Raw genomic sequence first — 194,881 nt, forward strand, 5'->3', positions numbered from 1 at the left:
CTGTTCGGTATGGGAAGAGGTGGATCCCTCGTGCTATAACCACCTTAATATCTTTTATTTCTTAAACACTCTGGACTATCAATAAAGTCTTTTCAGTAAAACTCCTTTCCTACAAAACTATCATCCCCCTTCCCTTCTGAAAGTCTCGGGCGATTAGTACTACTCGGCTCACACATTACTGCACTTACACCTGTAGCCTATCTACGTCGTAGTCTACAACGACCCTTCAGGGATATCTCATCTTGAGGCTGGCTTCGTACTTAGATGCTTTCAGCACTTATCCAATCCAGACTTAGATACCCGGCAGTGCACCTGGCGGTACAACCGGTAAACCAGTGGTCTGTCCAACACGGTCCTCTCGTACTAGTGTCAGAACCCCTCAAATATCCTGCGCCCACGATAGATAGAGACCGAACTGTCTCACGACGTTCTGAACCCAGCTCGCGTGCCACTTTAATGGGCGAACAGCCCAACCCTTGGGACCTTCTCCAGCCCCAGGATGTGACGAGCCGACATCGAGGTGCCAAACCATTCCGTCGATATGAGCTCTTGGGAATGATCAGCCTGTTATCCCCGGAGTACCTTTTATCCTTTGAGCGATGGCCCTTCCATACGGAACCACCGGATCACTATGCTCTAGTTTCCTACCTGATCGACTTGTCGGTCTCTCAGTCAAGCACCCTTATGCCATTACACTCTACGACCGGTTACCAATCGGTCTGAGGGTACCTTTAGAAGCCTCCGTTACACTTTTGGAGGCGACCACCCCAGTCAAACTACCCACCATACAGTGTCCCCACTCCTGCGGGTTAGAACTCAAACAATAGAAGGGCCGTATTTCAACGNTCGGGAGTATTTAGCCTTACGGGATGGGCCCCGCTGTTTCACACAGGATTTCTCGTGCCCCGCGCTACTCAGGATGCCACTAAGCTTCGTTAACCAGTCGTGTACCGGGCTATCACCGTATATCGCTGTTCTTTCCAAAACATTCCACTTGATTAAGTTCTTGCTATATCGTGGTCCTACAACCCCGCTATTGCCTAAACAATAACGGTTTGGGCTGTTCCGCGTTCGCTCGCCACTACTTGCGGAATCACTTTTGTTTTCTCCTCCTATGGGTACTTAGATGTTTCAGTTCCCCACGTTTGCCTCCCATTAAGGGATGACAGGCCTTCAACCTGCCGGGTTGCCCCATTCGGATATCTTGGGATCAATGGTTATTTGCACCTACCCCAAGCTTTTCGCAGCTTATCACGTCCTTCATCGCCTCCGAGAGCCTAGGCATCCACCGTCTGCCCTTACTTACTTTCTTTCCGGTGACACTTACAAACTATTACTAGCTGTCGTGTCGGGATGATATCTCTGTAAGTTCGCTCTACTTCTTTACTTTATTGATTCTGTCCATCATGTCAAAGATCTTTTCTCATTACTGAGTGTTGTGGAGAATAACGGATTCGAACCGTTGACCCTCTGCGTGCAAGGCAGATGCTCTAGCCAGCTGAGCTAATCCCCCCTCTTGTTTTAGTAGGTAGTAGTTGGTAGTTAGTAGTTGGTAGACTTCTCTACGTTAACTTCCTGACTACTTTGACTGCTTTTACTACTTCTACCAGAGTGTAGTCCCAGGCAGAGTTGAACTGCCGACCTCTACATTATCAGTGTAGCGCTCTAACCAACTGAGCTATAGGACTGTCAACTTTGCCTCGGCCTCCAAGCCTCAGCATCATCTTTCTCTTTTCTTTTTCCGGGTATTTCCGGAAAACAAGATCATATTGTGTTACATCTCAACCGTAGTACAAGGCAATTAATACCTCATAGAAACTCTACTTACGAAACCTGTGCTCCAGAAAGGAGGTGTTCCAGCCGCACCTTCCGGTACGGCTACCTTGTTACGACTTAGCCCCAGTCACCAGTTTTACCCTAGGCCGATCCTCAACGGTTACGGACTTCAGGTACCCCCGGCTNCCTCATTACGAGGTGACAGGCCTTCAACCTGCCGGGTTGCCCCATTCGGATATCTTGGGATCAATGGTTATTTGCACCTTCCCCAAGCTTTTCGCAGCTTATCACGTCCTTCGTCGCCTCCGAGAGCCTAGGCATCCACCGTCTGCCCTTACTTACTTTCTTTCCGGTGGCACTTTCAACTATTACTAGCTGTCGTGTCGGGATGATATCTCTGTAAGTTCGCTCTACTTCTTTACTTTATTGATTCTGTCCATCATGTCAAAGATCTTTTCTCATTACTGAGTGTTGTGGAGAATAACGGATTCGAACCGTTGACCCTCTGCGTGCAAGGCAGATGCTCTAGCCAGCTGAGCTAATCCCCCCTCTTGGTTTGGTAGATAGTAGTTGGTAGTTAGTAGTTAGTAGACTTATCTACTTTAACTTCCTGACTACTTTTACTACTTCTCCCGGAGTGTAGTCCCAGGCAGAGTTGAACTGCCGACCTCTACATTATCAGTGTAGCGCTCTAACCAACTGAGCTATAGGACTGGCTTATCTTTTTCTTCCTGAAACTTTCTTTCCGCGGGGATACCGCGTCGAAGCTTCTGTTTTCTCTACTGGGTTGTCCAGTTTTAAGATCATATATAAATACATTACAACTAAAGCAGCACAAGTAAGGAAGTTAATACCTTCGTTACTATACTCGGTAATTCTGTGCTCCAGAAAGGAGGTGTTCCAGCCGCACCTTCCGGTACGGCTACCTTGTTACGACTTAGCCCCAGTCACCAGTTTTACCCTAGGCCGATCCTTGCGGTTACGGACTTCAGGTACCCCCGGCTCCCATGGCTTGACGGGCGGTGTGTACAAGGCCCGGGAACGTATTCACCGCGCCATGGCTGATGCGCGATTACTAGCGAATCCAGCTTCACGGAGTCGAGTTGCAGACTCCGATCCGAACTGAGACGTGGTTTGGAGATTAGCGCCCTGTCGCCAGGTGGCTGCTCTTTGTCCACGCCATTGTAACACGTGTGTCGCCCCGGATGTAAGGGCCGTGCTGATTTGACGTCATCCCAACCTTCCTCACAGCTTACGCTGGCAGTCTCACTAGAGTCCTCACCTTGATGTGTTAGTAACTAGTGATTAGGGTTGCGCTCGTTATGGCACTTAAGCCGACACCTCACGGCACGAGCTGACGACAACCATGCAGCACCTCGCAAATGGCTATTGCTAGAAAGAATGTTTCCACTCCGGTCCAAATGCGTTCAAACCCGGGTAAGGTTCCTCGCGTATCATCGAATTAAACCACATGTTCCTCCGCTTGTGCGGGCCCCCGTCAATTCCTTTGAGTTTCACCGTTGCCGGCGTACTCCCCAGGTGGATTACTTAACGCTTTCGCTGTAGAGCTTACTGTATATCGCAAACTCCTAGTAATCATCGTTTACTGCGTGGACTACCAGGGTATCTAATCCTGTTTGATACCCACGCTTTCGTGCTTCAGTGTCAGTGATGGTTTAGTATGCTGCCTTCGCAATCGGAGTTCTGCGTGATATCTATGCATTTCACCGCTACACCACGCATTCCGCATACCTCAAACATACTCAAGATAAACAGTTTCAACGGCAATTTTATGGTTGAGCCACAAACTTTCACCGCTGACTTATCTATCCACCTACGCACCCTTTAAACCCAATAAATCCGGATAACGCTCGCATCCTCCGTATTACCGCGGCTGCTGGCACGGAGTTAGCCGATGCTTATTCGTAGGGTACATACAAAACAGGACACGTCCCGCACTTTATTCCCCTATAAAAGAAGTTTACAATCCATAGAACCTTCATCCTTCACGCGACTTGGCTGGTTCAGGCTCTCGCCCATTGACCAATATTCCTCACTGCTGCCTCCCGTAGGAGTTTGGTCCGTGTCTCAGTACCAATGTGGGGGACCTTCCTCTCAGAACCCCTATCCATCGTCGGTTTGGTGGGCCGTTACCCCGCCAACTGCCTAATGGAACGCATGCCTATCTATCAGCGATGAATCTTTAACAAATATTCCCATGCGGGACCCCTGTTTTATGCAGTATTAATCCGACTTTCGCCGGGCTATCCTACTCTGATAGGTAAGTTGCATACGCGTTACTCACCCGTGCGCCGGTCGCCACCAAAGTATTGCTACCTCGTGCTGCCCCTCGACTTGCATGTGTTAAGCCTGTCGCTAGCGTTCATCCTGAGCCAGGATCAAACTCTTCGTTGTTAAATTGTTTTATATCTCTGCCCAGAATCTCGTAATTTATTTCAAGTTTTTGACGGTATTAATCTTTAATACTTGTACTACTTGTTGATAATGTAATGTTTTCAAAGAACTCTTCTTGCTTGCACCCGCTTTTTTAGCGAACGTGGCTATAAAGATATTAACTTTTCCGTTCTTGTTCCAAATATTTATGAAACTTTCTCACAAAAAGTATTGTTAAATATTTGCACCCACATCCTCTCTCGAATGCGGGTGCAAAAGTATTATCATCTATGTTATTTTCCAAATATTTCAGGAACTATTTTGGAATTATTTTTTCAACTATTTGTTTTATAGCTGTAACACAATGGCTTATTATATCTAATATTTTTTTTATTCTCGTAATGTTCATAATTACTTATTTATTATCATACAGCATGCGGACGATCACATTCTACGGTTACTACTTCCGGAACAATCTTTGTAAAATCGGTAGTTGCTTTAGTTTCCCTCAGTTCCTTGCCCGGAGTAAAAATTATTTTAGGCTTTCTCAATAAACTATTGTCAAACGCCTTTTCGTCATCTACTCCATCACTACTAACGGATAAACGAAAGTTTCCAAACTCACCCAACTGCACGATACGTCCTTCCTGAAGTTCCACATCCATTACAAAATTAAGGTTATCCAACACCGCCTTCACATCAGCACTCGACACCGTACTGCGAGCCGCAATCATTTTGCACAAATGCTTTAACCCAGAAGTTCCGTTACTTTTTGCTACTGCATAATACTTTTTCGCTGCATCTTTTTCACCCGGCTTACTTGACCGTTGAACTAATTTAAATCCTTGTGACATAATTATAAAATTTAAAATGTTTATGTGTCCACCATTGAACACGTCACAAAAGTAGAGCAACCCCAAAACAGCGAATTAGGCTACAATATTCATTAAATCAGCTCAGAATCAAAATATTACATTACAAACGCCCGAGAATATACACTTTTCAGACACAATTGACATATCTGTTTTTTATAATAAGTTTATCTTTTAATAGTACAACATAAGGATTTACTGCTTCGCAACATCCTCCACAGGCCCTACGCTAATCCCTTTCTCTTTCCAGATTTGCAATAAATTATCCAGAGAAATCTTGAAACGGTCAAAGTCCTTGTTTTGCGGCAATGTCCATCCGCACTCGGCATAAGCTGCGATTCTCGGAAATACCTGATAGTTCATCTTCTCCGGAGTATTAACCCATTCCGTCCACAATTGACAGCCGCATCCTAAAATCTTGTTATGCAAATTGGCAGGTAAATCATCCGGGATCGGATTAAAACTGTATGCTTTACTCAGAGAAATATTGTCGTAACCGTAATCTAAATAGGTTAACACATTATTCGAGTTGACAATATCGTACCCCTTCTGTGCAGTCTCTTTTATCAAACCGATATCCCCTTTCCAAAACTGGACAATCGTTCCGTCGGCAAGTCGCCTCGTATTGCTGGCATCAGCAACATCTTCATTGTAATCGTGCAGTTTCGAGCCGGTAATGTCGTTCCATCCCATCATTCTTTTTCCTTTACCAACAACATAGTTTGACATATTATTAGTAAACTCCACCTGCAATTCAGCCATCGAATTCAAGCCGTGTGATTTGACATAATTACAAATAGACGGAGATTGTTCCCACATGCTAAAATGAACCTCATCACCTCCGATATGAATAACCGGACCGGGAAAAAGAGCGGCAACTTCCGCAATCACATCATCCAGAAATTGTATAACTTTCGGGTCTGCCACATTATAAATATCCAGTTCCGTACCGAAACTACAAAGCGTTTTAATAGGTTTCCCTATAGAGCCTAGCCATGTATAGGAAGCAATGGCAGCGCTGGCATGTCCCGGCATTTCTATTTCGGGAACAATTGTAATATGCCGTTCTTTTGCATAAGCAATAATTTCCTTTGCTTTTTCCTGTGTATAAAACCCATAATGCGGATTTGTATCAAACTTATTGCTATACCAGCCTCCAATCTCGGTAGAGTCGCGATATGCACCTATTTCTGTCAGTTTCGGATATTTTTTAATTTCGAGCCGCCATCCCTGGTCGTCAGTCAAATGCCATTGGAATACGTTCATCTTTAAACGGGCCATTTCATCCAACAAATGTTTTACTTCTTTCTCTCCTTTAAAATTACGGCCTTCATCCAGCATGAACGAGCGCCAGCCGAAAGCCGGAAAATCGTTTATCACTCCTTTTTGAACGGATAGTTGCCCTTCCCCATCCGGTAAAATCATTTGACGGAGACTTTGAATACCGGAAAAAACGCCATCGGATGAAGCTGCCGATATCTGGATATTCCGGTCGGTTGCCAGCACATAACGTCCGTCTTTATCCCCCAAGGATTCGTCTAATTTCAGTATAATATCCCCGGATTTCTTTGCGCGTTTCAGGTCCACTCGCAATCCGAAGTCTTGTTCCAAATATTGCTTAAGCATGTTTGCTTCCGAACTGAGAGGAGAAGGAAAAGCCACGGAAATACTTTTCTTTAATTTCAAACAACCGTCGGAGTAACTAATCTGTTGTGGTTGCGGAACAATTTGATATTCCTTTACATTAGTGGCATTACCTGTCAAGGCAAACAATCCAACGACCATAAATATTAATAACATCCTGTTTTTCATGTAATTAATTATTTAAATGAGTAATTATTATTTAGGTAACTATAACTTTACTATATCAAAAGGGATCAAATAAAAACACGAGAAATGTTTAATTTTCTCGTGTTTTTTGCATATATATAATACTGATCTTTAAACGAGTAAAGATTAAAGTATTAAAATAATCCGTTTTGTAACATACAAAGTTAATGACTTATACCAGATACGCAAATATTTAAAAGAAAGAGTTTTTATAATAAAGTGATATATAGTTACCACTACAAATTACCTACTTTTACGCCATCAAAAGAGTGGCATATATCCGGAGTTCCGAAAGTCATGGCTTTCGGTAGGGTGATACATGTAAATTCAGTAATCTACCGGCTAATAAAAGATTTTATAGCCGGTCTTTATACAGAATTGAGCTTTTAGTTATCAGGTCTATTCTAAAAAGAAAGGTTACTTCTTCGTTCTGCCTGCGGCTGGACGCCGAAATGGCAATGACGGTATTTCCTACAGTTTGGCTAACGAAGGTGATTACTGGTCTTCTTCTTTAACTGTGGCAGGTCAGTCTCCTCGCCTGGCTTTTACAGATGGAGTCGCCAATATGAATACAACAACCTTTGCGAACGCTCTGTCAGTCCGTTGTGTCCAAGCATTTACAGCCACTCTTTTGATTCTTTATTTTCAAATGCTAATAACCTTTCATCATTACAAATTACCTACTTTTACGCCTTCAAAAGAGTGGCATATATCCGGAGTTCCGAAGGCTAAGGCTTTTGGTAGTGTGATACATGTAAATTCAGTAACCTACCGGCTAATAAAGGAGTTTATGGCCGGTCATCATACAGGGGTGTCAAAATGAAGTTCGAACGCTTTAGCAGGTCATTGCGGGCTTGACCCGCAACCTCATACTAAACTAATTTACAGCAACTAGCATAAGATGGCGGAGCAAGCCCGCCAGGACAAAGACGCTATAAATAGGACTTTTGACACAACCCTACAAAGAAAGGTTACTTTTTCGTTCTGCCTGCGGCTGGCTGCCGTAACCGCACTGACGGTTCATCCGACTATGAGGCAGGAGAGGGCGACTATTGGTCTTCTACGCGAGGGGTAGGTGAATGTCCCCGCCTGGTCTTCAACAGTAGTACTGCTGGTACGAATGCGGCCAACTTAGCCTTTGGCTTCTCAGTCCGTTGTGTCCAAGCATTTACAGCCATTCTTTTGATTATTTATTTTCAAATGCTAATAACCTTTCATCATTACAAATTACCTACTTTTACACCATCAAAAGAGTGGCGTATATCCGGAGTTCCGAAGGCTAAGGCTTTCGGTAGAGTGATAAGTAAATTCAGTAACCTACCGACTAATAAAAGAGTTTATAGCCGGTCATTAAACAGAATTGAGCTTTTAATTATCTGTTCCATTCTATAAAGAAAGGTTACTTCTTCGTTCTGCCTGCGGCTGGATACCGAGAAGGCAGTAATGGTTCATCCTACAATCAGGTTTCCATCAGCTACTATTGGTCCTCTACGTTAGAGGCTGGTAAGTCTCCCCGTCTGAACTTCAACAATAGTAGTGCCAATACGGATGCGGACCGCCTAGCCCACGGCTTCTCAGTCCGTTGTGTCCAAGCATTTACGGCCGCTCTTTTGATTCTTTTTATTCTCAAACGTTAATAACTTTGCTTTATCACGAATTACCTACTTTTACACCATCAAAAGAGTGGCATATATCCAGAGTTCCGAAGGTCAAGGCTTTCGGTAGAGTGATAAGTAAATTCAGTAACCTACCGGCTTATAAAGGAGTTTATGGCCGGTCATTATACAGGGGGTGTCAAGGACTTTTGACACAACTCTACAAAGAAAGGCTACTTCTGCGTTCTGCCTGCGGCTGGCAGCCGTAACAGCAGCAGCGGTTTGTCCAACAATCAAGCTTCCAACGGCTACTATTGGTCTTCCGCGCTGGAGTCGTCGGGTACTTCTCCCCGTCTGAACTTCAACAGTGGTACTCCCAATACGACTGCGAGCAACCTTGCCAACGCTTTGTCAGTCCGTTGTGTCCAAGCATTTACAACCACTCTTTTGATTCTTTATTTTCAAACGTTAATAACTTTACATTATCACAAATTACCTACTTTTACGCCATCAAAAGAGTGGCATATATCCGGAGTTCCGAAGGTCAAGGCTTTCGGTAGGGTGATACATGTAAATTCAGTAACCTATCGGCATTGTAAAAATCGAAGATTAGAGAACAATGTCTGTGTTTATGCCGGTTATCCATTCCCGCTTTTCGGTTTGCCGGCTTTTGCCCTCATTCCGTTATGCTTTTACAGGTTACTTCTTCGTTCTGCCTGCGGCTGGCTACCGAGACAACAGTAATGGTTTATCCAACAACGAGGCTTCCAACGGTCGCTATTGGTCGTCTGTGCTAGAGGCTGGTAAGTCTCCCCGTCTGAACTTCAACAATGGTAGTGCCAATACGGATGCGAACAATCTAGCCTACGGTCTGTCAGTCCGTTGTGTCCAAGCATTTACAGCCACTCTTTTGATTCTTTTTATTCTCAAACGTTAATAACTTTGCTTTATCACTAATTACCTACTTTTACACTATCAAAAGAGTGGCATATATCCGGAGTTCCGAAGGCTAAGGCTTTTGGTAGTGTGATAAGTAAATTCAGTAATCTACCGACTAATAAAAGAGTTTATGGCCGGTCATTATACAGAATAGAACTTTTTGTTATCTGTTCCATTCTATAAAGAAAGATTACTTTTGCGTTCTGCCTGCGGCTGGTCTCCGCGGCAGCAATGACGGTTCATCCAACAACCAGGCTTCCTACGCCGACTATTGGTCGTCTACTCTTACTGAGGCCGGTAAGTCTCCTCGCCTAAGCTTTACCGATAGTAAGGCCAGTATGAATACAGAGGTGCTTTCATTCGGCTTCTCAGTCCGTTGTGTCCAAGCATTTACAGCCGCTCTTTTGATTCTTTTGATTCTTTTGATTCTTTTGATTCTTTTGATTCTCAAACACTAAGAACCTCGTATTATCACAAATTGCCTACTTTTACGCCTTCAAAAGAGTGGCATATATCCGGAGTTCCGAAGGCTAAGGCTTTCGGTAGAGTGATAAATGTAAATTCAGTAATCTACCGGCTTATAAAGGAGTTTATGGCCGGTCATCATACAGGGGGTGTCAAAATGAAGTTCGAACGCTTTAGCGGGTCAAGCCCGCCAAGACACAGACGCTATAAATAGGACTTTTGACACAACCCTACAAAGAAAGGTTACTTATGCGTTCTGCCTGCGGCTGGATACCGAGATAACAACAGTGGTTCGTCCATCGGTCAGGCTTCCGGTGGCAACTATTGGTCTTCAAGGCTAGAGTCAGGTAAATCTCCCCGCTTGGAGTTCAGCAGCAGTAGTGCCTCTATGATTGCGATCAGCCTAGCCTACGCTCTGTCAGTCCGTTGTGTCCAAGCATTTACAGCCGCTCTTTTGATTTTTTATTTTCAAAAGCTAAACACCTTGTCTTATCACTAATTACCTACTTTTACGCCATCAAAAGAGTGGCATATATCTGGAGTTCCGAAGGCTAAGGCTTTCGGTAGTGCGATAAATGTAAATTCAGTAATCTACCGACTAATAAAAGATTTTATAGCCGGTCATTATACAGAATAGAATATTCAGTTATCCGTTCCATTCTATAAAGAAAGATTACTTCTTCGTTCTGCCTGCGGCTGGCTACCGTTCCAACGTTACTGGTTCATCCAGCAACCTGGCTTCCTACGGCAACTATTGGTCGTCTACGTTAGAAGCTGGTAAGTCTCCCCGTCTGTTCTTCACCAGTGGTGAAGCCAATACGAATGCGAACAATCTTGCGAACGGCTTCTCAGTCCGTTGTGTCCAAGCATTTACAACCACTCTTTTGATTCTAATAACCTTTCATCATTACAAATTACCTACTTTTACGCCTTCAAAAGAGTGGCATATATCCGGAGTTCCGAAGGCTAAGGCTTTTGGTAGTGTGATAAGTAAATTCAGTAATCTACCGACTAATAAAAGAGTTTATGGCCGGTCATCATACAAGGAGTGTCAAAATGAAGTTCGAACGCTTTAGTGTGTCATTGCGGGCTTGACCCGCAACCTCATACTAAACTAATTTACAGCAACTAGGATAAGATGGCGGATCAAGCCCGCCAGGACAAAGACGCTATAAATAGGACTTTTGACACCACCCTACAAAGCAAAGGTTACTTCTGCGTTCTGCCTGCGGCTGGATACCGAGATAACAACAGTGGTTCGTCCATCGGTCAGGCTTCCGGCGGCAACTATTGGTCGTCTACGTTAGAGGCTGGTCGGTCTCCCCGCTTGGCCTTCAACAATAACAATGCCGATACGGCTGCGTACAGCCTAGCCTACGCCTTCTCAGTCCGTTGTGTCCAAGCATTTACAGCCGCTCTTTTGATTTTTTATTTTCAAAAGCTAAACACCTTGTCTTATCACAAATTACCTACTTTTACACCATCAAAAGAGTGGCATATATCCGGAGTTCCGAAGGCTAAGGTTTTCGGTAGGGTGATACATGTAAATTCAGTAATCTACCGACTAATAAAGGAGTTTATGGCCGGTCATCATACAGGGAGTGTCAAAATGAAGTTCGAACGCTTTAGCGTGTCATTGCGGGCTTGACCCGCAACCTCATACTAAACTAATTTACAGCAACTAGGATAAGATGGCGGGGCAAGCCCGCCAGGACAAAGACGCTATAAATAGGACTTTTGACACAACCCTACAAAGAAAGGTTACTTCTTCGTTCTGCCTGCGGCTGGATACCGTATCAACAGTAGCGGTTCATCCAGCCATATAGCTCTCGACGGTCTCTATTGGTCCTCCACGTTATTAGAAACCGGAAAAGTTCCCCGTTTGGATTTCTTCGATAGTGGTGCCAATTTGGGAGCGGTCTCTCTGGCAGACGGTAATTCAGTCCGTTGTGTCCAAGCATTTACAGTCACTCTTTTGATTCTTTTTATTCTCAAACACTAATAACCTCGTATTATCATAAATTACCTACTTTTACGCCGTCAAAAGAGTGGCATATATCCGGAGTTCCGAAGGTCAAGGCTTTCGGTAGAGTGATACATGTAAATTCAGTAACCTACCGGCATTGTAAAAATCGAAGATTAGAAAACAATGTCAACGTTTATGCCGGTTATCTATTCCTGCTTTTCGGTTTGCCGGCTTTTGCCTTCATTCCGATCTGCTTTTACAGGTTACTTCTTCGTTCTGCCTGCGGTTGGCTTCCGTCACTACATGACTGGTTCGTCCGTCAGCCTGGCTTCCAACGGCAACTATTGGTCGTCTACGTTAGAGGCAGGTAAGTCTCCCCGTCTGTACTTCAGCAATAGTAGTGCCAATACGAGTGCGGATATCCTTGCGAGCGGCTTCTCAGTCCGTTGTGTCCAAGCATTTACAGTCACTCTTTTGATTTTTTATTTTCAAACACTAATAACCTCGTATTATCATAAATTACCTACTTTTACGCCATCAAAAGAATGGCATATATCCGGAGTGCCGAAGGCTAAGGCTTTCGGTAGGGTGATACATGTAAATTCAGTAACCTACCGGCGTAGTAAAAATCGAAGATTAGAGAACAATATCTGCGTTTATGCCGGTTATCCATTCCCGCTTTTCGGTTTGCCGGCTTTTTCGGCCTTCATGCCGATCTGCTTTTACAGGTTACTTCTTCGTTCTGCCTGCGGCTGGCTACCGTTACTGCATTGACGGTTCATCCAAGAATCAGGCTTCCGAGGGCGACTATTGGTCGTCTACGTTAGAGGCTGGTCGGTCTCCCCGCCTGTACTTCGGCAGTAGTGCCGATACGAATGCAAACAACCTTGCGAACGGCTTCTCAGTCCGTTGTGTCCAAGTATTTACAACCATTCTTAAGGTATAGGCGCAGAAAGTTAAATCTGCGCCTTTTCCACTTTTAATCTTCCCAGATTTCAACTTTACCAAGTAATTGCAGCAATTCATCCGGTGCATGGCGACAAACGCGTAGCTTTTCCGCCAGGGTGCGCAACGTGTTCGGTAGGTCGAACGACAGCAAAAGGCACGAAGCCAGATGGAGATACGAAATCTTGCCATTCTCTGGCTCACAAGCCAGCAAATGAACCATTTTCAAAAAAAGACCGGGATGGACAAGACGGTAACGAAGACCGCCCAACGGAGTGTGCTGAGTAAGGTAAGCGGTATAACCCAGACGGTCGTGTTTAAGGTATTTACACACGAACTTCTTATAACGCAAAGGCAAACGGTCGTAATAACCGAAGGACAGGCGGAACACCAGCAAACGCCAGACGGCGGATTCCGCCAAAGGCAACTTTTCCATTTCAGACTCAAAGAGAGCAACTGTAGGCTTTACTACGCCGAACAACGACTGTAAACGCTTCAATTCTTTTTCCATGTATACGTACGGAGGGGGAATGTGTATCCCTCCGACGCAAAGGGCCGGTGCTTCTGTTTCCGCTATCCTACAGATACGAAAAAGCCGGCTTCCCGCCTCCCTTCCGGGAGAAAGAAAACCGGCAATCGTTCTCGAGAACCTTTTCTAAAAAAATCTCTTTGCCTTTACCTTAACTAGCCTATATTATAATTTTACGTTCAATCTTCACCGTTGGCGTTGATTGCGTTCAACAGATACTTGCCCGGTTTGAACTTTACGCTTACACGTTCACGGATCATGCAGGGTGTACCGGTTTTGGGATTACGACCCAGACGTTCCGACTGCTCCCACGGCAGAAACGTTCCGAAACCTTGAAGGACAATACTGCCTTTCTGCTGCAATTCGGTGGTTACCACCGCCTGAACCGCATTCATGTAACGGATTGCCTCATAATGAGGGATGGACAATCGCTCCGCTATCTGTTTTGTCAACTCTGTCTTGTTCATAATGTATTGCTTTTATTTGTTAGTAATTTTTATTCATTAATATATTTGCATTAATCTGCGTCCGGAAATACAGACCTAAACCACGCCGTACGGCGGTAAGCCTTGTTCAGTTCCGGATATTTAGCCTGTTCCATATAAGTCGTCAAACCGCTATGCTTATACAGCGGCACATTCACAAACGAAGGGGTGGAGACTTTATACAGCACCACTTTGGATAACGCAGACTCTACCTTAGGGTACAAAGCAGGATTCAACTGCTCCATATAATCGCCGAAGTCGAAGAACAGCTTATGGCTGCCACGGTCGAAACTCTGAACCGTGCCGGTTTCCATTGTTTTCGATTCCGTATTCTCAAGGACCGTGCGCGTTACTTCCGCCAGCGCGTCCATGGCCCGTAAATCTATCAGGCTCAGCGTGGCACTCCGGTAAACACCCGGAAGCGTGTTGCAATATTCATAATAACGATGGATAAAACCTTTCAGGTTCACATCGTCTTCAAAAAGGTAATTGATAAGCTCCGGATAAACCGGACTAAAACCGGGACTCAGTATTTCCGTTGAAGAAGCCACCAGATAATCCGCTTTATTACGCAACTCGTAAGCCACCTCCACACCGGACATCAGACAAGCCTCCAGCACAATAAAGTCGAAGACATGATCCGGAATAGAAACGGCAAAGTCCGCCAGCTCCATCTCACGGCCATTATCCTCCATGATAGAACGGGCGGAAACCGAACGGGGTGTTACAAACATCCCCGCCGGCAACCAACCCGTGCCATGGCTGAAAACCAAAAGGCCATAACCGGGGGCAGGATAGAATGACAGAACGTCGTGTATCACTTCCGAGAAAACCTCCGGACCGGCCGAGTTATTCTCCGGATATTCTTTTATCACCTCTATATGAGGGTTGGAAGCATCACCTATAACGCGCATCAAAGAAGGCGTACCCTTCTCTCCGTGGGCATCCTGATATATCAACAGGTTATCACGCCGGTTATGCCAACCCGAGGTTATGCTGTCTATCTTGGTGAACGTTTCGTCGCTCAGGTTATTATCGCCCGCCATGTAAACCAAAACGGTACGTTCCGCCGGGGGAGCTACAATAGAATGCTCCTCCGTACAGGATAATAACAACAAAACAGATAACAACAAACAGAATCCTGTTCCGTTCCGGAAGCTATTATTTCTCATTTTCTTTTTCTATAATTACTTACTCAAAAAAACGCCTGTCATTTATTTCATAAAATCAAAGACAGCCCTGTAAATACTTGGACACAACGAACTGAATAACCGTTCGCAAGGTTGTTCGCATTCGTATTGGCATCGCTACTGTTGAAGTTCAGACGGGGAGACTTACCCGACGACTCCAGCGTTGAAGACCAGTAGTTGCCGTTGGAAGCCTGGTTGTTGGATGAACCGTCACTGTTGTTGCGGTAGCCAGCAGCAGGCAGAACGAATAAGTGACCCGTAAAAGCAGATCGGAATGAAGGCCCCAAAAGCCGGCAAAACCGAAAAGCGGGAATGGATAACCGGCATAAACACAGACTCTACTTTTTTTGTGATTTTTACCATGCCGGTCGGTCACTGAATTTACATCTATCACTCTACCGAAAGCCGTAACCTTCGGAACTCCGGATATAAATAAACTGTCTTTATCTTTGTTCTATTTTAATTTTAAAAGAGTACTTTGTAAATGCTTGGACACAACGAACTGAGAAGCCGTTGGCAAGATTGTTCGCATCCGTATTGGCACTACTACTGTTGAAGTTCAAGCGAGGAGATTTACCTGACTCTAGCGTTGAAGACCAATAGTTGCCGTTGGAAGCCTCGTTGTTGGATGAACCGCTACTGTTGTTACGATAGCCAGCAGCAGGCAGAACGAATAAGTGACCCGTAAAAGCAAATCGGAATGAAGGCCCAAAAAGCCGGCAAGACCGAAAAGCGGGAATGGATAACCGACATAAACACAGAAACGATCCTCTTATCTATGATTTTTACTATGCCGGTCGGTCACTGAATTTACATCTATCACTCTACCGAAAGCCGTAACCTTCGGAACTCCGGATATAAGTAACTCTTTTTATTTTTTATCTTTGTTTTATCTGTTTTCGTCTTTCTAAGTTTTCCCGTTTTTAAAATCGACCGCCTATCGGCGGTGTAGAAAAACCCGGCGCCTGAAGCGCCGGGTTAAAAATAATCAAATCAATCAAATCTTCGAATGCGGTCGGCAATTCGCCTCCCTTTATTCTTGGACACAACGGACTGAGAAGCCGCTCGCAAGGATATCCGCACTCGTATTGGCACTACTATAGCTGAAGTACAGACGGGGAGACTTACCTGCCTCTAACGTAGACGACCAATAGTTGCCGTTGGAAGCCAGGCTGACGGACGAACCAGTCATGTAGTGACGGAAGCCAACCGCAGGCAGAACGAAGTTACCGTTAGAAGGAGACTTCCACATACCATTAGACTGCCTAGGACCTTCTGCCAAAATCTTATTCAACTCTTCCTTAGTAGGTACACGCCAACCTGCCGGACATGGCTGGTTTTCACGTGGCCATTCAGTCATTCCTAATGTCTTATAATCACTGAACCATGTATAATCTGCACTTGACAAACCTTTTATGAATTTATTTTCATAATCTGCACTTCCTATTATTTCCACATAAGTTTTATTTGGATAATCTATAATATCATTTGTTGTTCCATAACTAAACGGTACATCTCTACCCCATTGATACAAATAACCGCAAGTTTCCTTAGCCCATGCAGTAAGAGTACCGCTAGGTATCGTAGTTGCACCGCAGTTTACAGGCGCCCAATACTGGTCTTTATACCATACAGGAACAATACTTGTTCCTTCATAATTCGGGAAATAACGCAATGTTATAGTATCGCAGGCATCGGGTACACTACCGTTCTGAATGATAACAAACGCATCCAGAGGTACTTTAATAGAATCCTGAACAGGAACAGGGATTTCATAAGTACGGGTCACACTGGCCTTTTCTGTAGCATAAGTTACAACAGGAGTTCCTTGTACAATTTCGTTCTTATACTTTTCACCATCCCATTTAATAGAACTACCGGTAGTATTATACTTAAACTTAACGGTGTAAGTACTTGCCTGAGGAGCAGAAGAAGTTAACGTAACTTTTCCATTGCCGACATAAGTACTACCAACAGTAACCACTTTTCCGTTAAGGGTCAAACCTGTAGTTGTACCATCCAGTTTAAGATCTTTCAATGTTGGAACAGGGAAAGAAGGTTCAACTGTAATCGTATCGGAAACAGTCCAGTCGTCTACCTTTATATCCCAAACAATATCGGTAGAGTCTTTAGAAGGATTGATATTTACAACATAACGCGTATTACGTGCCAATGCTATCGGATCACCCGGTGTGCCTACTGCGTCTGCTTTCTTAAATGCAATCAGTTTAGACATCTTGGCGCCACGATAGAAACCGTTTACCTGCAAGGCTGTGGCAGTTGTTCCGTCTGCATTCGTATTTTCGTACGTGTAAAGACTGTCCAATGTCTGGATGGCTCCCACTTCTACTACGTTTGCATGAGCCGGAAACTCTGTGATGGTAGGAACGGCATTGATTTCTTCCGCTGTTTTTGTATCCATAATAAATGAATACTGCTTCGGATTCAACAACTGAGCCGATTCAAGGATAAATCCTTTGCTGGCATCCGTATTATACGCATAATTCTTAACGTCGATACGTGAAACCAAACGTTCCATCTTGATAGTTTCCGCTGCGACACCACCACCTTGGTTCGTCCATGTTACCAGATTATCAATCTTACCGAACATCAACAAAGGAGTGGAAGGGCCGGCTGTCAGCTGTGCACTCATCAATGCAGCAGGCAGTTCATCCCATTCCTTACTACCAACAATACCGGCAATATCCACACCATTTTCCTTATAATTGGCTATAACCAAAACCTTTGGAGTACCCCATCCCAAACTCTTTACCTTGATCTGGCAAGTATACGTGCTGTCGCCTGCACCGGGATCTTGCAAAGTAAGCGGTTCGGTAAACCCGTTCGGAGACAGCAAGTCTTCTTCGCTCAGGTAATAATTATAAGTACCGGCGTCTCCGTCTACCGTTTCCGTTTTTACGATGAAGGCTACACTATTTATTGCCTTCTCTTCCGCAAACGCCACATCATCGGGCGCATTGTCACCCACTGCTCTGGTAGATGCTCCATTATGAGTCATCGCAATTGTCAATGCACCATATCCCTTTTCTACAAAACCGGGATTGGTCTTGATAATCTCTTCGTCGTTACACGAAGACAACCCCACCACTAAAAGGGCTGCTAAAGCTATAAATTTCTTTCTCATTGCTTTATGTGTTTTTATTCGTTATAATTTTTATCTCTTTTCAGGATTAAACACCTGCTTGTGTTATAGTAATTACATTAGAAGAAACTACTGTTCCGTCAGTATTATTAGTCAGTTTGATAATAGCTTTACGTTCTGCTCCTGTAGAATTTGTTTTCGAACCATCACTAGCCATAGCAACTGTCAATTCAGTTGCACTAGTCAATGTAGCAGTTAGCCATGTAACAGTAGCATCGGCTTCGTCTACAACAGAAACCGTCCAATCTGATGTATTATCTATATCACCGTTAATAGTTATTGTTGAAATATCCAAACCTGTACCATCAACTGCAACAGAACCCGTTTCTGTTGCAAAAGACGGTTCCGTCTTTCCGGCAGGCTGAGAAACAGTGATTGTTTTTGCTTCACTTGTTGCTGATTCCGTAACAGTAATAGTTGCTGATATTGCCTTATAAGTCTCGTTAGCAGCATCCGGAGCTACAGTAAAGTCACCATTACCTGTTACAGTTGTATAAGAACCGCCTAATGAAAAACCGGCACCTGTTAAAGCAGCAGTCCAGGTATTTGTCTGATCTCCCAGTGTTACGGCGATTGTTTTTGTATTAGTAGAAGTTTCTGCTGCGGTAAAAGAAAGAGACGATTGATCTACCGAGATAGCCGCAACAGCTGCCGTACCTGCTTTCTGAGTAATCGTAATCGTTTTATAAACTTCTGTCGGTTTCGTTGTATTAGCAATCTTCAAAACTGCTGTACGCGGGCTTGTTGTATTGTTAGCAGCGGCTGAAATACCGATATAACCGTTATTTCCATCTACAAGAGTCTGAGCTTTTGAAATAGTCAACCAATCATTACCACTTTCAACAGAAGCAGTCCATGCAGAAACAGCAACAACTGTTACTTTACGTTCGCCTGCTGATGTTTGTCCGATAACAGCTGCATCAGCAAATCCTGTTGCAGGAATACTATCCATCTTGTAATTATTAGCATTATCCTTGTCAACCAGTGTACCACGTGCAGCCAAACGGATAGAACCGATATTCTGGGCAGCCTGTTTTACTACGATATACTGAACCACTTTATCAGCGCCTTCTACGCCTGCAATAGTAATCTTGATAGAATCCACACGGGCATTATCCGTATTGTTCTTGTCTGCTACAATAGAGAATGTGCCCGAGCCTGTGCCGGTTTTATCGGCATTAGCATCTGAGAAGGCAGGATCTACAGTTCTGGTTAAAACGGCTTCATCCGTCAGCGTGAACCAGTCAGCGCTTTCAGATGCTGTCCATGTAGCTGCTACCGGTACGTCTACATGAATGTTCATAGAATCGGATGACATCTTTTCACCGGAGAAGCTGATTACGTTTCCAGCCAATAAAGAACCGGACAAATCGATATAAGAGGTTGCATTAGGAGCCTGTTTAACAACCAACGGTTGTTTGATGGAAGGACGTTTTACGTTCTGAACGATCACTGTTCCCACGCGGGCTTCTTTACTGCTTGGGTTTGTAGTAAGAGTAACCAGTTTGAATGACTTCATTACCGAATCACCCGGCAGAGCAGAGAATTCGATCCAGTCGCAATCGTCAGACTTGATCAGTTCCCATTCTTCATCGGCTGCTACGTTAATAGTTACAGAGTCGGTAGAAGCTATACCAGTTGTTGCGGCTGGCAAAGAAAGCGTATTGTCCGCAAATTCCTGACCTTCTTTTAATCCGGCAGCATCAACGCTCAGCTTGATAGTTCCGTGAGTAACATCGGTATTAACCGTATCGCCAACCACCCAGTCTTTAACTTCCAATGTAGCGTCAAGCGTACCCGAACCTACATTTAAAATACTCAATAAATAACGGTTGTTTGCTTCAATAGGAATTGTGTTCGGATCACTCTGAACCTTTTTAAACTCTACATTGTAAACCTGAGCTGCTCCGGCCAATGTTTCGCCTACCAGAGATAACTTGATATCTTTAGTTTCTTCGGCTGTTGCAGGATACATATAAAATACGCTCTTGCTTTCACCGTAGTTGCTGTTTTCGTAGGCAGTAAAGTCTATGATAGGAAGACTGGCCACGATAGCCGGTTTATAAGGAGTAGCCTGCGGGAAGATACTGTTGTTTCCCGGTACGTCTTTCAACACGATCTCGCCGATCTTGAAAGATGACTCTTCACACCAGTTCAACACGTCGAAACGTGCCATACGGCGTGTCAGGCGAACTTCCTGGTTTCCACCTAATCCACCTTCGGGTACTGTAACAGTTCCGCTTTCAGGGAAAGAGGCGCTCATAAGCAACGGACATTCGATATGGCCTTTTAATGTATTTGTAGCCTTTGCCAGGAACGCGGTAGTATCCGTTACACCCAGTTCCAGACTATCCAGCGACAGATGTTCGCGGCCGTTGGCTACGAAATAGAACTTTTTCTGTTCGCCCGGATAAACCGAGATGGTTGCCTGGTAAGAGTTTCCTACCGGCAAAAGCGTAAACGAGCTGTTAGCCTCTCCGCTTCTAAAGATTTCTTTCAAAATCACCGGTTTAGGATCTGCAGCCAATGAGTCTTCGCCGAACACATAAATGTCAAGCGTTTTCAATTCATTTTCAGCATCCGTTGCCAATGCTGCGTAAGGCACTACTCCCTGAGCTGTGCCCGGAAAAACAAACGTAATCGTTTTCCCGTCGATGTTGCCTGTACCGCCACCACCGGGGAAAAGAGAATCGTTGTCATCGCTACAAGCCGTCATCATCAGACCGGCCAGAGCCACTAAATAATACTTCTTTTTCATAACTAAATAATTAATTAATAAATTAGTAAATATGGGTTATACCATTTCATTATCTTTTTTCGGAACGCCCTACATGAAGCCGCCGATGTTTCCGCCGTCATTCCAGTCCATCACGATGGCTGATGATACGATTATCCCACCGGAGGGATCAACCTCCACCACCAGGTCAAACTCCTGGCGAAGATTATTATCAAGATCAATCTGCATCGAACGAAAGTATTTCCAAAGGTCAATCTCCTTGATTAGCGGACTGTCGCCGGCGTAAAGGCAGAAGACAGGATGCGTGTCGTTCGTCAGACGGTAGGTTACAAACTCCCCCGAGACACTGCCCGTTATCTCCATCTTCACATCTATCCTGTGGTGCACGAAAGAAGCATCAGCCTTGCCCGGGATATAATAGAAGACGCCCGAACGCGTGACCGTTTCGTCCGTCTCATTGTAATAAGAGTGAGGAGAACCTTTGATCTCCGAACCGGGACGGAACTGATAGGAAGACGGTATATCTTTCAGCGTCATCACAAAGTTCCGGGTATTGGCCGGAGCACGCCCCTTCCACTTTACCATAATATTCAGCTTGCAATGGCTGTGAACCATGTCGATGCGCTGACGGCTCACGCCTTGGCCTTGCACCGAAAACGTGGTATGACCGTAGTACAGCTTTTCGGAGTTCTTATGCCACGAAGCCGTCGATTTAGTTTGGCTGTATGGATTATCGAGATACAGTTTCATTTCATCCAGCGTGGTCTTGCCCACCTCGAAGGGGGTTACGTGGCTTGCCGTGTCCAGGTTCGCCCAGTTCACCAGCGTGTATTTGCCCGGACCTAATGTGAACTCGCCATATAATATCTTATTCCTGTCAACCAGATCATTAACCTGACGGAGGATACCGTTCTCATCGTACACGAACTCACGCATACTGTGGATATAATCAGGCAACACGTTCGCCGTACCGCTACCCGTATACCAATATTCCAAACGTACATTATACGGACACTCACCCAGTTCCCCGTCAAGCGTACACGAAGCGGTTAAGCCCAGTGCAAACAAAGCCGGAAAGATGGCACGCAGATGACACAGACAGGCACGGATTAACGCAGATAGATTTTCTTTAATAAAGAATCCGCGCATATCTGTATTATCTGTGTTATCTGTGTGCCTTAGTTTTAGTGTACTCATAGCTGCACCTCCAATCTTAAAAGGTTCTCACGGGCTTTAGGGGCATCCGATTTCAAGGCCTTGCGGAAGTAATACTCGGCCTCCGCACGGTTGCCTTCGATAAAGCACAATACACCGTAGTTGTTGTATGCACGCGGATCGTCCTTAAAGCGGTCCAGGTATTCGTGGGCTGATTTGGTATCGCCAACCAACAGGACGGCGGCAGCCGCATTCACGTTGGCTGTGATGTCATCCGGATAAAGGTTAGCAGCGATCTCGTAAACCTCCCGGAACTGAACCGTACCCGGGCGGTAGAAATGCGATACGCTCATGATCTCTTCCAAGCTGAGCAACTCAGGATGGGTATAAAGAAGTTGGGAAGCCTCCCGGTCTGTGACGTTCCTCACCTCGTAGGCGACCATCAGTTCGATACGGCGCAGTTTCGGGAAGTAATCCCGCAACAGTTCCTTATAAGGCGCACCGCCGTCCAACTCCATCAGGTAACGCTCCCTACCCTCGAAGATGCCGTAGTTGTCGATGATGAAGTTCACCGATTTCTTATAAGGTAACGAGGACTCGTTTACCAGCTTTCTCAAACCTTCCCAGTCTTCCCCCACCCAAGCAGTGAGCAAGGGGCATTGCTGCAAATCGTAATAGCGGCTGAGATAAGTCTTGAAGCCTTCACTGCGACGTTTAGATAAGGCCTCATTATCATAATAAGCGCCGTCAGGCGAGGAATAACCCGTGATCTGGATATGGCGGAAACGGGCCATATTATCTTTTAGAAGAGGTTGCAAAAGAACGTCCACTTTTGACAGTTCGGCCTTATTGTTCCCAAACGAAGGAACGACTGTGGAGACGCCTTTCGGGTAATCTATATAAGCCGTAGCCGTGGAGGTACGCACCTTGACAGGCTCGTCTTTTGGGACTAAATAATTCACCATATCCGAGAAAGCAGAACTCTCCACCTCGCGGATGACACGCACAGCAGGAACGGTTGCCAAAGCAGGCTGCTGAACACCCGGCTGAGCGCAAGGCGGCGTCAGGTTAATGTCTTTAGTAAGGACATCGTTGGCAAGGAGCAGTTCCGTACAACAATCCTTGCTGACTTGTTTAAGAATAAGGGAGGCATGCTCCATCCAAGAAGCGTAAGGGATGCTGACGCGGTAACGCAGGTTATAACTGCTGCCCCGTCTGACACCTACCCAAACGTGGTAAGGCTCTATTTTCTTCGGGTCGGGATCGACCGTTTCTTCACGTCTGTCGAAGCGGGCGCGCTGGCTACCCGACAAGACGATCGGAGGCAAAACGATACGCTTGCCTTTATAATGCAATTCAGGGACAAGGCTCAACGACTGCTCAGAAGGGATGCGGATACCGTTAGCCATGATCTTCAAATCGATACGCACACTGTCATCCCTTACCTCCATGTTCTGGGGGATTATACGGATACCTATCTCCGAACCTGAAACCGTCTTCTTTGAATCCGCCCGAACCGACGCGCTGCACAAAAGCAACGCAATAAACAGTATTATTGCACGCAGATAACACAGACGGGCGCAGATCAACACAGATAGATTTTCTTTAAAAAAACATCTGCGTAGACCTGTACGATCCATGTCATCTGTGTGCAATAAGACTATATCCATTCCCATATCTTTATTTTTTCTCTTCTCTCTCTTCTCTTTTCCCCGTTTTTCTCTCTTCTCTCCTACCAACTACCAACTACTAACTACCAACTACTTCTTCAATGAATCAAGTAAATAATCGAAATGCCCAGCTTCGTCGGGCCGTAGTAATGGCGTTTATAGCGGCCTATCAGTTCAGCGCATTCGGAACATACATATTTATTGTATTCCAGGTAGGCGTAACCAACCCCTAACGACAACTCCAACCCCCAACGCCTGCCGAGGGCAAAGTGGTAACCGTATGATACCCCGCCGCCATACAGGTGGCCGCGATAGGTGTATTGATCAAGTTCGGGGATAAAAGGTATCTGACCGATATTGTATTTAGACCAAAGGCCGTGGACGCCGAAGAAGTGACCTTCAAAACTCTTGCAAGGCCAGTAACGGAACTCGGGCTGAACCAAAACATGACGCAGGCTCATACCGTCGGGCAAAAATGTCCACGCGTTATAATTGCCGGAAATATCAAGGGAAGTTTTATGACCCAAAGCGATCTCAACGCCTAGATTCGGCGTCGTAGTGGCCCAATAAGCAAGGTTCGTTTTGGTTGCTATGNTGTGATGTCATCCGGATAAAGGTTAGCAGCGATCTCGTAAACCTCCCGGAACTGAACCGTACCCGGGCGGTAGAAATGCGATACGCTCATGATCTCTTCCAAGCTGAGCAACTCAGGATGGGTATAAAGAAGTTGGGAAGCCTCCCGGTCTGTGACGTTCCTCACCTCGTAGGCGACCATCAGTTCGATACGGCGCAGTTTCGGGAAGTAATCCCGCAACAGTTCCTTATAAGGCGCACCGCCGTCCAACTCCATCAGGTAACGCTCCCTACCCTCGAAGATGCCGTAGTTGTCGATGATGAAGTTCACCGATTTCTTATAAGGTAACGAGGACTCGTTTACCAGCTTTCTCAAACCTTCCCAGTCTTCCCCCACCCAAGCAGTGAGCAAGGGGCATTGCTGCAAATCGTAATAGCGGCTGAGATAAGTCTTGAAGCCTTCACTGCGACGTTTAGATAAGGCCTCATTATCATAATAAGCGCCGTCAGGCGAGGAATAACCCGTGATCTGGATATGGCGGAAACGGGCCATATTATCTTTTAGAAGAGGTTGCAAAAGAACGTCCACTTTTGACAGTTCGGCCTTATTGTTCCCAAACGAAGGAACGACTGTGGAGACGCCTTTCGGGTAATCTATATAAGCCGTAGCCGTGGAGGTACGCACCTTGACAGGCTCGTCTTTTGGGACTAAATAATTCACCATATCCGAGAAAGCAGAACTCTCCACCTCGCGGATGACACGCACAGCAGGAACGGTTGCCAAAGCAGGCTGCTGAACACCCGGCTGAGCGCAAGGCGGCGTCAGGTTAATGTCTTTAGTAAGGACATCGTTGGCAAGGAGCAGTTCCGTACAACAATCCTTGCTGACTTGNTAGTAATTACATTAGAAGAAACTACTGTTCCGTCAGTATTATTAGTCAGTTTGATAATAGCTTTACGTTCTGCTCCTGTAGAATTTGTTTTCGAACCATCACTAGCCATAGCAACTGTCAATTCAGTTGCACTAGTCAATGTAGCAGTTAGCCATGTAACAGTAGCATCGGCTTCGTCTACAACAGAAACCGTCCAATCTGATGTATTATCTATATCACCGTTAATAGTTATTGTTGAAATATCCAAACCTGTACCATCAACTGCAACAGAACCCGTTTCTGTTGCAAAAGACGGTTCCGTCTTTCCGGCAGGCTGAGAAACAGTGATTGTTTTTGCTTCACTTGTTGCTGATTCCGTAACAGTAATAGTTGCTGATATTGCCTTATAAGTCTCGTTAGCAGCATCCGGAGCTACAGTAAAGTCACCATTACCTGTTACAGTTGTATAAGAACCGCCTAATGAAAAACCGGCACCTGTTAAAGCAGCAGTCCAGGTATTTGTCTGATCTCCCAGTGTTACGGCGATTGTTTTTGTATTAGTAGAAGTTTCTGCTGCGGTAAAAGAAAGAGACGATTGATCTACCGAGATAGCCGCAACAGCTGCCGTACCTGCTTTCTGAGTAATCGTAATCGTTTTATAAACTTCTGTCGGTTTCGTTGTATTAGCAATCTTCAAAACTGCTGTACGCGGGCTTGTTGTATTGTTAGCAGCGGCTGAAATACCGATATAACCGTTATTTCCATCTACAAGAGTCTGAGCTTTTGAAATAGTCAACCAATCATTACCACTTTCAACAGAAGCAGTCCATGCAGAAACAGCAACAACTGTTACTTTACGTTCGCCTGCTGATGTTTGTCCGATAACAGCTGCATCAGCAAATCCTGTTGCAGGAATACTATCCATCTTGTAATTATTAGCATTATCCTTGTCAACCAGTGTACCACGTGCAGCCAAACGGATAGAACCGATATTCTGGGCAGCCTGTTTTACTACGATATACTGAACCACTTTATCAGCGCCTTCTACGCCTGCAATAGTAATCTTGATAGAATCCACACGGGCATTATCCGTATTGTTCTTGTCTGCTACAATAGAGAATGTGCCCGAGCCTGTGCCGGTTTTATCGGCATTAGCATCTGAGAAGGCAGGATCTACAGTTCTGGTTAAAACGGCTTCATCCGTCAGCGTGAACCAGTCAGCGCTTTCAGATGCTGTCCATGTAGCTGCTACCGGTACGTCTACATGAATGTTCATAGAATCGGATGACATCTTTTCACCGGAGAAGCTGATTACGTTTCCAGCCAATAAAGAACCGGACAAATCGATATAAGAGGTTGCATTAGGAGCCTGTTTAACAACCAACGGTTGTTTGATGGAAGGACGTTTTACGTTCTGAACGATCACTGTTCCCACGCGGGCTTCTTTACTGCTTGGGTTTGTAGTAAGAGTAACCAGTTTGAATGACTTCATTACCGAATCACCCGGCAGAGCAGAGAATTCGATCCAGTCGCAATCGTCAGACTTGATCAGTTCCCATTCTTCATCGGCTGCTACGTTAATAGTTACAGAGTCGGTAGAAGCTATACCAGTTGTTGCGGCTGGCAAAGAAAGCGTATTGTCCGCAAATTCCTGACCTTCTTTTAATCCGGCAGCATCAACGCTCAGCTTGATAGTTCCGTGAGTAACATCGGTATTAACCGTATCGCCAACCACCCAGTCTTTAACTTCCAATGTAGCGTCAAGCGTACCCGAACCTACATTTAAAATACTCAATAAATAACGGTTGTTTGCTTCAATAGGAATTGTGTTCGGATCACTCTGAACCTTTTTAAACTCTACATTGTAAACCTGAGCTGCTCCGGCCAATGTTTCGCCTACCAGAGATAACTTGATATCTTTAGTTTCTTCGGCTGTTGCAGGATACATATAAAATACGCTCTTGCTTTCACCGTAGTTGCTGTTTTCGTAGGCAGTAAAGTCTATGATAGGAAGACTGGCCACGATAGCCGGTTTATAAGGAGTAGCCTGCGGGAAGATACTGTTGTTTCCCGGTACGTCTTTCAACACGATCTCGCCGATCTTGAAAGATGACTCTTCACACCAGTTCAACACGTCGAAACGTGCCATACGGCGTGTCAGGCGAACTTCCTGGTTTCCACCTAATCCACCTTCGGGTACTGTAACAGTTCCGCTTTCAGGGAAAGAGGCGCTCATAAGCAACGGACATTCGATATGGCCTTTTAATGTATTTGTAGCCTTTGCCAGGAACGCGGTAGTATCCGTTACACCCAGTTCCAGACTATCCAGCGACAGATGTTCGCGGCCGTTGGCTACGAAATAGAACTTTTTCTGTTCGCCCGGATAAACCGAGATGGTTGCCTGGTAAGAGTTTCCTACCGGCAAAAGCGTAAACGAGCTGTTAGCCTCTCCGCTTCTAAAGATTTCTTTCAAAATCACCGGTTTAGGATCTGCAGCCAATGAGTCTTCGCCGAACACATAAATGTCAAGCGTTTTCAATTCATTTTCAGCATCCGTTGCCAATGCTGCGTAAGGCACTACTCCCTGAGCTGTGCCCGGAAAAACAAACGTAATCGTTTTCCCGTCGATGTTGCCTGTACCGCCACCACCGGGGAAAAGAGAATCGTTGTCATCGCTACAAGCCGTCATCATCAGACCGGCCAGAGCCACTAAATAATACTTCTTTTTCATAACTAAATAATTAATTAATAAATTAGTAAATATGGGTTATACCATTTCATTATCTTTTTTCGGAACGCCCTACATGAAGCCGCCGATGTTTCCGCCGTCATTCCAGTCCATCACGATGGCTGATGATACGATTATCCCACCGGAGGGATCAACCTCCACCACCAGGTCAAACTCCTGGCGAAGATTATTATCAAGATCAATCTGCATCGAACGAAAGTATTTCCAAAGGTCAATCTCCTTGATTAGCGGACTGTCGCCGGCGTAAAGGCAGAAGACAGGATGCGTGTCGTTCGTCAGACGGTAGGTTACAAACTCCCCCGAGACACTGCCCGTTATCTCCATCTTCACATCTATCCTGTGGTGCACGAAAGAAGCATCAGCCTTGCCCGGGATATAATAGAAGACGCCCGAACGCGTGACCGTTTCGTCCGTCTCATTGTAATAAGAGTGAGGAGAACCTTTGATCTCCGAACCGGGACGGAACTGATAGGAAGACGGTATATCTTTCAGCGTCATCACAAAGTTCCGGGTATTGGCCGGAGCACGCCCCTTCCACTTTACCATAATATTCAGCTTGCAATGGCTGTGAACCATGTCGATGCGCTGACGGCTCACGCCTTGGCCTTGCACCGAAAACGTGGTATGACCGTAGTACAGCTTTTCGGAGTTCTTATGCCACGAAGCCGTCGATTTAGTTTGGCTGTATGGATTATCGAGATACAGTTTCATTTCATCCAGCGTGGTCTTGCCCACCTCGAAGGGGGTTACGTGGCTTGCCGTGTCCAGGTTCGCCCAGTTCACCAGCGTGTATTTGCCCGGACCTAATGTGAACTCGCCATATAATATCTTATTCCTGTCAACCAGATCATTAACCTGACGGAGGATACCGTTCTCATCGTACACGAACTCACGCATACTGTGGATATAATCAGGCAACACGTTCGCCGTACCGCTACCCGTATACCAATATTCCAAACGTACATTATACGGACACTCACCCAGTTCCCCGTCAAGCGTACACGAAGCGGTTAAGCCCAGTGCAAACAAAGCCGGAAAGATGGCACGCAGATGACACAGACAGGCACGGATTAACGCAGATAGATTTTCTTTAATAAAGAATCCGCGCATATCTGTATTATCTGTGTTATCTGTGTGCCTTAGTTTTAGTGTACTCATAGCTGCACCTCCAATCTTAAAAGGTTCTCACGGGCTTTAGGGGCATCCGATTTCAAGGCCTTGCGGAAGTAATACTCGGCCTCCGCACGGTTGCCTTCGATAAAGCACAATACACCGTAGTTGTTGTATGCACGCGGATCGTCCTTAAAGCGGTCCAGGTATTCGTGGGCTGATTTGGTATCGCCAACCAACAGGACGGCGGCAGCCGCATTCACGTTGGCTGTGATGTCATCCGGATAAAGGTTAGCAGCGATCTCGTAAACCTCCCGGAACTGAACCGTACCCGGGCGGTAGAAATGCGATACGCTCATGATCTCTTCCAAGCTGAGCAACTCAGGATGGGTATAAAGAAGTTGGGAAGCCTCCCGGTCTGTGACGTTCCTCACCTCGTAGGCGACCATCAGTTCGATACGGCGCAGTTTCGGGAAGTAATCCCGCAACAGTTCCTTATAAGGCGCACCGCCGTCCAACTCCATCAGGTAACGCTCCCTACCCTCGAAGATGCCGTAGTTGTCGATGATGAAGTTCACCGATTTCTTATAAGGTAACGAGGACTCGTTTACCAGCTTTCTCAAACCTTCCCAGTCTTCCCCCACCCAAGCAGTGAGCAAGGGGCATTGCTGCAAATCGTAATAGCGGCTGAGATAAGTCTTGAAGCCTTCACTGCGACGTTTAGATAAGGCCTCATTATCATAATAAGCGCCGTCAGGCGAGGAATAACCCGTGATCTGGATATGGCGGAAACGGGCCATATTATCTTTTAGAAGAGGTTGCAAAAGAACGTCCACTTTTGACAGTTCGGCCTTATTGTTCCCAAACGAAGGAACGACTGTGGAGACGCCTTTCGGGTAATCTATATAAGCCGTAGCCGTGGAGGTACGCACCTTGACAGGCTCGTCTTTTGGGACTAAATAATTCACCATATCCGAGAAAGCAGAACTCTCCACCTCGCGGATGACACGCACAGCAGGAACGGTTGCCAAAGCAGGCTGCTGAACACCCGGCTGAGCGCAAGGCGGCGTCAGGTTAATGTCTTTAGTAAGGACATCGTTGGCAAGGAGCAGTTCCGTACAACAATCCTTGCTGACTTGTTTAAGAATAAGGGAGGCATGCTCCATCCAAGAAGCGTAAGGGATGCTGACGCGGTAACGCAGGTTATAACTGCTGCCCCGTCTGACACCTACCCAAACGTGGTAAGGCTCTATTTTCTTCGGGTCGGGATCGACCGTTTCTTCACGTCTGTCGAAGCGGGCGCGCTGGCTACCCGACAAGACGATCGGAGGCAAAACGATACGCTTGCCTTTATAATGCAATTCAGGGACAAGGCTCAACGACTGCTCAGAAGGGATGCGGATACCGTTAGCCATGATCTTCAAATCGATACGCACACTGTCATCCCTTACCTCCATGTTCTGGGGGATTATACGGATACCTATCTCCGAACCTGAAACCGTCTTCTTTGAATCCGCCCGAACCGACGCGCTGCACAAAAGCAACGCAATAAACAGTATTATTGCACGCAGATAACACAGACGGGCGCAGATCAACACAGATAGATTTTCTTTAAAAAAACATCTGCGTAGACCTGTACGATCCATGTCATCTGTGTGCAATAAGACTATATCCATTCCCATATCTTTATTTTTTCTCTTCTCTCTCTTCTCTTTTCCCCGTTTTTCTCTCTTCTCTCCTACCAACTACCAACTACTAACTACCAACTACTTCTTCAATGAATCAAGTAAATAATCGAAATGCCCAGCTTCGTCGGGCCGTAGTAATGGCGTTTATAGCGGCCTATCAGTTCAGCGCATTCGGAACATACATATTTATTGTATTCCAGGTAGGCGTAACCAACCCCTAACGACAACTCCAACCCCCAACGCCTGCCGAGGGCAAAGTGGTAACCGTATGATACCCCGCCGCCATACAGGTGGCCGCGATAGGTGTATTGATCAAGTTCGGGGATAAAAGGTATCTGACCGATATTGTATTTAGACCAAAGGCCGTGGACGCCGAAGAAGTGACCTTCAAAACTCTTGCAAGGCCAGTAACGGAACTCGGGCTGAACCAAAACATGACGCAGGCTCATACCGTCGGGCAAAAATGTCCACGCGTTATAATTGCCGGAAATATCAAGGGAAGTTTTATGACCCAAAGCGATCTCAACGCCTAGATTCGGCGTCGTAGTGGCCCAATAAGCAAGGTTCGTTTTGGTTGCTATGTGCTGGCCGTATAAATTGCCGGCAGAAAGCAAACAAATAAGCAATTGTAACAATATTCTAACCATTTTATCTTCTTTTTTCTAAAAGAGCTTTATAAACTCTTTTAATGTCCCTTATTTGTGAAATAAGGGACAAAAGACGTAGAATAATGATTTTCAATGCTATACAAAGCCTTACTGACCAAAATAATAAATTTATACGCCGGTTTTATATTTCTTGATAGAGGTTAAATTACAATACTTGGGAGTAAGTTTTTATGCATAGGAAAATGAGGGCGATATTTGGCTAAAATGTCAGCATCCCTTATCTTTTTTTTACGGTTTACCGCTTTTTATAAATGTTTATTTACATATTTAGGGGCGAATTTGGGCACAAAGATGTAAATGGATGTTAAGGGCAAAAAAGGGGCTGTCCAAACTTTGTCTATAATTGAGCTTTGATGAGGCGTTTTTTCAATTTTTGATTAGATTTAGCCTGAACTATTTATAAAAATAAGCCTTTTTAACTTTTATTTGTCAAAAACCTCACATAAATCCTTTCACATTTATTTTTAATATCTACCTTTGCAGGCGTAACCCCATTGACTTTCGGGTTTTGGGGAAATAAAAGGGTGAAATTTCGTGTTGTTCTGACTTTAAAAATAGGGGATGTCCCTTATTTCACAAATAAGCGTCACCGGGAGCGGCGCACTATGTTATCCAAGCTCCGGATTACCTGCATATTTGCTTTATCCAATACCATCTGGTCCAAACTGCTCAGGTAAAAACGCGTTGTCTTCTCCGACGTATGGCCCAGGGATTCACCGATTATACCTAACGGCGTATGCAAACGCTTCGCCTCCATCGCCCACGCATGACGCGCCACGTAAGAAGTAAGCTTCACCGGTAAGTCCAGTCTATTCCCGATACGGCACAAACGGCGGTTATACGTACGGAGGCTGGATTTGTATTCCGTGTACGAAGGATCAGCCTTTTTAAGGATCGGGAAAAGGTAATCGCCAACGCCCTTGCCGGAATACTTATTCAATAACGCGCTCATCCCCTTGGACAGGCGGATACTGATACGGATATTCGTCTTGCGGCGGTAATAAACCAGGAAACCGTCCACCAGGTTCGCCGTGGTAAGGTAAGCCAGGTCTACAAACGGGATACCGCAAGTCATAAAACTAAAGATAAACAGGTCACGCGCAAACGACAGTTCACCTTCGCCATCCAGGTCGCACAACGCAATCTTTTTCAGTGCATCCACATCTATCGTGGCTTTATCCGTACGCTTCGGACTGAAACGGATATGCGAAAAAGGATTGGAATCCTTCGGGGCGAGGCGGTCGCTTACCGCCGAGTTGTACACCGTACGCAGGCAACTAAGGTACGTGCACTGGGAATTGGGGCTGAGGTTGGCCAGCCTCATCGAACTCTCGAAGTCGCGCATGAAACGCAACGTTACCTCCTTGAACGGAAGGCTGGAAGAATTGATAAAACTCTTCAAACGGTTACGTGTACTACGGTAAATACCCGCCGTACCCGAACGACGGTTCTTTTCCAACATCTTACAACGGGAATCCATGTACGCCAAAAGGTCACGGCCCGAATACTGCTTTTCTGTCTTCATACTTTTCTGTTTTTTTATTCAACATAAGAGTTATTGATAAACAAAAGAAGAGAAGAATTTGTTCCCAAACACGAGAAAACAGAAATCTTTGCATTCCCTTCCTGTCAAGCCGACTCCATTATTTGTAGAAAAGAATGAAACTATGGCAAAAACGATAAACCCCTTTATTGTGACTGGCAAAATCGAACCGGAATACTTCTGTGACCGGATACAGGAATCCGCCCGGCTGGTGAAATCCATCACAAATGGGAACAATATGGTCATTATCTCTCCCCGTCGTATGGGAAAGACGGGGCTTATTCAATTTTGCTACGAGAAACCGGAAATCAAAGAATCCTACTACACCTTTTTTATTGATATTCTCCATACATCGAGTTTGCGGGAGTTCACTTATATACTGGGCCGGGAGATTTATGAAACATTACTGCCCCGCAGCCGGAAGATGACAGACCTTTTCATTCAGACCCTTAAATCCATCAGTGGAAAATTCGGATTCGATCCGATTTCAGGCACACCGACATTTAATATCGAACTGGGTGACATAGACCGTCCGGAATATACGCTGGATGAGATTTTCCGTTATCTGGAAACAGCGGACAGACCTTGTATAGTGGCTATCAACGAATTTCAGCAGGTTGCCAAATATCCCGAAAAAGATATCGAAGCCTTACTGCGTACCCACATTCAGAAAATAAGGAACAGCCATTTCATCTTTGCAGGCAGTGAACGACATATGATGCAAGAAATGTTTCTGTCTGCTGCCCGTCCATTTTATCACAGCGCGGATATATTGGAACTGAATGTGATTGCTCCGGAAATCTATATTCCATTCATTGTAGGGCATTTTGAGAAACAGAATCGACGAATCGACGCGGCAGACGCAGAACGAGTATATATGCTTTTTAAGGGGCACACCTACTATATCCAGAAAACTTTCAACGAAGCTTTCGCCGATACGCCGGAAGGAAAAACGTGTACGCTGGAAACAATACGAACTGCTATCGGCAACATTGTAGCATCGAATGATACGATTTTCCGTGAAATCCTGTCTAACATTCCCGAAAAACAAAAAGAACTGCTTTATGCTATCGCCAAAGACGGAGAGGCTGAGCGTATCACGTCCGTTCAATTTATCAAGCAACATAGCCTGTCTTCGGCAAGTTCGGTTCAATCCGCCGCAAAGAAATTGCTCGAAAAGGACATCATCACTGAGATTAACAAGTTTTTTTCGGTAACGGATAAACTATTCGCAATGTGGATTGCCCAAATGTACGGGAACAAAATTATAATCTAACTCTGGAAAAATCCAATTAACCGAAGAAATTAACGCCAAATTACTGAATTGTGTTTTAATCAAAAACATATCTTTGAGGTAAAATATAGTGTTAAGGTTGTTATTCGCACATAGTATAATATGAATAATAAAATTACGTATAACTTTTGAGTATGAACTATTTTTTTACGTTCTTTGCCGGCAATTTACTCAATTAGGGAAAAGCTCAAGACTATGGGCGTGCCCTTTCTTTAAATATTTTACAATAAAACCAGAATGATCTCTATAGACGGACTAACAGTTGAATTTGGCGGTAGCGCACTTTTTTCGAACATTTCTTTCGTGATAAATGAAAAAGACCGTATTGCCCTGATGGGTAAAAACGGGGCAGGTAAATCGACATTACTAAAGATACTTGCAGGAGTACGCGAACCGACACGTGGAAAGGTTTCCGCCCCTAAAGACACAGTAATAGCTTATCTCCCTCAGCACCTGATGACGGAAGACGGAAGAACCGTATTTGAGGAAACAGCACAGGCTTTTGCCCATCTGCATGAAATGGAAGCGGAAATTGCCGCTATCAATAAAGAACTGGAAACCCGCACGGATTATGATTCGGAAAGTTATTACGAACTGATAGAGCGCGTTTCCACATTAAGTGAAAAGTTTTATTCCATTGAAGAAATAAATTACGATGCCGATATAGAAAAAACACTACTCGGGCTGGGATTCAAACGGGAAGATTTTAACCGGCAAACCAGTGAATTCAGTGGCGGATGGCGGATGCGTATAGAGCTGGCCAAACTCCTGCTGAAAAAGCCGGACGTCCTTTTACTGGATGAGCCGACCAACCACTTGGATATAGAGTCTATCCAATGGCTGGAAGATTTCCTGATAGACAACGGGCAGGCGGTAGTCGTAATCAGCCACGACCGCGCATTTGTAGACCGTATCACGACCCGCACGATAGAGGTGACAATGGGACGTATCTATGACTATAAAGTAAACTACAGCCAATACCTTCAACTGCGCAAAGAACGCCGTGAGCAGCAACAAAAGGCTTTCGACGAGCAACAGAAATTTATTGCCGAAACAAAAGAGTTCATAGAACGTTTTAAAGGGACTTATTCAAAGACCTTGCAAGTACAGAGCCGCGTCAAGATGCTGGAAAAATTGGAAATACTGGAAGTGGACGAAGAAGATACTTCCGCCTTACGCCTGAAATTCCCGCCTTCTCCCCGCTCCGGCTCTTATCCCGTCATTATTGAAGGCGTATCAAAAAGCTACGGGGAACATACCGTATTCCGGAATGCCAACCTGACCATAGAACGCGGAGATAAAATAGCGTTTGTAGGGAAAAACGGCGAGGGAAAATCGACGCTGGTAAAATGTATCATGAAAGAGATTGAACATGAGGGGATGCTGACCATCGGGCACAATGTGATGATTGGCTATTTCGCACAGAACCAGGCTTCTTTATTGGACGAAAACCTGACTGTTTTCCAGACAATTGATGATGTAGCGCAAGGAGATATCCGCAACAAGATAAAAGATTTGCTCGGTGCATTTATGTTCGGCGGGGAGAATTCTGCCAAAAAGGTAAAAGTCCTTTCCGGCGGAGAACGTACGCGACTGGCGATGATTAAGTTGTTGCTGGAGCCTGTGAACCTGCTGATATTGGACGAACCGACCAATCATTTGGATATGAAAACCAAAGATATATTAAAGCAGGCATTACTCGACTTTGACGGAACTCTGATCGTTGTTTCCCACGACCGTGACTTTCTGGACAGCTTGGTTACAAAGGTGTACGAATTCGGAAATCAAAAAGTAACCGAACATCTGGAAGGCATTTACGAATTCATGCAGCGGAAAAAGATGGAAAACCTGAGAGAATTGGAGCGGGGAAATTAAATCCTCACTCCTAAACTTAACATCACATCGTATGTAGAGCTTTCTATATCATCATAATATTTATAATGCGTACGACGGGAAAAATAACGATTGCTCAAAACGATATTCCACCGGTTCTTTATCATATAAAATAATTTAGTGGAAAAGACCGTCAGACGTGCATTGCCCGTATCGCCTTGCACGTTGAGCGTTGTAGGGTCTATTGTATTCCAATCTATATCAGGATCATAGCCTTTCCATGTAAAAATATGATAGTTTTCCAAATCGAGCAAAAGCCCCCAACGCTTATTATAAGCCAATCCGGTATATAATTTCACACTGTATCCGCTACCCAGGTTATAGTCCCGTTCTTCCAATTTCAGATAATCGGAAACGCTGGCGCCAAGCGCAACCCCGGTAGTGTAAAATTCGGCAAACACATCCACTTTGTCGTCGGGTGTAGATTCTTTATAATAAATCAATCCCCCGCCTAAAGCAGCCGCTTCCGATATACGGTACGGGGCAACTTCCCTCGAACTGTTCGTACGCAGTTCCGAATCATAATAATCAAAATGCTGGAATATACCGGCTGTCAAAGCGCGCGGTCCTTTACTCCAGATTCTTTTTCCCCAAAGAGCCCCCACAGCATTAACCTGGCTTACAACAGGCTGGGTGGAAAAAAGGTCTATGCCGAAACGGAACTGAAACCATTCATACGGTGAATAGAATTCGTCGTGAAACGGATTTCCGTAATCCAACCGGAAATCTATATTCAGGCTGGTAGTTCCATGCTTGGAATGCTCCTGTTCCGCCAGAAAACGAGGTCCCATGCTCACAATGAAATTTATCGGAACCTTTGAATAAGTACGCCCTTTTGACGTACTATGCCGCCATGCTTCCCCCGTTATAATACGATTGAGGGCACGCACCGGAGAGAGCACGCCCGCCAGCACTTCACGCCCTACGCGCTCCATACCCGACGAACGATTATCTATAAACAAATCCGATAAACGGAACGTAATTTCCCCCAGTTCCACACCGCCGAAAGTAGTTGCCAGCATATCGTTAATGGAAGGAGGTTCGGCTTCCATAAAAAACTCCCACATCAAGCTGCCCCCGGCTGAAAAGGGTATAGATTGCCAGAAATTCATCCCGTTACTACGGGCCGCATTAAAATACAATGATCCGTGATAAGGATGCGAAAACAAATTGGTGGAAAATTTATCGGTATCCCACACCGGGCCTTTCCTGAAATTACTCTTTATCGTACTTCCGTTAATACGGGCGAAATCTTCATTCAACATATAACGGTCGAAAGCCCATACGGCCATATTCAATCCAAAAACTTCGGCCGCAGCCCTCCACGGATTACGAGGAGTAAACAAGGTTGTATCACTGATATAATTTCGACTGTCCGTCATCGGAAAATGCTGCCCCCATGACCATTGAGCCGATAATAACAGAATCAGCCCGGATATCACTAATATTCTCATCCTTACTCTCTTTTCTTCTCTTCAAAGTATGATTTTAAACACAAACATATATATAATAAACAGCAAAGCATTCGTTTCGTTTAAATTATTGTTAGGTATTCTTAATACAAACCCTCAGATTACAAACAAATCCGTATTTTTGCAGAAAAAACAAAATGATCAACTTTATCACCCTCTGCGACTATACAGGAACATTTGCATTCGCAATAAGTGGTATCCGGTTAGCTTCGGCCAAACAATTTGATTGGTTCGGCGCATACGTCATAGGTGTGGTAACCGCCGTGGGAGGAGGAACATTACGTGATATTCTGTTAAACACGACCCCTTTCTGGATGGAACAGGAGTCTTATCTTATCATATCGGCGCTGGCCCTGTTGTTCGTGATCATTTTCAGGAAATACGTTATCAGTTTAAATAATACATTCTTCATTTTTGATGCCATAGGATTGGGGCTTTTCGGAGTTGTAGGTATAGAAAAAGCATTATCGTTCGGTTTCCCGATGTGGGTAGCCATCGTTATGGGAACAATAACGGGCGCGTTCGGGGGTATGATCCGCGATATACTTATTAATGAAGTTCCTTTGATATTCCGGAAAGATATTTATGCCCTGGCATGCGTATTGGGAGGCGTTGTATATTATGTATGTATGCTACTTTCATTCTCACCTCCTCTCACACAGCTTATAGCGGCAGCCAGCATATTCATCTCCCGTGCGTTAGCAGTAAAGTATCATATAAGTGTACCTGTATTGAAGGGAGAAGAATAGCGGTATTATTTGCTTGTACCCATCCAAGTCCATTTGTGCCAGATATGCTCCAAAGGCCCTTGTTTATGCTTACTTAACCACCATTTACAGAACTGTACCTGCAGCAAGAAAGTAAATATACCAATCAACAGGCTTATTGTATATCCGCAGTAAGGCGCAAGATACAGACCGAATGGGAAATAGATAACAGCTCCTATAATGGACTGGCTGATATAGTTTGTAAGGCTCATTTTACCATAAAAACGCAGATTGCCCAGCATTTTACTGAATGTTCTGTTTTGGTAAAGAATCACGAAGGACGCAACCAGTACCAACGTAAAAGCCAATTTTTGCCACATATCAAATGCTGTTCCTGCCGTCTGTTGTATAATTGTGTCATTTTTCATAACAAGCTCTTTCAGCGTGTATAAAGGTGCAAATACAATTGCCGAAACAATCAATGTTTTTATCCATAAACGCAGGCTATTTTCTGAAGAAACAAACAGTTGCTTTCTACCGATGTAGAAACCAAGCAGGAACAGGCCGGCAGTCTGAAAGAAACGTCCGGCATTAACAGCCCATAGCAAGCTGGCTTTTTGCCCCAATGTGATATTTCCAAAAATGAACTTTCCGAAATTTCCGGCTTTTGTGTATTCTGCCACTTCTGCATACATTTCACCGACTTTCAAGTCGGGCAACTGATGTGCCGGATTTATCAGGTTGGCAATATAGTGATACCATTCCACAGGTTGTAGCAGAAAGACTATAGAGGTTATAAGAATAGCCCTGTCGCTCCAGTTACGGGTAAAAAACAGCACAAGACCGACTACTGCAAACAGCAGCAGCACATCCCCTGCCGGGAAAAAAGCGGCATTCAATGTCGCAAAACCGACCAGCAACACCAAACGCCACAGGAAACGATACCCGAAATCCTTACCTTGTTTTTTCTGATTGTTAGTCTGGATATAGAATGTCAAGCCGAATAGCAGGGCAAAGATTGCATACGCTTTTCCGGCAAAAAGACTGAAAATTACATTAAAAACTCCCTGATCCAAAATGTTCAGCCAGTCCGGTGAGTCTGTCGGATATACCGGAAAGATGAAATGTTCCAGATTATGGACCAAGATAATAGCCATTACAGCAAACCCACGCAAAGCATCCACGACCTCAATGCGAGATTCTTTTTTTAGAAGCTGTTCCATTTTATTTAGGTGATTATATACCTGTTTTCATTCGTTTAATTTGATGTTTCGCATCCCGACCTACCAACCATAAATTCAAGTTCTCCACCGGTATTATCAAGTTTATATTTGAATGCTTTTATCATATTACAAATATGGTCACTTAATAAAATATATACAAATTATTAAGAAATCATTTTGGCGTAAAGTCGTATATAATTACCATAATTACTACCTTTGTGTCCTAATGACAGCGAATATGAATAACGAACAGGGGAAAGCCTCTATTCTACTGATATATACCGGAGGTACTATCGGTATGATGGAGAATTCGGAAACAGGCGTACTGGAATCTTTTAATTTCCAGCATCTCAAAGATAATATGCCGGAGCTTAAAAAACTGGGATATTCAGTTTCTACCATCCAATTCGACCCGCCGATGGACTCGTCGGAAATGGGGCCTGAGTCGTGGATGAAAATTGTAAAAATCATTGCGGAGAACTACCAGCAATATGACGGGTTTGTAGTATTGCACGGAACAGATACAATGTCATTTACAGCCTCTGCTTTAAGCTTCATGCTTGAGAATTTGAGCAAACCGGTTATTCTGACGGGTTCCCAACTGCCAATCGGCATGCTGAGAACGGACGGGAAGGAAAACCTGATTACCGCCATAGAAATAGCGGCCGCCAAAGAGAATGGGATACCTGTCGTTCCGGAAGTCTGTATTTTCTTTGAGAACGATTTGTTACGAGGAAACCGTACCAGCAAAATTAATGCCGATAATTTCAACGCTTTCCGTTCCTATAATTATCCGGCATTGGCGCATGCGGGAATTTACATTAAATATGATGTTTCCCAAATATATCATCCGGTATCACGCAAGCCGTTGAAACCTCATTACTTGTTGGACAGGAATATTGCCATACTGAAACTGTTTCCGGGTATTTCACCGCAGGTAATAGAAAGTATCCTGAATATTCCGGGATTAAAAGGAGTTGTAATGGAAACATTCGGTAGCGGGAACGCTTCTTGCCAGGAATGGTTCCTTCATATGCTGAAAGATGCGGTAGACAGGGGTATCGTTATTGTAAACGTAACCCAATGCAGCGCAGGAAGCGTGGAAATGCACAGGTATGAAACCGGACACAAACTGCTGGAGGCAGGCGTAATAAGCGGCTTCGACAGTACAACGGAAAGTGCCGTAACAAAACTGATGTTCCTTTTCGGACACGGGCTGACACCATCTGAGGTTAAGGATCATATGAACTGTTCACTTATCGGAGAAGTTACTATCCCCGATTCATTCCGTCCCTGAATAAACAGGTACGGAAAACGTTATGTAGAATACAAAAGCAGTGATGCGGAATATAAGATTATGAAACTATCATTTCTAAGTTTAGCAAGCGGAAGCAGCGGTAACTGCTATTATCTGGGTACCTCCGAATTCGGGGTGCTAATTGATGCAGGCATCGGAATACGTACAATAAAGAAAGTGTTGAAAGACCGGGATATCGATTTTTCCAGGATTGTTGCGATCTTAATTACACACGATCATGCAGACCATATCAAAACCGTTGGCTACTTAGGCGAAAAGCTTTGTATACCGGTCTACTCCACCGAAGGAGTACACAAAGGGATAGATAAAAGCAGGTATGTAGAAGAAACATTAATCCGTTCGCGCAAAATTATAGAAAAAGAAGTGCCTTTTATGATACGGGATTTCCGGATTACCGCTTTCGAAGTTCCGCACGACAGTACCGACAGCGTAGGTTACCATATAGAATACGGAGAGCATAAATTTACTTTTGCCACCGATGTAGGGCATATCACTGAGACTGTAAGTAAATATATGTGTAAAGCGACGGAGTTGATTATAGAGGCGAACTATGATGAGGAAATGCTGAGGTTCGGTACTTACCCCGCTTTCTTAAAAGAACGCGTAGCCAGTCCGACAGGTCACCTTAGCAACCGTGAAGCCGCCGAATTTCTTGCAACTCATTACGATCCGAAGCTGAAACACATCTGGCTATGCCACCTCAGCCGTGACAACAACCATCCGGAACTGGCATATAAGACAATAGACATACGTTTGTTTGAGGAAGGAATACGTGTTGGAAAAGACGTTTTACTAACGGCTTTAAAACGCACAACCCCTTCTGAGCTATTCGATTTTGAGTAAATATATATATTCAAAAAAAGCAAAGAAAAGTTTGCGGAGAAAAATTAAAACTCTATCTTTGCACCCGCAATAAAGAGAGAAATGACTTGGTAGCTCAGTTGGTAGAGCAAATGACTCTTAATCATTGGGTCGAGGGTTCGAGCCCCTCCCAGGTCACTTGATAAATAGAATATCCAACAAAAAAAATTCCGACTCGGTAGCTCAGTTGGTAGAGCAAATGACTCTTAATCATTGGGTCGAGGGTTCGAGCCCCTCCCGGGTCACAGATAAGCAACAAGTTAATAAACAGCATTTTACAGTTTAATCTGTGAAGTGCTGTTTTTGTTTTTATCCCATTTCAACGGAAAAAATGCCAAAAACAGCCGAATTTAATGTGTTTATATTATTTGACAATCGGATAAAAATGGTTTTCTTTGTGCACGTTCATGCAAAGTGTGGATATCTATCAGGGTATGAAGACAAAGAATACTAGTAATTGAATAAAGGAAATAATGAAGAAACTCATATTATTATTAACTATACTTCTTGCATTTACAGGATGCAGCAAAGACGATGAAACCTCTAATGTCGATTTAACAGGCAAATACATTTCAGAAGAAGCCGGTATTAAAGAGATCTTCCTTTTATCCTTAGATAAGGATATGACAGGATCATGGGAAAATTATAATTTAGGTAAATTGGAAGATAAAGAATCATTTACATGGAGTGTTTCAAACAAAGAGTTATCTCTTAACTACTTAAATGGAGAAACTGAACAATCGTCCTATAAAATAAATGCAGATGAATTGTTTGTAGGAGATGTTACGTACAGGAAAATACCGGACGGAGAGTTTTCTGATCTGGCAGGACATATATATGCAGCAGCAGACTGGCTACCATCATCACACCAAACAATCTATGTTACTTACTATTTCAAACTAGATGGAACTATTGAAATCGAACATAGATATGAAGGACGTGAAGGTCAATTATATTCTAAAACAAAAGGAAAATATAAAACAGAAGCATCTAAACTCCTTCTAACAATTCAAAGTATTCAGGACTGTGATGATTGTTTTAATAATTTTGATGCAACAATATCCATTGATAAAAAATCCTTCACATATGAAGTATATGATGTTTCAATCGGCAAAAAAAGGATATTAATGTTTTATGCTGTAAAATAGTCAAAACGATGAATCTAACAAAAACGAAATTGTTAAATTCATACCGATTTGAAACTAATTTGAAAATCAAAAAACAATTTGCAGCCACAAAGAATTACAATCACATATCTTCCATTGAAAAAAGCCTGCTCCCTATTTCATATTTAAATAAAACCGTCTTCCTCAACACTTTTACTTTAATCGAAATTACAGTACATTAAAAAGCAGAAAACCTTAATCGCATACACCTATTATCATCAATCCCTTAACTGTTTATAAACAACCATCTATTCATTTCCATTGTTATGAATATCTAATGACACCCGAATAATAGTATAAACGCTAAAACAAAATGTACATGAGACGTTTTTTTACTTTTCTTTTTGCCGTATCGTCGGTAATATCGATAAATGCAACTCCTGTTGATTTAAAACAGGCGGAAAATGTGGCTCTCAGTTTTATGAACAGTAATTTTCCACAAACCAGAGCCAAACAAATAGAATTAGTTCCGGTATGGTCTGATGTCACGATGACAAAATCGACCGCAGAAACAAAAGCCAGTTTTTACGTATTCAACTTAACCGATAAAAAAGGCTTTATAGCTATCGCCGGAGACGATAACGTATATCCTATCCTTGGATACAGTATGCAATACCCCTTTAAGGCAGACTCCATGCCTCCAAATCTGAAAGCCTGGTTCGAAGGTTACAGGCAACAAATTTCATGGGTAAGGAAGAATACATCCTCCGTCTCTAAAAAAGTGAAAGAAGCCTGGAGCAATCTCCGTAACGCCAGTTACCAATTAAAAGCAGACGGTGTACAACTTACAACCGTATTATGGGATCAGATGGCACCATACAATAATTTATGCCCCAGTGTAAACGGAGAAAAAACACCTACCGGATGTGTTGCGACGTCGACTGCCATTGCCATGCAATATCATAAATGGCCGGATGTAGGACAAGACAGCCATACTTACACCTCTACAACATACGGTTTCACTCTGTCTGCAACATTTGATACTCCTTACGCATGGGATAATATGCCTGCTACTTATACGGCAGGAGAATACACAAGCGAACAAGCACAAAACGTAGCAACATTAATGTATGATTGCGGCGTCTTTTCAAATATGGATTACGCTCCGGATAACAGCGGCGCTCTTACTTTAACGGCAGCACAGGGGCTAGTGAACTATATGAAATATGATAAATCACTTCAGGTATTACAACGGAATGGGTATCAGGATACGGAATGGGAAAATATCATTAAAAACGAGCTAAATAATAACCGTCCCGTTGTTTACGCCGGGCAGAATGACAAACAGGAGGGGCATCAATTTATTCTGGATGGTTACAATGAGAGCAACTACTTCCATGTGAACTGGGGTTGGAGCGGACTTGCCAATGGTTTTTATCTGCTATCCGTACTGGAACCGGAAGTTCAAGGAACAGGAGGCAATAGCGGCGGAGGCTTCTCCGTCAACCAAAGCGCTATGATAAGCTTAAAAAAAGCAGAAGCCAACTCCTCTTATCAGGATGTACTTTATTTATTTGCCGGAGAAAGCGACGGTGAAATATTCAACGGACTATCGACTACCACATCTCCTATTATTTCAAACACCGAGTTTATGGTAAAGGCCGGATTCATAGGTAATTTCAGCATACGGGATTTCACAGGGACTATCGCTTTGGCTTTAGTTGACCAAAGCGGAAATACCAAACAATTCATTTCTCCGCAAGAAACCCTGACCGCTTTGGAAATTGACAATGGAACTGCCGGAGAATTCCCATGTATAATAACGACTAATATCGCTTCCACAGACCGTATCCGGCTAATGTACAAAAGCAGTGATTCCGATAATTGGAAATGGGTTCGCAAAAGCGGAAACACGACCGACGAAATAGTAATAAGTAATCCGACATCTACAGATAAGATTGAAAACGACCTGAATATATCCATCGCATCAGACGGCGAAGGAAATATAGCCGTCAACTCACCGTCGGTAATCCATGAAGTAACGTTGTACGATACAAACGGACGTATGCTAAACAAACAGGAAGGAATAAACAGCCGGACTGTTTCACTTTCTTATACCCAATATCCGCAGGATATTTACATTCTCCATATCTTTACGGCAGACGGCAGAATCAGTCATAAAATTGTAAAGAACTAAATTGTAGATTAAACAACATATTAAAGATGAAAAATAAAACCTATTTAAAACGCGTAGCAGCCATTCATGATTTATCCGGCTTCGGCAAATGTTCCCTAACGGTTGCACTCCCTATAATATCGGCCGCTGGTATTGAAGTAAGCGCACTTCCGACAGCCGTTTTATCCACTCATACAGGAGGCATTGACGGTTATACTTACCGTGATCTCACAGAAGATATGCGTCCTATTACAAAACACTGGAAGTCTTTGGATATCCAGTTTGATGCCATATATAGCGGTTTCCTGGGCTCCTTTGAACAGTTGGATATTGTAAAAGAATTTTTCCATCAGTTTAGAACAGACAAGAATCTGATTCTTGTTGATCCAGTAATGGCCGATAACGGAGAATTATATAAAATATTCACTCTCGATTTTGCAAAGGGTATGAGATCTTTATGCGAAAAAGCAGACATTATCGTCCCCAATCTGACAGAAGCCGCATTGCTTCTGGATGAACCATATCAACCTGGTCCCTATACGCAAGCCTATATAGAAAACACATTGAAAAAGTTGAGTAAACTCGGACCGAAGAAGATTGTATTAACCGGTGTATATTTCAAAGAAGACGAATTGGGCGCCGCCACTTACGAAACAGCCTCTAACACCACCGGCTATTTCTTTGTAAAAAGAATACCCGGTTATTATCACGGGACAGGTGACGTTTTTGCCAGCGCATTGTTATCGGCCCTGCTTAACAACTTCAATCTGGTAGAATCGACAGCTATAGCCGTACGTTTTACAGCCAACAGTATATTAAGGACATACAAAGCGCAAACAGATTACCGGTTTGGGGTAGATTTTGAACAATGCATACCGGATTTTCTGAAAGAACTAAAACTTGTATAAGTCAATTTCGATTTTATTTTCCATCTTTGCAAAATACAAGACAGATCATTATGAGTAAATTAAAAATTGCAATTTCCGGGATAGGCGCCGTAGGAGGCTACTATGGTGCTATGATGATTTTACGCTATAAAGAAAAACAAATAGCTGATTTCTATTTCATCTCCAGAGGAGACAACCTGCGCGCTATTCAAGAACGTGGCTTACAAGCAAGAACCGGTATACGTACAATTACAGCTATTCCAACTCTCGCAACCGATAATCCGGCTGAAATAGGCCCGGTGGACTATGTGTTTTGCTGTACGAAAAGTTATAATTTAAAGGAAAACATTTTACAATTAAAACCATTACTGGGCCCGGAAACCGTTATTATTCCATTACAAAACGGCATTAATATCACCGAACAAATACAAGAATTGCTGCCCGGCCAGCCTGTCTGGAAGGGGTGTACTTATATTGGTTCCCGGCTAATAAGACCCGGATATGTAGAAAAATTCAGCGGAAAGGAAAGGTTATTCTTCGGTTCGGAAAACGGAGATGAAGAAAAGCAAAAAACGTTACTTACCCTATTGACAAACGCGCACATCAAAGCCTATAATCCCAAGGATATGAATACTCGTATCTGGAAAAAATTCATGATGATATCGCCTGCCGCAACCATCACTTCTTTTTTCAACCAGAACATCGGTCAGGTTATAGATCAACATTATGACATGTTTGTTACACTTAGCAGTGAGCTAAAAAATGTCGCAGAAGCCAAAGGGATACAATTTCCCGGCAATATTGTGTACAAATCCATTGAAGCACAAAAAATGATGCCTGCCAACGCAACGACATCCATGCATTCCGATTTTCTTTTGGGCAAGCCTACCGAGTTGGAAACTTTGACCGGTTATGTTGTCCGTACAGCCGAAGAGCTGGGAATAGAAGTGCCGACTTATAAGTTCATGTATAAAGGGCTAGCTGAAATCCCTTATCCCCGTTCATAAACGGATAAAAAAACAGAAGCCCCCGTTACATAATCGAATCGATTCACGTAACGGGGGCTTCTGTTTTCTTTTCTATTTTTATTCAAACATTTTATCTATACCACCTATGTCTGCAGGAGCATTCCTTGTATCTCGGGAAGACTGGTTCTCACATGGATTAGAGAACTGTTCCGGTACTTCAAACGCATCTTCCTCCGAATATCCTAACGTTTTATCGGCATAAACTTTCTGCATATACAAACCATAGATAGGTAACGCCATACTTGCTCCCTGTCCTTCTGCCAAACGGTCGAAATGGATAGAACGATCTTCTCCTCCAACCCAGCATCCAGACACCAAACTAGGCGTAAATCCGATAAACCAGCCATCCGAATTATTTTGTGTCGTACCTGTTTTTCCTCCCATAGGAGCTTTGATTCCATAACGGAAACGGACACGTCCACCAGTACCTCCGTCTATTACACTTCGTAGCATATACAGCATCTTATAAGAAGCATCTTCGGTAAGCACTTCATTCATCTGAGGAGCAAAATTCGCAATCGTATTACCATAAGGATCTTCAATACGAGTTACATACAGCGGCTCCACACGAATACCTTTATTAGCAAAAGTAGTATAAGCACTTACCATTTCGCCAACCGATACATCCGGTGTTCCAAGACATACGGAAATTACCGGATCAATATAATTCTTCAAACCGAACGAATGCAACAAACGGACGAACGTATAAGGAGATAACTGGCTCATAAGATAGGCTGTAACCCAGTTATCAGAATTCTGCAACCCCCACTGGATAGTAACCATTTCCCCTATCCTCTTGGCACTGGCATTACGGGGAATCCACAAGCGCCCGTTTTCATCCATCAACTGCTGCTGCACATGCAACATTTCATCACACGGACTGAATCCTTCTATCATAGCCAAAGAATACAAGAATGGTTTGATGGTTGAACCTACCTGGCGACGTCCGCCATTTACCATATCATATTGGAAATCATTATAATCAATACCACCTACATACGCTTTGACTTGTCCGGTACGCGGATCCATCGACATAAACGCGGAACGAAGAAAACTCTTATGATAACGGATAGAGTCCCAAGGAGACATGATTGTATCAATAGGTCCGTCCCAACTAAACACGCGCATTTCGACCGGCTTTTTAAATTCTTTACGCATATCGGCCTCATTCATGCCGCTACTTTTCATAGCTCGATAACGGTCTGTCTGATGCATTGCCCGAATCAACATCGTATCCACCTGTCCGACAGAAACATCACGAGAGAACGGCGCATAGCTCCTACCCTTCTTTTCCTTGAAAAATGAAGGCTGCAAATCATTTCCTATATGTTGACGGACAGCTTCTTCGGCATATTGTTGCATACGTGAATCAATGGTAGTATATATCTTTAAACCATCCGTATAAATATTATAGTTTTCACCGTCCGCCTTCTTATTCTTATTACACCAGCCATACAACGGATTAGTTACCCACGATAAAGAATCTTCGGCAAATTTCTGCGATTGCCATGAGGCATAATTGCTACGTTCCGGTTTCTTTGCAGTTAATGTTAAGCGGAGATATTCACGGAAATAAGGAGCTAAACCATCCTTATGATCCATACGGGTAAAATGAACCGTAAGAGGTGTCTGTTTTAAAGAGTCGCATTCCGCTTGTGTCAGAAAGCCGGCCTTTACCATTTGTTCGAGAACAGTATTACGGCGTCCGCGTGTACGTTCATTATGTCGTACAGGATTAAAATAAGAAGGATTTTTACACATTCCTATCAATGTAGCCGCTTCTTCGGTTTTCAATGATTTTGGTGTCTTTCCGAAATAAACACGTGCAGCCGATTGAATACCGACAGCGTTATACAGAAAGTCGAACTTATTCAAATACATATTGATAATTTCTTCTTTCGTATAATTTCGCTCCAACTGGACGGCGATAACCCACTCTATCGGTTTCTGAAACAAACGTTCCATTATATTATCGGCACTTGGAGAGAATAATTGCTTAGCAAGCTGCTGCGTAATCGTGCTGCCTCCACCACCACTTTTTTGCATCAACAAACCACGCTTGACAATCGCACGAAACAAGCCTTGCGCATCAATGCCGCTATGTTCGGTAAAACGAATATCTTCGGTAGCAATTAACGCTTTCACCAAATCAGGAGAAAGGTCCTTATAATTTACGTAAATACGATTGTCTTTGCTATGGGCATAGCTACCTAAAGTTTTTCCGTCGGAAGAGATAATTTGTGAAGCGTATTTATCAATCGGATTTTCCAATTGTTCAACAGGAGGCATATAACCTATAGAACCATCAGCTATCAACTTAAATATCAAAGCAACAGCACCCAATGCCACTACATATATAACCCAAAAAGAAATGATAACGCCTTTTGTTATTCTTGAAGCCATAATTTTAATTGTTGACAGTTGACAGTTCGTTGCCTTCACTTGCCGACTGCCAACTATTATGAAATGCAAAGGTAATAAAAAACAATTACATAAGCATGATTACCCCAAGACTGATAAGACCAATAAAAATCCAAAGTATTACGCCTTGTATCATCGGACGGACTCCCACATTTTTAATCACTCTACGTGAAAGTCCCGTACCAATTAAAAATAAAGTAACCGTTAATCCTTTTTTAGCCAACCAAACCAAAGAGCCGCTTACCATTTCAGGAATAGACAGATATGTATTTGCTATCATCGCCAAGATGAAGAAAAAGATAAACCAGGGAATGCTGATTTTTGCCCCTTTTTGTTTAAAAAGAAACATAGTAACTATCGTTACCGGAATAATCCATAAAGCACGGGTAAGCTTTACCATAGTAGCAATCTCCAACGCCTTTTCACCATAAGCAGCACCGGCTCCAACTACCGAACTCGTATCATGTATAGCAATAGCAGCCCACATACCAAACTGTTCCTGCGTCATTCCCAAAAGATGTCCGATAGGCGGAAATATAAACAACGCAACAGCATTCAGGATAAAGATAGTTCCAAGAGCCATAGACATCTCATTATCGTCTGCTTTCACCACAGGAGCTACCGCCGCGATAGCACTGCCACCGCATATAGCCGTTCCGGCAGAAATAAGATAAGCTGTTTTTCTATCCATCATCAAACGCTTCCCCAGATACATGCCTAAAAGTAAAACAGCGGCAACAGAGATGACTGTAAAAACCATTCCTTCTTTACCGGTTTGCAAAGACTCATGCAGATTCATTCCGAAGCCTAATCCCACCACAGAAAATTGAAGCAAATATTTAGAAGTTTTTTTAGCAAATAGAGGAAAGGGGTGTCCTGCTGTCATTGCAAATGCAAGACCTAGAAACAGAGCTACAGCAGGTGATATAAACGGCATTAAACAGAGGATAAACAAAAGGATAAATAAGGGTTTATTATATTTACCAAGAAATTGTTCGATTACATTCATTCTTCTATACGTTATTCATTCATAATTTATTCGGGTGCAAAAGTACAATGATTACATACACAAAACCAATCATTATATAGAATAGACAATAACCTGAAGTTATAAATTAGCGATAGTTACTGGCATAACGTATAAAACTCTCTTCAATCCCTCCATTTTGTCCCTGCGGTTCAACAAATAAAAACATACGTTCCGCCCTAAAACCATCCACTTCTATAACTTTTAAAGTACCAGACATCAACTCTCTGGTAACTGCCCGGACAGATAGAATGCCTAAAGCGTCCGAATTTTCAAGAAATAGCTTAATACTTTCCGTACTTCCCAATTGCATTAACACATGAAGCTGCGATAATTTGATCTGATGAGCAGCCAACGCCGTTGCTAAAACATCCAAAGTACCTGAACCGTTTTCGCGTAATACGAGAGGCAAAGTACAAAGCTGGCTCAAAGTCAACTCATCAAAACGGGCAAATTGACTTCCCGTATGTGTTACTACGACTAATTCGTCTCTCATAAAAGGGCTATAATGCAATGTGTTCTGGCGTGTACTTCCTTCTACTAATCCCAATGTTATTTTTCCATCTCTAAGTGCTTGTTCTATATCATGGCTATTGCCATTCAAAAGAGAGACTCGTATATCCGGGAACTTTTTTATAAAAGAAGAAAGAATAGGAGGCAAAACATATTGGGCAATTGTAGTACTCGCCCCAAGGCGTAGTTCTCCTGAAAAATTATTCGTAAGCAAATTCATCTCAAAATCAAGCTGCCGGTATGCCGACAAGAGAACATTTGTATGAGAAAGCAGCAATTCTCCAGCCCTGGTCAGTTTAACCCGTCCGCCAACCCGTTCGAACAAAGGTGTTTTATACTGTATCTCCAATTCATGAATATGCTTGCTTATAGCAGGTTGGCTAATAAACAATTCACGCGAGGCTTTAGTAAAACTCAAATTACACGCAACACTATGAAACACTCTAAGGCGGAAATCCATTGTTTTTACGTTTTAAATATACTTATTTATCACAAAGATACGCGTTTAATCGGTAATATTACATAGAAAGTGGAGCCTTTCCCCAATTGGGACTCCACCTGAATCTGTCCACCCATTTTTTCAATTAAGCCTCGACAGATAGCTAATCCCAAACCTACACCTTTCGTCCAATTGCTCAACTGTACAAAACGGCTAAAAATATGTTCCAACTGGTCGGCAGGAATACCTTCACCTGTATCTTGAACAAAGAAACGCACCTGTGTATCAGTCAGTGTATATCCAAAACGGATAAACCCTTCATCCGTATGCTTTAAAGCGTTATTCAATAAATTCGTCAGAATCTGAGTCAAACGATTACGATCCGTATCCAGCACCAATGCCGGACATTCTGCCAATTCCAAACGGATTGTATCGGGGGTTCTTAATAAAATAATATTATAAATTTCCTTCATTAAAGCTGGTATATCCTGTGGGGCATAAAATAAGGACATCGAGTTCGACTCTATTTTTGAAATATCCAAAACATCTGCTATCAAGCGTTGTAACAATTCGTTATTATTTTGTATAATTTCAGCCAGTTGTTGACGCGTATCTTTATTCTCTTCATCTACCAGCACTTGAGAAAAACCAACTATAGCATTTAATGGCGTACGAATTTCGTGATTCATATTAGCGAGAAAAGCAGACTTTAACTGATCCGCTTCTTCCGCTTTCTCTTTCGCTTTTTTCAGTTGTAATCCATAACGATGACGGGAATAGGCAACCCAACCCAGCGTACAGCAAACCAAAATAAGCAAAATCATACCACCTCCCATCTGAAGTAACCGCGTGTGTGCATGGGAGGCCTGCAATTCCATTTTCTTATTATTCAGCTCCAGTTTATCCAGATCATGCTGATTCCTCAACTGGGCTAGTTCATCATAATATTTTTTCTGCGTAATTGAATCTTTCAAATCTATATATACACGATAACAATCGGAAGCTTCCGCCATATGATGAGTATTATAACATAATTCAGCTTTTTGGAGTAAAAGAGACATATAGCTTTCAATCCGTTTTGTTTTTTTAAAATAATCGAATAGCCCATTCACATGATATGATGCATTATCATAATCATTCACCATCCGATAATATAAAAACCAGACTTGGTGCATAGTCATTACTTCTTGGGACATATTATGTTTTTTCATTAAAGAGTCCGCAATTTTTGTATTTTCATAAGCTGCCTTCTGGTCAAGAACCCCCATTGAATAAAGGGCATAAGAACGATGATATAAATAATCTATATAATATAAAGGGGTTTCTTCATCCAGCATTTGAATATCTTTTGCCTTGCATTCATTAATATAACCATTCAATTTCTCCAAATATAAGAAACGAGTGTTCATACCCGTATTACTATTTAATATCTGACGAATTATATTAATACGTTTAATAATGGGAATATTACGCGTTTCCATACTATGAAGAACTTCCTCATATAAACGAAGTCCTTCTTCATACAATCCAGTTTTGAAATAATAATCGGCCAAAGCCTGATTAGCCATATCCTCACCATCTCTATACTTAACTTCCTGGGCCAATCTTCTGAGTTCATTAACTTCGGGAATAATTTCATCCCGATTACCTCTGACAGATAAAGCATAAATATACCATGCTTTCATTCGAAAAAATTCTTCATACGTTCCATTTTTCAGCATAATAGGTTCTGCTTTCCGAATATAATAACGCATGCTATCCAAATCTCGGGAATAATAATATTTAGTGATCTGAAAATATGCTTTTGCCTGAAAAACTTCATTCTTTTGTCTTTCCGCTTCGTTTAGAAATATATTAAAAAGAGGGATATTATCACTTTTTTTGGAAACATTGTTTTTTACAATACTATCCAGATAGATTAATTTAGTACTGTCTGTTTTTTCCGCAAGAACAGTATATAAGCTATCTATATTGATGCTCATTGATTTTATAGAGGCAACTATTAAAAAAGAAAATACACAAAAAAATAACCGTGTGTTTTTCATTCCATAGTAAATATTTTTTCATTTTGTTATAAGTATGGGCAAGATAGCTATAAAATTCAAGAAGCCATATAAATCATAACAAATTTTTAATTATTTAAGCTTCACAGGATCGTTTTTCTCCAAATTTATAATATAAAATAACAGTTTCGGCATGATTCCGCATCAACAAAACACGAACTATAGTAAAAACATCCAAGTATTTACAAATCATCCCTTTATTCTTCAAATGGTATAAAATATTTATATCTTTGTACAGGAATAAGAAAAATAGTCATGACAAAGAGCAAAAAAAAAATAATTACAGGCTGTTTAATAGCATTTTTTACCTTTTTTTTCATCTTACCATCCATTGGGTTCAGTATACTTCAATGGGGTATTCTTCCTCCCGAAAAATTAACACCTCTTGTTATTGAAAAAACAAATGAATTTCTGGATGCTCATCTGGAATGCGAAAAGATTGAATTGACTTATTTTGAAACTTATCCTCATCTAGGTATACGCCTTACGAACGGGAAACTAATATCTCATTCGGCAGAAGATTCTACAATGCACGAGGAAAGTCTTTCTATTCCATCAGATTCTTTGCTGAGTTTCCACAAAGCAATTATTTCGCTACGTCCTACAGATTTTTTATTTAGCGGAAAAATAACAATAGGAGAAGTAATCATTGAAGACCCTCGTTTTTATGGTTATGTAAATAAAGAAGGAAAGGCGAACTGGGATATTTACCATAGCGAAAATGACAGTACTGTTTCTGATGATGAACAAAAACAAAAATCGTTGCCTCCCATTGACCTGCAAAAAGTAAGAATATCCAACGGACATTTTACTTATGACGATCAACAACAGAATACGTATGCCGAGATAAAAGGCTTCTTCTTCAATTTGAACGGCTCGTTAACCCAGGATGAAAACATATTGGATTTGCAAGCAGGAATCAGTTCTATTCTATTCCATAGTCCGGCTTATACATTGGCGAACAATTTATCGCTAAAGTTAAAAAGTCAGCTGCAATTAAACAACCACTACAACACCATTACGCTACACGAAGCTGAGCTTCTAATTAATTCTTTACCTTTTACCGCCGATGGTAGCATTACGACAATACTTGAAACCCAACGAATGCGAATTGACATGAAAATGGGATTGAAGGTTGCAGATATGAATGATTTACTTAGTTTCATTCCGAATGCCTATTTTCAAAACCGGGATAAAACACATGCAAAAGGAAATATAATATTAGACGGGAATATATATGGTGAACTGGGTGACAGTATTGTTCCATCCATTAACCTCTGCTGCCAAATTAAAAATGGTTCATATCATATTTCCGGCATTAAGCAAGGCATAGATACTTTACAAATGGATTTAGACCTTCACCTGAACGGCCTGCATCCCGATTCATCATTTATATCTCTTGAAGAATTAAAGATTAAAGGGTTAAACACGTCTTTATCCATGAAAGGAAAGGTTACAAATGTATTCCAAAACCCGGATATCAATACAGAAATAAACGGACAGGTAGATTTTACACGGATGGCAAAGGATTTTCTGAATCCTGATACATTATTGTTGCAAGGAATGCTGAATGCCAATCTCCGGACAGCATTTACCATAGACGACCTAATAAATGGCAGATATGATAAAGTACAGGCTTCCGGGAAATTGGATATAAATCAATTTAAAGCTTTCAGCCAACCGTTTGGCATAGACGCATACGTTACAGGAACACATTTTTTTATAGGTTCCACGCATAAAGAAAGCATTTATCTAAACAAAAAAGGATTGCTGAATGCAACTCTCTCTATCGATACGATGAATATAAAATATAAAGATGAAATAAATACAAATATCTACCTTCTGGAAATGCAAGCCAACACAACTCCGGTTATTGATACTTCAGCAGTAATCCCTCTGACTGCCAGTGTCAAATTTGAACATTTAAACAGTCGCTTGCCGGATTCCATATGGATTGCTGCCGGACATACCGTATTGCAAGGTGGAATGAAAGCATCCGCCACTAACAAACGGATACCTACAGCCGGTGCAACAATCAGTGTCGATACATTAAAATATTTTATTGCTCCTATACGTACAGGCATGACGTTGGCGGGAAGTCAATTCAACATCACCGCATTGCCATATCGTGAAGCCAGGCAGCAAAAAAGGCAACAAACAAATACGCCCCAACGAACAACACGTACGCGTATAAGAACATCTCAGACAACAAAAAAAGATTCTTTAGATCAGACCACCAGTATACTACGTAAATGGGAAGCACGTGGAAATGTCCGTTTCAACCAAATGCAGGCATTCAGCCGCCTTTTCCCTATTCCAATACGAATGGAACAAACGAATGTAAAGTTTAACACCAATACGATTACTCTTACCGACGCCCGTTTACGTATAGGTAAAAGTGACCTGACATTAAATGGTGAAATCAATCATATCAGACAGGCTCTACTTCGTGGAGGAAAATTAAAAGGCAACTTTGCCCTGACATCCAATTATATTGACTGTAACCAAATAATGAAAGCGATGAACAAGGGCATGCAATATTCAGAGCAACATGCTATTTCTGCCGATCTGGATATGTTAAACAACGAAAATATCACCAATCTGGAAACACACAACTTGTCTGTAACAGACACAGCGGCAGTTGATACAACCGACCAGCTTTTCGTGCTTCCGGCAAATCTGGACATGACACTCCACACGGATGCCAAACGTATAGACTTCAAAGATTTATCTTTGGAAAATGTACAAGGTGAAGTTATTCTTCGTAACCAAAGCGCCAACCTGAGTAACTTAAATATGCATTCAAACATGGGTGACGGAAACCTGACTATGGTTTATACCGCTAAAAATAAACGCGGAGCAACAGCTGGTTTTGACTTAGACATGGAGCATATTTTAGTGGAGAAACTGATAAGCTTGTTTCCTTCTATGGATACATTAGTACCCATGCTTCGTTCTTTCGAAGGCGTTGTTGACTGCCAGATTACAGCAACCTGCCAGATGGATTCAACGATGTCTATCATCCTCCCGTCTTTAAACTCAGCCTGCTTCCTGCATGGAAAAAACATGGTATTGCTAGACGGTGAAACTTTTACTGAGATATCTAAAACTCTTATGTTCAAAAACAAAAAACGTAATATGATAGATAGTATTTCTGTGGATTTGGCCATTAGAGACAATAAAATAGAGGTTTTTCCCTTCCTTGTTGAAATGGATCGCTACAAGGTAGCTGTAGGAGGAACACACAATCTTGATATGACATTCGATTACCATATTTCCGTATTAAAATCTCCCGTACCATTCAAATTAGGTATAGATATTCGAGGAAATATGGATGACTTCAAGTTCAAAATTGTAAAATGCCGTTACAAAGATTTTCTAAAACCTGCCAAACAAGCAGAATTGGATAGTACACGCACCAATATACGGTACAATATACGTGAAGCGATACGAAAACAAATAAAAGAGGCTGCACCGGAATTAGCGGGCAGCCTTGCAGCCAATACGTATACTCATGCGGAAACAGAAAATGAGCAAACCGAATGACCGGAAGATTACTTTATTTCTCTTCCGGCATACATTTGTTCATAATATTTCATATAATCGCCACCGGTTATATCCTCTACCCATTTTTGATTTTCCAAATACCAACGAATGGTCTTTTCAATTCCAACTTCAAAACAAGTTTCAGGAATCCAACCAAGTTCTTTGGTTATTTTTGTCGGGTCGATGGCATAGCGTTGGTCGTGTCCCAAACGATCCTTGACAAAAGTTATCAAATCATCATTAATCCATTCGATAGATATTTGCCCATCCGGGCCTATGTCTTTCTTTTTCAATACCTGACGATATTCCGGATGTTCTGTCATCAATTGGCGGATAGTCCGGATAGTAAGTTTCACGATCTCTATATTTTGTTTTTCGTTATGTCCTCCTACGTTATAGACTTCTCCCACTCTTCCATTGTGGATAACAGCGTCAATAGCCTTACAATGATCTTCCACATATAACCAATCGCGTACATTCGTACCATCACCATAAACAGGAAGTTTTTTCCCCTCTAAGATATTTTTAATAATAAGAGGTATCAGTTTTTCCGGAAAATGATATGGTCCATAATTATTAGAACAGCGAGTTATACTCACCGGCATTTTATAGGTTTCAAAATAAGCTTTTACAAACAGATCGGCACTGGTTTTTGATGCACTGTACGGACTACGAGGGTCTAACGGAGTTGTTTCATGGAAAAATCCCTCAGCACCTAAACTGCCATATACTTCATCTGTTGATACCTGATGGAAACGCACATTGCTTTTCCAGGTAGGATAACCGGATTCATCTTTCCCCGTCACCCACGCTTTACGGGCCGCATCCAACAGATTTTGTGTCCCCAAAATATTTGTAACAAGAAATAATTGAGGATTTTCAATACTACGATCCACATGACTTTCGGCCGCGAAATTAACAACGTAATTAAATTGATATTTAGCAAACAATTCATCAGCCAAAGTTCTATCGCAAATATCTCCCTTCACAAATATGCAACGTTCGTTATCTATATCATTGGCTATTGTGCCTAAATTACCGGCATAAGTAAGTAAATCTAAAACAACCAGTTTTATATCCTGATGCTTTGAAAGCATATATTTAATAAAATTAGCTCCAATAAAACCGGCAGCACCGGTAACCAGGTAAGTCTTCATATTTATATTTTTTTGAATGTAAAATTAAGTTCGGCTTCATTCAGACAAGGTGCATTTTTATCTTTTTCTGAAAGGTTAATCAACGACAAATCTTTTATTCCCCAATCCACATGAATAGCAGGATCGTCAAAGCGAATGCCCCTTTCATGTGATGGCGTATAAGGATTATCAACTTTATATGTAAAAACAGCTTCTTCGCTCAGAACGTGGAATCCATGTGCAAATCCTTGCGGAATAAATAATTGCCGTTTATTTTCGCCGGATAATTCTACAGCAATATACTTCCCGAAAGTAGGAGAACCGGCACGTACATCAACAGCCACATCCAATACCCGACCTTTTATTACACGTACTAATTTGGATTGGGAATAAGGCGCTAGCTGATAATGTAATCCTCTCAAAACACCTTTCGTTGAACATGATTCATTATCCTGCACAAAATCAAATTTTCCTATACATGCTTCAAATTCATTCTGCTTAAAGGCCTCCATAAAATATCCCCTTGCATCACTAAATACTTTCGGTTCAATAATCCAAACGCCGGGAATATCTGTCTCCGTATATGTCATATTTTCTATTTTATCTTATCAGACAACAAAGTAACTGTATTTTTCCTATTTCTACAATATTCCGTTTAAAAGATTACACTTATCCGGATGAATCCGTTATAAATTATGTACAAGGACAATCTGGAAGAGGATTTTAGCAAGCAATAAAAGAATAAAAGATTTGGATATTCCAAATATATTCTATTTCTTTGCACTCGCAAAATAAGCTGGTTGTTTTGCTATAACGGTTCCTTGGATGAGTGGCTTAGTCAGTGGTCTGCAAAACCATGTACGGCGGTTCGAATCCGCCAGGAACCTCTAAAAAGCAATCATCTACTTGTATAAAAACATTTTGGTTCCTTGGATGAGTGGCTTAGTCAGCGGTCTGCAAAACCGTGTACGGCGGTTCGAATCCGCCAGGAACCTCCAAAAAGAAACCTCTTCGCATCATATCTATGCAAAGAGGTTTCTTTTTTATATTTGTTTTCTCTTTATATATTAAATACTCTAGAACGTCAGGTGCATGCTAAATCGAACACCTCGTGTTTGAATTCCCGGATGGTCTTTATAGTTCAAACGCCAAACATAATCCAAACGCAAGAATTTAAAGATGTTTTCAACTCCCACTCCTACTTCCATATAAGGAGTACTGCTCATAGCATATGAACCGGCAGGAAATAAATATAACCCTTCTCCTCCTCCATTAGCCGGATTATTTTTTTCTGAAAGATGACCATATAAACCACGGAAAGAGAAAACTTCTCTCCATTTCAATTTCTTCACTAAAGGTAAACGATTCAACAAAGCTCCATTCATAAAATAAGTCACATCCCATGAAGCATATTCATCATTCAGAAACTCCATCGCGTTCATACAAGTATATGACTCCGGTTGCACAGTATAAGAAAGGTTTGCATTCGGAATAATCAGTAACGGATATGGCACTTTATCCCAAACCTTACCTGCCTTACCAATAATATCTACATATCCAAAAGCAGAGAACCAAAAACGTTTCTGAATACCCACATCTGTACGATTATATGTATAAGATGAACCTAAAACACCTTTAAGAGCCGTTACATGGCTTACAGTAAAGACAGGAGCATCCAATGTTATTGGATAACGATAATTTCGGGTCTGATAAAATTTCTCATTCGGAGCATATCTGAATTTAAACTCCATCTCTGTCATAGAGTAAGACTTTACAGGTGTTATCTGATTATCCGGGCCGATACGGTCGAAAGCAGAATATTCGGTTGCATATTCTTTTTTATTTCTGAATACGGCACCATAAGCCAAGCCATTATAATGTTCACTATAATAAGTAAGTTCCGCATTACGCAAATAAGTGGCACGCGTATCCCGTTGGCGTTTCCATGCTAAAAAGATATTATCCTGATTAGTATACATATATTGCTGCCCCAACTGATTGATATCATATTTATACTCGGCACGGATAGAATGCACCGGAAATTCTTTACGATATTCTTTCTTTTCATTGAAAGAATATTCTACAATAGCATCATACTTAACCTTTTCATCTTTAGTTCCGTACGCAACATATCCATCAAGGAACAGGTTCTTACTAAATGCCGTAGTAGTAGTTCCTCCCACACGAAAGCGAGCCCCCTCGATAGCATTACCGCTAATTGCCGTATTCATTGGGCCGAACTCGAATTTACTTTTCATCGGATCCTTGTTCGTTGCTATATATCCCGAAACCAATATGGAAACGACCTTTTCCGTAATATAAAAGATTGGAACAGAACGTAGCTTTGCCATTAAAGCTTCAACCGTATGTTGCTTTCGTTTGCCGGCTTCTTCCGGCCTGTTGATTTCCCAGAAATCTTCCGGCCTGCGAAACGCCTCCTTATCCGTTATAACAGGCGCACTTTCTTGGAATATAGAAGCATCCTCCGGTGGAGAAAAAGCCTGATTACTATAAATATTAAGCCTACGGGCATACATACCTTTCGACTTTTGCGATAATTTAAAATCTACATTTATATCATCCTTCGTAATGATACGAGTTCCGTCTTCGGCCCTATCAAAAGTTTGTTCAATAGTCATTCCTCCCACGAAGTTAAGGTTGATTTTCTTAGGGACATTCAGCTTCACACGCTGAACAAAATAAGTTGAATCAAGCGTAATATAAAGGTGTCCTGTAAAACCAAACGTTTCCGAATTAAATGGAACAAAACCGAGATCCACGCATTTTTGATTATTAATTTCCAAAGTATCCAATAAATAGTACTTATAGAAATTCGGCCCCATAGTTGATAAAGGACTTACAAAACGATTCAGGAATAATGGAATATCATTCTGAAAGATATTCACTTCACGAAATACCTCATCCAAAAACTGCTGAATACCATCTCTTGAAAATATTTCATCTATACCGGCGGATTTCGCACCCTTTACTAATCTTTTCTCCGACTTCGGATTTTTACGAAAGTAAACGGAAGAAACCTTTTCTCTTTCAGATACCGGTAATACTGTTGTTCCTATTTCCAAAGTATCAACAAAATCAACCAAGAAGTCAAATTTGCCCACTTTTCCATCCGGTTTCTTCGGCTTCGGTTGAAAGTCATTCATAGCGAAGACCATCTTTTCATACTGGTCATAACGAAAATAATCGTGATTACGAGGATCATTGCTCTCTCTTCTTTCTATGGCATTCTTTACAAATGCGACAGCCGGATTGTCTTTCTTTTTATACTTGTCTTTACCTCCCTTTACTACTACTTCCGAAAGAGTAATAGAAGAAGGTGCCAATTCTATTTTTAAATTATTAGTTCTCCCCGGAGTAATTCGAATCTCTTTCTCTGCATAACCTAAGTATGAGAACTGTAATATACGAACTTTTGAAGAAGTAGATATAGAAAACTGACCGTCCAGGTCCGTAGTAGAACCAATAGTCGTTCCTTTCAACAATACAGAAACATACGGCAAAGCCTCACCCGTAATAGAGTCATTAACAACCCCTTTTATTATAGTATTTTGCCCATTCGCCACCCAGACGATAAGCATAAAGAAAATACAGCAAATATATTTTGTCCCCATTACATCATTACAACCTTTTCCCCATTAAAAAACTTCGCAAAGGTATAATTTCTGTTGGAATAGCAATGTTCCAAATAGCAATGATTCTATTCCATTTAGCTACAAATATTTTGTAAAATCCTATGAGCGGCTCACTTGCAAACCTTTAGTGGACAAATTCATCTCTACAAAACGGGCATTCTGATTCTGGGAAAATGTCGCTAATACTTTACGAATCTGTAATGCAGCTTCAGGGTCTTTCGCTACCATATATAAATAGCCACCTCCACCTGCGCCAGGCAATTTATAACCTAAGGTATAGTCTTTTATCTGATTTATAATCTGCTCCACAGCTAAAGGATTCGTACCCGAATCCAATGCTTTATTTTGCACCCAAGTTTTACCAACCAGATTTCCATACGTTTTAAAATCTCCACGTTGGATTGCTTCATACATATCCAAAGCATGTTCTTTCATTTCGGAAAGCAAAGTTAGATGTACACTACTATTCAAGAACATACCTCTTACAATCTCCGCTAATATATCTTTTGCCGTACGCGTGATACCTGTATAATACAAAAGATGACAAGCCTGAAACTCCGGTTCCGTAAATAAATAATCGGGCAACCATCGTACTTTAGGAGATTGGATGAAACCTTCTCCTGTCTGCAATAATTTCAATCCGTGAAGAATACCTCCGTATTGGTCTTGCCATCCTCCTCCGGTAGTCAATAATTGCTCCAAGATAAGCGTACGGTTTCCTATTTCACTTTTATCCCAAGCCAAGCCACAAAAATCGGAGATTGCCCCTAACACCGTAGCAGCTAAAATAGAACTGGTTCCTAACCCGGAACCGGCAGGAATAGCCGCCAGTAAAGTAACTTCCAATCCACAACCAAAACTTTTCAACTGCTCTTCCAAAGAAGAATATCTCTCAGCCGCAAACTCCGGAATAAATCCGGCTAAAGCCAAAGCCGCTTTCGGTATAGAGAATGGAGAACCCACTTTATTATAATTCTTCAACTCATCCCAGGAAGTAATGCACTCCATTGCCCCCAGGTCTATTGAACGTAAGATTATATTATATGCTTTAGAAGGCTTCACATAGACTTGTAAAGGCGGTTGCCCATTTAGTTCTATAGCCACATTCACCACATTTCCTCCGGAATACATACAATATGGAGGCGTATCGGTCCAACCTCCGGCCAAATCAATGCGAACAGGACTTCGTCCCCAAACAATCTGATCTCGATAGACGTTTAAGCAAGGCGTTTGTTTATTGTCTGCAATTGACCCTATTAAACCGTCGCGCAAAAGAGAGAAAGCCTTTTGCTGTTCATCTGAATAATTTTTACCGGAAAGCTGTAATATACGGGCACGGAACATGTGGTCATGTATCTGCTTCATCAATGAAACGTTTTCCGATAAAGGTTCTGGTAAAGCAATATTATTTTTCACGAACTCTTCCGCCGCATCAGCTAAATCCAATTGATAAAAAACACTTTTCTCATGATTAGCAGCAAGCATTGACCAATCTTTTTTCCGGAAAGCCTCACGTTGGAAAATTAAACGAGGCAAATTTGCTTTATCGGACAATTCATTTGCAGACATCTTTTGGGCAGACTCCCATATATTCCTGCCTTTTTCCAAATCCGGTTCCGAAATCATCCAGCGTAGAACGATGCCTAAATCGTCAACAGATTTACAAACCGGAAAAATAAGAGCATTCTGAATATCTTCGCATTCCGGCAATCGCACATTTCTTTCCGATGCCCATTCAGAAACAGGATGTCCCATAAATAAGGTTGATATATCCGCCGGATTTCCTTTAAAAGCATCATTAAAACCATAAGGACGAGCTACGTAATCTGTTTCATTTACAGGAACAACATCCACACAAACACCTTCCAGCAAACGCAACTTCCAGTTATTTACAGGAACACCTGTGATAATATGTTTATTATTTAATATCCAATACGGACCAACATAACTATTCTCTACCCATAATTCGGAATTGTTTACTGTCAGTTTCTGATGTATCTCGGCATTCTGCACAAACATTGCAGGATGAGGTTTTATCTTCCGTTGCATAATAGCACGCTGGTCTATCACAAGATTCTGTATGGCTAAAGTAGATGAAATCAACTCTCTACTAGTTCCATAATGGTAAAACTCACCTCCCGGCAAAGGCAAAATAGCAACGGTTAGCTTATTTAACTCCGGATCCGGAATCTTTGGGTTTGCTCCCAAAGCTAAACCGAACTCAGAATATAAATCATAGAATTTCAAAGTTTTACCATCCGATTTATAGGAACGTTTCATTAGCAATTCTACGGCACGATCACTTAACAGCCAAATACCAATATCCATTAAGAACAGATGAGAACCCGCCAGTTGTCCCAATTCCTCTAAAGAAGGTTTCTGCAACATAAAATCCAACTTGCCGGAAGATTTGCGACTGGAAACAAAAACGCCATGATTAACAGCCAATCCAGGCTCTACCCACATGCCATAACAAACAACATCCACATCGGGAATATCTTGTAACGGCTCTCTGTTCCGAATATATACATCGCCGCTGGCAATCAACGTATGTAATGTATCCGGCGCCTTTTGCATGATTTTTTCATACAAAGGCAATTGCAATGACAGCAAATTCTGAGACAGTTTTTGCCCTCTCGCCCAACGAAAAACAGGTATCGGCGTTAACACCTTTCCGGAAGGAGCATATCCCGGCAAACGACGGCTTTGTCCGCCGGCATGCAGCAATATTCTTTTTTCCATAGATAACCAATCGACTATAGATGAATCTCCCGCTTCTCTTTCACGACAAGACTCTAACAGCCAGGTTGTTCCTCCACCCGATCCCAACCGTGCGCCTTTCGGATCAGAAGTACAAAACCATTCTCTCGAATCTACATTTTCTATCTTATGAAAACAATCCACCAAATTTGGCGGTAAAGACAACAACTTCTTCATGATGTTTTTTAACTAAACCTGTTTCAATATATTGAATTAAACAGTTTCTATATTTATGCTTGTAAAAGTACAAGAAATCCATGATATAAAAAACCTCCGGCATTTAAGCAACAATCCATTAAACACAATATTCGTTCATTATCCGCCTTTTTACCCCGTTTATTTTATTTAATTTTTTCATCTTGCCATTCCATTGATTTAAATTTGTAATTTTAGTCATGAAAAATATCTATTTAGACTACAATAAAAAAGTTTGTTTTTGCTAATCATATAGCCATTTCCAAACATAAAACGTATCTTGTTTCATATTAATTTAATAGTAGTAATATGGTATATGGTTATGTAAGAGTCAGTACCGACAAACAAAACACTGACAATCAAAGGTTTGAAATTGAAAAATTCGTCAAAGCCAGAAACATGCGTGTTGATAGCTGGGTAGATGAAACAATCAGCGGAACAAAAGGGATATCCGAACGGCAATTGGGTAAGCTATTAAAGCAAGTCCGCAAAGGCGATATTTTAATTACAACAGAACTTTCACGTCTCGGACGTAATTTAATGCAAGTAATGAGTTTTCTGCATCAATGTATGGAAAGAGACATCATTGTCTTTACAGTAAAAGAAGGTTATGAACTTGGGAACAACATTAATAGCAAAATTTTGGCATTCGCTTTTAGCCTAAGCGCTGAAATTGAACGCAACCTTATTTCGCAGAGAACAAAAGAAGCTCTGGCACGGAAGAAAAACCTAGGTGAAAAACTAGGTAGACCAAAAGGTTTCTCTTTGGAACAATGTAAATTATCAGGAAAAGAAGAAGTCATACGAAAACTTCTTCAAGAAAAAAGAACAAAGCAATATATCAGTCAAAAATTAGGGGTGAACAGACAAACGTTGCGTAATTTCATGAAGAACCATCTAGGTATGTAAATATCATAGACCTTTTAACAAACAGACGAACATTTAACCTATGTTAAAGAACGCAAGTTCTCACATATTTTTCTGCATTTATTGACTATTCATGATTAACTTGCAGAACTATATAGAGAAAATATGTTTGAAATATCTAAAATTATGCTTTCTTTCCAATCTACTGAAAACGAATAAGAGAAGAAAAATTCATACATATTTTATTTTATATACTTTAGTTTAATCTCTTAATATAATTCTAAATGGAAAAAACACTAGTAATTTTAAAACCGTGTACCATTCAGCGAAGCCTGATAGGTGAAATTGTTTCTCGTTTTGAGAAAAAAGGACTCCGTTTAGCCGGTATGAAAATGATTTGGCTGAGCGATGAAATATTAAGTGAACATTATGCTCATTTGAAAGAAAAACCATTCTTTCAAAGAATTAAGGATGCCATGAGCGTATGTCCTGTAATTGTATGTTGTTGGGAAGGAGTGGATGCCATAAATGTTGTACGTACACTAACTGGTGCTACAAATGGAAGGAATGCCGCTCCGGGAACAATCAGAGGAGACTATAGTATGAGTGTACAAGAAAATATTGTACATGCATCCGACTCTCCGGAAACAGCTGCGATAGAAATAAAAAGATTCTTTTCGGATACAGAAATATATGATTATAAATTAAACAATCTATCAAGTCTGTATGCCAATGACGAATTTTAAACATAAAAATAGCCGGAATTGAAAGAGAAGTTTCTTTACAATTCCGGCTATCATATTTATAACCCTACATCCTATCCTCACGAACCGGATGAAATTACTAATCTAAAAATCTAATACCATGAAAAACACACTATATTCTGATAACAATAGCTTCTTTAAAAAAGTTTCAGTCATAAGAGTTTTTTCTGTTTCATCCCGATGAAACTTTTGTTTCTTCCTGATGAAACTATATTTTCATCGAGATGGAATAAAAAGAAACTTTATTGTATTTCTCCCCAATTGAATCTATATTTGTACCCTTATTATCTAAAAAAGTACAGATAAAATTAAAACGTAATAAATATGCACAATTGGTTTGAATGCAAAGTGTCTTTCGAAAAGATACTTGAAAATGGAATGCAGAAAAAGGTTACTGAACCTTACTTGGTAGACGCTTTGTCTTTCACAGAAGCAGAAGCTCGTATTATTGAAGAAATCCGCCCATTCATTTCCGGCGAATTTACCGTAACAGATATCAAACGTGCACGCCTGTCCGAGTTATTCTTTAATGAAAACGGAGATCGTTTCTACAAAATAAAAGTATATTTTATCACATTAGACGAAAAAAGCGGAGCTGAAAAGAAAACAGCGGCTCAAATGTTGGCGCAAGCAAGCAATCTAAAAGAAGCTATCGCCGTATTGGAAGACGGGATGAAAGGTACTTTGGCCGATTATACGATTGCATCAGTAACAGAAACTCAATTGATAGACGTATTCCCATTTGATGCAAATAATGTTCCATCCGAACCTAAAACTGGAGAAGAATTAATTGCCGAACAGAAAAAAGCAGCAGAAGAAAAACAACAAGTATGAGTATCACCCAGAATTTAGTACAACTAAAAGCTTCACTACCTGAAAATGTGAAGCTTGTGGCTGTGTCAAAGTTTCATCCGGTAGAAGCATTGAAAGAAGCTTACAATGCAGGACAACGCGTGTTTGGCGAAAGCAGGGCACAGGAACTGACCGCCAAACAGAAAGTACTGCCGGGTGATATAGAATGGCATTTTATCGGACCGTTACAGAGCAATAAAGTAAAAGATATTGCTCCGTTTATTTATATGATTCACAGTGTTGACTCTTTAAAATTACTCGAAGAGATAAATAAACAGGCTGCCAAACACAAGCGGATTATCCGTGTATTATTAGAAATACATGTGGCCGAAGAAGACACAAAGCATGGTTTTACTCCTGACGAATGCAAAGAGTTGCTTAACAGCAAAGCTCCTTTTAATATGGAAAATATTTGTATTTGCGGAATAATGGGAATGGCAACTAACACGGACGATGCAGAACAGGTCCGAAAAGAGTTTCATATGCTGCACAATTTGTTCAGCGAAATTAAAGAAACATATTTTAAAGACAATCGAGACTTCGCTGAATTGTCTATGGGAATGAGCCACGATTATCCGATAGCCATCGAAGAAAACAGTACCATTATCCGGGTAGGGACAAGTATTTTCGGAGAACGGGAGTATTAGGCTTTTAACCATTTTAAATAAGGTAGATAGAAGCCTGTTAAAATAATTATCTATATTTGTGAAGTTGAACGTAATTAAATCAAATATGATTGACATAAAAACTCAATATGCAGGTCTTACTCTTCGTAACCCTCTTATTGTTGGTAGTTCAGGGTTAACCAAGAAAGCGGAACGCAATAAAGAATTTGAAAAAGCAGGAGCCGGTGCAATTGTATTAAAATCTCTTTTTGAAGAACAGATTGAGATGCAAAGCGACTTATTAATGAATGACTCGGATTATCCGGAAGCTGCTGATTATATTCGAGGTTATGTTAAAGCTAACCAAGTAAATGACTACATCGAGCTTATAAAAAAGACAAAAGAACTTTGTACAATTCCTATCATAGCAAGCATTAACTGTTATAAAGTTGATGCGTGGATTGATTTTGCCCGTCAAATAGAATTGGCAGGAGCTGATGCTCTGGAATTAAACGTTTTCTTTCTGGAAACTGAAATCGGACAAGATTGCAACGACATGCGGGATTTATACGTAAACATTATCCGTAAAGTAAAAGAAACCGTTTCGATTCCCATTATAATGAAAATCGGCAAAAATTTCAGCAATATTCCGGATATTGTAAACACGCTAAAGGTAAACGGAGCCGATGCCGTTGTCCTTTTCAACCGTTTCTATCAGCCTGATATAGATATTAATAGTATGCAACTTGTATCCGGTAATGTGTTTAGCAGTCATTCCGACCTGAGTGATACTATCCGCTGGACAGCAATCATATCCGGTAAAATTCCGGGAATCAGCATCGCTTCTTCAACCGGAGTACATGATTGGGAAGATGTTATTAAGTGCTTATTGGCAGGGGCTTCCGCTGTACAAATGTGCAGCGCGGTTTATACGCATGGGGCTGAGATTATATCGCAGGTTCTCACTTGTGTAGAAGAATGGATGCATCAAGCGCATTATCAATCTCTATCTCAGTTTTGTGGTAAGCTGAACTATGCTAATATTCCTAATCCTGCTATGTACGAACGCTCGCAGTTTATGAAATACTTCTCTAACAGAGACTAAGAAAATATACTGTAACACATATTGCCCGGAAAGCTGTTCTCATATCACTTTCCCGGGCATTTTTTTATACGTCTAAATATTTTCCACTAAACATTATTATTATTGGAAATTATTTATATATTTGCATCATCAACTAATAGATAGCAACATGGAAGAAATTTGTGCCATAAAGGATATATACAAAACGTTATATACATTTGAAAAAACATTTGCCGAAAACAATGATATAACCATTAATGAAGCAATGCTGCTTTGCTGCCTGAAAGATGGAGAATCCAAATCAGCAGGAACAATCAGTGAATACATCGGACTATCCAATTCCAGAGTATCTAAAGTAATTACTTCCGTAGAAAACAAAGGTTATATCCGCAGAAACATTAACAAAAATGATAAAAGGCAAATGTTTTTCTCTCTTACTCTTAAAGGGAAAGAAAAAATACAGCTAATGACAAATAAGGAACTCCATTTTGATATACTTTTCAAACAATTGCAAAGTTGTATACAAAAAGGATAAAACCTTTTTTACCCAAATATTGTCTACTAGCAAATATGTATAATACAAATAAAAAACAGAATATTATGAAGTACTTGATTATTGGAGGTGTAGCCGGAGGAGCTACCGTTGCAGCCCGTTTACGTAGACTGGACGAAAAAGCTGAAATTATTTTATTTGAACGCGGAAAGTATGTTTCGTATGCCAACTGTGGTTTACCCTACTACATCGGCGACACAATCAATAACCGAAACAAACTCTTTGTACAAACCGCAAAAGGTTTTACCGACCGCTTTCGTATTGACATTCGTACAGAGCAGGAAGTTATTGCTATTAACCCGGAAAAGAAGCAGGTTGAAATCAAAAAACTATCTACCGGAGAGAATTATGTAGAAACATACGACAAACTAGTACTTTCCCCCGGAGCTGAACCCTTGCGTCCCGGCATTGAAGGTATCCAAAGTAAAAAAATATTTACTCTGCGTAATGTTCCTGACACTGATACAATAAAGAATTATATAAATACTGAAAAACCAAAACAGGCGGTTGTCGTTGGAGGAGGCTTTATTGGTTTGGAAATGGCCGAAAATCTACAGGAACTAGGGATACAGGTTTCTGTTGTTGAAATGGCAAACCAGGTCATGGCCCCATTAGATTACTCTATGGCTGCTATCGTACATCAACATTTGGCAGACAAACAAATAAATCTGTTATTGGAAGACGGCGTTGAGCGTTTTGAAGATGTCGAAAGCAAAGTAATCGTACATCTGAAAAGCGGCAAACAGATAACAGCCGATTTAGTATTACTAAGTATAGGCGTCAGACCGGAAACAAAGTTGGCAAAAGAAGCGGGATTATCTTTGGGAAAACTGGGAGGAATCACTGTAAACGAATATATGCAAACCTCAAATCCGAACATCTATGCACTAGGAGACGCGGTGGAAATAAAGCATTTGGTTACAAATAAGCCAGCTTTAATACCTTTGGCCGGACCGGCAAACAAGCAAGGTCGTATTGTTGCCGATAATATTGTATCCGGTAATAAGGAAACTTACCCGGGAACAATGGGAAATTCCATTGCTAAGATATTCGACCTGACGGTGGCAACAGCCGGAGCTAATGCAAAACTACTGAAACGGGAAGGAATTCCATACTATTCTTCATATACACATTCAGCATCCCATGCAGGTTATTATCCGGGAGCTGTTCCTCTTTCCATCAAAATATTATTCTCTCCGGGTAATGGCCAATTGCTAGGCGCTCAGGTAGTTGGTTTTGGAGGCGTTGATAAACGTATCGAAATGTTGGCACAAGTAATTCAGCACAAAGGAACCGTTTACGACTTAATTTCTATTGAACATGCCTATGCTCCTCCCTACTCTGCTGCCAAAGATCCGGTTAATATGGCAGGTTATGTCGCCGAGAATATATTGGCAGGGAAAGTAAAAATTGCACATTGGCGAGACATTGCCAATATCGATAAAGAAACCTTATTAATAGATGTGCGTACGCGTGACGAATACAATCTTGGTTCTTTACCCGGAGCAATTAATATTCCGGTAGATGAACTCCGCGAGCATTTGCCGGAATCACCCAAAGATAAACCTATAATAGTAAGCTGTGCGGTTGGTCTGCGTGGTTATCTGGCTTATCGTATATTAATACAAAATGGATATACTAATGTTCGCAACCTATCGGGAGGTTATAAAACCTGGTATGCTGCAACAGCTAAGCATACAGCAAAGAATCACCATCTATCAGCCCAACCAACGAATGATGATGGCGTAGAAAAGGCTTCCGGCAAACTGATCGAGATTGACGCCTGTGGACTCCAGTGTCCCGGCCCTATCCTCCAACTCAAAAAGCATTACAGTGATTTAAAAGTTGACGAACGTTTACGAATCACAGCCACCGATCAAGGTTTCGCAAGGGACGTTTCTTCCTGGTGCAATATGACCGGAGCACATTTGGTTAGTGTGGAAAATAAAGCAGGCATCATTCATGCTACGATTGAAAAAGGAGAGCCTCAAAGTTCCTGTAAGATGATTAGTAGTGGAGATAATAAAACGCTGATTGTTTTTAGTGACGACCTAGACAAGGCTCTTGCTTCCTTCGTTATTGCCAATGGAGCAGCTTCCACAGGAAAGAAAGTAACGATGTTCTTTACTTTCTGGGGATTAAATGTCATCAAAAAGCGTCAGAAACCTTCTGTCTCCAAAGATATATTTGGCAAAATGTTTGGTTGGATGATGCCTTCACATAGTGGAAAACTGAAACTATCCAAGATGAATATGGTAGGAGCCGGCAGTTGGATGATGCGTCTCATCATGAGGCGCAAACATATAGACAGTTTGGAAAATCTCATTGCCCAGGCTATAGAAAACGGCGTAGAAATGATTGCCTGTACCATGAGCATGGATGTTATGGGAGTAAAACAAGAAGAACTGCTGGATAATGTAACATTAGGAGGCGTTGCCTCTTACCTGGAACGTGCCGAAGATGCGAATGTAAATTTGTTTATATAACCCATGTTGATAGATAGTTATCTTTAGGAGATGTGTCAACAAAAGAGCTGACTTTCGAACATCAAAGTCCCGTCTTAACATTTCAAAAGTCAGCTCTTTTAGAATGTTAAGACGGGACTTTAATGTTCGAAAGATATATCCTTTAGAAAGGTAAAAAGAATGATTTATCTATAAAATGGTTCAACCCTTCAGGTTTAACAATAAGTTGTTGATTACAATAAGAATAGCAGCTGAATAGTTTTATTCCAAACCTGTCATGCCCTGAATAGTTTGTTTCTTAACTATTCAGGGCATATTTTATTTATAATCAAATGATTAATATCGTTCTGAAAGGTTGTACAGTTTTTAGTTGGAAAGTAAAACGAGGATGTATCATTTTGAGATGACCCCCATTCAGCCCCAAAACAAAAGGGCGAGTTGCCCCGCCCTAAATGTTTTCACAACGGAATAATCCTTATTGTGATTTGCTTCAAATTATCTTTATATTAGCAAAGATATACATTTTTCTATAAAAACAAGAATATGTTTACAAATATTTCTTATTTTTGAAAAAACACAAATTTAATACGCATGAAAAAGATATTAGGCCTGGATTTAGGTACAAATAGTATTGGATGGGCAATGGTAGAAGAAGACTTCGACAGTAAACAAGGAAAAATTTGGGGTATGGGGAGTCGGATTATACCTATGAGCCAAGATATTTTAGGAAAATTCGATGCCGGAAATTCCATTTCTCAAACAGCAGAACGTACCGGCTACAGAGGACATCGAAGATTGTATGAACGTTGTAACCTAAGACGAGAACGTCTCCATAGAGTTCTTAATATTTTAGGATTTTTACCTGAACATTATGCCAAAGACATTGACTTCGTTAATAATCTCGGTAAATTCATACCTGAAACCAAAACCAAACTACCTTGGGTTAAAGATGAAGAAGGAAGATTTAAATTCCTTTTCCAAACATCCTTCAATGAAATGCTTAATGACTTCAAAGCAAACGGACAAGAAATAAAGATCCCTTATGATTGGACAATCTACTATCTCCGTAAAAAAGCTTTAACTCATAAAATTTTAAAAGAAGAACTTGCATGGATTATTCTAAATTTCAATACGAAACGAGGTTATTACCAGCTGCGTGGAGAAGAGGAAGAAGAAATGACTAACAAATCTGTGGAATTTCATTCTTTAAAAATCACTGATGTTGTTGCAGATGAAAAACCGAATAGCAAAGGCGAAACTTGGTATTCACTATATTTAGAAAACGGTTGGATTTATCGCCGTTCAAGCAAAAATCCTTTATATGATTGGAAAGATAAAGTGCGAGATTTTATTGTTACGACCGATTTAAATGATGACGGTACGATAAAAACCGATAAAGACGGCAATGAAAAGCGCTCATTTAGAGCACCCAATGAAAATGATTGGACATTGCTCAAAAAGAAAACCGAAGCAGATATTGAGCATTCACACAAAACAGTCGGAACATTCATTTACGAAACTCTTTTACAAAATCCAACACAAAAAATTCGTGGTAAATTAGTACGTACTATCGAACGTACGTTTTACAAAGAGGAGCTTCTAGCTATTCTAAAAAAACAAATTGAATTACAGCCAGAACTATTTACAGAAGAAAAATATTGCGATTGTGTGAGAGAATTATATTGCAATAATACTGAACAGCAGTCCTTTTTAAGCAATCAGGATTTCGTACATCTATTTGTGAATGACATCATATTCTATCAACGTCCACTACGAAGTCAAAAGTCGTCAATAGGAAATTGCTCATTGGAATTTAGAATACATAAAGACAAAAATAACAATACTATTAAGGAATATTTAAAAGGCATTCCCAAATCAAATCCTTATTATCAAGAATTTCGATTATGGCAATGGTTGTATAATCTGAAAATTTATAATAAAGATAACGAAACAGAGGTTACAACAATGTTTATAACCAACATCGAAGATTTGGAAAATTTATTTGACTTCTTGAATAATCGTAAAGACATTGAACAAAATATACTTATTAAATATTTATTGAAACAAAAAGATATAAAGGGGAAAAACGAAACAGATAAATACCGTTGGAACTATGTAGAAGACAAGAAATATCCGTGCAACGAAACCCATACCATGTTATCAACACGTTTAGCAAAAGTAGAAAATGTGCCTGATAATTTTTTGGAAATAATTGACACGAAAGAATTTATTGACAGAAAAACAGAAGAACACGGAATCGCAAATTTAGGAACTCGTGAATATCAACTTTGGCATATAATCTATTCTGTCACTGATAAGAAAGAATATGAACAAGCTTTGAGAAACTTTGCGATAAAGTACAATCTAGAAACTGAATCCTTCGTGGAAAGTTTTAAAAAGTTTCCACCATTCAAAAGTGAATACGGTTCATACTCAGAGAAAGCAATCAAAAAGCTATTGCCATTGATGCGGATTGGAAAATACTGGAAATATGCAGCCATAGATGAAAAGACAAAGATTCGGATTTCCAAAATCATAACAGGTGAATATGATGAGAAAATAAAAGAGAGAGTCCGTGAAAAGACAATAAACTTAACAGAAGAGCAGCATTTTCAAGGCTTACAACTTTGGCTAGCTCAGTACATTGTTTATGACAGACATTCTGAAGCGGAAATTGCAGGAAAATGGAAAAACGTTACCGATTTGGAAGAATACCTGAATGAATTTAAGCAACATTCATTACGTAATCCAATTGTAGAACAGGTCATTAGTGAGACATTGCGAGTGGTACGTGATATATGGAAACAGTATGGACACAGTCGCGAAAATTTCTTTGACGAAATTCATATTGAACTTGGACGTGAAATAAAAAACACATCCGAAGAGCGTAAGAAAATGGCTAGTACGGTGATAGAAAACGAAAACACCAATCTCCGTATTAAGGCATTACTCGCGGAATTACAAAATGACAGCAATGTTGAGAATGTTCGCCCATATTCACCAATACAACAGGAAATTTTAAAAATTTACGAAGAATATGCCATTTCAAATATTGCAGACAGTGATAACGATAAAGATTTTATTTTAAAAATCAGTAAAACCGCACAACCGTCTTGTGCTGATTTACAGCGTTATAAATTATGGCTCGAACAGCGTTATCGTTCGCCTTACACAGGACAAATAATTCCGCTTGGAAAACTATTTACTTCTGCCTACGAGATTGAACATATAATTCCACAAAGTCGTTATTTTGATAACAGTTTGAGTAATAAAGTGATTTGCGAGGCTGTTGTTAATAAAAAGAAAGACAGGGAACTTGGCTTAGAATTTATAAAAAACCACCACGGAGAAATTATAGAAACAGGGCTTGGACAATCTGTGAAAATATTAGAAGAGACTGAATATATAGAATTCGTAAACCGGCATTATTCTAAAAACCGTCCCAAAAAGACAAAACTACTATTGGAAGAAATCCCAGATAAAATGATTGAACGGCAAATGAATGATACCCGTTATATCAGTAAGTTTATTTCATCTCTTCTATCCAACATCGTTCGTACAGACAGCAATGATGACGGCATTAATTCTAAAAATGTACTACCTGTAAATGGGAAAATAACAACAATCTTAAAGCAGGATTGGGGATTGAACGATATTTGGAACGATTTAATTTTACCACGTTTCGAGAGGATGAATCAACTGACCGAAACAAATAAATTTACCGCTTGGAATGAGCAACACCAAAAATTTCTGCCAACCGTACCATTGGAGTTATCAAAAGGATTTCAAAAGAAACGTATTGACCATCGCCATCACGCAATGGATGCCTTAGTGATTGCCTGTGTCACACGGGATCACATTAATTTGCTGAATAATCAGTCGGCAAAATCAGAAAAATCGCGTTACGACTTGCAACACAAATTACGTTACACAGAAAAATGGATTGACAAGGATGGCAAAGAAAGATACAAATTCTCAGAATTCAAAAAGCCCTGGAATAGTTTCACTGTTGAGGCCAAAAATGAATTGTCTAAAATCATTATTAGTTTCAAACAGAACTTAAGGATAATCAATAAAGCCACAAACAAATACTGTAAATACAAAGACGGAAAAAAAATAACAGTCAAACAAGAAGGTTTAAATTGGGCTATCCGTAAACCGTTACACAAAGAAACGGTTTATGCACAAGTTTCTTTACGGAAAACCAAAACTGTACGATTTAGTGAAGCAATGAAGAATTGGAAAAGTATTGTAGATAAAAAATTAAAAAAGGAAATAGAACGTATAATCAGTTTATATGGAGATAATTATAACACTGACACAATTAATAAATACTTCAAAGATAGAAAATATAAGTTTCAAGATGTTGATGTTTCAAAAGTTGATGTTTATTATTTCAACAATGGTTATTCCGCTGCAAGGGAGTCACTCAACACTTCTTTCAATGAAAACAAAATCAAGGATTCAGTCACAGATACAGCTATACACAGAATTTTACTCAATTATTTATCTACAAAAGAAAATAATCCTGATTTAGCCTTTTCGCCTGAAGGAATTGAAGAAATGAATAAGAATATTCAACAATTCAATAATGGCAAATTTCACCAACCTATTCTAAAAGTGCGAGTTTATGAGACTATTGGCAAGAAATTTGCAGTTGGCAAAAAAGGTAATAAGAAAGATAAATATGTTGAAGCAGCCCAAGGGACAAATTTGTTTTTTGCAATTTATACAGACGAAAGCGGCAATCGTTCATATGAAACTGTGCCATTGAATATTGTTATAGAACGGATGAAACAAGGTTTAAATGCAGTCTCTGAAATAAATGAGAGAGGATATAAATTGTTATTCCATCTATCCCCCAATGACTTGGTATATGTACCAACAGAAAGGGAAATTAAAAGAGGTATTAATTTAAATGATATAGATATAAAGCCTGAAAGAATTTATAAGATGGTTTCTTCAACAGGGAATCAATGCATGTTCGTTCGACAAGATATATCTACTCCAATCGTTAATAAAATAGAATTTTCGCCATTAAACAAAATGGAGCGTGCTATCACTGGTGAAATGATAAAAGATGTATGCATAAAACTAATGGTAGATAGATTAGGAAATATTAAAGCAATAAAAAGCTTATGATAAAAAGCACATTATATTTCGGCAATCCGGCATATCTATCATTGAAAAATAATCAATTGATAATCAAACTTCCAGAAGTGGAGAAAAATGATACTTTACCGGATAGTTTCAAGAGAGACACAGTCAGAAGTAAGTCTATAGAAGATATAGGAGTTGTTGTTTTAGATAACAAGCAGGTCACAATAACTTCCGGAGTATTAGAGGCTCTTCTTGAAAACAACTGTGCAGTTATTACATGCGACTGTAAAAACATGCCGGTTGGACTTATGCTGCCGTTATGTGGAAATACGACCCAAAATGAACGTTTTCGGGATCAACTGGATGCATCTTTACCATTGAAAAAACAACTTTGGCAACAAACTATTAAGATGAAGATTGAGAATCAAGCAACAGTCTTATCTAAAAGTCGAAATTGTGAAATAAAAAATATGCGTGTATGGGCTAATGATGTCCGAAGTGGCGACCCGGATAATTTGGAAGCGCGTGCGGCAGCCTATTACTGGAAAAATCTATTCCCTGAAATTGAAGGTTTCACCAGAGATAGAGAAGGCCTTCCACCTAATAATTTATTAAATTATGGATATGCCATTTTGCGTGCAGTGGTTGCCAGGGGATTAGTTACAAGTGGCTTACTTCCTACGTTAGGGATTCATCATCATAATCGCTATAATGCCTATTGCCTGGCAGATGACATAATGGAACCTTATCGCCCGTATGTTGATGAATTAATAATCAACATTATAAACAGTGAAAGTGACATTACAAATCTATCAAAAGAGATAAAGGCTAAACTATTAACAATTCCAATTTTAGAGGTTTCTGTTAATGGAAAGCGCAGTCCTCTCATGGTTGCTGTAGGTCAGACAACAGCTTCATTATATAAATGTTTTAGTGGAGAACTTCGCCACATAGCATATCCGGAAATGTAAAATGAATAGATTTAGTGAATATCGTATTATGTGGGTTCTTGTATTTTTTGATCTTCCAACAGACACAAAGAAAGAAAAGAAAGCTCATGCTGACTTTCGAAAGAATTTGCAGAAGGATGGTTTTACTATGTTTCAATTTTCTATTTATATACGCCATTGCGCAAGTGCAGAAAATGCAGATGTACACATAAAAAGAGTAAAATCCTTTCTTCCGCCCAATGGTCAAGTCGGTATTCTATGCATAACAGATAAACAATTTGGCAATATTGAACTTTTCTTTGGCAAAAAAGAGCAACCAATTAATACTCCCGGCCAACAATTAGAGCTTTTCTAAAGTAATAAATCTTGCTTGCAAGCAGGATTTATTACTGAATTACGACCATTTTTTTATTTTCTAATTACACGTATTAAATACTGTATTACAATCAATTGCACACAACCAGTTGTATTCAGTATGTCAAAGATAATAGTTTGAAAGCAAATCACAACCATACAGAGGAAAGTATAATTATAATCCAGTTGTATTCAGTATGTCAAAGATAATAGTTTGAAAGCAAATCACAACCGTAGCAAACACATCAACAGGGGATAATTGTTGTATTCAGTATGTCAAAGATAATAGTTTGAAAGCAAATCACAACCGTAGCAAACACATCAACAGGGGATAATTGTTGTATTCAGTATGTCAAAGATAATAGTTTGAAAGCAAATCACAACACAAAGCCATAGGAATGAATCAAAAACGTGTTGTATTCAGTATGTCAAAGATAATAGTTTGAAAGCAAATCACAACGCCAGAGAAACGCCATACACTATCAATAAGTTGTATTCAGTATGTCAAAGATAATAGTTTGAAAGCAAATCACAACCCGTTGTAGGTATCAATATAGCAACGCCAGTTGTATTCAGTATGTCAAAGATAATAGTTTGAAAGCAAATCACAACGTATCGACACAAGCTTTACATCAGGCGGAGTTGTATTCAGTATGTCAAAGATAATAGTTTGAAAGCAAATCACAACATAAAATAGCAACGAATTTTTTCTTCATCATTCTATTCATCTACGATTGTTTATATTATTTTTCGAATAAGTTTAAAGTATCTCCCAATTTCGTCCATAGCCCAATAATAATGGCTCCTAACAAATAGACTCATTCTCCCTGCAATAGGTTCTTTAATCCAGGTAGCAGGGCACAGATCTTCTGCATTTATTCCTGAGAGAGGCGTAAACCAGGGAGTAGGATAAATAACCTTTTTCTCCCGATCCGGATTAAGCCAGGCTCCCCACCAGCCAAAAGAAGAATTGCTGATTATATTGTGTTTGCAAAAAGATTGAAGGTATAAATCAATAACCGGAGATTCTGCATCTGAAAAAAAGAAATTAGTGCCTCTAAAATGTTTCCTGCACCAATCCATGTCATCGCTCATCACAAGAAAAACTGTATCCGGTGGAAAATTTGACATAGCTTTCTTATAATAACTCATTTGACAAATCGGATAAACATGCTGGCATTTGAAATAATCTCCACGACGAACCTGTATGGATACCGGATTCCTGGCAAGCACATGCCCATATTTATTATGAAGATAAGCAGCCATTTCGGTATCTATACTGAATAATCCCCTGACCAATTCTTCATCAAAATATTTTTCCGACTGAAAATACCCCTTTAATAAAAGATCCTTTTCTTCAGGCAAAGGCTGGTAAGAGAAATCAGGAACCTGATAGATCTTTTGATTTTTCGGATATTCATCCGAAAAATCAATATTACGTAATATTGATTGCCGGAAAGGTTCTACATACTCTGACATCTCAATCACATACTCTGGTATGTAAATAGAAGAACAAGTCAACGCTTTAAACGGAACATTCATCCGCTTCGCCAAAGAGGCGCCCGCTGCGATTTCAAAAAGACAGTTTCCCAGCCTTCCATCTAAATAAGTATAGATCATAATAATAATTAAAACAGTTATCCTTAATAGTTTACAGTGTTATAAAAGCCGACAGTAGAATGCCGTTTTGTTTTTCTGTTATTTCCATGAAACATTTTCACGAAGTATTTTTGCCGGATTTCCTCCGACCATGCACCGGGGTGGAAAACTTTTCGTTACTACCGAACCGGCAGCAATAACGCATCCTTCTCCGATAGTTATACCTTTTAATATGGTGACTCCCAATCCAATCCAGACATGATCTTCGATAATAATAGGAGCTGTCCCTTTCATTTCATCCATACTAAATCCATCAGAAATAAACAAACGCCAATTATATTTTTCTTTTTACTTAATCATATCAAAACCTGTATAAGGAATCAATGCTTTCGGTATACGGATGCCTTCCGGCGTCTGATTGTTTTCCAACAAAGCGGCAACGATACGTGGTAAGGCCAGCGCACTACCATTTAATGTATGACAAAGCTGCGTCTTTTTATTTTCATCGCGATAACGGCATTTCAGACGATTAGCCTGATAACTTTCAAAGTTGGATACGGAACTTACCTCCAGCCAACGCTTCTGAGCCTCTGAATAAACTTCAAAGTCAAAACATAATGCAGACGTAAAACTCATATCGCCACCACAAAGACGGAGAATACGGTACGGTAGCTCCAATTTCTGTACTAAACTTTCCACGTGTGCTAGCATTTCGTTCAATGACTCATAAGAATGTTCCGGTTTGTCGATACGCACAATTTCAACTTTAGAAAATTCATGCAAACGATTCAAGCCACGCACATCTTTACCATAAGAACCTGCTTCACGGCGGAAACATTGCGTATATGCGCAATTCTTGACAGGAAGAGAATTTTCATCCAAAATCACATCACGATAAATGTTTGTAACCGGAACTTCTGCGGTAGGAATCAGATATAAATCGTCTATCTCACAATGATACATCTGTCCTTCCTTATCAGGCAACTGTCCTGTTCCATAGCCGGAAGCAGCGTTTACAACCGTAGGAGGCATAATTTCCATATAACCGGCATTCCGTGCTTCATCCAGAAAGAAGTTAATCAAAGCCCGTTGCAATCTTGCTCCCTGTCCTTTATAAACAGGAAAACCCGCACCCGTGATCTTAACACCTAAGTCAAAGTCTATCAAATCATATTTCTTTGCCAGTTCCCAGTGTGGAAGAGCATCTTTAGGTAGTTCTGTTTCCATACCGCCCATCCTCTCAACCACATTATCCTCAGCACCAAATCCTTCGGGCACACTTTCATGAGGAATATTGGGTATTGTATAAAGTAAGTTCTGCAAGTCTTCTGCAGCCTGATCCATTTCAGACTGTAAAGTCTTATTGCCTTCTTTAATTTCGGCAACGCGGCCTTTAGCAACTTCCGCCTCTTCTTTCTTTCCCTCTTTCATCAAAAAGCCGATAGACTTCGAAATCGAGTTAACTTCTGCCAGATTTTTATCTAATTGATTTTGTGTACTACGTCTTTTATCATTTAATTCAAGCACCTTCGCAATTGTTTCTTTTGCATCTTTAAAGTGCTTTTTTTCCAACCCACGAATCACGCGGTCTGTCTCTTCTGTAATTAACTTGAGCGTCAACATACTTTTATAGATGTTTATATATTCATTTTGAAGTGCAAAGGTAAAAAATTATAATGGAGAATGAATAAGGATACAGGAAGATTTAATATTTCCATTTATTTTACACGACCGCCTATTAACCATGTGCGTAAATAGTATGGCTCGCTAAGGCTGCTTACCATCACTCCACGGGATGTACTGGTATGAATGAATCTTCCATTTTTAAGATAAATGCCAACATGATTAGGCACATTCTTTTTACCTTTCCCTCCGGTACGGAAGAAAACCAAATCTCCTTCACGCAAATTAGCACGGCTTACTTTACGACAATTATACTTCAACATATCGGCCGACGAGCGGGAAAGTTGCTTTCCATATACTTCCCTGAATATAATGGCAACGAAACCAGAGCAATCCACTCCCCTCTTAGTTCCTCCTCCCATCTTATGAGGAACGCCCAACCATTTAGCGCCTTCATTATATAAATAGATATTGTCTTCCGGTGTAATCCGGACGCCATACAAGCGGGAAAGTTCTTTAGGGCCTTTAAAGTCGGAAGGCAAAACAACTTTCTTCTTACTTCCGCAAGAAGGCAACAATAGTAATAGAAAGAATATATAAAGAAACTGCCGTTTATCCACTGTACTATCTTTTCCACAAAGATACTATTTTATCCTTTTCCCCCAGTACAATAAAATAAAAAGAGGACATCCTTACGGGACATCCTCTTTCACTATTCTTTTTCAGTAAGAAACCTTACGCTTCTGCTACCGGTTTGATAGAAACAAATGATCTATCTTCTTTACTTCTACGGAAAGTAACAACACCGTCTATCAAAGCATACAGTGTATGATCTTTACCAATACCAACGTTTTCACCCGGATGATGAACTGTACCTCTCTGGCGAACAATAATGTTACCAGCTTTTGCTACTTCACCACCAAAAAGTTTAACACCTAATCTTTTACTTTGTGATTCACGGCCGTTCTTAGAACTACCCACACCTTTTTTATGTGCCATTTCTTTTTTTCTCCTTTACAACGTTAAGCAACAATTTCTTTTACACTCACTTCAGTGAACTGTTGACGGTGACCGTTCAATTTACGATAACCTTTTCTTCTCTTCTTGTGAAAGATCAACACTTTATCACCTTTTACCAGCGGAGACAGTACTTCACATACTACCTTTGCGCCTTCTACTGTAGGAACACCTACTTTAACTTCGCCATTGTTGTCTACCAACAATACTTTGTCAAACTCAACAACAGCACCGCTTTCTGCGTTTTGAATGTGGTGAACGAATAATTTCTTTCCTTGTTCAGCCTTAAACTGTTGTCCGTTAATTTCTACGATTACGTACATCTGTCTTTTTTATTTAACAGGTTAGGTCCCGGGGGTGGGCGCTGTCTCCAACTCCTCTTGTTTACCCTCTGCGGAAATTCAGTGTGCAAAATTACAGTTTCCTTATTTATTTTGCAAATCTTTCAGGAATATTTTTCAGGAAAGATCATTTACTCTGTTTTGTTTCATGCTGGCGGAACGAATGTTTCATGCTGGTGGAACAAGTGTTTCATCCCGATGGAACAAATGTTTCATGCCGGTGAAACTAATTGGAACATTTGAACGGAGAAGGAGAAATACAAATACAGTATAAACAATATAGCCTACCATGGCATACAGTTTGGCTAAGAAGCATTATCTGTAAATATTTTTTAACACGCATCAAACCCTTAGGTAACCAACCAATTAGAGACAAATATCACCAGGCATTCGTAAAAGCGCTTGCATTCTAAAAAATAATATCTACTTTTGCGCCCGGGTAAGTCCTACACGGCATGCTCCCTCGGAATCCCCCAGGGCTTGACCGCAGCAAGGGTACTTGGTTGTAGCGGCGCGATGTAGTAAGCTTACCCACTTGCCTCTTTAGCTCAGTTGGCCAGAGCACGTGATTTGTAATCTCGGGGTCGTTGGTTCGAATCCGACAAGAGGCTCAGATAAAAGTAATAAAAAGGAAGTTCCCATAACGGACTTCCTTTTTGGCTTTTTATATATATTCTTCTTGCAAATTCTTATAATAACACTATCTTTGTAATAAGAATTAAAACAAGCCAAATCATGGGAGAAGACAAGAATATGTTGCTAAAAGGCGCAATGACTTACGGTCTTACAATGGGCATATACTGGGTAATAAAGTACATCTTCTTTATTTTCAGCATTAATATACCTGTACTGAACTATGTATATTTGTTATTGACCTTTGCCGTCCCTTTCATTGCCTACTATCTCACTAAAAAATACAGGGAAGAAATCGGAGGTCAGATAAGTTTCTTCCATGCGTGGAGATTTGGAACCATGATGTATTTTTTTGCCGCCCTTATCGTATCCCTGGAACATTTCATATTCTACCAATTTATTGCACCGCCCAATTTCCTGCCGGATGTAATAAACCAAACATTGAATACGTTAAAGGATACGAATATAGATACAGAAATCATCGAATCGGTCGGTAACATGAATTTCACGCCGATACATATGGCTATTCAGGGTATTTTCAACAATATATTTTATGGTATTATTCTGTCAATACCGGTAGCTGCTATTTTGTGTAAGAATAATGCTTCGGGCACTATCATACAAAAGAGCGAGAATGAATAAACAATAACAAATTAAATGGACATATCAGTAGTTATTCCGTTGTATAACGAAGCTGAGTCTCTGCCAGAGCTATTTGACTGGATAGAGCGAGTTATGAAAGAGCATAATTTCAGTTACGAAATCATATTTATAAATGACGGAAGCACAGACAATTCTTGGGAAGTAATAGAGGAACTACAGAAAAAGAACCCGGCCGTAAGAGGCGTTAAATTCCGTCGCAATTATGGGAAATCTCCCGGATTAAATTGCGGCTTCCAAAGAGCGAAAGGCGATGTTGTCATTACTATGGACGCCGATTTGCAAGACAGTCCGGATGAAATACCTGAATTATATCGAATGATTACCGAAGACGGTTATGATATGGTTTCCGGGTGGAAAAAGAAACGTTACGATCCTCTGTCTAAAACAATTCCGACAAAACTGTTTAATGCCACTGCCCGTAAATTCTCCGGTATACACAACCTCCACGATTTCAATTGCGGGTTGAAAGCTTACAAGAATGTCGTAGTAAAAAATATAGAGGTGTATAATGACATGCACCGCTGGATTCCTTATCTGGCAAAAATTGCCGGTTTCAATAAGATCGGGGAAAAGGTAGTACATCATCAAGCCCGTAAATACGGAACTACCAAATTCGGGTGGAACCGCTTTGTGAATGGCTATCTGGATTTAATCACATTATGGTTTACCTCCAAGTTCGGAAAGAAACCTATGCACTTTTTCGGATTATGGGGAAGTGTAATGTTTTTTATAGGTTTTATTGCATTGGTATTCGTATTGAGTATGAAACTTATATCTATTTTGGAAGGAGATTTAAAGCCGCTTGTAACTAACTCTCCTTATTTCTATGTATCTCTCACCGCCATGATCGTAGGTACTCAAATGTTCCTGGCCGGATTTATCGGTGAGTTAATTTCAAGAAATTCTTCAAGCAGAAACAATTATAAGATAGAATCGGAAATATGAACCTGTTGGAAGAAATCATCAAACCGGAAAGATTCTAGCAAATGACATTCATTGAAATCCTATTGTTAGCTATCGGCTTATCTATGGATAGCCTGGCAGTATCTGTTACCGGAGGGGCAATTATAAAAAACTGCACTACCGGTAATATAATGAAGATAGCTACTGTAATGGGAATTTTTCAGGCTGGCTTTACCATTATCGGTTATCTCGCAGGTATGGGATTTCAGAAATACATCTGCGCTTTCGATCATTGGATCGCATTCGTTCTTTTGCTTTATCTGGGAGGAAAGATGATTTACGAAAGTACAAAAGACGAATCGGAAGAATGTAAATTCAATCCTCTTTGTAATAAAACGCTGTGCGGATTAGCCATTGCAACAAGCATAGATGCTTTAGCAATCGGTATTTCTTTGGCATTACTAAATGCACCTCTATTTTTACTGGCAGCTACCATTGGACTAGTAACAATTATTCTATCAGCTTTAGGTGTCTATTTCGGCAGTCGATTCGGACGTAAAATAGATTTGAAACTTGATCTTATCGGAGGCCTTATATTAATAGGGATAGGAACAAAGATTTTAATAGAACATTTATTTTTTAGCTAAAACCTGTAAACCGGCAACTTCGTGAAAAGAGATGAATATGAATATTTTTTTTATCTTTGTGACAATAAATATTCGTAAAATGTACAAGAAGACAAACATACTTGCAATCCTGTTGATTGTAGTGTTCACTGCCTGCACAGATAAAACTCAATACTACGAAGAAAGCGGCTCTGTTTTTCATACGCTCTATCACATAAAATATCAAGCGGAGAATCCTTTGACAGAGAAAATAGATAACGCACTTCAGAACTTTAATCTTTCATTAAACCCATTCAATCCCAACTCTGTAATTTCCAGAGTAAACAAAAATGAACCTATAAAAGTTGATAAATGGTTTGCCGAAGTCTTTAATAAAGCACAAGAAATCTCAAAAAAAACAGATGGAGTTTTTGATATAACCTGTGCACCATTGGTAAACCTCTGGGGATTCGGTTTCTCTAAAATGGATAGCGTTACGCCACATATGATTGATAGCATCAAACAATTTGTAGGCTACCGGAAAGTACACATTAAAGACGACATCGTTATAAAAGATGATCCCAGAATATTATTAAACTGCTCAGCCATAGCCAAAGGATATGCATGTGATGTTATAGCCAGTTTGCTGGAACAAAATGGGGTAACAAATTATATGATAGAAATAGGAGGCGAAGTAATAATGAGCGGGGTTAATAAGAATGGCGGATGTTGGCGCATCGGCATTAACAAGCCGGAAGATGATTCTGAAGTTTCCTCAAACACAATAAAAGAAGTAGTGCAACTTTGTAAAAAAGGAGGCATTGCAACCTCTGGCGATTACCGTAACTTCTATGTAAAGGACGGTAAAAAATATGCCCATACTATTGATACCCGAAGTGGATACCCTGCCGAACAAAATATATTAAGCGCCACAATTGTAGCCAATGATTGTATGACGGCAGATGCTTATGCGACGGCATTCATGGCCATGGGATTAGAAAAAGTACATAAAATAGTAGAATCATTACCGGAAATTGAATACTTTATCATCTATACCGATGACAATGGGGAAGAACAAGTTGAATATTCCAAAGGGATGATTCAATATCTCCCTAACAGACAGACATTAGCCATTTTAGAAAATCCGTAAATTCAAATGCAGAAGTATTTTGAACAAGTAGAGTGTATTGATATAAACGCCGGCAAAACATTTTTAAAGAAGAGACTTCCTAACAATCTATTGTTATTTGTATTTTCAGGAAATCTCATAATAAACTGCAACTATAAATCTGACTTGGAAATCAATGAAGGGTATTTTGTATTACTGCCTGCCGATACATTCTTTATAGCGACTACAGTAACAACTTCACATATTGTAATTATTCATGCAGGTACATTATCTGAAATGATAATAGAAGATCCGGAATGGAATCCTGATAATCCACAGATACTTCCTATTCTTCCAGCCTTAGCAAAGACATTAAAACAAATAGAATATTTAAAGAAGATTTACAAGACCCGGCTAAATTAAAACTTCATCAATTCCCGATATAAACGTTGAACAGGCAATCCCATCACATTGTAAAAAGAGCCATTAATAGCTTCTACGCCAACATGCCCAATCCATTCCTGTATACCATAAGCTCCGGCTTTATCAAACGGCTGGTAAGTATCTACATAAAAATCAATCTCCTCTTTTGTCAATTCCGCAAAGCAAACAGCGGAAGAAACCACAAACGACACCGATTTCTGTTTTGTAGTGAGGCAAACTCCAGTCATAACTTCATGCACATGATTGGATAATGTCATAAGCATATCTATAGCTTCTTCACGGTTGGCAGGTTTGCCCATTATCTTATTATATGTCCAGACAATAGTATCGGCCGTTATCAGTAACTCATCGTCCGCCAAATTTTCATAATAAGCTTTGGCTTTCTTCTCTGCTATATAGGCCGGGATTTCCTCTCCCTGCAATGAAGCAGGATACGATTCATCAATATCAGGAATGACACGAACATCGAAATCAACTCCCAATCCGGCCAACAACTCTCTTCTTCTCGGAGAATTAGAAGCCAGTATTATTTTATATTTATTCAAATTATCCAACATATGCTTCTTCTCTTAATTTCACCAGCCAAAAGCCTCCTCACTCATCCAATGGCCTTGAGCTTTAAGAGTCTGTTCTATTATATCACGAGCCACACCACATCCTCCATTCTTTAAAGAGATATATTTGGCTATACTTTTTATCTCAGGAGCAGCATCAGCCGGTGCTACCGGCAAGCCAACCTGTTGCATAACTTCAAAGTCCGGAATATCATCTCCGGCATACATAACCTCATCCGAAGATAAACCCGTCTTTTCCATAAAGTCTCTAAAATCATTTATCTTTATAGCACTACGCATATATATATATGTAATACCTAACCTTGAAAAACGAATCTCTACCGCTTCTGTATAACCTCCTGTTATAATAGCCACCTGATAGCCCTTTTTCACAGCAAGTTGTAAAGCATAGCCATCCTTTATATTAACCGTACGCATCGGATCTCCATTTGGATGTAACGGTATAACATCGCAAGAAAGAACACCATCTACATCAAATACAAAAGCTTTAATCTTTTTAAGATCATAATTGATACTACTCATTCCCCACCTCCTTATATATACTCCGGCTAATCAATTGATAGATAGCTTTCATTTCCGGATCATCCAACATCGCCAGCTGTTTATTAATAACATTTTCATCGTAACGGATTGCAGGACCGGTTTGAGCCATTGCAGGAGACATCGAATGTATCTTAGCCGCAGTTTCATCTATTAACGGCAGCAAAACATCCGTTGGTATCTTCTGTTCTGCCAGTATTTTACCCGCCAATGTATAAATATGGTTGGTAAAGTTACACGCAAACACAGCCGCAAGATGCAAGTATTTTCTTTTCTCAGAAGATAAGAACTGAACATTATCAGATAACAGACTTGCTATTTTAAACAAAATCTCTTTGTTTTCTAAAGAGTTCGTTTCCAGAAAAAAAGGAACAACAGAAAAATTCACCTCACGTTCTTTACTAAAAGTCTGCAAAGGATATAGCACACCATAATTATTTGTATATCCTTCAAAGACCTTCATTGGCATACTCCCCGCAGTGTGTATCCATAAACCATTATTCGGCTTCACTCCGGAAATGACTTCCTGTAAAACCTTATCTTTTAATGAAAACACATATAAATCGGCCTCCGCAGTAATATTCTCCAGTTCCGTTGTCCATGATGAATGCAATTTATCGGCCAAAGATTTAGCATGTCCAGATGTATGACTATAAACTTGTTCTATTGTCATACCAACCCGTTGCATATCCAAAGACAATCGAGTCGCTAAATTTCCGGCACCGATAAATACGACTCTCATTTCTGATTATTTTCCTTTTCTTCAGGCACTTTATATGTACCCAAATGTATTTTCTCCCATTGTAAATGAGATTCATCAAAAGGCTTACGGACCTGATCCTTATAGCCTATACCGATAATAGACAATACTTCCAGTTGATAAGGTATATTCAACACATTACGGACATATTGACTGGAATCCATCTCATCTTCCGTCTGACGATTACGAATCTGGCACCAGCAACTGCCCAATCCTAAATCCTCAGCCTGCAATTGCATATAAATAGAAGCAATCGAGGCATCTTCTATCCAAACCTCGCTCTCCATCACATTAGCCAACACCACAATAGCCAATGCGCAACCTTCCAGGAATGAAGATCCGTTAGCTTTGCAGCGTGCAAGGGTTTTCAGCATTTCTTTGTCTTCTACAACGACAAATTGCCAGGGATTGCTTCGCTTGGAAGCCGGCGCCATTAAAGCAGCCTTTAAAATAAGCTCAACCTGTTCCGGAGAAAGCAACTGATCTGTAAACTTTCTCGTACTTCTTCTATTTGCGATAAGAGTTGCAAAGCTTTCCATTTTTATCTTTCTTTGTACCGACTTTTATGTCATTTTGTGCAAATATAAATATAATTTTTTGCACGTTTATATACGCATCCTTCTTTTTTCACGTTAGTAAATCTATAAAATGTAGATTATGAAGATTCGTGCAATAGCTGCACTGCTATTTATATTAATAACATCAAGTGCTTTCGGACAAGGCCGTATCAAAATAACCGGATATGTTCGTGACGCAGACGGGAATCCGTTAGAATTAGTCAATATTCGGGTCAAAGGGACTCTTAACGGGGCCATGACAAACGAAAAGGGATATTATTCCGTGTCTGTTGCGCCCGGCGATTCCATTGCCCTTATTTATTCATGTTTGGGATACAATAAAGCTGAACGAATTATCCCGCAAGCTTCTACAGACATGAGATTAAATGTTCAAATGAACTATACATCTCTGGAACTGGGGGAAGTTGCGGTAACAGCCATCCGTAAACAAACGACAACAATGGAGTCTATGAATGCCGATAAAATCAAACTGCTACCGGACCCGGCCGGAGGAAGCATAGAAAGTCTGGTTGTCACATTTGCCGGAGTTTCTTCCAACAACGAATTAAGTTCCCAATATTCTGTTCGCGGAGGAAGTTATGACGAAAACATTGTATATGTAAATGGCATTGAAGTTTTCCGTCCGTTATTAATCCGCTCCGGGCAGCAGGAAGGACTTAGCTTTATTAATCCGGACTTAACGGAATCTGTAAATTTTGCGGCCGGAGGTTTTGATGCCCGCTACGGAGACAAAATGAGTTCTGTACTGGATATTACGTACAAAAAGCCCAAAACATTTGAGGGTTCGGCCTCTGCCAGTTTATTAGGCGCAAACGCCTATGTAGGAAGCTCCACCGGAAAATTCACTCAAGTTACCGGAATACGCTACAAGACAGGACGAACATTACTTAAAACAATGGATACTGACGCCGAATACGATCCTAATTTTGTAGATATACAGACCTATATGACCTACAATTTTGCTCCTAAATGGGAAATAAACTTCTTAGGTAATATGTCTGTCAACAATTATAAGTTCATACCTCATAACCGCGAAACATCTTTCGGGACTTTAGCAAACCCTAAAAACTTCACTGTTTATTTCAACGGACAGGAGAAAGACAAGTTTCAAACATTATTCGGGGCATTAACTTTAAAACACAATCCAAGCGAAAATACGGAATTGGGTCTTCAAGCCTCCGCATTCAACAGTAAAGAAGAAGAAAGTTACGATATTTCCGGCGAATACTGGCTAAGTGAAGATGGCGCTGAAAATCCAGACGATAACATAAGCTCCGCCATGTCTGTTGGGCGTTATCACGAGCATGCCAGAAACCGTCTCCGTTCTAACATTATGAATGTAGGTCATTATGGCGTAACCCGTATAAAAAACAACACGTTAAGATGGGGAACAACCGTACAATTTGAAAAAATCAATGACCGGATCAGTGAATGGGAAAAACGAGATTCTTCCGGTTACTCCCTACCTCAAACCGGCACATCAGTCAACCTGATAGACAACCTGTTTTCCGACCAAGAGATAGAAAGCACCCGTCTATCCGCTTATCTTCAAGACGCGTTCAAATTCCGGACCAAGCAAGGACTATTCACACTTGTTGGAGGAGTTCGGGGTAGTTATTGGACGTATAATAAAGAGTTTATTTTCAGTCCACGTGTCTCTATTGGTTTCATTCCTAACTTCGACCAAAATCTGACGCTTCGTTTGGCTTCGGGTCTTTACTACCAGTCACCATTCTATAAAGAATTACGGCAAACCGTAAAAGATGAGAACGGAAACAATATCACTGTACTAAACAATAAATTAAAATCACAGCGCTCCATCCACTTTATTTTAGGAGGAGATTATACTTTCCGTGCGGTAGACAGAAATTTCAAGCTCACAACCGAGCTCTATTACAAGAAACTAGATAATTTAAATCCATATACTATAGACAATGTTAAAATCCGGTATTATGGAGAAAACTGCGCTACAGGTTACGCCATGGGACTAGATGTAAAGTTTTTCGGGGAGTTTGTTCCCGGAACTGATTCATGGATTAGTTTTTCCCTTATGAAAGCAGAACAAACTATCCGGGAAACAACAAAAGCGCCTATGCCAAACAGTCAGGGATACAACGTATCGTTGTTCTTTCAAGACTATTTTCCGGGATATAAGAGAGTAAAATTAAACTTAAAAGGAGTTCTTTCCGGAGGCTTGCCTGTCACTGCTCCACGGAAAGGTTATGAAAGCGGTTATCATCGTACCCCCGCTTACAAACGTGTTGATTTAGGCCTTTCATATCAACTGGCAGGAGGAACGGATGCTATTATGGACAGAGGTTTTTTCCGCCATCTGAAAAATATTTGGTTGGGAGTAGATGTTTTCAATATTTTCGACATAAAGAACGTTAACTCCTACTATTGGATAACAGATGTCTATAGTTATCAATATGCCGTACCCAATTACCTGACAGGAAGACAATTGAACGTACGCTTAATTGTAGATTTTTAAGTCGGATTTATCCACCTCATAATATTGATAACATTTTTCAAAATCATCGGGATCATTTTTAGAAATCATCCCGATGATTTTAGAAAAAAATCCCGATCTATCCCGTACCACATTCCCAATATCAATCCGGCACAAAAAAGTCTACCTTTAAACATATTTAAAGGCTAGATAAAAATAAAGAATTATTTCTTCATTCATAAAAAGAATGTACCTTTGCAGACATAAAATAGAAATAATTACTAAATCTTTAATTTATTATTCACATGGAACTTACACATATTGAACATTTGGGTATTGCAGTTAAGAGTATCGAGGCATGCTTACCTTATTATGAACAGGTACTAGGCTTAAAATGCTATAACATCGAAGAAGTTGCCGATCAAAAAGTAAAAACTGCATTCTTCAAAGTAGGCCAAACTAAAATCGAACTACTAGAACCGACTAGTGAAGATAGCACAATCGCTAAATTCATCGAAAAGAAAGGTGAAGGTATTCATCATATCGCATTTGCCGTTCCCGATGTACAGGCTGCATTAAACGAAGCTAAAGAAAAAGGTGTCAGATTGATTGACGAAGCTCCTCGCGGTGGTGCTGAAGGCCTAAATATTGCATTCCTTCATCCAAAATCAACCTGCAGCGTACTAACTGAACTTTGTATGCCGGGAAACAAATAATACCATTGACAGTTGAGAGCTAACAGATATAAACTGAAAGAGTTATCAACTGCCATTTTCAACTAAAATAGTTCATTTCTAACAACAAATCAAAATACAATGAGTAACCAGCTTGAAAAAGTAAAAGAGCTTATTGCCCTTCGCGAGACAGCTCGTCTGGGTGGTGGAGAAAAAAGAATTGAATCACAGCACAAAAAAGGTAAGTACACAGCTCGTGAACGTATCGCCATGTTGCTTGATGAAGGTAGTTTTGAAGAATTCGACATGTTTGTACAACATCGTTGTACAAACTTCGGCATTGAAAAAACCAAATATCTGGGCGATGGTATCGTAACAGGTTATGGTACAATCGACGGACGTCTGGTATATATTTATGCACAAGACTTTACTGTTTTTGGAGGAGCATTGTCCGAATCTTTGGCAATGAAGATCTGCAAAGTAATGGATCAAGCCATGAAGATGGGAGCACCGGTTATCGGTTTGAATGACTCAGGTGGCGCACGTATTCAAGAAGGAGTAAATGCTTTAGCCGGCTATGCAGAGATATTCCAGCGTAATATCCTCGCATCAGGCGTTGTTCCTCAGATTTCCGGTATTTTCGGTCCTTGTGCAGGTGGTGCCGTATACTCTCCTGCTCTGACAGACTTTAACATCATGACTCGCGGAACAAGCTATATGTTCCTTACAGGTCCTAAAGTTGTAAAAACAGTAACCGGTGAAGATGTAACGCAAGAACAATTGGGTGGCGCAAGTGTACACACAACAAAATCAGGCGTAGCTCACTTCGCTGTAGACACAGAAGAAGAAGGTTTGCAACTAATCCGTAAACTGATTAGTTTCCTTCCTCAAAACAATTTAGAAGAAACTCCATTAATTGAATGTAAAGATCCGATCGATCGTTTGGATGATAACCTGAACGACATTATTCCAGATAATCCTAATCAGGCTTATGATATGTATGAAGTAATCGGTACAATCATTGATAATGGAGAATTTTTGGAAGTACATGCAGACTATGCCAAGAACATCATTGTAGGTTTCGCACGTTTCAATGGCCAGACTGTTGGTATCGTTGCTAATCAGCCAAAAGTAATGGCAGGTTGCCTGGACAGTAACGCTTCCCGCAAAGCCGGCCGTTTTGTTCGCTTCTGTGACGCGTTCAACATTCCTTTAGTAACGTTGGTAGACGTTCCGGGATTCTTACCAGGCACAGGCCAGGAATACAATGGCGTAATCCTGCATGGTGCAAAATTACTTTATGCATATGGAGAAGCAACAGTGCCAAAAGTTACGGTTACATTGCGTAAATCATACGGTGGTGCTTATTGTGTGATGAGTTCTAAACACTTGCGTGGTGATATGAACTATGCTTGGCCGACAGCTGAAATAGCCGTTATGGGCCCAAGCGGTGCAGTAGAAGTTATCTTTGCAAAAGAAGTAGCTGCGGCAGAAGATCCGAAAGCTTGCGCTGCTGAAAAAGAAGCAGAATACAAGAAAGCTTTTGCGAATCCTTATAATGCTGCTCAATACGGTTATATCGACGACGTTATCGAACCGCGTAATACCCGTTTCCGTATTATCCGTGCTTTGCAGCAGCTGCAGACTAAGAAATTAAGCAATCCTGCTAAGAAACATGACAATCTGCCTCTATAATTCTTAAAACAGGAAATGAATATGATCAATAAGAAAATAGGGGTACTGCTACTGTTCGCTTTGCTGGTTTCATTCGGAGCAAAAGCGCAACGTGCAACCTCCATGAGAATAAATGAAGTACTGGTCATCAACGAGGATAACTACGTTGATGATTACGGCAAACGTCATGCTTGGATTGAATTATTCAACTCTTCTGCAGGAACGGTTAACATTCAGGGATGTTTTTTGACTAACGACAAAAATAATCCAAAGAAATATCCGATTCCAAAGGGTGACGTACTGACACTCATCCCTCCACACCAGCATACTTTATTCTGGGCGGACGGAGAACCTAATCGTGGCACATTCCATGTTAATTTCACTCTTGATCCGTCAACAGAAAATTACATTGCACTATATGATGCCGATGGTAAAACACTAATTGACGAAGTAGTTATTCCGGCTCTACAAAAAGCGGATGTCAGTTATGGTAGAACAATAGACGGACACGGTGAATGGGCAACCCTTCAAAAAGTAACTCCCAGCACTAACAACGTAACACTGGACTCAAATGAGAAAATCGACAATTTTAAGGCAAATGACTCCTTAGGTATCGGTATGACTTTGACAGCTATGGCTGTTGTGTTCACCGGATTATTCCTGTTGTTCATTATCTTTAAACAAATCGGAAAGTTCTCTATCGCCGCCAGCAAACGTAATGCGCAGAAAGCTTCAGGCTCTACTTCTGCTGTTGCAGCGAATATTGGCCAGGAATCAGGAGAAATATTCGCAGCTATCGGAGCCGCTCTATATGAAATGAGCGACGATAACCACGATATAGAACATACAGTTCTTACGATCCGCAAGGTTCAAAGAGCTTATTCTCCGTGGAGCTCTAAGATTTACGGTCTGCGTGAAGTACCCAAAAAGTAATTATCTCTAAAAACAAACAAGAATGAAAAGTTTTAAATATACTATTAACGGTAACGTATATAAAGTACATATCAACTCCGTAGTAGACGATATTGCCGAAGTGGAAGTAAACGGTACTCCCTATCAGGTAAAAATGGAAAAACCGGCAAAAAAACAAATGGTCACTTTAAAACGTCCGGCTCAAGCGCCAACGACAGCAAGTGGCGAACCTGTAGTTTCCCGCCCGGCAGCTTCTACCACCAAAGGCGCGGTTAAGTCTCCGCTACCTGGTGTAATCTTGCAGGTCAACTGTAAAGTAGGTGATGCTGTTAAGAGAGGTCAGAATTTACTTATCCTCGAAGCGATGAAGATGGAAAACAATATTAACGCTGACCGCGACGGTAAGATCATTGAAATAAAAGTAAACAAAGGGGATTCCGTACTGGAAGGTGCTGACCTCGTCGTAATAGGATAATAGTATGTTAGGATCAATATTATTACAGGCAGCAGGTGTAGCTCATGAAAGTTTTCTCCAGTTCCTTGGAAAAAACCTAGAGTTATTCCTTACTTACACAGGAGTTTACAACGCTACACCAGGTCATCTTGTGATGATCCTTGTAGGTTTGGCGTTTATTTTCCTGGCTATTAGATATGAATTTGAGCCTATGCTTCTTATCCCTATCGGATTTGGTATACTGATCGGTAACATTCCTTTCAAAGATGCCGGATTGCAGATAGGTATTTACGAACAAGGTTCTGTACTTAATATCCTCTATCAGGGTGTAACTTCCGGATGGTATCCGCCGTTAATATTCCTCGGTATCGGGGCCATGACCGACTTCTCCGCTTTGATTTCCAATCCAAAGCTGATGTTGATTGGCGCCGCTGCTCAATTTGGTATCTTCGGAGCTTACATTATTGCTCTTCAGATGGGATTTGAGCCTAACCAGGCTGGTGCTATCGGTATCATCGGTGGTGCAGATGGTCCTACGGCCATCTTCCTTTCATCCAAACTAGCTCCAAACCTGATGGGTGCTATTGCGGTATCTGCATATTCATATATGGCATTGGTACCTATTATCCAGCCCCCATTCATGCGTTTACTGACAACTCAAAAAGAACGTCTGATCCGTATGAAACCGCCAAGAGCCGTTTCTTCTACAGAAAAGATTGTTTTCCCGATCGTAGGTTTGTTGCTGACTTGCTTCCTGGTTCCTTCCGGCCTGCCTTTGTTAGGTATGCTGTTCTTCGGAAACCTGTTGAAAGAAAGTGGTGTGACACGCCGTTTGGCTGAAACAGCCCGCGGTCCGCTGATCGATACGATCACAATCCTGTTAGGTGTAACAGTTGGAGCTTCTACTCAGGCAACTCAATTCCTGACATGGAATTCTATCAAGATATTCGGTTTGGGTGCTTTGTCGTTTGTGATTGCAACTTGTGCAGGTATCCTGTTTGTTAAGTTCTTCAATCTGTTCTTAAAAGAAGGCAACAAGATCAATCCGCTTATCGGTAACTCCGGCGTATCTGCCGTACCGGATTCAGCTCGTATCTCTCAGAACGTTGGTTTGGAATACGATCCTACCAACTATCTGTTAATGCACGCTATGGGCCCGAATGTAGCTGGTGTAATCGGTTCAGCCGTAGCAGCAGGTATTTTATTAGGATTCTTAGGATAATTAACCTATACATATAAAAAGCCTCCGCATCATCTGTTGCGGAGGCTTTTTTATATAATTACATTTCATTTAATCCATCTGATCAATTGTAATCGGATTTATAACCGGTTCGGTATCTTCTTCCAAAGTAGTCCCTAAGAATAACCAAACCATCAAAAGAACAATAGCAATTACCACTCCAAAGATCAACAGCATGTTTGCATTTTTTCGTCTCATGTTATTTCATATTGATTTATGAATACAAACAAGAAAATTGACCATTTAGTTTTAATAAGTTATTAAACGTTACTTCCCAATACTTTATTCTTCGCTATTGTTGCCTGAAATTCTTTAAGATAGAATGGTTCGAAATACGCTACATCTTCAAATGCCCCTGCAATAAATGCTCGTTCAGAAAGGGGAATCATATTAACCGCCAACGGGTAAATATTATCCATAAATAGTGCATTAGGAGAAGTAATAATCGATTTACATTTTTCTGCGCCATTACCAAAGAAACAAACTTTATCTTTTTCTAAATAGGACATATAAGTATCAGCATTAACTATATCTGCAGAGATTCCACGAATAACTTCTAAACCTGAATTATAAATAGCAGCATAAACTTCCATCCGTCGAGCATCCAACATGGCACAATACAAACGATCATTCGCCTCCTTCTGCAGTTTTAGTGCAGCTATTGTCAGAATATCAAGCGTATGGATACTTATCAATGGAATATCATAACCAAAACAAAGTCCTTTAGCAACCGATACACCTATACGTAATCCCGTATATGACCCCGGACCACTACTTACCGCAACAGCACTCAGTTTTACACCTTTCTTTTTCGCCACAGCGATTGCTTCCTCCACATACACTCCCAACAAAACGGCATGAGACGGACCTTCATAAGAAGTTTTTTCAAAAAGTACTTGCCCATCCATTGATAAAGCAACGGAACATACGGAAGTAGATGTTTCTATATTTAATATGCAAGACATAACAGTTGACAATTAACAGTATTATATTAGCGAGACAAATGTACAAATTACTCCGCGATAAGAACTTTAATAAAATAACTTTTTCTAGCTCAAAACTAATAATTGTCAATCATCTGCCATCAACTGTCAACTGAAACAGCTATCTTTGCACAAACTTTTGAGAAAAATGATACAATCAATGACTGGATTCGGCAAGGTTACAGCCGAACTCCCTTCTAAAAAAGTAACCGTTGAAATAAAGGCTCTTAATAGTAAACAATTGGATTTGTCTACCCGTATTCCATCCATTTACAAAGAAAACGAAATGGAAATACGTAGCTTATTATTACAAACTCTGGAACGCGGCAAGGTTGAATTCAACATATTTATAGAATATATAGGTAAAGATACTCCTACTCAAATCAATTTGGTTGCTGTAGAGAATTACTACAATCAAATTAAAGAAATTGCCAACAAACTGAATATACCTGTTCCATCCGACTGGTTTCAAACCTTATTACGCATGCCGGATACTATAAAATCGGAAACGGTTGAACCGGACGAGACAGAATGGGAAACAGTTCTAAAAGCCATTAATGATGCAATCAAACAGTTATGCGATTTCCGTATACAGGAAGGAGCTATGTTGCAAAAATTATTCGAACAGAAAATCAGTAATATCGCACATTTGCTTTCAGACGTAGAAGTATACGAAAAAGAGCGTGTAGAAAAAATCAAGACACGCATCATGGACAACCTTGAAAAAGTAGCGAATCAGGATTACGACAAGAATCGTTTCGAACAAGAAATGATCTATTATATTGAAAAACTGGATATAAACGAAGAAAAGAACCGCTTGGATAATCACCTGAAATATTTCTTAAGCACAATGGAATCCGGACACGGACAGGGAAAGAAATTAGGATTCATCGCCCAGGAAATGGGACGAGAAATTAACACGTTAGGTTCTAAAAGCAACCATGCAGAAATGCAGAAAATCGTTGTTCAGATGAAAGACGAACTCGAACAGATCAAGGAACAAGTATTAAACGTATTATAAAAGAGTTTTGATATGGCTGGTAAACTTATCATATTTTCCGCCCCTTCGGGCTCAGGTAAATCAACCATCATCAATTACCTGTTAAAACAAGATTTACATTTGCACTTTTCCATCTCTGCCACCAGTCGTGCGCCGCGTGGAACAGAAAAAAACGGTGTAGAATATTATTTCCTTTCTCCCGACGAATTCCGTACCCGTATCGCTGCGAATGAATTTCTTGAATATGAGGAAGTTTATACCGACAAATACTACGGAACGCTGAAAAGTGAAGTTGAACGAATTCTAAATGAGGGCAATAATGTAATATTCGATGTTGATGTGGTAGGCGGTTGCAATATTAAAAAGTTTTATGGCGACCGTGCACTTTCCGTTTTCATCCAGCCTCCCAGCATTACCCATCTGCGTGAACGTCTTGAGAAACGAGGCACAGATGCTCCTGATGTGATCGATAGTCGTATTGCAAAAGCAGAATATGAACTGAGTTTTGCTAATAAGTTTGACGTTATCATAGTGAACGATAATTTAGAAAAAGCACAACAAGAAGCACTAAAAACAATCAAGGAATTTCTAAATATACCATGAATAATAGAAAACTGTCCGTCAAATGGCTGTACACTTTTATTGCTATAGCTATTATTGCTCTGGGTACCGGCATTGCCAGCCTCTATTATAAAGAATATCTGATTGCCGGATGTATGGGATTGGTGTTTATAGCACAAGTCATAAACATTATAAAGTGGAAAAAGTAACTGCTAATAACTCTGTCAACAGATTGAAAACCGGTATTTATTCAGGCTCTTTCAACCCGGTTCACATCGGTCATTTGGCCCTTGCCAACTGGTTGTGTGAATATACAGAACTGGATGAGTTATGGTTTCTGATCACTCCCCACAATCCGCAAAAAGACAAGGAAGACCTGATGAATGATCAGCTCCGCTATAAACTGGTAAAGAAATCTATTGCCGGCTATCCCAAATTCCAAGCCAGCGACTTCGAATTCTCACTTCCTCAGCCAACCTATACGATCAACACGCTTCGTGCGTTGGAGAAAGCTTATCCCGACCGGAAATTCTATTTTATCATGGGGGCAGACAATTGGAACAATATCAGTAAATGGAAAGATTATCTGCTAATACTGGAACAATATCCTATATTCATTTATCCTCGTATCGGATTTGATATACATATTCCCGATTGTTATCCCAATATCCACGCGGTAGATGCTCCTATTTTGGAAATATCATCTACTTTCATCCGGGAATCTTATCAGCAGGGAAAAGATGTTCGCTTCTTTTTACCGGAGAATATACGTCATTATTTCAAACTACCCGATATAAATATAAAATAAGTTCCTCTCGAAAGGAATTTGAATTTCTCTCGAAAGAAAATTTATTTCCTTCCGAATGGGATATGAAAAGGAGCAACAACACCAGCGGTTTTTAGGAAAAGTTTTGTACTTTTGCGCTGTATTATACAAAATAATAGCGTAATGAATCTATTAGAACTGAGTGAACAGGAAATATTTAGACGTAACAGCATGGAGCAGTTACGCCAGATGGGAATAGAACCTTATCCCGCTGCAGAGTATGTAACAAACGCTTTCTCAAAAGAAATAAAAGATTCTTTCAAAGATGACGCAGAACCTCGCTCTGTAAGCATTGCCGGTCGTATTATGAGCCGCCGTATCATGGGAAAGGCATCTTTTATGGAGCTACAGGATTCAGAAGGCAGAATACAAGTATATATTTCCCGTGATGATATTTGTCCGGGTGAAGATAAAGAACTATACAATACCGTATTTAAAAAATTATTGGACATCGGTGATTTTGTCGGAATCAAAGGTTTTGTATTCCGTACACAGATGGGTGAAATTTCTGTTCATGCACAGGAACTGACAGTGTTATCCAAATCACTCAAACCGCTGCCGATCGTTAAGTACAAAGACGGCGTAGCTTACGACGGATTCAATGATGCAGAAATGCGTTACCGCCAGCGTTATGTTGACCTGGTAGTAAACGATGGCGTAAAAGATATTTTCTTGAAACGCGCAGCAGTCATCAAAACCATGCGCGCCGCATTGGACGAAGCCGGATATACGGAAGTAGAAACTCCTATTTTGCAATCTATACCCGGAGGAGCAAGTGCGCGTCCATTCATCACACATCATAACTCTCTGGATATCGGCCTCTATCTGCGTATTGCAACTGAGCTTTATTTGAAAAGATTGATCGTTGGAGGATTTGAAGGAGTTTACGAAATTGGTAAGAACTTCCGTAATGAAGGTATGGACCGGACACACAATCCGGAATTTACTTGTATGGAGCTTTATGTCCAATATAAGGATTATAACTGGATGATGAGCTTCACCGAACAATTGTTGGAACGAATCTGCATTGCTGTTAACGGTACAAGTGAAAGCACAGTGGACGGTAAAACCATCAGCTTTAAAGCCCCATACCGCCGCTTGCCAATACTGGATGCCATCAAAGAAAAAACCGGTTATGACCTGAACGGTAAAAGCGAAGAAGAAATCCGCTCAATCTGCAAGGAATTAAAACTGGAAATAGACGATACGATGGGCAAAGGTAAATTGATCGATGAAATATTCGGTGAATTTTGTGAAGGCACATTCATCCAGCCGACCTTTATCATAGACTATCCTGTTGAAATGAGTCCGCTTACCAAGATACACCGAAGCAAACCGGGACTGACCGAACGATTCGAGTTAATGGTAAACGGCAAAGAATTGGCCAACGCTTATAGCGAGCTAAATGATCCGATTGATCAGGAAGAACGTTTCAAAGAACAGTTGCGTTTGAGCGAAAAAGGAGATGATGAAGCAATGTTCATTGATCAGGATTTCTTACGTGCCCTGCAATTCGGTATGCCGCCTACATCCGGCATAGGAATCGGCATTGACCGTTTAGTGATGCTGATGACAGGTCAGACCACCATTCAGGAAGTACTGCTTTTCCCGCAGATGCGTCCGGAAAAAACAGTAAAGAAAGATACTGCCGACAAATATGCAGCATTAGGGATTGACGAAGCTTGGGTTCCTGCATTACAAAAAGCAGGTTATGTAACAATAGATACTTTGAAAGAAGTAAATCCGAATAAGCTAAGACAAGAACTCTGTGAAATGAATAAAAAATATAAACTGGAATTGCAGAATCCGTCGGCGGAACAGGTAGAAGCATGGATCTCCAATGCAGCCAAATAAAAGTGGTACTATGAAATTGCCCGGAAAAATTGCAATAATGGGAGGTGGTAGCTGGGCTACCGCCTTAGCCAAAATTGTACTTTCTACACAAGACAGTATTAATTGGTATATGCGCAGGCCGGACCAGATAGAAGAGTTCATGGAACTTGGGCATAATCCGAGCTATCTTACCGCTATAAAGTTTGATATTGAAAAAATTAAATTTTATACAGATATAAATGAAGTTATCGAAGAATCAGACACACTGATATTCGCTACGCCGTCTCCCTTCCTGAAGCAACACTTAATGAAAGTCACCACTTCAATGGCTGATAAATTCATTATTTCCGCGATTAAAGGCATTGTACCTGATGAAAACATGCTGGTCGCCGATTATTTCGCAGAATACTATAATGTTCCTATCGAGAATATTGCGGTTATTGGCGGTCCGTGTCATGCTGAAGAAATAGCTCTCGAAAGATTATCATACATTACGCTTGCCTGTCCAAACATCGAATACGCCCAGGCTTTTGCTTCTGTATTTAAGAATCAATATCTGAGCAACTCATGTTGCAAAGATGTCACAGGAATTGAATATGCTTCCGTTTTAAAGAATGTATATGCTATTGTTGCCGGTATTTGTCACGGAATGAAATACGGAGATAATTTCCTTGCCGTATTCATTTGCAATGCCATTGAAGAAATGCGTAATTTTCTCAATGCAGTGCATGGCTTGGAGCGCGATATTACCGATTCCGTTTACCTCGGAGATTTATTAGTTACCGCTTACTCCCGTTTCAGCCGAAACAGGACATTTGGTACAATGATAGGAAAAGGCTATTCCGTAAAAATAGCCCAATTGGAAATGGAAATGATTGCAGAAGGTTACTATGGGACCAAGTGTATCCACGAAATCAATGAGAAATACAAGGTAAATATGCCTATTCTGGACGCCTTATATGATATTCTATACGAACGAAAATCACCGACAACCATTATCAGGCAATTAACCGAAACATTCAAATAATATAAATATAAAGGTAGGTGTAAACCTGCCTTTTAATACCGATATAGATTATGAAGAACATCAGTCTAAACATTGACAAAGCACTGGGCTTTATTACTAAAGAACAAGTATACGCTCAAGCTGCAAAGGCAAACGAATGCAATACCACTTTACAAAATGGCAATGGAGCCGGCAACGACTTTTTAGGGTGGCTGCATCTCCCCTCTTCTATTACAGATGCTGAGTTAACAGACATCGAAAATACGGCAAACGTACTTCGTTCCAAATGTGAAGTTGTTGTAGCCATTGGTATCGGTGGTAGTTATCTGGGTACAAAAGCAGTTGTAGAAGCACTGAACAACAGCTTCGACTGGTTACATTCAGACCGAAAAAATCCGGTTCTGGTTTACGCCGGCCACAATATTGGAGAAGACTATTTATATGAGCTTTGTGAAATATTAAAAGGGAAACAATTCGGTCTTATCAACATCTCCAAATCAGGAACAACAACCGAACCTGCTTTAGCATTCCGCATGTTGAAAAAACAACTGGAAGATGCTGTTGGTAAAGAAGAGGCCAAACATCGTATCGTAGCAATTACCGATGCTAAAAAAGGAGCTTTACGGACACTTGCCGATCAGGAAGGTTACAAAACATTTATAATTCCGGACAATGTAGGAGGCCGTTTCTCTGTACTTACTCCGGTAGGTTTGCTGCCTATCGCTGTGGCTGGCATCAGTATCCGCGACCTGGTTGCAGGAGCCGTTTCAATGGAAAAGGCAACTGATGTAAAAGTTCCTTTTGCCGAAAATCTGGCAGAAATTTACGCTGCAACACGTAACGAATTATATAAGAGCGGTAAGAAGATTGAAATTTTAGCAAACTTCCACCCGAAACTTCATTACATTGCTGAATGGTGGAAACAATTATACGGCGAAAGTGAAGGTAAAGATGGCAAGGGTATATTCCCGGCTTCCGTAGACTTGACTACAGACTTGCACTCTATGGGACAATGGATACAAGATGGCGAACGTATCATCTTTGAAACGGTTATTTCCGTTGAAGAACCAAGTCATAAAGTGGTTGTTCCTACCGACGAAGCCAATCTGGACGGTTTGAACTTCCTTGCAGGAAAACGAGTTGACGAAGTGAATAAGATGGCAGAACTGGGAACTCAGCTAGCTCACGTAGACGGTGGCGTTCCCAACATAAAGATTACAATGCCGGAAGTAAATCCTTATTATATCGGACAGTTGTTTTACTTCTTCGAAAGAGCGTGTGGTATCAGTGGTTATATGCTGGATGTTAATCCGTTTAACCAACCGGGAGTTGAAGCATACAAGAAAAATATGTTTGCTTTGTTGAATAAACCGGGATACGAAAAGGAAAGCGAAGCCATTAAAGCAAAACTTTAAGAACTCAGTTCAAATAGTTACAACTATAAAATAAGAAAAGGAGTAAATTTATCGTTTACTCCTTTTCTTATTTAGACAATGAAGTTATCAGCCTTATATCACATCCTATATCGTAATCCTGCCATTGCTACTCCCATATGGCCAATACCAACTTCTACAAAACCGGCAAACTGACGCCCAAGTTCTATACCTATCGGCGAAACTTGATACATAAAGAATGGTGTTACTTTTGTCTTTTCTTCTGTCTGATGTTCCGTTTCATTAAAGAAAGAGGCTTTGGATGTGGCAATCGTTACTCCTAAATTCACTCTCGAGTATAACGTTATAAAATCGTAGTTATACCAATTGTATTTAAATGACGGTGCAATAGTATGAAAAGAATTGTTGAAATCTCCCACAGGCAGTAAATTATTCAATATACGTTTATCACTATTATTATATGAATAAACAAGCCCTATACCCCAATTCTCATCCGGAAAAAACAGATAACTAATATTAAATGAACCAAACTTCCCTTTATCATCATAGAAGTCAACCGAACCTTCTACAGGATTAAAATGATTCTCATAGTAATCCAACATATCAAACACTGGAAAACCACCATAACTAAACGAAACCTCATGCTGCAAATCCGTCCAATCTTCTGCCTGTACTTCATAAATGGCAAAAGAGAACAATATAGCTAAAAACAATACTATTTTTTTCATACCTTTTATTTTTAGAGGTTAAACTGTTATTTGTCAATCCACACCCTTCGGATTATATCTATCAAAGGTAAGAGTTTCTACATAATTGCCAACAGTTATTAAATAATATTTCTGTACCAAAACGCTCTAAATGTTGTACTTTTGTAATCACTTTAAGGTAATATTCAAAATGATTCAAGAAGCTATTACGCGTTACTTAAGAAAAAACAAGCAAGTAACCCTCTCTCCTAAGGCTGTTCTTTTTGACATGGACGGTGTATTATACGATTCCATGCGTTTCCATGCAAGAGCTTGGAAAGAAGTTGCCGATAAACATCACTTACAATCCGTTCTTCAGGACTTCTATCTGTTTGAAGGACGTACCGGTGAAAGTACAATCAACGAATTGTACCAACGAACTTTCCATCGTGATGCCACTCCTGAGGAAAAACAAAACATCTATAAAGAGAAGTCCACTCTGTTCAGCCAATACAATGATGGAGAACCCATGTCTGGCGCTATCGACGTGTTAAAACAGGCCAAAGCCTCCGGATTACAAACTTTAGTTGTTACCGGCTCAGGACAACACAGCCTGATCAATAAACTGGAGCATACATATCCCGGATATTTCACGCGGGAAAAGATGATCACTGCTTTCGATGTAAAGTATGGCAAACCTCATCCCGAACCTTACCTAATGGGACTACAAAAAGCCGGTGTGAAAGTCAATGAAGCTTTTGTTATTGAGAATGCTCCCATGGGAATACAGGCAGGCGTTGCAGCAGGAATCTTTACAATAGCAGTAAACACCGGACCACTTAACAACCAGGTATTACTAGATGCCGGCGCCAACTTGCTCTATCCGAGTATGACAGCCTTGGCAGAAGATTGGAAAAATATAATGGAAGCGATAAATATTTCACTATCTTTGAAGTAGATAAATGAACTTAATTACATAAGACCATGAATAGATTATCAATTCTTGCAACAGGCCTCATTTTATTTTTGACCACATCATGCAACCGATCAGACAGCGGGATGTTATTTGACGGAAAAGACAGTAGCAAATGGAATACCTCCGAAGGAGTTTCCATAAAAGACAATTCTCTCACATTCACCGGACAAGGAGCAAAAGCCATTCTAAAAGATGGTAAGTACAAAGACTTTGAGCTGACGATGGAAGTAAAAACCAGTCCGGGAGCAAAAGGCGACGTCTGGTTTCATACCGACAATGCGCTCGACAAAGGATACTGTATCGCAATCAATAACGACCGGAATGATCCTGTCTGGTGGAAAATGACCGGCAGCCTCGAATCTGTGCGTAATTTAACTAAAAGTTTCGTAAAAGAAAACGAATGGTTCAAAATGCGAATCGCAGTAGAAGGTAAAGCTATTACGGTAGACATCAACGGAGAACCGGTAGTTGAATATATAGAACCCACAGCCCCCTATCGTATCGCTCCAAACACAAAAGCTTTGTTATCGGAAGGAACATTTGCCATTGTCAATAATTCAGGAAAAGAGATACAATGCCGTAACATCACTGTCAACGTGCTTGATACCAAAACACTGGATACAACAACCCAGCAGGTAAATGCAGTAGACGAGCAAAAAGATGAAATCATCCGACTACATCAGGAAGATTTTCCAGTATTGGATTATCACGTTCACCTCAAAGGTGGCCTAACCAAAGAAGGAGCAGCACGTCAATCACGCCATGTAGGCATCAACTATGCCATCGCACCTAACTGTGGTATTGGCTTCCCTATCACAAATGACGATGAGATAATGGCCTATCTGGACAGCATGCGCACACAGCCTTTCATACTTGCCATGCAAGCGGAAGGACGCGAATGGGTGACAACTTTCTCCCCCGAAAAACGTAGTGAATTTGATTACGTATTTACCGATGCTTTGACCTTTACCGACGACGAGGGACATCGTACCCGTCTTTGGATACCGGAAGAGACGTGGATCGGGAAAGATCAACAGAAATATATGGATATGATAGTTGACCGTATCTGCATGGTATTAAAAGAACCGATGGACATCTATGTCAATCCATGCTTCCTGCCTGCTCCAATGGATCAGAAATATGATGAGTTCTGGACAGAAGCCCGTATGAACAAATTTATCACAGCGTTGAAAGAGAGTGGAAAAGCATTAGAGATCAATGCCCGTTACGAAATTCCCAACAAAGCAATCATCCAGAAAGCGAAAGCAGCCGGTATCAAATTCACATTTGGTACAAACAATGTCGTTCCGGAAGTAAGCCTATTGGAATATTGTATCCGGATGAAGAAAGAATGCGGGATCACGGCAAACGACATGTATAAGCCTAAGATCAAAATCTGATTATTACTATTGGTCACTTTTGGCTTGATCCAGAAGTGACCTCCGAAGTATTTGAAACCGGTAAATAACGCAAGCCAAAACAAAATAGACGCCTGCCTGTATCCACAAAATATGGTATTCGTGAGCTACCTCGTTTAAAGTTGCACCGCAAGTATTGATACGGATGAATCCTTGTATTCCAGGAGTAGAGGGGAAAAAGTACCCTACTGCTTTCCAAAACGGCGGTATAGCCTCCTTAGGCCAGGAGACGCCCGAAATAAACAAGAGAATAACCGAGGTAAAGACAAATACCATCATCGGAGATTCTCTCGATGTCATAAAACCAGACAATGTCATAGAAAAGAAAATACAGGCAAACAGATACGGTAACAAAAACAGCAGGATGGTCCATCCTTCACCGACCTGCGGCAAACCAAACAATTTAGGAACCACAAGCAGCACCCAAATACAGACCACAACATAGAGCAATATATAGGTAAGCGATTTACCCAATACAATACGCAACGTTCCATTAAAATGACGACAAACAGGTACCAAGCTATGAAAACGGTTCTTTTCACGAGCTGTCCCCCCCAGCATACCAATACCCAATATCAAAGTTTGTTGAATAACCAGTATCAGAATAGCAGGTACCAAAAAACTGGCAAAGCCATTTTGTGTATTATACAAGGCCACGGATTCATACGGTATGGGATTCACCGTAATCTCTTGCATCTTTTCAGTAGAAACAGGATTGTTATGAGCCCTCAGTTCCGCACCTAATTCCAGCGAAACCTCCGTTGCAGCCAATAAAAAAGCTTTATAGAAAAGCAGACTGCTCATATCACAATATAGCACAACTTCTGTCTGATTACCTTTATGTATTTCCTTACTAAAATCGGAAGGGAAATAAAGAATTCCGTATGCTTCTTTTTCATCAAGCATCTTTTCTGCAGCTTTCATATCGGAACAGACTTTCACCACCTGAACATCGGATGTAGCATTAACACGGCGTACAAACTCGCGGCTCAGATAAGAATCAGATTGATCAACCACAACCATCTTCGCCTCATGCACGACCTCATTGTTATAAATAAATGAATATAATAACGGATAAATAAAAGGCACAAGAAAGAAAAAAATCATCACACCGGAATCCTTGAATACATTCTTCAACTCATCCTTCCAGACATAAAACATATCCAGAATACCTTCCTTGATAATATATCGCAAACGATGCTCCTTTTTCATCACCTTTTTCTTTTAAGGAATATATTTAAAATATAATAGAGCGTTTTTCAAGTTCTTCCCAATAAGGAAAGGAAGAATAAGAAAACCTGCCAACCAAAAATACTGGTCAATAGTATAATACAAAGCACGGCCATTTAAGGCCTGGTCTACATATATAAGAAAATAATGACGCAAGGGAAACAGATTGCTCAAAGCCTGTAATGTCGGGTCCATTCCCAACACAGGAAAAGAAAAACCTACAATAGAAAAAGCGATCATGCCGAATAAACTGGCAAAACTCAGTCCCAAACGTAGCGTAGGCAGTATACCTATCATAAACACACCCATCGCCTGGGATGCCAGGACCAAAAGAAAAACGGCCACAAGCATCGGCATCCAACCACAATGCAAAGGAAAAGCATTGAAACCATATAAAGCGGCTATACAAAGAAATGCAACCATCGTAAAAATAAGTGTATGAGGTAATAATTTACCTAATAGGCTTATTGTTAATGAGCCGTTTCCCATCTCCAACCAGTTACGTGAAGTAGCATGCTTTATTTCCATTCCAATACTGAACACTGTTACGAGAAATATCATTAGTTGCAACACACCCGGCAGCAATGTATTATTCAAGTAAACAGAATAATTGAGCCATGGATTTCCTATAGGATGAGTATCTATTACGATAGGTTGCAGTTGCCCCATAATCTGTGCGTCGGTATATCCTTTAGCTTGTCCGGTCTGCAAACCAACAGATGCACCTGCCAATACAGACATCGTTTTCATATCCCTAAACAACAATGAGGCGGCAATCAGGTAAGTACCATTGGTATAAAACGATAATGTAGGTTGTTTACCTGTAGTAGCCTTTACCGAGAAATTTTCGGGAATGTAAAAAATACCATAAACACGTCCTTTTTGCATCTCCTGACGAGCCTCAGAAAACGATTGAGTCCGCACAATCACTTTTGTTTGCTCGAAAGCATCCAACTGGCGAATCAGATTACGTGATGTCGCCGAGCCATCCATATCCACTACAGCAACAGGCATATCTGTAGGCAGCCCGTCTTTCATCAAAGATAAAAAGAAGATAATACAAAGCACAGGTGCCACCAGCATGCAAAAGATGTAAATAGGCCTTTCTACCAGACGGTGTATCTCCCGCCGAGCGATATTACAGATACTATGTAAACTTTGTTGTAATGTCATAAACTGTTACTTTGCTTTACGCTTCAGAATAACAGACATACCTGGACGAAGATCGGCCACTGCCTGTGCAGGACGAGCCCGCACTTCAAAGGTTTTAAAATCATACTGTCCGTTAGTTTTCGTAGCCTTCCATGCCGCATACGAACCCATATCCTTCATGTAATAGACTTTTAGAGTAACCAGTTGATTATCAAAAGCCGGAATAAATGCTTCCAATTCGGAACCTATTTTAATATCTTTCAGCAGATCCTCACGAATACTGAAAGTTACCCACATATCATTCAGGTCTGTAATATTCATAATAGGAGCTCCTGTTCCAACTAACTCGCCAACTTCAGGAAAACGTTCAGAAACTTCACCGTCTATCGGAGAAATCAGTGCAGATTCATTCAGATAAGATTCCACCTCTGCTACGGCTCCGCCAGCCTGTTGCACCAAAGCAGCAGCAGCAGCTTTATCTTCTCTGCGAGCCCCTTCTTTAGCCATTTCATATTGGGAACGAGCCGCTTTTTCAGTAGCAATCATAGCGTTATAATTAGCTTCCACTTCATCACGTTTCTGAGCAGACATAACCCCTTTCTCATACAGGTTCTGAATACGATCATATGACTTTTTGGCAATATCCAAACCCGCCTTAGCCTTCTGCCACATTTCATAAGCACCGGTTATCTCCTGGCTACGTGCTCCATGCTGGGCTTTTGCACTCTGGGCTTCGGCAGCCAGGCGCACAGCTTCTGCCTGTTGCAACTTAGCTTCGACCTCAGGAGTATGGAGGAAAACAAGCGTATCTCCGGCTTTAACCCGATCTCCTTCACCAAAACGGTAAGCATCAATACGTCCGGGCACTTTACCGGAAATACGAACCTGCGTAGCTTCCGCCTGTCCCATTATAATATCATCCGGAGGAGTAAGCAGGAAGAACCCGGCCAATGCTACTAATCCTACCACCACCAGCATTGTAATAAATGCCAGCATCATGTTACTGATCGAAAACTTCTTATTCTCGTTCATCGTCTATATCGTTTTATTTGTTATTACTTGATTGATCGGCAGAAAGTTTTCCCAATGCTTTATTGAGATAAACTTGTGTCAACTTAACTTCGATTTGTGCATCTATCAACTGAGAACGGGCAGATACCCAAGCTGTTTGCGCTTCCATCAAATTAAGTGCAGGGATAACTCCTTCTTCAAATCCATAGTTGGCATGACGGAGATTCTCTTCCGCCTTTTCCATATTACGCGAAGTAGCAATGAGTTTTTTACCGGCCTCATTTACCTTATAAACGGACTGATTAACCTGCAACTCCACCTTTTCACGTGCATCTTCCAATTCCAATGACTTTATGTGAGTTTCTGCACGGGCAGAATTACGTTTATAAGTTCCTTCCCACCATCCGGTAAGTGGAACTTTTACCATTACCCCAACATTAAACATACCAGAGAACTCATTCTTAAAACCATTGTGTAAATTAGGATTGGTGACAAAATAATTAGCAGAAAGTGCCACGTTTGGTAACATTTCAGATAATACAATACGTTCTTTCTTTTGATAAATCTTCCTGGCCAAATCTAATCCTTTCAATTCATTACGGTTCAAGAAAGCTTCATTCACATCAGCCGTTACATCCGGCACTGTGACAGGAAAGTCTTCAATTTTTTCATCCGCCAGATTCATAGGATTTTCCAATGGCAAACCGCATATCTGAGCAAGCAACATGCGAGAAAGAGCCAATCCGTTTTCCACTTTTGTTTGTGCCATTTCCGCCTCGTTCAACTTTACTTTTACAGAAAGACCGTCGGCTTCAGTTGCTATACCTTCAGCTATCATAGCAGTTACATCACTATCCATCTTACGAAGCAATTGCACATAAGCATCCGCCAGTTTTTTCTTATTTACCAAAGAAATAACCTGCCAGTAAGTCTCATCTGTCTTATAAATAATATCTTGCAGTTGGAGGTCATTCATAGAGAGAGCCAGTTCTTTGGCATATTGGGTAATCTGATTATACGAGATAATCTTCCCCCCCATAAAAACAGGTTGCACCAAAGAAACACTTCCCACCCATACATTTTGAATGTCGAGATGCTGAAGGTTATCCACACTTCCTACTACTTTATCCACAATAGGCAATTGGGCAAGTTCTCCTAATGACGAACCTAAAGCAGAGCGCAGAGATCCCATATCCAACAAATTCAAGTCTTTTTGGTTCCACATATAAGCTCCCATAGCAGAAAGTTGCGGAAAATATTTTGTAAAAGCAGCTTTCTGTTCATTATCAGCCATCTTCATCTTCTCGCCTGAAATACGCAATTCTTTATTATTCTGAATAGCCAGGTTACGGCATTCTTCCAACGTCAGTATACGTTGTGAATTTACATGGCCTGCCATTAGCAGCAATGCCAATAAAACAATGATTCGTTTCATTTTCTCTCCGTTTTCATTCGTATATACCCCTTGAAGGCAAATGTATGAATATCCGGCACAAAAATATAGGTTTGAATTAAATATAATGTTGAACTAATTCAATTAAAGATACGTTTTTTCAATTTACAGTACCACGAATTACTAACGCCCATATATTGTGCAATATATTTATCAGGCACACGCTTTATAAGCCAAGCATAATGATTGTAAAGATATTTAAGGAATTCCTCAGCCGTACACGATTGCCTCACGGCAAACAAAGAATACAGCTTAGAAATAATAGTAAGCATTACATTCTGATAATATGAAGCAAACAGAGGGTAACGTAGGGAAAGCTCTTCGATATGTGCCCTCGAAAAGCAAAGAAGTTCTCCATCTTCCACCGCCTTTATCTCAAAGTCGGATGGAGCCTTCGTAAAATAACCGATAGCCGAAAGGAAAGGGTACTGACTCTCTGATGCAAAACCGGTAACAGTCTCGTTACCTTTCTCACTTATATATAAATTAATGAATAGTCCTTTGTTAATAAAATAGGCATCTTGACATAATTCCCCGGAACGAAGAAGATAGTCACCTTTCTTCACAGTAATTACCTTCGCATGGCTTTCCAACTCTCCCACAAAAGCACTATCCCTGGCAAGAGCTTCGGGGATATCAACAAGGAGTCTCGCAAAAGGGGTGTCGGTTTCCATGAGATTAATCGTTCAGTTCAAATGTTTTACGTCCGATTAAATTTCCGTCAGTAAAAATATCCGCGCGATAAGTTCCCGGAGACAAAAATTCTTCAATATCCCAATACATAGTAACCGCGACTTCTTCTCCCTCATATTCGATTAGCTTTTTCATAGAATAATTGATTTCTTTATCTTCAAAGGTGAAGAGGTTAGCACGGCTCTTTACCAAAATATCATCATCCGGTTTCATAATACGAACATAAATCATCTTTTCTCCTACCGGAGCAGTAATATTTTTCGCAATCTTAAAATTGACAACAAATTGTTGCATTTTCTTAATGCGTTTTGCCAATTTACCACGTGAATTTACAGGAGTCACACTAATATCAGTAGCATCCAAACGGCTTGCCAAAGTAACACGTTCAGTCAATTTTTCTTTTTCTTTCTTCAAATTAGCAGCGGTAGTAGTAGCCTGTTGATATTTTCTTACAACCTGCTTATTTTCCTCCTTCAATTGTGTATTTTCTTTATTCAGGGAGTCAATCTGCACAACATAATTACGCATAATCTTACGCAATGTTGCCAATTCTTTCTTTAAACGTGATATTTCCTTAGCATTAGTAGCCTTTACAGTACGTAGTTCTTCCAACAAACGTTGTACTTTAGCTTGTTCTGTAGACAACAAAGCAACCAATGAATCATTATTAACACTGAATTTATAACCTTCATAGGCCATAGAGAGTTCATTATATTCATCTTCAAGAGATTCTTTCTCAAGATCAAATGTCTCTACTAAGCCCACCATTTGCTGCTTCTGATGATATATATAGTATCCAGAGCCTGCAATAATGAGTACTAACACAATGACTGCTACAATAAGTAACGAAAGTTTATTTATCTCTTTTGTTTCTTTTTTTTCTGTATCCATACACACTTGTCTAAATGAACGTGCAAATTTAGCACTTAATAAGATGCATATAAATGAGGAGCGCTTGTTTTATACATTTTTAATGATCTATTTACACTCTATTATTATTTGTATGAATATCTAATTGAAATATTCTGTAGTAAAACGGAATCGCAACTTCATTTTTATCCTAAAAGTTTCATCGGGATGAAACTTTTGTTCCTTCGAGGTGAAACTTTTGTTTCATCGGGATGGAACAAAATTGTTTTTTAGAGTAAAAGACACATTCATCTATTCCAAATCAAAGATTTTATGTATGTTTGTAACTATAACGTTTTATACAAAAAAACAAAGAAATGAATTATTACGAACTAAGCTTTACATATACTTCGCAGGTAGAAACATCAATTATAAATGATGTATTGGCTGCTGAATTGGGAGAAATAGGTTTTGAAAGTTTTGTGGAAAGTAAAAACGGGCTACTTGGTTATATTCCCGATACATTATATAATATAAATGATTTAGCAGATAAACTTAGTAATTTCCCGTTGGACAATGTCACAATTCGCTACACTGAAAAGTTAGTAAAAAGCAAGAATTGGAATGAAGAATGGGAAAAGAACTATTTCAATCCTATTCGTATAGGGAATGAATGTATTATAAGGGCGTCCTTTCATAAGTCTGAGCCGGGCTATACATATAATATTATAATAGATCCCAAAATGGCATTCGGTACCGGCAACCATGAAACAACTTACCTGATGATAAGTGAAATGCTCAAACTGGATTTGAAAGATAAGGAACTGCTCGATATGGGATGCGGAACGGCCGTGCTGGCAATTCTGGCACAGAAGAGAGGTGCTAAACGTATAGTAGGGATAGACATTGATGAATGGGCTTACAACAACGCCCTTGAAAATATCCGATTAAATAATGCGGACGATATACAAATAGCGCTCGGAGGTGCCGAACAGATCCCTTTATATGGTATGTTTGATATCATTTTCGCCAATATAAACCGTAATATTTTACTTAATGATATAAAGCATTATACGCAATGCATGAAATCAGGAAGCTATCTGTACATGAGCGGATTTTATAAGGAAGACATTCCAATCATAGAAACCGAATGTAAGAAGAACAAACTCACTTTCCTTTCATATACAGAGAAAAACAATTGGGTAGCTGTAAAGGTCAAAAAGTAGAAACATTATTTAACAAGAAAAGTTAACACGCAAATAAACATAAATTCAAACAAAAGCGTTATCTTAGTAGAAACTTTAAAAAGAAAGAGTTATGAAAAACGTAGATTCTAAATTATTGCTAGGCCTCGTAGTAGGCGCTGCAGTAGGTGCTGCTGTTGGTTATCTGGCAGCTTCAGATAAGAGAGAACAACTATTGGAAGATTTAAAAGAAGTTGCAGGTAAAGTAAAAGAAGGTTTTAACACAGCTCTTGCCAAAGCAAAAGAAAGTGGATGTGATGCTTTAAAAGCTGTAAAAGAAAAGACAGCCGAAAGCGCTGAATAATAATTATTATGGAGAAAGACTCAGAAAAAATCTTCAATAAGCTGAAAGATGATATTTCAGCCTATGTGGAGTTAAAACTTGAGCTCCTGAAATTAAGCACATATGAAAGAACAGGAAAAGTAATTGCTGTCCTTTCATATGGCTTGGTATTGTTGTTTCTCGCCTTTTTTGCCATTTTATTTATTTTCCTTGCATTGGGATTTTTTCTGGGCGATTTATTCGGATCATCAGGTCTAGGCTTTGCAGGGGTAGCTATTTTATACCTGCTAATGATTGGCGTTATTATGATGAATAAAAACAGAATAAGTGATTTAGTTCTGAACGAAGTAATTGCAGCAATGACGTCGAATGACAATAAAAATAATGACACAGACAATGAAGAAGATACAGACGCCACTGGAGAAACTGATTTCTGATAAAGAACGCATTCAAAAACAATGCAGAATACAGGAACAAAAGCTGAATGGCGATTTTTCTTATATTCAAGAGAATGCCGGCAGTTTATTGCTTTCCGGTATTTCTTATTTATTATTTCCGGGAAGCAAATCGACAACAAAATCAAACACAACAACAAATACAAACACAGAAGTAGCCAGGCAAACAGGGCTATCTCTAGGACTTTCAGATTACTTATCCATAGGAAAAAACATGTTACCTCTTCTTTGGGATATAGCTCAACCTTTTATTATGACCTGGGGAATAAAAAAGGCAAAAAATATAATCTCAAATATCTTTACGAAGAAAAAGAAATAAGTCCAACAATTAATTTATGTTAGAAAGCATGTTTTTTCTAACATTTATAAGGCTCAATACAAAAAACATAGTTAAATTTGCAATCGTTAAAGACAACGACAAGATGAAACACATTATTACTCTGGCGATAAGTATTATTTTCATGTTTATAACATTGGTTTCTTGTGCAACACCTTGTGGATGTTAAACTGAATTAGAACAAATAGTATTTTTAATAAACCCATAAAAGTTTTATTACAATGATTAAAGTAGGTATTAACGGTTTCGGCCGTATCGGACGTATGGTGTTCCGTGCTGCAGTGAAGAACTTCGGCAAAGACATTCAAATTGTAGGTATCAATGACTTGTTGGATGCTGAGTATTTGGCATACATGCTGAAATATGATTCAGTACACGGTCGTTTCGACGGTGAAGTTGCAGTAGAAGGCAATAATTTGGTAGTAAACGGTAACAAAATCCGTCTGACTGCAGAAATGGATCCTGCTAACTTGAAATGGAATGAAGTTGGTGCTGAAGTTGTAGTTGAATCTACTGGTTTCTTCTTGACAGACGAAACAGCTCGCAAACATATCCAAGCTGGTGCAAAAAAAGTAATCATGTCTGCTCCTTCTAAAGACGCTACTCCTATGTTCGTTTATGGTGTTAACCACAAATCTTACGCAGGTCAAGACATTATCTCTAATGCTTCTTGTACTACTAACTGTTTAGCTCCTATCGCTAAAGTATTGAACGACAAGTTCGGTATCGTTAAAGGTTTGATGACTACAGTTCACGCTGCTACAGCTACTCAGAAGACTGTTGACGGTCCTTCTAAGAAAGACTGGAGAGGTGGCCGTGGTATCCTTGAAAATATCATCCCTTCTTCTACTGGTGCTGCTAAGGCTGTAGGTAAAGTATTACCTGTATTGAACGGTAAATTGACTGGTATGGCATTCCGCGTTCCGACTTCTGACGTTTCTGTTGTTGACTTGACAGTTGTTTTGGAAAAGAACGCTACAATGGAAGACATCTGCAAAGCTATGAAAGAAGCTTCTCAGGGTGAATTGAAAGGTGTACTGGGCTATACTGAAGATGCAGTTGTTTCAACTGACTTCCGTGGATGTTCAAACACTTCTATCTTCGATGCTAAGGCTGGTATCTCTTTGGATGCTAACTTTGCGAAGATCGTTTCTTGGTATGACAACGAATGGGGTTATTCAAACAAAGTTTGTGAAATGGCTCGCGTTATCGCTGCTAAGTAATTTATTACAATATAATAAGAAAGCCGCCCTTGAATAAGGGCGGCTTTTTTTGTATACAAATTCTTCGTACTTTTGTATATATGAATAATTATGAACTTATCACCATACTAGGGCCGACAGCCTCTGGCAAGACTGCTTTCGCCGCCGCATTAGCCTCACAACTGGATACGGAAATAATCAGTGCAGACTCCAGGCAAGTATATCGCTCTATGGATATTGGTACAGGCAAAGACCTCGCCGACTATATTGTAGACGGTAAAACCATCCCCTGTCATCTTATAGATATATGCGATCCGGGATATAAATATAATGTATTCGAATACCAGCACGATTTCTACCAAGCTTACCAAAGCCTAAAAGAAAAAGGAAAACTTCCTATATTATGTGGAGGGACAGGTATGTACATCGAAGCAGTATTAAAAGGTTATAAATTATTAGATGTTCCTCAGAATCCGAAATTAAGAGAATCCCTAAAAGATAAATCATTACAAGAACTGGAACAAATACTTGCCTCCTACAAAATATTACACAACAAAACAGATGTAGATACAGCACAACGGGCAATACGAGCTATAGAAATAGAGGAATATTATAAAAACGAAGCTCCCGATGCGAATGAATATGATCCTATCAAAAGCCTGATTATAGGAATAGACATAGACAGGGAACTCCGTCGTAATAAAATATCAAAACGGCTACGGGTACGATTGGACGAAGGTATGGTAGACGAAGTCCGCAACATCATTTCATCCGGCGTGAAACCTCAAGACCTTATCTATTATGGGCTGGAATATAAATTCCTTACATTATATATTATAGGGGAATTATCTTACGAGGATATGATCTCACAATTAGAAATAGCTATCCATCAATTTGCAAAACGGCAAATGACCTGGTTCAGAGGTATGGAACGGCGGGGATGCACAATCCATTGGATCGACTCGACGCTTCCCACCAAAGAGAAAATAGAGATTACAAAAAAATTACTTCAAAACACTTAATAATATGATAACAATAGAAGAAATAAATAAAAGCGAAAATTTTTTCCTGATGGCCGGTCCTTGTGTAATCGAGGGGGAAGACATGGCTTTACGCATAGCCGAAAAAATAGTCGGTATAACAGAGAAACTCAATATTCCATACATATTCAAAGGTTCTTATCGCAAGGCTAATCGCTCCCGTTTGGATTCATTTACAGGTATTGGAGATGAAAAAGCACTGAAGATATTACGAAAAGTAAATGAAACATTTAATATTCCTACTGTAACAGACATTCACGAAACACATGAAGCAGCAATGGCTGCAGAATATGTTGATGTTTTACAGATACCGGCATTTTTATGCCGGCAAACCGATTTATTAATAGCTGCAGCTAAAACAGAAAAAATCGTCAATATCAAAAAAGGCCAATTCCTATCTCCCGATGCCATGCAATTTGCAGCACAAAAAGTGGTTGATGCGGGAAACAAAAATGTAATGCTTACCGAACGTGGTACAACATTTGGTTATACAGACCTGGTAGTTGATTATCGAGGTATTCCACAAATGCAGAAATTCGGGTTTCCTGTAATTATGGACGTTACTCATTCTTTACAGCAACCCAATCAAACCTCCGGTGTGACAGGTGGTTTGCCTGCTCTCATTGAAACAATAGCAAAAGCGGCCATTGCTGTCGGTGCAGACGGGTTATTTATCGAAACTCATCCAGAACCGGGAAAAGCAAAATCGGACGGAGCAAATATGTTGCAGCTAGATTTATTAGAAGGATTACTTATAAAACTGACTCGTATTCGCGAAGCAATAAAATAATATAAAGTATAGAAGATGAAAAAAATAGCATTAACACTTAGTTTTATTCTATTCGTATTTGTAGCAAATGCTCAATCACCCGTCTCATTCCAGGCAAAAGCTGGCGTTGGAGTTTCAAGTTTATGGGGGAAAAACGCAGATAGCAACGCAAAATTTGCATATAAGCTTGGAGTTAGTATGGAATATACATTTAACAACACATGGGCTTTACAAACAGCATTGAACTTTGCGTCTAAAGGTGGCGAGGATAAAGAAGACCAGATCGGAACGGTAACAATGAATGAGCTTTACCTTGAACTACCTATTTTAGCAGCTGCCCGTTTTAATATTGGAACAAACACTAAATTAATAATTAATGCAGGTCCATATATAGCATGCGGAGTAGGTGGAAAAACGAAACTTGATCTAATTGAAAAAAACATTCCAACTTCCACCGGATACATAACGATAGGTGGTAAATTTGATGTAGATACTTTTGGTAAAATCAGTGACGGAAATTTAGGTTGCAACCGTTTTGATGCAGGTGCTTGTCTGGGAATAGGAATTGAATATCAAAAATTTGTCTTTGCTTTAGACAATCAACTCGGACTGGTCAACATAGGTGGTGATTTGGGAGACATAGCAAAATATTTAGGAGATGAAAGTTTCTCCCCGAAAAACATATCATCTGTTCTGACTATAGGATACAAATTCTAAAAACAAATGACAGCCGATAGATACATAAACATATATAACTATCGGCTGTCATTTGCTAATTGTTTTATCCCATTTTGCTGATTTTTTTCAACTTGTCTTCATCAATAAGTTTTATTTTTCTACCGTCCAGAGCTATAATACGTTCCGAGACAAAAGTCGATAAAGTGCGGATTGCATTAGAAGTTGTCATATTAGACAGATTTGCTAAATCTTCACGGGCAAGATATATACTCAATGTCGCACCATCTTCTTCCAAGCCATAACTATCTTTCAGGAATAACAAAGATTCTGCTAAACGACCACGAATATGTTTCTGAGTCAGGTTAACTGTACGTTCGTCTGCTACACCCAAATCTATAGAAAGTTGACGAATAAAAAACATTGCCAAGTTAGGATTACTCATCAAAAGATCAGTGACTACCGCCATAGGAATCAGGCAAACCGTAGATGCTTCAAAAGCGGAAGCATTTGTCAAGTAATTTTCCTGAGCAAAATTCGCACGGTAACCAAAATACTGAACAGGCTTAATCATACGAATGATCTGGCTTCGACCTCCAACACCTTCTTTAAAAATTTTCACTTTGCCTTTCAGTAAGCACATCATGTCCCTAGGTTCGTCTCCTTCACAATAAATTAATTCATTTCGTTTAAAGTATTGAATAGACGAATTATTACGAAGAATTTCCCGCTCTTTATCGGTCAAAACCCTCCATACTTCTGATAAACTAGCCGATATATCGACCTCTTCTTTTTGCTGCTTAACCACGACTGCTATATAACATACTTATGAAGCACAAATATACTGATTTTCTTTTGAATCAATAAAACATTTTGTATGATTAATTACATGCAATTGTAACATTTCATGTTCTTTCACCTATAATTTGAAATTTATTCATTACGTTTGTATAGAAAGATAGAGATTCGTTGAGAAGAATAGTTACAATACTCGCCCTGATTTTAATAACTGTAAGTGTAATTGCAAACTCAAAAAACACTTATAGTAACAAGACATTGCTTTCTCATAACCTTCCGGCTAAAAATGTAGAAGCAGACTCTATTATGAGAATCGTAATTAGCAGTGCTGCCGGCTACGAAGACGCAGTTTCTAAATATGATGCCGAAATTTATATTAAAGGACATACGGAAATACTCAAACATAATTTTTTAATTCGTTTTGCCAATCATCTGTTTCCTGTAGACCGTAAAAACAAAGATATAGTTTTCGAGATGGTTAGTCAGTCTAAGTTTAACGCCCCCAATACATACCTGCATAATTTTAAAGCAGTAAACGGAAACAGCATTCCCAACAGCAGCAAACAACAGGAGGTTTTAAATTATCTGAACCTCAATGTCTATTCTCCCACAGCCTATAATGAAGGCATATTAATGCCTGTCGCAAGCAATGCTTTCAGCTTGTACAATTTCACATTGGAAGGCATACAGGATACAGCCGGACTAAAAATATATAAAATCCGTTTTATGCCGAAGATATGGAGTCAGAAGCTGGTTTGTGGAGATTTATATATCATAGACAAAAGCTGGATAATAGACAAAATAGATATGAATGGCCGGCTGTCTTTTGCTGAATTCAATTTAGTAATGACATTCAGCCGAGACTTCCGCCGGTTTATTCTTCCGGAAAAGGCTGATTTATTTTTAAGGTATCATGTATTGGGTAACGCAATCGTCAGCACCTACCATTCCACGTTTAAATACAACGAAGTCGAATGGGTTGAGGAAGATAATGAAAAAGGGAAAGGAAAATCACTGGACCTAACCAGCTATTATCGTTTATCATCGGACACGGTTCCAATAATACAGGATTCGGCATATTGGAATAAAATACGGGATATTCCCTTAACTGCAGAAGAACAAAAAATATTATATACACCACTTGAGACAAGCGAAGGCAAAACGGATACAACAAACATGACAAAATACATAGAGTTAACGGAACAGTTAACAAACACGGTAAACCTGGATTACCGTACCACCCGTATAAAGTATTCCGGCTTATTAAATCCTTTTCAATTGGGATATTCCGCCAGGAACGGGATATCCTACAAACAGAAGCTTCGCCTTAGTAAGACATTTAAAGACGACCGGCAATTGCGTTTCCGGCCGGAAATAGGTTTTGTATCCAAACGGAAAGAAATATTTTTTAAAGTTGCAGGAGACTGGGAATATAAACCTGAAAAGATGGGAGTACTCAGTCTTACTATCGCAAATGGTAACCAGGGATATTCTTCCGAGATTACCCAGAAGATCAATAAAGAATTAAAAGATTCCATTTTCGACTTTGACGATCTGAATCTCAAATACTTCAAACATTATTACGTTGATTTACGTAATAGCTTCGAGTTGTTCAACGGATTCCAGTTAATGACCGGTATTTCCTACCACCGCCGTATCCCTGTTAAAAGCAAAACGAACATAGAAGCAGGAGATGATGTAAACGAACTGCTTAGTGAGAACTTTCATGATTTCCTTACAAGTGTCGGTTTCACATATACACCACGACAATATTACAGAATGGACGGACACCGTAAAGAATATGTTCGTTCTTATTACCCGACCATATCTCTTGAAATAGCGCAAGCGATTCCGAATGTCGGGAAAAGTACCGGTAATTATGGACGTGTTGAAGCCGATATACACCAGAGTATATCGTTAGGCTTACTCCGCAAGCTCAATTATCACATAAGCGGAGGGTTTTACACAAGAGCTAAAAGTACTTATTTCGCGGATTTTGAATATTTCACAAGACACAATTTTCCGGATTCGTGGAATGATAAGATCGGAGGAGTATTTAATCTGTTAAAAAGCGAATGGTATAATGCTTCCGACAAATACGTTCAAGCCCATTTCATGTATCAAAGTCCGTTTATACTATTCCAGCTACTCGAAAATAAGGAAGCCTCCAAACATATCTTTTCCGAACGGTTCTATCTCAGCCAGCTATGGACTCCTATATTACCAAGTTACACGGAAGTAGGGTATGGGCTGGGTAACAATATTTTTAACATCGGGATCTTTTTAGGATTCGACAGATGGGAATATCAAAGTGTCGGCTTTAAATTTGCCTTTGAGTTATTTCAATGATGATCCGATAAACGAAGAACCATTATCCCGATATTCCCTTTTATCCGCTTAGTATAAGACTCCAAGGATTCTTCACTAACTATTACCTTTTTAGCTGTAGAAGAAGCATGGATAAAAGTCAGTTTACTCCCCACACGGCAAGCAATTCCTACATGAGAAATGTCCAATCCTTTAATATTGGTCACAAAACAAATTATATCCCCATTTTTAATTCCATCGACACAAACACCGATTTTATCCTCAGGCAAATAATAATAAGAACGTTTATTAATTTCTTTTTCCTTTTCAGCGATGATAGCGATACGTTCCGGAGAATCCTTCAATTGAGGATAGCTTCCGGGATGGGTTGACATAAAAGAGAGATTTATATCCAATGGCTCCCCTCCTATTTCCTTTGTAACATCTTTTATCCAGCCGGCCTGTTGATTCTCATAAATCCAATCCGTTGTATAATGAAGACGATCCGTATAATCTTCTATTTTCCCGTTTCTGTAACGGGCAGAACGTAAATAATAACAATATTCGGCGAACGTCGGTGATTCCGATTGCAAAGTACGTACGAATGCAGAAGTACTTTCCACCAATGTCATGCAATCCAATCCTCTAAAATTGACGACAAGAGCTTCAGGTATCTGTTCTAACGTTGCGGCAACATATGGAACACCTAAAAAGGAACGGGCTGTTTCTACCATCAAATCCCCTACAGGTAAAGACTTCTTTGGAATCATCCTTTCCAAGCAACGTTCAAAAATAGCCTTGTCTTCATTTGTACAGTAAATTGTATCTTTAGCAGAAACAGCAAAAACCTTTCCTACTAAAGAGACAGACAATAAAATAACCAGGCAATAATATCTAAACGTCATACGCATCTCATTTTGTCGCTAATAAATCCTGTAACTTAACCAATTCATCCCGGAACTGAGCCGCCTCAATAAAGTCCAGTTTCTTTGCAGCTTCCGTCATTTGCTTCTTTGTCCGTTCAATAGCCTTTTCCAACTGTTGACGATTCATATACTGAACAATCGGATCTGCAACCAAAGTCGATTCCGGTTCCACATAAGCATAAGGCTCTACTGCAGCCGGCTGCTTTTCGGCTACCAACGAAACACTATTTCTGATAACCTGTCTGGGAGTAATACCATGTTTCTCATTATATGCTAATTGCTTCTCACGACGGCGATTCGTTTCATCCATCGTCAACCGCATGCTGTCCGTTATTCTGTCCGCATAAAAAATCACTTTGCCATTCACATTACGGGCAGCACGTCCGGCCGTCTGTGTCAATGAACGATGAGAGCGTAAGAAACCTTCCTTATCAGCATCCAGGATAGCAACCAGCGAAACCTCCGGTAAATCCAATCCTTCACGCAATAAATTTACGCCAATCAACACATCAAACAAACCTTTACGAAGATCATCCATAATTTGAATACGTTCCAACGTATCTACATCACTATGAATATAATTACAACGTACACCCATGCGGGTCATATAGGTAGTCAGCTCCTCCGCCATACGTTTAGTAAGAGTTGTTACCAATACGCGTTCATCTTTTGCCGCGCGTTGTTCTATTTCTTCCATCAGATCATCTATCTGATTTAAGGTAGGACGTACCTCTATCACCGGGTCAAGCAAACCTGTCGGACGAATCACCTGATCAACAACAATTCCTTCGCTTTTCTCCAATTCATAATCGGCAGGCGTTGCACTCACGTAAATAGCCAATGGAGTAAGAGACTCAAATTCTTCAAATTTAAGCGGACGGTTATCTATGGCCGCCGGTAACCTAAAACCATATTCCACCAGATTCTTCTTCCGGGCATAATCGCCTCCATACATAGCACGTATCTGAGGTATAGTAACATGGCTTTCATCAATAACCAGCATAAAATCCTGAGGAAAATAATCCAACAAGCAAAACGGACGTTCGCCCTGAGCACGCCCGTCAAAATAACGAGAATAGTTTTCTATACCCGCGCAATGTCCTAATTCCCGTATCATTTCAAGATCAAACGTTACACGTTCATACAAACGTTTAGCTTCAAAAGGTTTGCCAATCTCTTTCAAGAAATTCACCTGCGTTCCCAAGTCCACATCTATCTGACCGATTGCCGCATTAATACGATCTTGTGTCGTAACAAATAAATTCGTCGGATAAATATTCAGTTCATCCTGTTCGTCTATTTCCTTCCCCGTTTGCGGATCAAATGAAGACATACGGTCTATCTCATCATCCCAAAACTCAATACGGTAAGCAACTCCGTCAAAAGTCTCGATAGCCGGAAAGATATCCACCGTATCGCCGTTTACCCGAAAGCAGCCACTATTAAAATCCAGCTTATTGTTTACATATAAAGCATCTACAAAACGCCTTAACAACACATCCCTGTCAATCTTCATACCCCGTTCCAGATGTGTTACTTTTTCCGCAAAGGCACGCGGATCGGCCATGCCATACAGGCAGGAAACCGAAGATACAACAATCACATCCTTCCTTCCGGACAAAAGAGAAGCGGTAGTACGTAAACGCAATTTATCAATCTCTTCATTGATTGCCAGATCTTTCTCAATATATGTATCTGTAGACGGGATATATGCTTCCGGCTGGTAATAATCATAATAAGACACAAAGTATTCTACCGCATTATTCGGGAAGAAAGCCTTAAACTCACTGTAAAGCTGAGCAGCCAACGTCTTATTATGGCTTAATATCAAGGTTGGTTTCTGTACCTCCTTAATCACATTGGCAATTGTAAACGTCTTACCTGAACCGGTTACTCCCAATAACGTTTGAAAAGGGACACCACTTTTGATACCTTCGGTAAGCGCGGCAATAGCCTCCGGTTGATCTCCGGTAGGACTAAAAGGCGACGATAATTCAAAATTCATTCTTTTGATTCCTTCTCTTTAGGCATAATCAACCAAAGTATAATGTAAGCTATAACTCCGGAAAAAACAGTAAATATACTTAGCACCACATAACCTACGCGAACCAAAGTAGGATCCCATCCAAAATAGTCAGCAATGCCACCACATACACCGGCGATCATTTTATCATTTGAACGAACAAGTCTTTTCTTTTCTTCTTCCATTATATATTCAGGTTTTATATTCCGTCAAGAAACATGCCGGAACAGATGTTCAGAACAAAAATAGTCAGAAAAAACAGATTACATCATATATTGAACCAATAATTTAATTTTATCATAAAGGTATTTGTAGACGGAAGTCCGAACATTCTGTCCAGATTAGAAGCCCAGCCTTTGATCTGCCGGTCGTTCCTGCCAGACATTTGATGTTCCCAAACAAAATAGAGAGTCGATCCCGGCAGATATTCCCATCGTGCCACCAGGTTGGAACGAAATTCATTAAAGCTAAAGTTTGGATTCTGGAATTCATATTCTTCCTTATTATACTTAAAAGAATAACGGTTATCCGCCAAGCTAAGAGTTGACGCAGGAATCGAATAAAAACGATTATCATATGAACCGGACTTTGTATCGGCCGCCAACTTGAAATCACTGAATTTAGCAGTAGAAGTAAACGGAGATCCATAGAATTGAATGGAAATATCAGGAGTTACGTTCACTTGCAGTTTCATTGTCAAACCATATGTCTTCTGGTCCATATGTCCAACCAGATAACGAGGAGAAGACGACTGCAGCGTATTTATATACTGCATATTATCCGTATTCCAGGTATAATTCAGCTCGCCGGATAAATAAACATGATTTCCCAAACGGAAAGAAAGGCTCGGCATCATCGTATTGAAACGGTTATATCCGTCCAGATTATGATTTCCCTCATACTTAAACATAAACATTACGCGTTTAGCTTTATCCGTATTAACTCTTAAAGATGTCAGAAAATACGGATCATAACGTACGTCCGGACCACCACGAAGTAAACGGCTATCCAAGTTATTCCAGCCAAACGTCTCCTTCAAATCCAACTCGTAACGTTTCATCGTCATACTCTGCCAACGCAAAGCCACAGCGTTATTAATGGCATCACCTCCATAGTTCCAGCGGTTCGTCTGTGTCAGAGTAAAAGCATTGTAACGAAAGTTTTTCCATATATCCGTCTGACGGAAAGCAATCTCCGATTCATTCATCAGATAATCGGTTTCCTTCATATACCCCATATCGTTCAGATCGAATCCGGGAGAAGACCAACCGAAGGTTTCAGAGAAAGCCCATTTCGCATTCCCTTTCCTTCCGGCTTTTATATATCCGCCTGTACCATTCAGAGACGTTTTATTCGGATCAACGCCCAAATAGTCTGCGGAAGATTTACGTTGATAATAATGTACGGCATTTTGCTGCAAAACAGTTATCGCCTCTTTTGTTCCGTTCAGGGAACTCATCATCCCCTTTACATCTATATAATACAAACGGTTATTAAAATATTGAGTAAAATCCACGCCTGCCGTAAAAGCATTTCGTACCAGAAAGTTTTCCAGATAAGGTTCGTTCAAATCACGGTTTACCGATGTGATCATTCCCCCCAACAAGGTATTCCCTTTCCAGTTCTTTTGTACGCGGGCTACCGTATAATTCGTCAGCGGTTCTACAATTTCTTTGCTTTCCGTCCCATTCCGGCTCACTTTAACAGATGAACGGGCAGTAACACTCTGTACCACGCCAATAGTAACCCCGCTCCGATTAGTTCCGGTTAATTTTAAAGCACCGATAATAGGAACATTATCTTTCGTTCCGGAAAAGCTATTTATGTTATCTATATTTTGCGGAGAATAAGAAGGGGCCGCACCGATACGACGTGTATAAAACATCATATCACTTCCGTTGGCAAAATCAAGAATATGTTTTCCTTCAAGGAAAAAAGGACGCTTTTCATCATAAAAGGTCTCATAGGCAGTCAGATTCATCACGGAAGGGTCCAGTTCCACCTGCCCGAAATCCGGATTAATAGTAAGGTCCAAAGTAAAATCAGATAAAGCGAACTTAGCATCCAAGCCAATATTTCCTCCCCAGCTGTGTCCCTTCTGATAAGGACTGCCCGGTATTTGCGGAGATTTACGGTATTTGCCCATCATATAAGGAAGGAATTCTATGCCGCGAGGCTTGGGCAAATCCGTCATACCGTGCATTTCCCCAAAAGAAAACACATGTCCGTTATTCTTCAACGGGATCATACTCCAGTTCTGTACTTCATTATTACGACGGATTATACGACGCACGTGCAATCCCCAGACACCATCGTCCGATTTCTGGTTATAGCGAAGCTGGCTAAAAGGGATACGTAACTCAGCCGTCCAGACAGAGTCTTTCGGATTGGCATACGTACGTCCTTCCCAAACGGCGTTCCAGCTAAGATTAACATTTAGCTTATCAGTAACTACCAAATCGGTTTTATTTCCTCCCAGATTAATATTGAATTCAGAAGCAGCCCTGTAATCATGGTAAGTGTCGAAAGCGACACTAATCAAATCTCCCTGGCTGTTATCATCCCGATTACCGATAAAACGGTTCATCTTTTCCGGAACAGCGTCATTACACATTACGCCTACATAAATATATTTATCATCATAAAATAGCTTTACCCGTGTAAGAGATGGAGATATAGCACGCTCATAAGGTATAATCTGTACAAAACGATCGGACCATTCTCCCTGTTTCATCCAAAAATCCTCATCAAGCCGTCCGTCCATGACAGGTTTACTGCCGGAAACTTTCATTATATTATAAACCCGTTTGTAGGCTTTGTCAAAAGGGACAATAGAATCTTGTTGCGCAAAACAAAATGAAGTAGTCAATAGAGTGATAAATAAATAAAGGTATTTCATGGTATGTTTATATTCCAATAGTATATTGCTTCAAAGGTACGGAATATATATGAAATACGCTACACTTATTACAAAGTAATGAATATCACTTAAATACAAAGACCTTGAGAGTGAAGCCATATTAGCGTCCCCCAAAGGTCTTTGCGGTACGGGAATGAGTAGATATCAATATTTTTATTCGGAAAATTTATTATTACCGCCTAAGACCTGTTCTAAAGCCCGGCGTGCAAAATAGATACGGTTCTTAACAGTTCCTACCGGAATATTCAACTGTTCGGCAATTTCTTCATATTTATAACCGCTGATAAACAAACTGAAAGGAATCTTTAATTCACTGCTGATACTTCGAAGCGCTTTAGAAACATCCTGCATAGAATAGCTTACTGCCGAAGAACTGAATACCGAATCGGAAGAAATATCTAAATCAATCCATTTTTGTTCTTGCTGATCGGCATATTTACTTATAATCTGTTGATAATCACTTATAAAAATATTACGCATTGCAACAATAATGCGACCATTTACAGCGTTTTCGTTATTCTCCATATTTTTTAGGTATTTAAAATGTAGCTCTACGTTCCAAACAACAAAAGACACTTTAAAAAAGTTTGAAGAAATTTCCTTTTTAACTCACAAACGACTCTACTTTCCTCCTGTCTGTTTCTACCGTTTCAAACTCGGAAGTAACCGCACTACTTCCCATTGGAACATTTTCATTACGATATTCCATCTTACTGTAAACAACGCTGCGGGCAGAAGTGTGAAACTCTTTCGCCCCGGTCTCCCGTTCTATCCGCGCAATATTATTCTCCCGCACACCGCAACCCGGCATAATAATAATACGGTCGCCGGCCCGCTTCACCAGCTCGGCAATCAAAGGAATACCTTTTACGGCATCCGGCTGTTGGCCGGAAGTAAGAATGCGGTCGCAACCCAACTCTATCAATTGTTCCAAAGCGGCAAAAGGATCACGACAAACATCAAAAGCACGATGACAAGTTACCGAAAGCGGCTTGGCTGCGTCTATTAACTTCCGCATTAAAGGGATATCAATATCGCCCTCTTTCGTCAAGCAGCCAAACACAACGCCATGCACTTGTAACTGTTTACATATCTCTATATCGGCCAACATGGATTGAACTTCGGCCGGAGTATATAGAAAATCACCACCACGAGGGCGGATAATCACATTTATATCTATTGTAGAAGTAATCTCCCGGGCTGTTTTTATTTCACCATAGCTCGGTGTGGTTCCACCTTCGGGGATACCCGCACACAACTCAACACGTTTAGCGCCACCCGCCTCAGCTTCTACACAACTCTGAGCAGAGTTAGCACATATTTCAATGATACGTTTCATAGTGTTCTGTTTATTTTTTAGTTTTCTGTTTTACAAAGATAACTATTTTATACCATTTGAATAGTGAATGAAACAAAACCCACGCTCTTTTTATCTTCAAACTCCGCACAATTTAACAACGAGTGCAGCTTATTTTATTCTTTTGACCTAGGTCGAAATTAATTTTGAGCCAGGGCAAAATTGATTTTGAGCCAGGTCGTAATTGATTTTGACCAGGCTCAAAAGAATAAAATGTCCGCATCTTGTTACTAATATGTCGGAAGGATAAAACTAATATATGGTATGGATTCCGATAATTTACAGGCATGATATAAATCAAAACACTATATTTGCAGCGTTAACATAGAAACACTGATATGCGCGGCAATGAGAAATTAAAAGGACATTTATTGATATTAGCGGCAAATGTATTATTCGCAATCAATATGCCCATATCCAAATTCCTGTTGCCTTCCCATCTGGAACCGGAAGCGCTCACCGTAATGCGTATGGCTTTTGCCTGTGTCATGTTCTGGATATGTTCCTTATTTGTTCCGGCCGAAAAAGTTCCGCTAAAGGATATGGGAACTCTTTTTATCTGTGCCCTATGCGGAGTAGGGTTTAATCAAGGATTATTCATCTGGGGATTGAATATAACATCGCCGGTAGACGCTTCCATTATAGCGACAGCTGTGCCTATATTCGTTATGATCCTGGCTGCATTCATACTGAAAGAACCTATTACAAGAATGAAAGCATTCGGCGTTTTATTAGGAATCATCGGAGCCGTATCTCTTATACTTCAATCGGCAAACAGCGCCAATCAGACAAGCAGCCTGGCCGGTAATTTACTGATTACCTTTAGCGGATTCATATATTCGGTGTATCTGGTACTGTCCAAACCGTTAACGATGAAATATTCGGCAATAACAATGATGAAGTGGATGTTTTTGTTTTCCACCTTAAGCGTATTGCCATTTACCTTCGGGCATATCGCAAGTTCACCCGCATTCCACCGTACCGTATTGGATTATCAGGAACTGGGAGCTATTTTCTTCGTGTTATTCGGAGCTACTTTTGTACCCTACTTATTGATACCTATGTCTTTAAAACGCATTCGCCCCACAACGGTAAGTATGTACAATTATGTCCAGCCTATTATAGCTTCATTTATCACGGTTTTGATAGGACAAGATACTTTCAGTATAACCAAACTACTCTCCGCCCTCTTTGTTTTTGTTGGTGTTTACCTTGTAACGCAAAGCAAAAGCCGGGAAGATATGGAAAAGGAAAAAGCGGCTAAAACAACTAAAAAGTAAGAAGACATTGCCTTTTTCTCACTTTTTAGTCACTTATTCAGATAAAATTGCTTGCATTTGAAAAATAATGCGTAATATTGCCCCATAATATAAAAAGAACACGATAAATCAATGAGTGCAGAATTTGCATACTATACATGGGCATTGATGACCCCTTGGGGGGTTAGAATCTATTCACTTCGTTCCAGATGAGAGTTGACGACGGACAATTGATTGTTTACCATGCCGTCCGGATCATACGTCAACCATCACATCACATTTTTCCTTTATCAAATAAATTTCTCAGTAATAACCATAGTTAGTCGTTTGCAACCGGCAGCTCTACTTATGTGGAAATTGCCAACTGTCAACTATCAACTATTAACTATAGTAAGATGAAAGTATTAAAATTCGGCGGAACATCCGTAGGTTCCGTAGATAGTATTTTAAATGTAAAGAAAATTGTTGAGGCTATAGACGAGCCGGTAATCGTAGTCGTATCCGCATTAGGCGGCATCACCGACAAATTGCTGAGTACGTCAGCTCTGGCAGCTAAAGGGGATGTTGCTTACGAACGCGAATTGTCTGAAATCATAGCCCGGCATTTAGACGTTGTAGAAGGTGTTATTGCAGACCCGGCATTACGTAATGAAGTGCAAAAGAAGGTAATGACTTTACTGGACGAGCTGGCTAATATCTATAAAGGCGTATACCTTATCAAAGATCTGTCTGCAAAAACCTGCGATACCATAGTAAGCTATGGCGAACGTTTGTCTTCCCAGATTGTAGCGAACGTCATTAACGACACCCAATTATTCGATTCTAGAAAATTCATTAAAACCGTTAAGCAATTCAACAAACATATTGTAGACTTTGAATTGACTAACCAATTAATAAAAGAAACATTCAACCCACTGCCGAAAGTATCTTTAGTACCCGGTTTCATATCTACCAGCAAAGAAGGTGAAGTAACCAATCTGGGACGCGGAGGATCGGATTATACCGCCTCCATACTTGCGACAGCCCTGGATGCGAACGTACTGGAAATCTGGACGGATGTAGATGGCTTCATGACGGCAGATCCACGCATAATAGGATCGGCCTATGTCATCGACCGGTTAAGTTTTACCGAAGCAATGGAATTATGTAACTTCGGGGCAAAAGTTATTTATCCGCCTACGATTTATCCGGTTTATCATAAGAACATTCCTATACGTATCCTGAATACATTCAACCCTACTGCTCCGGGAACTTATATCTCCAAAGAGAAAGTAAAGGATAGCAGCAAGGCCATCATTAAAGGTATATCTTCCATCAACGACACTTGCCTGATTACCGTACAAGGTTTGGGCATGGTAGGCGTTATAGGGGTAAACTACCGTATATTCAAGACGTTGGCAAAGAACGGCATCAGCGTGTTTATGGTATCGCAGGCAAGTTCTGAAAACAATACCACCTTTGCCGTACGAAACGCAGACGCAGACCTGGCTGTAAAAGTACTGGACGAGGAGTTTGCCTTGGAACGCGCGCAGGGAGATATGAGCGACACGGTAGCCGAAAAAGACCTGGCTACTGTAGCTATCGTTGGAGAAAACATGAAACGTACTCCGGGTATTGCCGGAAAGCTGTTCGGTACTTTAGGACGTGCGGGTATCAGTGTTATAGCTTGCGCACAGGGAGCTTCGGAAACGAACATATCCTTTGTCATCAAGTTGAAATATCTGCGTAAGGCTTTGAACTCCATTCACGATTCTTTTTTCCTGTCCGAATACAAGGTACTGAACCTTTTTATAGCAGGAGTAGGTACAGTAGGCGGTAACCTGCTGGAACAGATTCGTATCCAGCAACCGAAATTAATGGAACAAAACGGATTGAAATTAAATGTCGTAGCGATATCAAACTCCAGGCATGCGCTTTTCTGCCGTGAAGGATTGAATCTTGAGAACTGCATAGAAGAGCTGAAAGAGAAGGGCGAGCCAAGCGATCCGGAACATCTTCGGGACGAAATATTGAAGATGAATATCTTTAATTCCGTATTTGTAGACTGTACTGCCAGCCCTAAGATTGCCGCTTTATATGAGACATTGCTAAACAACAACATATCTGTTGTAGCGGCCAACAAGGAAGCCGCGTCTTCTTCATTCGACAATTATAACACGCTGAAAGAAACGGCTCGTCACAGAGGTGTCAAGTTTCTCTTTGAAACAAACGTCGGAGCGGGTTTGCCTATCATCAATACAATGAATGACTTGATAAACAGCGGAGACCATATTCTAAAGCTCGAAGCGGTTTTATCCGGCACATTAAATTATATCTTCAATACCATAAGCGCCGACATTCCTTTCAGCCGGGCAATCCGGATGGCAAAAGAAGCCGGTTACGCAGAACCTGATCCGCGTATTGACTTGAGCGGTAAAGACGTAATACGCAAACTGGTTATCTTAGCCCGCGAAGCCGGATACAAGGTAGAGCAATCGGATGTGAAGCGTCTTTTATTCATCCCCGAAAAGTACTTTAACGGTTCTTTAGATGATTTCTGGGAAAATATAAACGAAGTAGATGCCGGATTTGAAGCCAAACGTCAGCAATTGGAATCTGAGGATAAACGAATCCGTTTCGTTGCCAAAATGGAGCAGGGTGCTTGCGAAGTGGGACTGAAAGAAGTAGATGCGCACCACCCGTTCTACGAACTGGAAGGAAGCAATAACATAATCATGATCTCAACCGAAAGATATCATGAATACCCAATGATCATTAAAGGATATGGAGCGGGAGCGGATGTAACGGCAGCCGGAGTTTTTGCAGACATTATCTCCATAGCGAACATACGATAATAAAGAATTAAAAGAATGAAACATATTATCATCCTTGGAGATGGAATGGCAGATGAGCCTATCGAAGCATTGGGAGGTAAAACTCCGATGCAATACGCCCATACTCCTTATATGGATAAACTGGCGGAACTGGGAGTTACCGGGCGCTTGAAAACCGTAGCAGACGGTTTTCATCCGGGCAGCGAGGTTGCAAATATGGCCGTATTGGGATACGACTTGCCTAAAGTATATGAAGGTCGCGGCGTATTGGAAGCCGCCAGTATCGGCGTAACTCTTCAACCCGGAGAAATGGCGATGAGATGCAACCTTATCTGTATTGAAGGTGAGATACTGAAAAATCACTCATCCGGACATATCTCCACGGAAGAGGCGGACGAACTGATAAAGTACCTCAATGAGAAACTGGGGTCTGATCGCGTTAAATTCCATACAGGTGTTTCTTACCGTCACCTGCTGGTTATTAAGGGAGGCGATAAAAGGTTGGACTGTACGCCTCCTCATGATGTACCGCTACATCCTTTCAGACCTTTGTTAGTAAAGCCGGAAGTTCCGGAAGCCGAAGAAACGGCTGCACTGTTAAACGATCTCATTTTGAAATCTCAAGAGATATTGATGGAGCATCCGGTAAACAAAAAACGTATTGCCGAAGGGAAAGATCCGGCAAACAGTATCTGGCCCTGGTCGCCGGGATATCGTCCGGCCATGCAGACCATGAAAGAAATGTACGGCTTCAATCAAGGTGCTGTTATCTCCGCTGTAGACTTAATCAGAGGTATCGGCGTATATGCAGGATTGGAAGTCATCCATGTAGAAGGCGCTACCGGTTTATATGATACAAACTACGAAGGCAAGGCACAAGCGGCGCTCGACGCTTTAAAAACGAAAGATTTCGTCTACCTTCATATTGAAGCCAGTGACGAGGCCGGGCATGAAGGAGACGTTCAACTGAAAGTAAAAACAATAGAAAACCTGGATAACCGTGCCGTACGTATTATTTATGAGGAGCTGCAAAAGTGGAACGAGCCTGTAGGCATTGCCATATTACCGGATCATCCTACCCCTTGCGCTATCCGTACGCATACAAACAGTCCGGTTCCTTTCGTTATATATAAGCCCGGACAAACACCGGACAGTGTAACCCGGTTTGATGAATTTTCCGTTATGAACGGGAAATATGGCGTTCTGGAAAAAGACGAATTCATAAAAGAATTTCTAAAAGATTAAATTATTATGAAATATTACAGCACAAACAAACAAGCCCCTCTCGCAACGCTTGAGGATGCCGTTGTAAAAGGCTTAGCCGGCGACAAGGGCTTGTATATGCCCGAATCTATCCCTTCGCTTAGTGAAGGAACGATCAACGATATGAAAAACAGATCCTTCCATGAGATCGCATGTACCGTTGCACAAGCATTCTTCGGGGATGATATTGAACCGGAAACTTTACATGAAATCGTAAAAGACACTTTATCATTTGACACTCCGGTTGTTGAAGTAGATGACAATATTTACAGCCTCGAATTATTCCATGGTCCTACACTGGCATTCAAAGATGTAGGCGCCCGATTCATGGCCCGTTTGTTGGGTTACTTTATTAAGAAGGAAGGGCTGAAACAGGTTAATGTTCTGGTTGCCACTTCGGGAGATACGGGAAGCGCCGTTGCGAACGGATTTCTGGGTGTGCCGGGAATACATGTATATGTACTTTATCCCAAGGGAAAAGTCAGTCCTATCCAGGAATGTCAGTTCACTACATTAGGGCAGAATATTACTGCGCTCGAGATAGACGGAAACTTTGATGATTGCCAGGCGTTGGTTAAATCCGCTTTCATGAATACGGAGCTAAACAATCACATGAAGCTGACATCAGCCAATTCTATCAATGTAGCCCGTTTCCTTCCACAGTCATTCTATTATTTCAATGCCTACGCACAATTAGACAGAATGGGCAAAGCCGGTGAACTGGTAGTAAGCGTTCCGAGCGGTAATTTCGGGAACATTACAGCCGGACTATTCGCTCATCGAATGGGACTTCCTGTCAAACGATTCATTGCGGCCAACAACCGCAACGATGTTTTCCTTGATTATCTGGAAACCGGCAAATATACGCCACGTCCATCTATAGCCACCATTGCAAACGCGATGGATGTAGGTGATCCAAGTAACTTCGCTCGTATTCAGGATATGTTTGGTATTTATGGCGATCCGCATAAAGCGATTTGTGAACTTATCTCCGGATACCGTTTTACAGATGAAGAGATTGCTTTTACAATCAAACGTGTTTACAATGAATGCGGATACCTGCTAGACCCTCACGGCGCATGTGGTTACCAGGCATTAATACAGAACACTCTGGATAAAGAGGAAACCGGGTTATTCCTTGAAACGGCTCATCCTGCCAAATTCAAAGGGACAGTAGATAAAATTCTGGATACGGACATTGAAATTCCTGCCAAGCTAAAAGCTTTTATGCAAGGTAAAAAGCAAAGCGTAGAGTTAAGCAAAGACTTTGCCGACTTTAAGGCTTACTTGCTGGCACAATAACAGATTGCGGGGTAAGCCCGCAAGGACAGGAAGAGACAGGCAAAAAACAGTAGTAACGAATGGATGAATCGCAATAAATCTATTATATTTGTTTCGTTTTTAAATCAATTCAGACCATGAAAAAGACTATTTTTACAATTGCCTGCTCTTTGGCATGTATATGCGGCATGCACGGACAACCGAAAGGATTCTTTAATAATCCCGTAATCGGCGGAGACGTTGCAGATCCGTCTATTATACGAATAGGAGAAACGTATTATGCCACCGGAACTTCTTCCGAATGGGCACCTTTTTATCCTGTATTTACTTCTACTGACCTGGTAAACTGGAAACAGACAGGGCATATCTTCAACAAACAACCCGAATGGACTTTATCCTCTTTCTGGGCTCCGGAATTGTTCTATCACAACAATAAGGTATATGCCTATTACACGGCACGCAACCTGAACGGTATTTCATACATCGGAGTAGCTACATCAGACAATCCTACTGAAGAATTTACGGATCATGGCGTATTGGTAGAATTTGGGAAAGAAGCCATTGACGCTTTCGTCTTTTATGACAACGGAGAATTATACATCTCATGGAAAGCATACGGATTGGACAATCGTCCCATTGAACTGCTTTGCAGTAAACTCTCTGCCGATGGCCTGCATCTGGAAGGTGAGATTTTCACCCTGCTGCGAGATGATGAACGTATCGGTATGGAAGGGCAATGTCATTTCAAGAAAGGAGATTACTACTATATCGTCTACTCCACCAATAGCTGTTGCGGTCCGCAAAGTGACTACCAAGTAGCTGTAGCCCGTGCCAAATCATTAAAAGGGCCATACGAAAAGTATGAAGGCAATCCGACCCTTCACGGAGGAGGCGATATACAATCGTGTGGACATGGAACTATGACAACGACACCCGACGGACGTATGTTTTATCTCTGTCATGCTTACCTGACTGACGGTAATTTCTATGCCGGACGCCAGCCTGTTTTACAAGAAATGATCATAGGTGATGATGATTGGGTACATTTTAAAACCGGTGAAACAGCACAAATACAGCAGCCTGTGCCTTTCGCCGGAACTGAACAAAAACAGGCAGCTATATTCAAGGATACTTTCAAAGATAAGAAACTCAAGGCGGAATGGTCGTGGAACTATCCGTATGCAAATGTCTGTACAAAGACCGGCAACGGTAAACTAACGCTGAGCGGCCTCATGAAAGAAAACAACAAAAACGGCTCTGCTCTCTGCCTTCGTTCCATAAAGAAAGATTACGAATTTGAGACGCAAATTATCAACCATAACAACAGTCTGAAAGGTCTTACCCTTTATGGAGACGACAAAACGCTTGTGGCTTTCGGCTGCAAAGACGATAAACTATTAATCAAAGAAATAATAGACGGGAAGGAAAACATCGTTGGTGAAATATCAATTCCGGTTTCATCACCTTATCTGAAAATAGAAGTAAACGAGGGAACTCAATGTTCTTTCCTTTGGAGTAAAGACGGCAAGAAATGGAATTTAGTTGACGGCATCACTCCTAAACGGGATTATAGTAAACAGGTACGTTGGGACAGAGTAGCACGGCCCGGATTGATTCATTGCGGAGTTCAGGAACAACCTGCCGAATTCAGTTATTTCAGCTATTATTGATAAAACGGGGCACAGGGATTTCTCCTGTTGCCCCTCCCAATTAGAATCCCGGCATTTCAGTCTACCGTCCACGCTTTCATCTCGTACATATCCTTATATTCCTCCCACTCCGTATCTACTTCCGTATAAATAGAGATCGGCAACAATTCAAATGAGGCCAGAGCTTCATTCAAGCGTTCGCCAAAGACACGTACTGTACGTGTATAGAAGACCCATACTTTTTCACCACCACCGGTATAAATACCGGTCATGATAGAAAGTTTGTCTTTCTCCATCGCTTTCTGCAAAACAGCCTGCATCGCTTCCATCCTTCCGGCTGTTTCTTCCGAAGGCATGCCCAAGCGGTCAGGTTCATACTTCCAGGTAATTTCAGCCCGTTCCTTGAATTTGCCGGATTGAATAAACTCGGTAAGTTCATCACGTCCATTGACAGTTACCATTTGTCCCGATTCATTTTCCGACAGAGCGGTAAACCACTGATTGCTTAGTCTCATATTTTTTATTTTTTAGAATGCTAAATATACACTCATCTATTTATAGTTTAAATCATTTCACTCTCTTTCTTTCTCTTTTTCCACAACTGATAGCTATTAAACAAATTTTGCCATACGACGTACGATCCCGGGCCAACCGAAGAAAGCGGATCGAGGTAGGTATAAGCCATCCAAATAGCGAGAACCGTATTTTTCTGTCCCAGAGCCTGGCCGGCACTGATACGGTCTTTATAAATCGTTCCGACTTTTTTACCCAGAAAGAATTGCACGGCGCAGGCGACGAATCCACCCAGGGCGATCATCACTTCCACAAATACCGGCGCATCACTATTGACAAGCGACTTCGTGGTCTGTGCCATCACGATTGCCAAGGCTACGCCCCAGAGATAAAAGGCCAGATCGTGGAAACCGATCAAGATATGGAGAAGTTTCGGAAAAACGTAGCGAAGCAATAAAGCCAGAAAAAAAGGGCAAAGCAACAACGGAAAGACTTTGCTCAAAATAGTCAGGAAGGCCGTAAAGAAAGTCACACTCGTATGAGGCTCAACTAAGGGGAACAACAATGGGACGGCCACAGCTGCCAGTATATTAGACAACAAAGTATAGGTCGTTAAACTGGATGTGCTCCCTCCTAATTTCCCGGTAATCACGGCTGCCGCTGTCGCTGTAGGACAGATCAGGCAAACCATCGCCCCTTCAAAAACTTCTTTATAGGCACCTCCCATCCGGATGAAGATTAATAGAGCGGCTAAGGCCGTTGCGGAAACCGCCTGAAATAACAGCAACCACCCATGCCAGGGAGAAGGCAATAATTCACGCGGGGTAATTTTACAAAAAGTAAGCAATAATTGCGCAAAGATAAGGAAAGGGGTAAGATACGCAATTAAGGTGTTCATAAACGGTTTTGTCGGCTCCAGGAATGAGAAGTTGGCAAACATAAAATAACCGCATATACCGGCCAACATGGCAACAGGCAATGTCCAGTTCTTCAGAAAATTCAACATATTACCTATCCTTTTTTATTCGGGTGCAAAGTAACAGTATATAAAGGAGAGAGACAAATATTTAAAGACAATAAAAATGGGTTTTAACTACTTGTTTCCTTGTAGCTAAAACCCATTATTGCCATGTATTTATATTCACTTCTGTGAATAAAATAATCTTAACGCAACGGGATATATTGTACAAAAGCCTCCATTGCTTCGTAAGAAGCTAAACCAAGCTGATGATACAGCTCGGCAGTTGAACGGTTACGATCTTCTGCACGCTGCCAGAACAGACGTTCGTCGTCACCAAGGAACGGAGCACTTTCCGCCTGAGACTGGTGTTTCAGAATCGCATTTCTCTTATGGCGCAATTCTTCCGGTGAAATAGGAACTGCCATTTCCACATGATCCATTTCCCATTCAGCCCAAGCTCCACGATACATCCATACGCGACAGTTCTTCATCCATTCTTCATCCTTCACTTCATCAATAGCAGCCAAAACGGCATCCAAACAAACTTTATGAGTTCCATGAGGATCAGCCAAATCACCGGCTACGAACATTTGATCCGGTTTCACTTCGAGTAACAAGTTCTTTACAATATCCTTATCGGCATCACTCAAATCATTTTTCTTAACCATACCTGTTTCATAGAATGGTAAGTCGAGGAAGTGAACATGATCATCCTTGACACCGGAATAACGGCAACCATGACGGGCTTCTTCACGACGGATCGTACCTTTCATAAATAAAACATCCTTACGTTCCGGTTCGCCATTCTCAACCTTTTCAAAACGAAGGTAGTTAATGATTTCTTCCGCTTTTTTCTTTACGGAATGATCTCCTGCCGCATACTTGTCACAGACATCACGCAGATATTCACAATAACGGATTACTTCTTCATCACCCACAGCGATATTACCGGAAGTCTGATAGGCGACATGTACATCATGATGCTGATCGCACAACCGGCGCAAAGTTCCACCCATAGAAATTACATCATCGTCCGGATGTGGACTAAACACAATTACTTTCTTTGGATATGGAGTAGCCCGTTCCGGACGATTTGAATCGTCGGCATTTGGCTTTCCACCCGGCCATCCTGTAATAGTATGCTGGATGTCATTAAAGATTTTAATATTTACATTATAAGCGGAACCATATAGAGCCAACAATTCTCCCAACCCATGTTCGCTATAATCTTTATTCGTCAATTTCAGAATAGGTTTTCCCGTCAACTGGCATAACCAAACGATAGCACGACGAATCAATTTGTTATCCCATTCACAATTGGAAACCAACCACGGATGGCAGATTCTCGTTAAACTATAAGCAGCGGAAAGATCTACCACCACTTTTGCATTAGGATGGTTTTGCAGGAAAGAAGATGGAACAGCATCACTAACCTGACCTTCAACGGTCTTAGCTATAATATCCGCTTTATCTTCACCCCAAGCCATGAGGATTGCATTTTTCGCTCTCATCATAGTGGAAATACCCATCGTTATCACACCGGCAGGCACATTCTCTACAGAAGGAAAAGTGCGGGCTGCTTCTTTACGTGCCGCACCTTCCAATACAACCAGACGAGTACGTGAATTGATAGTTGAACCGGCAGCATTAAACATGATATTGCTGGCGCGTCCCAAGCCTAACAGGATATAATCCAATCCACCCAAACTCTGTATCTTCTCTTCGTATTCGCGACAGAATTTCAGAATATCATCTTTCGGCAGACTTCCGTCAGGAGCATAAATATTAGCCGGAGCAATATCCACATGATCAAACAACGCTTCTCTTAAATGAGTCACGTTTCCGGTAGATGCGGAATTCAACGGATAAAATTCATATTCTACAAAAACGATTACATTACGGAAACTCAAATTCTCTTCCTTATGCATACGGATTAATTCTTTATACACACTTTGCGGGGAACGTCCACCGGGAAGAGCGATAACAAACGACTCGCCTATTTCTTGTTTCTTACGGATTTGATTTGCTATTTCATTTGCGATAGACAACGCTCCTTCATCAGCCGACTCGTATATATTAGTCGGTATCTTTTCCATGCGAGTTAACACAGAATTCTCAAAATCATTTTCCGGACGATAATACTTTTGCGGTATACGCGTCAGGGTAATCTTTGAACTTAGGTTTGTTTTCATACCTGATCTTTATTTTAATTCATATTTTTAACTTGAGTTACAAATATAACAATTTGCCACCAATATCCCTTTATATTGATAAAACAAATTTATGACGTAAAAGATTTGATTTATCAGGATTAAAGCATAAAAAAGGCTACCCCGAACAAAGGATAGCCTTCCTGTTTATTTTGAATATAACATTATGTCAATGTATTTGTATCCGGAACTAATTTTCCCATTGACCAAACGGCACGGACATTATAATCTCTGTCAAGAATGACAATATCTGCATCCTTATCACGCTGCAAAGTTCCCTTCCGGTTATCAACTCCCATCAAGCGTGCCGGTGTTTCAGAAGCCATACGCACAGCATCCGCCAACGGAATATCCGCTTTCTTCACCATTGTACGGACTAATTTATCCATTGTCGCAATACTTCCGGCCAATGACGAATGATCTACTAATTTACATACGCCATCTTCTATAATGATACGTGAACCGATAGCCGGTTCTCCACCGTCTGCCGCGTAGGAAAGAGCATCGGTTACCAGAGACATACGTTCCACCCCTTTCAGTTTATACACCAAACGGAGAATTGTGGATGGCAAGTGTTTACCGTCAGCAATTACCTCAACCGTCATATCATCCATAAGGAAAACACTTTCCACCGTTCCTTCATATTTATATTCACGACGTTTGTGGAAACCAGGCATTGCGTTATAGAATTGGGCTGCATGTGTAAAGCCGGCCTTATAAGCATTCTTTATATCTTCAAACTCGGCCTCCGTATGTGTAATCGCCGCCAAAAGCCCTTTAGAGGTGATATACTGCGCAAACTCATGAGCACCTTCCAGCTCGGGACTAATATCCCAACGTCTGATGCAGTTCGTACTTTCCAGCAAAGCCATATATTCGTCTTTATCCAGTTCTTTTATCGTATCCGAATATAAAAGACCTGCCATTTTCGGATTTAAATACGGGCCTTCTATATGGAGTCCCATAACCGGACTATCTTTCTCCGCCATCAAACCTTCACAAACCGATACAGCCTTGTAAATATCAGGTATGGTAGACGACGAAAGTGTAGGAAATATTGATGTAGCTCCATATTTCATATGAGCCGCGACAGCTCCCCGAAAAGCGTCTTCCGTACAATCCCGGAAATCATAATCTCCGCCCCCATGTATATTCATCGCAACAAAGCCCGGAACAATATACATGCCTTTGGCATCAACCACAGTCGCACCTGTCAAAGCAAGATCATTATTTGTGACCTCCAATATCTTTCCGTCTTTAACTAAAACAGAACCATTCTTCAACCAACCTTGTGGCGTAAGGATATGACCATTTATAATCTGAGTCAGCATAATTCCAATCCTCCTTATTTTCAGAATAATTTATTGGTGCCTTCCACCAACTTACCCATTGCCCAAACGGCTCTTACATTTAAATCGTCATCCAGCACCATCAGGTCAGCATCTTTACCACGCTGTAATGTACCCTTTCGGTCGTCCACACCCATGATACGGGCAGGAGTTTCCGAAACCATACGAACCGCATCTTCCAAAGGAATTTCCGCCTTTTGCACCATTGTACGGATCAAACGGTCCATCGTCGCAATACTTCCGGCAAGGGCGGAACGGTCTGCCAGCTTACAAACGCCATCCTCAATAATAACACGCGGATCGAAAGCCGTGTTACTGTCACTGGCCGCACAAGCCAAAGCATCTGTAATCAAACATGTTTTTTCCACTCCTTTTATCTTATATACCAAACGAAGAATCGTTGGTGGCACATGAATGCCATCGGCAACTACCTCTACCGTCATGTCATCAATCAGGTAAATACTTTCAACAGTTCCTTCATATTTATATTCCCTGCGTTTATGAAAACCGGGCATTGCATTATAAAAATGGGTAGCATGTGTATATCCGGCTTCGTAAGCCGTACGGATATCATCGTATTCGGCTTGTGTATGACCAACAGAAACCAATATGCCCTTTGATGAGACGTATTTTCCAAACTGCATGGCACCAGGTAACTCGGGAGCGGCATCCCAGCGTTTGATGCAATTTGTTTCTTCCAAAAGAGGAATATATTCTTCCGGGTCCGGATTCTTAATATTTTCAGGTAATTGTCCTCCGGCCATCTTCATATTAAAATAATGTCCTTCCAGATGAAGTCCCAAAACAGGACTGTCTTTCTCGGCCATCAACTTTTCTGTGGTAGCCGCAGCTGCACAGATCATCGGAATTGTTGAAGACGATAATGTCGGGAAAATACTGGTAGTTCCATGTTGCATATGGGCGGCAACAGCCGTACGAAACGCCTCTTCCGAACCTTCCATAAAATCTCGTCCGCCACCACCATGAACATGAATTTCTATACCACCCGGAACAATATACATGCCCTTAGCATCAATCAGCGTAGCACCGATTACTGCAAGATCGCAGTTTGTTACTTCCAGGATTTTGTTGTCTCTTATCAGAACAGAGCCGTCTTTCAACCAGCCCTGAGGGGTAAGGATTTTTCCGTTTATAATTTGAGTTAACATCTTGTAAGAATTAGGCTTTTTGTGTGTTATGTTTCATCACACAAAGCTAAGGACTTTTTACAAAACAAAGTTATTCGTTTTAAATTATTTTCAAATATAAATGCAAATATTACGTTCACGCATTTTCCGTTGTTAATCTGTCCTTTTCAATGGTTAGCTCAGTCCATTTATCCATCGTTTCGGAAAGCTCATTTTTCAGATTCGAATAGTCCGTATACAAAGAGGCATCCGATGCTCCTTCCGGAGTTGCCAACTTGGTTTCTATAACAGCTATGGAGTCTTCCAGTTCCGTTATACGGTTTTCGGCATCGGCAATTGCCTTTTCCAGTTTTTTAATTAACCGGCTCTGCTCCTTACGGGCTTCGTATGAGAGCTTATTTTGTGTAGGTTGCACTTCCTGAACATCCGAAGTCACAGAGACTTGCGCCGTACGCTCCAATTCACGCAAGCTATCCATTTTCTTATGTTCAAGAAAGTCGTAAATACCACCAAGATGTTCTACCACTTTTTGATTTCCGAATTCATATACTTTCGTAACCAGACCATCCAAAAATTCTCGGTCGTGGGACACAACGATCACAGTTCCGTCAAATTCCTTCAAGGCTTCTTTAAGCACATCTTTAGAACGCATATCCAAATGATTCGTCGGCTCATCCAGAATCAACAAATTGACAGGCTCCAACAACAAGCGAATCATTGCCAAACGCGTTTTTTCGCCTCCGGACAAAACTTTCACCTTTTTATCCGAAGCTTCACCTCCAAACATGAAAGCTCCTAATATATCACGAATTTTCAAACGGATATCACCTTGAGCAACATAATCTATCGTTTCAAAAACAGTAAAATTCTCATTCAACAGTTGTGCCTGGTTTTGGGCAAAGTAACCAATCTTTACATTATGCCCTAATTGAAGTTTGCCTTCATAATCTGTTTCTCCCATAATACATTTTACGAGAGTAGATTTACCTTCTCCGTTTTTTCCTACGAAAGCGACCTTATCACCGCGGTTAATAGTAAATGTCACATGCTGAAAGATCAAATGATCTCCATAGCGTTTAGCCACATCCTCTATAATAACCGGATATGATCCGGAACGGGGAGCCGGCGGAAATTTCAAACTCAGCATAGCAGTATCCGTTTCATCCACTTCTATACGTTCAATCTTTTCCAACTGTTTGATGCGGGACTGTACTTGTACGGATTTCGTTGCTTTATAACGGAAACGCTCAATAAAAGCTTCCGTGTCCGCCAGTTTTTTCTGTTGGTTTTCAAAGGCACGGAGTTGTTGCTCACGACGTTCTTTGCGAAGCTCCACATATTCGGAATACTTCACTTTATAGTCATATATTTTACCCAGTTCTATTTCTATTGTCCGCGAAGTCGTATTATCAATAAAAGCACGGTCATGTGAAACCAATATAACGGCATTGGCACGGGTAGCTATAAAATTTTCAAGCCATTGGATAGACTCTATATCTAAATGATTCGTCGGCTCATCAAGCAATAATATATCAGGACGGCGTAACAACAGTTTAGCCAATTCGATACGCATACGCCATCCGCCGCTAAATTCGGACGTAGGACGGTCAAAGTCATTATACGAAAATCCCAAACCAACTAAAGTACGTTCCAATTCCACATGATAGTTGTTTCCTCCTATCAACTGAAAATGTTCGGAGAGATGCGTAACACGGTCTATTAACTTTTGATACGCCTCCGACTCATAGTCTGTACGTTCACTTAATGCCATATTCAAACGTTCAATCTCCTGCTCCATTTCATGGATATGCTCAAAGGCACGTTCAGCCTCCTCACGAACGGTTCTTGAATCTGCCAATTTCATTTGCTGCGGCAAATAGCCTATCGTTACATCTTTAGGAATGCTAACTGTTCCCGATGTAGGAGATTGCATGCCCGCAAATATCTTTAACATTGTAGACTTTCCCGCACCATTTTTACCTACTAATGCAATACGATCTTTCTTATTTACAACAAATGACAGATCATCAAACAGTGTAAATCCACCAAACTCAACCGTTAAACCTTCAACTGAAATCATATCTTTATATTTTCCGGCAACAAAGATACGACAACAGTGTACATTTCCCCGCATTCGGAAGAAAAAAGAAATCCTTTCGAAAGAAATAAAAATTTCTTCCGGATGAAACAAAAAGACATCCCGATGGTTTTATAAAATCATCGGGATAATTTCACAAAAACATCCTGATCTTAATAAATTGACATTTCATATAAAAAATAAAATATGTATCTTCGCAATCAATTAACAGCTAATAACTTTAAAAACGCATGAAAAAAAGAAGTGTAACATTACTATTGGCTACAACACTTGCCAGTAGTGTATTATTTTCATCTTGTATTGGTTCGTTTGGTTTAACCAACAAGTTGTTGTCATGGAACAGAAACATTGATAGCAAATTTGTTAACGAACTGGTATTTATCGCTTTCTGGATTGTTCCTGTATATGAAATCTCTGCATTGGCAGATGTATTGGTAATCAATTCTATCGAGTTTTGGAGTGGAAGCAACCCAGTTGCCGACGTTGGTTCTGTAAAGACTATTGATGGCAAAGACGGTGTTTATACCGTAGAAACCAAAACAGACGGGTATCATATCCAAAAAGAAGGCGATGAAAAAGCGGTCGATCTCGTATTCGATGAATCGGACAAGAGTTGGAGCATTGAAGCGAATGGAGAAACAACTAAGTTGTTAAAGTTCGAAAATGACGACGAAGTTGTTATGTACTTGCCAGACGGTAAAGAAATGAATGTAGAATTAAATCAGGCTGGCGTACTTGCTTTCCAACAAGTTGCTAATAACTATTCTTATTACGCAGCAAGATAATATTCAAACAAAAGGCTGTCTTGTAAAAATAGTTTACAAGACAGCCTTTCTTTTTTGCTAATAAGAGCAAATACAATAGGAAATATCGGTTATCTATTTTATCACTTCCTCTAATTTCCGGTGAAGCTCCTCACCTGTAATATTCTTGGCAATGATCACCCCGTTCGGATCAAGCAATACATTAGCCGGAATGCCGCGAATTCCATAAAGAGCAGGAATTTCCGAATCCCAATATTTTAAGTCGGAAAGATGTGTCCAGGTTAGCTTATCATCACTAATTGCCTTCATCCATTTATTCTTGTCTTTGTCCAACGATATACCGATAATCGTGAAGCCTTTATCTTTATAATTTTGAAATGCCTTCACTACATTCGGATTTTCACGACGACAAGGAGGACACCAAGATGCCCAGAAATCCAACAATACATATTTACCTCTGAAATCAGATAAAGAAACCATTACTCCGGCTGTATCCGGCAAAGAAAACTCAGGTGCGACCTGACCAATCTGTACATGTTCCAACTGCTTAATGATTCCATCCAGATCCTTAACATAAGGGCAATTTGCCAATGAAGGAGAAAGTTTGGCTCGTGTTTCTCTCAAACCATCCAACGGTAACTGATATGTAAAATAACGATACAGGTAAAAAGCAGCAACCGGAGAACTCGGATATCTGGAAACAAGGCTATCAATATTATATCCTTCCTCAAAAACTTTCTCGGCATTTTCCCAGAAAAGGGTGTTGATCGGAGAATCCTCTATTGTAAGAGTTTTTCCATCGGCATCCAACTTAACATTCATCGTTACGTTTTCCAAGAAAAAAGACTGGGGATATCCCATTTGGTCGGTAGCCAAGCCATATAACAACGGTTGATCCACTTCGCCTTTAAAAGTAAACTTTCCATCTTTTACCTCTGCCGTATCGACATCAAAAAACATTTTGTTGCGGAAAGATTTCAGGTAGATCTCGCCATCGGACATACCTTCCACTTCACCATTAATCACATAGCCTTTCGAGGCTTCTTGGCAGCCAACCATTAACAGGCTTGCCAAGACAATCATTATTAATTGCTTCATACACAAATCTATTTATTATTTATAATCAGGATGATGATAACGTCCTTTGTTCAGTGTTACTTTGCCATACTCTATAGCTCGCACGGGACAACGGTGGATACAAGCCAAACATTGGATACAAACATATTCCCATACAGGTTTTTCTCCCTTTTCCACAGATATTGCATCATGCGGACACATCTTTTCACATTGGCCGCAAGAAATACAGGCGTCCGTTGCATAAAAATCATTACGGCGCATAAACTTGAAGAAAAGACGATTGAGAACCCGAGTCTTCAAGAATGCAGCCCATCCCCGATGATATAGCGAAGCCTTTCTATTACCGTTTATATCATCTACAATGGCAGAAATCCGTTTAGGTGCATTCTCCAATTTCCGTTGTTGCACTTCTTCCGAATCCACATCAAAGCCAGGTAACAGAATGTAATTATTAGGCATTTGAACAGAATAGGCTTTCGTTAAAGAAAGTCCTCTTATATTCAAATATTTACGCAACACTTTATCAGCCAATCCACAATCGTCGCCACACGTGCAAACAGCGTAAATAGGATTGCCATCGTAATTGTCCAGAGTCAAAAAATGAATGAACCAATGAACCGACACAGGAAGTCCCCACGCATGTATGGGAAAAACCAGAAACACTTTTTCTCCTTTCTCCAAAGAGTATTGATGGTTCATAGAACCTTTATCCCATTCTTCTTTCATTGAAATCAATGCTCCTCCGAATATATCTCTTAATGCTTTAGCGACCCAAAGCGAGTTTCCCGTTCCTGTGAAATAAAATATCATACTTGATGTTTACTTTTTCCAATGCAAAAATAATTATTATTCAATCACATACATCATTTCTGTAAAAACAAAAAATAAAAAAGAGTGTTTCTTTAAGGAAACACTCTTTTTCATTCTACAACTCAACATCCCATATTCCGGCACTTCTTTCCAATTCCACATAAGCGGCACTATAATTAAAAAGCGTCTCTATATACTGGGCCTGTACATCATCATAAGTACGCTGGGCATCCAATACTTCCAACAAAGAAACCTCTCCTCTATTATAGCTATAAATTTTACCATCTATCACTTCACGGGCCTGTCGAAGCAATCCGTTCTCATACTGTTTGACCTGATCGGCAAAAGATTGGTAATTACGATATGCCTGTACCACTTCCGTCTGTACTTGAAGCAACGCCTGTTGATATTGCAACTCAGCCTGTTGTTCGCGGAAACGGGCAGCATGCACACTTCCTTTATTAAAATTTGAGAACTTTAATGGAACTGCTATACCTGCCGTCACTCCCGTAAACGGAGGCGCAGGAGCTTCCTCATTCCGAACCCTGTTATTACGGCTTACCGCAATAGACAAATCCACATCCGTATTCCGTTCACGACGGGCAACCCTCAATTCTCGTGAAGCTACTTCCTTATTTTTCAAAGCAGCCACCAAATCCGTACGATTCTCACTTGCTGTTGAAATAAGATCATCCAAAACAAATGTACGTAAATCCGTATGCAAAGCGGCTTTTGGCTGATACAATGTATCATGGCTCAAAGTACCCATCAGCAGATTCAGATTCGAAAAAGAATTATGCAACTCTGCACCGGCTTGCACCAGTTCATTATGCAAAATACCCGCCTCTACACGACTTTGCATAGCGTCTATCTCACGAATCTGACCTAAACTAAAACGGATACTATCGCTCTCCGCCAGCTTTCGGATATTATCATACGCATTCTGTTTCACGTTATACAGTTCATTTTGTTTAAGAGCTCCCATATAAGAGATAGTAGCATCCGCCTGCAAATTACGGAAATAATCGGCAAGCAAAGCCTTTGACAATTCGCTTTCACTACGCGCAAGGGCAATACCGGCCCCTCGTTTACCGAATGAAAAAGTTTTACTAAGCTCCACTTCTACGCTTTGTCCCATCTGCAACGTATGGTCTTCATTATTGGAATATGAGACAGAAAGGTTTGGGTCGTTAAAGACCTTTGCAGCAACGATCCCGGCCTCAGATACGTTTACATTCAGTTTCTCGGCAGCATATTCCAGATTTCCGGCCGTTACCTTTTCCATATATTGGCGATAGTTAACCGGAACTAACGTCTGTGCCTGCACTGACATGAAGCAGCACAATACACTTAATACCATATAATATTTCATATTATTCATCCTTCAATTTACAATCTTCCTGTATGACATCTTTTTGGGAATAATGTTTCTCTATCATATAGTAAAGAGATGGCAATACGTAAAGAGTTATAACCGTAGCAAACATTAACCCATATACAATAACCGTAGCCAACGGACGCTGTACATCCGAACCAATTCCCGTACTAAGTGAAGCCGGCAGCAATCCTAATACAGCAACCGTAGCCGTCATTAATATAGGACGAAAACGGTGTTTCGTTCCCGTTATTACAGCATCTTTCAATTCCCGCCCTCGACTACGCAAGTTATTAATATGTGAAATCATAATCACTCCATTCTGGATAGCCACACCGATAAGGGCAATAAAACCGACAGCAGAAGAGACATTCAAGGTCATTCCCCGCACATTCAGGGCCAACATACCTCCAAACAATGCTAACGGGACTACGCTCATCATCAGAGCTGCCTGACGGAACTTTCCACAAGCGGCAAAGAGTAAAAGCAGCATAATTCCCAATGCCAACGGTACGACCGCCGCCAAACGGGAATAAGCCCGATGTTGGTTCTCAAACTGACCGGCCCACTTTAAATGAACTTCGTCATGGTTATATTTTATTTGTTTATCAATGGCATCATTCGCTTTATTCAGGAAAGCCGTCAAATCCACTCCCCGCAAATTAACACGAACGGTTAAATGCCTTTTATTCATTTCACGGGTAATGGTACTGGCGCCGGTAGTCATCTTGATTTCAGCCACCTGAGACAAGGGTATTTTAGTTCCGCTATCCGTAGTGAGCAATAAATTACCGATGCGCTCAGGGGAGTTACGGCTGGCATCATCAAAACGACAAATAACATCATAACTTTTACTTCCTATAAATATCTGGGAAATAGAAGCGCCGCCGATAGCCAATTCTATCAGGTCAGCGACATCCGATACGTTCAAGCCATACTGGGCTATACGGGCACGATCGGCAATAATCTGTAACTGCGGAAGAGGCGGTTCCTGATCAACGGCCACATCGGCAGCTCCGGGAATGGCTTTCAATACATTAGCCACCTTATCTGCAATATGGCGCGTTTCCGTAACATCATCGCCGTATATTTTCAATGCCAAATCACTATGAGCACCGGCAATCTGGTCCATAACCATGTCAATAATGGGCTGAGAGAAACCAACAGAATAGCCGGGCATGGTAGAAAGCTTCTGTGCCATTTCTTCTATCAGATCAGCTTTCGATTTCCCGAATTTCCAGGTGTTATATGGTTTCAATCCTACTCCGCATTCAATATGGGAAAGAGAAAATGCCTCAGCTCCTTCATCATCACGCCCAACCTGAGTCATGACATAAGAAACTTCATCAAACTGCTTTATCGCATTCCGAAGCTCCGCACCCATTTCCTTCGATTTCTCAATAGAAATACCCGGAGGCAATTGTACCTGTATCCAGATCGCTCCCTCATCCAACGGAGGAAGAAAATCTTTTCCCACCGTATAGCTTAATACACCTGCCGCCACAAGTATGACGATCAACGGAGCTATCACTTTTTTCGGTTTTTCCATTAACCGCACCGTTTGGTTATGATAACCTGCGGATAGTTTCTCCAACCAACGGTTATGATATATTTTACGCGGCTTCCGATAGGCATAAAACGCCAGTCCCGGTATCAGGAACAAGGCGACGCTTAAAGCACCCAGCAAAGCATATCCCACCGTATATGCCATCGGGGTAAACAATTTCCGTTCGATATGTTCAAAAGCGAACAAGGGAACATAAGCCGTAATAATAATTAATGTAGAGAAGAAAATAGGACGTGCCACTTCCGTTGTACGACGCAAGATAGATTCTTCGGTAAGTATTTCGTCCGGATGACGCTCACGCTTCTTCAATATCGTTTCCATCATCACAATAGCCCCATCTACCAATATACCAAAGTCTATTGCTCCTAACGAAAGCAGATTGGCGGGAATATCAGTGATCTGCATCAGTATAAAAGCAATCAATAACGAAAGCGGGATGGTAAGCGACACCAGCAAAGCCCCGCGCCAGCTACCCAAAAAGAGAATAAGCACAAGAACCACCAATACCATTCCTTCAAACAAAGTATGTGATACCGTGTGCAAAGTAGTATTAACCAAGTCCGTACGATCCATGAACACATGTATATGAGTTCCTTCCGGAAGAACTTCGTCATTCAACTCGTTTACAGCCGCATGCACACCATCCAGCACTTGAGAAGGGTTTTCGCCGCGAAGCATCTGAACCACACCTTCCACACCATCGGAGTAGTCGCGTTTATTATCCGTAAAACCATAGACACCTTTACGTTCCAGATTACCATATTTCAGTTTACCTATATCATTCAAATAGACAGGAACTCCATTCACTGTTTTGATCACGATACGTCCCAGGTCTTCCAAATCTTTCACCAATCCAATACCCCGGATTACGTAACTCAGATCACCATGGCTCAACATACTACCACCGGCATTCACATTGTTTTTCTCGATCTTCTCAGTAATATCAGCCAGTGTAATGTTATATTCTTCCATTTTATTTGGATTCACCTCTATCTGGTATTGTGTAGTGATACCGCCGAAATTACTCACATCAGCTACACCCGTTACCTGCTTCAAACGAGGAATAATAACCCATTTATGAATGTCCGTCAATTCACGTAAATCCAAGCGGTCACTTTCCACCACATATCGAAAGATTTCCCCTGTCGGAGAAGTCAATGGGTTCAAACCGGGTACAGCATTATACGGTAACTCTACATCTACCAGACGTTCTTGCACACGTTGACGTGCCCAATAATCATCTATACCGTCGTCAAACACCAACACAACAGTAGATAATCCGAACGTATTCTTACTGCGCATTACATTCAACCCGGGCAGGCCATTCATCGCCCTCTCTATAGGAATACTTATCTGTTGCTCTATCTCTTCCGCTGCCAAGCCGGGAACTTGCGTCACCACCTGTACTGTAGTATCGGCAATGTCTGGATAGGCATCAATAGCCAGTTGCGTCCACGAATAATACCCCACAATGGCCAGAAATAAGAATAACACGAACATCAGTCCTCGCCGATGTATCGCTGTATAAATTATCTTTTTCATAGCTATTAACGCGCGTCAAGTAAATAAAAAGCACCGGTAGAAATCACCTCGTCTCCTGGATTCAAACCGGAAAGAATGACTGTTTTATTATCTTCCGTAGGACCGGACACCACTGTCTGCTTACGATAATTATTATTTCCCAACGACACCAATACATAGGTCTGGTTTTCTTCTTGAAGGATAGCAGAAGTAGGGATACGGATCACTTCAGCTTCTTTATCGCTCAGTTTTACCGTACCATACATCGCAGGCTTTATCAGACGGGCAGAGTTATCACATTCTATCAACACTTCTACCGAACGGGTTTCTTCATCAAGCATCTCGCTGATGTGATAAATCGTTCCGGAGAAAGGCTTATCCGGCATCGCTACCAGACGGATTTCCACATCATCCAAAGCCAATATCATTCCCAAATCCTTTTCTTTCACATGGGCAACGACCCAGACCTTATCCAGATTGGCAATAACAGCAATCGGATCAGAATCCTCCTTGAGATATTGCCCTAATACAATCCGGTCTGTCACGACTTCACCGGCTATGGGGGAACGAACCACTAACGGTTGTCCAAGTACCAGTTCATCCGGATTTATCTGGAAGACTTTAAGGGCAGCCAAAGCATTCTCGTAGTCTTTCTTTTTCAGTTCATAATTTACCTCTGCTTCCTCCAATTCCTTTTGGACTCCCACTTTGTTTTGTATCAGGTCTTGTTCACGGCGAAGACTTTTCAGAGCCAGTTCCATTTCTTGTTTAGCCTGATAATATCCTTTGCCTGTTTCATAAAATGAAGGAGAACTAATTTCGAATATAGGACTGCCCGGTATTACTTTCTGTCCCAGGCGAACAAACGATTTGGTAATACGCCCCGCAAAAGGCGACGCGATCTCCGCATAATTAGAAGGAATGGCTTTTACCACTCCGGATGTAGTAAACTCCATACGATAAGGAGTAAGTTTCACAACTTCGGTTTGTATTTTGGACAATACGGGAGATTTTTCACCGATATGGACAGTATCCCCTTTTAATGTTACGGCATAAGCCTCTTCTTCACCATCTTTATGAGTATGGCAAGAACACAAAACTATTGCAGGAAGCAACAGTAGTAATAGATGTTTCATATTTAATCGCTGTAATTATGTATAAAATAGAATAAGATTATTACTGATACATAATTACATACGGGGGATCACGTAAATTGCAGAGACGGACAGACCTTACGAACGTCCTATTCCTGTAAGGTTGAATAAATACGGACAAAAGAACCCATGCCATTACTCCCAGAAATGAGTAGTGCATCAGTTCAATATACATTTCGGTTAACTCTTCAATCGTATTGAATGCGGCCGTACTATGATTGTGATGAGGCAAGCCGTCAGCACCCGGCAAATAAGGGTGAGAGTGTGTAATGGTATAAGTAGGGAAATAATGTGTATGGGTAAAGGCCGTTCCACCCACGTAGTAACCCATAAAGAGTACCACTAAAACGAATCTTAGCCACTTTAAATTACACAATGTTTTCATCCATCATCTTCTTACGACACAAAGGTATATAAAAGATAATCAACTTCATCGTTTTGCTCAATGAATCGAAAAGGATAAAGCATTATTATTTGGCATAACGCGATTTTATCCCTTTATTTGTATTCATTAAATAATACTTATATGAAAAAAGATATACTCATATTCGCGGCTATAGCCTGCATGTCATTTCCTCTTGTCCATGCACAGGATTCAGCCATAAAGAAAATCATTGAGACCGGGCAGAACGACAACCGGGTTATGCACCATCTTGACGTTTTAACCAATCGTTTTGGCGGACGCCCTATCGGTTCAGACGCTTACGAAAACGCGGCCGAATGGATGGTGCGCGAATTTAAGAGCTGGGGATTGGATGTTGAATTGCAGGAAGCCGGAACTTTACCTGTCGGTTTCAATCGCGGTCCCTGGTTCGGACGGTTACTTGGCGATAATGCCATGAGCCTGCATTTTGTTACCCCTTCATACACTTCGGGCACAAAAGGTTTGCAGCGTGGCCATGTATTACTTGAACCTCATACCCAAAACGAATTCAATCGTATGAAAGGCCGTCTGAAAGGTGCTTGGGTACTTATATCCGGCACAAATGAAGGCTGGCCTATAGATCGCTCCGCTTTTGCCGATTCCGTTCGTCAGGGAATAAAAGAGAAAAACGAAGAAATAGCCAAGAAAAATAAAGAACTGATGGAAGAAAACTGGACCAAAGGAACAAAACACGAAATGTTGCCTTACGAAGAATTTCCAGGTCTGTTTTACAAAGAGATGTGTGAAGCCGGAGCACTCGGCTTTATCCAGTCCGCGCCAGTTCCTTTACGCGCATTATACGACCGGAAGATGTTACAAGACCCGGAAACGACATTCGACAACCTGCCGGAAGTGCCCGACATCAAACTCGACGAGCATCAATACGCCACAATTAAACAGATGGTTAAAGAACGTCGCGAGTTCTTGTTGGAGTTCGACATACGCAACCATTTCAAACTTGGCCCTATTAAATATTATAATGTAGTAGCTTCGATAAAAGGCAGTAAGTATCCGGACGAATATGTTATTGTAAGCGGTCATTTGGATTCGTACGACGTAGCCACCGGAGGTATTGATTGCGGAACAGGAATCGGACCAATGATGGAAACGGCCCGTATGATAGCCCAATCAGGAGCAAAGCCGAAACGCACAATCCTCTTTATTGGTTTTGCCGGAGAAGAATTCGGGATATTGGGCGCACAAGCGTGGACAAAAAGCAACGCATCCAAACTGCCTAAGATTTCCAACATGTTCAATCGTGACGGAGGACCGGAACCTCCTGTTGGCATATCTGTTCCACAAGCAATGTACGACGACTTTGTAAAAATATGCGAACCTGTCCGGACGATACGTGCCGACTATCCGTTTGAAGTAAAAGTCCGCGAGCCCCGTAAACGTCCCATCCATACAGGCGGAACGGATGCCTCCGCGTTTGCCATCAAAGGAGTGCCCACGTTGGGATTCACTACAGAAGACATTAAAGGCTATAATTTCAGCTATGGAGAAATATGGCATACCGAACGTGATCTTTACACGAAAAATATTCCCGAATACCAAGAACACACTGCCACAGTTACAGCTATCGTTACTCTTGGAGTAGCCAATCTGGACAAACTGTTACCCAGAGATGGATTATATTTAGAGGAAAGCAATAATTAAAGATCATCAAAAGAAGAGGGACGGAAATAAAAAAGAGAGTATCTTCATCAGATACTCTCTTTTGCTTTGCGGGTGAAAGATGGGGTTCGAACCCACGACCCTTGGAACCACAATCCAATGCTCTAACCAACTGAGCTACATTCACCATGTATATCTTATCGAATGATAATTTCTTTAAGACGGTGCAAAGATAGATATTCTTTTTTATTTCGCAAGTGTTTTTATTCAAAAATCACGCTAAAATATCATTTATAGATAGCCTTTTTTCCGGCAAGCAGTGTGTTACGCATCAACGAAATAATAGTCATCGGCCCTACTCCGCCCGGTACTGGAGTGATATAAGAGCACTTAGGCGCCACTTCGTCAAACTTAACATCACCGGTCAGTTTGAATCCGCTTTTGGTAACGCTACTTGGCATACGGGTAGTTCCGACATCTACGATAACCGCGCCTTGCTTCACCATATCGCCTTTCAGGAATTCCGGAACACCTAACGCAACAATGATAATATCGGCTTCAAGACACATTTGTTTCAGGTTTTTAGAACGGCTATGGCATACGGTAACCGTGCAATCTCCCGGATAAGCTTTCTGCATCATCAAGTTCGCCATCGGTTTACCTACAATATTGCTACGTCCTAACACCACACAGTGCTTGCCTTGCGTTTCTATATTATAACGCTTCAACAATTCAAGAATTCCGGCCGGAGTTGCGGAAACAAAACAGGGAAGTCCTATAGACATACGCCCTACATTGATAGGATGGAAACCATCCACATCTTTCCGGTAATCAATTGCCTCAATAATTTTCTGCTCCGAAATATGTTTTGGCAACGGAAGCTGGACGATAAATCCATCTACGTCGGGATCATTGTTCAGTTCGTCTACTTTGCGCAATAATTCGTCTTCTGTCACATCGTCTTCATAACGGATCAGTGTAGATTTAAAACCTATTTCCCCACAAGTCTTCACCTTGCTGGCTACATAAGTTTCACTACCTCCGTCGTGACCTACAAGAATTGCAGCCAGATGAGGTATTTTACCACCGGCAGCCTTGATCTGTGCTACCTCTTCGGCCATTTCCTTCTTCATCTGAGCAGAAACGGCTTTACCATCGAGTAACTGATAATGATTTTCTTCCATAATAAATATTATTGCCTTCTGTTATTTATCGCTTGAATGAAGGAAGCTTTTTTGCCCCCGGTTTAGCTGCGGTAAGCATCTTCATCATTTTACGAGTTTCGTCAAACTGTTTAAGCAATTTGTTTACTTCCTGGATACTGGTGCCGCTACCCTTAGCAATACGCTGACGGCGTGAACCATTCAGCACAGCCGGATTAGTACGTTCGGTAGGAGTCATTGAATAGATAATAGCTTCAATACTTTTGAAAGCATTATCATCTATATCTACATTCTTTAAAGCCTTGCCCACACCCGGAATCATGGATGCCAGTTCTTTCAGGTTACCCATTTTCTTTATCTGCTGTATCTGGGAAATGAAGTCGTTGAAGTCGAACTGGTTCTTTGCAATCTTCTTCTGCAAACGCTTGGCTTCTTCTTCATCATACTGTTCCTGCGCACGTTCAACCAACGAAACGATGTCACCCATACCCAGTATACGGTCTGCCATACGTTCGGGGTGGAATACGTCCAGCGCGTCCATCTTTTCGCCCGTACCTACAAACTTGATAGGTTTGTCTACTACGGTACGGATAGAAAGAGCGGCACCACCACGAGTATCACCGTCCAGCTTAGTAAGAACAACTCCGTCGAAATCCAGACGGTCGTTAAATTCCTTAGCGGTATTAACGGCGTCCTGACCGGTCATAGAATCTACCACAAACAAGGTCTCATCCGGTTGGATAGCACTCTTGATAGCAGCAATTTCTTTCATCATCTGTTCATCTATAGCCAAACGGCCGGCAGTATCGACAATCACCAGATCATTGCCTTTTTCTTTCGCTTCTTTAATAGCGTTCAGAGCAATCTCCACCGGATTTTTACTTTCCAGTTCCGCATATACAGGAACACCGATTTGCTCACCCAACACCTTTAACTGCTCGATAGCAGCAGGACGGTATACGTCGCAAGCAACCAATAACGGAGATTTGCTTTTCTTGGTTTTCAACATATTGGCCAGCTTGCCGGTAAAAGTAGTCTTACCAGAACCTTGCAGACCGGACATCAGGATAACAGCCGGATTTCCTTTCAAATTCAGTTCCGTAGCCGTACCTCCCATCAAGGTCGCCAATTCATCGTGTACGATCTTAACCATCAACTGGCTAGGTTTTACAGAAGTAAGCACGTTCTGTCCCAATGCCTTTGTCTTCACCGTATCGGTAAAGCTCTTTGCCACTTTATAGTTCACGTCGGCATCCAGCAATGCTTTACGCACATCTTTCAGCGTTTCCGCCACATTGATCTCGGTGATTTTACCCTCACCTTTCAACAGTTTAAACGATCTGTCTAACCTTTCGCTTAAATTTTCAAACATAATTCAATATGTATATTTTATTATTTTCTACCAATAGGCGGCAAAGATACAAAAAAATCCCTTATCTCTGATTTACTTTTCCAGCACTTTCAGCTTCTCTTTCAAAGAATCTTTTCCACAACCTTTCCATATATCTATACTATTTACTTCCGGCTTTATCAATTCCACAAGCTGGAACTTCCATTATCACAACAGTAAGCAACAGAGCAAGCAAAGCATCCTCTTTACTTATCGGAGATTTGTTTCATTTTGTTTCATGCCGGTGAAACTTTTGTTCCATGCTGGTGAAACTTTTGTTTCATGCCGGTGGAACAAAAACATAGAAACGACCTTAAATTTATTATTACTTGAATGTCAATTTTAGTTCCCAAACGCAAATCTCTTGGAATAACGGAACCAGGCCGCCAGCAAGAGACCTCTTAGTAATAAATAAGTGAGGAATGCCAACCAAAGTGCATGATTCCCCAGATTTGTTTCAAGCATATAATAGATACCGAAAAAGCTGGCCATAGCCATAAACATAGAATAAAGCATCGGACGCGTAACGGTTGCTCCTATAAATATCCCATCCCAAAGAAAAGCGGAAAAGCCTGCCAACGGTATGGCTAATACCCAATAGAAGTATGTATTTGCCTCTATTATCACGTCACGGTTATTTGTCAAAAGGGAAAGGAATCCTTCTCCTCCTATTCCATATAATAAGGTAAATGACAAAGCCAATCCTGTTCCCCAATAAAACAGCAAACGGACGGCACGGCGGAACAGCACTTCGTTTCGCGCTCCGATATAACGTCCGGACAACGCTTCCCCCGCATATGCGAAACCGTCCATGATATATGAAAAGAGAGTAAACAACTGCATCAGTAATGTATTGACAGCCAACACAACATCGCCATGCTTTGCTCCGGTAGACGTAAAAAAGGCAGTTACGGCAATCAGACAAAGCGTTCTGAAAAAGATATCTCCGTTTACAGAAAAGAAGCGACGCATAGCCGGATATTGCAAGCTTTGCTTAAAATGAAGCTTGACCGTTAGTTTTTTATAATAACGCAACCATAAAAAGACAGCCAACAAAAGGCCTCCATACTGGGCAAGCAATGTGCCCAAAGCTACGCCTTCCACTTTCATGTGGCATACAAACACGAAAAAAAGACTGAAACAAATATTCAATACGTTCTGCACGATAGCTATAACCATAGGAAAACGGGAGTTCTGCATTCCGATAAACCACCCGACAAAGCCGTATAATCCTAATACGGCAGGCGCTCCCCAGATGCAAATCCGAAAGTAAATAGTGGCCAGGCGTTGCACTTCCGTACTCGTGTCTAATAAATGAAAAGCAATGCGTTCAATCGGATATTGAAGGATAAATAATAGCGCGGCAACGGAAAATCCGACACTAACAGCACGTACCAAAACGTTGACGGCTTCCTCCATATCTCTCTTTCCATAGGCTTGGGAAGTCATTCCGCTAGTTCCCATGCGGAGAAAGCCAAAACTCCAATAGATGATATTGAACAACAATCCTCCTACGGCAATAGCCCCGATATAAGCCGCCGAACCTAAATGACCAACTATAGTTACGTCTATCAGTCCCAGCAAAGGAACGGTTATATTGGATATAATGGAAGGTATAGCCAGTTGCAGTATCTTTTTGTTCATAGAAGCCCATCGTTTTGAGACAACAAACATAGTAAAATAATAGAATATTTACGAACACACCTTTCTTGCTTCCCGAAATATTACTACCTTTGCCCCACTTCAATTAAACACAGACATTGCATGCACGAGAAAATTATTATTCTTGATTTCGGCTCGCAAACAACTCAGTTGATTGGCCGTAGAGTCAGAGAGTTGAATATGTATTGCGAGATTGTTCCTTACAACAAGTTTCCGCATAACGCAACCGATGTGAAGGGTGTGATCCTTTCCGGCAGTCCGTATTCCGTTTATGATGCCAGCGCTTTTAAAGCGGACTTAAGCGAAATACGAGAAAAATATCCTGTATTGGGTATCTGTTATGGAGCGCAATTCCTTGCTTACACATCAGGAGGCAACGTAGAACCGGCCAACTCGCGCGAGTACGGACGTGCCAATCTGTCCTATATCAACAGCGAAGATCCATTGCTGAAAGGTATCGATACGGGTTCGCAGATATGGATGTCTCATGGTGATACAATTACGGTTTTACCGGAAAACTTCAAAATTATTGCCAGTACAGACGATGTTAAAGCCGCTGCTTATCATGTGGAAGGTGAGCCTACCTGGGGCGTACAATTCCATCCGGAAGTATTCCATACAACAGATGGTACAAAGCTGCTGGACAATTTCTTAAATATCTGCGGATGTGCCAAAGACTGGACTCCTGCTTCGTTCATAGAATCTACTGTTGCCGAACTTAAAGAGCAGTTGGGTGACGATAAAGTAATTCTGGCTCTATCCGGCGGTGTAGATTCATCCGTAACGGCTGTTTTGCTTAACAAAGCCATCGGAAAGAATCTGACTTGTATCTTCGTTGACCACGGTTTGCTACGTAAGAACGAATTTGAAAACGTATTGAAAGATTATGAACATTTAGGATTGAATGTTATCGGTGTTAATGCAAAAGACCGCTTCTACAAAGAACTGGCAGGTGTAAGCGAACCGGAACAGAAGCGCAAAATCATAGGAAAAGGGTTTATTGATGTATTCGACGAAGAAGCCCGCAAACTGAAAGACATTAAATGGCTGGGACAAGGTACGATCTATCCGGATGTTATCGAATCTCTATCTATTACCGGAACGGTTATCAAAAGTCACCACAATGTAGGCGGACTGCCTAAGCAGATGAACCTGAAACTGGTAGAACCGCTTCGTCTTCTTTTCAAAGATGAAGTCCGTCGCGTAGGTATGGAATTAGGGATGCAGCCGCATTTGATTAAACGCCATCCGTTCCCGGGTCCGGGTCTTGGTATCCGTATTCTGGGCGACATCACTCCTGAGAAAGTTCGTATCCTTCAGGATGCCGACGATATTTATATGACTTTGATGCGTGAATGGGGCTTATACGATAAGATATGGCAAGCCGGAGCAATCTTGCTTCCTATTCGTTCGGTAGGCGTCATGGGTGACGAACGTACATACGAGAATACTGTTGCCCTGCGTGCTGTAACTTCTACGGACGCAATGACTGCGGATTGGGCGCAATTGCCTTACGAATTTCTTGCTAAAGTTTCCAACGAAATCATTAACAAGGTGAAAGGTGTAAACCGCGTAGTGTATGACATCAGCTCCAAACCTCCTGCAACTATCGAGTGGGAATAATCAAATTATTAGAAATAGGAAAGGGCGTCGTAAAGTTATTTTACGACGCCCTTTATGTATTTTACATTTTATAAGTTCCGAATGAATTACTGATTCAGTATGTGAATCGTATGGCAAGCGATTAAAGCTGCTGTTTCCGTGCGTAAACGGCTTTCGCCTAACGAGATCGGTTCAAATCCGTTTTGCAAGGCAAGCTTTATTTCCTCCGGGCTGAAATCACCTTCAGGACCTATCAGAATAAGGGCATTTTCTCCCGGACGATAAGTCGCTTTTAGCAGAGGTTTTTCTCCTTCTTCGCAATGAGCTATGAATTTCCGTCCATCGAAAGAAGAAGTGACAAACTTTTTGAAATCTGTCATCCCTGTCAATTGTGGCAATGTTGCTTTCTGAGATTGCTTCATGGCACTTATCAGAATCTTCTCCAAACGTGCCGGCTTGATTTCTTTCCGTTCGGAAAAGCGGCAATTCAGACAAGTAATTCCATTAATCCCAACCTCCGTAGCTTTCTCTGCAAACCATTCCATCCTGTCCATATTCTTCGTCGGCGCAACAGCTATATGGATATTAAAGTTCCATAAAGCTGGTTGTTGCCAGCTTTCCAGAATATTCACTTCACAATGCTTGGGATGCGCACGGCTAATTGCTGCTTTATAAAAACTACCGGCTCCGTCTGTCAACAGGATTTCATCGCCTTCCGACAAACGAAGTACACGGATACAATGCCCTGCCTCCTCTTCGGGAAGTTCATTGTTCACCGCAATATCAGGAGTATAAAATATCTGCATAATCTTATCCCAGTATCATACCTATAATTGTAGCGGAAAGGACAGACACTAACGCTCCTCCAATCATGGCCGGAACACCAATGCGGGAAATCAGTCCGCGTTTCTCCGGAGCAAGCACCCCCAATCCACCCAACAAAATACCAATAGATGAAATATTAGCAAAACCACAAAGTATATAAGTAGACATCAATATCGATTTTTGATACATAAATAAACCGGCATCCTTCCATTGTTGCAATTGGAAATAAGCAACAAATTCATTCAATATCGTTTTCTGTCCCAATAGAGAACCAACAAGCATTATGTCTTGACTGGGCACACCTATCAGCCACATAAAAGGAGAAGCAATTACTCCTAAAATAAACTGGAACGTCAAACCCTGGGCTTTTCCATCCGTGATCTTTACAATCCAGTCGTTCAAGCCTGTATAACGTCCGATAAGACCTTCTGTTATATAGTTTGCCAACGCAACCAAAGAGATAAAGACTAATAGCATAGCTGCAATATTAGTCATTAGCTTTACTCCGGTTAGCGTCCCCGATGAAATAGCATCCAATATATTTGACTTACGGCCTTCCTTCTCTAAACCTATAGCATGATCAGAAGCCGGTTCAGTTTGCGGACAGAGCATTTTTGCCAACACAATAGAACCGGGAACGGCCATCACAGAAGCAGAAAGTAAATGTTTTGCAAACAATACCTTGGAAGCAGGATCTGTTCCTCCTAACATCCCGATATAAGTTCCCATCACAGAGCCGGCAATTGTTCCCATCCCGGATACCATTACTAAAAATATTTCAGAGCGGTTCATTGTCGGTAAATAATTCTTAATCAATACCGGCGATTCGGTCATTCCCATAAATATATTGCCGGAAGCAACCAATCCTTCTGAACCGGAAATATTCATACATTTCCTCAATATCCACGAGAAAGCGCCGACTATTCGTTGAATAATCCCCCAATGATAGAACATAGAAACCAATGCGGAAAAGAAAATCACAATAGGCAGTGAATGAAGCAAGAAGCTAAAACCTGCACTTTTAGAAGCATACGGGCCTAATAGAAAAGATAATCCCGCATCTGTAAAATCCATCAGTTTAACAAAGACCCTGCCCAAACCTTCAAGAAGTCCACCAATAAAAGGAATGTACAATACTGCCAACGCAAATACAATTTGCATGAACAGTCCGCCTCCTACTAATTTCCAATCGATTTTTTTCCGGTCGTAACTTAAGCCATAAGCAATGGCTAATATCGCAATAATACCCAAGATTCCTCTTAATAGAGAAATCAATCCAAATCCTCCTTGTTGTTCAATCATTTAGTTTTGTCCTCCTCTTCCCGGCGACGTAATTCGTCTTTATACATTTTGGCATATTCGTAGTTCTCATCAGCAATCGCTTCTTCCAGACGCTCGCTTATTTCTTCTTTATCCAAAAGCGAAAGCCATCTTTTTAACTCGGCTTCATCATGAATATCTTCAGGCTCCATATCCAGTAAATCATCGTCGAAATATTTATCATCCTTTACATCTATAATAGGAGCTTCCTCTAAGACAATTCCACTTTCACGAACAATATCTTCTGTTGTATATATATCACATTTTACACGAAGAGCGATAGCAATGGCATCGGATGTACGTGAATCCAAGCGAACCTGCCTTGTGCCATCGTCAAACAGGAGTTCGGAGAAAAAGACCCCATCTTCAAACTTATAGATAAAGACCTCAAGCAAACGTACGCCAAAGGCTTGAAAAAATGTAGAAAACAAATCATGGGTTAAAGGACGGGGAGGCATTATATGCTCTAAAGCAATAGCAATAGATTGAGCCTCTGATGTTCCGACAATGATAGGAATACGGCGTGGTCCGTCTTCTTCTGCCAAAATGAGCGCGTAAGCTCCAGATTGCACTTGACTGTTCGTTAATCCCTGAACCCGTAATTTTATTCTTGTATCCACAACCTGATATGTTTAATAATCTTATACAAAGGCAAAAGTAATATTATTTTATAATTTATTGCTTACTTCCTGAAAAGAAAAGCAGCAAAAACAAGCGGTGTAAGTCTCATTAATAACAACAATACATAAAAAACGGATGCATTAAGATATATGAATAATGTATATAAAAAAGAAAAGGTTGTCATCCCGACAACCAATCTTCATTGCTAACCTTAAATCTAATACCATGAAAAACACTGTGCAAAAATACGCTTTTTATGCTATACAGCATAACCGCAAAGCATATTTCACACTTATTTTAGCAATATTTTCATGTTTTCAGATATTATTTAAAGGTTGTTAATATTATAATATCTATTTAGAATATTCTTCCGCTTTCGCCTTCATCCGTTCAACACGCTTTTGTGTGTCAGGATGACTAGAAAACATCTGACGGTATTTAGAGGATTTTGGTTGGCCATCACTTAAATCCATTAGCTTCTTTAGCGCATCATGCATACTATAAGGGTCTTGACCATTATCAACACTGAATTTGAAACCATAATCGTCTGCTTCACTTTCTTGTTTTTGAGAATACTGAGCGTTTGCTAAAGCTTCTGCCAGATCACCAAGTTGAGAATCTGTTAATTTAGCAACCGTACCGCTAACCGAACCCACTGCATTTTTAGCAGCCGATGTCATATAAGCACTTTTCATTGCATCTTTTGAGTCTGTATGCACCACATGACCTATTTCATGACCAATAACAGCCAGTACTTCATTATCGTCCATTACTTTCATCAAACCGCCACAGACGCGTACGCTCCCGTCGCCACAAGCAAAAGCATTAACATCGATAACATTATACACTTTAAAATTCAAATCAAGGCCATCTATCTTTTTTAAGTTCGCAGTAATCCGCTCTAAACGCTGTCCCATTTCCGTATCCAGGCCTGCCACTTCATTATGTGTATCCATCCATTGGATATACTCTTTTGCCATAGCAGCAACATCCGCATCCGACAAAGTTGCAGCATTTGCAACGTCAGACGCTGCATTCACTAACTTCTTTGTGTTAATAGACTTTCCTCCAATCTTAAATTGGGCAGAAGCTGTCACACTAACTCCTGCAAGAAAAACCAATGATAAAAAAATCGTTCTCATAATTTATCGAGTTTGTTGTAATAAATAATCTTCAAATTGACGGAATGTCGCATCTTTTAAAAGTACATTTTTATTTTTATCCAAGAGATATAGCGTTGGTATAGCTTTTAAATCATACACTTCATCATTCTTCAACCCAACGGTTTCATCATACGAGTTTATCCAACCGGAAGGCATACTGGAAATATGTGCAGTCCAAGCCTCCAAATCTTCATCCGGATAAACAGCCAGCACTTTTATCTTTTTATTCTTCTCCCATTCTTTTAAAACACCAGAAGCCGCCAGTTGCTCTGTTACTTCTTTACAAGCATGGCAATCCGGATTATAAAAGTATAATAACATATAATCGGATTTCACATCATATAAAGTACCTTTCTTTCCGTTGGCTAACGTAAAGGTAAAATTGGTAGCCGGCTCTCCTACTCTATTTTTCATGGCTAATTCCAACTGATGGGACGGACGAATTTTATTTACTTCATCTATCATTGAACAATTAATGACAGATTGCAAAACGGGAATATATAATTCTTCATTCCGCATGGGAGAATTCGGATCATACAAGTATTTCTCGTATAAATCTGCAAAATAGACAAACATCGTACTATCCGCTTCGGCTTTACTCATCATACCTTTAATCGCAGAATCAGCAGTTTCAGAAGAAACATATTTCAGGACATCAATAAAATCGGAAAAGGCTTGCTCCGTTATTTCCGGTAAATGGATAAAAGCAGTATCCTTAAAATTAAATTTATCCCAATAATGAATGACTAAATAATTGGCACGTTGCCCTTCATCTGTAATCATAGCAGGGACGGAAACCATCTCAAAAGCAGGCGTTACTGCTTGCTCTTTATTGGGCTTTACACGCTGTTGTCCGTTACACGCATTAAATATCAACAACAATGAGAAAACACATAGAATTTTCATAATCATGTATTTATGTTTTTCGGTGCAAATATAAGGGTTTTCTTTCGTAACCCTCTCTTGCCGAACCGGAAATAATCGCTACATTTGTCTTCGTTAATTCACCAAAAAGAATGATTGACCAACCAACCATAGACAGGATACTGGATGTTGCTAATATAGTAGACGTTGTTTCTGAATTTGTAACACTTCGCAAACGAGGTGTAAACTATGTTGGTTTATGCCCGTTTCATTCCGATAAATCACCTTCTTTTTACGTATCGCCTTCCAAAAACATTTGTAAATGTTTTGCCTGTGGTGAAGGAGGAACAGCTGTTCACTTTATAATGAAGCATGAACAACTAAGCTATTTTGATGCTCTACGGTTTCTCGCAAAAAAATACAATATAGAGATTCAAGACCGGGAATTGACGGATAAAGAGAAACAAGTGCGTAGCGACCGCGAAAGTATGTTCATTGTCAACAGTTGGGCACAAAAATACTTCACCAGCCTGCTTTATGAACACGTAGAGGGAAAAACAGTCGGCCTTCGCTATTTTGCCGAACGAGGTTTCAGAGAAGATATTATCCGAAAGTTCCAGTTAGGATACAGCCTTGATGAAAGAGACGCATTGTATAAAGCCGCTATTAAAAACGGTTATAAAAAAGAATATCTTGAAAAAAACGGATTGATTATTCTTTACGACAATGGAGGAGCACATGACCGTTTTCGAGGTCGTGTCATATTTCCTGTCCATAGCCTCAGCGGTAAGGTGGTTGCCTTTGGTGGCCGTGTTCTTAAAAAGGACGATAAGACAGCTAAATATGTAAACTCTCCAGAAAGTGAAATTTATCATAAAAGTAATGAGCTTTATGGAATTTATTTTGCTAAGCAAGCTATTGTAAAACAAGATAAATGTTTTTTAGTAGAAGGTTATACTGACGTCATTTCCATGCATCAGGCTGGTGTAGAAAACGTTGTTGCGTCATCAGGAACAGCCCTTACACAAGGGCAGATTCGTTTGATTCACCGGTTTACCAGTAACATTACAGTTTTATATGATGGTGATGCGGCCGGTATTAAAGCCGCTTTACGTGGAATTGACCTGTTATTGGAAGACGGAATGAATATAAAAGTCGTTCTCCTTCCCGACGGAGAAGATCCCGATTCGTTTGCCCGTAAACATAACGCAAGTCAGTTTGCCGAATTTATAAAACAGAATGAAACTGATTTTATTCGCTTCAAGACCAAATTATTATTGGATGATGCGGGCACAGACCCGATAAAGCGTTCCTCATTGATTTCTGATATTATTAAAACTGTTGCTATCATTCCAGACAATATTGCCCGCTCCGTATATATACGCGAATGCAGTGCCATGATGGAAATAGATGAGCGAGTACTGTTAAATGAAATAAATAAGATACGGCTAAAAAAAGAAGAAAACCGGGCGAAGCCTTCACTGAAACCATCAAGCTTTTCGAACAAAGTAGCCGAGCCGTCTTCCGATTATCCGACCAATCCGGAATATCAGGATTACCAACTTTATCAGGAAACTGCAGAAACAGCTCTTCCGGAGAATATTCCGCCTCCTCCGGAAGAAGACTATCCGGCAGAAGATAATGGAGCAACGCATGTGCCCCCTATGGAGTTGCCACCACAAAGAACTACTTCAAAACGTTCGCCTTACGAACCTTATGAATTAGCTCTATTACGTTATGTCGTACGTTATGGTGAGTACGAATTATTTAATTATAAAGATGAAGCTACGGGAGAATCGGTTATTTTCCATGTGGCAGATTACATCCGCTTTGATTTAAAACGTGACGATTTATCATTTTGCACTCCTTTATTCAAGACTATATTAGATGAAGCGGCTGATCGCTGCCAAGAAAAAAATTTTGTAGCAAGCCGATACTTTTTGTCACATCCGGATCCGAATATCAGTAGACTTGCAGCCAATCTGATTAGTGATAAATACCAACTGAGCAAATACCATACAAAGTACAGGGAACTGGAAAGCGAGTCGGATAAGCTTGACCAATTTGTATTGCGGGATTTATTCGCAATGAAAGATGCTTACGTTTTACATCAAATAAAGGAAATACAAATTAAAATAAAGGAGGCACAAACAAATGGGGATATGGAACAAGCTGTTGAGTTGATAAAACAACTTACCCGCTTGAATGAAATTAAAAACGTGCTCAGCAAAGAACTGGGAGAACGTATCGTATTAAAAATGTAAACACAAACACAGCCTATGAACTTCTTAGAAACAGAAGATGTAGTAAAACAATATTCTAACCATCTCGCTTTAAACAAAGTGAGCATACAGGTTCCCGAAGGAAAAATATTCGGTTTGCTAGGTCCAAATGGCGCAGGAAAAACTACTCTAATCCGTATTATAAACCGTATTACAGCACCAGATAGTGGCAGAGTGATGTTCAATGGACGAGAATCACGTCCGGAAGATATTTATCAGATTGGTTATTTACCCGAAGAACGCGGTTTATACAAAAAGATGAAAGTTGGCGAACAAGCTATTTATCTTGCCCAACTTAAAGGCCTCTCCTATTTAGAAGCCAGGAAACGCTTAACCCATTGGTTTGAAAAGTTTGACATCATGCCTTGGTGGAACAAGAAATTGGAAGAACTTTCTAAAGGTATGCAACAGAAAATACAGTTCATTACAACCATAATACACGAGCCGAAACTACTTATTTTCGATGAACCATTTAGTGGTTTTGACCCGGTGAATGCAGAACGGTTAAAGCAAGAGATATTGGAATTGAAAGCTGCAGGGCATACAATCATTTTCTCTACCCACAATATGGCTTCCGTAGAAGAGATTTGTGACAATATTGCATTGATTAATCGTTCGCAAGTTGTTTTATCAGGTAATGTCCGCGACATAAGAAATCAATTCAAAAGTAACACATACATTTTAAAGGTACATTCGGACGAAATTAAATTCCTTTCGAATGAAATGGAAATTCCTTCCGAATGGAACACTTTTTCCTTCCGGATACAAAAGACGGAAGATGGCATTTCAGAACTTTATATTCATAAGGAAAAAGAAATAAGTAATTCCGAACTATTAGTGTCACTAGCCAGCAAAATCAACATCCTTTCATTTACTGAAAAAATACCGTCTATGAATGATATATTTATCAATACCGTATCCGGTTCTAATACAACAAAAGCATGAATAAAATAGGACTTATCGTAAAACGTGAATATCTTCGCAGGGTAAGTAAGAAGTCGTTTATTCTTATTACATTTCTTGCTCCTCTCTTATTTGCAGCCTTAGTATTTGTACCTCTTTGGTTGTCCGGTATCAAAGGAGACGAAGTAAAAAAAGTTGCAATTATTGATACGACAGGTAAATATGCACCGTTATTCAAAAACACAGATGAATATATTTTCATTAATTCAAACGGGAATCTGGAACAATACCGTACAGCAAAAGACAAAGAAGTATTTGCTTTCTTAAATATAACCGGAGATTTATTGGAAAATCCGAATGCTGCAACACTATACTCCGAGAAGCAAATACCTATCGGTTTAAAGAAGGAAATAGACAATGTTTTATCTAAATATTTAAAGGATGAAAAACTATCCTCTTTCAATATTCCCAACTTAAATAAAATCATAGAAGAAAGTAAAATAAACTTTGACATCAAAACCATAAAATGGGATGCCGAAGGGAATGAAAAAAGCACTTCTGCAGAAGTAGCCTCCATTTTGGGAATGATGCTTACTTTCATTATATACATGTTTATCATGATGTATGGAGCTATGGTTATGCAAGGAGTAATGGAAGAAAAAACAAACCGTATCATAGAAGTTATAATTTCATCGGTTAAGCCATTCGATTTAATGATGGGTAAAATTATCGGGATAGGTTTTGTTGGCCTTACTCAAGTATTCTTATGGGGAATCCTCACAACAGTTCTTGTATCGGGAACTCTATTTTTCATGGGAGGAAGCACTACTCCGGAAGATTTAATGAATACCCAAATGGCTGCTCAAAATTTAGGTAATATTTCAATGACGGCTCAAGCACCGGAAATGAATACAAAAGTGCTGGAAATCATTAATTCCATCAATTTCACACAAATAGGTATTTGCTTTATTCTTTATTTCATCGGAGGATATACTTTATATGCTGCCCTTTTTGCTGCAATAGGCAGTGCCCTTGAGCAGCAAGAAGATACGCAACAGTTTATGATGCCAATTTTAGTATTGATGATATTTAGTTTATACGCAGGTATTTACAGCATGAATAATCCAGATGGTCCATTAGCCGTTTGGTGCTCATTTATACCTTTTACGTCTCCTATTGTGATGATGGTACGCCTACCATATGATATTCCAATATGGGAAATACTGATATCCGTAAGTTTATTATTTGCAACAGCTCTGTTAATTGTGTGGGGATCGGCTAAAATATATAGGGTAGGAATCCTTATGTACGGTAAAAAGCCAAGCATAAAAGAAATGCTCAAATGGATAAAGTATAAATAAAACAAAGTCCGTTATTCTTCTCAGAATTAACGGACTTTTAAACTTGTTGTTCAACCAGGATTCGAACCTGGACTAACAGGACCAGAATCTGTTGTGCTACCATTACACCATTGAACAATTATGTTCTTTCTGTCGAAGATGAGTGATATTGCTTTATATTGTTGTTCAACCAGGACTCGAACCTGGACTAACAGGACCAGAATCTGTTGTGCTGCCATTACACCATTGAACAATAAAGTCTAAATCATCAACTTCCCCGATAGCGAGCGCAAAGGTATACAGTTTTTCAAAAACTACAAATATTCCATTGAAAAAAAAACGGTGAATAAACATTTTCTTTTATTCATTGTTTTCATTTTAGAGTGATTTACACATATATTTATATGAAGAAAAGGTGTTCAAAATAAATTTAAGAAGTATATTTGCGTTCCAGAATATTACTCAATAAAAAATAGATGAATCAAACAAAAGAATTAGTAAAAACGATTGTTGAAGGCCTTCAGGAGAAAAAAGGCAAAAATATTGTAACCGTGGATTTAACACAACTATCCGGAGCCGTATGCGAATATATGGTTATTTGCGAAGGAAACACCCCAACTCAAGTGTCGGCACTATCAGATTCCGTTTGGGAATTTGCACGTAAAGAAGCAGGAGAAAAACCGCTATCTATAGATGGAGGCCAAAATGCACAGTGGATTGGCATGGATTATGGCACGGTTCTTGTACATATATTTTTACCGGAACAACGGGAATTTTATAATCTGGAAAACCTTTGGGCTGACTCCAAGGTAATACAGATCCCGAACCTTGATTAAAAGCCGGTCTAATTATTCAGATTATCTCTTATGGAAAATAAAAAAGACATGTTTAATAAATCCCCGAAAAACGGTAAGCCTAAGATGTTCCGGTTCAATTTATATTGGATGTACGGACTTATCTTTATGATGCTTATAGCTCTATACATGACAAATGATTCTTCGGGGTCAAAAGAATTAGGCTGGACAGAATTTCAAAAGCTGGCCAAAGATAATGTATTTGATAAAATGGTAGTTTACAACAAGAAGAATTTGCTGGAAGCTACCGTCAAAAGCGGCAAAACGGATCTTGTTTTTAAAGGAGACAACAGCCGTTTAGGAGCCTCTCCGAAAGTTTATGTAAAAATACCTTCGGCTGACAAATTCTCTGATTTTTATGATAACGCAGTAACAAATAACCATATTGACACACAAGTCAGCTATGAAGAAGGCGATGATACACTATGGAATTTCCTGGTGTCTTTCGGTCCTATAATCCTGTTAATCGTAGTATGGATATTTTTGATGAAACGTATGTCCGGTGGCGCTGGAGGAAGTCCGGGTGGAGTATTTAGCGTAGGAAAAGCGAAGGCACAACTTTTTGATAAAGAAAACCAAAAGAAAGTAACATTTAAAGATGTTGCCGGTTTATCCGAAGCAAAACAAGAAGTGGAAGAAATAGTGTCATTCTTAAAGAATCCGGATAAATACACCGAACTTGGAGGTAAAATACCTAAAGGAGCTTTGCTGGTAGGCCCTCCGGGAACAGGTAAAACTTTACTTGCTAAAGCTGTGGCAGGAGAAGCAGATGTCCCATTCTTTTCACTTTCAGGTTCCGATTTCGTAGAAATGTTCGTAGGAGTAGGAGCTTCCCGAGTGCGTGATTTATTCCGTCAGGCAAAAGAAAAAGCACCTTGTATTGTATTCATTGATGAAATAGATGCAGTTGGCCGTGCCAGAGGAAAGAATGTCAATATGAATAGTAATGACGAACGGGAGAACACCCTAAACCAATTACTTACAGAAATGGATGGTTTTGGTTCCAATAGCGGTGTCATCATTTTGGCTGCTACCAACCGAGCTGACATTCTGGATAAGGCATTACTTCGTGCAGGACGTTTCGACAGACAAATTCACGTTGAATTACCCGATCTGAACGAAAGAAAAGAAATTTTCGGCGTACACCTTCGTCCTATTAAAATAGATGAGAGTGTAGATACTGAATTTTTAGCCCGTCAAACTCCGGGATTTTCAGGAGCTGATATAGCAAATGTCTGTAACGAAGCTGCTTTAATCGCAGCCCGTAACGGTAAAAAGTTCGTTCAAAAAGAAGATTTCATGAATGCAGTAGACCGCATTGTTGGAGGTTTGGAAAAACGAACAAAAATAACAACATCTGATGAACGCAATTGCATTGCAAACCATGAAGCAGGACATGCTACATTAAGTTGGTTGCTTGAGCATGCCAATCCTTTGGTAAAAGTAACTATTGTACCTCGAGGAAAAGCACTGGGTGCTGCATGGTATCTTCCGGAAGAACGGCAGATCACAACTCGTGAACAATTACTTGACGAAATGTGTGCGACCTTGGGCGGACGTGCAGCCGAAGAATTATTCTTAGGAAAAGTATCTACCGGTGCTTCTAACGACCTTGAACGCGTGACAAAACAAGCCTATGCAATGGTTGTTTACTTTGGCATGAGTGACAAATTACCGAACCTAAATTATTATGACTCTAGCGGACAAGACTGGGGTTTCACTAAACCATATAGCGAAGAAACAGCTCGTCTAATAGATTCGGAAGTTCAAAGAATCATCAATGAACAATATGAACGGGCCAAAGATATATTATCCAAACATGCAGAAGGGCACAATGCTTTAGCAAAAGTATTATTGGAACGCGAAGTTATCTATTCGGAAGATGTTGAACATATCTTTGGTAAGAGGGCATGGGTTTCACGTTCGGAAGAAATTCTCGAGTTACAAAATAAGGCAAATAGCAATAAACCTGTTGAGCCTGTAACAGAAGAAAACAAAGATGAAAAAGAAGAAGGTGACAAAAATGTCGTACTACAAAATGACACTAAGGCAGAACAGGCAAATTGACCACTCTTTTTAAAGACCTGATTAAATCTGTATATATTTTGGCACGGATAACAGAGTGAATATCTGTAATCCGTGCTTTATTCATAATTTATTACTTATATTTGCAGGCATAAAACACATTTGGAAACGAACAAAACATTACAGTCTTGAATAATTTGATAAAACGTGCGTTAACCGGTATAATCTTCGTTGCAATCTTGTTGGGAGCGTTATGTTTCCATCCTATTTTGTATTTACTTGTTTTTAGTTTAATCACAGCGCTTTCTTTATGGGAGTTTTATGGACTAATAAAGTATTATGAGAATGCAAATATCCAGAGAATGATAAGTTGTATTGGTGGAGCTTACCTGTTCATTGCAACATTTGCTTATGCAAACGGCCTTACAGACGGAAAGATATTTCTGCCTTATATCCTATTCATGATGTATACATTTATTGCTGAATTGTACAATAATGTTTCCAACCCTATAAATAACTGGTCATTCACTTTACTGGCACAAGTCTACTGTGCCGGCTCTTTTTCTTTATTAAATTTTATTACTTCTACGCCAAACACACCCGGCGAAGTGGTCTTTAATCCGATTTACACAATAGCTTTATTTGTATTTATCTGGCTAAATGATACCGGAGCCTATTTAGTTGGTTCCCGGATCGGAAAAAGAAGATTATTTGAACGAATCTCTCCCAAGAAATCATGGGAAGGCTTTTTCGGAGGCTTAATTGTCGTATTGGCTGCATCACAAGCGTTTGCCTGGTATGCTCCGGAAATTAGTTGGTATAACTGGCTTGGATTATCTTTCTCTATTGTCTTATTCGGAACATGGGGAGACTTAACGGAATCCTTACTTAAACGCACACTAGGAGTAAAAGATTCAGGCAATCTATTGCCTGGACATGGTGGCATGCTTGATCGCTTCGACAGTGTCATGATGGCAATACCGGCAACCTATATTTACATCGAACTTTTTATTCGAAATTAAATGTTAGTACTACCATTCGGGAAGTTGCTTTAGAAAGAGCATCTGTATATTTTATCAAATCTCTATCGTTTAAACTTGCACGATCTTTTTCCAGCAAATCAAGCAACCCGAAACAGAATTTAAGTTCGGGGCATAATTTAAAGAACGGTAAATAAATATCACATCCAATACCAAACTCTAAACCAAAGTCTGTTCCTTTCAATAATATTGGATTATCTTTTTTTCGTCCAAGATCAAATGAGCCATAAATACCGCCAATCAAATAAGGACGATAATTATTAAGACGCAAAGCCGTATATTTTATATCCAAAGGAAAAGATAAATAAGTAGAACGAGTGTTTGTTGTGAATTCTTCTCCCGTTGACTGTTCGCGGAATATAAACTTCTTATCTCCAAAATGAATTGTAGGAGTCAATCGTAAATTAAAATAAGGATTCAGATACAGATCACCTATAACTCCAACACTAAAGCCCGGAGAATACGAAGGAATTTCAGCAAACCAGGTTTCACCATTTGTTGTAACACCGGAATTAGTCAACAACAAATCTTGTGCATGCAAACCAACATGGAATCCTAGATGAAACCATTTTAGATCTGCATACGGCTGATTCTTTACCTTCTCTTTCTGCGCCATAGCTCCAGTAGCTATCACGCACAATGTACATAAAACAAATAACAGTCGCTTCAACTCTCAATCAATTTTGAATAATAAACGGAAAACGTACGAAGATATTGCAAAAAAGCAGATATTTGATAAAATAAAGCTGAAGAAGTTTTTTAAATACAAAGAAAGCTCTATTTTTGCATCCACTAATAGTTATCAATTTAAACGTTTAATAAAATGGCTTACGTAATTAGCGACGATTGTATTGCCTGCGGTACTTGTATTGACGAATGTCCGGTAGGAGCAATTTCAGAAGGTGATAAATATCATATCGATCCTGAAATGTGCACAGAGTGTGGAACTTGCGCAGATGTTTGTCCCACAGAAGCTATCCATCCGGCATAATAAAAACCGTGGTAAAAGTAGGCAAGCCTGTTCAATGCAGGCTCCTATAAATGTAATGGGCTATTTTCTTAAATTAAGAAAAGTAGCCCATTATCATTTATCTTCCTATTCAAAACTCAATATCGAGTTTAATATCATCTGAAGTACTCTCTGTTTCTCCTTCATCAGATTGAATCTCCGAGATTCCTCCTTCGTTACGCTCTTTAATGTAACGGATAACATCATTCATACCGTCCATGAATTTTTCAAAATCTTCCTTATATAAGAAAATCTTATGCTTCTCAAAAGACACTTGCGTTCCATCTTTAGGTTGCACCTTTTTACTTTCCGTAATGGCCAAAAACAAATCATCTTTCAAGTTCTTCTTCACGTCCAGGTAATAAATACGTTTTCCTGCCTTGATGGCTTTAGAATACAGAATTTCCTTATCGCCACCTTCAACATGTGCTTTTCTTATAGAATCTTCCATGACAGCTAACATTTATTATAATACACCCACCCATTTTATCATAACTAGCCTCAAATATGTGCATTTTTTTTTAAATAGCAACTATTTTAACGTATCAAAATACACCTCTAATCTCCATTACTTACAAAATATCATCTAACACATGTAAAATTAAGCAAACTAGCTCTCTATTATAAAAAGATTAACTACCTTTGCAACCTAAATTTATAACAAGTAGCTCCTTCAAACGATGATCAACAGAATTTTAATCCGCATTAAAGTCTTACAGATAGTTTATTCATACTATCAAAATGGAAATGGCGACCTCAAAGTAGCGGAAAACGAATTGCTTTTCAGCCTTCAGAAGTCTTATGACTTATATCACTATTTTCTCCTCCTTATCATTGAAATAACAAACTTACAAAAACGTCTGCTGGATATTCGCAAGAATAAATATATGCCTACGGAAGCAGAGCTAAATCCTAATACACGTTTAATTGATAACAGGTTTGCAGCACAAGTAGAGCAAAACGAATTTTTACAAAAACATGTAGCAGAACAAGGTATCTCATGGAGTAACGATGAGGATTTTATTAAATCTGTACTTGATCTGATTCTTAACTCAGATTTATATGCTGAATATCTAGACAACAAAGAGGATTCTTACGAAATTGATAAAGAATTCTGGCGTATGGTATTTAAAAAAATTATTTGTAACAATACCACTATAGAAGATTATCTGGAAGACAAAAGCATTTACTGGAATGATGATGTCGAGATTATAGAAACGTTCATATTAAAGACAATTAAGAAATTTGACGAAGAGGCAGGAAGTAAGCAACCTCTTTTACCTATGTTCAAAGATATGGAAGATAAGAACTTTGCCATTCAATTATTCAGACAGTCTATTCTGAAAGGTAAAGAATTCAGAGAACGTATCAATAAACACATGAAGAACTGGGAAACAGAACGTATCGCCAATATGGACCTCATTATTATGCAAGTAGCATTAGCTGAAATCATGTCATTCCCAACAATCCCAACCAGTGTGACGTTAAATGAATATATTGATGCTGCTAAATATTACAGCACACCTAAAAGCGGAACTTTTATTAACGGCATACTGGATTCCATTGTGAACGAGTTAAAAAAAGAAAAGTTATTGCTCAAAGATTAATTATTATACTTACATTTGCAAATATCGCTATTGATATTAACTTGTAAATTGATTGATATTGTATGAGCTTACTTAGTATTTTACTCCAAGCTGCCGGAGGCCAGTCTCAATGGTCTGGTATTTTAATGATGGTAGTAGTTGTGGCTATCTTCTATTTCTTTATGATTCGTCCGCAGCAAAAGAAACAAAAAGAAATCCAAAAAGCGCGTGAAGCCTTAAAGACCGGAGATAAGATTATTACCGCTGGAGGTATTTACGGAAAAATTAAAGAGATTGGCGATACATATATGCTAATTGAAGTTGCCGATGGAGTACGCATACGCGTTGATAAAACGTCTGTATTTGCTTCGGCTGAAGATGCACAACAAAAATAATAAATAAACATGTTACGGCTTGAAAGCATAAAACAACCATTCAAGTCTGCCCTGCAAAAGATTAAAGTTTTTTCTCGTTGTCAACGATGGAAAGAGACTTTAATCTTTTGTGCATTTATACTCTTGGCTTTAGGCTTCTGGCTTCTACAAAGTCTCCAACAAGAATACGAAATTGAAATAAATATCCCAGTCAGATATAAAAATGTCCCGCCGGATATTGCATTTACAGATTCTATACCAAACAACATCACAGCACACGTAAAAGACAAAGGCAGTGTTCTTCTAAATTATTCCTTTGGCAGGCGCTTTGCTCCTATCGAAACAGATTTAAAAGACATTAAAAGCAAAAACGGGACAATTAATATCAATAAAAGAAGTATAGAAAGTGACATTCTAAAACAACTCATATCAACCACAACCCTGACAGGTTTTGAGCCTCAACAGGTAGAACTCCAATATGGGGAGAAAATGCATAAACAAATCCCTGTGAAATTCAATGGAGATATACAGATAGCAAGTGGATTCCAACAATCCGGCGATATTACTATTGATCCTTCTACCATTACCGTATATGCCAGTAAAGTATTACTCGATTCATTATCAAACGTTCAAACAGTTTACACCGAAATAAAAAAAGGGAACAAAACGATAACAAGAACGATTCCGTTACAACGGATACAAGGCATCAATTATAAACCGGAAGCCGTAACCGTAACCATTCCTATTGAAGAATACACAGAGAAAACATTGGAAATTCCTATTATCTGTACAAACCTTCCTACCCATTACACGTTACGGATGTTTCCTGCTATGGCAAAAGTAACGTGTAGAATTCCTCTATCCCGATTCAAAGAATTATCGGCAGATCAGTTTACCATTCATATTTCTTTTTCCGATCTTGAACAAAATGTGTCAGGCAGTCTGCCAATCCAGCTAACATCTAAGCCGGACTGGGTTCGCAACATCACCTTATTACCAGACAAAATAGAGTTCATTTTAGAGCAAAACAAACATGATTAAACTAGGTATAACCGGAGGAATAGGAAGCGGCAAATCTGTGGTAGCCCAACTTTTGCAATTATCTAAAATACCTGTATATATTGCAGACGAAGAAAGTAAAATACTCACCAACACCTCGCCCATCATACGAAAGCAACTGATAAGTTTATTCGGAAAAGATATTTATACGGAAGACGGACTAAATAAAAAACGTCTGGCTTCATATATATTCAATAATCCCGAATACTTAAAACAGGTAAACGCCATCATTCATCCGGAAGTAAATTATCATTTTCAAGAATGGGCAACAAAACAACAATCAGAAATCTGTGCAATCGAATCGGCTATTCTATTTGAATCCGGCTTTAATCAATATGTAGATTACAGTCTCATGGTATATGCACCAATAGAAGTGCGCGTTATGAGAGTTCTTGCTCGCGATAAAGCATCACGGGAGGAAATTATACAACGTATTTCCAATCAAATGCCGGACGAACAGAAAAAAGAACTTTCAGATTACGTCATATACAATGACGATATCCATGCTTTACTTCCACAAATTCAAGACCTTCTATCTGATTTATCTTCCAGATAAGCCTGAAACCGGCAATACAAAACCGTTGGTTAATACATTTTTCCTTTAAATTATACTGCTATTATCGGTTAGTTATACTACATTTGCAGCTTTAAAGTTTAACACTATTAGAAAAATAAAGAATATTATGTTGAAGACTATTCTGTCTATTTCAGGAAAGCCAGGTTTATTTAAACTGGTATCTCATGGAAAAAATATGCTGATTGTTGAGTCATTAACAGACAAGAAAAGAATACCTGCTTATGCCAAAGACAAAGTAATTTCTCTTGGAGACATCGCCATCTATACAGACGAAGCAGAAGTACCTTTACATGAAGTACTCACAAGCGTGAAAAATAAAGAAAACGGAGAAAAGGTAACAGTCCCTTCCGACACAAAAGAGCTGCGTACTTATTTTGCAGAAGTTTTACCAAACTTTGATCGCGAGAGAGTGTATCCCAGCGATATCAAGAAGTTACTGAGCTGGTATAATATTCTCATAGGCGCAGGCATCACGGATTTTACTCCGGAAGAAGAACCTGCTGAAACAGATACAAAAGCAGAAGCTGCTGAAGAAAAAGCAGAATAATATAATTCAATTATATAAAAAAGCCGGTGCAATTGATTTTGTACCGGCTTTTTTACGTATTTCCTTTTATCAGAACAAAGGATTACGGACCTTTTCTCTTAGCAAGGCTAAATCCACTACTTGTTGAATATCCTCCACATAATGGAATGTAAGTCCTTTCAAGTATTCCGATTTTATTTCTTCTATATCTTTCCGGTTCTCTTTACAAAGAATCAACTCTTTAATACCTGCGCGCTTTGCCGCCAGAATCTTTTCCTTGATTCCACCTACAGGAAGTACTTTTCCACGTAACGTAATCTCACCCGTCATAGCCAAATTACTCTTTACCTTTCGTTGAGTAAAGGCCGAAACCAGAGAAGTAACCATCGTAATACCTGCACTTGGACCATCTTTAGGTATTGCCCCTTCGGGTACATGGATATGCACATTCCAGTTTTCAAACATATCTTCATTGATATTGAACAAAGAAGCATGCGCATGAATATATTCAAGAGCCAACATGGCAGATTCTTTCATTACGTCACCCAAGTTACCGGTTAACGTAAGCTTGGCACCTTTACCTTTGCTTAAACTGGATTCCACAAAAAGGATCTCTCCGCCAACCGCTGTCCAGGCAAGGCCTGTAACCACTCCGGCATACTCATTTCCCTGATATTTATCACGTGTATATTCTACCGCACCTAAATACTCATGCAAATCTTCCGGCTTGATAACAGACGGAATTGCTTCATCCGAAGCAATCTTACGCGCCAGTTTACGCATGACCTTGGCAATCTTCTTATCCAGTTCACGTACACCGCTTTCCCGCGTGTATGATTCGATAATAGCTTGCAACGCCTTCTTCTGGAACTTCACCTTTCCTTTATCTATACCATGTATACTCAACTGTTTCGGCACAAGATGCTTTGTTGCTATTTCCACTTTCTCTTCCATGATGTATCCACTTACTTCTATAAGTTCCATACGATCCAATAATGGTTGAGAGATTGTGTTCAAATTATTGGCAGTAGCAATAAACATCACTTTACTCAAATCATAATCGATATCCAGATAATTATCATGGAAAGTATTATTCTGTTCCGGATCAAGCACTTCCAGCAAAGCCGAAGCAGGATCGCCCTTAAAGTCATTTGTAACTTTATCTATTTCATCTAAAATAAATACAGGATTGGAAGTTCCCGCTTTTTGCAAATTCTGGATAATCCGTCCGCACATTGCTCCTATATATGTACGCCTGTGCCCTCGTATTTCCGCTTCATCATGCAAACCACCCAAAGAGATTCGTACATATTTACGGTTTAAAGCCTCCGCAACAGAACGTCCCAATGATGTTTTACCCACACCCGGAGGGCCATATAAACAGATAATAGGCGACTTCATATCCCCTTTCAGTTTCAAGACTGCCAAATGCTCAATGATACGTTCTTTCACCTTCTCCAACCCATAATGGTCTCTATCCAATACCTTCTGAGCATGAGCCAGATTGAAATTATCCTTGCTGCATTCATTCCAAGGCAGATTGACAATGGTCTGTACATATTGCGTTTGAATAGAAAAATCGGGAGACTGCGGATGCAAACGTTCCAGTTTACGAATTTCTTTCTCGAATATTTCAGCAACAGAAGCCGGCCACTTCTTCTTGGCTGCTTTCTCCCGGAGCTCTTTTATCTCCAGTTCATTGATATTTCCACCCAACTCTTCCTGGATAGTTTTTATCTGTTGTTGAAGGAAGTATTCTTTCTGCTGCTGATTAATATCCTCATGTGTTTTCATTTGGATGGAAGCTTTCAACTCCACCAACTGATATTCGCGATTCAATATAAAAAGCAGACGATATGCCCTGTCCTTTAAATCACTAATCAACAAAAGCTGTTGTTTCTCGGCGGCGCCACTAGGAATATTGCTACAAGAGAAGTTTATCAGGTACAGAATATTCTTATTGTTCTTGATTGAAAAGATGAGATCACGAGGCGGATCGGCAACAGCGCCCAGCATCTTCACAGTCAAATCCTTTATCGTAGAAATAAGTGCTTCAAATTCACGGTCTGTTTTGTCCGGCATCGTATCTTCCAATATCGTAATCTTACCGGTAAGGTACGGTTCCGATTCTGAAATCTCATTCAGCTCAAAACGTTTCTTTCCTTGTAATATAACAGTAGTAGTTCCATCCGGCATTTCCAGTACGCGAACAACATCCGCAATAACTCCCGTTTCATACAAGTCATCAAATCCGGGCTCTTCTGTAGCCATATCTTTCTGGCAAACAACCCCTATCAGACTTTTCTTATGGACGGCTTCTTTGATTAAGCGCATAGATTTAGGGCGTCCTACAACTACAGGCAAAGCCACTCCGGGAAACAACACCATATTACGAAGCGGAAGAATAGGCAAAACATCTCCCACCTTCTCCATCCCTTCCGTAAAGTCTTCGTCCACATCACAATCCGTAAGAATTGGCATCACTATACCAATATTATCATCGATATCATCAAACGATTCTGTCCCTAATACTCTCTTTCTTTCTTTCATATATACTTTAATCATTGTATGCGTTAATACAATAAACGTGCCAAAGTTACGGCTTTTAGTTCAAATCTGACTACTTTTGTACCATCATTATATAGTAGTTGTATGGCAAATCCTTACTTTAAATTCAAAAAATTCACAATATGGCACGATAAATGCGCCATGAAGGTAGGAACAGACGGAGTGCTGCTTGGAGCTTGGGCCAACGTAGACGGCTGTGTTAACATGCTGGACGTAGGAACAGGTACCGGGCTTATAGCTTTGATGTTAGCACAAAGATGCCAGGCCAACATTGATGCAATCGACATAGATATGGACGCATGCTTTCAGGCGAAAGAGAACATTGAATCCTCTCCTTTTGCCTTACAAATTGATATACACCATATATCTTTCCTGGAATATGTAACAAGAACAAATAAAAAGTACGATTTGATTGTGTCTAATCCGCCTTATTTTACCGATTCATTGAAATGTCCCGACAAAAAACGAACTGTTGCCCGCCATACAGACAGCCTTGTCCTTTCGGATCTGATTAATGGTTGTTGCAAGCTATTATCTTCCGGTGGACGAATTGCCTTAATAGTACCCTTTGACAAAAAAGAAGAATTAACCGATATAGCCAATAGCTGTCAGTTATACGCAATCCGTACAACCCATGTTATTCCTGTCCCCGAAGCCGCTCCCAAACGTTTATTAGTTGAATACACCAATGTACCAACACCCACCTGCCAGGAAAACGCGTTGGTAATTGAAGAAGCCCGTCATCAATACACGCCGGAATTTAAGGTATTAACCAAAGATTATTACCTGAAATAAGCAATGAGTGAGCCATGTTTTACATTGGCTTTACATTATCTGTAATAGCTGTTTCTTTAAGATACACATTTTCTCTCCTTGCATCATCGGTAAGCACAACAGATATTTCCGTTCCATCTCTATCAGAAAATGGGTTTTATTACAACTCATTCCCGTAATGTCTTCGTACCTGCGGATTATACCGTCAACACAAAACGTTGTCTCATCACAAGAAAATTCCAGTTCGGGGAATTGTGAACAAAAGTAGGCAGAATAGAAAGCAAACATATTCTGAGCCTGTTTGATATTACAGATATCCATACGCCAGTATTTTTTATCAGGTTACATCTGAGACTTTATAGGCGCGGAAGTATATGGCATTATTCAGAAAAATAGTCCGTTCATAAAAGAAGGGGCGGCAGGCTGAACTCTGTTAAGTGGAGGTTCGACTAAGACCCAACGATGACCAAAGTCAGCCCGCACACCCCTCTTTATCTATATACCAAACGTATCCATACTTTACAGCATAGATAACATGTATAGACAACAAAGGGTTGCGGGGCTTTCTTTGTGCACTCATCATTGAAAATTTAGTCGATTTCCACTTAATTGCACAAATATTTCACGCAACGAAAGCCTTATTCAAGAGCTTTTCTCAGTCAGCAAAGATAAACATTAATAATATGTAAAACCATAAAACTCCACAAAATCCATAAGAGTAGTTTATTCAAAATAAGTATTACCTTATTACCGGTGGCGGTTTTATTTTGTTCCATCGGCATGGAACAGTTGTTTCATCAGCTTGAAACGTTTGTTCCATCAGCATGAAACTTTTGTTCCACCGGGATGAAACAAAATGGAACTTATATGTTCACGTTTTTAGTTGACTGTATTTTGTCTTATTAATAAAAAAGGTTGACTTGGTTTAAACTTAAGTAATAATAAAGGTTGACCTCTTTCTTATTTAAAAATAAAAGGAAGTCTTTTATCAAAAAAACGCGTTACCTGTTCAAAGAAATAATGCACTTCTTTAGTAAACGACACTACATCAGGAGTAAGAACCTTGAGCGCTTTCGGCTCTACAGTTATATCAATACGACTGTCGGCCATGACAGGTTCGCCATCCAGATGCATTACACCGGGATTCTGGCGGATGATTGTAACCTGTTGTGCTTTCCTTGTCTTAATTTTACTGTTACGGTCTATCTGTTTTGTAAATAACTGAATGGCAAGTGGAGCTATATCCAGTGGGGTAAAAGGTGATAATATCGTAACGTCCATCTGCCCGTCTTGTATATTGGCATGAGGAGCTATAAAAGCATTATTGCCATATTGGGAAGCATTTGCACAGGCAACAAGAAATGCTTTTTCCTTTATCGTCTGGTTATCAACCAAAAGCTCATACGGTTCCGGTTTATAACTCAAGTATTCTTCAATCGTATTCTTTATATAAGTAAGAGAGCCGCGGCGTTTCTCATTCGCAAATTTTTGGCTTACGGCAGCATCAAAGCCAACACCGCAAGTACAAAAGAAAACACGCCCGTTAGCTTTGCAACAATCTATCGTAGTAATATGCCCTTTGCTAATCAGGTCTATCGCACGGCGTACATCCATAGGAATATGTAACTCGCGAGCCAGACCGTTACCTGAGCCTTTCGGGATAATGCCCAATACAGCATCCGAATGTATCATAGCACGGGCTATCTCATTCACAGTTCCGTCTCCCCCTACAGCTATTATATAATGCACGCCATTTTCTATCGCCTGTTTGGTCAGCTCACTGGCATGTCCTGCATACTCTGTGAAAGAGATAGTTAACAAACAATGATAACGAAGGCACATTTCCTCTATCATTTTCGGAATTTTACGCTTCGAACCTACTCCCGATATAGGATTGATTATGGCATGTACCTTTATTTCTTGTCTGTCCATATTAAGTTCTGCATTGAATTTGAGAGGACAAAAATAATGCTTTTGTAAAACTTTTAAAGCATTTGAGCAACTATAAGTTATTTTTTTACTACTTTTGCCGCTGGATTTGCCCAAAATAACTATTTATGGATAGTTAGGCAAACCTGAATTCTTTTGGATAAACAAATAGCGAGAAATCATTCTCTTTAATAATAATATGAAACTTTTACAAGAGAAATTAGCAAAGTACGATGCTCCTCAACGGGCTATAGCAGCAGGAATATATCCTTATTTCAGAATGATAGAAAGCGATCAGGACACTGAAGTTATAATCAGTGGAAAAAAGGTTCTGATGTTCGGCTCAAACGCGTACTTAGGATTGACCAACCATCCTAAAGTAAAAGAGGCAGCTATTGAAGCCATAAAGAAATATGGCACAGGTTGTGCCGGTTCACGGTTCTTGAATGGTACGTTGGATTTACATATCCAGTTAGAGAAAAGATTAGCAGAATTTGTTGGTAAAGAAGATGCCATCGTATATTCTACAGGTTTTCAAGTTAACTTAGGAGTAGTATCCTGCCTTACCGGCCGTGAAGACTACATTCTTTGGGATGAGTTAGACCATGCTTCAATTATTGAAGGCCATCGTCTCTCATTTTCCACCAAACTGAAATACAAACATAACGACATGGACTCTCTGGAGAAACAACTCCAGAAGTGCGAGCCTGATAAAGTGAAGCTAATCGTAACCGACGGTGTATTCAGTATGGAAGGAGATGTAGCCAAGCTTCCCGAGATAGTTGCATTGGCAAAGAAATATAATGCCAGCGTAATGGTTGACGAAGCACATGGTATTGGTGTATTCGGAAATCACGGACGTGGCACTTGCGACCATTTCGGAGTAACAAATGATGTAGACCTGATTATGGGTACATTTAGCAAATCGTTTGCTTCTATCGGAGGATTCATTGCTTCAGACGAACCGGTCATAAACTACCTTCGCCATCATTCTCGTTCTTATATATTCAGTGCAAGTAATACGCCTTCCGCAACAGCTGCCGCCAATGCAGCATTGGATATTATGTTATCCGAACCGGAACGTATCCAGCACTTATGGGATTTGACCAACTACGCATTAGACGGTTTCCGTAATATGGGCTGCGAAATAGGACATACATCAACTCCTATCATCCCCTTGTTTATCCGTGATAATGACCTGACATTCCTTATCGTAAAAGAATTGTTTGAAGCAGGCATTTTTGTTAATCCTGTAGTTGCTCCGGCTGTAGCTTCGGAAGATACGTTAATCCGTTTCTCATTAATGGCTACCCATACAAAAGAACAGTTGGATTATGCTTTGGAAGCAATTCATAAAGTATTCAAGAGCCATGGTTTGGTAGACTAATCCCTATCAACATAAGATAAATATAAAAAGCCCGGTAGTGAACGTTTACTGCCGGGCTTTTTGTTTATTTTCATCCACTCTTGCGGAAGTGTTAGAATAAATAATTATTTTTGCATAATTGTACATTGCATAAACACACATATATACAACCTAGTAAAATGGATTTTAAACTAAATACAGGAAGTTGCTGCATGGGAAGAAAAGGATGCAGCAAAGTACAAAATACAAAACTTAATACATACGACTGGCTTTGCGATGTGCCGGATGCCGAAAACGCAACCGACTTCGTTGAAGTACAATTCAAGAATACACGTAAAGGCTATTATTTGAACAACACCAAGATTCCTCTTGAAAAAGGAGACATGGTAGCCGTTGAAGCAAGTCCCGGACATGACATAGGAACAGTTACTCTTACCGGTAAATTGGTTCTCTTGCAAATGAAAAAGAACAATGTACGTACCGGGGATGGTTCTGAACCCAAGAAAATCTATCGCAAAGCAAAACCTACCGATATTGAGAAGTACGAAGAAGCAAAAGGCAAAGAACATGCTACAATGATCCGCTCCCGACAAATTGCCGCCGATTTAGGCTTAAATATGAAAATTGGTGATGTTGAATATCAGGGAGACGGCAACAAAGCAATCTTTTACTACATTGCGGATGAGCGTGTAGACTTTCGTCAGCTTATTAAAGTATTGGCAGAGGCTTTCCGGGTTCGTATCGAGATGAAACAAATAGGCGCCCGTCAAGAAGCAGGACGTATTGGCGGTATTGGACCTTGCGGACGAGAACTTTGCTGTTCCAGTTGGATGACAAGCTTTGTTTCCGTAGCAACAGGAGCTGCCCGCTATCAGGATATTTCCATGAATCCTCAAAAACTGGCAGGTCAATGCGCCAAGCTAAAATGTTGCATTAACTACGAAGTAGATACTTACGTAGAAGCACAGAAGCGTTTGCCTTCCCGTGAGATTTCATTGGAAACAAAAGACAATACTTATTATCACTTCAAAACCGATATTTTCAAACGTGAAATTACTTATTCTACAGACAAGGCTTTTGCAGCAAACCTGATAACTATATCAGCCAACCGCGCTTTTGATGTTATCAACATGAATAAGAAAGGCATGAAGCCGATTTCACTGGAAGCAGATACAAAACCGCAACCTCCTAAAAAAGATTCTCAAGATATCTTAGGTCAAGACAGTGTAACGCGTTTTGATTCTGTTAAGAAGAAGAAAAAGAAGCGTAATAATGGCGGCGGGGAAACGAACAGTACAAATAATGAAACTGAAAACAATACGAGTGCTGCTCCCGTAAATAATGAAAACGGTAATAATAGAAATAACAACCGGAACAATAACAACAATAACCGGAATAATAACCGTCCGAAGCAGAGGCCGAAAGGAAATAATAACAATGAGAAATCTGTAAATAATGACAAATCTCAGCAACCAGCCAGACCGGGGAATAAACCGGAAAACAAGCTTGAAGCTTAGGAGTATCATAACAGCTTTTATCAGCCTCTTATTCTTTTCCTGCGAAAATCAAGCTTTGTACGATCAATACCAGGCAATAGATAACACAACGTGGGAAAAGGATAAGGAGTATTATTTCACTTTCCTGGTTACGGATATATCCGTTCCATATAACCTGACACTGGAAGTACGGAATAACAACTTATATCCTTATCAAAATCTATGGTTGTTCTGCAAAGAAGAACTACCTATAGGTCCGCTAAAGAGAGATACGATAGAGTGTATGCTGGCTAATGAATATGGAAAATGGCATGGACACGGTATTTCTCTATTCCAATCCAGTTTTCCTATCCGGACAAATTACGTATTTCCTTATGAAGGACAATATACTTTCAGCTTCCGGCAAGGTATGAGAAATGATAAACTTTCCGGCATTCAAGAAATTGGTTTCAGAGTAGAAAAAGCCCAATAACGCTTTCGTTATTACCGGTCATTTCTTGAAGCGTCCAAACGAAGAAAAATAAACAACAGGATAGTAAATCCCCACAATGAAGAGCCTCCATAACTAAAGAAAGGCAAAGGAATACCAATCACCGGAGTAAGTCCGGTAACCATCCCTACGTTAATGGCCAAATGAAAAAAGAAGATAGAGGCAACACTATACCCGTAAACCCGCCTGAAAGTGTTTCCCTGTCTTTCGGCCAGCATAATAAGACGAATTATAAATATACCGAATAAAATCAATACGGCTGTAGCTCCTACAAACCCCTGTTCTTCCCCTACTGTACAGAAGATAAAGTCGGTATCCTGCTCCGGCACGTATTTTAGCTTTGTTTGCGTACCGTTCAGGAAGCCTTTCCCTGTAAGGCCGCCCGAGCCAATCGCAATCTTGGACTGATTAACGTTATAACCTGCCCCACTCGGATCATCTTCAAGTCCTAAAGAGACTTTAATACGTATCTGCTGATGAGGTTCAAGCACATTATTGAAAACATAATCCACCGAAAACAAAAAGGCTAACGAGGCCAAAGCGAAAAAGCCGATAAGGATATAATGCCAAACCCAATTCCTCGCGGATAAGTATATCAGATACAGAACGGAAAGTAATACTAAGCCTTCTGCTATCAAAGCAAAGTCTACCGGAATAAATAAAGAAGTAATATAACCTGCCACATACGCTGTTGCTATACCAATCAACATAATAAACGCAGCCTTATTATCTTTTCGTTCCAGATAGACCAACACCATTGTTATAGCTAATATTATATTCGAGACGATAAATTCTCCCATCGACGTAATGCCGACAATAACTTCCGAATATTTCATCTCCGTAACAAAAAAGACAACCGCGCAAACTCCGGCCAACAAAATATATCCCGACATACCTTCCCTGTATAACATCAGAAAGAAAGCCAGATAAACTAATGCCGAGCCTGTCTCCTTCTGCAAAAGGATACATACCATAGGCAAAAATATCAGCACTAAAACAATCAGAAAGTTCTTCGGGACTGTCAATTTAAAGCCATAGATATTCATTAATTTAGCAACAGCCAATGCCGTAGCGAACTTAGCAAATTCCGCAGGTTGTAAACGAATAGGCCCTAATACGAGCCAGGAATGCGAACCTTTAATATTCGGAGCTAAGAATATAGTAGCAATCAACAAAAGGATAACGACAGCATAAATTAGATAGGCAAACACATCAAAGAAGTCACTCTCTAACATCAAAATGACAAAGATGATTCCAACAGACAACCCCATCCACATCAACTGAGAACCCGGACGGCCTGCGATATCAAATAGCCCTACATTATCAAATTCATAGCTGGCACCACAGATGCTAAACCAACCGGCTACCACCATCAACACATAAAGTATGACAGTAAACCAATCTATGGATTTCCATATTTCTGTTCTTCTATAACTCACGATTAGGTAATGATAAAATGTTCGGCGACACTACGGCATTTGCCATTGTTTCCTCTAATAACTTATCCGATTCCGGTATCTCTCCCAATAAATATTTCTCCATCATCAATTTGCCGATCGGAACTCCATAGGTAGCACCAAAGCCTCCATTTTCGACATACACACATACAGCAACTTTCGGATCGTGATACGGAGCAAACCCGATAAAAGCAGAATGGTCTTTACCATGAGGATTTTCGGCTGTACCTGTCTTACCACAGACTTCGATACCCGGAATAGCAGCACGCCTGCAAGTTCCTCCTAAAACTGCATTACGCATACCTTCCGCCACTATCTCATAATATTTCTTATCTACTGTCGTATAGCGTTTATCTGTATAAATCGAATCCAAAGGTGTATCCTGTATTTCTTTCACAACATGAGGCGCAACAAAATAGCCTCTATTGGCAATAGTAGCTGCCAGATTACATATCTGCAACGGGGTAGCCAATATCTCCCCCTGTCCGATAGCAATAGATATTATGGTACTGGAATTCCAACGTCCGGAGTAATACTTATCATAATATTTACTATTAGGAATAAATCCTCGCTTCTCTCCCGGCAAATCAACATCCAATTTATAACCATACCCCATTGATACCAGATAGTTTTTCCAGATTTCATACCCTTCCTGAACAGAAGCATAACGCTTACGACTATCAATCATATCATGCAATCCCCAACAAAAAAAGGAATTACATGAAGTTGCCAAAGCATATACAACATTTAGTGGAGAAGCATGTCCGTGGCAAGCAGGCTTACCTCCTCTAAAGGTATATCCGTGGGCACACGTATATTGAGTTTCTGTTGTAATCACTCCTTCCTGCAGGAATGTAAGTGCCTGAGTAGGTTTAAATGTAGATCCGGGAGGATATGTACCCATAATAGCCCTGTTCAACAACGGTTTGTCTTGATTTTTCTCCAACAGTTTATGATTCTTACCTCTCTGACGGCCAGACAACATTCCAGGATCATATGAAGGGGAAGAAACCATGCACAATATCTCACCCGTTGAAGGTTCTATCATTACAATACTGCCTCTTTTATTTTGCATTAGCCTTTCTCCCAACTCTTGCAGTTCCATGTCAATCGAAAGAGTCAGATTCTTTCCGGATACAGGTGCGACATCAAATTTCCCTTCCTCGTAACGGCCTTTTATACGTCCGTGAGCATCCCGAAGTAATATTTCCACCCCTTTTACACCACGTAATACCTTCTCATAGGATTGTTCAATACCACTACGCCCCGAGTTATCCCCCTGTACATAATAATTATCATTCTCAATATCTTTTCGATTTACTTCCCCGATAGTACCCAACACATGTGCGGCATACGGGTATTCATATTCCCGGATTGTTCTATTCTGAATATAAAAGCCCGGAAACTTATATAACTTCTCTTGCAACACGCCACATTCACGTGAGGATACCTGATTCATAAACACCTGAGGTACATATGACGAATAACCCGGATTCAAACGACGATTCTTAACGTCTGCCATACGTTTTATGAACATATCTTTGGTTATTCCCAATATATTACAGAAATCCAATGTATCAAAAGGCTGGACTTCACGCATGATGAACATCACATCATAAGCCGGTTGATTATAAACCAGTAATTTACCATTCCGGTCATACATAATGCCTCTGGATGGATATATTGTTTTTTTCAGGAACGCATTACTGTCTGCCCATGCTTTATAATCATTATCTACTACCTGTAAATAGAATAAACGAACAATAAAGATGAGTACCAGTAAAACAACAGCACTACTTATTATATAGCGCCGGTTTGTGTACATTGCATTATTCTCCACTTTTTTGGGACTCTACATTAAATGCTTCTACCGTGCAAATCAGTAACGTTGTCATCAATACACTCGCACATACGCGGAGGGCAAGAAACAACGGATCGAAAAGGGTAAGAGATTCTATCAGGAACAGTGTCACATGTTGTATAATCACAAATGAAAGCACATACCGGAAGAATCCCCCGTAGCCAAATGTTTTATAGGAAGGGTAAATTCCTTCAGGAAGGTCTTTACCCATAAAGAACCGTATCAAAGGCCTACGAGAGAAACCAGCCAACGTACAAGCGGCGGCATGCATTCCGGGAGTATTGGAAAACATATCAATCACAAGCCCTATCAGAAAAGAAAAGAATACGACTTGGGTCTGAGACGTTCCTACCGGAAGCTTAATGATAAAATAGAGATATAGAAACGGAGTTGCGATACGCAAAAAGTGAATATTGTTCAGTAAAATCACCTGAATCAATACAAACACCACAAAATACAGCAGACCCCGTAATAAATTATTAATCATTTCTCTTAGCCTCTCGTTCTACATCCAATTGTTCCGCCTGACGGTAATTCTTTATAATACGGACATCATTCAATGTCCTGAAGTTAGTAGCCAGCTTCACCTCCAATGAATAGAAATTATCATCATGTTGTTTCCTAAAATCAGAAACGACCCCTACTATTATACCGGCAGGGAACACAGCCGAATAGCCACTTGTTACAATCGTATCGCCTTTATCAAAAACCACATGTCGAGGCAGCTCATCCAAATTGGCATACTGGGCATTACGTCCATTCCAGCTTAACGAACCGAAATAACTGCTTCCCAACACCTTGCAGCTTAACCTGAACTTCGGATTCAATAAAGGTATCACCACTGCAAAATGGTCTGATACAGTAGAAACAATGCCTACTACTCCACGCTCGGAAACGACTCCCATATCAGGAGCTACACCATCCTTACGCCCTTTGTTGACGGTAATATAGTTGGATAAGTGCGATACACTATTGTTTACAACTTCCGCCATCACAAAGCTATAAGGGAACTGCTCTGTAGAATCCGGAGCAAAACCGGCAAACGTAACAGTGTCTGCCGTCATCATATCCAAGCGATCTCTCAGTTCCAACAATTCGAGCTCCAACTGCCCATTACGTTCCAACAACTCCTTATTGATTTCACGAAGATTCAAATAAGAAGTTACATAACCGGATGTAGAGGCAATATGTCCTGTTATTACATTTGCCGAACTAAGTATGATATTCCGCTGATACGCATTGTTACGGTAAACAAGTGCCAGCGAAACTACTTCCAGCAATATGAACAGAAACCAATGCCTTTTCCGAATCAGGAACTCCAGCAGTTTTTTCATCTCTACTAATGTGACAATTCTACAATAAAGCAATATGCCAATTAATCAATACCCAGCATGACAATCCCAATGATCGACACACAGACATATTGATTAACCGGCATACGATATAAACTACCTTATAAGGAAATTAAACTTATCTA

At 40.5% G+C, this 194,881-nt stretch carries 159 protein-coding genes, 12 tRNA genes, 1 rRNA gene and 1 other annotated feature; of the genes, 82 read left to right on the top strand and 90 right to left on the bottom strand.

Annotation, left to right across the window (positions count from 1 at the left end; genetic code table 11):
- Positions 1-134 precede the first annotated feature (134 nt).
- Positions 135-1,312, bottom strand: a sequence feature (23S ribosomal RNA rRNA prediction is too short).
- 127 nt (positions 1,313-1,439) lie between these two features.
- The 7 genes from C1721_RS00020 to C1721_RS00050 all read right to left on the bottom strand — a co-directional run bounded on the left by C1721_RS00020 (position 1,440) and on the right by C1721_RS00050 (position 6,854).
- A tRNA-Ala gene (locus tag C1721_RS00020) sits at positions 1,440-1,513 on the bottom strand.
- Positions 1,514-1,614: 101 nt separating this feature from the next.
- Positions 1,615-1,688 (bottom strand) — tRNA-Ile (locus C1721_RS00025).
- Between the two features lie 562 nt (positions 1,689-2,250).
- Positions 2,251-2,324, bottom strand: a tRNA-Ala gene (locus C1721_RS00030).
- A gap of 92 nt (positions 2,325-2,416) precedes the next feature.
- A tRNA-Ile gene (locus C1721_RS00035) sits at positions 2,417-2,490 on the bottom strand.
- A gap of 174 nt (positions 2,491-2,664) precedes the next feature.
- Positions 2,665-4,191: ribosomal RNA gene (locus C1721_RS00040) — 16S ribosomal RNA — on the bottom strand.
- A 404-nt stretch (positions 4,192-4,595) separates the two neighbouring features.
- A complete protein-coding gene (locus C1721_RS00045; protein ID WP_102406000.1) occupies positions 4,596-5,024 on the bottom strand; it encodes an HU family DNA-binding protein in 429 nt (142 codons plus the stop codon).
- A gap of 213 nt (positions 5,025-5,237) precedes the next feature.
- The gene (locus tag C1721_RS00050; protein ID WP_102406002.1) at positions 5,238-6,854 is read right to left on the bottom strand and encodes a beta-N-acetylhexosaminidase; all 1,617 of its coding nucleotides are present in this window, start codon (positions 6,852-6,854) and stop codon (positions 5,238-5,240) included.
- Positions 6,855-7,350: 496 nt separating this feature from the next.
- Between C1721_RS00050 and C1721_RS00055 the strand changes: the two genes are divergently transcribed.
- Complete coding sequence (locus tag C1721_RS00055) at positions 7,351-7,695, top strand: hypothetical protein (RefSeq protein WP_159063518.1); 345 nt, start codon at positions 7,351-7,353, stop codon at positions 7,693-7,695.
- Positions 7,696-8,778: 1,083 nt separating this feature from the next.
- Here C1721_RS00055 and C1721_RS16390 read toward each other — a convergent pair.
- Entirely contained in the window at positions 8,779-8,910 is a 132-nt protein-coding gene (locus C1721_RS16390; RefSeq protein WP_262497544.1) for a hypothetical protein, read from the bottom strand.
- A gap of 176 nt (positions 8,911-9,086) precedes the next feature.
- Here C1721_RS16390 and C1721_RS00060 point away from each other — a divergent pair, with 176 nt between their 5' ends.
- From C1721_RS00060 to C1721_RS00070, 3 genes are all read left to right on the top strand, one after another.
- The gene (locus C1721_RS00060; protein ID WP_102406006.1) at positions 9,087-9,404 is read left to right on the top strand and encodes a fibrobacter succinogenes major paralogous domain-containing protein; all 318 of its coding nucleotides are present in this window, start codon (positions 9,087-9,089) and stop codon (positions 9,402-9,404) included.
- A 1,605-nt stretch (positions 9,405-11,009) separates the two neighbouring features.
- Positions 11,010-11,519 (top strand): fibrobacter succinogenes major paralogous domain-containing protein, encoded by a 510-nt coding sequence (locus tag C1721_RS00065; RefSeq protein WP_102406008.1) that lies wholly within the window; start codon positions 11,010-11,012, stop codon positions 11,517-11,519.
- A 501-nt stretch (positions 11,520-12,020) separates the two neighbouring features.
- The gene (locus tag C1721_RS00070; protein WP_102406010.1) at positions 12,021-12,611 is read left to right on the top strand and encodes a fibrobacter succinogenes major paralogous domain-containing protein; all 591 of its coding nucleotides are present in this window, start codon (positions 12,021-12,023) and stop codon (positions 12,609-12,611) included.
- A 205-nt stretch (positions 12,612-12,816) separates the two neighbouring features.
- Here the strand turns inward: C1721_RS00070 and C1721_RS00075 are convergent, their stop codons facing one another.
- From C1721_RS00075 to C1721_RS00145, 14 genes are all read right to left on the bottom strand, one after another.
- Positions 12,817-13,293, bottom strand: a complete 477-nt coding sequence (locus C1721_RS00075; RefSeq protein ID WP_102406012.1) for a hypothetical protein — start codon at positions 13,291-13,293, stop codon at positions 12,817-12,819.
- 197 nt (positions 13,294-13,490) lie between these two features.
- Positions 13,491-13,778 (bottom strand): HU family DNA-binding protein, encoded by a 288-nt coding sequence (locus tag C1721_RS00080; protein WP_102406014.1) that lies wholly within the window; start codon positions 13,776-13,778, stop codon positions 13,491-13,493.
- A gap of 50 nt (positions 13,779-13,828) precedes the next feature.
- Positions 13,829-14,968, bottom strand: coding sequence for a clostripain-related cysteine peptidase (locus C1721_RS00085; protein ID WP_102406016.1), 1,140 nt, complete (start codon positions 14,966-14,968; stop codon positions 13,829-13,831).
- Between the two features lie 47 nt (positions 14,969-15,015).
- Positions 15,016-15,273, bottom strand: a complete 258-nt coding sequence (locus C1721_RS00090; protein WP_159063519.1) for a fibrobacter succinogenes major paralogous domain-containing protein — start codon at positions 15,271-15,273, stop codon at positions 15,016-15,018.
- A 746-nt stretch (positions 15,274-16,019) separates the two neighbouring features.
- On the bottom strand, positions 16,020-18,131 hold the full coding sequence (locus tag C1721_RS00095; RefSeq protein ID WP_102406021.1) for a fibrobacter succinogenes major paralogous domain-containing protein: 2,112 nt from the start codon (positions 18,129-18,131) through the stop codon (positions 16,020-16,022).
- A 46-nt stretch (positions 18,132-18,177) separates the two neighbouring features.
- Positions 18,178-20,907, bottom strand: a complete 2,730-nt coding sequence (locus C1721_RS00100) for a BACON domain-containing protein (protein ID WP_102406023.1) — start codon at positions 20,905-20,907, stop codon at positions 18,178-18,180.
- A 69-nt stretch (positions 20,908-20,976) separates the two neighbouring features.
- Positions 20,977-22,083: a FimB/Mfa2 family fimbrial subunit gene (locus C1721_RS00105; protein WP_102406025.1), complete on the bottom strand. Its 1,107-nt coding sequence runs from the start codon at positions 22,081-22,083 to the stop codon at positions 20,977-20,979.
- Entirely contained in the window at positions 22,080-23,711 is a 1,632-nt protein-coding gene (locus C1721_RS00110) for a DUF3868 domain-containing protein (protein ID WP_159063520.1), read from the bottom strand. Before C1721_RS00110 ends, C1721_RS00105 begins: the two co-directional genes overlap by 4 nt.
- A 98-nt stretch (positions 23,712-23,809) precedes the next feature.
- Positions 23,810-24,304 carry a DUF3575 domain-containing protein gene (locus C1721_RS00115; RefSeq protein ID WP_102406029.1) on the bottom strand — a complete coding sequence of 165 codons (495 nt, stop codon included), beginning with the start codon at positions 24,302-24,304 and terminating at the stop codon, positions 23,810-23,812.
- Between the two features lie 802 nt (positions 24,305-25,106).
- Entirely contained in the window at positions 25,107-27,887 is a 2,781-nt protein-coding gene (locus C1721_RS00125) for a BACON domain-containing protein (protein WP_102406034.1), read from the bottom strand.
- Between the two features lie 69 nt (positions 27,888-27,956).
- Positions 27,957-29,063, bottom strand: coding sequence for a FimB/Mfa2 family fimbrial subunit (locus C1721_RS00130; RefSeq protein ID WP_102406025.1), 1,107 nt, complete (start codon positions 29,061-29,063; stop codon positions 27,957-27,959).
- Positions 29,060-30,691 carry a DUF3868 domain-containing protein gene (locus tag C1721_RS00135; protein ID WP_159063520.1) on the bottom strand — a complete coding sequence of 544 codons (1,632 nt, stop codon included), beginning with the start codon at positions 30,689-30,691 and terminating at the stop codon, positions 29,060-29,062. Before C1721_RS00135 ends, C1721_RS00130 begins: the two co-directional genes overlap by 4 nt.
- 98 nt (positions 30,692-30,789) lie before the next feature.
- Entirely contained in the window at positions 30,790-31,350 is a 561-nt protein-coding gene (locus tag C1721_RS00140) for a DUF3575 domain-containing protein (protein WP_102405998.1), read from the bottom strand.
- A gap of 607 nt (positions 31,351-31,957) precedes the next feature.
- Positions 31,958-32,896 carry a tyrosine-type recombinase/integrase gene (locus tag C1721_RS00145; RefSeq protein WP_102406036.1) on the bottom strand — a complete coding sequence of 313 codons (939 nt, stop codon included), beginning with the start codon at positions 32,894-32,896 and terminating at the stop codon, positions 31,958-31,960.
- Positions 32,897-33,038: 142 nt separating this feature from the next.
- Between C1721_RS00145 and C1721_RS00150 the strand changes: the two genes are divergently transcribed.
- Together C1721_RS00150 and C1721_RS00155 are read left to right on the top strand one after the other, a co-directional pair.
- Positions 33,039-34,190 carry an AAA family ATPase gene (locus C1721_RS00150; protein WP_102409163.1) on the top strand — a complete coding sequence of 384 codons (1,152 nt, stop codon included), beginning with the start codon at positions 33,039-33,041 and terminating at the stop codon, positions 34,188-34,190.
- 255 nt (positions 34,191-34,445) lie between these two features.
- Positions 34,446-36,083, top strand: a complete 1,638-nt coding sequence (locus tag C1721_RS00155) for an ABC-F family ATP-binding cassette domain-containing protein (RefSeq protein ID WP_102406039.1) — start codon at positions 34,446-34,448, stop codon at positions 36,081-36,083.
- On the opposite strand, the gene C1721_RS00160 is transcribed toward C1721_RS00155, so the two are convergent.
- Positions 36,080-37,555: a DUF3943 domain-containing protein gene (locus tag C1721_RS00160; protein ID WP_102406041.1), complete on the bottom strand. Its 1,476-nt coding sequence runs from the start codon at positions 37,553-37,555 to the stop codon at positions 36,080-36,082. The genes C1721_RS00155 and C1721_RS00160 overlap by 4 nt on opposite strands.
- Before the next feature lie 155 nt (positions 37,556-37,710).
- Here C1721_RS00160 and C1721_RS00165 point away from each other — a divergent pair, with 155 nt between their 5' ends.
- Entirely contained in the window at positions 37,711-38,322 is a 612-nt protein-coding gene (locus C1721_RS00165) for a trimeric intracellular cation channel family protein (protein ID WP_102406043.1), read from the top strand.
- Between the two features lie 5 nt (positions 38,323-38,327).
- On the opposite strand, the gene C1721_RS00170 is transcribed toward C1721_RS00165, so the two are convergent.
- Complete coding sequence (locus tag C1721_RS00170; RefSeq protein WP_102406046.1) at positions 38,328-39,503, bottom strand: DUF418 domain-containing protein; 1,176 nt, start codon at positions 39,501-39,503, stop codon at positions 38,328-38,330.
- Positions 39,504-39,729: 226 nt separating this feature from the next.
- Here C1721_RS00170 and C1721_RS00175 point away from each other — a divergent pair, with 226 nt between their 5' ends.
- The 8 genes from C1721_RS00175 (at position 39,730) to C1721_RS00210 (ending at position 46,858) form a co-directional block, all read left to right on the top strand.
- Positions 39,730-40,800, top strand: coding sequence for an asparaginase (locus tag C1721_RS00175; RefSeq protein ID WP_102406048.1), 1,071 nt, complete (start codon positions 39,730-39,732; stop codon positions 40,798-40,800).
- A 60-nt stretch (positions 40,801-40,860) separates the two neighbouring features.
- Positions 40,861-41,664, top strand: a complete 804-nt coding sequence (locus tag C1721_RS00180) for an MBL fold metallo-hydrolase (protein ID WP_102406050.1) — start codon at positions 40,861-40,863, stop codon at positions 41,662-41,664.
- 83 nt (positions 41,665-41,747) lie between these two features.
- Positions 41,748-41,820 (top strand) — tRNA-Lys (locus tag C1721_RS00185).
- Between the two features lie 34 nt (positions 41,821-41,854).
- Positions 41,855-41,927: transfer RNA gene (locus C1721_RS00190), tRNA-Lys, on the top strand.
- Between the two features lie 228 nt (positions 41,928-42,155).
- Positions 42,156-42,830 carry a hypothetical protein gene (locus C1721_RS00195; protein ID WP_102406053.1) on the top strand — a complete coding sequence of 225 codons (675 nt, stop codon included), beginning with the start codon at positions 42,156-42,158 and terminating at the stop codon, positions 42,828-42,830.
- Between the two features lie 337 nt (positions 42,831-43,167).
- Positions 43,168-44,985 carry a thiol protease/hemagglutinin PrtT gene (locus C1721_RS00200; protein WP_102406055.1) on the top strand — a complete coding sequence of 606 codons (1,818 nt, stop codon included), beginning with the start codon at positions 43,168-43,170 and terminating at the stop codon, positions 44,983-44,985.
- Positions 44,986-45,011: 26 nt separating this feature from the next.
- Positions 45,012-45,872 (top strand): pyridoxamine kinase, encoded by an 861-nt coding sequence (locus C1721_RS00205; protein WP_102406057.1) that lies wholly within the window; start codon positions 45,012-45,014, stop codon positions 45,870-45,872.
- A gap of 50 nt (positions 45,873-45,922) precedes the next feature.
- A complete protein-coding gene (locus C1721_RS00210) occupies positions 45,923-46,858 on the top strand; it encodes a ketopantoate reductase family protein (protein WP_102406059.1) in 936 nt (311 codons plus the stop codon).
- Positions 46,859-46,936: 78 nt separating this feature from the next.
- On the opposite strand, the gene C1721_RS00215 is transcribed toward C1721_RS00210, so the two are convergent.
- The 4 genes from C1721_RS00215 to C1721_RS16140 form a co-directional block, all read right to left on the bottom strand.
- Positions 46,937-49,282 carry a transglycosylase domain-containing protein gene (locus C1721_RS00215; protein WP_102409164.1) on the bottom strand — a complete coding sequence of 782 codons (2,346 nt, stop codon included), beginning with the start codon at positions 49,280-49,282 and terminating at the stop codon, positions 46,937-46,939.
- 85 nt (positions 49,283-49,367) lie between these two features.
- Positions 49,368-50,237 (bottom strand): YeiH family protein, encoded by an 870-nt coding sequence (locus C1721_RS00220; RefSeq protein WP_420872725.1) that lies wholly within the window; start codon positions 50,235-50,237, stop codon positions 49,368-49,370.
- A 178-nt stretch (positions 50,238-50,415) separates the two neighbouring features.
- Positions 50,416-51,300 carry a LysR family transcriptional regulator gene (locus C1721_RS00225; protein WP_102406063.1) on the bottom strand — a complete coding sequence of 295 codons (885 nt, stop codon included), beginning with the start codon at positions 51,298-51,300 and terminating at the stop codon, positions 50,416-50,418.
- A 29-nt stretch (positions 51,301-51,329) separates the two neighbouring features.
- Complete coding sequence (locus tag C1721_RS16140; protein WP_199830386.1) at positions 51,330-53,261, bottom strand: sensor histidine kinase; 1,932 nt, start codon at positions 53,259-53,261, stop codon at positions 51,330-51,332.
- A gap of 336 nt (positions 53,262-53,597) precedes the next feature.
- Here C1721_RS16140 and C1721_RS00235 point away from each other — a divergent pair, with 336 nt between their 5' ends.
- Positions 53,598-56,888, top strand: coding sequence for an AsmA family protein (locus tag C1721_RS00235; protein ID WP_102406065.1), 3,291 nt, complete (start codon positions 53,598-53,600; stop codon positions 56,886-56,888).
- Between the two features lie 8 nt (positions 56,889-56,896).
- Here the strand turns inward: C1721_RS00235 and rfbB are convergent, their stop codons facing one another.
- Both rfbB and rfbC read right to left on the bottom strand, forming a co-directional pair.
- Entirely contained in the window at positions 56,897-58,045 is a 1,149-nt protein-coding gene (gene rfbB / locus C1721_RS00240) for a dTDP-glucose 4,6-dehydratase (RefSeq protein WP_102406067.1), read from the bottom strand.
- Positions 58,046-58,047: 2 nt separating this feature from the next.
- On the bottom strand, positions 58,048-58,614 hold the full coding sequence (gene rfbC / locus C1721_RS00245) for a dTDP-4-dehydrorhamnose 3,5-epimerase (RefSeq protein ID WP_102406069.1): 567 nt from the start codon (positions 58,612-58,614) through the stop codon (positions 58,048-58,050).
- Positions 58,615-58,839: 225 nt separating this feature from the next.
- Here rfbC and C1721_RS00250 point away from each other — a divergent pair.
- Positions 58,840-58,911: transfer RNA gene (locus C1721_RS00250), tRNA-Cys, on the top strand.
- Positions 58,912-58,947: 36 nt separating this feature from the next.
- Positions 58,948-59,022: transfer RNA gene (locus C1721_RS00255), tRNA-Cys, on the top strand.
- A 78-nt stretch (positions 59,023-59,100) separates the two neighbouring features.
- On the opposite strand, the gene C1721_RS00260 is transcribed toward C1721_RS00255, so the two are convergent.
- A complete protein-coding gene (locus C1721_RS00260) occupies positions 59,101-61,656 on the bottom strand; it encodes a DUF5686 and carboxypeptidase-like regulatory domain-containing protein (protein WP_102406071.1) in 2,556 nt (851 codons plus the stop codon).
- Positions 61,657-61,776: 120 nt separating this feature from the next.
- Positions 61,777-64,614, bottom strand: a complete 2,838-nt coding sequence (locus C1721_RS00265) for a bifunctional fucokinase/fucose-1-phosphate guanylyltransferase (protein WP_102406073.1) — start codon at positions 64,612-64,614, stop codon at positions 61,777-61,779.
- 327 nt (positions 64,615-64,941) lie between these two features.
- On the opposite strand from C1721_RS00265, the gene C1721_RS00270 reads away from it, so the two are divergent.
- The 10 genes from C1721_RS00270 (at position 64,942) to cas2 (ending at position 78,227) form a co-directional block, all read left to right on the top strand.
- Positions 64,942-65,541 carry a master DNA invertase Mpi family serine-type recombinase gene (locus tag C1721_RS00270; protein WP_102406075.1) on the top strand — a complete coding sequence of 200 codons (600 nt, stop codon included), beginning with the start codon at positions 64,942-64,944 and terminating at the stop codon, positions 65,539-65,541.
- 242 nt (positions 65,542-65,783) lie between these two features.
- Positions 65,784-66,245, top strand: coding sequence for a nucleoside-diphosphate kinase (gene ndk, locus C1721_RS00275; RefSeq protein WP_102406077.1), 462 nt, complete (start codon positions 65,784-65,786; stop codon positions 66,243-66,245).
- 342 nt (positions 66,246-66,587) lie between these two features.
- The gene (locus C1721_RS00280) at positions 66,588-67,097 is read left to right on the top strand and encodes a DUF4494 domain-containing protein (RefSeq protein ID WP_102406079.1); all 510 of its coding nucleotides are present in this window, start codon (positions 66,588-66,590) and stop codon (positions 67,095-67,097) included.
- Complete coding sequence (locus C1721_RS00285) at positions 67,094-67,762, top strand: YggS family pyridoxal phosphate-dependent enzyme (protein WP_102406081.1); 669 nt, start codon at positions 67,094-67,096, stop codon at positions 67,760-67,762. The genes C1721_RS00280 and C1721_RS00285 overlap by 4 nt, the downstream gene beginning before the upstream one ends.
- Before the next feature lie 85 nt (positions 67,763-67,847).
- Positions 67,848-68,825 (top strand): dihydroorotate dehydrogenase-like protein, encoded by a 978-nt coding sequence (locus C1721_RS00290; protein WP_102406083.1) that lies wholly within the window; start codon positions 67,848-67,850, stop codon positions 68,823-68,825.
- A gap of 148 nt (positions 68,826-68,973) precedes the next feature.
- Positions 68,974-69,339 (top strand): MarR family transcriptional regulator, encoded by a 366-nt coding sequence (locus tag C1721_RS00295; protein ID WP_102406085.1) that lies wholly within the window; start codon positions 68,974-68,976, stop codon positions 69,337-69,339.
- A 65-nt stretch (positions 69,340-69,404) separates the two neighbouring features.
- On the top strand, positions 69,405-71,843 hold the full coding sequence (locus C1721_RS00300; protein ID WP_102409166.1) for a CoA-disulfide reductase: 2,439 nt from the start codon (positions 69,405-69,407) through the stop codon (positions 71,841-71,843).
- A 570-nt stretch (positions 71,844-72,413) separates the two neighbouring features.
- Positions 72,414-76,964, top strand: a complete 4,551-nt coding sequence (gene cas9 / locus C1721_RS00305) for a type II CRISPR RNA-guided endonuclease Cas9 (RefSeq protein ID WP_102406087.1) — start codon at positions 72,414-72,416, stop codon at positions 76,962-76,964.
- Positions 76,961-77,893, top strand: a complete 933-nt coding sequence (gene cas1 / locus C1721_RS00310; RefSeq protein WP_102406089.1) for a type II CRISPR-associated endonuclease Cas1 — start codon at positions 76,961-76,963, stop codon at positions 77,891-77,893. The genes cas9 and cas1 overlap by 4 nt, the downstream gene beginning before the upstream one ends.
- A gap of 1 nt (position 77,894) precedes the next feature.
- Positions 77,895-78,227: a CRISPR-associated endonuclease Cas2 gene (gene cas2, locus C1721_RS00315; RefSeq protein ID WP_102406091.1), complete on the top strand. Its 333-nt coding sequence runs from the start codon at positions 77,895-77,897 to the stop codon at positions 78,225-78,227.
- A gap of 737 nt (positions 78,228-78,964) precedes the next feature.
- On the opposite strand, the gene C1721_RS00320 is transcribed toward cas2, so the two are convergent.
- From C1721_RS00320 to rplU, 6 genes are all read right to left on the bottom strand, one after another.
- Positions 78,965-79,846, bottom strand: a complete 882-nt coding sequence (locus C1721_RS00320) for an alpha-1,2-fucosyltransferase (RefSeq protein ID WP_102406093.1) — start codon at positions 79,844-79,846, stop codon at positions 78,965-78,967.
- Between the two features lie 78 nt (positions 79,847-79,924).
- Positions 79,925-80,152: an acyltransferase gene (locus tag C1721_RS00325; protein WP_234347220.1), complete on the bottom strand. Its 228-nt coding sequence runs from the start codon at positions 80,150-80,152 to the stop codon at positions 79,925-79,927.
- A 21-nt stretch (positions 80,153-80,173) separates the two neighbouring features.
- The gene (gene serS, locus C1721_RS00330) at positions 80,174-81,448 is read right to left on the bottom strand and encodes a serine--tRNA ligase (protein WP_102406097.1); all 1,275 of its coding nucleotides are present in this window, start codon (positions 81,446-81,448) and stop codon (positions 80,174-80,176) included.
- Between the two features lie 95 nt (positions 81,449-81,543).
- Positions 81,544-82,068: a C40 family peptidase gene (locus C1721_RS00335; protein WP_102406099.1), complete on the bottom strand. Its 525-nt coding sequence runs from the start codon at positions 82,066-82,068 to the stop codon at positions 81,544-81,546.
- 115 nt (positions 82,069-82,183) lie between these two features.
- Positions 82,184-82,447 carry a 50S ribosomal protein L27 gene (gene rpmA / locus C1721_RS00340; protein ID WP_102406101.1) on the bottom strand — a complete coding sequence of 88 codons (264 nt, stop codon included), beginning with the start codon at positions 82,445-82,447 and terminating at the stop codon, positions 82,184-82,186.
- A gap of 23 nt (positions 82,448-82,470) precedes the next feature.
- Positions 82,471-82,788 carry a 50S ribosomal protein L21 gene (gene rplU / locus C1721_RS00345; RefSeq protein WP_102406103.1) on the bottom strand — a complete coding sequence of 106 codons (318 nt, stop codon included), beginning with the start codon at positions 82,786-82,788 and terminating at the stop codon, positions 82,471-82,473.
- 555 nt (positions 82,789-83,343) lie between these two features.
- On the opposite strand from rplU, the gene C1721_RS00355 reads away from it, so the two are divergent.
- The 6 genes from C1721_RS00355 (at position 83,344) to C1721_RS00380 (ending at position 87,141) form a co-directional block, all read left to right on the top strand.
- Positions 83,344-83,417, top strand: a tRNA-Thr gene (locus C1721_RS00355).
- A gap of 124 nt (positions 83,418-83,541) precedes the next feature.
- Positions 83,542-84,081, top strand: coding sequence for a DUF4199 domain-containing protein (locus C1721_RS00360; RefSeq protein ID WP_102406105.1), 540 nt, complete (start codon positions 83,542-83,544; stop codon positions 84,079-84,081).
- Positions 84,082-84,096: 15 nt separating this feature from the next.
- Positions 84,097-85,047, top strand: coding sequence for a glycosyltransferase family 2 protein (locus tag C1721_RS00365; protein ID WP_102406107.1), 951 nt, complete (start codon positions 84,097-84,099; stop codon positions 85,045-85,047).
- A 41-nt stretch (positions 85,048-85,088) separates the two neighbouring features.
- Positions 85,089-85,652 (top strand): manganese efflux pump MntP, encoded by a 564-nt coding sequence (locus C1721_RS00370; protein WP_102406109.1) that lies wholly within the window; start codon positions 85,089-85,091, stop codon positions 85,650-85,652.
- Between the two features lie 79 nt (positions 85,653-85,731).
- A complete protein-coding gene (locus C1721_RS00375) occupies positions 85,732-86,760 on the top strand; it encodes an FAD:protein FMN transferase (protein ID WP_102406111.1) in 1,029 nt (342 codons plus the stop codon).
- 6 nt (positions 86,761-86,766) lie between these two features.
- Positions 86,767-87,141 (top strand): hypothetical protein, encoded by a 375-nt coding sequence (locus C1721_RS00380; protein ID WP_102406113.1) that lies wholly within the window; start codon positions 86,767-86,769, stop codon positions 87,139-87,141.
- Here the strand turns inward: C1721_RS00380 and C1721_RS00385 are convergent.
- Genes C1721_RS00385 through C1721_RS00400 form a run of 4 tightly spaced genes read right to left on the bottom strand, consistent with a single transcriptional unit; the run spans position 87,138 to position 89,576 of the window.
- Positions 87,138-87,719: a Maf-like protein gene (locus tag C1721_RS00385; protein ID WP_102406115.1), complete on the bottom strand. Its 582-nt coding sequence runs from the start codon at positions 87,717-87,719 to the stop codon at positions 87,138-87,140. The genes C1721_RS00380 and C1721_RS00385 overlap by 4 nt on opposite strands.
- 18 nt (positions 87,720-87,737) lie before the next feature.
- The gene (locus tag C1721_RS00390) at positions 87,738-88,259 is read right to left on the bottom strand and encodes a KdsC family phosphatase (protein ID WP_102406118.1); all 522 of its coding nucleotides are present in this window, start codon (positions 88,257-88,259) and stop codon (positions 87,738-87,740) included.
- Positions 88,252-89,019 (bottom strand): Rossmann-like and DUF2520 domain-containing protein, encoded by a 768-nt coding sequence (locus C1721_RS00395; RefSeq protein ID WP_102406120.1) that lies wholly within the window; start codon positions 89,017-89,019, stop codon positions 88,252-88,254. The genes C1721_RS00390 and C1721_RS00395 overlap by 8 nt, the downstream gene beginning before the upstream one ends.
- Positions 89,016-89,576, bottom strand: coding sequence for a nitroreductase family protein (locus tag C1721_RS00400; protein WP_102406122.1), 561 nt, complete (start codon positions 89,574-89,576; stop codon positions 89,016-89,018). Before C1721_RS00400 ends, C1721_RS00395 begins: the two co-directional genes overlap by 4 nt.
- Positions 89,577-89,694: 118 nt before the next feature.
- On the opposite strand from C1721_RS00400, the gene C1721_RS00405 reads away from it, so the two are divergent.
- From C1721_RS00405 to C1721_RS00430, 6 genes are all read left to right on the top strand, one after another.
- On the top strand, positions 89,695-92,106 hold the full coding sequence (locus tag C1721_RS00405) for a TonB-dependent receptor (RefSeq protein ID WP_102406123.1): 2,412 nt from the start codon (positions 89,695-89,697) through the stop codon (positions 92,104-92,106).
- Positions 92,107-92,369: 263 nt separating this feature from the next.
- Positions 92,370-92,780, top strand: a complete 411-nt coding sequence (gene mce, locus C1721_RS00410) for a methylmalonyl-CoA epimerase (RefSeq protein ID WP_102406124.1) — start codon at positions 92,370-92,372, stop codon at positions 92,778-92,780.
- Positions 92,781-92,879: 99 nt separating this feature from the next.
- Complete coding sequence (locus tag C1721_RS00415; RefSeq protein WP_102406125.1) at positions 92,880-94,433, top strand: acyl-CoA carboxylase subunit beta; 1,554 nt, start codon at positions 92,880-92,882, stop codon at positions 94,431-94,433.
- Positions 94,434-94,454: 21 nt separating this feature from the next.
- The gene (locus C1721_RS00420) at positions 94,455-95,345 is read left to right on the top strand and encodes an OadG family transporter subunit (protein WP_102409167.1); all 891 of its coding nucleotides are present in this window, start codon (positions 94,455-94,457) and stop codon (positions 95,343-95,345) included.
- Positions 95,346-95,367: 22 nt separating this feature from the next.
- Positions 95,368-95,799: an acetyl-CoA carboxylase biotin carboxyl carrier protein gene (locus C1721_RS00425; RefSeq protein ID WP_102406126.1), complete on the top strand. Its 432-nt coding sequence runs from the start codon at positions 95,368-95,370 to the stop codon at positions 95,797-95,799.
- Between the two features lie 4 nt (positions 95,800-95,803).
- Positions 95,804-97,000 carry a sodium ion-translocating decarboxylase subunit beta gene (locus C1721_RS00430; protein WP_102406127.1) on the top strand — a complete coding sequence of 399 codons (1,197 nt, stop codon included), beginning with the start codon at positions 95,804-95,806 and terminating at the stop codon, positions 96,998-97,000.
- A gap of 69 nt (positions 97,001-97,069) precedes the next feature.
- Here C1721_RS00430 and C1721_RS16145 read toward each other — a convergent pair whose 3' ends face one another.
- Both C1721_RS16145 and tsaB read right to left on the bottom strand, forming a co-directional pair.
- A complete protein-coding gene (locus C1721_RS16145) occupies positions 97,070-97,216 on the bottom strand; it encodes a hypothetical protein (RefSeq protein ID WP_199830387.1) in 147 nt (48 codons plus the stop codon).
- A 62-nt stretch (positions 97,217-97,278) separates the two neighbouring features.
- Complete coding sequence (gene tsaB, locus C1721_RS00435; protein WP_102406129.1) at positions 97,279-97,983, bottom strand: tRNA (adenosine(37)-N6)-threonylcarbamoyltransferase complex dimerization subunit type 1 TsaB; 705 nt, start codon at positions 97,981-97,983, stop codon at positions 97,279-97,281.
- A gap of 166 nt (positions 97,984-98,149) precedes the next feature.
- Here tsaB and C1721_RS00440 point away from each other — a divergent pair, with 166 nt between their 5' ends.
- From C1721_RS00440 to C1721_RS00465, 7 genes are all read left to right on the top strand, one after another.
- On the top strand, positions 98,150-99,022 hold the full coding sequence (locus C1721_RS00440; protein ID WP_102406131.1) for a YicC/YloC family endoribonuclease: 873 nt from the start codon (positions 98,150-98,152) through the stop codon (positions 99,020-99,022).
- A gap of 12 nt (positions 99,023-99,034) precedes the next feature.
- The gene (gmk, locus tag C1721_RS00445; protein WP_102406133.1) at positions 99,035-99,604 is read left to right on the top strand and encodes a guanylate kinase; all 570 of its coding nucleotides are present in this window, start codon (positions 99,035-99,037) and stop codon (positions 99,602-99,604) included.
- Complete coding sequence (locus C1721_RS16150) at positions 99,601-99,771, top strand: hypothetical protein (protein ID WP_199830388.1); 171 nt, start codon at positions 99,601-99,603, stop codon at positions 99,769-99,771. The genes gmk and C1721_RS16150 overlap by 4 nt, the downstream gene beginning before the upstream one ends.
- Positions 99,759-100,370, top strand: a complete 612-nt coding sequence (nadD, locus tag C1721_RS00450; RefSeq protein WP_234347223.1) for a nicotinate (nicotinamide) nucleotide adenylyltransferase — start codon at positions 99,759-99,761, stop codon at positions 100,368-100,370. Before C1721_RS16150 ends, nadD begins: the two co-directional genes overlap by 13 nt.
- Positions 100,371-100,511: 141 nt before the next feature.
- Positions 100,512-102,242, top strand: coding sequence for a lysine--tRNA ligase (gene lysS / locus C1721_RS00455; RefSeq protein WP_102406137.1), 1,731 nt, complete (start codon positions 100,512-100,514; stop codon positions 102,240-102,242).
- A 10-nt stretch (positions 102,243-102,252) separates the two neighbouring features.
- Complete coding sequence (locus C1721_RS00460; protein WP_102409168.1) at positions 102,253-103,248, top strand: NAD(P)H-dependent glycerol-3-phosphate dehydrogenase; 996 nt, start codon at positions 102,253-102,255, stop codon at positions 103,246-103,248.
- 50 nt (positions 103,249-103,298) lie between these two features.
- Entirely contained in the window at positions 103,299-104,642 is a 1,344-nt protein-coding gene (locus tag C1721_RS00465) for a glucose-6-phosphate isomerase (protein ID WP_102406139.1), read from the top strand.
- Between the two features lie 98 nt (positions 104,643-104,740).
- Here the strand turns inward: C1721_RS00465 and C1721_RS00470 are convergent, their stop codons facing one another.
- Positions 104,741-105,349, bottom strand: coding sequence for a hypothetical protein (locus C1721_RS00470; RefSeq protein ID WP_102406141.1), 609 nt, complete (start codon positions 105,347-105,349; stop codon positions 104,741-104,743).
- A gap of 169 nt (positions 105,350-105,518) precedes the next feature.
- Between C1721_RS00470 and C1721_RS00475 the strand changes: the two genes are divergently transcribed.
- Both C1721_RS00475 and C1721_RS00480 read left to right on the top strand, forming a co-directional pair.
- A complete protein-coding gene (locus C1721_RS00475) occupies positions 105,519-106,265 on the top strand; it encodes an inorganic diphosphatase (RefSeq protein ID WP_102406143.1) in 747 nt (248 codons plus the stop codon).
- Between the two features lie 26 nt (positions 106,266-106,291).
- The gene (locus tag C1721_RS00480) at positions 106,292-107,683 is read left to right on the top strand and encodes a DUF1080 domain-containing protein (protein ID WP_102406145.1); all 1,392 of its coding nucleotides are present in this window, start codon (positions 106,292-106,294) and stop codon (positions 107,681-107,683) included.
- A 6-nt stretch (positions 107,684-107,689) separates the two neighbouring features.
- Here the strand turns inward: C1721_RS00480 and C1721_RS00485 are convergent, their stop codons facing one another.
- From C1721_RS00485 to C1721_RS00510, 6 genes are all read right to left on the bottom strand, one after another.
- Entirely contained in the window at positions 107,690-108,913 is a 1,224-nt protein-coding gene (locus C1721_RS00485; protein WP_102406147.1) for an ABC transporter permease, read from the bottom strand.
- A gap of 12 nt (positions 108,914-108,925) precedes the next feature.
- Positions 108,926-110,104 (bottom strand): ABC transporter permease, encoded by a 1,179-nt coding sequence (locus tag C1721_RS00490; protein ID WP_102406149.1) that lies wholly within the window; start codon positions 110,102-110,104, stop codon positions 108,926-108,928.
- Between the two features lie 6 nt (positions 110,105-110,110).
- Entirely contained in the window at positions 110,111-111,115 is a 1,005-nt protein-coding gene (locus C1721_RS00495; RefSeq protein ID WP_102406151.1) for an HlyD family secretion protein, read from the bottom strand.
- Positions 111,116-111,128: 13 nt separating this feature from the next.
- On the bottom strand, positions 111,129-112,529 hold the full coding sequence (locus C1721_RS00500) for a TolC family protein (protein WP_102406153.1): 1,401 nt from the start codon (positions 112,527-112,529) through the stop codon (positions 111,129-111,131).
- 98 nt (positions 112,530-112,627) lie between these two features.
- A complete protein-coding gene (locus C1721_RS00505; protein ID WP_102406155.1) occupies positions 112,628-113,221 on the bottom strand; it encodes a Crp/Fnr family transcriptional regulator in 594 nt (197 codons plus the stop codon).
- Between the two features lie 4 nt (positions 113,222-113,225).
- Positions 113,226-114,131, bottom strand: a complete 906-nt coding sequence (locus tag C1721_RS00510) for a hypothetical protein (RefSeq protein WP_102406157.1) — start codon at positions 114,129-114,131, stop codon at positions 113,226-113,228.
- Positions 114,132-114,466: 335 nt separating this feature from the next.
- On the opposite strand from C1721_RS00510, the gene prmA reads away from it, so the two are divergent.
- The 8 genes from prmA (at position 114,467) to C1721_RS00550 (ending at position 120,136) form a co-directional block, all read left to right on the top strand.
- A complete protein-coding gene (prmA, locus tag C1721_RS00515; RefSeq protein WP_102406159.1) occupies positions 114,467-115,315 on the top strand; it encodes a 50S ribosomal protein L11 methyltransferase in 849 nt (282 codons plus the stop codon).
- A gap of 91 nt (positions 115,316-115,406) precedes the next feature.
- Entirely contained in the window at positions 115,407-115,637 is a 231-nt protein-coding gene (locus C1721_RS00520; protein WP_102406161.1) for a YtxH domain-containing protein, read from the top strand.
- A gap of 8 nt (positions 115,638-115,645) precedes the next feature.
- Positions 115,646-116,053, top strand: coding sequence for a phage holin family protein (locus tag C1721_RS00525; protein ID WP_102406163.1), 408 nt, complete (start codon positions 115,646-115,648; stop codon positions 116,051-116,053).
- Positions 116,013-116,390, top strand: a complete 378-nt coding sequence (locus C1721_RS00530) for a hypothetical protein (RefSeq protein WP_102409169.1) — start codon at positions 116,013-116,015, stop codon at positions 116,388-116,390. Before C1721_RS00525 ends, C1721_RS00530 begins: the two co-directional genes overlap by 41 nt.
- A 239-nt stretch (positions 116,391-116,629) precedes the next feature.
- A complete protein-coding gene (gap, locus tag C1721_RS00535) occupies positions 116,630-117,631 on the top strand; it encodes a type I glyceraldehyde-3-phosphate dehydrogenase (RefSeq protein ID WP_102406166.1) in 1,002 nt (333 codons plus the stop codon).
- 80 nt (positions 117,632-117,711) lie between these two features.
- Complete coding sequence (miaA, locus tag C1721_RS00540) at positions 117,712-118,632, top strand: tRNA (adenosine(37)-N6)-dimethylallyltransferase MiaA (RefSeq protein WP_102406168.1); 921 nt, start codon at positions 117,712-117,714, stop codon at positions 118,630-118,632.
- Positions 118,633-118,636: 4 nt separating this feature from the next.
- Positions 118,637-119,440 (top strand): 3-deoxy-8-phosphooctulonate synthase, encoded by an 804-nt coding sequence (gene kdsA / locus C1721_RS00545; RefSeq protein ID WP_102406170.1) that lies wholly within the window; start codon positions 118,637-118,639, stop codon positions 119,438-119,440.
- 15 nt (positions 119,441-119,455) lie between these two features.
- The gene (locus tag C1721_RS00550) at positions 119,456-120,136 is read left to right on the top strand and encodes a porin family protein (protein WP_102406172.1); all 681 of its coding nucleotides are present in this window, start codon (positions 119,456-119,458) and stop codon (positions 120,134-120,136) included.
- A gap of 64 nt (positions 120,137-120,200) precedes the next feature.
- Here C1721_RS00550 and C1721_RS00555 read toward each other — a convergent pair whose 3' ends face one another.
- The gene (locus tag C1721_RS00555; RefSeq protein ID WP_416277236.1) at positions 120,201-120,839 is read right to left on the bottom strand and encodes a Crp/Fnr family transcriptional regulator; all 639 of its coding nucleotides are present in this window, start codon (positions 120,837-120,839) and stop codon (positions 120,201-120,203) included.
- A 251-nt stretch (positions 120,840-121,090) separates the two neighbouring features.
- Here C1721_RS00555 and C1721_RS00560 point away from each other — a divergent pair, with 251 nt between their 5' ends.
- Positions 121,091-123,241, top strand: a complete 2,151-nt coding sequence (locus tag C1721_RS00560) for a DUF5686 family protein (protein WP_420872726.1) — start codon at positions 121,091-121,093, stop codon at positions 123,239-123,241.
- Here the strand turns inward: C1721_RS00560 and C1721_RS00565 are convergent.
- The 6 genes from C1721_RS00565 to C1721_RS00590 form a co-directional block, all read right to left on the bottom strand.
- On the bottom strand, positions 123,235-124,104 hold the full coding sequence (locus C1721_RS00565; protein ID WP_102409170.1) for an N-acetylmuramoyl-L-alanine amidase-like domain-containing protein: 870 nt from the start codon (positions 124,102-124,104) through the stop codon (positions 123,235-123,237). The two genes, C1721_RS00560 and C1721_RS00565, sit on opposite strands and share 7 nt — an antisense overlap.
- 7 nt (positions 124,105-124,111) lie before the next feature.
- The gene (gene uvrB / locus C1721_RS00570) at positions 124,112-126,130 is read right to left on the bottom strand and encodes an excinuclease ABC subunit UvrB (RefSeq protein WP_102406178.1); all 2,019 of its coding nucleotides are present in this window, start codon (positions 126,128-126,130) and stop codon (positions 124,112-124,114) included.
- Positions 126,127-126,333 carry a PspC domain-containing protein gene (locus tag C1721_RS00575; RefSeq protein WP_102406180.1) on the bottom strand — a complete coding sequence of 69 codons (207 nt, stop codon included), beginning with the start codon at positions 126,331-126,333 and terminating at the stop codon, positions 126,127-126,129. The genes uvrB and C1721_RS00575 overlap by 4 nt, the downstream gene beginning before the upstream one ends.
- Before the next feature lie 83 nt (positions 126,334-126,416).
- The gene (locus C1721_RS00580; RefSeq protein ID WP_102406182.1) at positions 126,417-129,047 is read right to left on the bottom strand and encodes a DUF5916 domain-containing protein; all 2,631 of its coding nucleotides are present in this window, start codon (positions 129,045-129,047) and stop codon (positions 126,417-126,419) included.
- A gap of 174 nt (positions 129,048-129,221) precedes the next feature.
- Positions 129,222-129,593, bottom strand: a complete 372-nt coding sequence (locus tag C1721_RS00585) for an RNA polymerase sigma factor (protein ID WP_102406184.1) — start codon at positions 129,591-129,593, stop codon at positions 129,222-129,224.
- Between the two features lie 79 nt (positions 129,594-129,672).
- Entirely contained in the window at positions 129,673-130,407 is a 735-nt protein-coding gene (locus tag C1721_RS00590) for a copper homeostasis protein CutC (protein ID WP_102406186.1), read from the bottom strand.
- Between the two features lie 356 nt (positions 130,408-130,763).
- Here C1721_RS00590 and C1721_RS00595 point away from each other — a divergent pair, with 356 nt between their 5' ends.
- The 5 genes from C1721_RS00595 to C1721_RS00615 all read left to right on the top strand — a co-directional run bounded on the left by C1721_RS00595 (position 130,764) and on the right by C1721_RS00615 (position 138,711).
- Entirely contained in the window at positions 130,764-131,705 is a 942-nt protein-coding gene (locus tag C1721_RS00595) for a DMT family transporter (RefSeq protein ID WP_102406188.1), read from the top strand.
- A 374-nt stretch (positions 131,706-132,079) separates the two neighbouring features.
- Complete coding sequence (thrA, locus tag C1721_RS00600) at positions 132,080-134,518, top strand: bifunctional aspartate kinase/homoserine dehydrogenase I (RefSeq protein ID WP_102406190.1); 2,439 nt, start codon at positions 132,080-132,082, stop codon at positions 134,516-134,518.
- A 15-nt stretch (positions 134,519-134,533) separates the two neighbouring features.
- Entirely contained in the window at positions 134,534-135,742 is a 1,209-nt protein-coding gene (locus C1721_RS00605; protein WP_102406192.1) for a cofactor-independent phosphoglycerate mutase, read from the top strand.
- A gap of 6 nt (positions 135,743-135,748) precedes the next feature.
- The gene (gene thrC, locus C1721_RS00610) at positions 135,749-137,062 is read left to right on the top strand and encodes a threonine synthase (RefSeq protein WP_102406194.1); all 1,314 of its coding nucleotides are present in this window, start codon (positions 135,749-135,751) and stop codon (positions 137,060-137,062) included.
- A 116-nt stretch (positions 137,063-137,178) separates the two neighbouring features.
- Positions 137,179-138,711 carry a family 43 glycosylhydrolase gene (locus tag C1721_RS00615; RefSeq protein WP_102406196.1) on the top strand — a complete coding sequence of 511 codons (1,533 nt, stop codon included), beginning with the start codon at positions 137,179-137,181 and terminating at the stop codon, positions 138,709-138,711.
- 56 nt (positions 138,712-138,767) lie between these two features.
- Here C1721_RS00615 and C1721_RS00620 read toward each other — a convergent pair whose 3' ends face one another.
- The 6 genes from C1721_RS00620 to C1721_RS00645 form a co-directional block, all read right to left on the bottom strand.
- The gene (locus C1721_RS00620) at positions 138,768-139,205 is read right to left on the bottom strand and encodes a DUF695 domain-containing protein (RefSeq protein WP_102406198.1); all 438 of its coding nucleotides are present in this window, start codon (positions 139,203-139,205) and stop codon (positions 138,768-138,770) included.
- A 47-nt stretch (positions 139,206-139,252) separates the two neighbouring features.
- Complete coding sequence (locus C1721_RS00625; protein ID WP_102406200.1) at positions 139,253-140,209, bottom strand: transporter; 957 nt, start codon at positions 140,207-140,209, stop codon at positions 139,253-139,255.
- A 158-nt stretch (positions 140,210-140,367) separates the two neighbouring features.
- Complete coding sequence (locus C1721_RS00630; protein WP_102406202.1) at positions 140,368-142,356, bottom strand: glucosamine-6-phosphate deaminase; 1,989 nt, start codon at positions 142,354-142,356, stop codon at positions 140,368-140,370.
- A gap of 182 nt (positions 142,357-142,538) precedes the next feature.
- A complete protein-coding gene (gene nagA, locus C1721_RS00635) occupies positions 142,539-143,705 on the bottom strand; it encodes an N-acetylglucosamine-6-phosphate deacetylase (RefSeq protein ID WP_102406204.1) in 1,167 nt (388 codons plus the stop codon).
- 20 nt (positions 143,706-143,725) lie between these two features.
- Positions 143,726-144,892 carry an N-acetylglucosamine-6-phosphate deacetylase gene (nagA, locus tag C1721_RS00640; protein ID WP_102406206.1) on the bottom strand — a complete coding sequence of 389 codons (1,167 nt, stop codon included), beginning with the start codon at positions 144,890-144,892 and terminating at the stop codon, positions 143,726-143,728.
- A gap of 115 nt (positions 144,893-145,007) precedes the next feature.
- Positions 145,008-146,951 carry an ABC-F family ATP-binding cassette domain-containing protein gene (locus C1721_RS00645; protein ID WP_102406208.1) on the bottom strand — a complete coding sequence of 648 codons (1,944 nt, stop codon included), beginning with the start codon at positions 146,949-146,951 and terminating at the stop codon, positions 145,008-145,010.
- 248 nt (positions 146,952-147,199) lie between these two features.
- Between C1721_RS00645 and C1721_RS00650 the strand changes: the two genes are divergently transcribed.
- Complete coding sequence (locus C1721_RS00650; protein ID WP_102406210.1) at positions 147,200-147,754, top strand: DUF3332 domain-containing protein; 555 nt, start codon at positions 147,200-147,202, stop codon at positions 147,752-147,754.
- 93 nt (positions 147,755-147,847) lie between these two features.
- Here the strand turns inward: C1721_RS00650 and C1721_RS00655 are convergent, their stop codons facing one another.
- The 6 genes from C1721_RS00655 to C1721_RS00680 all read right to left on the bottom strand — a co-directional run bounded on the left by C1721_RS00655 (position 147,848) and on the right by C1721_RS00680 (position 155,622).
- A complete protein-coding gene (locus C1721_RS00655) occupies positions 147,848-148,831 on the bottom strand; it encodes a TlpA disulfide reductase family protein (RefSeq protein ID WP_102406212.1) in 984 nt (327 codons plus the stop codon).
- Between the two features lie 15 nt (positions 148,832-148,846).
- The gene (locus tag C1721_RS00660; RefSeq protein WP_102406214.1) at positions 148,847-149,620 is read right to left on the bottom strand and encodes an EFR1 family ferrodoxin; all 774 of its coding nucleotides are present in this window, start codon (positions 149,618-149,620) and stop codon (positions 148,847-148,849) included.
- A 115-nt stretch (positions 149,621-149,735) separates the two neighbouring features.
- On the bottom strand, positions 149,736-150,992 hold the full coding sequence (locus C1721_RS00665; RefSeq protein WP_102409171.1) for a TolC family protein: 1,257 nt from the start codon (positions 150,990-150,992) through the stop codon (positions 149,736-149,738).
- Between the two features lies 1 nt (position 150,993).
- Positions 150,994-154,104 carry an efflux RND transporter permease subunit gene (locus C1721_RS00670; protein ID WP_102406216.1) on the bottom strand — a complete coding sequence of 1,037 codons (3,111 nt, stop codon included), beginning with the start codon at positions 154,102-154,104 and terminating at the stop codon, positions 150,994-150,996.
- Positions 154,105-154,109: 5 nt separating this feature from the next.
- The gene (locus tag C1721_RS00675; RefSeq protein WP_102406218.1) at positions 154,110-155,219 is read right to left on the bottom strand and encodes an efflux RND transporter periplasmic adaptor subunit; all 1,110 of its coding nucleotides are present in this window, start codon (positions 155,217-155,219) and stop codon (positions 154,110-154,112) included.
- Between the two features lie 40 nt (positions 155,220-155,259).
- Positions 155,260-155,622 (bottom strand): hypothetical protein, encoded by a 363-nt coding sequence (locus C1721_RS00680; RefSeq protein ID WP_102406220.1) that lies wholly within the window; start codon positions 155,620-155,622, stop codon positions 155,260-155,262.
- Between the two features lie 141 nt (positions 155,623-155,763).
- On the opposite strand from C1721_RS00680, the gene C1721_RS00685 reads away from it, so the two are divergent.
- Entirely contained in the window at positions 155,764-157,320 is a 1,557-nt protein-coding gene (locus tag C1721_RS00685; protein WP_102406222.1) for a M28 family metallopeptidase, read from the top strand.
- Positions 157,321-157,390: 70 nt separating this feature from the next.
- Here C1721_RS00685 and C1721_RS00690 read toward each other — a convergent pair.
- The 4 genes from C1721_RS00690 to C1721_RS00705 form a co-directional block, all read right to left on the bottom strand.
- Positions 157,391-157,466, bottom strand: a tRNA-His gene (locus C1721_RS00690).
- Between the two features lie 99 nt (positions 157,467-157,565).
- Complete coding sequence (folD, locus tag C1721_RS00695; protein WP_102406224.1) at positions 157,566-158,462, bottom strand: bifunctional methylenetetrahydrofolate dehydrogenase/methenyltetrahydrofolate cyclohydrolase FolD; 897 nt, start codon at positions 158,460-158,462, stop codon at positions 157,566-157,568.
- A gap of 25 nt (positions 158,463-158,487) precedes the next feature.
- Entirely contained in the window at positions 158,488-159,813 is a 1,326-nt protein-coding gene (gene ffh / locus C1721_RS00700) for a signal recognition particle protein (protein ID WP_102406227.1), read from the bottom strand.
- A 360-nt stretch (positions 159,814-160,173) separates the two neighbouring features.
- Entirely contained in the window at positions 160,174-161,475 is a 1,302-nt protein-coding gene (locus C1721_RS00705) for an MATE family efflux transporter (RefSeq protein ID WP_102406229.1), read from the bottom strand.
- Positions 161,476-161,595: 120 nt separating this feature from the next.
- Here C1721_RS00705 and guaA point away from each other — a divergent pair, with 120 nt between their 5' ends.
- A complete protein-coding gene (guaA, locus tag C1721_RS00710) occupies positions 161,596-163,116 on the top strand; it encodes a glutamine-hydrolyzing GMP synthase (protein WP_102406231.1) in 1,521 nt (506 codons plus the stop codon).
- An 86-nt stretch (positions 163,117-163,202) separates the two neighbouring features.
- On the opposite strand, the gene C1721_RS00715 is transcribed toward guaA, so the two are convergent.
- The 5 genes from C1721_RS00715 to C1721_RS00735 form a co-directional block, all read right to left on the bottom strand.
- A complete protein-coding gene (locus C1721_RS00715) occupies positions 163,203-163,901 on the bottom strand; it encodes a 16S rRNA (uracil(1498)-N(3))-methyltransferase (RefSeq protein ID WP_102406233.1) in 699 nt (232 codons plus the stop codon).
- A gap of 4 nt (positions 163,902-163,905) precedes the next feature.
- Entirely contained in the window at positions 163,906-165,222 is a 1,317-nt protein-coding gene (locus C1721_RS00720) for a NupC/NupG family nucleoside CNT transporter (RefSeq protein WP_102406235.1), read from the bottom strand.
- A complete protein-coding gene (locus C1721_RS00725) occupies positions 165,219-165,860 on the bottom strand; it encodes a bifunctional nuclease family protein (protein WP_102406237.1) in 642 nt (213 codons plus the stop codon). Before C1721_RS00725 ends, C1721_RS00720 begins: the two co-directional genes overlap by 4 nt.
- 354 nt (positions 165,861-166,214) lie before the next feature.
- On the bottom strand, positions 166,215-167,003 hold the full coding sequence (locus C1721_RS00730) for a M48 family metallopeptidase (RefSeq protein WP_102406239.1): 789 nt from the start codon (positions 167,001-167,003) through the stop codon (positions 166,215-166,217).
- Between the two features lie 3 nt (positions 167,004-167,006).
- Positions 167,007-167,936, bottom strand: coding sequence for a DUF5106 domain-containing protein (locus C1721_RS00735; RefSeq protein WP_102406241.1), 930 nt, complete (start codon positions 167,934-167,936; stop codon positions 167,007-167,009).
- 104 nt (positions 167,937-168,040) lie between these two features.
- Between C1721_RS00735 and dnaG the strand changes: the two genes are divergently transcribed.
- From dnaG to C1721_RS00750, 3 genes are read left to right on the top strand one after another with little or no spacing between them, the layout of a single operon-like run.
- A complete protein-coding gene (dnaG, locus tag C1721_RS00740) occupies positions 168,041-170,152 on the top strand; it encodes a DNA primase (protein WP_102406243.1) in 2,112 nt (703 codons plus the stop codon).
- A 15-nt stretch (positions 170,153-170,167) separates the two neighbouring features.
- Positions 170,168-171,115: an ABC transporter ATP-binding protein gene (locus tag C1721_RS00745; RefSeq protein WP_102406245.1), complete on the top strand. Its 948-nt coding sequence runs from the start codon at positions 170,168-170,170 to the stop codon at positions 171,113-171,115.
- A complete protein-coding gene (locus C1721_RS00750; protein WP_102406247.1) occupies positions 171,112-172,434 on the top strand; it encodes an ABC transporter permease in 1,323 nt (440 codons plus the stop codon). Before C1721_RS00745 ends, C1721_RS00750 begins: the two co-directional genes overlap by 4 nt.
- A 46-nt stretch (positions 172,435-172,480) precedes the next feature.
- Here the strand turns inward: C1721_RS00750 and C1721_RS00755 are convergent.
- Both C1721_RS00755 and C1721_RS00760 read right to left on the bottom strand, forming a co-directional pair.
- A tRNA-Gln gene (locus C1721_RS00755) sits at positions 172,481-172,551 on the bottom strand.
- Positions 172,552-172,595: 44 nt separating this feature from the next.
- A tRNA-Gln gene (locus C1721_RS00760) sits at positions 172,596-172,666 on the bottom strand.
- 223 nt (positions 172,667-172,889) lie between these two features.
- Between C1721_RS00760 and rsfS the strand changes: the two genes are divergently transcribed.
- The 3 genes from rsfS to C1721_RS00775 all read left to right on the top strand — a co-directional run bounded on the left by rsfS (position 172,890) and on the right by C1721_RS00775 (position 176,314).
- The gene (gene rsfS, locus C1721_RS00765; RefSeq protein ID WP_102406249.1) at positions 172,890-173,249 is read left to right on the top strand and encodes a ribosome silencing factor; all 360 of its coding nucleotides are present in this window, start codon (positions 172,890-172,892) and stop codon (positions 173,247-173,249) included.
- Between the two features lie 30 nt (positions 173,250-173,279).
- Positions 173,280-175,334, top strand: coding sequence for an ATP-dependent zinc metalloprotease FtsH (gene ftsH / locus C1721_RS00770; protein ID WP_102406251.1), 2,055 nt, complete (start codon positions 173,280-173,282; stop codon positions 175,332-175,334).
- Between the two features lie 146 nt (positions 175,335-175,480).
- On the top strand, positions 175,481-176,314 hold the full coding sequence (locus tag C1721_RS00775; RefSeq protein WP_102406253.1) for a phosphatidate cytidylyltransferase: 834 nt from the start codon (positions 175,481-175,483) through the stop codon (positions 176,312-176,314).
- Here C1721_RS00775 and porT read toward each other — a convergent pair.
- Complete coding sequence (gene porT, locus C1721_RS00780) at positions 176,301-177,002, bottom strand: type IX secretion/gliding motility protein PorT/SprT (RefSeq protein WP_102406255.1); 702 nt, start codon at positions 177,000-177,002, stop codon at positions 176,301-176,303. The genes C1721_RS00775 and porT overlap by 14 nt on opposite strands.
- Before the next feature lie 153 nt (positions 177,003-177,155).
- Here porT and C1721_RS00785 point away from each other — a divergent pair, with 153 nt between their 5' ends.
- Positions 177,156-177,323: a DUF362 domain-containing protein gene (locus C1721_RS00785; RefSeq protein ID WP_102406257.1), complete on the top strand. Its 168-nt coding sequence runs from the start codon at positions 177,156-177,158 to the stop codon at positions 177,321-177,323.
- Positions 177,324-177,432: 109 nt separating this feature from the next.
- Here C1721_RS00785 and C1721_RS00790 read toward each other — a convergent pair whose 3' ends face one another.
- Positions 177,433-177,792 (bottom strand): DUF3276 family protein, encoded by a 360-nt coding sequence (locus C1721_RS00790; protein WP_102406259.1) that lies wholly within the window; start codon positions 177,790-177,792, stop codon positions 177,433-177,435.
- 229 nt (positions 177,793-178,021) lie between these two features.
- Between C1721_RS00790 and nusB the strand changes: the two genes are divergently transcribed.
- From nusB to C1721_RS00815, 5 genes are all read left to right on the top strand, one after another.
- Positions 178,022-178,948 (top strand): transcription antitermination factor NusB, encoded by a 927-nt coding sequence (gene nusB / locus C1721_RS00795; RefSeq protein WP_102406261.1) that lies wholly within the window; start codon positions 178,022-178,024, stop codon positions 178,946-178,948.
- A gap of 62 nt (positions 178,949-179,010) precedes the next feature.
- A complete protein-coding gene (gene yajC / locus C1721_RS00800) occupies positions 179,011-179,322 on the top strand; it encodes a preprotein translocase subunit YajC (RefSeq protein ID WP_102406263.1) in 312 nt (103 codons plus the stop codon).
- 9 nt (positions 179,323-179,331) lie between these two features.
- A complete protein-coding gene (locus C1721_RS00805; RefSeq protein ID WP_102406265.1) occupies positions 179,332-180,342 on the top strand; it encodes a CdaR family protein in 1,011 nt (336 codons plus the stop codon).
- Complete coding sequence (gene coaE / locus C1721_RS00810) at positions 180,335-180,916, top strand: dephospho-CoA kinase (protein ID WP_102406267.1); 582 nt, start codon at positions 180,335-180,337, stop codon at positions 180,914-180,916. Before C1721_RS00805 ends, coaE begins: the two co-directional genes overlap by 8 nt.
- Positions 180,917-181,043: 127 nt before the next feature.
- Positions 181,044-181,484 carry a DUF5606 family protein gene (locus C1721_RS00815; RefSeq protein ID WP_102406269.1) on the top strand — a complete coding sequence of 147 codons (441 nt, stop codon included), beginning with the start codon at positions 181,044-181,046 and terminating at the stop codon, positions 181,482-181,484.
- A 69-nt stretch (positions 181,485-181,553) separates the two neighbouring features.
- On the opposite strand, the gene lon is transcribed toward C1721_RS00815, so the two are convergent.
- Positions 181,554-184,028, bottom strand: a complete 2,475-nt coding sequence (gene lon, locus C1721_RS00820) for an endopeptidase La (protein WP_234347224.1) — start codon at positions 184,026-184,028, stop codon at positions 181,554-181,556.
- An 87-nt stretch (positions 184,029-184,115) separates the two neighbouring features.
- On the opposite strand from lon, the gene C1721_RS00825 reads away from it, so the two are divergent.
- A complete protein-coding gene (locus C1721_RS00825; protein WP_102406271.1) occupies positions 184,116-184,826 on the top strand; it encodes a tRNA1(Val) (adenine(37)-N6)-methyltransferase in 711 nt (236 codons plus the stop codon).
- 30 nt (positions 184,827-184,856) lie between these two features.
- On the opposite strand, the gene C1721_RS00830 is transcribed toward C1721_RS00825, so the two are convergent.
- Together C1721_RS00830 and C1721_RS00835 are read right to left on the bottom strand one after the other, a co-directional pair.
- Positions 184,857-185,126: a hypothetical protein gene (locus C1721_RS00830; protein ID WP_102406273.1), complete on the bottom strand. Its 270-nt coding sequence runs from the start codon at positions 185,124-185,126 to the stop codon at positions 184,857-184,859.
- A gap of 639 nt (positions 185,127-185,765) precedes the next feature.
- Positions 185,766-186,737, bottom strand: coding sequence for a diacylglycerol/lipid kinase family protein (locus tag C1721_RS00835; protein ID WP_102406275.1), 972 nt, complete (start codon positions 186,735-186,737; stop codon positions 185,766-185,768).
- Between the two features lie 196 nt (positions 186,738-186,933).
- Between C1721_RS00835 and spt the strand changes: the two genes are divergently transcribed.
- From spt to gldH, 3 genes are all read left to right on the top strand, one after another.
- Positions 186,934-188,121 carry a serine palmitoyltransferase gene (gene spt, locus C1721_RS00840; protein WP_102406277.1) on the top strand — a complete coding sequence of 396 codons (1,188 nt, stop codon included), beginning with the start codon at positions 186,934-186,936 and terminating at the stop codon, positions 188,119-188,121.
- Between the two features lie 158 nt (positions 188,122-188,279).
- The gene (locus C1721_RS00845; RefSeq protein ID WP_102406279.1) at positions 188,280-189,617 is read left to right on the top strand and encodes a PSP1 domain-containing protein; all 1,338 of its coding nucleotides are present in this window, start codon (positions 188,280-188,282) and stop codon (positions 189,615-189,617) included.
- Complete coding sequence (gene gldH, locus C1721_RS00850; RefSeq protein ID WP_234347233.1) at positions 189,607-190,068, top strand: gliding motility lipoprotein GldH; 462 nt, start codon at positions 189,607-189,609, stop codon at positions 190,066-190,068. The genes C1721_RS00845 and gldH overlap by 11 nt, the downstream gene beginning before the upstream one ends.
- Positions 190,069-190,079: 11 nt before the next feature.
- Here the strand turns inward: gldH and rodA are convergent, their stop codons facing one another.
- Genes rodA through mreC form a run of 4 tightly spaced genes read right to left on the bottom strand, consistent with a single transcriptional unit; the run spans position 190,080 to position 194,738 of the window.
- Positions 190,080-191,525 carry a rod shape-determining protein RodA gene (gene rodA, locus C1721_RS00855; RefSeq protein WP_102406283.1) on the bottom strand — a complete coding sequence of 482 codons (1,446 nt, stop codon included), beginning with the start codon at positions 191,523-191,525 and terminating at the stop codon, positions 190,080-190,082.
- Positions 191,515-193,383 (bottom strand): penicillin-binding protein 2, encoded by a 1,869-nt coding sequence (gene mrdA, locus C1721_RS00860; protein WP_102406285.1) that lies wholly within the window; start codon positions 193,381-193,383, stop codon positions 191,515-191,517. Before mrdA ends, rodA begins: the two co-directional genes overlap by 11 nt.
- Complete coding sequence (gene mreD / locus C1721_RS00865; RefSeq protein WP_102406287.1) at positions 193,373-193,891, bottom strand: rod shape-determining protein MreD; 519 nt, start codon at positions 193,889-193,891, stop codon at positions 193,373-193,375. The genes mrdA and mreD overlap by 11 nt, the downstream gene beginning before the upstream one ends.
- The gene (gene mreC / locus C1721_RS00870; RefSeq protein WP_102406289.1) at positions 193,884-194,738 is read right to left on the bottom strand and encodes a rod shape-determining protein MreC; all 855 of its coding nucleotides are present in this window, start codon (positions 194,736-194,738) and stop codon (positions 193,884-193,886) included. The genes mreD and mreC overlap by 8 nt, the downstream gene beginning before the upstream one ends.
- Positions 194,739-194,881 lie beyond the last annotated feature (143 nt).

It is taken from the genome of Parabacteroides bouchesdurhonensis (genome assembly GCF_900186615.1).
Lineage (GTDB): Bacteria > Bacteroidota > Bacteroidia > Bacteroidales > Tannerellaceae > Parabacteroides > Parabacteroides bouchesdurhonensis.

What these genes read in the sequence shown, in the direction of transcription:
- C1721_RS00045 (WP_102406000.1), bottom strand. Translation starts at nt 5,024, where the DNA reads ATGTCACAAGGATTTAAATTAGTTCAACGGTCAAGTAAGCCGGGTGAA.
- C1721_RS00050 (WP_102406002.1), bottom strand. Translation starts at nt 6,854, where the DNA reads ATGAAAAACAGGATGTTATTAATATTTATGGTCGTTGGATTGTTTGCC.
- C1721_RS00060 (WP_102406006.1), top strand. Translation starts at nt 9,087, where the DNA reads ATGTCTGTGTTTATGCCGGTTATCCATTCCCGCTTTTCGGTTTGCCGG.
- C1721_RS00065 (WP_102406008.1), top strand. Translation starts at nt 11,010, where the DNA reads ATGGCGGATCAAGCCCGCCAGGACAAAGACGCTATAAATAGGACTTTT.
- C1721_RS00070 (WP_102406010.1), top strand. Translation starts at nt 12,021, where the DNA reads ATGTCAACGTTTATGCCGGTTATCTATTCCTGCTTTTCGGTTTGCCGG.
- C1721_RS00075 (WP_102406012.1), bottom strand. Translation starts at nt 13,293, where the DNA reads ATGGAAAAAGAATTGAAGCGTTTACAGTCGTTGTTCGGCGTAGTAAAG.
- C1721_RS00080 (WP_102406014.1), bottom strand. Translation starts at nt 13,778, where the DNA reads ATGAACAAGACAGAGTTGACAAAACAGATAGCGGAGCGATTGTCCATC.
- C1721_RS00085 (WP_102406016.1), bottom strand. Translation starts at nt 14,968, where the DNA reads ATGAGAAATAATAGCTTCCGGAACGGAACAGGATTCTGTTTGTTGTTA.
- C1721_RS00095 (WP_102406021.1), bottom strand. Translation starts at nt 18,131, where the DNA reads ATGAGAAAGAAATTTATAGCTTTAGCAGCCCTTTTAGTGGTGGGGTTG.
- C1721_RS00100 (WP_102406023.1), bottom strand. Translation starts at nt 20,907, where the DNA reads ATGAAAAAGAAGTATTATTTAGTGGCTCTGGCCGGTCTGATGATGACG.
- C1721_RS00105 (WP_102406025.1), bottom strand. Translation starts at nt 22,083, where the DNA reads ATGAGTACACTAAAACTAAGGCACACAGATAACACAGATAATACAGAT.
- C1721_RS00110 (WP_159063520.1), bottom strand. Translation starts at nt 23,711, where the DNA reads ATGGATATAGTCTTATTGCACACAGATGACATGGATCGTACAGGTCTA.
- C1721_RS00130 (WP_102406025.1), bottom strand. Translation starts at nt 29,063, where the DNA reads ATGAGTACACTAAAACTAAGGCACACAGATAACACAGATAATACAGAT.
- C1721_RS00135 (WP_159063520.1), bottom strand. Translation starts at nt 30,691, where the DNA reads ATGGATATAGTCTTATTGCACACAGATGACATGGATCGTACAGGTCTA.
- C1721_RS00140 (WP_102405998.1), bottom strand. Translation starts at nt 31,350, where the DNA reads ATGGTTAGAATATTGTTACAATTGCTTATTTGTTTGCTTTCTGCCGGC.
- C1721_RS00145 (WP_102406036.1), bottom strand. Translation starts at nt 32,896, where the DNA reads ATGAAGACAGAAAAGCAGTATTCGGGCCGTGACCTTTTGGCGTACATG.
- C1721_RS00150 (WP_102409163.1), top strand. Translation starts at nt 33,039, where the DNA reads ATGGCAAAAACGATAAACCCCTTTATTGTGACTGGCAAAATCGAACCG.
- C1721_RS00155 (WP_102406039.1), top strand. Translation starts at nt 34,446, where the DNA reads ATGATCTCTATAGACGGACTAACAGTTGAATTTGGCGGTAGCGCACTT.
- C1721_RS00160 (WP_102406041.1), bottom strand. Translation starts at nt 37,555, where the DNA reads ATGAGAATATTAGTGATATCCGGGCTGATTCTGTTATTATCGGCTCAA.
- C1721_RS00165 (WP_102406043.1), top strand. Translation starts at nt 37,711, where the DNA reads ATGATCAACTTTATCACCCTCTGCGACTATACAGGAACATTTGCATTC.
- C1721_RS00170 (WP_102406046.1), bottom strand. Translation starts at nt 39,503, where the DNA reads ATGGAACAGCTTCTAAAAAAAGAATCTCGCATTGAGGTCGTGGATGCT.
- C1721_RS00175 (WP_102406048.1), top strand. Translation starts at nt 39,730, where the DNA reads ATGACAGCGAATATGAATAACGAACAGGGGAAAGCCTCTATTCTACTG.
- C1721_RS00180 (WP_102406050.1), top strand. Translation starts at nt 40,861, where the DNA reads ATGAAACTATCATTTCTAAGTTTAGCAAGCGGAAGCAGCGGTAACTGC.
- C1721_RS00195 (WP_102406053.1), top strand. Translation starts at nt 42,156, where the DNA reads ATGAAGAAACTCATATTATTATTAACTATACTTCTTGCATTTACAGGA.
- C1721_RS00200 (WP_102406055.1), top strand. Translation starts at nt 43,168, where the DNA reads ATGAGACGTTTTTTTACTTTTCTTTTTGCCGTATCGTCGGTAATATCG.
- C1721_RS00205 (WP_102406057.1), top strand. Translation starts at nt 45,012, where the DNA reads ATGAAAAATAAAACCTATTTAAAACGCGTAGCAGCCATTCATGATTTA.
- C1721_RS00210 (WP_102406059.1), top strand. Translation starts at nt 45,923, where the DNA reads ATGAGTAAATTAAAAATTGCAATTTCCGGGATAGGCGCCGTAGGAGGC.
- C1721_RS00215 (WP_102409164.1), bottom strand. Translation starts at nt 49,282, where the DNA reads ATGGCTTCAAGAATAACAAAAGGCGTTATCATTTCTTTTTGGGTTATA.
- C1721_RS00220 (WP_420872725.1), bottom strand. Translation starts at nt 50,237, where the DNA reads ATGCCGTTTATATCACCTGCTGTAGCTCTGTTTCTAGGTCTTGCATTT.
- C1721_RS00225 (WP_102406063.1), bottom strand. Translation starts at nt 51,300, where the DNA reads ATGGATTTCCGCCTTAGAGTGTTTCATAGTGTTGCGTGTAATTTGAGT.
- C1721_RS16140 (WP_199830386.1), bottom strand. Translation starts at nt 53,261, where the DNA reads ATGAGCATCAATATAGATAGCTTATATACTGTTCTTGCGGAAAAAACA.
- C1721_RS00235 (WP_102406065.1), top strand. Translation starts at nt 53,598, where the DNA reads ATGACAAAGAGCAAAAAAAAAATAATTACAGGCTGTTTAATAGCATTT.
- rfbB (WP_102406067.1), bottom strand. Translation starts at nt 58,045, where the DNA reads ATGAAGACTTACCTGGTTACCGGTGCTGCCGGTTTTATTGGAGCTAAT.
- rfbC (WP_102406069.1), bottom strand. Translation starts at nt 58,614, where the DNA reads ATGACATATACGGAGACAGATATTCCCGGCGTTTGGATTATTGAACCG.
- C1721_RS00260 (WP_102406071.1), bottom strand. Translation starts at nt 61,656, where the DNA reads ATGGGGACAAAATATATTTGCTGTATTTTCTTTATGCTTATCGTCTGG.
- C1721_RS00265 (WP_102406073.1), bottom strand. Translation starts at nt 64,614, where the DNA reads ATGAAGAAGTTGTTGTCTTTACCGCCAAATTTGGTGGATTGTTTTCAT.
- C1721_RS00270 (WP_102406075.1), top strand. Translation starts at nt 64,942, where the DNA reads ATGGTATATGGTTATGTAAGAGTCAGTACCGACAAACAAAACACTGAC.
- ndk (WP_102406077.1), top strand. Translation starts at nt 65,784, where the DNA reads ATGGAAAAAACACTAGTAATTTTAAAACCGTGTACCATTCAGCGAAGC.
- C1721_RS00280 (WP_102406079.1), top strand. Translation starts at nt 66,588, where the DNA reads ATGCACAATTGGTTTGAATGCAAAGTGTCTTTCGAAAAGATACTTGAA.
- C1721_RS00285 (WP_102406081.1), top strand. Translation starts at nt 67,094, where the DNA reads ATGAGTATCACCCAGAATTTAGTACAACTAAAAGCTTCACTACCTGAA.
- C1721_RS00290 (WP_102406083.1), top strand. Translation starts at nt 67,848, where the DNA reads ATGATTGACATAAAAACTCAATATGCAGGTCTTACTCTTCGTAACCCT.
- C1721_RS00295 (WP_102406085.1), top strand. Translation starts at nt 68,974, where the DNA reads ATGGAAGAAATTTGTGCCATAAAGGATATATACAAAACGTTATATACA.
- C1721_RS00300 (WP_102409166.1), top strand. Translation starts at nt 69,405, where the DNA reads ATGAAGTACTTGATTATTGGAGGTGTAGCCGGAGGAGCTACCGTTGCA.
- cas9 (WP_102406087.1), top strand. Translation starts at nt 72,414, where the DNA reads ATGAAAAAGATATTAGGCCTGGATTTAGGTACAAATAGTATTGGATGG.
- cas1 (WP_102406089.1), top strand. Translation starts at nt 76,961, where the DNA reads ATGATAAAAAGCACATTATATTTCGGCAATCCGGCATATCTATCATTG.
- cas2 (WP_102406091.1), top strand. Translation starts at nt 77,895, where the DNA reads ATGAATAGATTTAGTGAATATCGTATTATGTGGGTTCTTGTATTTTTT.
- C1721_RS00320 (WP_102406093.1), bottom strand. Translation starts at nt 79,846, where the DNA reads ATGATCTATACTTATTTAGATGGAAGGCTGGGAAACTGTCTTTTTGAA.
- serS (WP_102406097.1), bottom strand. Translation starts at nt 81,448, where the DNA reads ATGTTGACGCTCAAGTTAATTACAGAAGAGACAGACCGCGTGATTCGT.
- rpmA (WP_102406101.1), bottom strand. Translation starts at nt 82,447, where the DNA reads ATGGCACATAAAAAAGGTGTGGGTAGTTCTAAGAACGGCCGTGAATCA.
- rplU (WP_102406103.1), bottom strand. Translation starts at nt 82,788, where the DNA reads ATGTACGTAATCGTAGAAATTAACGGACAACAGTTTAAGGCTGAACAA.
- C1721_RS00360 (WP_102406105.1), top strand. Translation starts at nt 83,542, where the DNA reads ATGGGAGAAGACAAGAATATGTTGCTAAAAGGCGCAATGACTTACGGT.
- C1721_RS00365 (WP_102406107.1), top strand. Translation starts at nt 84,097, where the DNA reads ATGGACATATCAGTAGTTATTCCGTTGTATAACGAAGCTGAGTCTCTG.
- C1721_RS00370 (WP_102406109.1), top strand. Translation starts at nt 85,089, where the DNA reads ATGACATTCATTGAAATCCTATTGTTAGCTATCGGCTTATCTATGGAT.
- C1721_RS00375 (WP_102406111.1), top strand. Translation starts at nt 85,732, where the DNA reads ATGTACAAGAAGACAAACATACTTGCAATCCTGTTGATTGTAGTGTTC.
- C1721_RS00380 (WP_102406113.1), top strand. Translation starts at nt 86,767, where the DNA reads ATGCAGAAGTATTTTGAACAAGTAGAGTGTATTGATATAAACGCCGGC.
- C1721_RS00385 (WP_102406115.1), bottom strand. Translation starts at nt 87,719, where the DNA reads ATGTTGGATAATTTGAATAAATATAAAATAATACTGGCTTCTAATTCT.
- C1721_RS00390 (WP_102406118.1), bottom strand. Translation starts at nt 88,259, where the DNA reads ATGAGTAGTATCAATTATGATCTTAAAAAGATTAAAGCTTTTGTATTT.
- C1721_RS00395 (WP_102406120.1), bottom strand. Translation starts at nt 89,019, where the DNA reads ATGAGAGTCGTATTTATCGGTGCCGGAAATTTAGCGACTCGATTGTCT.
- C1721_RS00400 (WP_102406122.1), bottom strand. Translation starts at nt 89,576, where the DNA reads ATGGAAAGCTTTGCAACTCTTATCGCAAATAGAAGAAGTACGAGAAAG.
- C1721_RS00405 (WP_102406123.1), top strand. Translation starts at nt 89,695, where the DNA reads ATGAAGATTCGTGCAATAGCTGCACTGCTATTTATATTAATAACATCA.
- mce (WP_102406124.1), top strand. Translation starts at nt 92,370, where the DNA reads ATGGAACTTACACATATTGAACATTTGGGTATTGCAGTTAAGAGTATC.
- C1721_RS00415 (WP_102406125.1), top strand. Translation starts at nt 92,880, where the DNA reads ATGAGTAACCAGCTTGAAAAAGTAAAAGAGCTTATTGCCCTTCGCGAG.
- C1721_RS00420 (WP_102409167.1), top strand. Translation starts at nt 94,455, where the DNA reads ATGATCAATAAGAAAATAGGGGTACTGCTACTGTTCGCTTTGCTGGTT.
- C1721_RS00425 (WP_102406126.1), top strand. Translation starts at nt 95,368, where the DNA reads ATGAAAAGTTTTAAATATACTATTAACGGTAACGTATATAAAGTACAT.
- C1721_RS00430 (WP_102406127.1), top strand. Translation starts at nt 95,804, where the DNA reads ATGTTAGGATCAATATTATTACAGGCAGCAGGTGTAGCTCATGAAAGT.
- C1721_RS16145 (WP_199830387.1), bottom strand. Translation starts at nt 97,216, where the DNA reads ATGAGACGAAAAAATGCAAACATGCTGTTGATCTTTGGAGTGGTAATT.
- tsaB (WP_102406129.1), bottom strand. Translation starts at nt 97,983, where the DNA reads ATGTCTTGCATATTAAATATAGAAACATCTACTTCCGTATGTTCCGTT.
- C1721_RS00440 (WP_102406131.1), top strand. Translation starts at nt 98,150, where the DNA reads ATGATACAATCAATGACTGGATTCGGCAAGGTTACAGCCGAACTCCCT.
- gmk (WP_102406133.1), top strand. Translation starts at nt 99,035, where the DNA reads ATGGCTGGTAAACTTATCATATTTTCCGCCCCTTCGGGCTCAGGTAAA.
- C1721_RS16150 (WP_199830388.1), top strand. Translation starts at nt 99,601, where the DNA reads ATGAATAATAGAAAACTGTCCGTCAAATGGCTGTACACTTTTATTGCT.
- lysS (WP_102406137.1), top strand. Translation starts at nt 100,512, where the DNA reads ATGAATCTATTAGAACTGAGTGAACAGGAAATATTTAGACGTAACAGC.
- C1721_RS00460 (WP_102409168.1), top strand. Translation starts at nt 102,253, where the DNA reads ATGAAATTGCCCGGAAAAATTGCAATAATGGGAGGTGGTAGCTGGGCT.
- C1721_RS00465 (WP_102406139.1), top strand. Translation starts at nt 103,299, where the DNA reads ATGAAGAACATCAGTCTAAACATTGACAAAGCACTGGGCTTTATTACT.
- C1721_RS00470 (WP_102406141.1), bottom strand. Translation starts at nt 105,349, where the DNA reads ATGAAAAAAATAGTATTGTTTTTAGCTATATTGTTCTCTTTTGCCATT.
- C1721_RS00475 (WP_102406143.1), top strand. Translation starts at nt 105,519, where the DNA reads ATGATTCAAGAAGCTATTACGCGTTACTTAAGAAAAAACAAGCAAGTA.
- C1721_RS00480 (WP_102406145.1), top strand. Translation starts at nt 106,292, where the DNA reads ATGAATAGATTATCAATTCTTGCAACAGGCCTCATTTTATTTTTGACC.
- C1721_RS00485 (WP_102406147.1), bottom strand. Translation starts at nt 108,913, where the DNA reads ATGAAAAAGGAGCATCGTTTGCGATATATTATCAAGGAAGGTATTCTG.
- C1721_RS00490 (WP_102406149.1), bottom strand. Translation starts at nt 110,104, where the DNA reads ATGACATTACAACAAAGTTTACATAGTATCTGTAATATCGCTCGGCGG.
- C1721_RS00495 (WP_102406151.1), bottom strand. Translation starts at nt 111,115, where the DNA reads ATGAACGAGAATAAGAAGTTTTCGATCAGTAACATGATGCTGGCATTT.
- C1721_RS00500 (WP_102406153.1), bottom strand. Translation starts at nt 112,529, where the DNA reads ATGAAACGAATCATTGTTTTATTGGCATTGCTGCTAATGGCAGGCCAT.
- C1721_RS00505 (WP_102406155.1), bottom strand. Translation starts at nt 113,221, where the DNA reads ATGGAAACCGACACCCCTTTTGCGAGACTCCTTGTTGATATCCCCGAA.
- C1721_RS00510 (WP_102406157.1), bottom strand. Translation starts at nt 114,131, where the DNA reads ATGGATACAGAAAAAAAAGAAACAAAAGAGATAAATAAACTTTCGTTA.
- prmA (WP_102406159.1), top strand. Translation starts at nt 114,467, where the DNA reads ATGAATTATTACGAACTAAGCTTTACATATACTTCGCAGGTAGAAACA.
- C1721_RS00520 (WP_102406161.1), top strand. Translation starts at nt 115,407, where the DNA reads ATGAAAAACGTAGATTCTAAATTATTGCTAGGCCTCGTAGTAGGCGCT.
- C1721_RS00525 (WP_102406163.1), top strand. Translation starts at nt 115,646, where the DNA reads ATGGAGAAAGACTCAGAAAAAATCTTCAATAAGCTGAAAGATGATATT.
- C1721_RS00530 (WP_102409169.1), top strand. Translation starts at nt 116,013, where the DNA reads ATGAAGAAGATACAGACGCCACTGGAGAAACTGATTTCTGATAAAGAA.
- gap (WP_102406166.1), top strand. Translation starts at nt 116,630, where the DNA reads ATGATTAAAGTAGGTATTAACGGTTTCGGCCGTATCGGACGTATGGTG.
- miaA (WP_102406168.1), top strand. Translation starts at nt 117,712, where the DNA reads ATGAATAATTATGAACTTATCACCATACTAGGGCCGACAGCCTCTGGC.
- kdsA (WP_102406170.1), top strand. Translation starts at nt 118,637, where the DNA reads ATGATAACAATAGAAGAAATAAATAAAAGCGAAAATTTTTTCCTGATG.
- C1721_RS00550 (WP_102406172.1), top strand. Translation starts at nt 119,456, where the DNA reads ATGAAAAAAATAGCATTAACACTTAGTTTTATTCTATTCGTATTTGTA.
- C1721_RS00565 (WP_102409170.1), bottom strand. Translation starts at nt 124,104, where the DNA reads ATGACGTTTAGATATTATTGCCTGGTTATTTTATTGTCTGTCTCTTTA.
- uvrB (WP_102406178.1), bottom strand. Translation starts at nt 126,130, where the DNA reads ATGAATTTTGAATTATCGTCGCCTTTTAGTCCTACCGGAGATCAACCG.
- C1721_RS00575 (WP_102406180.1), bottom strand. Translation starts at nt 126,333, where the DNA reads ATGGAAGAAGAAAAGAAAAGACTTGTTCGTTCAAATGATAAAATGATC.
- C1721_RS00580 (WP_102406182.1), bottom strand. Translation starts at nt 129,047, where the DNA reads ATGAAATACCTTTATTTATTTATCACTCTATTGACTACTTCATTTTGT.
- C1721_RS00585 (WP_102406184.1), bottom strand. Translation starts at nt 129,593, where the DNA reads ATGGAGAATAACGAAAACGCTGTAAATGGTCGCATTATTGTTGCAATG.
- C1721_RS00590 (WP_102406186.1), bottom strand. Translation starts at nt 130,407, where the DNA reads ATGAAACGTATCATTGAAATATGTGCTAACTCTGCTCAGAGTTGTGTA.
- C1721_RS00595 (WP_102406188.1), top strand. Translation starts at nt 130,764, where the DNA reads ATGCGCGGCAATGAGAAATTAAAAGGACATTTATTGATATTAGCGGCA.
- thrA (WP_102406190.1), top strand. Translation starts at nt 132,080, where the DNA reads ATGAAAGTATTAAAATTCGGCGGAACATCCGTAGGTTCCGTAGATAGT.
- C1721_RS00605 (WP_102406192.1), top strand. Translation starts at nt 134,534, where the DNA reads ATGAAACATATTATCATCCTTGGAGATGGAATGGCAGATGAGCCTATC.
- thrC (WP_102406194.1), top strand. Translation starts at nt 135,749, where the DNA reads ATGAAATATTACAGCACAAACAAACAAGCCCCTCTCGCAACGCTTGAG.
- C1721_RS00615 (WP_102406196.1), top strand. Translation starts at nt 137,179, where the DNA reads ATGAAAAAGACTATTTTTACAATTGCCTGCTCTTTGGCATGTATATGC.
- C1721_RS00620 (WP_102406198.1), bottom strand. Translation starts at nt 139,205, where the DNA reads ATGAGACTAAGCAATCAGTGGTTTACCGCTCTGTCGGAAAATGAATCG.
- C1721_RS00625 (WP_102406200.1), bottom strand. Translation starts at nt 140,209, where the DNA reads ATGTTGAATTTTCTGAAGAACTGGACATTGCCTGTTGCCATGTTGGCC.
- C1721_RS00630 (WP_102406202.1), bottom strand. Translation starts at nt 142,356, where the DNA reads ATGAAAACAAACCTAAGTTCAAAGATTACCCTGACGCGTATACCGCAA.
- nagA (WP_102406204.1), bottom strand. Translation starts at nt 143,705, where the DNA reads ATGCTGACTCAGATTATAAATGGTCATATCCTTACGCCACAAGGTTGG.
- nagA (WP_102406206.1), bottom strand. Translation starts at nt 144,892, where the DNA reads ATGTTAACTCAAATTATAAACGGAAAAATCCTTACCCCTCAGGGCTGG.
- C1721_RS00645 (WP_102406208.1), bottom strand. Translation starts at nt 146,951, where the DNA reads ATGATTTCAGTTGAAGGTTTAACGGTTGAGTTTGGTGGATTTACACTG.
- C1721_RS00650 (WP_102406210.1), top strand. Translation starts at nt 147,200, where the DNA reads ATGAAAAAAAGAAGTGTAACATTACTATTGGCTACAACACTTGCCAGT.
- C1721_RS00655 (WP_102406212.1), bottom strand. Translation starts at nt 148,831, where the DNA reads ATGAAGCAATTAATAATGATTGTCTTGGCAAGCCTGTTAATGGTTGGC.
- C1721_RS00660 (WP_102406214.1), bottom strand. Translation starts at nt 149,620, where the DNA reads ATGATATTTTATTTCACAGGAACGGGAAACTCGCTTTGGGTCGCTAAA.
- C1721_RS00665 (WP_102409171.1), bottom strand. Translation starts at nt 150,992, where the DNA reads ATGAAATATTATATGGTATTAAGTGTATTGTGCTGCTTCATGTCAGTG.
- C1721_RS00670 (WP_102406216.1), bottom strand. Translation starts at nt 154,104, where the DNA reads ATGAAAAAGATAATTTATACAGCGATACATCGGCGAGGACTGATGTTC.
- C1721_RS00675 (WP_102406218.1), bottom strand. Translation starts at nt 155,219, where the DNA reads ATGAAACATCTATTACTACTGTTGCTTCCTGCAATAGTTTTGTGTTCT.
- C1721_RS00680 (WP_102406220.1), bottom strand. Translation starts at nt 155,622, where the DNA reads ATGAAAACATTGTGTAATTTAAAGTGGCTAAGATTCGTTTTAGTGGTA.
- C1721_RS00685 (WP_102406222.1), top strand. Translation starts at nt 155,764, where the DNA reads ATGAAAAAAGATATACTCATATTCGCGGCTATAGCCTGCATGTCATTT.
- folD (WP_102406224.1), bottom strand. Translation starts at nt 158,462, where the DNA reads ATGGAAGAAAATCATTATCAGTTACTCGATGGTAAAGCCGTTTCTGCT.
- ffh (WP_102406227.1), bottom strand. Translation starts at nt 159,813, where the DNA reads ATGTTTGAAAATTTAAGCGAAAGGTTAGACAGATCGTTTAAACTGTTG.
- C1721_RS00705 (WP_102406229.1), bottom strand. Translation starts at nt 161,475, where the DNA reads ATGAACAAAAAGATACTGCAACTGGCTATACCTTCCATTATATCCAAT.
- guaA (WP_102406231.1), top strand. Translation starts at nt 161,596, where the DNA reads ATGCACGAGAAAATTATTATTCTTGATTTCGGCTCGCAAACAACTCAG.
- C1721_RS00715 (WP_102406233.1), bottom strand. Translation starts at nt 163,901, where the DNA reads ATGCAGATATTTTATACTCCTGATATTGCGGTGAACAATGAACTTCCC.
- C1721_RS00720 (WP_102406235.1), bottom strand. Translation starts at nt 165,222, where the DNA reads ATGATTGAACAACAAGGAGGATTTGGATTGATTTCTCTATTAAGAGGA.
- C1721_RS00730 (WP_102406239.1), bottom strand. Translation starts at nt 167,003, where the DNA reads ATGAGAACGATTTTTTTATCATTGGTTTTTCTTGCAGGAGTTAGTGTG.
- C1721_RS00735 (WP_102406241.1), bottom strand. Translation starts at nt 167,936, where the DNA reads ATGATTATGAAAATTCTATGTGTTTTCTCATTGTTGTTGATATTTAAT.
- dnaG (WP_102406243.1), top strand. Translation starts at nt 168,041, where the DNA reads ATGATTGACCAACCAACCATAGACAGGATACTGGATGTTGCTAATATA.
- C1721_RS00745 (WP_102406245.1), top strand. Translation starts at nt 170,168, where the DNA reads ATGAACTTCTTAGAAACAGAAGATGTAGTAAAACAATATTCTAACCAT.
- C1721_RS00750 (WP_102406247.1), top strand. Translation starts at nt 171,112, where the DNA reads ATGAATAAAATAGGACTTATCGTAAAACGTGAATATCTTCGCAGGGTA.
- rsfS (WP_102406249.1), top strand. Translation starts at nt 172,890, where the DNA reads ATGAATCAAACAAAAGAATTAGTAAAAACGATTGTTGAAGGCCTTCAG.
- ftsH (WP_102406251.1), top strand. Translation starts at nt 173,280, where the DNA reads ATGGAAAATAAAAAAGACATGTTTAATAAATCCCCGAAAAACGGTAAG.
- C1721_RS00785 (WP_102406257.1), top strand. Translation starts at nt 177,156, where the DNA reads ATGGCTTACGTAATTAGCGACGATTGTATTGCCTGCGGTACTTGTATT.
- C1721_RS00790 (WP_102406259.1), bottom strand. Translation starts at nt 177,792, where the DNA reads ATGGAAGATTCTATAAGAAAAGCACATGTTGAAGGTGGCGATAAGGAA.
- nusB (WP_102406261.1), top strand. Translation starts at nt 178,022, where the DNA reads ATGATCAACAGAATTTTAATCCGCATTAAAGTCTTACAGATAGTTTAT.
- yajC (WP_102406263.1), top strand. Translation starts at nt 179,011, where the DNA reads ATGAGCTTACTTAGTATTTTACTCCAAGCTGCCGGAGGCCAGTCTCAA.
- C1721_RS00805 (WP_102406265.1), top strand. Translation starts at nt 179,332, where the DNA reads ATGTTACGGCTTGAAAGCATAAAACAACCATTCAAGTCTGCCCTGCAA.
- coaE (WP_102406267.1), top strand. Translation starts at nt 180,335, where the DNA reads ATGATTAAACTAGGTATAACCGGAGGAATAGGAAGCGGCAAATCTGTG.
- C1721_RS00815 (WP_102406269.1), top strand. Translation starts at nt 181,044, where the DNA reads ATGTTGAAGACTATTCTGTCTATTTCAGGAAAGCCAGGTTTATTTAAA.
- lon (WP_234347224.1), bottom strand. Translation starts at nt 184,028, where the DNA reads ATGATTAAAGTATATATGAAAGAAAGAAAGAGAGTATTAGGGACAGAA.
- C1721_RS00825 (WP_102406271.1), top strand. Translation starts at nt 184,116, where the DNA reads ATGGCAAATCCTTACTTTAAATTCAAAAAATTCACAATATGGCACGAT.
- C1721_RS00830 (WP_102406273.1), bottom strand. Translation starts at nt 185,126, where the DNA reads ATGGATATCTGTAATATCAAACAGGCTCAGAATATGTTTGCTTTCTAT.
- C1721_RS00835 (WP_102406275.1), bottom strand. Translation starts at nt 186,737, where the DNA reads ATGGACAGACAAGAAATAAAGGTACATGCCATAATCAATCCTATATCG.
- spt (WP_102406277.1), top strand. Translation starts at nt 186,934, where the DNA reads ATGAAACTTTTACAAGAGAAATTAGCAAAGTACGATGCTCCTCAACGG.
- C1721_RS00845 (WP_102406279.1), top strand. Translation starts at nt 188,280, where the DNA reads ATGGATTTTAAACTAAATACAGGAAGTTGCTGCATGGGAAGAAAAGGA.
- mreD (WP_102406287.1), bottom strand. Translation starts at nt 193,891, where the DNA reads ATGATTAATAATTTATTACGGGGTCTGCTGTATTTTGTGGTGTTTGTA.
- mreC (WP_102406289.1), bottom strand. Translation starts at nt 194,738, where the DNA reads ATGAAAAAACTGCTGGAGTTCCTGATTCGGAAAAGGCATTGGTTTCTG.